The organism is Streptomyces sp. NPDC008121 (assembly GCF_042957155.1).
Taxonomy (GTDB): domain Bacteria; phylum Actinomycetota; class Actinomycetes; order Streptomycetales; family Streptomycetaceae; genus Streptomyces.
Window position 1 is genome coordinate 856,830 of the sequence record NZ_JBIBHT010000002.1, and the last position, 179,199, is coordinate 1,036,028.

Here is a 179,199-nt window from a genome sequence, read left to right on the forward strand (position 1 = left end):
TCAGCGCGAGGTTGACGCCGGTGGGGGGCGACCAGGCGACGGTGGTGGCCGCGGCGGGCGAGCGGCCGTATTCGGTGGAGACGGCCTCGACCTCGACGGTCGTGGCGGTCTCCGTGCCCGCCCGGTCGAGCCGGGGCACGAAGAGGGCGTCGTTGGGGGTGCCGCCGAGGAAGGTGCGGGTGCCGTCCGCGTTGCGCCGGTACACCTCGTAGTGGTGGACCGCTCCGGACGCCGACGGCGCCCAGGCCAGGCGCAGCGACTTCCGGCCGGGGCTCACGTCGGTGGTGCCGAGCACGGTGACTCCGGTCGGCGCGGCGGCGGCGTCGACCGTCCCGTCGTACACGGCGATCTGGCCGACCCGGACGTCGTACGAGGCGGCGGTGCCCACGGTCCGGAGTCCGATCTGGGCGATGGTCCGGCCGCTGTACGCGGAGAGGTCGAGGGTCTTGCGCTCCCAGCCGGTGGTGGTGTTCGCCCCGAGGTCGAGGGTGGTGAGGTCGGTCGGCGCGTCCGTGAAGGAGACGGCGGCCGCGAGGCGGGTGGGCCCCGCCGTGGGGGTCTTGACCACGAGGGAGAGCGTGGTGTCGGCGGCGACGGGGAGCTTCGTCTGGTAGAGCCGGACGGTGTTGACGGCGTCCAGGGGGCCGGTCAGCCGGAGCGAGGAGCCGCCTTCGTAGGCGTCGGAGTAGTCGATCGACGGGGTGAGGCGCGTGCCGGCCGAGCTGACGAGCCAGCGGTAGGTGGGCGGTACGTCCTGGAGGGAGAGGTTGTTCCAGCCGCCCGAGGAGACCCGGACGCCTCCGGAGTGGAAGAAGTCGCCCTGGCCGGCGCCGAAGGAGGTGACGAACGGTTTGGCGGTGACGGCGGAGGACTCGGGGACGTAGTGGGCGAGGCCCTTCCAGGCGGAGGTGGTGGTGGTGTTCGAGGGATCGCCGTTCGCGCCGTCCCAGTAACGGGCTTCCCGGGCCTGGGAGTCGGCGCGTCCGGTGGACGAGGTGAAGGTCCATTCGGGCCGGTAGATGCCGAGGGAGGCGGCGTGCGGCTGTCCGGCGGGGAAGACCGAACCCCAGGGGACGGAGGTGTCGTATCCGTTCGCCTCGGTGTCGATGCCCGCGTACAGCTCGTACTCGTTCCGGCCGAGGGAGCGGGCGAGGGTGCGGGAGGAGCCGAGGCCGGCGGAGCTCCAGCCGAAGTCGAGGAACATCGCGTCGGAGGTCCGGCGTGCACCCTCTTGCAGGAAGGCGTCGTTGGCGGAGGTCAGGGAGTCCTGCCAGCTCACGGCACCGGACTCGGTCATCGCGTCGTACCACATGAACTCGACGGGGCCGAGGGAGCGGGCGTACCGCATCACCTCGCGCAGCTCGCCGGCGAGCGCCGCGTCGCCGCCCGCGGTCTCCTGGTTGACGAACCAGCCGTCGAAGCCGTAGTGCCGGGCGACCTGGGCGAGTTTGTCGGCGACCGGGTAGGTGGAGCCGGTCTTCCGGGCGAAGTCGCGCACCCACTGGATCTGGCCGCCGTACGCGGTCGGCGGGAAGAAGACGGTGCCGTAGACCTTGACGCCGTTGCGGTGGGCGGCGTCGATGACGGTCGCGTTCGGGGCGAGGATCAGGCCCTCGCTCGCGGAGCCGCCCCAGAAGACCAGGGTGTCGATGTACTGCCAGTGGCCGAAGGCGTAGGAGTGCGGGTCGGCCGAGCCCTGGGAGGGGTTGTTCGAGGTGGGGCCGAAGGAGACCAGGGAGGCGATCTTCGCCTCGCCGGCGCGGGCGTTGGGGTTGGCCTTGAGCGCGGGGTCGGAGACCCGGGGCCGCAGGGGGACGCGGGAGCGGTTGAACCGGGCGTCGGGGTCGGTGGCCGGGTCCCAGTCCAGAAGGGTGTTCGGGTGCCAGTAGGAGGCGTAGGGCTGGTCCCCGGCGGCGGGGGCGGCGGCGTGCGCCACCGGCGCGAGCGGCGCGTGGGGGGCGAGCGGGGCGAGGCCGAGCAGGGCGGCGATCAGCGCCGTGATCAGCAGGAGGGGGAGGTGACGTCTCATCCGATACTCCGGTCCAGCGGGAGGGTGGGGGTGCTGGGTGTACGGGAGGTACTGGAGGTGCTTGACGTACGGGGGTGGGGGCGGTCGGCGTAGGGGGCGGTGCGGTGGGCGGTACGCAGCCGGGGCTCGGGCTCGGGCGCGGGCGGGGGTTGGGGTTGGGGTTGGGCCCCCGGGTTGGGCCCCCGGGCGGGGGTCGTGGTCGGTTCCGGTCCGGGTCCCGCCCCGGCCCCCGGCGGGGCCTTCGTACGGCCGGCCCGCACCGTCGGCCGTCACGACCCGGGAGGCTAAACTGCTTTAGTCGGCGGGGTCAAGAGGCCGGGGGCGCCGTGCTCTCGCGGACCGTGAGCCTCGGGGTCGGGTTCTTGATGTCGGCCGCGCTCGCCGGGTCGTCGACGACGGCGAGGAGCGCCAGCGCGACCTGCTCGCCCAGCGCGAAGGTGTCGCGGGTCAGCGCGGTGAGCGAGGGGTGGACGATGCGGGCGAGCGCGGAGTCGTCGAACGAGACGATCGACAGCGCGCCGGGCACCGCCACCCCCATCTCGCCGGCCACGCCCAGACCGGCGACGGCCATCACGTCGCTGTCGTAGATGATCGCGGTCGGCCGCTGCGCCCGGGCGAGCAGCGCGCGGGTCGCGGCCGCTCCCTCGGCGTCGCTGAAGTCGGTCGGCAGCGAGACGGCCTCGGCGAGACCGAGGCGGCGCGCGCTGTCGCGTACCGCGCGGATGCGGCGCCGGGTGTGCTGGAAGGCGGGCAGTCCGGCGAGGTGGGCGATCCGGCGGTGGCCGAGCGCGGCGAGGTAGTCGACGATCGACACCATCGCCTCCCGGTCGTCCGCCCACACGCTGGGCAGGGTGCCGTGGCGCCCGGGGCCGCCGATGACCACGGTCGGGACGCCCAGCGCCTCGAGGACCGGGACGCGCGGGTCGCGGACCTGGAGGTCGACCAGGACGAAGCCGTCCACGCGGTGTTCGGAGGTCCACCGGCGGTAGACGTCGATCTCGGCCGCGGTGTCCTCGACGACCAGGAGCTGCAGCGCCGTCCCGCGCACCGAGAGGCCCGCCTGGAGGCCGCTCAGCAGCTGGCTGAAGAACGGTTCCAGGCCGATGGTCCGGGCCGGCCGCGCCAGGACCAGGCCGACCGCGCCGGCCCGGGCGCCGCCCAGCGCGCGTGCGGCGCTGTGGGGGCGCCAGTTCATCTCCTCGGCGACGCGCAGGATGCGCTCCCGGGTCGCCTCGCTCACCCCCGGCCGGCCGTTCAGCGCGAACGACACCGCGCCTTTGGACACCCCGGCTTGCCGGGCGATGTCGGCGATCGTCGGTCTGGCCACGCAGGCCCCTTCCGTTCCGCTCCGGTTCCCGCGCCCCCGCCCGGCTTTCGGGCGTGAGCGCCCTGGTCGCCGGGCGTGAGCCGTCGGCTTCCCGGGCTTCCGCTTCGGCCCCGGCGTCCGCGCACGGGGGCCGCCGAGTCCGGGCCCCCGGCGTCCGCTCCGGTGCGCCGCGCTCCCTTGACACGGGAGTGTAGCGGGAGAATAGTCCCCCCTCGCTAGACCGGTTTAGCGGCGCACCGCCCTCCGTCGGATCAGACCCGGGAGACCTCTCAGATGCGAAGAAGCCACTGGATACGGACGGCCGTGGCCGTGATCGCCGCGGCGACGCTGGCGGGCTGCGGGCTCGGGGACCCGGGCGGCGCCGACGGCGGGGACGCGACCGGCGGCGAGGTCACCGGCACGGTCTCGCTCCAGACATGGGCGCTGAAGCCGAAGTTCACGGCCTACATGGAGGGGGTGATCGGCGCCTTCGAGAAGCGGCACCCCGGGGTCGAGGTCGAGTGGCTCGACCAGCCCGGCGAGGGCTACTCCGACAAGGTCCTCAGCCAGGCCGCCGGCGGCACCCTCCCCGATGTCGTCAACCTCCCCCCGGACTTCGCCCTCCCCCTGGCGAAGCAGGGGATGCTGCTCGACGTGTCCGGGGCGGACCCCGAGCTGGCCGCCGACTACGTCCCGGGCGGCGTCGACGCCTACCGCTTCGCCGGCCGGCCCGGCACGTACGGCTATCCCTGGTACCTCAACACCGACGTCAACTACTGGAACGCCGAGCTGCTCACCCGCTACGGCCTCGACCCGAAGAAGCCGCCGGCCGACCTGGACGGGTTGATCGCCGCCGCGCGGACCGTCAAGCGGGCGTCGAACGGCTCGGTGTACCTCATGAGCCGCAAGCCGGGCCTGATGGACTTCGCCAACGCCGGGGTGAAGCTCATGTCCGACGACGGCAAGAGCTTCACCTTCAACACCCCGCGGGCCGCCGCGCTCCTCGACACCTACCGGGCCGCCTTCAAGGAGGGGCTGCTCCCGCAGGACGTGCTGACGGAGACGTACGCCGGGAACACCAAGCTCTTCAACTCCGGCACCGCCGCCTGGACCACCGCGGGCGGCAACTACATCACCTCCCTGGCCACCGACAACCCGAGCCTCGCCCCCAAGGTGGTCTCCTCCCCCGCGATGGGCACGCCGCCGCTGTACGTGCAGGGCCTGTCCGTGTCCAAGGGCACGAAGAACCGGGCCACCGCCCTGGCCCTGGCCCGCTGGGTGACCAGCGCCGAGAACCAGGCCGCCTTCGCCCGTCTCACCAGCGTCTTCCCGTCCACGAAGGCGTCGGCCGGGGACCCGTTCTTCAGCGCGAGCGACGGCAGCAACGCGGGCGCCGCCAAGGTCACCGCCTTCACCTCGCTCGCCGCGGCCCGCACGCTGGAGCCCGTCCAGGCCAACGACGCGATCAAGACGGTCGTCAACCAGCAGATCGCGCTCGCCCTCAACGGACAGAGCGACTCCCAAAAGGCCCTGGACACGGCGGTCGCCCGCGGCAACCAGCTCCTGAAGGACTAGGTCGTGTCCGGAAAGTCCCGCCGTCCGCCCGGCCCCTCCCGCAAGGAAGGCCCCCATGACCCACCGGCGCTGGTTCACCCCGTGGCTGCTCGCCGGGCCCGCCGTGGTCTGGCTCGCCGTCTTCAACCTGTGGCCCGCCGTCAACACGGTGATCCTGTCGTTCACCAACGCCAGACCGCTCGGCGGCGGACACTTCACCGGCCTCGCCAACTACGAACGGGCGCTCGACGACGAGCAGTTGACCGACGCGCTGGTCAACAGCATCGTCTATCTGCTCGTGTGCCTGCCGCTGCTGACCCTGCTCCCCCTGCTGCTGGCCCTCCTCGTCGAGAAGAGGCTGCCCGGCATCACCTTCTTCCGTACCGCCTTCTACACCCCGGTCGTCGCCTCCGCCGTCGTGGTGGCGCTGATCTGGGGGTGGGTGCTGGACGAGCGCGGCCTGCTCAACGGCCTCCTCGGCCAGCTGGGCCTGGCGGACCGGCCGGTCTCCTTCCTCACCGACCGCTGGCTGCTGCTGTTCAGCGCGATCGGCCTCACCGTCTGGAAGGGCCTCGGCTATTACATGGTCATCTACCTCTCCGCGCTCGGGAACGTCGGCCGCGAGCTGCACGAGGCGGCCGCCGTGGACGGCGCCTCGGCCGCCCGGCGGTTCTGGCACGTCACCCTGCCCGGGGTACGCCCCGCGATGATGCTGGTCTCCGTGCTCATCTCGGTCTCCGCGCTGCGGGTCTTCTCCGAGCTGTACGTCCTGTCCGACGGCACCGGCGGGCCGGGCGGCCGCGACATGTCGGTGGTGATGCTCATCCAGATGTACAGCCGCGGCTTCACCGGCCACATCGGCTACGCCTCCGCCCTCAGCCTGATCCTCTTCGTGATCACCGTCGGCCCGATGCTGCTCCTCGCCCGGCTGAACCGGAAGGGGGCCTGACGATGGCATCCGCGCGAAGCAGCCCGCGGGCAGGCCGAACGACGGCACGGGGCTTCGCCACCCCCTCGCCCGCCGAGAAGGCGGTGCGCTACGCCCTGCTCGTGCTCGTCCTGCTGCTCACCGTCGGCCCGTTCCTGTGGCAGCTGTCCACCTCCCTCAAGGGCCCGGGCGAGGACGTGTTCTCGCGTACGCCCGACTTCCTGCCCCGCGATCCGACCCTCGCCAACTACGGCAAGGTCGCCGACACCATTCCGGTGTGGACGTACGCGGCCAACTCCCTCGTGGTGGCGGCCGTCGCGGTCGTCGGCAACGTGGTCGGGGCCACCCTCGCCGGGTTCGCCCTGGCCCGCCTGCGGTTCCGGGGCGTCCGGCTGGTGCTCGGTCTCTTCCTCGCCACGCTCGTGCTGCCCGGAGAGGTCACGATCGTCTCGCAGTACGTGACCGTCCGCAGCCTCGGTCTGACCGACACCCTGCTCGGGGTCGCCCTGCCCGGCGCGATCGCCATGCTGAACGTGCTGCTGATGTACACCGCGTTCCGGGCGATCCCGCCCGACCTCGACGCGGCCGCGCTCGTCGACGGCGCGAACGTCCGGCAGCGGCTGGTCCACGTGGGGCTGCCGAACGTCCGGGGCATGCTCAGCGTGGTCGTGATCTTCACCTTCATCGGGGCCTGGGACGACTTCCTCTGGCCCCTCATCGTTCTCAACGACCCCTCCCGCTACACCCTGACGGTGGGGTTGCAGTACCTCAACGGCACGTTCTCCGCCAACCCCCGCTTGATCGCCGCCGGCACCATGATCGCCTTCCTGCCGATCGTCGCCGTGTTCGCCGTGCTCCAGCGGTTCTTCTTCCGAGGCGTCGAGGAAGGCGCGGTCAAGGGATGAACCCCCCACACGAAGCTCCGGGCCCCCGCTTCGGGGTCAACTACACGCCCACGCAGGGCTGGTTCCACCACTGGCTCGACTTCGATCTCGACGCCGTGCGCGCCGACCTGGACTCGGTCGCCGGCCTCGGCATGGACCACGTCCGGGTCTTCCCGCTGTGGCCCGTCTTCCAGCCGAACCGGACCCTGATCCGCCCGCGCGCGGTCGAGCAGCTGGTCCTGCTCGTCGACGCGGCGGCCGAACGCGGCCTGGACGTCGCCGTCGACGGACTCCAGGGCCATCTCTCCAGCTTCGACTTCCTGCCGTCCTGGACCGTCACCTGGCACCGGCGGAACATCTTCACCGACCCCGAGGTGCTCGACGGCCAGGCCGCCTATCTGCGCACCCTCGCCACGGCGCTCGCCGACCGGCCCGGCTTCCTCGGCATGACGCTGGGCAACGAGATCGACCAGTTCTCCGGCGACCCGCACCCCGACCCCGACCGGATCTCCCCCGCCCAGGCGGAGAGCTGGCTGCGCCTGATGCTGGCGGCGTGCGAGGAGGGCGCCCCGGGGCGGGCCCATCTGCACGCCGCCTACGACGCGGCCTGGTACCTCGACGACCACCCCTTCACCCCCGCGCACGCGGCGCGGATCGGCGCGGCGACCGCCGTGCACTCGTGGGTCTTCAACGGCACCGCGCAGCGCTACGGCTCCGACTCGTTCGCCACCGGGCAGCACGCCGCCTATCTGATCGAGCTGTCCAAGGCCTGGGCCGAGGACCCGGACCGGCCGGTGTGGCTGCAGGAGGTCGGCGCGCCCGCCCCGCACGTCCCCGCCGACCGGGCCGCGGAGTTCACCCGGACGACGGTGGCGGCCGCGCTCGACTGTCCGGGGCTGTGGGGGGTCACCTGGTGGTGCTCCCACGATGTCGACCGGGCGCTCGCCGACTTCCCCGAGCTGGAGTACGGCCTCGGCCTGCTGACCACCGCGCGCGAGGTGAAGCCGGCCGGGCGGGCCCTCGCCCGGATGGTCGCCGAGCTGCGCGGGCGGGCCCGCCGGCCGGCGCCCCGGACCACCGCGCTCGTCCTCGACCTGCCCGACGCGGCGCCAAAGCGCTCGGTCTGCGCACCGGGCGGGCGGTTCTTCGAGGCGTTCATGCGGCTGGCGGCCGACGGCGCCAGGCCGACGGTCGTGCTGGCCTCGCGCGCCTCGGACCGGGAGCATCTCACCGGACGCGGGATCACCGAGACGGTCACGGCCGACGACCTCGGCCGGGCCGGACCCACCTTCACGTGAGGGAGCGAACTGCATGCACGACGACCGCAGCCTGATCGAGTCCCGTCTCAAGCGGGTCCTCGACGAACGGATCCGTCCGGCGGTGTACCCGGAATCCGTGCCGTTGGAGGTGGGGATCTGGACGGCGCCGGACGAGCCGGTGCCGGTGGCCGAGGGCCTCGCCGCCCCCCGTACGCCGATCTCCGTCGGCGACGCCTGGGGAGCGCCCTGGGGGACGAGCTGGCTGACGGTGTCGGGGACGGTGCCGGCGGCGTGGGCGGGGCGGACCGTCGAGGCCCTGATCGACCTGGGCTTCGACGCGAACATGCCCGGCTTCCAGTGCGAGGGGCTGGTCTACCGCCCCGACGGCTCACCGGTGAAGGGGCTCAACCCGCGCAACCAGTGGGTACGGATCGCGGCTCCGGCCGCCGGCGGCGAGGAGGTGCTGCTGCACGTCGAGGCCGCCTCCAATCCGGTGATCCTCGACTACCACCCCTTCCTGCCGACCCCGCTGGGCGAGAAGGAGACCGCCGGGGACGCCCCGCAGTACCGCCTGGCACGGATGGATCTGGCGGTCCTCGACGAGACGGTGTGGCAGCTGGTGATCGACCTGGAGGTCCTCGGCGAGCTGATGGCGGAGCTGCCGCCGGAGGGCGCGCGCCGCTGGGACGTGCTGCGGGCCGTGGAGCGGGCCCTGGACGCGATCGACCTCCAGGACGTCAACGGCACGGCCCCCGCCGCCCGTTCCCGCCTCACGGAGGTGCTGGCGTCGCCCGCCGAGCCGTCGGCCCACCGGATCAGCGCGGTCGGGCACGCGCACATCGACTCGGCCTGGCTGTGGCCGCTGCGCGAGACGGTACGGAAGGTGGCGCGGACCACCGCGAACATGACCGCCCTCCTGGAGGACGAGCCGGACTTCGTCTACACGATGTCGCAGGCGCAGCAGTACGCGTGGATCAAGGAGCACCGGCCCGAGGTGTACGCGCGGGTGAAGAAGGCGGTCGCGGAGGGCCGGTTCGTCCCGGCGGGCGGTATGTGGGTGGAGTCGGACACCAACATGCCGGGGTCCGAGGCGATGGCCCGGCAGTTCGTGCACGGGAAGCGGTTCTTCCTGGAGGAGTTCGGGGTCGAGAACGAGGAGGCGTGGCTGCCCGACACGTTCGGCTTCGCGGGCGGACTGCCGCAGATCATCAAGGCGGCGGGCTCGAAGTGGCTGCTGACCCAGAAGATCTCGTGGAGTCAGGTGAACTCCTTTCCGCATCACACCTTCCGGTGGGAGGGCATCGACGGGACGCGGATCTTCACCCACTTCCCGCCGGTGGACACGTACAACTGCTCGATGCACGGCAAGGAGATCGCCCACGCCGCCCGCAACTTCAAGGACAAGGGGCGGGCGCGGCACTCGATCGCGCCGACCGGCTGGGGGGACGGTGGCGGCGGGACCACGCGGGAGATGGTGGCGAAGGCCGCGCGGCTGCGGGATCTGGAGGGCTCGGCGCGGGTGCGCTGGGAGCGGCCGGCGGAGTTCTTCGCCCGGGCGGAGGCGGAGTACCCGCACCCGCCGGTCTGGGTCGGCGAGTTGTACCTGGAGCTGCACCGGGCGACGCTGACCAGTCAGGCGAAGACCAAGCAGGGCAACCGGGCGAGCGAGAACCTGCTGCGCGAGGCGGAGCTGTGGGCCGCCACCGCCGCCGTCCGGACCGGGTTCCGCTATCCGTACGAGGAGTTGGACCGGATCTGGAAGACGGTGCTGCTGCACCAGTTTCACGACATCCTGCCGGGCTCCTCGATCGCCTGGGTGCACCGGGAGGCTGAGCGGACGTACGCGGAGGTGGCCGAGGAGCTGACCGGCATCGTGGAGCGGGCCCAGCGGGCGCTCGTCGAGGACGGCGGCCGGGCGGGCGGCCGGGGGCGGGGCGAGGTGGTGTTCAACGGGGCGCCGCACGCGCGCTCGGGCGTCCCGGCGGGCGGTGCCCGTACGGTCGCGGCGGAGGCCGGCGGCTGTACCGCGGAGCCGGCCGACGAAGGCGGGTATGTCCTGTCCAACGGGCTGCTGCGGGTGGTCGTGGACGCCCGCGGCCTGGTGGAGTCGCTGGTCGATCTGGCGGGCGGGCGCGAGGCGATCGCCCCGGGCACGGCGGCGAACCTGCTGCAGATCCACCCGGACTTCCCGAACATGTGGGACGCCTGGGACGTCGACACGTTCTACCGCAACACGGTCACCGATCTGACGGGGGCGGACGAGGTGACGCTCGCCGCCGACGCCCCCGGGGCGGTGTCGGTCCGCGTCGTACGGTCCTTCGGCGCCTCGCGGGCGGTGCAGACCCTCACCCTGACCGCCGGGGTGAAACGTCTCGACCTGGAGACCGAGGTCGACTGGCACGAGACGGAGAAGTTCCTCAAGGCCGCCTTCCCGCTCGACGTGCACACCGACCGCTACGCCTCCGAGACGCAGTTCGGCCATCTGTACCGGCCCACCCACACCAACACCAGTTGGGAGGCGGCCAAGTTCGAGGCCTGCAACCACCGCTTCGTGCATCTGGAGGAGCCGGGCTGGGGCGTCGCGCTCGTCACGGCCTCCACCTACGGTCACGACGTGACCAGGACCGTGCGGCCCGAGGACCGCGGCACCACGACGACGGTCCGGGTCTCGCTGCTGCGCGCGCCGCGCTTCCCCGATCCGCACACCGACCAGGGGGTGCACCGGTTCCGGCACGCCCTGGTCCCCGGAGCGGGGATCGGGGACGCCGTCCGGGAGGGCCACCGCGTCAATCTGCCCGAGCGGCGGGTGCCGGGCGACGCCGAGGTCGTTCCGCTCGTCGCCGTGGACGACGACGCCGTGGTGGTCAGCGCCGTGAAGCTGGCGGACGACCGCACGGGTGATCTGGTGGTCCGGGTCTACGAGTCCCGGGGCGGGCGCGCCTCGGCCCGGCTGACCACCGCCGCCCCGGGCTTCGGCGGGATGGAGGTCTGCGACCTGCTGGAACGTCCGCTGGCCGACACCTCGGACGCCGACGTGCGGACGGCGACGGACGGCGCCGTGGAGCTGCGGCTGCGCCCGTTCCAGCTCGTCACGCTGCGTTTCGCCCGCTCGCGGGCCGAGCGGTGACGCCCCGGGAGTGCAGGGAGTCGATCCGGAAGTCGTGAGCGTGGCGCCGGTCCGCCCCTGCCAAGTGCGGGTGGTCCGGCGCCAGTTCGGGATGGACGTGTTCCAGGGCGTCCGGGCCCGTGCGCGGCCACAGGCGGACGGCGGTGAGGGCGGCGAGGAGGGCGACCCCGGTCAGGACGGCCGCCGAGGCGGTCAGGCCCGCGCGGGCGGCCGTCCAGCCGGCGAGCGGATAGGCGAGCAGCCAGCAGCCGTGCGAGAGGGAGAACCGGGCGGCGAACACGGCGGGCAGGTCCGCGGCGCGCGCCGAGCGGCGCACGATCCGCCCGGCGGGCGTGAGGACGGCGGAGCCGGCGGCCCCCAGGAGCAGCCAGGCGGCCAGCAGGGCGGGCCAGGCCCAGTCGGCCGTGGCGGGCCCCGGGCGCGCGGCTGACGGGCCGGACGGCGGCCCCAGCGCCGGGGCGAGGGCCAGGAGCGCCAGGACGGCCGTCAGGGCGAAGGCGGCCGGCAGCATCACCGCCCGCTCGCGGATCCGGTCCAGTACGCGGGGCAGGAGGAGCGCCACCAGCATGGAGCCCGCGCCGTACGCGCCGAGGGCGAGGGAGACGTCGCCCGCGGAGCGGCCGAGGGTGTCGCGTACCAGGACGACGGTGTTGACGAGGACCATCGCCCCGCCGGCGGCGACGGCCAGATCGAGCGCGAGGAGGGCGCGCAGCCGGGGCGTGGCGAGGACGAGCCGGGTGCCGAAGGAGGCTTTCGCCCACAGACCGCCGACGCGCTCGACGGGGCGGGGCCGTGGGAGGACGACGGAGAGCACGAGCGCGGCCGATGCGAGGAAGCCGAGGGCCGTCCCGGCGAAGAGCCGCTCGGAGGAGAGGAAGGTCAGCAGGCCCGCGGCGAGGGCGGGGCTGCACAGGTTCTCCAGGTCGTAGGCGAGCCGGGAGAGCGAGAGGGCGCGGGTGTAGTCGCGCTCGTCGGGCAGGACGTCCGGGATCGTGGCCTGGAAGGTGGGGGTGAACGCGGCGGACGCGGCCTGGAGCAGCAGGATCAGGGCGTAGATCTGCCACACCTGGGTGACGAACGGCAGTGCGAGGGCGGCGGCCGCGCGGATCAGGTCCGACGCGACCAGCAGCGCCCGCCGGGGTACGCGGTCGGCGAGGGTGCCGATCACGGGTGCGATGCCGATGTAGGCGGTCATCTTGAGGGCGAGGGCGGTGCCGAGGACGGCGGAGGCGTCGGTTCCCGCGAGGTCGTAGGCGAGGAGGCTGAGCGCGACGGTCGCCAGGCCGGTGCCGGCCAGGGCGACGACCTGGGCGGCGAGGAGGTGCCGGTAGGTGCGGTGGCGCAGGACGGCGAGCACGGGCCCCCCTCGCTGAGCGACGGAAGGACACCACCGTAACGGACATGTGCACGCGTGCGCACGTGTTGAATCCTGGGTGGGTGCACGCGGGGGCCGGGGGCCGTTCCGGGAGGGCGTCAGTCGTGCCAGGGTTCGCCGGTCACCTGGTGGTCCGCATGGCTGATCGCCTCGACCACGAGGCGACGCATGTGCCCGTCCGGCAGGGTGTAGACCACCCGCCGCCCGTCCTTGCGGTGCTGGACCAGGCCGCCGAGCCGCAGCTTGGCGAGATGCTGACTGACGGCCGGCCGCGCGGCGCCGCACGCCCGGGCGAGGGCGGTCACATCGGCCTCCCCGCGCGTCAGCAGCCACATCAGGTGCAGCCGGGTGGGATCCGCGAGCAGCGCGAACACCCCGGCCGCGGCGGTGAGCTCGGGGGCACCGGGGGTGCGCTGGTGGGCGCCGGGCGCCAGGAGGCCCGCGGGGGCCCCGCCCGGCACCGGAGGGGCCCCGGGGGCGGCGCCGGGCACGCCCGCCCCGCTCGCCGTCGGGTGTCCCTCGCGTTCTGGCATGCGCCCATCGTAGGCACCGCCGCCGAAAGCCCCCGCAGCACGCAGAAGCCCCGCCCCCGGCGCGGTACACCGGGGGCGGGGCTTCTCAGGGCATCAGAGTTTGTGCATGCCCTTGTACGGGCTCAGGATGCGGAGTCGGCTGGCTCCGAAGTCGACGAGAAGAGCGCCCGTCGCTTCCTGGCCGATAACCGTCCCGAGACCGTGACGGTCGTGGGACACGCGGTCGCCGACGGAGAAATCCTTGATCACAGGGTCGGAAGGGGCCGCAAAGGGGCTGGTGGGCAGGTGGCGCCGGGGCGCGGATCGGTTCGTCATCGTGAGCCCAGTATGCGCCGCCGGACACACCCAGGAACAGTCTCGAACGCTCGTCCGGTGTGAAGGGTCCTGCACGGCACCCCCCGACAGCCGCCCGGACGACCCCTCCCGTTCACCTTCGCTCCACCTTCCGCTCCCGGATGTCGGTGATCATCGTCGCACCGGGCCGCCGGGCGTGCGCCGCGGCCGTACATCCGCGCAGGCCCAGGGAGGATCACGGTGCAGCTCCGAGGAACGGGACGGACGAACCGCCGGGCGGCGGCCGCCGCGATGGCGGCGACGCTGCTGCTCGCGGCCTGCGGCGCGGGCGGCTCCGCCGACGCGCGCGGGGCGTCCGCCGCCGCCCCCGTACCGGACGTCGAGTGCGCCGCCTCCGGCAAGGTCCGCGGGTCCGGCTCCTCGGCCCAGCAGAACGCGATGAAGCGCTGGATCCAGCAGTACCGCCTCGCCTGTCCGGGGGTGGAGGTGGCCTACAACCCGCTGGGGTCGGGCGCGGGGGTCGCCCAGTTCCTGCGCGGGGCCACCGCGTTCGGCGGCACGGACCAGGCGCTGAGCGCCGAGGACGCGGAGTACAGCGAGGGGGTCTGCGCGGGCGGCCGGGCCATCGACCTGCCCATGGCCGGCGGTCCCATCGCCATCGGCTACCACCTGCCGGGGGTGTCGGACCTGGTGCTCGACGCCCGGACCCTCGCCCGCCTCTTCGACGCCCGGATCACCCGTTGGAACGATCCGGCGATCCAGCGGCTCAACCCCGGCAGGACGCTGCCGGACCTGCCGGTGATCCCGGTCCACCGCGCCGACGACTCCGGCACCACGCAGAACCTGAACGCCTATCTGAAGAGCGCGGCCCGGGGAGCCTGGCCGTACCCCGCGGACAAGAAGTGGCAGGCGGAGGGCGGCCAGTCGGGCAACGGTTCCGACGGCGTCTCCACGACGGTCGCCCAGACCGAGGGCGCGATCGGCTACTTCGAGCTGTCCTTCGCCGCCAAGCGGAAGATCGACACGGTACGGATCGCGACCGGGGCCTCCCGGCCCGTCGCGCCGAGCACCACGAGCGCCTCGCGGGGCATCGCCGAGGCGAAGATCGCCGGCGAGGGCAAGGACCTGGCCCTGACCTTGGAGTACCGGACCTCGGCGGAGGGGGCGTACCCCATCGTCCTGGTGACGTACGAGATCGTCTGCGACACCGGCAACGCGCCGGAGACCCTCCCGGCGCTGAAGTCCTTCCTCGCGTACACCGCCGGGGAGGAGGGGCAGAAGCAGCTGCCGTCGATCCACTACGCCCCGCTGCCCGCCTCCGTGGCGACCCAGGTGCGGGAGGTCGTCGGCACGCTGTCCTGAGGCGAGCGGGGAAGCACCGCGGGGGCCGCGGCCCGCCGTCCGGAGCCTCCGCTCACCGCCCTCGCGGGCCCGCCTCGGGCCCCGGGCCGCGATCTTCCTCTTTCGGCCCATGGCCGCGCCCCGCGTGATCGGCGATCCTGAGGGCCGCGCGAGAGGAACTCCCCGTTCCTCTTGGGTCGGTCCGGCACGGGGGGCCGGACCGGCACGATCGCGCGCGAACCACGCGGCGGGCCGGAAAGCGGCGCAGCCGGGGGGGTGGCCGGGGCAGCCGGGCGACCGTAATGCGGAGTGGCCGGAGTGGCCGGGGTGGCCGGGGTCAGCCCGCCCAGGCGCGGGCCAGGGCGACACGGTTCGGGGCGCCGGACTTGCGTCGCGCCGCGGCCAGGTGCTTCTTTGCCGTCCCGACGTCCACGACCATCCGGCCGGCGATCTGCTCGTCCGTCAGCCCCTCGCTCAGCAGCGCGACCGCCTCCGTCTCGCGCGGGGTGAGCAGCCCCGCCCACGGCGGCCTGGCATCGAGCAGCCCCGCGGCGACCCGGAGGAGCGCGGGCCCGAGCGACCCGAGCAGGGTGGTCTCCCGGGCGCCGAAGGCGTGTTCGTCCTCGTCGAAGAGGGCGACCCCGAAGACGATGCCCCGGTCGGGGCACGCCCACGATTTCGCCATGACCGCGCCGATCCCGGCCGGCCGCAGGAAGTCGTCGACGTACGACCGCCGTTCACCCGCCAGCAGCGGCGCCACGTCGAGCAGGGTCAGGGGCCGGTCGGCCGCCCGGCCGTACGGCCCCGAGGCGGCGAGGGCGATGGGATCGAGCCGGTGGAAGTGTTCCCGGTACGGATCCATGGTCGGCACCGCGAGCCCCGACGCCTGCGCCGTCGCGTCCCGGAAAAGCCGGGGCCGCGTGTCCCCGCTGAGGACGGCGGCGCTGCGGAACTCCAGCCGCCCGGCGAGCGACTCCGTGAGCCGGGCGCCGAGTTCGGGCAGCGTACGGGCGGAGTGACAGTCGGCGACGACGGCGAGCAGCCGGTCGACATCCGCCACGGGGAGTAAGTCCACGCTGCCCTCCGGGCCCAGCCGGTGATGGTCGGTCATGGTCGCTCACGGCCAGCCTACGAGCCCGGGGCTGCACGCGCCCCCCGGGACGCGGCGACAGCCCGCCCCGGGCGGCTCCCGGCGCATCCGCCGAATCCTCCGGGTGCGAGCGACCCGCTTCTCGCCACACCTTGCGGGTCACCGTGGCTCGCGGCGCCGGGACTTGGACTCTCGGACGACTTCCTTGGACTCCCGGAGGCTTTCCCTGGCCGTCGGGGCCGTCCGCTTGCGAAGGTGGCCGCATGATCGACTCCCCCGCGCCCTTTCCCGGTGCCACCTGGGCCGTGGCGCCCGCCTCCTGGTCGGTGAGCGACGGCACCCTGACCGTCACGGCCGCGGCCCGTACCGATGTCTTCGCCGATCCGCTGACCGGCGCGTCGACCCGCGACGCCGCCCGCGCCCTCGCCGTCCCGCCGGACGGCGACTGGCAGTTCTCGGCCCGGGTACGGGTCGGGTTCCGGGCGAGCTGGGACGCCGGCGCGCTGATCGTCTGGTCCGACGACGACCACTGGGCGAAGCTCAACTTCGAGCAGGCGCCGGACGGCACACCGGCCGTGTTCTCGGTCGTCACCCGCGGCCGCTCGGACGACGCCGTCGGCGTCCCCGTCGACGGCGCCGCGCTCTGGCTGCGGATCAGCCGCCTCGACGGCGGCTTCGCCTTCCACACCTCGGCCGACGGCACCACCTGGCGCCTGGTGCGGCAGTTCGCCCTGGACGCCCCGTCCGCTCCCCGGGTCGGCATCGAGGTCCAGTCGCCCGTGGGCGAGGGATGCCAGGTCGTCTTCGACTCCGTCCGCCTGACCCCGACCCGCCTGGGCCACCTCTCCGACGGCAGGTAAGGGCCTCCCCGGCCCCGTCACGGAGGGCGCCCGGCTGGTGTGCCGTGGCTTCGGCCACGACGAGGATGCCGGCGGGTCGCCCCCCGGCCCGCAACCTCTACCGCCGCTTCCGGACCCGCTAGGGGGTGCCCGGAACGTCCCGCCCGGCCCCGTCCTCCTCGCTCGGCGCGTCGTGCGAGGAGGACGGGGGGCCGGTCCGGGAGAGGACGATGAGAGCGACGTCGTCCGCGAGGCGGTGTGTCCATCGCGTGAGATCGTCCATCACGTACGACACCAGGACGCCGGGGTCCCCGCCCGGAAGGTCGCGCAGACGCTCGGTGATCGGGTAGAAGGCGCCGGAGGCGTCGCGGGCCTCGCTGAGGCCGTCGGTGTACAGGAGCAGGACCGTGTCACGGGCCAGCTCCACCGGCGTGGGAGCGGGCAGGGCGTCCGGTACGAGCAGCCCGCACCCCAGCGGCAGCAGGGCCGGTACCTCCACTTCCCGGACCCGGGGGCCAGGGCCGATCGCCACGGGAAACGGATGACCGCAGTTGACGACGGTCAGATGGTCGGCGCCGTCGGGCAGTTCGAGCAGGAGCGCGGTGGCGAACAGTTCGCCGTCCCGGCGGACCAGAGCGGCACGGGTGAGGTGGCGGTCGAGCCGGGCGACGAGTTCGGTGAGGTCGGCGGTCTCATGGGCCTGGGTGCGGAAGCAGCCCAGGATGTCGGCGACGGTCTCCACCGCCTGCAGCCCCTTGCCTCGTACGTCGCCGATCAGGACACGCGTCCCGAAGGGGGTGTGCGCGACATCGTAGAAGTCGCCGCCGATGCCGACGTCGGCGGTCGCGGGCCGGTACAGACCGGACACCGTGAGATCTCCGGCGCGGGCCGGCAGGGGCCGCAGGACCGCCTGTTGCAGAGCGGTCGCCCCGGCCCGGACGCGGGCCAGCCGTTCGGTCTGCCGGCCCCGCGCCCATACGGCCAGACCGACGATGACCCCCGTGACGAGAAAGGCCGTCATCGACAGCGGACGTCGGGCGTAGCGGTTGTCACTGACGGCGGTGACCAGCAGATATTGCGCCAGCGCGGCGCCCGCGACGGCGATGGCCGTCGCGGAGCGGCCGAGCACGACGGCGGCCAGCGCGAAGATGGTCACCGTGACCCACAGCAGGCCGTGCAGGGTGACCTCGCGCGTGGCCTGCGGGATCTCCGACCCGTAAGGGATGCCGCTGACCGCCGCGCCGCCCAGGACCACTGCCGCCGGGTAAGCCGTCGCCACCACCCCGCGCCCACGTGCGGGCAGGGCGACCAGAAGGCGGGTGGCCCAGGGCACCTGCGCCAGGATGACCCCGAACGCGATGCCGGCGGCGAGCAGAGCCGCGAGGACGATCGCCAGGGAACCGCTGTCGTACGGCACGACCGGCAGCAACGCCGTGCTCACCGCCGCCAGGGTCAGACCGAGAGCGGACGCCGTCCGCGCGGCCACCGCACGGCGCATGGCGTAGAGGCCGGCGGCGACAAACCCCGCGCCGAAGCCCATCCACGCCAGCATGCTCTCCTCCGGCGTACTGCCGCGTTCGGTGAGCAGCACCAGCAGCACGGTCGCGGACGCCGACTGACCGAACCCCCACACGCCCCCGGCCAGGACGGCCGCGCCCACGACCGAGGCCGGATTCCACACCCCCCGCCGGTCCGCCTCGCGCCGACGGGTCCGGGCTCGCCGGGAGGGGAGCGTGGGCAGGCAGGACACGGTCAGCACGGCCAGCGCCACCACGAGCAGCCCGACCACCGTGGCGTCGAGCCAGTCACGCAGCGGGATCGCCTGCAGGGTTCCGCCCAGCAGGACGGTCACCGCGCACCCGGCTCCGAAGGCCGGCGGGACCAGCGGAGGTCCTGTCTCCGCCGGCGTCGCGGGCAGCACACGGACGGCGGTCAGGAACAGAACCACCGAGACCGCCAGGGGGACCGCCTCCACCGCCCGCCAGCCGCCGGCCCGCTCGGCGACCAGCGCGAGGAACACCCCGGCCATCAGGGCCACGGCGAGAACGGCGAAGGCCGCCCCCACGGCGTGGTGGAGACGTCCCGTCAGGTGCAGCACGGGGACCGAGGCCACGTACCCGGCCACCGCTCCCATGATCGAGGCGCTCTCCAGGGCCAGGCCGACACCGTACGACCACGTGTTCGGCGCCGACACCACGACGGCTCCGCCCGCACATGAGCCGAGCAACGACACCAGAACCACGCGGCGTGTTCCGTGGATGTCGACGGCCCGGCCCGCCAGGAACAGCCCGGTCAGCGAGGCACACACCACCAGCACCTGGGCCATGGCCCGCGTGGCCGCCCCCATGCCGAGGTCGGCGCCCACCCCCGCGAGGGTGAAGTTGTGCAGCGTCGGCCCCAGAACTCCCAGAGAGAAGCCCACCACGAGCATCAGGCGAACCGAGCGCGCGTGCCCACGTCCGTCGGTCGCGGGGACGTTGATCCGTGTGCCGGTCACTGCCTCCACCTCACCGCTCGTTCCGTACCGAAGATCCTTTCTCACCGGGCCCGAAAAAGGACCGTGACGCACCGGTGTGCCACGGCAACGGCCGGGCCGTCCGAACGGGCCCCACACCGGAAGCGGCACGCACCGTGCGTCGGCGGGGACGGCGCCGCTCCCCCGCCGACGGCTCCCCGGCACCCGCCGCCCGGGCGCGGGCAGGCGTGTGGGCAGCCGCCGGCGCCGTGGGCGCGGCGGCCGAGCGCGGAACGGCGCTGGTCTTCGACACGAACCCCGCCGATCCGAGCGGTTCGCAGCTGCGGCTGTACGGGAACGGCAGGCTCAGGCCCGCTACCGGGGCGGCTCGGGGCTCGGCGTCACGGACGACGGCGTGCGCGACCAGGGGTGGATTCCGGACGGCACCTGGCGGATCAGGATGAAGACCCGCTCGCCGCCGCGGGCGTCCCGGACCGGCGCTCCGCCGGCCCCGGCCCGGGCGGTCGCCCCGCCGCGTCAGCGGGCGCCGAACACCTGCGTCCAGTACGGTCCGCCGGCCGTGTGGATGCCGACGCCGATCTCCTTGAAGGAGCAGTTGAGGATGTTCGCCCGGTGACCGGGGCTGTTCATCCAGGACTCCATCACCTGCGCCGCGTCCCGCTGCCCCATGGCGATGTTCTCGCCGTAGGTCGTCCAGCGGTATCCGGTGGCGGTGACGCGCTCGCCCGGACCGTCGCCGTCGGGGTTGGTGTGGTCGAAGTAGTCCCGCGCCGCCATGTCCTCGGAGTGGCGCTGAGCGGCCTGGTCCAGCAGGGCGTTCCCGGTCAGCGGGCCGCACCCCGCCTTCGAGCGCTCGGTGTTGACGATGTCGATCACCTGCTGGGCGGTCGAGTCCGGGCGCGCCCCGGCCGGCGTGCGCGCCCGCGTACGGGTGGGCTCCGGGTCGGGCCTCGACGCGGGCGAGGAGGTGCGGGGGGCGGGCGCCTTGCTGGGCGTGGCCTTCGCGGAGGGGCTGGCGGACGCGGACGGGCTCTTGCTCGGGCTGGGCGTCGCCGACTTCGACGCCGGCAGGGTGGCGGAGGGCGAGGAGGTGGTCGGGTCGAGCGCGGGCGGCAGCGCCGCCCCGGGAGCCGCAGCGCGGGCGGCGTCGACGGTGTCGCCCTCCCCCTCGGGCCCGGTGACCAGGTAGAAGGAACCGCCGGTGACCGCCACCACCGCGATTCCGGCCGCGACGACGGCTCGGCGGCGGGCGCGCTTCTGCTGGCGGCGGCGGGCGCCCCGGGAGCCCGCCTCGGCGGAGCCGCCGTTGCCCCCGGCGCGGTGGCGCGCCGAGCGGGAGGGGCCGGACACGCCCGGCGCGGCGGACCCGGCCGCTGTGGCGGAGGGCAGGGAGGTGGTGGCGGCGAGGCCGAAGCCGGCGCTCTCGCGGACGTTCTCGAGGAGCAGCGCCGCCGGGGGGACCAGCAGGAGTCCGGCGAGCAGCCCTTCGGCCGGGACCAGGCCGCTCCACAGGCCCGCGCAGTGCGCGCAGCCGCGGGCGTGCCGGGCTATTCGCTTGCGCCACAGCGCCGAGGGGTGGCCGTCCCAGCCGCCGGTCTCGTAGGCGAGGGTCTGGCACAGCGGGTGCGCCGACAGGGCCCGGACGACGACCCGGGCGGCGTCCAGCTGCGCCTTCATCCGCTGCACCCGGACCGCGGTGTGCTCCGTCGAGAGTTCGAGGGCGGCCGCCACCTCGTGCCTGGTCAGCTCCCCGGCGCACTCCAGCCACCACAGGGAGAGCAGGGCCCGGTCGTCCGGCTCCAGCCAGCGGGTCGCCTCGGCGGTCTCGCGCCGCTGACCGGAGAGGTTCAGCCGGACCAGGGTCAGGTCGACGAAGTCGGCGCCCGGCTGGGCGACGTCATGGGCGTCGTCGAGGACGCCGGGACGCAGCCCTGTCTGCTGCGCGTGCCAGTGCGCGCGGACGCGGTTCACGGCGATGGCGACCAGCCAGGACCGGAAGCTGTCCGGGGAGCGAAGACCGCCGAGCCCGTCGAGCGCGCGCAGCATCGTCTCCTGCACGACGTCGTCGACGTCGTGGTGGCCGTTCATCGCCCGGCCCACGATGTTGTAGACCAGGGGAAGGTAGGCGGCCACGAGCTCGTCCTGCGCCCGCAGGTCCCCGCTCTGCGCCGCCCTGACCAGATCCGTACCGCTCTGTACGCCCATGTCCTGTTTCACGCTGCCTGTCCTGCCTGTTGTCGATGCCCAACACTGGGGAGACCGCAGGGCGTCCAGCCGATAACAGAAACCACCGAAGATTCTTTTCCGGCCTCGCGCGCGACCCACCGTGTCCGGCCCGCCACCGGCCGTACACCGCCCCGGAAGCCCCTCGGCCGTACACCCCGCCCGGAGCCCGCCGCGTGTGCGGAGCGTGTGCGGTTCACCGCCCCGCGTGCCGCCCGGGACCGTCGTCCGTGATCCGGTCCAGGTCCGGCAGCAGCGCCTCCAGCCAGGCGTCCGCGGCATAGTAGCCGGTCGCCGTCGAGGCCGATACGGGGCCGGTCGCCGCGGCCCCTCCGGCGGGGGCGCGCGGCGAGAGCGCCGGCATGGGCGCCGGAGGCTGCGCCCCGGGAGAGTCCTCCCGCGGGTCCAGAGCGGCGGACAGCAGCAGCATTCGTCCCGCCACCTCGTCGGCCAGCCCCATCAGCGCGGCCGCTTCACCGGGCTCCAGCGGCGGTACGACGGCGGGGGCCGGCAGGCCCGTCGGCGGTACGGGCGGTACGAGCACCCGCTCCGCGCCCCACAGGGTGTGGTGCCCGGCGAGGAGCACGGCCTGCCAGTCGACGGGCCCGGGGGCGTCCGGAGCGGGCCCGCCCGCTCCGGGAATGACGGCGATCGCGGGACCGGACGCGGAGGGTCCGGTCCCGGGCGGGCGCGTCCCGGCGGACCCCGCCCCCGACGTGCTCCCCACCGCACCGCGCGGTTCGCTCAGGTACTGCGCGAACGCGGACTCCGCCAGGACGAGCGCGCGGCGCAGGGAGGTGTTCCCCGGGGGTGCGGCCGGGTCCCGCACCCCGCCGGCCGCCACCGTCGCGGCCGTGGTGACCACGCCTTCGGCGGCGGACCGCAGCAGCGCGGCGCACGAGCGCCGTACTTCGGCGTGCGCGCCCCGCGGCCAGGCCAGCAGTCCGAAGACGACGCCGATCGCGCTGCCGATGACGACGTCCAAGAGCCGGACCTCGGCCAGCCGCCAGGTCGCCGGGGCCAGCTGGGCGAAGACCAGGGAGACGGTGAGCGCGAACAGCGCCTGGGCCCAGCCGACGCCCTTCACCGGGCCCACCGTGAAGGTGACCAGCAGCACCGGCATCATCACGGCCGCGTACACGGTGGTGTCGGTGCCGACGAGGGCCAGGAACCCGGCCGTGCACAGGGCCCCGATCAGCGTCCCGGTGAGCGCCTGCCGGATGCCGGCCCGGGTCGCCTCGAGGGTCGTGCGGGTCAGGGTCAGGGTGGCGAGGAGGGCCCAGAAGCCGTGCGGCAGGGTGGCGAGCCCGGCGATGGCCCGGGCGGCCGCCAGCGCGAGGCTGATCCGTACCGCGTTCTGGAAGAAGACGGACCTGCTCCCCGCGTTGCCCACCAGGCGCCGCCACCACAGCTGGGGCGCCCGCATCCGCGCGTACCAGAACCGGCCGACGGGAAGGGCGGTCCCGGCGCGCCGGCCCTCGACCGCCAGGCCGGCCGCCGCCGCCAGGGCGAGCGTCGCGTCGGCCAGCTCCAGCAGGTCGGCCCGGCGGCGGGCGGACGTGGGGACGGCCGGCCGGAGCGGGGCGTCGGCGAGCCGCGCCCGCTGCCGGGCCAGCGCGGCCGCCGCCTCCCCGCCGGGAGCCCCGCGCAGCCGCGCGGCGCTGTCCTCGGCGGACCGCCCCAGCGCGCGCAGCACGTCGAGGCCCAGGTCCGGCGGGTCCGGTCCCGGCGGTACGGCGGGCAGCCGGACCAGCCGGTTCAGCAGCGTGCGGGCCGCGAGGCCGGTATGGCTCAGACCGCGGGAGCGGACCCCGGGACCGGCAGGACGCTCGGCCTCCGGGACGTGTGAGGGCCGCAGCGCGGCGGCCGCCGCCCCAGCCGCCGCCGCGGTCTCCGGCGACAGCGCGTACGGGGGGCGGGCCAGTTCGGCGGCGCACCGTCCGGCCGTGGCGGCGGCGCGCGCGGCGAGTTCCCGGTACGTCACCGTGGGCGGTTCGGGCAGCAGGAACGCCTCGGCGAGGACGAGCACGAGGATCCCGACGGTGGTGCCGATCAGCCGCTCGCCCAGGGTGTCGGGGGCGTACGGCGGGAAGGACGGCAGGATGTAGAGGAGCTGGAGCCCGGGGGCGGCGCCCGCCGGGCGGGGTCCGCCCACGGCGACGAACGCCAGCGCGAAGCCGATGACCAGCATCCCGGCCACGGCGCTCCAGGTCCGTACGGCCAGGAAGGTGCCCGCGGCGACCAGCAGCCAGGTGGCCGGAAGCGACCGCAGCAGCAGGGTGGCCCGCTGCCGTCCGGTTCCGGGGATGCGCGAGAGGCCGGCGAGCGACACCGCGGCGAAGAGGGCGTACGTGGCGGCGACGGGCTCCTGGAAGCCGTACAGGAAGAGGTAGAACCCGGCTCCGGCGGCCAGCGTGACCCGGAGCGAGCGCCGGGCCGCGGGCCGGTAGGCGGGAGGCAGCGGGAAGCGGCCCCTCTTCTCGTCGACGCCCCCGGCGCCCGCGCGGCCGCCGGCACCGTTGGCACCCATCTCCCCAGCATCGGCCACGCCCCGCTCCCCGGCACCCCACGCCCGCCGTCCGGGCGGCGCGGCCCCGGCAGGCGCGGCGGCGCCGGGTCGGGTCGGTCGCGTCGGGGCGCGTCGGGTCGCGTCGGGTCGCGTCGGGTCTCGTCGGGTCGCGCGAACGTGGAATTCCCCGTGGAGGCGCGGTTGCCCGGGCGTAGGCTTCGCTCAGCACGGCACAGCGGGGGGAGCGCGTATGACATCCGAGGCGGCGCAGCGGTGGGGGTCGGTCCTCGACGCGGTCGTGGTGTACGCCCAGGGCGCGGTCTGCCGCCGCTCGGCCCGGGGCAGTGTGCCCCCGGACGGCCGGGTGCGGGTGACCGGGCTCCCCCGCTCGCTGGACCCGGACTCGCTGCGGGTCCGTGTCCTGGGCGCCCCGGGGGTGCGGGTGACCGAGGCACGGGTGGTGGTGGAGGCCGAGCCGCGCGAGCCGGACACGGCCGACACCGCGCGGCGCGAACACAAGCGGCTGGAGGACGCCTACGCCGCCGCCCGGGGCCGCCGGGACCGGCAGCTGAGCCTGATCGAGGAGGCCAGGGCCCTCCATCCGGTCCCGCCCGGGCGCAAGCGGGACGACCCGCACCGCCGTACCCCGGTCGACGCCTGGCTGGACCTCGCCGACTTCGTCGAGGAGCGGCTGACCGGTCTGCACGCCCGGCTGGCCGAGCTGGAGGAGGCGCTGCGCGCGGCCGGGCGGGAGCTCGCCGTCGCCGCCGACCGGCTCGCCCGCGCCTCCACCGCCGCACCCTCCGCGCACGTGGAGACCACCGTCTGCGCCGTCCTCACCTTCGACGGCCCGGACGCCCAGGGGGCGGGGGCCGAGACGGAAGTGGAGCTGGAGTACGGGGTCCCGGGCGCCGTCTGGGTCCCGACGTACCGGCTCACCCACCGTCAGGGCGACGGGAGCGGCCGCCTGGTGCTGCGCGCCTCGGTCGCCCAGCGGACCGGCGAGGACTGGACCGGCGTCCGCATCGCCCTGGCCACCGCCGACCTCCGGCGGCGCACGGATCTGCCGCGGCTGCGCTCGACCCGCATCGGCCGCCGTCAGCCCGCCCCGGCGCCGTCCGGATGGCGCGAGCCTCCCGCCGGGCTCGGTGATCTGTTCTCCGGTTACGACGCCGCGGGCCCCCCACCCGTCCCGCCCGGCCTGATGGCGGTCGGTGGGCCCGGCGGGGCCTACGGTCCCGCGCCGACGCCGCCCCCTCCCCCGCCGCCCGCACCGCAGGGCTACGGCGGGATGCCTCCGGCCGCGCCCGCGTTCGGCGGCTCGGACAGCACCTCCACGGGCGTCTTCGGGGCCGTGCCCGACTACGCGCTGCCGGCCCCGGCCCGGCGGCGCGGCGGGCCGGCCGGTGGCGGACCCGTCCCCGCCCCCGCCATGGCGCCCCTGGCCCCCTCGGGCGCCGCTCCCCCGGCCCCGGCAGCCCCGGGCCGGGCCTACGCACCGCCGCCCCCGGCCCCCGCCCCGCCGCCGCTCCCCGGCCCCCCGCGCCCGAGCGGCGCCGAACTCGACTACGCCGCCCTCGTCCTGAGCGGCCCCGACGAGCCGGGCGACCGCCGCGGGCTGCTGTTCCCCGGCCCCTCCTTCGACCCGGTGGCGACGGAGTACCGCCGCCGCGCCGAGGCGGTGGCCTCGCTGCCGCTGCCCGGGCACGCCGTGCGGCCCCGCGTCTCGGCCGGCTCCTTCGACCACCGCTTCGACGCCGCCGCCCGCGCGGACGTCCCGTCGGACGGCACCTGGCACACGGTCACCGTCGGCGAGATCGCGGTCGGGCTGCGCACGGAGTACCTCTGCGTGCCATCCGTGGAGCAGGCCGCGTACGCGACGCTGGTGCTCTCCAACGCCACCGACCAGGCCCTGCTGGCCGGGCCGGTGGAGGTCACGGTCGACGACGAGTTCCTGCTGACCGCCGCCCTGCCCACGCTCGCGCCCGGCGGCGTCCGCCGGGTCGGCCTCGGACCGGCCGAGGGCATCAAGGTCACCCGCCGGACGAACCTGCGCGAGTCGACCTCCGGCCTGCGCAACAACACCACCGTCCTCGACCACCGGGTGCACGTGGAGCTGGCCAACCGGCTCGCCAAGCCCGTCACCGTCGAAGTCCGCGAACGGGTGCCCGTCACCTCCGACCCGGACGTACGGATCGAGGAACGGGCCGACTGGTCGGTGCCCGAGGAGGGCACCGGGCCCGATCACCACGCGCCGGGCACCCGTGTCTGGCGGCTCGACCTGCCGGCAGGCGCCACCACCGCCCTCGACGGCGGCTACGAGATCCGCATCCCGACCGGCAAGGCCCTGGTCGGCGGTAACCGCAGGAGCTGACCCGCCATGACCACCCGTCACCCGCAACCGATCCCCCTCCCCGTCACCGCCGTCACCTGCCTCGAGGACCGCACCCACGTCGAACGCACCACCGTGCTCGACCTCGACGCCGGGGTCCGGCGGCTGCGGTTCGGCCCGGTCAGCGCGCTGGCCGTCGACCGGACCCTGCACGCCGAGCTGCTCGCCGACCACCCCGCGACCGTGCACCACGTGCGGATCGTCCGCGACTGGACGCCTCGCAGCCCGGTGCCGTCCGCCGACGAGGACTCGCCCCTGCTTCGCCGCGTCCGCGCCCTGGAAGAGGAGCGGCCGGCCCTGGAGCGGCGGCGCGACCGGCTGCGGGCCAGGCTCGACCTCCTCGGCCGTCTCGCCGCCGATCTGCTGCGGGAGATCGGCGAGGGCGCCGGCCACGGCGAGACCGCACGCGAGCGGTGGGCCCGCGAGCTGGACCGGGTGGACGGCGAGCGCGAGACGTACGGCGAGCGGCTGCGGACGGTGGAGGCCGAGCTGGCCGACCTGACCGCCGAACTCGGGGCCGCCGAGCGGGCCGTGGACCTCGCCGAGGGAGAACCCGCCGAGCTGGTCGGCCACATCGAGCTGACGGTGGAGACCGCGGCCGCCGGTCCGGTCGAACTGCGCCTGAGCCACCTCACGCCCTGCGCGCTGTGGCGGCCCGCCTACCGCGCCGTGCTCGACGGCGGCTCCCTGACGCTGGAGACCGACGTAATGGTCTGGCAGCGGACCGGCGAGGACTGGACGGACGTACGGCTCACGCTGTCGACGGCCCGCTCCGCGCGTGCCACCGATCCGCCGCGTCTCGGCGAGGACCGGCTGACGCTCCAGGACCGCACCGCGGCGGAGCGCCGCACCGTCGATGTCGAGCTGCGCGAGGAGGAGATCGCGGAGCTCGGCCCCGCCGCCGTGCTCGGGCTGCCGGGGGTCGACGACGGCGGCGAGGCGCGTGTGCTGCACGCCCCCGCGCCGGTCTCCGTGGCCGGCGACGGCCGCGCGCACCGGGTCCCGCTCTCCTCCTTCACCACGGCCGTGACCAGCGAGTACGCCTGCGCACCGGAGTTGTCGTCGCTGGTCACGGAGGTGGCCGGGTTCGACAACCGGTCCGGTCACGCGCTGCTCGCCGGGCCCGTGGACCTGGTCCGGGGCAGCGGGTTCACCGGCCGCGGCTCGCTGGAGTTCACCGCGCCCGGCGCCCCCGTCGAACTCGCCTTCGGCAGCCGCGACGACGTCGGAGTGGTCCGGCAGACCGAGGAGACCCGGGACTCCACCGCCCTCACCCAGCGGACCGTGGTCACGCGCACGGTCCGGCTGCACCTGTCCCGGTTCTCCGCCCCCGGCGAGCACGGCGGACGGGTCGTCGCCGTGCGCGAGCGGATCCCCGTCTCCGAGGTGTCGGCGGTGGAGGTGCGGCTGCGGGAGGCCGCGTGCTCCCCGCCGCCGGACGCGGTCGACGCCGACGGCATCGTCCGCTGGGACGTCGACCTCCCACCCGGCGGGCGCCGTACGCTCACCCTGGTCTACGAACTGTCGGCGAGCGCCAAGGTCACCGGCCTCTAGGTCGGAGCCGGGCCGGGGCGCCTCCCGCCCCGCCCGGGTGCCGGGCGCGCCCGGCCGGAGCCGCGGCGGCACCCACGATCGCCCCGGGCGAGAACCGACTCCGCGCCTCCCGCGTCCTGCCTCTACGGTGTCATCAGTCACCGAGGACGAGGGAGGGCCCGTGGAGCGGACGAGAACGCCTCTCGCCGAGCGGATCGCCGAGCGGAGACGAGGGGTCGGCGACCCCCGGGCGCTGGTCGGGAAGATGCGGCGCTCGGTCCTTCTGGTGCCGACCGCCGACGACGGCCTCTGGTCGGCGCGGTCGGGCGGGGTGCGGTGGATCTGCGGGTTCACCGACGAGGCGGCGCTCGCGCGGTTCGCCCTGCTGCGGGCGCCCGGCGGAGAGCCGATGGACTACGCGGCGCTGCTGGGCGCCCGGATCGTCGACGAGATCGTGCCGTCCCTGGACGAGCCGGCCGGCCTCGCGGTCGACATCGCCACCGAGGACGGGTCGATGTTCTTCCCGCCGGTCGCCGGCATCGTCCCGGACGGCGCCGCCGTCGACCTCGCACCCGGCCACCGGCCCGGCCCCGGACGCGGCCCCCGCACCGACCTCGACCCCGCAGGCGACCGGACGGACGAAGGGACCCAGGGCCATGGGCGGTGACGGAGCCGAACTCGATCTCGACAAGGGAGCGGTGGCCAAGTTCACGCAGGGCGTGGGCGCCACCATCGACCAGCTCGGCGACCTCGGCGGCGCCACCGGCTCGGTCATGGGCAAGGGCTTCGCGGAGCTGTCGCTGACCGGGATGGAGGCCGGACACCACGGTCTCGCCGTCGACTTCGAGGACTTCTGCGAGCGCTGGGAGTGGGGCGTGCGCGCCCTGGTGCGCGACGCGAGCGGGATCGCGAACCGTCTCGGCCTCGCGGCGGGCACCCAGTGGGAGCACGACCAGTACATCGAGGGCACGCTGAAGGTGGGCGCCAACGCCGTGATGGGCGGCAGCCCGCACGCCTCCGAGGAGGAGATCACGAAGCAGGGCTGGGGCGACGTCCTCACGCCGGACTATCTGGACCCGGACTGGAGCGCCGAGTCCTTCGACAAGGCCGGCCAGGAGATGGCGCAGACCTGGAAGGACACCGGCCGCACCGTCCTCACCGAGGGTCAGGGCGGTGAGCGGTCGCAGATGCTCAACGACGCGCTGGGCATCACCGACGAGCAGTGGAACCGGGCACTGGACGACACCTTCGGCCCCTCGCCCGAGGAGCGCGCGAAGCAGCAGCAGGGCGAGTAGGGGGAACGCACGGTGGGCATCGGCGACTTCATCAGCGACATCACGCCCGACTCGGTCGAGAAGGCGGTCGAGGACGGTGTGGAGTGGGCCGGCAACCGGGTCGAGGACGCCGGGAACTGGACCGCGGACCGGCTGGACGACGTCGGCTGGGAGTCCGGCGCGGACTGGGTGCGCGAGCAGTCCCGTTCGGTCGCCAACCGGATGGGCGCCGAGGTCGACGAGATGGACCTCGGGCAGACCGAGGACAAGACCAAGCTGATCTACGGCAGCCCGAGCACGATCAACTCCACGGCGGCCAAGCTCCGCGCCTTCCAGACGGCCTTCGACAGCGCGGGCGACGGCCTCAAGGGCCTGGACTCCGCCCAGCTCAAGGGCGCGACAGCGGAGGCGCTGCGGACCGCCGTGAGCACCCAGCCGCCCAAGTGGTACACCGGCGCCGACGCCTGCGAGAAGGCGGCCGCCGCGATGGAGTCGTTCGCCGACACCGTCACCTGGGCCCAGGGGGAGGCGCAGACGGCGATCGACAAGTGGAAGCAGGGCGTCAAGGCCTCCGAGAACGCCGCCGACGCGCACCGCAAGAGGATCGACGACTACAAGGGCGCGGTCGAGCGGTACAACGCCCTGCCCTCGGACGAGCGTGACCCCGCCACCCTCCCCCCGTGCCCGGCGCCGACGTTCGCCGATCCCGGCAGGAAGCTGATGCAGGAGGCGCAGGACATCCTCGCCGAGGCCCGCAGGCAGCGGAACACGGCCGCGGAGACGGCCCGCACGGCGGTCCGCGCCGCCCGCGACAAGGCGCCGGAGAAGCCCTCGTACGCCCAGCAGCTGGGCGACGGCATGCAGGAACTGCAGATCATGGGGGACCACGTCGGCGGCGGTGTCATCAAGGGCACCGCGGGGCTGCTCAACTTCGTCCGCAGCGTCAACCCCACGGATCCGTACAACATCACGCATCCGGCCGAGTACGCCATGTCCCTCAACAGCCTGGCCGCGGGTCTCGTGGTCGCCGTCAACGACCCGGTGGGCACCGGGAAGCAGATGATCGGCGACTTCATGAAGGATCCGTACGAGGGTTTCGGACGCCTGCTGCCCGACGCGGCGCTGGCCGTGGCGACCGGCGGGGGCGGGGCGGCGGCGAAGGGCGTGCGGATCGCCGCGGACGCCGCCGACGCCGCCCGGGCGCGCCGGCTGATCGACGACGCCCCGGACGGGACCCACGAGCGGCCGGACGCCGACCGCACCACCGAGGGGACCGACCCGGTGGACCTTGCCTCGGGGCGGATGTTCCTGGCCCTGACCGACGTCGAACTCCCGGGCATCCTGCCGCTGGTCTTCAGCCGCCGTACCGAATCCGGCTGCGCGGCCGGCCGGTTCCTGGGGCCGTCCTGGACCTCGACGGTGGACGAGCGGCTGGAGGTCGACCCCGTCGGCGTCGTCCACGTCACCGCCGACGGGCTCCTGATCGCCTATCCCCATCCGGTGCCCGGCGCGCCGACCCGGCCGGTGTCCGGCCGCTCCCGCACCCTGCTCGCCCGAGACGCCGACGGCGACTACACCGTCACCGAGCCCGACACCGGGCTGACCCGCCACTTCACCGCCCCGGCGGGGAGCGAGCCGGGCGGCGACGGCGAGGCGTGGCTGGCGGGTGTCAGCGAGCGCAACGGCCACTCCCTCGCCGTGGACCGAGCCGAGGACGGTCTGCCGCTCGCCCTCGTCCACTCGGCGGGCCACCGGCTGAAGACGGCCACCGCCGACGGCCGGGTCACCGCCCTGTCCCTGGCCGGGGCGGCCGAGGACGGTACCGACCTTCCCCTGATGGGCTACGGCTACGAGGACGGCGACCTCACCACCGTCACCCGGCCGTCCGGCGCCACCACCGCCTTCGTCTACGACGACCGCCACCGGGTCATCGCCTGGATCGACTCCAACGGCAGCCGCTACGACTACGTGTACGACGACCGCGACCGGGTCGTCTGCGAGGGCGGCGAGGCCGGCCACTTCCAGCTCACCCTGGCCTACACCGAGCCCGACCCGGAGACCGGCCACCGCACCACCACGCTGACCACCGCCGCCGGGCACCGGACCCGCCATGTGGTCGGCCCCGGCTCGCGTGTCCTGGCCACCACGGACGCGCTCGGCCACACCACCCGCTTCGGCTACGGCCCGGGCGGCGAACTGCTGTCCCGGACCGATCCGTTGGGCGCCACCACCACCTTCGCCTACGACGAGGAGGGCCGGCTGCTGGTGGCCACCCGGCCGGACGGCGGCGAACTGCGCGTGGTGCGCGGTCCGTTCGGGCTTCCGGTGGAGGTCGTGGGACCGGACGGGGCGCGGACGACGTACGCCTACGACGGGCACGGCAACCGCACGTCGGTCACCGACCCGGCCGGGGTCACGACCCACTGCACCTACGACCGGGCCGGCCGGCTCACCTCGGTCACGGACGGCCTCGGGGCCACCACGCGCGTACGGTGCGACGCCGCCGGGCTGACCGTCGAGGTGGCCGAGCCGGGCGGCGGGACCACCCGGACGCAGCGGGACGCCCTCGGCCGCCCGGTCCGGGTCACCGACACGACGGGCGGTGTCACCCGCGTGGAGTGGGACGCCGACGGGCGGCTCGCCCGCCGCACGGGCCCGGACGGCGCCGCGGAGTCGTGGACCTACGACGGCGAGGGCAACTGCCTGACCCACACCGACGCCGCCGGCGGCGTCACGCGCTACACCTACACCCACTTCGACCTGCCGCTGACCACCGTCCGGCCCGACGGCGGGCGGTACGCCTTCGAGCACGACAGCGCGCTGCGCCTCACCAAGGTCACCGGCCCGCAGGGCCTGACCTGGACCTACGCCTACGACGCGGTCGGCAACACCGTCTCCGAGACCGACTTCGACGGACGGACCCTCACCTACCGGGTGGACGCCGCGGGACGGCTCGCCGAGCGGGTCGACGCCCTCGGCGGGACCGTCTCCTTCACGCGCGACCGGCTCGGCCAGGTCCTCCGCAAGGACGTCGACGGCAGGGTGACGACCTACGCGTACGACGCGGCGGGCCGGCTCCTGGAGGCGGCCGGTCCGGAGAGCGAGCTGCGCTACCAGTACGACCGCCGCGGGCGGGTCAGGACAGAGTTGGTGGACGGCCGGCCCATGGTCTACGCGTACGACGAGCTGGGGCGGCGCGTCCGGCGGACCACGCCCACCGGGCACGTCACGACCTACGCCTTCGACGCTGTCGGGCTGCCGGCCCGGCTGACCACCGGCGGCCGCCGGGTCGACTTCACCCACGACGCCGCCGGGCACGAACTGACCCGCTCCTTCGGGGACGCGATCACCCTGACGTCGGCCTGGGACAGGGCCGGACGGCTCGCCGAGCAGCACGTCACCGCCGGGGCTCGCGCCGTCACCGGCCGCGCCTACGCCTACCGCGCCGACGGCCGTCTGCTCTCCGTCGCCGACCGGCTGTCGGGCACCCGGACCTTCGACCTGGACCCGCTGGGCCGGGTCACCGCCGTCCACGCGCCGGGCTGGACAGAGCGGTACGCCTACGACGACACCGGCAACCAGACCTCGGCCTCCTGGCCGGAGCACCACCCGGGCGGCGAGGCCACCGGGCCCCGCGCCTACACCGGTACGCGCGTCACCCGCGCCGGAGGGGTCCGCTTCGAGTACGACGCCCTGGGCAGGGTCCTCCTGCGGCAGAAGACCCGCCTCTCCCGCAAGCCCGACACCTGGCGCTACACGTGGGACACGGAGAACCGCCTCACCGCCGTCACCACCCCGGACGGGACCCGGTGGCGGTACCGCTACGACCCGTTGGGCCGCCGCACCGCGAAGCAGCGGCTCGCCGCCGACGGGCAGAGCGTGGTCGAGGAGGTCCGGTTCACCTGGGACGGGCTCACCCTGTGCGAGCAGACCGGCCACCGGCCGGACGATCCGCACACCGTCGCCCTCACCTGGGACCACCGCGATGTGGTCCCGCTCGCCCAGACCGAGCGCATCCTCACGGCCGACGACCGCCAGGAGGAGATCGACCGGCGGTTCTTCGCCATCGCCACCGACCTCATCGGCACCCCCACCGAGCTGATCGACGAGTCCGGCGCCATCGCCTGGCACTCCCGCAGCACGCTCTGGGGCACCACCGCCTGGGCGAAGGACAGCACCGCCTACACCCCGCTCCGCTTCCCCGGCCAGTACTACGACCCGGAGACCGGCCTCCACTACAACTGCTTCCGCCACTACGACCCCGAGACCGGCCGCTACACCTCGCCGGACCCGCTCGGCCTCGCCCCCGCGCCGAACCCCGTCGGCTATGTGGACAACCCGTACGACGGCTGCGACCCCCTGGGCCTCATGCCCAAGTGCACGAAGGAGGAGAAGGCCCAGCAGCGGGCCGTGAAAGCGGCGGACGGCGTCATCGAGCGGGCCGGGGACGGACGCTTCCGGAAGCACCCCGACTATCACGGGGACACCATGCACGGCTTCACCGACGAGCGGGTCCTGGAGATCCTCAAGCAGCCGGACGCGGTGTACCAGTCGACCGGCGGAGCGGGGAACCTCATCTTCCGGCAGGGTGACGACGTCGTCGTGACCAAGGGCGTCGGCTCGGAGGCCGGTCAGGCCATCACGGCGTACGGTCCCTCGGGCGTCCTCGGCGACTCCGGGGCGACGGCGGTCGGCAACGGCGCGAAGGCCACGGACGCCGGTCGGCCGATTACCCACGACGACATCGTGGAAGGCAGGATTCCGGGTAAGAACGGGTTCATGCCCCCGGCGGTGCAGATCAAATGAGGCGGCGTAGACGATGCGAGTGACCCTGGACGACGGCTGGACCGCGACGGTGACGGACACGCCGCTCGCCCTCGCCCCCCGCTTCGAAGGAGGCTCCGTCCGGGTCGACCCCACGGTGGACAAGGCGGAGCGGGAGCGGTTCCTCGCGGAGACCTTCGGCAGCGGGGCACGGCTGTGGGACACCCCGGACGAGGTCCGGTTCGCCCCGGCCGACCGCGCGCTGGCGGGCGTCGAACTCCGGCTGCCCCGCGAGTCCGCCTCGGCCGCGGACTCCGCCCGCGTCCCGGACGCGCCCGCGGTCCGCCCGGGCGGGCTTCTCGCGGACGAGGTACGGGACTTCCGCCTGGAGACCTGCGCGGTGCTGTGCCGCGCCCCCGGGGACGCCGTGCTGACCGGGCTGCGGGACCTCGACGTCCTCGACGGCCCGCTGGAGGCCCGCATCGGCATCGCCCCCGATGTGGCGCTCCTCGTCCAGGACGGGGCGGTCGTCGGCTGGAGCCTGACCGACCCGGTCCGCCATCTGACGCCGTGGTTCACCGCCCCCGACCCCACCCCGCCCGCTCCCGCCACCCGTCGGCTGTTCACGGCGTGCCTGGACCTGATCACCGAGCCGCTGATCGACGACGTGATGGACGGCGATCCGGCCGCCCTGTCCCGCCTCCGCGCCACGGATGACGCCCTGCGCGCCCAGCCCGAGGACCGGCAGCGGGCCGACGCGCTGCGCGCGCTCGTCGCCGGCCTGGTCGAGGACTACGCCGACGGCCCCGCCGAGTAACCGACACCGTCGGTGTCGGTTACTCAAGTGCCGTACTGAAGCGGCGAGTTCGGGGTACCCGGAAGGCGGCCGGTCGACATCGGGACCGGGCCCCTGGGTGCTCACGAAGGAGTGGCAGATGACGACGCAGTACGGTGGTCGACCGACCGGACAGCCCCACGACGCTCCGCGGCCCGCGGCGAGCGGCAACGTGCTCAGCATCATCGCGATGGTGCTGGGCGTGGTCGCGCTCCTCTTCCTTCCGATCGTCTTCGGTGTCCTCGGCGTGGTGCTGGCCATCATCGCCAAGACCGTCCGGCACGAGCGGCTCGCGGTGCCCGCCCTCGTGGTCAGCGCCGTCGGCCTGATCGGCGGCATGGTCCTCGGCGCGCTGGTGGCGAGCATGAACTGACGGCCCGCCCGGTCCCGCCGTGGCCGGTCGCCGTCCCCCGCCCGGTGCGGTGGGGGGCGACGACCGGCCACGGCCTTTCTCATGCGCCCACGAGGTCGGGCGCGCGCAGCATCTCCGACGGGATGCCCCAGGCGTCGACCAGGTCGACCGCGAGGGGCCTGACCTTGCGGCAGAGGTCGTTGACCTCGCGGCTGATCGCCTTGGAACGCTGGACCGTCAGCCGGCCGTGCTCCATGAACCACGCCCGGTCCGCCTCGATCGTCGACAGGGCGAACAGATCGCACAGCAGGCCCAGCGCGACCTTGTTGCCGCCCTCCGGCAGGGCGCGCGTCTTCTCGACGAACGCCTCCAGGACCAGCCGCTCGACATGGGCGTGGGCGAGCGCGATGACATGGTCCTGGACCTGCGAGAAGACGACGCCCGGGTCGCGCTTTTGGTCGATCCCGCCCTTGAGCCGCCGGGCCACGCCGGCGAGCATGTGCTCCTCGCGGTAGCGGAGCATGGCGAGCTGGTACTCCGAGTCGAGCAGACCGGCCTCCCGGTCCCACTCGTCACCGCCGGGCAGCAGGTCGCGGACCCGCTCCAGCAGCTTGTGGACCGAGGTCTTCTCGATGACCGTCTCCACGGCGAGGTTGGTGACGTACCGGACCGTGCCGAGCTGGTCCAGGTCCTCGAACTCGCTCGCGTAATGGGTGAGGAGGCCCTTGGCCACCAGTTGCAGCAGGACGTGGTTGTCGCCCTCGAAGGTGGTGAAGATGTCGCTGTCGGCCTTGAGCGCGGCGAAGCGGTTGACGGCGAGGTACCCGGCGCCGCCGCAGGCCTCGCGGCACTCCTGGACGACCCGGGTGGCGTGCCAGGTGCCGAGGGCCTTGGTGCCGGCGGCCCGTGACTCCAGCTCCCGCCGGGCCTGCGGGTCGTCCTCGATGCCGGAGAAGACCTCGTGCAGGCGGGTGCGCACGACGTCCTGGGCGAAGTGGAGCGCGTACGTCCGGGCGAGGAGCGGCAGCAGCCGACGCTGGTGCAGGCCGTAGTCGAGGAGCAGTTGTTCCCGCGCGCCGGACGTCGCCTCGAACTGGCGGCGCCGTACGGCGTACTTGGTGGCGATCGTCAGGGCCACCTTGGCGACGTTGACCCCGGCGCCGCCGACGCAGACCCGGCCCTGCACCAGCGTGCCGAGCATGGTGAAGAAGCGCCGGTCGGGGTTGTCGATCGGGCTCTCGTAGACGCCCTCGGGGGTGACGTCGGCGAACCGGTTGAGGAGCGCCTCGCGCGGCACCCGTACCTCGTCGAACCGGATCCGGCCGTTGTCCACGCCGTTGAGGCCCATCTTGCGGCCGTCGTCCTCGATGTGGACGCCGGGCGCCGGCTCGCCGCCGACGCGGATGGGGACGACGAAGGCGTGGACGCCCTCGGACTTTCCGCCCACCTCCAGCTGGGCGAAGACGACGGCCAGTTCGCCGTGGCGGGCGGCGTTGCCGATGTAGTCCTTGCGGGCCTGCTCGCCCTGGGTGGTGATGACGAACTCCCGGCGGGGGGCGTCGTACCGCGCGACGGTGCCGATCGCCTGGACGTTGGAGCCGTGGCCGGTCTCGGTCATCGCGAAGCAGCCCATGAGCCGTCCGGTGATCAGGTCCGGCAGATAGGCTTCGTGGTGGCGCTCGGTGCCCAGATGGAGGATGGCGCCGCCGAAGAGCCCGAACTGCACGCCGACCTTCACCAGCACCGACAGGTCGCCGAAGGCCAGTGTCTCGAACGCGGCGATCGAGGCCCCCACATCGCCACCGCCGCCGTACGCGCTCGGGAAGCCCATGCCGGTCTGGCCCGTCGCGGCCATGGCGACCACGAGCTCGCGCACCCGCTCGCGAAAGGCGTCGACGCCGAGTTCGTCGGCCTCCTCGAGCACGGAGGCGTACGTCGTCAGATTGGTCCGGACGAGGTCGCGGATGCCGGCGTACTCACCGTCGAGCACCTCGGTCAACGCCCGGACGTCGACCTCGGGCTGGACGTAACCGCTCGCGGCGGGGGATGTGTCGGTAGCCATGCCACCTCGGTACCCCACCCGGGGACGATCAAGCAGCTGCCCCGCCGGGGCGCCCGGGCGGTCTCTCGACGGCGCACGAATATCGGTACGCTCCCCCTTGGCTTCACGGCGTCGACGGGGCCCGGACCGCCGCACACAGGGGATGATTCATCATGAGCAGCACGCCTTCCACCGATCTCTTCAGGCCGCTCCAGGAGGGCGATCCGGCCGTCGTGGGCGGATATCGCCTGGCGGCCGTGCTCGGCACGGGAGGCATGGGCAAGGTCTATCTCTCCTACACGCCGGGGGGCCGGCCGATCGCGCTCAAGGTGATCCGGTCCGAGTTCAGCGAGGACCCCGAGTTCCGGCGGCGGTTCACGCAGGAGGTCCAGGCCGCGCAGCGGGTGCAGGGCCTGTACACGGCGCCGGTCATCGACTTCGACACCGAAGGCGACCGGCCCTGGCTCGCCACCGCCTACGTACCGGGACCCTCGCTCGCGCACGCCGTGGCCCAGCACGGTGGACTGCCGCTGCGCAGCGTGCTGTTGCTGGCCGTGGGGGTCGCCGAGGCGCTCCACGTGATCCATGGCGCGGGCATCGTCCACCGTGATCTGAAGCCCGCCAACGTGCTCCTGGCCTCCGACGGTCCCCGCGTGATCGACTTCGGCATCGCCCGCGCGGCCGACGCCACCTCGCTGACCGGGGCCGGCGTCAGCGTGGGCACCCCGGCGTTCATGGCGCCGGAACAGGCGTCGGCCGGTACGGTCACCCCCGCCACCGACGTCTTCGCCCTGGGGCAGATCGCGGCGTTCGCGGCGATCGGCTCCCCCGCCTACGGCGAGGGCTCCTCGCACGCGGTGCTCTACCGGATCGTCCACGAGGACCCCGACCTCAGCGGGCTGCCGGCGGAGCTGCTGCCGCTGGTGACCCGCTGCCTCAGCCGCGACCCGGCCGCCAGGCCCAGCCCGGCCGAGGTCATCGAGCTGTGCCACGAACTGTCCCCCGTCGCGCTGCGCCAGGGCGAGGACTGGCTGCCGCAGAAGGTCTCCGGATCGATCACCGAGCGGCTGCGCCTGCCCGAACCGGCGAAGACCCCGCCGCCGCGGCCCGCCGTCGCACCGACGCCGACCGAGGTCTCCTCGCCGAATCCGGCGCCGGGCGCGGTGAACCCGTACGCGCCGACCTCGTTCTCGACGCCTGCCGCGCCGACGCAGAGCGCGCCGGGGGCGCCGGGGCCCGTGCCGCCGCCCGGGCGGCCGATGTACCCCGGGCCGGGCCACCCCACCCCGGCCCCCGGCTACCCGTCGCACGCCACGCCCGCTCCGGGCTTCCACACGCCGCCCCCCGGCGCCCACGGCGCCCACGCCCCCTGGGGGTTCCCGCCGCGTCCGAAGCCGAAGCGGACCGGTCTGATCGTGGCCGCGTCGGTGGTGGGCGCGATCGTCGTCCTGGGAGTCATCGGCTCCCTGCTCCCGGACGGGGGCGCCAAGCACAAGGGGAGCGGAACCAGCTCCTCGAGCGGTCGGGGCGGGAGCGGTGCGAGCGCCGGTGGAGCCTCCGACGGGGGCAAGCCGAAGGCCGACCCGAAGCCGGTCTCGTACCCGGGCATCGACCTGACGGCGGGTTACGAACTCATGCTCGCCGACAGCCCGCCGCGCCCGGTCGAGGGCGAGGACCTGGCCTACGGCAACGCGGACCTCTACTTCAGCGTCGTGAACTTCCTGGACGAGGCGAAGATCGGCACCGCGAACGGCAAGCTCGTCCTGCTGAACAACGCGCAGAAGGGCTCCCTGGAGACCTGCCGCGCCGAGACGCGCTACACCAAGACGATCGCCCTCGACCAGCTCAGCAGCGGGTCGGAGATCTGCGTGCACAGCGACGCGGGCCATATCGCGGTGGCCACCTACCGCGGCAAGTCGGGGAAGGACGAGCCCGGTTCGTACGTCACCGTCGACCTGCGGATCTGGCGCAACGCCGAAGAGCCGAAGAGCGACTGACCCCCGCGCTCTCGCCCTGGGCGACCGGTTCGTCGCGGCCGGCGGCCGGCCGGAGCGTCACCGCCCGCGGGGCTATCCGAGGAAGCTCAGCCGCACCTGGCGCTCGGGGTTGTCCTTGTTCGTGTCGACGAGGCACACCGACTGCCAGGTGCCCAGCGTCAGGCGGCCGTCGACCACCGGGAGGGTGGCGTGCGGGGGGACGAGCGCGGGCAGGACGTGGTCGCGGCCGTGGCCCGGGGAGCCGTGGCGGTGCTGCCAGCGGTCGTCGGCCGGGAGGATGTGGTGGAGCGCCGCCAGCAGGTCCTTGTCGCTGCCCGCCCCGGTCTCGAGGATCGCCACGCCGGCGGTGGCGTGGGGGACGAAGAGGTTGAGCAGGCCGTCGCGGCCCTCCGCCGACTCCGCGAGGAAGTCGGCGCAGGCGGAGGTCAGGTCGGTGACCGTCTCGGTGTCGCCCGTGGTGAGGCTGAGGACGCGGGTGGTGAAAGTGGACATGGGGTCATCCTGCCGTGGGTGCCGGGTGAGCGCGCGGGTGCGCTGCGGGTACCCGGCCGGGCGGGGATCGATGTCCGGCGCGGGGAAGATCCCGGCCCGCCCCACGGTTGGTGGAATCGTGAACGATTTCGGGGTACGGGACGTGGACGTGGTGGTCGTCGGAGCCGGGCAGGCCGGCCTGTCGGCCGCGTACCACCTGCGGCGGACCGGCATGGAGCCGGACCGGGACTTCGTCGTGCTCGACCACGCTCCGCGGCCCGGGGGCGCGTGGCAGTTCCGCTGGCCCTCGCTGACCTACGGCAAGGTCCACGGGATGCACGCGCTGCCCGGGATGGAGCTGACCGGCGCCGATGGCAGTCGGCCCTCCTCCGAGGTCATCGGCGCGTACTTCACCGCGTACGAGGAGCGCTTCGATCTGCGCGTCCACCGTCCCGTCGGGGTCCGCGCGGTCCGGGACGGCGAGGGGGACCGGCTGCGCGTCGAGACCTCGGAGGGGACGTACGCCGCCCGGGCGCTGATCAACGCCACCGGGACCTGGGACCGCCCCTTCTGGCCCCGCTATCCCGGGCAGGAGACCTTCCGCGGCCGCCAGCTGCACACCGCCGGCTACCCCGGCCCCGAGGCGTTCGCCGGGCAGCGGGTGGTCGTGGTCGGCGGCGGAGCCTCGGGGACCCAGCACCTGATGGAGATCGCGGACGTCGCGGCGGAGACCACCTGGGTGACCCGGCGCGAGCCGGTCTATCGCGAGGGCCCCTTCGGCGAGGTGGAGGGACGCGCGGCCGTCGCCCTGGTGGAGGAGCGGGTCCGCCGCGGCCTGCCGCCGCGGAGCGTCGTCTCGGTCACCGGGCTTCCGCTCAACGACGCGATCAGGAGCGCCCGGGAGCGGGGCGTCCTGGACCGCCTGCCGATGTTCGACCGCGTCACGCCGACCGGTGTCGCCTGGGACGACGGCCGGACCGTCGACGCGGACGTGATCCTCTGGGCGACGGGCTTCCGCGCCGCGATCGACCATCTGGCGCCGCTCAGGCTGCGCGAGCCGGGCGGCGGGATCCGGCTGGAGGGCACGCGCGCGGTGCGGGACGAGCGCGTCCATCTGGTGGGGTACGGGCCGTCGGCCTCGACCATCGGCGCCAACCGGGCCGGCCGCTCGGCGGTGACCGCGATCCGCCGTCTGCTCGACCGGGAACCGGCGGGGGTGGCGGCGGGGCGGTGAGAGCCGTCCGGCCCCACCGGCTCAGCCCGCCGTCGCCGCCCGCCGGTGGGCGTTGAACTCCGCCACGTTCGCCTCGTGGGCGGCGTAGTCGCCCGTGAAGCGGGTGTCCCCGGGCTTCACCGTCACGAAGTAGAGCCACTCCCCCTCGGTCGGCGCGATCGCCGCGCTCATCGCCTGCTCTCCGGGGTTCCCGATCGGCGTGGGGGGCAGCCCCTGACGTGCGTAGGTGTTGTACGGATTGTCGATCTTGGTGTCCGCGTGGGTGGTGTCCACCGTGGAACGGCCGAGGGCGTAGTTGAGGGTCGAGTCCATCTGGAGGGACATGCCGCGCGCGAGGCGGTTGTAGACGACCCGGGCGACCTTCCCCATGTCCTCGGTGGTGTCGGCCTCGGCCTGCACGATGCTCGCGATGATGACGGTCTGGTGCACGGTGACGCCGTTGCGCTGCGCCCCGGCGTTGATGTCCTCGGTGCCGAACCTCTTGGCCGCCGTGGCGACCATGTAGCGCAGCAGTCCTTCGGGGGTGGTCGCGGACACCACCGGATAGGTCGCGGGGAAGAGGTAGCCCTCGGGGTTTCCTCCGGCGGCGGCGGGCAGTCTCATCCCGGCCGCGCGGGTGGCGGCGATCCGGCCGGTGGTGCCCGGGGCGAGGGCGAGCGACCTGTCGACGGCGGCGTAGACCTGGGTCGCCCGCCAGCCCTCCGGGATCAGCAGCGTCCGCTCCTTCTCGACCGGGGCGGGCGGGGGCGTGTCACGCGGGAGGAGCAGCGGGACGGTGATGGCCGTGGCCACGACGAGGGCGGCGCCGAGGAGCAGGACGATGCGGCCGCGCCGGGTGAGCCGGGGGCGACGGCGGTGGTCGGGCGGCCAGTGCCGGTGCGTCATGGCCGCACGCTAACCCGGCGCCGCGGCGAAACCGGGGAGCGCGCACGCGGCGGCGCCGCCGGTCCCTGGGACGGGGTACCGGCGGCGCCGTGGCACTGCGATCGTCAGACGAGCCAGCCCAGGAAGTGGACGACGCCGGCGAGCAGGTTGGTGATGACGTTCATGGGGGTGCTTCTCCTCGTGCGTGTTCTGGTGTGGGACTGCGCGCTCACGGTCTGCAGCCCGTTGATCGCGCACCGTCATCCTCACGCGTCACAGGGGAGTCGGGCAACGAAAAGCGGGACGATCACACGTTCTGGGGAACAACCGATCCCACGTTCGTGTGTTCGCCGCCCGGGCCCGGGCCGGTGGAGGAGGCCGGCCCCGGGGAGGAGCCCTGCCCGGCGGACGGGCCCGGTGTGTCGGGGGCGTCCGGGGGCGAGCCGGGCGGGCGCGTCTGGGCGTCCCGGCGGACCAGCGCGGCATACCGACCGTCCCGTGCCAGCAGGTCGTCGTGCGTGCCGCGCTCGGCGATCCGGCCGTCCTCGAGGACCACGATCTGGTCCGCGTCGCGGACGGTGGAGAGCCGGTGGGCGATGGTGAGGGTGGTGCGTCCGGCGGAGAGCGCGTCGATGGCCTGCTGTACGGCGTGTTCCGTACGGGTGTCCAGCGCGCTCGTCGCCTCGTCGAGGATGAGCACCGGCGGGTCGCGCAGGATGGTGCGGGCGATGGCCAGGCGCTGCTTCTCCCCGCCGGAGAAGCGGTATCCGCGTTCGCCGACGAGGGTGTCGTACCCGTCCGGGAGCGAGGCGATGTGGTCGTGGATCTGCGCGGCGCGGGCGGCGGCCTCGATCTCCTCGTCGGTGGCGTCCGGTTTGGCGAAGCGCAGGTTGTCGGCGACGGAGGCGTGGAAGAGGTACGTCTCCTGGGAGACGACGCCGACGGCCCGGGCGAGGGTGTCGAAGTCCAGGTCGCGCACGTCGACGCCGTCGATCAGGACCCGGCCGTCGGTCACGTCGTACAGCCGGGGCACGAGATAGCTGAGCGTGGACTTGCCGGAGCCGGTGGGGCCGACGACGGCGAGGCTGCCGCCGGCCGGGACGGTGATGGCGACGTCGTCCAGGGTGGGGCGGCCGGGCGCCTCGGGGTCGTAGCGGAAGACGACCTTCTCGAAGCTCACCTCGCCGGCGATCTTCTCCAGCCGCACGGGGTCCGGGGATTCGGTGATGTCGACGGGGAGGTCGAGATACTCGAAGATCCGCTGGAAGAGGGCGAGGGAGGTCTGCATCTGCACGCCGGTGGAGAGCAGGCTCACGGCCGGCCGGAAGAGGCCCTGCTGGAGCGAGACGAAGGCGACCAGCGTGCCCAGGGATATGGCGGGGCCGCCGGACTGGAGGGCGAGGCCGGCGGACCAGTAGATCAGCGCGGGCATGGCCGCCATCACGATGCCGATGGTGGACATCCGCCAGCGTCCGGCCATGGAGGAGCGCACTTCGAGGTCGACGAGACGCTCGGACTCCCGGGCGAAGGACGCGGTGAGCGAGTCGGCGCGGCCCATGGTCCGGCCGAGCAGGATGCCGCTGACGGAGAGCGACTCGGTGACGGTGGCGGCCATGGAGGCCATCTGCTTCTGGCGCTGGGTGGTGATTTTCTTGCGCTCCCGGCCGACGCGGCGGCTGATCCAGACGAAGACCGGCAGCAGGAGCAGCGAGACGACGGTGAGCCGCCAGTCGAGCGCGAGCATGGCGACGATCGTGGCGACGACGGCGGTGAGGTTGGAGACGAGGGAGGTGGCGGTCGAGGTGACCGTCGCCTGCATGCCGCCGATGTCGTTGGCGATCCGGGACTGGACCTCGCCGGTGCGGGTGCGGGTGAAGAAGGCGAGCGGCATCCGCTGCAGCTGGGCGTAGACCGCGGTGCGCAGGTCGTGCATGACGCGCTGGCCGACGGTGGTGGAGATCAGGGTCTGGAGGACGCCGAAGATGCTGTTCATCACGGCGGTGGCGATCATGCCGAGGGCGAGCAGGCTGAGCAGCCCGGTGCGGCCCTGCGGGATGGCCGTGTCGAGGATCTCCCTGAGGAGGAACGGCGAGGCGACCGAGACGAGCGACGAGGCGCCGACGAGCACGCCGACGACGGCGAGGCGGCCGCGGTACGGCCGGAAGAGCCGGAGGATGCGCCGCACCTGAGCGGGCTCCTTCGGCTGCGCGGGGTCGCGCGCGGGGGGTGTCCAGTCGGACTGGTCGTGGGGGTGCATGGGCTCCTACGCGGGTGTGACGACGCTGACGATCAGAGCGTAGCTCATCGTTACCTATACTCACAATGAACCAGGTCCTGATAATGTTCCCGGCATGAGCACCCCCGACGCCACGAGTTCGCCCGACGCGCGTACGCCGGACGCACCCCTGCCGGAGGCGGTCGCACCTCTGCCGGAGGCGGCCCCGCGCCCGCCGGACGCGGACGGGCTTCTCGCCGAGCAGCTGCTGCGGCTGACCCGCCGGCTCCACCGCATCCAGAAGACGCACCTGGAGCCGGTCGGCATCACTCCCGCGCAGTCTCGCCTGCTGCGGACCGTCGCGCATTACGACCGCCCGCCCCGGATGGCCGACCTCGCCGAGCGCCTGGAGGTCGTCCCCCGCGCCGTGACCAGCCTGGTCGACGCCCTGGAGGCCGCCGGCCGGGTCCGCCGCGTCGCCGACCCGAGCAACCGCCGGGTGATCCGCATCGAGCTGACGGACACGGGCCGCGCGACGCTGCGGGCGTTGCGCAGCGCGCGTCGGGGCGCCGCAGAGGACATCCTGGCTCCATTGACCGTCGATCAGCGCGAGGTGCTCGGAGGTCTGCTGTCCGCCCTGGTCGACCGTGTGCCGGAGCGCCACTGCTGACCGCGTCCGGCCGCGGCCCGCGGCGGGGACAGCCCCGGGCGTCCCGCCGAGGGGAGCCGTGCCATGCCACTGCTGGAGCCGAAGCCGCAGGCCCTGCGTCCCGGGCGGAAGCGCGGGCCGGCCCCCGACCGGGTCCCCGACCTGCAGGCCCGCGGCACCCCGCGCGGGCTGCGGGAGGAGCTGTCCGCGCTCATCGGCCCCGAGAAGGTGCTCTCGACCATCTCCGACCTGGTGCGGTACGCCTCCGACGCCAGCCCCTACCGCTTCGTGCCCCAGGTCGTGCTGGTCCCCGAGACCGTCGACGACATCTCCGCGATCCTGTCGTACGCCCACGGCAAGGGCCGCGAGGTGGTCTTCCGGGCGGCCGGGACCAGCCTCAACGGCCAGGCACAGGGCGAGGACATCCTGGTCGACGTGCGCAGGCACTGGGCGGGCGTCGAGGTCCTGGACGACGGCGCCCGGGCCCGGATCCGGCCCGGCACCACCGTGCTGCGGGCCAACGCCGCCCTCGCGCGGTACGGCCGGGTCCTCGGCCCCGACCCGGCCAGCGCCGTCGCCTGCACCATCGGCGGGGTCGTCGCCAACAACGCCTCGGGCATGACGGCCGGCACGACCCGGAACTCCTACCGGACGGTCTCCTCCCTCACCGTCGTCCTGCCGAGCGGCACCGTCGTCGACACCGCCGACCCGGCCGCCGACGAGGAACTGGCCCGCGCCGAGCCGCGCCTGTGCGCGGGGCTGCTGGCGCTCAAGGCCGAGATCGAGGCCGACGCGGAGCTGACGGCCCGTATCCGCGCCAAGTACGCGCTGAAGAACACCCACGGGTACCGCCTGGACGCCTTCCTCGACGGCTCCACCCCGGTGCGGATCCTGCGCGGCCTGATGGTCGGCTCGCAGGGCACCCTCGGCTTCCTCTCCGAGGTCGTCTTCGACACCGTGCCGCTGGACCGCGCGGTCTCCACCGGCCTGCTGTTCTTCCCCTCGCTGCCGGCGGCGGCCGCCGCCGTGCCCCGCTTCGGCGAGGCCGGGGCGGTCGCCGTCGAGCTGATGGACGGCAACACGCTGCGCGCCTCGGTGAGCGTCGCCGGGGTCCCGGCCGACTGGGCGGAACTGCCCCCGGAGACGGCGGCGCTGCTGGTGGAGTTCCGCGCCCCGGACCCGGCCGCCCTGGACGGGCACGAAGCGGAGGCGGCCCGGCTCGTGGCGGATCTCGACCTCGTCGCTCCCGTCGCCTCCGTCGCCGCCACGGGCAACGCCTTCACCCGCGACCCGAAGACCATCGCCGGGTACTGGAAGGCGCGGAAGGCGTTCGTCACCGCCGTGGGCGGCTCGCGCCCCTCCGGTACGACGCTGATCACCGAGGACTTCGCGGTGCCGCCGGCCCGTCTCGCCGAGGCCTGCGCCGAACTCCTCGACCTCCAGGCGCGGCACGGCTTCGACGCGGCCGTCGCGGGCCACGCCCTCCACGGCAACCTCCACTTCCTCCTCGCCTTCGACGCCGCCGACCCCACCGACATCGAGCGGTACGCGACGTTCATGGACGCGTTCTGCAAGCTGACCGTGGAGCGGTTCGACGGCTCGCTCAAGGCCGAGCACGCCACCGGCCGCAACCTGGCGCCGTTCCTGGAGCTGGAGTGGGGGCCGAAGGCTACCGAGCTGATGTGGCGGATCAAGGAGCTCGTCGACCCGGACGGGCTGCTCGCCCCCCGGGTGATCCTCGACCGCGACCCGCAGGCGCACCTGCGCAATCTGAAGACGATCCCGAAGGTCGAGGCGGTCGTCGACCCGTGCATCGAGTGCGGCTTCTGCGAACCGACCTGCCCCAGCGCCGACCTGACGACCACTCCCCGCCAACGGATCGTGCTGCGCCGGGAGATGATGCGGCAGGCCGACGGTTCCCCGGTCGAGGCCGGGCTCCTCGCCACGTACGGCTACGACGCCGTGGACACCTGCGCCGGTGACTCGACCTGCGGGCTCGCGTGTCCGGTCGGGATCGACACCGGGGCGCTGATGCGGGAGTTCCGGCACGTCCGGCACTCCCCGCGGGAGGAGCGGATCGCCGCGCTCGCCGCCCGCGGCTTCGGCGCCGTGGAGGCCTCGGCCCGGCTCGCCCTCGCCGCCGCGGAGCGACTGGACGACCGGCTCCTGGGCTCGGTGACCGGTCTCGTGCGCAAGGCGGTGCGGCCCGATCTCGTACCGGAGTGGCTGCCCGGCATCCCCGGTGCGGCGGCCCGCCGGCTGCCCCGCACGGACCGGCCCTCGGCGGTCGCCGTCTACTACCCGGCCTGCGTCAACCGGATCTTCGGCGGACCCGAGGGCACGGCCCGGGGCGGGCCGTCGCTGCCCGAGGCGATGGTCGCCCTCTCGGCCCGGGCCGGGATGCCGGTGTGGATCCCGGACGACGTGGCCGGGACGTGCTGCGCCACGATCTGGCACTCCAAGGGGTACGCCCGCGGCAACGCGGTCATGGCCGACCGGATCGTGGAGGCGGCCTGGGGGTGGACGGCGGGCGGGCGGCTGCCGCTGATCGTCGACGCCTCCTCCTGCACGCTCGGGCTCGCGCGCGACGTGGTGCCGCACCTCACCGCGCGGAACCGCGAGTTGCACGCGGAGCTGACCGTGCTGGACTCGCTGGAGTGGGCGGCGGACGAGCTGCTTCCGCGCCTGGAGGTCCGGCGCCGGGTCGGCTCGGCGGTGGTCCATCCGACGTGCTCCATGGGGCATCTGGGCCACGAGGGGCTGCTGACCACCGTCGCCCGGGCCTGCGCGGACGAGGTCGTCGTCCCGGACGACGCAGGCTGCTGCGCCTTCGCCGGAGACCGCGGGATGCTCCACCCGGAGCTGACCGCGGCCGCCACCGCGCGCGAGGCGGCGGAGGTGACGGCCCGCGCCTTCGACGCGCACCTGTCGGCGAACCGGATGTGCGAGATCGGCATGGAGCGGTCGACCGGGCGGGCGTACGAGTCGGCGGTGCTGGCCCTGGAGCGCGCGACCCGCCCCTGACGGGCCTCCGCGACCGCCCGCGGCCGGCGCCGGACCGCTGAGCATGCCCGTGATCCTGGGGACTCATGGCACGCGAGTGACGCGCGGGGCGTCCAGGCGCCTCGTTCGATCATGGCGGGTTCTGGGTGCGTACGCCGGAAATTCGATTGCCGCCCGGGGGTCGCGGGCGCTTACCTTGCACGGCTCGCACGACCGGCCACCCGCCCGGCCCGGAAGACCCTGGAACGCCATGCAGATTCGTGAACTCCCGTACGCCGACCCAGGGATCCCCGATGTCCGCTCGGGAACCCGGTTCCTCCTCTGGCTCGGCCGCAACCAGCTCGGCGGACAGGTCAGGTCCCTGCTGTGGGGGATCCTGCTCCAGTTCGGCATCGCCGGGCTGCCGCTCGCCGTCGGCCTCGCCGTGCAGGCCGTCGTGGACCGCGACGGCGGACGGCTGGCGGTCGCGGGCGGGGTGCTCGCCGGGCTCGGCGCGGCGATCGCGGTCGGCGACATGATGGTGCACCGCACCGCCGTCACCAACTGGATCACCGCGGCCGCCCGCGTCCAGCAGCTGCTCGCCCGCAAGACCGCCGAGCTGGGCTCCGTCCTGACCCGGCGGGTCGCCGCGGGCGAGGTGGTGGCCGTCTCCACGGCGGACGTCGAGAAGATCGGCTGGTTCGTCGAGGCGCTCTCCCGGTTCGCCGCGGCGGCCCTCACCCTGGTGGCCGTCTGCGTGGCACTGGTGGTCTACCAGCCCGCGCTCGGCGTCCTGGTCGCGGTCGGCGTGCCCGTCCTCGCCCTGGCCGCGCTCCCGCTGCTCCCCCGCGCCACCCGACGCGCCGACGAACAGCGCGAGAAGGCGGGCAAGGCCACCGAACTCGCCTCCGACACGGTCGCCGGGCTGCGGGTGCTGCGCGGCATCGGCGGCGAGGAGCTCTTCCTCGGCCGCTACCGCGCGGCCTCCCAGGAGGTCCGCCGGGCCGCCGTGCGCAGCGCCCGGATGTGGGCGCTCATCGCGGCGATCCAGGTCCTGCTGCCGGGGGTCCTGCTCATCGCCGTGGTGGCGTACGGGGCGCGGCTGGCGCTCGACGGCCGCATCGCCGTCGGCGAGCTGGTCACCGTCTACGGCGCGGTGGCGCTGACGCACCATCCGTTGCGCCATTTCGAAGAGATCGCGATGGCGTTCTCCTTCTCCCGGCCGTCGGCGAAGCGGGCCGCGCGGGTGCTGTCGCTGTCGCGCGCGGCGACGCCCGGCACGGAGGACGGAGCGCGGCGGGCGGAGGCGGGATCACGCCCTCAGGAGGGCGCGGCCGGCGACGTGCGGGACCCGGAGGTGCGCGGCGCGGAGGACGAGGTACGGGCGCCGGAAGCCCACCCCCGGGGCCCGCGAGGCGACGTGCGCGAACGGGTGCCCGGCGCGCGGGCCGAGGCGGCCGGGGAGCTGTACGACCCGGTCACCGGGCTGCTCGCCCCGGCCGGCCTCTTCACGGCGGTCGTCTGCGGCGACCCGGACGCGGCCGGCCGGCTCGCGGACCGGCTCGGCGGGCACCCCACGGACCCGGGCGAGGGGCACGCCTCCGTGCTCCTGGACGGCGTGCCGCTGGACGAGCTGACGCTCGACGCCGCCCGGACCGCCGTCCTCGTCCAGGACAAGGACCCGGTCCTGCTCTCCGGCACCCTCCACGAGCTGCTGGACGTCCCCTCATCGGGCAAGGTCCCGGCGGCGGACGCCCTGGCCGCCGCCCAGTGCGGGGACGTGCTCGACGCGCTCGCGCAGGCGTCCGTCGACAGCGACGGCGACCCGATGAGGACCCGGATCACCGAGCGCGGCCGGTCCCTGTCCGGCGGTCAGCGCCAGCGCCTCGCGCTGGCCCGCTCGCTGGTCACCGACCCTGCGGTGCTGGTCCTGGACGAGCCGACCTCGGCGGTCGACTCGCACACCGAGGCCCGGGTGGCGGCCGGTGTCCGGCGGCTGCGGGACGGCGCCACGACCGTGGTCCTGGCCTCCTCGCCGCTGCTGCTCGACCTGGCGGACCGGGTCGTCCTCCTCGACGAGAACGAGGTGGTGGCCGTGGGGACGCATCGCCGGCTCCTGCGCGAGGAGCCGAGGTACCGCGCCGTCGTCACCCGCGAGACCGGGGACGAACCGGCCCTCGTCCCGGCCCCCGGCGCGGAGCCGGGCGGCCCGGGCTCGCCGCACCGACCGGACCGGGTCGACGGTCTCCGCGAGTTGCGGAGCCTCGACACCCTCGACGAGCTGGAAGGAGAGTCGGCATGATCGGCATCGCGCCACCGGCGTACGACCCGGCGGCCCCGCAGTCGGCGACGACGCTCCCCGTGGGCGGCACGGCGACCGTCCGCGCCTACGTCCGCGACCTGCTGAGCCGCCACCGCGGGGCCTTCGCCCTGCTCGTCGGCGTCAACGCGGCAGCGGTGATCGCCTCCATGGCCGGTCCGTACCTCCTGGGCTCGCTGGTCGAGCGGCTGGCCGACGGCGCGCGCGAGCTGCACCTCGGGCGCACGATCGCCCTCTTCGCGGCCGCGCTGCTCCTCCAGACCTTCTTCGTACGGCTGGTACGCCTCCGGGGCGCGATGCTCGGCGAGGAGATGCTGGCCGGCCTGCGCGAGGACTTCCTCGTACGGTCGGTGGGCCTGCCGCCCGGCGTCCTGGAGCGGGCCGGGACCGGCGACCTGCTCTCCCGCATCACCACCGACATCGACCGGCTGGCCAACGCCATGCGCGAGGCGGTGCCCCAGCTCGCCATCGGCGTGGTCTGGGCCGGGCTGCTGATCGGCGGCCTCGCCGTGACCGCGCCGCCGCTGGCGCTCGCGGTCCTGATCGCCGCGCCGCTGCTCGTGGTGGGCTGTCGCTGGTACTTCCGGCGGGCGCCGTCGGCCTACCGTTCGGAGGCCGCCGGTTACGCCGCCGTCGCGGCCGCGCTCGCCGAGACCGTCGACGCGGGCCGCACCGTCGAGGCGCACCGGCTCGGCGCCCGCCGGATCGCGCTCTCCGACCGGCGGGTCGCCGAGTGGACGGCGTGGGAGCGGTACACCCTCTTCCTCCGCTCGGTCCTCTTCCCGGTCGTCAACGTCACGCACACGACCGTCCTGGCGTCCGTGCTGCTGCTGGGCGGGGTGTTCGCGCTGCGGGGCTGGATCGACGTGGGACAGCTGACGACCGGCGCGCTGCTCGCCCAGATGCTGGTGGAGCCGATCGGGATCGTGCTGCGCTGGTACGACGAGCTGCAGGTGGCCCAGGTGTCGCTGGCGCGGCTGGTCGGCGTCCGGGACATCGAGCCGGACGCGGGCGACGCGTCGGTACGGCCGGAGGGGCGCACGGTCCGGGCGGACGAGGTCCACTTCGGTTACCGCGAAGGGGTCGACGTCCTGCACCGGGTGTCGATGGACGTCCCGCCGGGCACCCGGCTGGCGCTCGTCGGGCCGTCCGGCGCGGGCAAGTCGACGCTCGGCAGGCTGCTCGCGGGGATCTACGGACCGCGCTCCGGCTCGGTCACCCTCGGGGCGGCGGAGCTGGCGCGGATGCCCGCCGAGCGGATCCGGGAGCACGTGGCCCTGGTCAACCAGGAGCACCACGTCTTCGTGGGTTCGCTCCGGGACAATCTGCTGCTGGCCAGGACGGGCGCCGAGGACGCCGAGCTGTGGGCGGCGCTCGGGGCGGTGGACGCGGACGACTGGGCGCGGGGACTCGACGAGGGCCTGGAGACCGAGGTCGGCTCGGGCGGGTTCGCGCTGACCCCGGCGCAGGCCCAGCAGGTCGCCCTGGCCCGCCTGGTCCTGGCGGACCCGCACACGCTGGTCCTGGACGAGGCGACCTCCCTCCTGGATCCGCGCGCGGCCCGCCATCTGGAGCGCTCGCTGGCCCGCGTGCTGGAGGGCCGCACGGTCATCGCGATCGCCCACCGCCTCCACACCGCCCATGACGCGGACGTGATCGCGGTGGTCGAGGAGGGCCGGATCACCGAACTGGGCAGTCACCCGGACCTGGTGGCGGCGGACGGCGCGTACGCGGCCCTGTGGAGGTCCTGGCACGGCTGACCGGACGCGGGGGCACGGCGTCTACGGCAGGGCGGGGAGGAAGCCGAGTGCCGATGCCCCGCCCACGCCGCCGAGGACCATGAAGGCGGGCATGAGGACCTTCAGCTCCACCCAGCTGCCGGCCCGGAAGCGCATGAACTTCGGCGGGCCGACCGGGTACCACCGCTTGCGTCCCACCGGCACCGGCCACAGGATCGGGCAGCCGGAGACGGTCAGGGCGTCGCCGATGTCGTGGACGAGGGCGCCGAGGACGATCGGCAGGCCCAGCCACATGTACTCCTGGCCGGGAGCGGTGAAGAGCCAGTCGGAGCCGTTGCCCGGCTGGTCGAGGACGCCCGCGAGGATCCAGGCGCTGGTGGCGCCCAGCAGCCAGACGAGGACGTCGCTGGACATGCGGGCGGCCCGCCAGAGCAGGCCCTCCACCGCCAGGACGAGGTGGACGAAGAGGAGCGCGAGGACGGCCCAGCGACCGCCGGTGACCGCCGTCGCCGAGGCGCCGACGCCGATGAGGACCGCCCAGAGCCAGGTGTGGGTGAGCGTGCGGTGCCCTCCGGACCTGCGGGGGTCGGCGGCGGAGCGCGTGGCTTTGTAGACGGCGTACGAGAGCTTGTCGACGACCCCGCAGAGGCCCCGGGAGATCGGGCCGAAGGCGCGCGAGATGGTGGCGGACTTGTGGTCGAGGTCGGGTGCGAGGGCCGCGCCCGCGCAGATGAGCGCTCCGACGACGAGCACCGGCCACGGCATCGGGCGGTCCGCGGCGGCCGCCGCCGCTCCGACGCCCAGCCAGGCCGCCGCTCCGGACAGCGAGTGCGCCGGTCCCATCATGCTCGTTTCCCGCCCCGTTCCACCTGCGCCGGCGCCGAGTTGACGGCCGGTCGACGGGCCAGCGTATCGTCCGTGATCTTGCCCTGGGCGGCCGGTTCCCTCATCCGGGCGGATCCCAGGCAAGATGGAGGCGTGACCCTTATCGATCAGCTGCCGCCGAACGCCGACCCCGACGCCCTCTTCGAGGCTTTCTCCTCATGGGCGGAGGGCCGGGGCATCACGCTCTACCCGGCCCAGGAGGAGGCGCTGATCGAGGTGGTCTCCGGCGCCAACGTGGTGCTCTCCACGCCCACCGGCTCGGGAAAGTCGCTGGTGGCGGCGGGTGCGCACTTCACGGCGCTCGCCAACGACCAGGTGACCTTCTACACCGCGCCGATCAAGGCGCTGGTGTCGGAGAAGTTCTTCGACCTGTGCAAGCTCTTCGGCACCGAGAACGTCGGCATGCTGACCGGTGACGCGTCCGTGAACGCCGACGCGCCGGTCATCTGCTGTACGGCCGAGGTGCTGGCGTCCATCGCGCTGCGGGACGGGAAGCACGCCGACATCGGCCAGGTCGTGATGGACGAGTTCCATTTCTACGCCGAGCAGGACCGGGGCTGGGCCTGGCAGATCCCGATCCTGGAACTCCCCCAGGCGCAGTTCGTCCTCATGTCGGCGACGCTCGGTGACGTCTCGATGTTCGAGAAGGACCTGACGCGGCGCACCGGCCGCCCGACCTCGGTCGTCCGCTCGGCGACCCGGCCGGTGCCCCTCTCGTACGAGTACCGGCTCACGCCCATCACGGACACCCTGACCGAGCTCCTGGAGACCAAGCAGGCTCCGGTCTACATCGTGCACTTCACGCAGGCGCAGGCCGTGGAGCGGGCGCAGTCGCTGATGAGCATCAACATGTGCTCGCGCGACGAGAAGGACAAGATCGCCGAGCTGATCGGCTCTTTCCGCTTCACCACCAAGTTCGGCCAGAACCTGTCGCGGTTCGTGCGGCACGGCATCGGCGTCCACCACGCCGGCATGCTGCCGAAGTACCGCCGGCTCGTCGAGAAGCTGGCGCAGGCGGGTCTGCTGAAGGTGATCTGCGGTACGGACACGCTGGGCGTCGGGGTCAACGTCCCCATCCGGACGGTGCTGTTCACGGCGCTGACGAAGTACGACGGCAACCGGGTGCGGACGCTGCGGGCGCGGGAGTTCCACCAGATCGCGGGGCGGGCCGGCCGGGCCGGCTTCGACACCGCCGGTCTCGTGGTCGCGCAGGCCCCGGAGCACGTCATCGAGAACGAGAAGGCGCTCGCCAAGGCGGGCGACGACCCGAAGAAGCGCCGCAAGGTGGTGCGCAAGAAGGCCCCGGAGGGCTTCGTCGCCTGGAGCGACACCACCTTCGAGAAGCTGATCGCCGCCGAGCCGGAGCCGCTGACCTCCCGGTTCAAGGTCACGAACATCATGCTGCTGTCGGTGATCGCCCGGCCGGGGAACGCGTTCGAGGCGATGCGCAAGCTCCTGGAGGACAACCACGAGCCGCGCAAGGCGCAGCTGCGGCACATCCGCCGGGCCATCGCGATCTACCGCTCGCTGCTCGACGGCGGTGTGGTGGAGCAGCTGGACACCCCGGACGCCGAGGGGCGCACGATCCGGCTCACGGTCGACCTGCAGCAGGACTTCGCGCTCAACCAGCCGCTGTCGACGTTCGCGCTGGCAGCGTTCGACCTGCTCGACCGGGAGTCCCCGTCGTACGCCCTGGACATGGTGTCGGTGGTCGAGTCGACCCTCGACGATCCGCGCCAGATCCTCGCCGCCATGCAGAACAAGGCGCGCGGCGAGGCGGTCGGGCAGATGAAGGCGGACGGCGTCGAGTACGAGGAGCGGATGGAGCGGCTCCAGGACATCTCGTACCCCAAGCCGCTGGGCGAGCTGCTCTGGCACGCGTACGACGTCTACCGCAAGTCCCACCCGTGGGTGGGCGACCACCCGGTCTCGCCGAAGTCCGTCGTCCGTGACATGTACGAACGGGCGCTGACCTTCACGGAGTTCACCTCCTGGTACGAGCTGGCGCGGACCGAGGGCATCGTGCTGCGCTATCTCGCGAGCGCGTACAAGGCGCTGGACCACACCATCCCGGACGATCTGAAGACCGAGGACCTCACCGATCTGATCGAGTGGCTGGGCGAGATGGTGCGCCAGGTCGACTCCTCGCTGCTCGACGAGTGGGAGCAGCTGGCCAATCCGGAGGTCGAGACGGCCGAGGAGGCCCAGGAGAAGGCCGACCAGGTCAAGCCGGTCACGGCGAACGCCCGGGCCTTCCGGGTCCTGGTGCGCAACGCGATGTTCCGTCGGGTGGAGCTGGCGGCGCTGGACAACGTGGACGCGCTGGGAGAGCTGGACGGGGACGCGGGCTGGGACGCGGACGCCTGGGGCGAGGCGATGGACGCGTACTGGGACGAGTACGACGATCTCGGTACGGGTCCGGACGCGCGCGGGCCGAAGCTGCTGTCGATCGAGGAGGACGCGGCGCACGGCCTGTGGCGCGTCCGGCAGACGTTCGCCGACCCGAACGGCGACCATGACTGGGGCATCGGCGCGGAGGTGGATCTCGCCGCCTCCGACGAGGAGGGCCGGGCGATCGTCCGCGTGACGTCCGTCGGACAGCTGTAGAGGAGCGCAGTCGTGACCAACCCCGCCGAGAGGCTCGTCGATCTGCTCGATCTGGAGCAGATCGAGGTCGACATCTTCCGTGGCCGCAGCCCGCAGGAGTCCCTGCAGCGGGTCTTCGGCGGCCAGGTCGCGGGCCAGGCCCTGGTGGCGGCCGGCCGGACCACGGAGGGCGACCGTCCGGTCCATTCGCTGCACGCGTACTTCCTGCGGCCGGGACGCCCCGGGGTTCCGATCGTCTACCAGGTGGAGCGGGTGCGGGACGGCCGTTCGTTCACCACCCGCCGGGTGACGGCGATCCAGCAGGGGCGGACGATCTTCAACCTGACGGCCTCCTTCCACCTGCCGGAGGAGGCCGGGTTCGAGCACCAGCTTCCGCCGCGGCACATGACGGACCCGGAGACCCTGCCGAGGCTCGCGGACGAGATCCGCGACCACCTCGGCGAGCTGCCGGAGGCCCTGGAGCGGATGGCGCGCCGCCAGCCCTTCGACATCCGCTACGTCGACCGGCTGCGCTGGACGAAGGACGAGGTCCGGGACGCGGATCCGCGGAGCGCGGTGTGGATGCGTGCGGTGGGCCCGTTGGGCGACGACCCGCTGGTGCACACGTGTGCGTTGACCTACGCCTCGGACATGACGCTGCTGGACGCGGTGCGCATCCCGGTGGAGCCGCTCTGGGGCCCACGGGGGTTCGACATGGCGTCGCTGGACCACGCGATGTGGTTCCACCGGCCCTTCCGTGCGGACGAGTGGTTCCTCTACGACCAGGAATCCCCGATCGCGACCGGCGGACGCGGCCTGGCGCGCGGCCGGATCTACGACCGCGAGGGACGGCTGCTGGTGTCCGTGGTGCAGGAGGGGCTTTTCCGGAAGCTCTGAGCGAGCCGGGACGTTTCGCGGAGTACCCGGGAGCTCTGGGTACGGTGGAAGCCACTGTTTCGACGAGGAGACCTTGATGAGCCTGTACGACATTCCGCTGCGCACCCTGACCGGCGAGCCGATCTCGCTCGCCGACTACCGCGACCAGGCGGTCCTGGTGGTGAACGTGGCCTCCAAGTGCGGTCTGACGCCGCAGTACGCCGGTCTGGAGCGGCTGCAGAAGGAGTACGGCGAGCGCGGCTTCACAGTCCTCGGCGTGCCGTGCAACCAGTTCGCGGGCCAGGAGCCGGGGGACGCCGACGAGATCCGGACGTTCTGCTCGGCGACGTACGGCGTGACGTTCCCGCTGCTGGAGAAGACGGACGTGAACGGCGACGGCCGCCACGCCCTCTACACCGAGCTGACGCGGGTCCCGGACGCCGAGGGCGAGGCCGGGGACGTGCAGTGGAACTTCGAGAAGTTCCTGATCGGCCGCGACGGTCAGGTGACCCGCTTCCGTCCGCGCACCGAGCCGGACGCCCCGGAGGTCCTCGCCGCCATCGAGGCGCAGCTCTCCGCCTGACGCCGAGCGGAGGAAGCGGGTCCGGCGAGATCGATCATGTAATGTGAGCGACTCCAGTAGCGGACGAACGAGGAGGTGGGACCCATTCACGCCATGCAGGCAGGGTGCTCCCCCTCGATGACCGGACGGTCGGCCCGACACGGGTGACCACGGGGGCCCCTCGGCTTCCCGGAAGGTTTCATGCCGCTCGACCCGTCTTCCTCCCTCCGTTCCGCCACCGTCTCCCGGCTGCGCGCCGCCGGCTGCGTCTTCGCCGAGGACGAGGCGGAACTCCTCTTCTCCGCCGCCCGCGGCACCGGTGAACTCGACGCGATGGTCGGCCGGCGCGCCGCCGGCCTCCCCCTCGAACACGTCGTGGGCTGGGCCGCGTTCGCCGGCCTGCGGATCGCCGTCGACCCGGGGGTGTTCGTGCCCCGGCGGCGTACGGAGTTCCTGGTCGAGCAGGCCGTGGGCCTGGCCCGGCCGGGGTCCGTCTGCGTCGACCTGTGCTGCGGCTCCGGCGCGGCCGGCGCGGTGCTGCTCTCCGCCGTCGAGGGCGTGGAACTGTACGCCTCCGACATCGACCCGACGGCCGTGCGCTGCGCGCGGCGCAACCTCGAACCGCTCGGCGGCCTCGTCCATGAGGGCGACCTGTTCGCCGCGCTGCCGGACTCCCTGAGCGGGCGGATCGAGGTGCTCGTCGCCAATGTGCCGTACGTACCGACCGAGGAGGTCGGGCTGCTGCCGCCGGAGGCGCGCGACCACGAGCCGCTGGTGGCGCTCGACGGCGGCGCGGACGGCCTGGAGGTGTTGCGCCGGGTGGCGGCCGAGGCCGCCGACTGGCTGGCGCCGGGCGGGACCCTGCTGGTCGAGACGAGCGAGCGCCAGGCCGCCCGGGCCGTCGCGGCGGTCTCCGGGCACGGCCTGACGCCGCGGGTGGTCATGTGCGAGGAGCGCTACGCGACCGTTCTGGTCTCCACCCGGTCCTGAGCACCCGCCCAGTGTGCGCGTCCCGGACTCGGCCTACGCGGTGCGGGAGCGCAGGCGGACGCGGGCCTGTCCGGCCGCCTGGAGGGTGATCCCGGAGGCGACCGGCACCTCGGTGTCGACCGCTTCCAGGCCGTACTGCTGGAGGATCATCGAGAGGGCGATCACGGACTCCAGCATGGAGAAGTGCTGGCCGATGCAGGCGCGCGGGCCGCCGCCGAAGGGGAACCAGGCGTAGCGGGGCCGGGCCGCCTCGGCCTCGGGGGTGAACCGCTCGGGGTCGAAGCGCTCCGGGTCCTGCCAGTAGTCGGGGTGCCGGTGGGTGACCCAGGCGGAGACGATCACGTCGGCGCCGGCCGGGATGGTGTGGCCGCCGATCCGGGTGGCGGCGACGGCGCGGCGGCCGACGGCGGGGGCGGCCGGGAAGAGCCGCATGGCCTCTTTGAGCACCCGGGTGAGGTAGGGCAGGGCGTCGAGGTCTGCCGCCCCGGGGGTCCGTCCCGCCAGGACGCGGTCGACCTCCTCGTGGCACCGCTTCTGCTCGTCGGGGTGGAGGGCGAGGAGGTGCAGGGCGAAGCCGAGGGAGGTGGCTGTCGTCTCGTGACCGGCGAGCAGGAAGACCAGGACCTGTTCGCGCAGTTCGGAGGCGTCGAAGCTGCCGTCCTCGGCGCTCTCGGCCTCGGCGAGCAGGGTCAGCAGGTCCTGGCCGCCGTCGGCCGTTCCGGCCGCCCGGCGCTCGGCGATGATCCGGTCGCAGACGGCGTACAGCTCCTCGTGCGCGGCGGCGGCGCGGCGGTTGCCCGGGGTGGGCCAGTCGCGCGGGAGGTTGACGGGCGAGAAGCCACGCCGGAAGACGTACTGGTTCAGTACCGGGAAGGCCCGCTCGACGATCTCCACGGCGGCGTCGACGTCCGTGCCGAAGAGGATCCGGGAGACGGCGCGCAGGGCGAACCGGGTCATCTCGTCGAGGACGTCGACGGTGGCGTCGGGGGCGTTCGCCCAGGTGCGGGTGACGGCCGTGACCTCGGCGGCGACGGCGTCGGCGTAGCCGTCGACGCGGCGGCGGGTGAAGAGCGGCTGGACGAGCCGGCGCTGACGGAGGTAGTCGTCGTCCTGGCTGGTCAGCAGGCCGTTGCCGAAGGACTCGCGCAGCTCCTGGTAGAAGTGGTTGTCCTTGCGGAAGTTGGCGGACTCGGTGGCCAGGACCTGCTGGACGCCCTCGGCGGAGAAGACGCCGTAGACGCTGCCGCGCAGGCCGGGCGGGCCGGCGGTGATGCGGACGACGTCCCCGTGCTCGTTCCGGGCGCGCAGGAAGGTGCCGAGCGAGTCGTTCTTGAGGTCGAGCATCGACCCGAGCAGCGGGTGCCCCGCCGGTCCCGGTACCTCGGTGGTGGTGGTCGTCATGTGTGCGTTGCCCCCTGAATGGTCACCCGGCCTGGCGGTTCTCCCGTCCAACGTAGCCTGCCGGGCGAGGGGCCGAACAGCCCGGCGCGGTCGGCCCGTTGGCGGGGACCGGGCCGGGACGCGCGGTCGCGGGGGCGTCTTCGCGGGCGTGGCCCGGGGGCGTTGTCAGTGCCGTCTGGGACGCTCGCGTCATGGAACCGATCGAGATGACCCTGCAGCTCACCATCGACTGCGCCGAGCCCCAGCGGCTCGTGCCGTTCTGGGCGCAGGCCCTGCGCTATGTGCCGGAGCCGCCGCCGGCCGGGCACGCGAGCTGGCGGGCGTACTGGGAGGCGACCGGTGTGCCGGAGGAGGAGCTGCCGGACGGCGCCGGGGACCTGCCCGAGTCGATCGTGGACCCCAAGGGGGTCGGCCCGCGGGTCTGGTTCCAGCACGTGCCCGAGCCGAAGACGGTGAAGAACCGCGTGCACCTCGATCTGAAGGTGGGCGGCGGCCGGGCCGTGCCGCTGGCGACGCGCCGGGAGCGGGTGGACGGGGAGGTGGCACGGCTGACGGCGCTGGGCGCGTCGGTGCTGTACGCGATGGACGAGCCGGAGGGGATGGACTATTACGCGGTGGTGCTCCAGGACCCGGAGGGCAACGAGTTCTGCGTGGTGTGACGGGCCGGCTTGGGGCGTTCTGCGAGTGAGCCGAAGGGGCGCGCGCAGGTCCGGGCCGGTTCGGGTGAGCGTGCCAGGGCCGGCTTGGGGCGTTCGGCGAGTGAGCCGAAGGGGCGCGCGGCTGTCGAAAGTGAGGTCGCGCGCAGGTCCCGAGGTACGAGGGACCGAGCACGTCCGACTGTCGACAGCCGCACGAAGCGCCCCGGAGGCGAACCGAGCCCACAAAAAAAGGGGGCGGCCTAGCGGATCGGCATGCCGGAGAGGGTGCGGGCGATGACCAGGCGCTGGATCTCGCTGGTGCCTTCGAAGATGGTGTAGATGGCGGCGTCGCGGTGCATGCGCTCGACGGGGTATTCGCGGGTGTAGCCGTTGCCGCCGAGGATCTGGATGGCTTGGCCGGTGACCTTCTTGGCGACCTCGCTGGCGTACAGCTTGGACATGGAGCCTTCGGCGGAGGTGAAGGGTTTGCCGGCGGTCGCCATCCAGGAGGCGCGCCAGACGAGTAGCCGGGCGGCGTCGATCTGGGTGCGCATGTCGGCGAGTTGGAAGGCGATGCCCTGGTTGTCGATGATCGGGCGGCCGAACTGCTCGCGGGTTTTGGCGTAGTCCAGGGCGACTTCGTAGGCCGCGCGTGCGGTGCCGACGGCCATGGCGCCGACGGCGGGGCGGGAGGCTTCGAAGGTGGCCATGGCGGCGTTTTTGACTCTTTCGCCGCCGCCTGCCTTGGCCTTCTCGCGGGCGCGGGCCAGGCGTTCGTCGAGCTTTTCCTTGCCGCCGAGGAGGCAGTGGCCGGGGATGCGGACGTTTTCCAGGACGACTTCGGCGGTGTGGGAGGCGCGGATGCCGTGTTTCTGGAATTTCTGGCCCTGTGAGAGGCCGGGGGTGTGGGGCGGCACGATGAAGGAGGCGTGGCCCTTGGAGCCGAGGGCGGGGTCGACGGCGGCCACCACGACGTGGACGTTGGCTATGCCGCCGTTGGTCGCCCAGGTCTTGGTGCCGTTGAGGACCCATTCGTCTTTGGCTTGGTCGTAGACGGCGCGGGTGCGCAGGGAGGCGACGTCCGAGCCGGCGTCGGGTTCGGAGGAGCAGAAGGCGGCGACTTTGACGTCGTCGGCGTCGCCGTACATCTGTGGGATCCAGGTGCCGATCTGTTCCTCGGTGCCGTTGGCGAGGACGCCGACGGCTGCGAGGCCGGTGCCGACGATAGAGAGGGCGATGCCGGCGTCGCCCCAGAAGAGCTCTTCCATCGCCATCGGGATGCCGAGTCCGGTCGGGTCGAAGAATTGCTGGGCGTAGAAGTCGAGCGAGTAGATGCCGATTTTGGCGGCTTCCTGGATGATCGGCCAGGGGGTCTCCTCACGCTCGTCCCACTCGGCGGCGGCGGGGCGCATCACGTTCTCGGCGAATCCGTGCAGCCAGTCACGGACCTGCTTCTGGTCGTCGTTGAGTTCGAGCGTGAACTCGGCCATGTTCCCTCCCAGCACTACGTTACTTGCGGTAACGGCAGTCTGTTACCGGCAAGTAGGCGCTGTCAACCTGCACAGAAGCCGTCCGGCCCGCGCCGCACGAGGCGCCGAACTGGTGTTACGTTGCGACAGCCTCACGGAATTCGCACGGGCGGGGAGACACGCTATGGAGACCACACACCGGACCACCGAACAGCAGAAGCCGGCCGATCAGCGGCGCCGCGAACTGCTGGAGGCGGCGGACCGGGTGGTGCTCCGGGACGGCCCCAAGGCCTCGATGAACGCGATCGCGGCGGAGGCCGGCATCACCAAGCCGATCCTGTACCGCCACTTCGGCGACAAGGGCGGCCTCTACCGCGCCCTGGCCACCCGGCACACGGACGCGCTGCTCGCGGCGCTGCGGGCGGCGCTCGACGCGCCGGCCGGCCGGCGCGAACGCGTGGAGGCGACGCTCGACACGTACCTCGCCTCGATCGAGGCGATGCCGCAGGTCTATCGCTTCCTCATGCACCCGGCGGAGGAGTCCCAGCAGGCCGAGCAGGGCTTCGACGTGGGTCGCCACTCGGCGCCGGTGCTGCGGCGCATGGGAGAGGAGCTGGGCCAGGTCATCGCCGAACGGATCGACCTCGGCCCCGGCGGCGAGGCGCAGGCCCGGATCTGGGGACACGGCATCGTCGGCATGATGCACGCGGCGGGCGACTGGTGGCTCGGCGAACGCCCCTGCAGCCGCGTCGAGTTGGTGCGCTGCATGGCCGACCTGCTGTGGGGCCGGCTGGCGGAGGCGGGCGACCGCACGGGCGGCCCCGGCTTCTGACCTCGCCGGCGCCGGGCGGCGCCCGCCGGGCCCTGCTCCGGACCCGCCCCAGGGCCCACGAGCCCGGCATGATCCAAACGAAACGACCTAGCCCAGCGCCCCCACGCCCGAGCCCCACGGCTCCTTGCGGATCGCCCGCAGGAGGCGTGACCTCCGCCACCCCGTGACATGGTCGGCGTAGACCCCGCCCTCCAGGTGATCGCACTCGTGCTGGAGGCAGCGGGCGAAGAAGCCCGTCCCCTCCACGCGGACCGGGGTGCCGTCCAGCCGGACACCCTCGACGACCGTGCGGTCGAAGCGCGGGGTCGGCGCCTCCAGACCGGGCAGCGAGAGGCACCCCTCGGAACCCCGGATCACGTCCCCGTCCGCCTCCACCAGCCGCGGGTTCACCAGGTGCCCCAGGTGGCGGACCTCGTCGTCGTCGGGGCAGTCGTACACGAAGACCCGCAGGCCGACGCCCACCTGGTTGGCCGCGAGTCCCACACCGTTGGCCGCGTACATCGTGGCGAACATGTCCTCCACCAGTCGGCTCAGCTCGGGGCCGAAGTCGGTGACGGGTTCGCAGGGGGCGTGCAGCACCGGATCGCCCAGCAGGCTCATGCCTCGGACGTGGCCGGAACTGCCGGGGATCGGCCGGTTTCGCATGGACGTAAGGGTACGGTCCGCTGTGACCTCGCTGTTTCGGCAAGCGTCCCGGCGGTGCCGCGGTTCGGGTCGCTGGCCTGATCTCGATAGGCTGAGCCCGGACCGACGCAAGGAGGAACAAGGAAGATGTCAGGACACCCCGGTAATCCAGAGCCGCTGTCGCCACGCGCCAAGCTGGCCGTGACGGCGGGCAAGGCCGCGGCGGCGGTGTCGCGCGCGGCGGGACGCGGCAGCGGATCGGTGATCGGCGGCAAGGTGGCGCTGAGGCTCGACCCGGACCTGCTGGGTCGGCTCGCGCAGCATCTGGACGTCGTCCTGGTGTCCGCGACCAACGGCAAGACCACCACCACCCGGCTGATCGCCGAGGCGCTGCGGGCCAGCGGTCCCGTCGTCTCCAACGCGCTGGGCGCCAACATGCCCGCCGGCATCACCTCGGCGCTGGCCGGCGGCTCGGACGCCAAGTACGGCGTCATCGAGGTCGACGAGAAGTACCTCGCCGGAGTCGCCCGGGACACCACCCCCAAGGCGATCGCGCTGCTCAACCTCTCCCGCGACCAGCTCGACCGCGCCGCGGAGACCCGGATGCTCGCCGAGAAGTGGCGCGAGGGGCTGTCCGGCACCAAGGCCGTGGTCATCGCCAACGCCGACGACCCGCTGATCGTGTGGGCCGCCTCCTCCTCCCCCAACGTCGTGTGGGTCGCCGCCGGCCAGGAGTGGAAGGACGACGCCTGGTCGTGCCCCGCCTGCGGCGGTGTGATGCAGCGTCCCGGCGACGACTGGTTCTGCGGCGAGTGCGGTTTCCGCCGCCCCGCGCCGAGCTGGGCGCTCAACGGCGACCACGTGCTCGACCCGCACGGGTCGGCCTGGCCGATCCACCTCCAGCTTCCCGGCCGCGCCAACAAGGCCAACGCCGCCACCTCGGCCGCCGTCGCCGCCGTCTTCGGCGTGCCGCCGCAGGTCGCCCTGGAGCGCATGTACCAGGTGCAGGCCGTGGCGGGCCGCTACGACGTCGTCACCTTCCAGGGCCGCGAGCTGCGGCTGCTGCTCGCCAAGAATCCGGCCGGGTGGCTCGAAACGTTTTCCCTCATCGACCAGCCGCCGACCCCGGTGATCCTCTCCGTCAACGCCCGCGGCGCCGACGGCACGGACACCTCCTGGCTGTGGGACGTGGACTACGGCCGGCTCGCCGGCCACCCGATCATGGTCATCGGCGACCGCAAGCTCGACCTCGCGGTCCGCCTGGAGGTCGCGAACGTGGACTTCCGGGTGTGCGAGACGATCGACGAGGCCGTCCAGCTGGCGCCGCCCGGACAGATCGAGCTGATCGCCAACTACACCGCGTTCCAGGACGTCCGCCGCCGCGTCGGCAACTGACCCGAAGAGGACTTGCAGCATGAGTGACAGCAGCCTGCGCCTGGTCTGGGTCTACCCGGACCTGCTCAGCACCTACGGCGACCAGGGCAACGCCCTCGTCGTCGAGCGCCGCGCACGCCAGCGCGGTCTGGACGTCCAGCGCGTCGACGTCCGCAGCGACCAGCCGGTGCCCACCTCCGGCGACATCTACCTCATCGGCGGCGGCGAGGACCGGCCGCAGCGCCTCGCGGCCGAGCGGCTGCGCCGCGACGGCGGCCTGTCCCGGGCGGCGTCGAACGGCGCGATCATCTTCTCGGTCTGCGCCGGGTACCAGATCCTGGGCCACGAGTTCATCAACGACCTCGGCGAGCGCGAGCCCGGCCTGGGGCTGATCGACGTCATCTCCACCCGCGGCGAGGGCGAGCGGTGCGTCGGCGACGTCCTCGCGGACATCGACCCCCGCCTCAACCTCCCCCAGCTCACGGGGTTCGAGAACCATCAGGGCATCACGCACCTGGGCCCGACGGCCCGCCCCTTCGCCCGGACCGTCTTCGGCAAGGGCAACGGCACGGGCGACGGCACCGAGGGCGCGTACAACGACACCGTCTTCGGTACGTACATGCACGGCCCGGTCATGGCCCGCAACCCGCAGATCGCGGACCTGCTGCTGAAGCTGGCCCTCGACGTGAACGCGCTGCCGCCCACCGACGACCGGTGGTACGAAGCGCTCCGCGCGGAGCGGATCGCCGCCGCGACGCAGCCCGCCTGACCCCCGGGCCGAGCGCACGTCTGAGCACGCCTACGCCCAAAGGATCCGTAAGTAAAGAGGCTGTCCAATCCGTGGACAGCGGGTGCGGCCCCGCCTCCCTGCACCGATAGGGTGGCGGGGATCCAACCGGACGACGTGGTCCGGATGTCGGCCCACGTTGCAAAGGTTATTTCGGGCTATGCGCATTGGTGTGCTCACCTCCGGTGGCGACTGCCCCGGTCTGAACGCCGTCATCCGTTCCGTCGTGCACCGCGCCGTCGTCGACCACGGCGACGAGGTCATCGGTTTCCACGACGGGTGGAGGGGCCTCCTGGAGGCCGACTACCGCAAGCTGGACCTCGACGCGGTGGGCGGCATCCTGGCCCGGGGCGGCACGATCCTCGGCTCCTCCCGGGTCCAGCCCGCGCACCTGGTCGACGGCGTCGAGCGCGCTCGCGGCCATGTCGCCGAGCTGGGCCTCGACGCGATCATCCCGATCGGCGGCGAGGGCACGCTGAAGGCGGCCAACCTCCTCTCCGAGGCCGGCCTGCCGATCGTCGGCGTCCCGAAGACCATCGACAACGACATCGCCTCGACCGACGTCACCTTCGGCTTCGACACCGCCGTCGGCGTGGCCACCGAGGCCCTCGACCGGCTGAAGACCACCGCCGAGTCGCACCAGCGGGTGCTGATCGTCGAGGTCATGGGCCGCCACACCGGCTGGATCGCCCTCCACTCCGGCATGGCCGCCGGCGCGCACGCCATCGTCGTGCCCGAGCGTCCCTTCGACATCGACGAGCTGACCGCCCGGGTCGGGGAGCGCTTCGAGGCGGGCAAGCGGTTCGCGATCGTGGTCGTCGCCGAGGGCGCCAAGCCGCGCGAGGGCTCGATGAGCTTCGAGGTCGGCGTCAAGGACCAGTACGGGCACGAGCGCTTCACCGGCATCGCCAACCAGCTCTCGGTCGAGCTGGAGCGCCGCCTCGGCAAGGAGGCCCGGCCGGTCATCCTCGGTCACGTCCAGCGCGGCGGCACGCCGACCGCGTACGACCGCGTCCTCGCCACCCGCTTCGGCTGGCACGCGGTGGAGGCCGCGCACCGCGGCGAGTTCGGCATGCTGACCGCGCTGCGCGGCACGGACATCCACATGGTGCCGCTGGCCCAGGCCGTGGAGACCCTCAAGACCGTCCCGGCCGACCGGTACGCCGAGGCAGAGACCGTGCTCTGAGCACCGCCCCACGCCGACGAACCGCCCCCGGTCGCATCCGCGAACGGGGGCGGTTCTAGTCTGGTGCGGACAACAAGCGCGAATCGGGCTCCAGGAGTACACAGATGGATCACAGCGGGCACGGCACCTCCATGGATCTGCCGCCGTTCACGCTGGGACGGGGGCTGGAGTTCTCCGCGGACCCGTTCTTCCTCGTCGCCTGCCTCGTGGGTCTCGCGCTGTACGGCTGGGGCGTCGCGCGGCTGCGCCGGCGCGGTGACGACTGGCCGGTGAGCCGGACGGTGTTCTTCACGGCCGGCGTGCTGAGCGTGGCCCTGATGATGTGCACCAAGCTGAACGACTACGGCATGGTCATGTTCAGCGTGCACATGGTGCAGCACATGGTCGTCTCCATGCTCTCGCCGATCCTGCTGCTGCTCGGCGCGCCGGTGACGCTGGCGCTGCGCGCGCTGCCGGTCGCGGCGCGGGGCAGCAAGGGGCCGCGCGAGCTGCTGCTGATGCTGCTGCACAGCCGCTACATGCGGATCGTCACGCACCCGGCGTTCACGATCCCGCTCTTCATCGCGAGCCTGTACGGCTTCTATTTCACGCCGATCTTCGACACGCTGATGGGGTCGAAGATCGGGCACATCACGATGATGGTGCACTTCCTCGCCGTCGGTCTGGTCTTCTTCTGGCCGATCATGGGCGTCGACCCGGGTCCGCACCGCCCCGGCTATGTGATGCGGATGCTGGAGCTCTTCGCCGGCATGCCGTTCCACGCCTTCTTCGGCATCGCCCTGATGATGGCGAGCGAGCCGATGGTCAAGGCGTACGCCGATCCGCCGGCCTCGCTGGGCATCGACGCGCTCGCCGACCAGAACGCGGCGGGCGGCATCGCGTGGGCCTTCAGCGAGATCCCGTCGGTGCTGGTGCTGATCGCGCTTGTGTACCAGTGGTACCACTCCGAGCAGCGGCAGGCCGTGCGCAAGGACCGGGCCGCCGACCGGAACGGCGACAAGGAGCTGGAGGCGTACAACGCGTACCTCGCCTACCTGCAGACCCGCGGGCAGTAGAGGGCGCGCGGGAGTAGCGCGGGGGGCGCTTCAGGGGTCACGATGAGCAGGACGGCCCCGTCATGAGGAGGGCGGACATATGTCCGGTCCCACGAAGGCGATGAGCGTGATCACCGTCGCGGCCCTGGTGCTGACGACGGCGTACACCGTGGCGCTCGGCAGCAGTGGCTGGCTGTGGTTCTGCTGGGTGGTGCTCGGTATGGTCACGATCGGCATGGCGGCGGCGGACAGCGCCGCGCCCACGGCCCGCGGGCGCAGGCGCGGAAGGGCGAGCAGGCCGGGCCCCCAGCCCTGACCGGTGCGGCTCCGGTGTCCGGGCGGGTCCGGCCCGGGGCGTGAGCGGGTCAGCCGCGCGGGACGAGGACGATCCAGGTCCGGCCGGGTGCGAGGTTCAGCGGAGCCCCGTCGGGTGTGGTCAGCGCCGTGCCGGACGCCGCGTCCGGGCGGCTCCAGCGGGCGTCGTGGCCGCGTCCGTCGCGCAGGACGAGCGCGGAACCGCTGCCGACGGTCTCGGTGTACGGCGAGACGCTGCCCAGGAAGTCCTCGAACGTCGACGCCCGGACGTTCACCTGCTGCACCACCACGTTGGTCGCCGTGAGCGGGCCGCCGTCGGTGGTGCGCGCCGGCGTCCCGTCCATCGCCACCCGCCAGCCCTGGTCGGCGGCGGACCACGTGAAGGTGTACCGGGCGGCCGGGAAGCGCGCGGTGTGCGTGTTCACCGGCTCGCCGCCGGCCGGGGCGGGACCGAAGCGGAGGCCGATGTCCTCGGCGCGCTGGGCGTCCGGCGCCGCTTCCAGGGCCCGCTCCGGCAGCAGGTAGAGGTTGTGCGGAGCGGGCCTGTCCGCTCCGCGGACGTACGCGCCGGGGACCGTCTCCGGTGTCAGCAGGTCGAGCGGGGCGTCCCTGAGCGGCGGTTTCAGGCCGGAGTGCGAGCCGGAGTAGGCGAGGGCGGGGGCGCCGAACTGCCGGAGCAGCTCGATGTCGGACTCGCGGGCGCTGCGCACCGGCCCCACCCGGTCGGGCAGCTGTGTGGAGTAGACGGCCAGGAGGCGGGTCTGGCCGCCTTCCACCTGCTCGACGTAGACGAGGTCGGCGGCGCCGAGGCCGGTGTGCGGCCGGGCCGGGCCGACGTTGTCTATCTTCACGGCGAGGACCGGGTCGTCGGGCCGGGCGGGCAGTCCGGTGAAGGGCGAGCGGCCGTCCGGGGAGGTGGCGGGCGTCCGGGAGGGGGCGGGCTCGGAGGGGCCGGAATCGGCGCAGCCGTACAACCCGGCGGTCATCACCGCGCACAGGACGGCGGTGACGGCTGCGCCGGGACGTATGCGTCGGCGCGTGGCTGCCATCGGTGCATCACTCCGTCTCCAGTGTGGACCACGATGGCGCGAGTCGTTACAAATGAGCGTTGCCACTACGAAACGGGGCCGCCGGTGTTCTATCACGTACTGAAGTACGTTCTGCTGGGTCCGCTGCTGCGGCTGGCCTTCCGGCCCCGCATCGAGGGGCTGGAACACGTCCCGGAGGAGGGCGCGGCGATCATCGCCGGCAACCACCTGTCGTTCTCCGATCACTTTCTGATGCCGGTCGTGCTCAAACGCCGGATCACGTTCCTCGCCAAGCAGGAGTACTTCACCGGGCCGGGGATCAAGGGGCGGCTGACGGCGGCGTTCTTCCGCAGCGCCGGTCAGATCCCGGTCGACCGGTCCGGCAAGCAGGCCGGGCAGGCGGCGATCCGCGAGGGGCTCGGGGTGCTGTCCAAGGGCGAGCTGCTGGGGATCTATCCCGAGGGGACGCGTTCGCACGACGGCCGGCTCTACAAGGGCAAGGTCGGGGTCGCGGTGATGGCGATCACCGCCGGGGTGCCGGTGGTGCCGTGCGCCATGGTGGGCACCTTCGAGATCCAGCCGCCCGGCAAGGTCGTGCCGAAGGTCAAGCGGGTCACCATCCGCTTCGGGGCGCCGATGGACTTCTCGCGCTATGCCGGGATGGAGGGCGAGAAGGCCGCGATCCGTGCGGTCACCGACGAGATCATGTACGAGATCCTGGCGCTCTCCGGCCAGGAGTACGTGGACGACTACGCGGCCGCGGTGAAGGCGGCGGAGGAGGAGAAGAACGCACGGCCGGCGCGGAAGTTCCCCCGCCGAGGACGCTGAGGGCGGATCCGCGCACGGCGAAAGAGGCAGGGGCGGCGGTCGTTCCCGCCGTAGCGTCGCCGCCATGACGACGAAGAACGCGTTGGTGGTCGGAGCGACGGGACAGGTGGGGCGAGCGGCCGTGCGGGCGCTCGTCGCGGACGGCTGGGAGGTGACGGCGGCCTCGCGCGGCGGCGGCCGGGACGAGAGGTGGCCGGCGGAGGTCCGGTCGGTGGCCTTCGACCGGGACGAGGAGGGGGCGCTCGCCTCGGCGCTCGGCGACGGCGTGGACGTGCTGGTGGACGTCGTCGCCTACGACCGCGGCCACGGGGGGCAGTTGCGGGGGCTCGCCGGCCGGATCGGCTCGGCGGTGGTGATCTCCAGCGGCGCTGTCTACGAGGACGAGGAGGGGCGCAGTTTCGACACCCAGGACGAGCCGGGCGGTTTCCCCGTCTACCCGCTGCCGATTCCCGAGAGCTGTGCGACGGTCGCGCCGGCCGACCACTCGTACAGCTCGCGGAAGGTGGCGCTGGAGCGGGAGTTGCTCGCGGCGGGCGGGGAGCTGCCGACGACGCTGCTGCGGGCGGGCGCCGTCCACGGGATGTACTGCCCGGGGCCGCGGGAGCTGTGGTTCGTGAAGCGGGCGGCGGACGGGCGGCCGGTGCGGATCCTGTCGTACGACGGCTCCTCGCGGTTCCATCCGGTGCACGTGGACAATCTCGCCGAGCTGATCCGGCTGGCGGCGGCGCGGCCGGGCAGCCGGGTGCTCAACGCCGCGGATCCGCAGGCCCCGACGGTGGCGGAGATCGGTGCCGCGATCGATGCGGTGATGGGGGCCGAGAGCGAGACGGTGTGCTTCGACGGGCCGCCGGAGGGCACGGTCGGGCTCACGCCGTGGACAGGGGGCGGGCAGCCGATCGTGTTCGACATGACGGCGGCGGAGCGGGAGTTGGGGTACCGCCCGGTGGTGTCGTACGCGGATTCGCTGCCGGCGACGGTCGGGTGGCTGGCCGACCGGGTGGCGGGCCGGGACTGGCGGGAGACGTTCCCTGGTCTGGCGAAGTACCAGGTGGACTGGTTCGACTACGCGGCCGAGGACGCCTGGCTCGCCGCCCGGGCATGAGCGAGGGGCGGCCGCGCCGGCGGCCGCCCCTCCCCCGTCACGGAGCGGCCGAAGCCACTCCTCAGGGCTGGGGCGTGGCGTGCGGGGCGCAGGTCACGTCCGCCCGGTCCAGCGCTCCGGTCAGCAGATAGGCCTCGACCCGGGTGTTGAGGCAGGCGTTGACCAGGTTGGTGATGCCGTGGGAGCCGGCGTCCTTCTCGGTGATCAGCCGGGAGCCCTTGAACCGCTTGTGCAGCGAGACCGCCCCGGCGTACGGGGTGGCGGCGTCGCGCTCGGCCTGCGTGATGAGGACCGGCGGCAGGCCCTTGCCCGTACGGACCTCGGTGGGGCGCTGGCGGGGGCCGGACCAGGTGGCGCAGGGCAGGTTCATCCAGGCGTTGGACCAGGTCATGAACGGGTACTTCGCGTGCAGGCGGGTGTTGTCGCGGTCCCAGGTCCGCCAGCTGGTCGGCCAGGGGGCGTCGGCGCACTCGACGGCGGTGTAGACGGCGTTGCCGTTCTCGGCGGCGATGTTGCCGGCCGTGTCGGTGAGGTCCGCGGCGGCCGCGTCGATCAGCGGCTGCGGGTCTCCGGCGGCGTAGGCGCTCCACGCCTCGGCGACCGGGGCCCACATGGAGTCGTAGTACGGCGCGTTCTGGAAGAAGCCGATGAGTTCGGCCGGGCCGACCTTCCCGCCGAGGGGGTTCTTCTTGGCGGCGGCGCGCAGGGTGTTCCACTGCCCGCGGACCTCGGTATAGGTGTCCCCGAGGTGGTAGGTGGCGTCGTGGCGGGCGACCCAGGTCATCCAGTCGACGAGCCGGCCTTCGAAGGCGACGTCCTGGTCGAGGTTGACCTGGTACCAGATCTTCCGGGTGGAGGGGTCGACGACGCTGTCGAGGACCATGCGGCGGACGTGGGTCGGGAAGAGGGTGCCGTAGACCGCTCCGAGGTAGGTGCCGTAGGAGACGCCGACGAAGTTCAGCTTCCGCTCGCCGAGCGCGGCGCGGATGACGTCGAGGTCGCGGGCGGTGTTGCGGGTGTGGAGGTGGGGCAGCAGGTCGCCGCTCCTCTCCGCGCAGCCGGCGGCGTACTCCGCGGCGAGCTTGCGCTGCGCCCGCTTGTCGGCCTCGCTGTCCGGGACCGGGTCGGGCTTGGGTCCCTTGACGAACTCGGTCGGGTCGACGCAGGAGATGGGGGCGGAGCGGCCGACGCCGCGGGGGTCGAAGCCGACGAAGTCGTACGCCTTGGCCGCGCCCGCCCAGATGGCGCTCTTGGTGGTGACGCGGCGCGGGAAGCGCAGACCGGAGCCGCCGGGGCCGCCGGGGTTGTAGAGGAGCGCGCCCTGGCGCTCGGCGGCGGTGCCGGTGGCGCCGATGCGGTCGACGGCGAGCTTGATCTGCTTGCCGTACGGCTTGGCGTAGTCGACCGGGACGGTGACCCAGCCGCAGGTGATGGGTTTCTCCAGGCCCCAGTCGGCGGGGCAGTCCTGCCAGTCGATGCCCCGTTTCGCGGCCCGGTCGGCGGCGACGGAGACGCCGTGGGCCTCCAGGGACGGCCGGTGCGCGGCGGGGCGGCCGGTGTCGGCGGCGGCCGCCGGGGCGGCGAGCGCGCCCGCCATGAGCGTGCCGGCTATGAGCGTGCCGGCGGACACGAGCGCGGTGGCGCTTCTCACGTGGTCTCTCCCCCTGTGGGTGGTGGTCTGTCCGGAGATCCTTTCGTCAGGGGGGCGCGCGACGAAAGGGCGTACTGCGGTTTCTTTGCCGAACGCATAACCGATGGCCGGGTTCCGCCGGGCGGTGCCGGCGGGTCGGTGTCGGTCAGAGCGGGGCGAGGGCGCGGAGGACGTCGTCCAGGGTGCGGCGCAGCCGGAGCGCGTCGGGGGCGACGGCGGTGACCAGGGCGGCGGGGCCGGCGAGCGGGGCGAGGACCGCGTGGTCGGCGAGCAGGCGCGTACGGACCGGATCGACCGCGAACGCGGGGTCGACGACGAGGAGTTGCCCGGTGGCCCGGTGTCCGGCGAGGACCGCTCCCCCGTCCCATCCGCCGGGGGCGCCGGGGCCGTACGCCAGCTCCTGGTCCAGCAGGGGGCGCCCGGCGAGTCGGACGGTGAGGCGGGTGGTGAGCGTGCCGGGCTCCTCTCCGTGGCGGCCGAGGATCTGCTCCTCGCGGAGCACCAGGCGTGCGGTGGCGGCGAGTTCGACGGTCGTGCGCATCGTCAGGTCGGAGCCGGCGGCGGAGATCAGCTGCTCGGGGAGCCAGTGCAGCACGGCCCCTTCCCCGACGCTGATCCGCACGTCGTACGCGGCGGGTTCGGCGGTCCGGCCGGGCAGCGCCACGGTCGCGGCGGCCGAGTCGACCAGCAGCCGGGCGCCGTCGCGGACGTCGGCCTCGATCGCCAGCCGGTCGCCGCCGAGCGGGGCGCTCATCGCGCCGACGACGGTGACCCTGGTGTGGGTGCCGGCGGCGCGGGTGCGGCGCAGGGCGAAGGGGCCGTGGCTCTCCAGGAGCGGCAGCCTGCCCCCCGCCTCGGCGACGATCCGGGCGGTGGAGCGCAGGCTCATGCGGCCCGCGCTGTCCACGCGTCGAGCCGCTCGCGCACCCAGTCGGCCACCGGGGCGACGCCCTCGGGACCGGTGAGCGAGGTGAAGGCGACGGGCAGGTCGCCACGCTGCTCCTTGGCGTCGCGGGCCATACGGGCCAGGTCGGAGCCGACGTAGGGGGCGAGGTCGGTCTTGTTGACGACGAGCAGGTCGGCGGTGGTGACACCGGGTCCGCCCTTGCGCGGGATGTCGTCGCCGCCCGCCACGTCGATCACGAAGATCTGGGCGTCGACGAGGCCCTTGGAGAAGGTGGCGGTGAGGTTGTCGCCGCCGGATTCGACGAGGATGAGGTCGAGGGGGCCGACGGTGTCCTCCAGCTCCTCGACGGCTTCGAGGTTGGCGGAGATGTCGTCGCGGATGGCGGTGTGCGGGCAGGCGCCGGTCTCGACGGCCTGGATGCGCTCCGGGGGCAGGACCGCGTGGCGCAGCAGGAACTCGGCGTCCTCGCGGGTGTAGATGTCGTTGGTGACGACGGCGATGGAGAGCCGGTCGCGCAGGGCGCGGCAGAGCGCGGCGACGGTGGCGGTCTTGCCGGATCCGACGGGGCCGCCGAGTCCGACACGCAGGGCGCGCCGGGTCCCGTCGGGGCGGCGGGCATCGGCGGAGACGGCGGAGGGGCCGGCGTGCGCGTGGTCGAGGTGCATGGTTCTCCCGGTGTGAGGAAGCGGTCGTCAGGAGGCGAAGAGGCGGACGGGCCAGGCGGCGTGCTGTTCGGCGGTGATGTCGAGCAGCGGCGCGGAGGCGGCGGGCAGGGCGTCGGGGCCTTCGTGGGCGGCGGCCACGGCCCGCTCGGCGACCCGGTCCAGGTCGGGGGCGAGGCGGGCGAGGACGGCGGTGGCCTGGAAGGGGTCGAGGCCGAGGAGGCGTACGACGGCGGTGGCGGGGCCGCTGACCGTCTCGTACGCGACGCAGTGCGCGGCGTCCTCGGGGCCGAGGCCGGCGGCGCGGGCGGTGGTGCCGAGGACGACGGGCTGGTGGGCGCCGCGTGGGAACGCGGTGGCCAGCGCGTCGAGTTCGGCGCAGGGCCAGGTGGCGCGTGCCGCCCGCATCATCTGCCGGCCGAGCTTGCGGGCGGCGGCCCGGAGCGCGGGCGAGGGGGTGCGGGCGTCGGCGGCGGCGTCGAGGGCGTGCGGGTCGTGTCCGAGCGCGGCCGCGGCGGCGAGGGCCGCCGCGGTGAGGCCGGTGGTGTGCAGCCGGCCCCGGCAGAACGCGGCGAGGCCGGCGGCGTCGGTGATCCGGCCGGCCTTGACGGCGGCCTCGGCGCCGCCGGAGTGGGCGTGCCCGCCGGCGGGGAAGCGCCCGTCGGCGAGCACGAGGAGTGCGGAGCGGTTCATCGGTTCTCGTGACTCGTCAGAAGAGGAAGTAGCGCTGGGCCATGGGGAGTTCGGCGGCGGGCGCGGGTTCGACCGGCTCTCCGTCGATCGTGACCGTGAAGGTGTCGGCGTCGACCTCGACGCGGGGCAGGGCGTCGTTCTCCCGCATGTCGGCCTTGGTGACCCGGCGGGTGCTGCCGATGGCGACGAACTCCTTGTGGACGCCGAGCCGTCGGGGCAGGTCGTCCTCGAGGGCGGCGGGGGCGGCGAAGTTGACCGATCCGGCGGCGGCCGCCTTGCCGAGCGCGCCGAACATCGGGCGGGGCAGGATCGGCTGGGGGGTGGGGATGGAGGCGTTGGCGTCGCCCATCTGCGCGTACGCGATCTGGCCGCCCTTGAGGACCGTCTGAGGCTTCACGCCGAAGAACGCGGGGTCCCAGAGGACGAGGTCGGCGAGTTTGCCGGTCTCGACCGAGCCGATGAGGTGGTCCATGCCTTGGGCGACGGCGGGATTGATCGTGTACTTGGCGACATAGCGACGGACCCGGTGGTTGTCGGCGCGGCCGTCACCGGGCAGGGCGCCGCGACGCTTCTTCATCACGTGCGCGGTCTGCCAGGTGCGCAGGACGACCTCTCCGATGCGGCCCATGGCCTGGGAGTCGGAGGAGATGATCGAGATCGCGCCGAGGTCGTGCAGCACGTCCTCGGCGGCGATGGTGGAGGGCCGGATGCGGGACTCGGCGAAGGCGAGGTCCTCGGGGACGGCGGGGTTGAGGTGGTGGCAGACCATCAGCATGTCGAGGTGTTCCTCGACGGTGTTGAGGGTGTGGGGCCGGGTGGGGTTGGTGGAGCTGGGCAGGACGAACGGCTCGGAGACGACGCTGATGATGTCGGGCGCGTGGCCGCCGCCCGCGCCCTCGGTGTGGTACGCGTGGATGGTGCGGCCCGCGATGGCGGCGAGCGTGTCGCCGACGAAGCCGGCTTCGTTCAGGGTGTCGGTGTGGATGGCGAGCTGGGCGCCGGTCTCGTCGCAGACGCTCAGACAGGCGTCGATGACGGCCGGGGTCGCCCCCCAGTCCTCGTGGATCTTGAACCCGAGCGCTCCGCCGCGGAGTTGGGAGTGCATGGCCTCCCGCGACATGGTGTTGCCCTTGCCGAGCAGTCCGATGTTGACCGGGAAGGTGTCGAGCGCCTCGAACATCCGGGCGAGGTGCCAGGGGCCGGGGGTGATGGTGGTGGCCTTGGTCCCCTCGGCCGGGCCCGTGCCGCCGCCGACGAGGGTCGTGATGCCGGAGGAGAGCGCCTGGTCGACGAGGGTGGGCGAGATGAAGTGGACGTGGGCGTCGACGGCGCCGGCCGTGAGGATCTTCCCGTTGCCGGCGATGATCTCGGTCTCGGGGCCGATGACGAGATCGGGGTGGACCCCGTCCATGGTGTCGGGGTTGCCGGCCTTGCCGATGCCGGTGATCCGGCCGTCGCGGATGCCGATGTCGGCCTTGACCACGCCCCAGTGGTCGATGACGACCGCGCCGGTGATGACGGTGTCGGGCGCGCCTTCGGCGCGGGTGGTCCGGGCCTGCCCCATCGACTCGCGGATGACCTTGCCGCCGCCGAACACGGCTTCGTCGCCCGCGCGGCCCGGGCCTCCGGAGCGGTCCTCCTCGATCTCGACCAGCAGGTCGGTGTCGGCGAGCCGGATCCGGTCGCCGGTGGTGGGGCCGAACAGGTCGGCGTAGACGGCGCGGTGGAGCTCAGGCATGGTCGGCGCCCTTCGGGTCGAGCGGGCCGGCCGTCTCGCCGCGCAGCCCGGGGACGACCCGGCGGCCCGCGAGCGGGACGAGTTCGACCTCGACGGGGATGCCGGGCTCGAAGCGCACGGCGGTGCCGGCGGCGATGTGCAGCCGCTGTCCGCGCGCGGCGGCGCGGTCGAAGTCGAGGCCGGGGTTGGCCTCGGCGAAGTGGTAGTGGGAGCCGACCTGGACGGGCCGGTCGGCGGCGTTGAGGACGGTGAGGCGGGTGACGGGGCGCCCTGCGTTGAGGGTGACCGTCCCCTCCGCGTACAGGATCTCTCCGGGGGTCATCGGCGGCGCTCCCCGGTCACACGATCGGGTCGTGGACGGTGACGAGTTTGGTGCCGTCCGGGAAGGTGGCCTCGACCTGGACGTCGTGGATCATCTCCGGGATGCCGGCCATCACGTCGTCGCGGGTGAGCACCTTGCGTCCGGAGGCCATGAGTTCGGCGACCGTTCGGCCGTCGCGCGCGCCTTCGAGGAGGTGCGAGGTGATCAGGGCGACCGCTTCGGGGTGGTTGAGTCTCACTCCGCGCGCTCTGCGCTTCTCGGCCACGTCCGCCGCCACATGGATGAGCAGTCGTTCCTGTTCGTGCGGGGTCAGTTGCACGCTTCCACCTCACAGTCGTCCACCGGGCGGTTCCCTCCCGGACAGCAGCGGACCTTACCGATCTTCAACACTCTGTTGAGCTGCGGTGATGCGCTGCCGGGTCAGACATTGCACGTTAGGGCGGAAGTTTTTCCGACGCGTTAACTCGGGCTTTGCGTCTCCATGGACATCAGTCCGCGCAGCCCGTCCTGCAGGACCCCGACCTCTACGTCGCCGAAGAGGGCCTGCTGGGCGATGAAGCCCTGGGCGGTGGCGATGAGGGTGCGGGCCACGTGGTCGGCGGGGACGTCCGCCGCCATGAGGCCGTTGGCGCGGTAGGCCTCGACCAGCAGCGCCCAGGCCTGGCGCATGCCGTGGTAGCCCTCGGAGAGGGTCGCGTAGAGCCGTTCGTCGCGCAGCGTCTCGGACCAGACCTGGATGATCAGCCGCGCGAAGGCCTGGCGGTCCGCTCCCGCGACGCGCTCCTCCAGGAAGATCCGCAGGACCCGGCCGAGGAGGACGTCGGGGGTGGGCGGCGGCACGGTCAGCGACGCCTCCTCGAACGCGCCGCGGATGCCGTCGAACGCCTCCGACGCGATGGCGGCGATCAGCTCCTCCTTGCCTCGGAAGTAGCGGTAGACGGCACCGGCCGAGAGGCCCACCTCACTGAGGACGTCCTGCATGGAGGTGGCGTGGAAGCCGTTGCGGGCGAAGCAGCGCGCGGCGCCGTCGAGGATCTGACGGCGGCGGGCGTCGAGGTGTTCCTGAGAGACGCGGGCCATGGTCCGAATCTAAAACGAACATTCATTCTTGACAAGCGGCCACGCCGGAGGGACAGTGAGCCCAGAGCCAAAAACGAACGATCCTTCTCTTTGAACGGAAGTCGCCATGTCTGCCACCGGCACCCGCAAGACCGTCGCGGTGATGGTGCTGATCCCGGTCGTCGCGGCCTTGGCCCTGTGGGCCTTCGCCTGGCCGGCCGCGCGTCTCGCCCCGCGCGACCTGCCGCTCGGCGTCGCCGGCCCCGCCACCGCCACCGCCCCGCTGGAACAGCGCCTCGCCGAGCACGACGGCGCCTTCGAGGTCCACCGTTACGACTCCGAGGAGGCCGCCCGTACGGCGATCGAGGACCGGGTCGTATACGGCGCGGTGGTCGTGACCCCGCAAGGGCCCCGGCTGCTGACCGCGTCCGCCGCGAGCCCGGTCGTCGCGGGGCTCCTGCGCGAGGCGGTCACCGCGCAGCTCCCCGCCGGCGCGCCCGTCCAGGTGACCGACGTCGTCCCCACCCCGGCCGACGACCCGCGCGGCAGCGCGTTCGGCTCTAGCCTGTTCCCCCTCATCCTGGCCGGAGCGGCATCGGGCGTCGTCGCCACGGTCCTGGGCCTGCGCCGCGGGCGGGCGGTCCTGGCCCTCGCCGGCGCCGCGGCACTCGCCGGGATCGTCGGGGCCACGCTCGCCCACAGCTGGCTGGGCGCGCTCACCGGGAGCTGGTGGGCCGAGGCGGGGGTCCTCGGGCTGACGGTGCTCGCCATCGGCGCGACGCTCGCCGGCCTCGCGGCCCTCTTCGGCAAGCCGGGCCTGGGCCTCGGGGCGCTGCTGATGGTGCTGCTCGGCAACCCGTTCTCCGGTGCGGCCAGCGCGCCCGAACTGCTGCCGGCGCCCGCCGGGGCGCTCGGTCAGCTGCTGCCGCCGGGCGCCGGCGGATCGGCGCTGCGGTCGGTCGCCTTCTTCGACGGCGCGGGCGCGGGCTCACCGCTCCTGGTGCTCGGCGTCTGGGCGGCGCTGGGCCTCGCCGCGGTCGCCCTGGGCGGCCGCCGCACCCGGCCGGCCACCGAGCCGGAGACCACTCCGGCGCCGCAGCCGGCCCCGGTGGGCTGACGCCCCCACGAAAACGGCCGCGTGCCCCCGCTGTAGCGGACGGGGGCACGCGGCTTTCGCGTGCGCGCAGGGGCGGGCACGCGGCTCGGTTCCAAGGGGCCGGCGCGAGGGGCATCTCGCTGCAGATCGGCTCCCCCTGCGGGCGAGAGCGAGGTGCACGCCGACCCGCCGGCCCGTGCGCTGCGCGTGCTGGACGGCGAGGGGCCGGCGGAACGGGTCACCGTTCGGACGGCGAGCGGCGGGCGGAACGGGTCACTCTTCCGAGGACTCCGGCGAGTTGACATTCCCGCGTGTCGTGTCGAGGTCCACTCGGCCCACGAGGTGCGCAGAATCCCTCCCCCGTTCGGCGTAGTCGACGAATCCACATATGACCGGGGCGGGTTGCACGGCAGGTGTACACATCTGGCTGAATCAGGCGTTCCACCCCTGGTGCGGGGCCCCTTGGGCAAACCTCTGAAGATCACGAAACCTTCTTGTCCACCCGAACGGGTCAGTCGTGAGGAGCCTCACATATCGCCGTTTCAACTCGGATTTCACCCCGGATGTGGGTCAAGATCCGTGACGACGACAAGCCCCCGCCACCACGGCGGGGCGGTCCGGGCGGACGCCGAGTCCTGCCGCTGTCCCGGACGTCTGGTCGACAGAGGTGGATCGGCAGGAGTGGAGGACCCGAGCAACACGGGACGACCGGGCACGTGGGCCGTTCCTCGGGGTGAAGCCGCAGCCGCGGCCGGGCATCTTCGCCTGCCCGAACCCGACAGGTCATCCTTCACAGGCGGCTGACGAAGGGTTGCGCATGACCGCGCAGATTCATGTCCCGTCCCTGCTGTCCCGGGCCGGAGCCGTCTCGGCTCTCACCCTCGCCGCCGTCGGCGGCACGCTGCTGGCACCAGGTGCCGCACCAGAGGCCCAGGCCGCGACCTCACACGCCAACAAGGCCCTGAGCGTCGCCGCCTCCAAGAAGGGAGCGCCCTACAAGTACGGCGCGTCCGGACCCAGCCGGTTCGACTGCTCGGGGCTCACGGTCTACTCGTACAAGAAGGCGGGCAAGTCACTGCCCCGTACGGCGCAGCAGCAGTACAACAAGACCAAGCACATCTCCGCCTCCAGCAGGAAGCACGGAGACCTGGTCTTCTTCCACTCCGGGGGAAGGGTCTACCACGTGGGCATCTACGCTGGTCAGAACAGGATCTGGCACTCCCCCAAGACCGGCTCCTGGGTCAAGCTCGACAAGATCTGGTCCTCGAAGATCTACTACGGCAGGGTCCGCTGACGGGTCGTCCGACCGCGCTGCCGGAGACCGGCTGAGGGCGCCCTGCCGGCCGCGGAGCCGGGGGCCGCGGCCCGACGCCCGGTCAGGTCCCCGCGAGCGGCGCCGAGACCGGGCGCCGGAGCGCCCAGGGCAGGTCGATCCAGACCGTCTTGCCGCCCTCGTCGGTCGGAGTGACCGAGAGCCGGCCACCCGCCTCCGCCGCGAGGAAACGGATGATCACCATCCCCCGGCCGTTGTCCTGCTGGACCGCGGCCGGGAGTCTTCGCGGCCAGCGCGGGTGGCTGTCGGTGACCCCGACGTACAACCGCTCCTCGCGCTCCAGCCGGACGTCGACGGTGAAGGTGGGCGACTGCCCGAAGGTGTGCTGAACGGCGTTGGTGGCCAGCTCCGAGACGATCAGCCGGACCGTGTCGCCGGTGTCGCTGTCGTCCTCGAGCCCCCACCCCCGGAGGACGTCGTCCACGTATCTGCGGGCGGCGGACACCGAGGCGGGATCGCTCGGCAGCGTGACGGATGCTTCCTGATGGTCTGCCATGGCGACGCTGTCCTTCCCACCGGGGGCACGCCCCGGACTGCACGTCGCGTCAGCGTGCCACCGATCGTGCCGCCATAGGGGCCGATCGCCCAAGATATGCAGATATCAGTCCCCCGAAGCGGTGAACTCGGGCGTGTCGCGGGGCCGCCGGGGACGGCCCGGGCGCGGCCTACACCGCGCGCGGGGCCGTCCTGACGATGGTGTCCACCGCCTGGGCGATCCGGTCGTCACCCAGATCCGCGCGCGCCGTGAGCCGCAGCCGGGAGATGCCGTCCGGCACCGACGGCGGCCGGAAACAGCCCACCGCCAGGCCCTCCTCGCGGCAGTCCGCCGCCCATCGCAGCGCCGCCTCCGGTGACGGGGCCCGCACCGAGACCACGGCCGCGTCCGGGCGTGCGGCGGTCAGGCCGGCGTCGGTGAGCAGACGGTGCAAGGTCGTGGCGACCGTCCTCGCCCGCTCCGCGAGAGCGGGATCGCCCTGGATCAGGCGCAGGCTCGCGAGGGCGGCGCCCACGGCGGCCGGGGCGAGGCCCGTGTCGAAGATGAACGTCCGGGCCGCGTTGACCAGGTGCTCGATGACCCGGGCGGGCCCGAGGACGGCACCGCCCTGGCTGCCGAGGGACTTGGACAGGGTCAGGGTGGCGACCACGTCCGGGTCACCCGCCAGTCCGGCGGCGTGGAGCGCGCCGCGGCCTCCCGCACCGAGCACGCCCAGACCGTGGGCGTCGTCGACGACGAGCGCGGCGCCGTGGGCGCGGCAGACGGCGGCGAGTTCGGGCAGCGGCGCCCGGTCACCGTCCACCGAGAAGACCGAGTCGGTCACCACGAGGGCCCGGCGGCCGTCATGGGCCTGGAGGGTCTTGCGCACGGAGTCGGGGTCGGCGTGCGGGACCACGGCCGTCTCGGCACGGGAGAGGCGGCAGCCGTCCACGATCGAGGCGTGGTTCGCGGCGTCGGAGACGATCAGCGAGTCCCGGGCGGTGAGCGCGGTCAGCGCGGCCAGGTTGGCGGCGTAGCCGGAGGAGAAGACGAGGGCCGCCTCGAAACCGCAGAAGTCGGCGAGTTCGCGTTCGAGCGTGGTGTGCAGCCGGGTGGTCCCGGTGACCAGGCGCGAGCCGGTCGCGCCCGCGCCCCAGCGCCGTGCGGCCTCGGCGGCGGCCTCGGTGATCTCGGGGCGCCGGGTCAGGCCGAGGTAGTCGTTGCCCGCCAGGTCGAGCGGCTCCGCCTCGGCGGCGCGCGGCCGCAGCGTCCGCACCAGACCGGCCTCCGCGCGGCGGCGCGCCTCCGTGTCCGTCCAGTCGAACGGAGTCCGGCGCGGGTCCTCGTCCGGCGTGTGCGCGTCCCGGTGCATGGGCCAGATCCTTTTGTAGGCAGCGCACAGACCCTAACCGCCCGTGGCCGAGGTCAGAGTGTGGCCATCCACACACCTCAATCCGGCGCTGTTGTTCGGTTCCTCCTTGGCCGGGGGGCGTGCCGTAGGCCAGGATCAGCCCTTATGGACCTGCTGAACACGCTGGTGGACAAGGGGCTGCGGCGCGAGCTGCCGACCCGTGAAGAAGCGCTCGCCGTGCTGGCGACCTCCGACGACGAACTGCTCGATGTGGTGGCCGCGGCCGGCAAGGTGCGCCGTCAGTGGTTCGGGCGCCGGGTGAAGCTCAACTATCTGGTCAATCTGAAGTCCGGCCTCTGCCCGGAGGACTGTTCGTACTGTTCCCAGCGGCTCGGCTCGACCGCCGGGATCCTGAAGTACACCTGGCTGAAGCCCGACGAGGCCTCCCAGGCCGCCGCCGCCGGTGTGGCCGGCGGCGCGAAGCGGGTCTGCCTGGTGGCGAGCGGCCGCGGCCCGACGGACCGGGACGTGGACCGGGTCGGCAAGACCATCGAGGCGATCAAGGAGCAGAACGAGGGGGTCGAGGTCTGCGCGTGCCTCGGTCTGCTCTCCGACGGCCAGGCGGAGCGGCTGCGGGCCGCGGGCGCCGACGCGTACAACCACAACCTGAACACGTCCGAGGGGACGTACGGCGAGATCACGACCACCCACACCTACCAGGACCGCGTCGACACCGTGCGGAAGGCGCACGACGCGGGTCTGTCGGCCTGCTCGGGGCTGATCGCGGGCATGGGCGAGAGCGACGAGGACCTGGTCGACGTCGTCTACGCGCTGCGTGAGCTGGACTCGGACTCGGTCCCGGTGAACTTCCTGATCCCGTTCGAGGGCACGCCGCTCGCGAAGGAGTGGAACCTCACCCCGCAGCGCTGTCTGCGGATCCTGGCGATGGTGCGGTTCGTCTGCCCGGACGTGGAAGTCCGGATCGCGGGCGGCCGCGAGGTGCACCTGCGCTCGATGCAGCCGCTCGCGCTGAACATCGCGAACTCGATCTTCCTCGGCGACTACCTGACGAGCGAGGGCCAGGCGGGCCAGGCCGACCTCGACATGATCGCGGACGCCGGCTTCGAGGTCGAGGGCGCGGGCACGACGACGCTGCCCCGGCACCGTGCCGACGCGCTCGCCGAGGCGTCGGGCGGCTGCGGCTCGCACGCCGAGGCCGGGACCGGCGGGGGCTGCGGCTCGCACGCCGGAGCCGGCGGCGGTGGGGGTTGCGGTTCGCACGCCGAGGCCGGGGCGGGTGGCGGTTGCGGTCCGTGCGGCGGCGCTCCGGCGCCGGAGGCCGACGAGGTTCCCACGGCCGGCGTCGAGGTCGGGGCCGGTGCCGCCGAGGCGTCGAACGCGCGTACCGACCTGGTGGCGGTCCGCCGCCGGGGTGCCGGAACGGACCTCGCGCCGAATGCGTGAGAGCGACCTGCTGGCCCTGGACCGGGCGCACGTCTGGCATCCGTACGGTCCCATGCCGGGCCGTACGGACCCGCTGGTCGTCGCGTCCGCCTCCGGGGTACGGCTGCGGCTCGCCGAACCGGCGTACGGCCGGGACGAGTTGATCGACGGCATGTCCTCGTGGTGGTCGGCGATCCACGGCTACAACCATCCGGTGCTCAACGACGCGGTGCGGGGCCAGCTGGACCGGATGAGCCACGTCATGTTCGGCGGCCTCACCCACGAGCCGGCCGTCCGGCTCGCGACCCGGCTCGTCGAGATCACGCCGGAGCCCCTGCGGCACGTCTTCCTCAGCGACTCGGGCTCCGTGGCCGTCGAGGTCGCCGCCAAGATGTGCCTGCAGTACTGGCGCTCGGTGGGGCGGCCCGGCAAGCAGCGGCTCCTCACCTGGCGCGGCGGCTACCACGGCGACACCTGGACCCCGATGTCGGTCTGCGATCCCGAGGGCGGGATGCACGAGCTCTGGTCCGGCGTGCTGCAGCGCCAGGTCTTCGTCGGCCCGCCGCCGGCCGCGTACGAGGAGTCGTACGCGGAGCTGCTGCGCGAGGAGATCGGGCGCCACGCGGACGAGGTCGCCGCGGTGATCGTGGAGCCGGTCGTGCAGGGCGCCGGGGGCATGCGCTTCCACGACCCGGAATACCTGCGGGTGCTGCGCGAGGCGTGCGACGCGCACGACGTCCTGCTGATCTTCGACGAGATCGCGACCGGGTTCGGCAGGACCGGCGCCCTGTTCGCGGCGGACCACGCGGGCGTCTCCCCCGACGTGATGTGCGTGGGCAAGGCGCTGACCGGCGGCTATCTGTCCATGGCGGCGACGCTGTGCACGGCGCGGGTGGCCGAGGGGATCTCGCGCGGCGAGGTGCCGGTGCTCGCGCACGGTCCGACCTTCATGGGCAATCCGCTGGCCGCCGCGGTGGCCCGGGCCTCGATCGACCTGCTGCTGTCGCAGGACTGGTCGGTGGAGGTCAAGCGGATCGAGGCGGGGCTGAGCGAGGGCCTGGCCGGGGCCGCCGCGCTGCCGGGCGTCCGGGACGTGCGGGTGCTCGGCGCGATCGGGGTCGTCCAGCTCGACCACGAGGTCGACATGGCGGCCGCCACGGAGGCCGCGGTGCGGGCGGGCGTGTGGATACGGCCGTTCCGCGACCTGATCTACGTGATGCCGCCGTTCGTGACCGGCGACGAGGATCTGACCCGTATCTGCGACGCGGTGCGCGCGGCCGCGGCGGCGGGCTGAACCGCCGGCCGTTCGCAGGGGCCGGCGGGGCACTCGCCCGCGGCCCCTGCGGCCCGCCCGGCCGGTACTTCTGAAAGGACACCACACACCATGACCGTCATCGTCGTCAGCGGTACGGGTACGGAGATCGGCAAGACGATCGTCACCGCCGCGCTGGCCGCCGTGGCCACCGGCCAGGGGCGTTCCGTGGCCGTGCTCAAGCCCGCGCAGACGGGCCTCGCTCCGGACGAGCGCGGGGACGCGGACGAGGTCGTCCGTCTCTCCGGGGCCGAGACCTCGACCGAACTGGCCCGGTTCCCCGAGCCGTTGGCGCCGGCCACCGCCGCCCGGCGGGCGGGCATGACGCCGGTGGGCCCGCGGGAGGTCGCCGACGCGGCGGCCAAGCTGGCCGCTTCGCGCGACCTGGTGCTCGTGGAGGGGGCGGGCGGGCTCCTGGTCCGCTTCGACCAGGAGGGCGGCACCCTCGCCGACGCCGCCCGCCTTCTCGGCGCGCCGGTCCTGGTGGTGGCCCCGGCCGGTCTGGGCACCCTCAACGCCACCACCCTGACCGCCGAGGCCCTGCGGGCCCGCGGCCTCAGCCAGCTGGGCGTGGTCGTGGGCAGCTGGCCCGCCTCCCCTGACCTCGCCGCGCGCTGCAACCTGGCCGACCTGCCCGAGGCGGCCGGCGCGCCGCTGCTCGGAGCCGTACCGGAGGGCGCCGGGGCGCTGGACCCCGAGCGGTTCCGCGCGGAGGCGGTCGAGTGGCTGGCGCCGTCCCTGGGCGGTGTGTGGGACGCGAAGCGTTTCGCCTCGGCGCACCGGCCGTGATCTCCGTACGCTGAAGGCATGCGTGCAACCGTTCAGGAAATCGTCTTCGACTGTGCCGATCCGGCCGGTCTGGTGCGCTTCTGGGCCGCGCTCCTCGGCGGCGACCCGGTCGACCGGAGCCCCGACTGGTCCTATGTCGACCCCCCGGACTTCATCCGGGTCGCCTTCCAACGGGTTCCCGAGGGCAAGGCCGCGAAGAACCGCCTCCATCTGGACCTGGAGGCGGTCGGCGCGGCCGGCGTCGACGCGGCGGCCGACGCCGCCGTCACCCTGGGCGCGGAGCGGGTCGCCGAGATCGTCACCGACGACCACGGGGACTTCCAGGTGATGCGGGACCCGGAGGGCAACGAGTTCTGCTTCGTGTCGGGCTGAGTGGCGCCGGACGGGGAAGAATCCCCTCGTCCGGTCCGCGTCCACAGCCACTCCCCGTCCATGTATTCGTACACGTCCGCTCCGCCGAGCGTCGGAGGAGGTCCGCGATGTCCTCGCGTTCCACCCGGGTCCCCCGGGACGCCGTGCACCACCCGCTCTTCGCGCGCTTCTACGCCCGGTTCAGCGTCTCCGCCGACACGAAGGGCGGGATCGGCCCCCTGCGTACGGAGCTGCTGACCGGGCTCTCGGGCCGGGTCATCGAGATCGGCGCGGGGAACGGACTGAACTTCGCGCACTATCCGGGGACCGTGTCGGAGGTCGTCGCCATCGAACCGGAGCGCCATCTGCGGCGGTTGGCCGCCGAGGCCGCGCTGCGGGCCGAGGTGCCGGTGGACGTGGCCCCGGGCGCGGCGGAGGCGCTGCCGGTCAAGAGCGAGGGCTTCGACGCGGCGGTGGCCTCGCTCGTGCTCTGCACCGTACGGGACGTGCCGCGCACGCTCGCCGAGCTGTACCGGGTGGTGCGCCCGGGCGGCGAACTCCGCTTCTTCGAGCACGGCTTGGCCCCCGGACGCGGGATGGCCCGCGCGCAGCGCGCCCTCGACCGTACGGTCTGGCCGTTGCTCTTCGGCGGCTGCCACACCGGGCGCGACCCGCTGGCGGCGATCGAGGCGGCCGGGTTCGAGCTGATCACGTACCGCGCCTTCACCGTTCCGGAGGAGGGGCCGCGGCTGCCGTCCTCCTTCTGTGTGCTGGGCTCGGCGCGCCGTGTCTGACGCCCCGGACGACGACGACCCACGATGACCGACGCGGTGAGGGATCCGACCACAGGGCGTCCGCCCGGTGCTGACCTGCCCGGATGGCGAAACGTGCTCGACGGTCCGAGGCCGCCGGTGGTGGGATCGGGTCATGAGTGATCTGCGCATCCGGCCCGCCGCCGCGGCCGACATCGACACCGTGCTCGCCTTCTGGCGGGTGGCCGCCGAGGGCACCAGCATCAGCGACGACCGCGACGGGGTCGCGCGGCTGGTCGCCCGGGACCCCGAGGCGCTGCTCCTCGCGGAGCGCGGCGGCGAGCTGGCCGGGACCGTCATCGCCGGGTTCGACGGCTGGCGGTGCCATCTCTACCGGCTCGCCGTCCACCCCGGCCACCGGCGTCAGGGCGTCGGGGGCGCGCTGCTCGCGGCGGCCGAGGAGCGGTTCGTGGCCCTCGGGGGCAGGCGGGCGGACGCGATGGTCCTCGACCGGAACGAGCTAGGCCGGCACGCCTGGCGGGCGGCCGACTACGGACCGCAGGAGCAGTGGACCCGGTGGGTCAAGCCGCTGCCGGCCGACGCCGCCGGCGCGACGGCGCCTACCCTCACCTCCGGAGCCGTCGGCTCCCCCGCACAGGAGGGGTGATCGCCCACCCCGCTTTGCCCGTCCTTTACCATGAGTATTTCCTTCCCCTCCGGCCGAAAGGTGTGAGCGTCCGCCCATGGGCGAGCCTCCCAGTAGCAGTCAGCGCGAGACCCGACATCGCGCGCTCCTCCCCTCCCTGTCTGATCATGGGACGGAGGTGAACCGATGATCGAAGTGCTTCTGCTCGTGGTGGCGCTGCTGCTCTCCCTCGCGTGCGGTCTCTTCGTCGCGGCGGAGTTCTCGCTGACCACGGTCGAGCGCGGCGAGCTGGAAGCGGCCGTCGAGCGGGGCGAGCGGGGGGCCGCGAGCACGCTCAAGGCCGTCAAGTCGCTCACCTTCCAGCTCTCCGGCGCGCAGCTCGGCATCACCGTCACCAACCTGGTCGTCGGCATGCTCTCCGAGCCGTCGATCGCCAAGCTGATCCGCGGCCCGCTCCAGGACATCGGTCTCTCCTCCGCGGTCGCCTCCTCGGTGGCCCTGGTCATCGGCACCGCCCTGTCGACCGTCGTCCTGATGGTCGTGGGCGAGCTGGTCCCGAAGAACTGGGCGATCTCCTCGCCGCTGGCGATCGCCAAGCGCGTGGCCACGTTCCAGCGGATCTTCACGGCCGCCTTCAAGCCGCTGATCAGCCACCTCAACAACACCGCCAACCGGATCCTGCGCCGGATCGGGATGGAGCCGGCCGAGGAGCTGGCCTCCGCCCGTTCGCCGCAGGAGCTGGTGGCCCTGGCACGCCACTCCGCCAAGGAGGGCGCGCTGGAGGCGGACACCGCCGAACTGTTCGTACGGACCCTGAACCTCGCCGAGCTGACGGCGGAGAACGTGATGACACCGCGCGTCCAGGTCACCGCCCTGGAGGTGCAGGCCACCGCCGAGGACGTCGCCAACGCGACCCGCGCGACCGGCCTGTCCCGCTTCCCCGTCTACCGCGGCAACCTGGACTCGGTGGTCGGCATCGCCCACATCAAGGACGTCCTGGCCATACCGGCCGACGAACGACGGCTCCGCCGGATCGGGGACATGCTGCGCGAGCCGCTGCTCGTCCCGGAGACGCTCACGGTCGACCGGCTGCTCGACCGGCTCTCGGGCAAGCAGACGATGGCCGTCGTCATCGACGAGTACGGCGGTACGGCCGGGGTCGCGACCCTGGAGGACATCGTCGAGGAGGTCGTCGGCGAGGTGCGCGACGAGCACGATCCGCACGAGACTCCCGACCTGGCACGGGTGGGCGTGGACCCGGACGGACGCGAGCTGTGGTCCGCCGACGGAGCGGCCCGTACGGACCAGCTGGAGGCCATCGGCCTGCGGATCCCGGACGGACCCTACGAGACGCTGGCGGGCGTCCTCGCCACCGAGCTGGGACGGATCCCCGCGGTCGGTGACCGCGTCGAGCTGGCCCACTGGCGGCTGGACGTCGTGGACGCCTCCGGGCGCCGGGCGGCCCGCGTGCTGATGCACGCCCCGCCGAGCGACCTGTCCGAGGAGACCGGGGAGGCCGGCCGATGACCGCGATCCAACTGCTGATCGGCCTGGCGACCCTGGTCGTGAACGGCTTCTTCGTCGGCGCGGAGTTCGCCCTGATCTCCGTACGCCGCAGCCAGATCGAACCGGCGGCGGAAGCCGGCGACCGGCGCGCCCGGAGCGTGATCTGGGGTCTGGAACACGTCTCGGCGCTGCTCGCCGCGGCCCAGCTCGGCATCACGCTGTGCACCCTGGTGCTCGGCATCGTCGCCGAACCGGCCATCGCGCACCTGCTGGAGCCGCTCTTCGACGCGGTCGGCGTGCCGCACGGGCTGGTGCACCCGATCTCCTTCGTGATCGCGCTGTCCGTGGCGACCTATCTGCACATGCTCCTCGGCGAGATGGTCCCCAAGAACATCGCGCTGGCGGAGCCGACCCGCTCGGCGCTCCTCCTGGGCCCGCCGCTGGTGGCGATCGCCCGGGCGCTGCGTCCGGTGATCTTCACGATCAACGCCTTCGCGAACGGCATCCTGAAGCTGCTCCGGGTGGAGACGAGGGACGAGGTCTCGGCGACGTTCTCGGACGACGAGCTGGCCCGGATGGTCACCGACGCCGGTGTCGCCGGTCTCCTGGACGACCGCGCGGCCGAGCGGCTGCACGACGCCCTGGAGCTGGGGCGGCGCCCGGTGCGGGACGTCGTCATGCCGGTGGAGAAGGTCCTGTACGCGGCCGTGGGCACCACGCCCGAGGAGCTGGAGGCGCTCGCCGCGGAGTCGGGCTTCTCCCGGTTCCCGGTGGTCGACTCGAGCCGCGGGATCCTCGGCTACCTCCATGTGAAGGACGCCTTGGACGCGGCCCCGCGCGACCTGCCGTTCCCGGTCTCGGCGATGCGGCCGATCGCCCGGGTGAAGGCGGCCACCCCGATGGACGACGTCCTGACGGCGATGCGCCGCAGCCGCACGCACCTGGCGGCGGTCCTCGGCGACGACGGCAAGCTGGCAGGCCTCGTCACGATGGAGGACGTGCTGCGGGAGCTGGTGGGGCGGCCGGCGGCGTAGGGGGCGTCTTGTCGATCGGGCCGGATCAGGGAGCGGTGTCCGGTGCCGTGGATCGCAAGGCGGAGGAGGGAGTCGATGCGGAGCATCGACGACTGACGACAACGCGGCGAGGCGCGGTGCCGGGCGCCGCGACCCCGGCAGGATCGGCAAGACACCCCCTAGCTTTGGTACGCCTATGAGGGGCCCGGGACGGGGGCGCGGAGGCGCTCCCGGACCGGGCTCCGGCTTGTGGGGGCGGGGGCCGGGGTGGCTGGCGGGGCCTCGGGCTCCGGGCTCACGGCAGGCCCATACCGCACGGTATGATCGCTCCGTCATGGAATCGAATGCCACCTACACCAGCCTGGTCGCCGTCGGCGACAGTTTCACCGAGGGCATGTCGGACCGGCTGCCCGACGGGACGTACCGAGGCTGGGCCGACATCCTCGCGACCCGGCTGGCCGCCCGGACGCCCGACTTCCGGTACGCCAATCTCGCCGTACGCGGGAAGCTCATCCGCCAGATACTCGACGAGCAGGTCGACGTGGCCGCCGCCATGAAGGCAGATGTGGTGACGCTGGTCGGCGGGCTGAACGACACCCTGCGGCCCGCGTGCGACATGGGGCGGGTCCGGGGGCTCCTCACCGAGGCGGTCGAGCGGCTGACGCCGTCCTGCGGGCAGCTCGTGCTGATGCGCAGCCCCGGCCGGCAAGGGCCCGTCATGCAGCGGTTCCGACCGCGCATGGAGGAGCTCTTCCAGCACATCGACGACCTCGCGGCCCGGCACGGCGCCCTCGTCGTCGACCTCTACGGCGCCCCCGTCCTCGGCGACCAGCGACTCTGGGACGTGGACCGTCTGCACCTGACCGGCGAGGGACACCGGCGGGTGGCCGAGGCGGTGTGGCAGGCGCTGGGCCTCGCCCCCGAGGAAGACTGGCTCGCGCCGCTGCCCACCGCCGTCCGCCCGGGCTGGATGACCCGGCGCGCCGCCGACGCCCGCTTCGCGCGGGAGCACCTCGGCCCGTGGATCGGCCGTCGCCTGACCGGCCGCTCCTCCGGCGACGGCCTCCCGGCCAAGCGGCCGGACCTGCTGCCGTACGAGATCGTTCGCGACGCCTCGTACGAGAACGCGCGCGGGACGGCCACGCAGGAGCCCCCGAGCGCATAGCCGGGCAGTCGCGCCGGCGTCGGGCCTCCCGTACGGGGGAAGGCGCGGGAGGGCCGACGTGACGCGGGTCTCGTAGCAAGCGACGAAACCGGGCGTGGCGCTGGCCTGCAGAAACCGCCAGTAGAATCTGGTCACGTGACTGCTGCTGCGAAGCCCCGCATCCCCAATGTCCTGGCCGGCCGCTACGCCTCCGCGGAGCTCGCCGTCCTCTGGTCCCCCGAGCAGAAGGTGAAGCTGGAGCGTCAGCTGTGGCTCGCCGTGCTGCGTGCCCAGAAGGACCTCGGGATCGAGGTTCCGGAGACGGCCCTGGCCGACTACGAACGCGTCCTCGACCAGGTCGACCTCGCCTCCATCGCCGAGCGCGAGAAGGTCACCCGGCACGACGTGAAGGCCCGGATCGAGGAGTTCAACGACCTCGCCGGACACGAGCAGGTCCACAAGGGCATGACCTCCCGTGATCTCACGGAGAACGTCGAGCAGCTCCAGATCCGGCTCTCGCTGGAGCTGATGCGCGACCGTACCGTCGCCGTCCTGGCGCGCCTGGGCAAGCTCTCCGGCGAGTACGCCGAGCTGGTCATGGCCGGCCGCTCCCACAACGTCGCCGCGCAGGCGACCACCCTCGGCAAGCGTTTCGCGACCGCCGCCGACGAGCTGCTCGTCGCCTACGGCCGGCTGGAGGACCTCCTCGGCCGGTACCCGCTGCGCGGCATCAAGGGCCCGGTCGGCACCGCCCAGGACATGCTCGACCTGCTCGGCGGCGACGCCGCCAAGCTCGCGGTGCTGGAACAGCGCATCGCCCACCACCTGGGCTTCTCGCACGCCTTCACCTCGGTGGGCCAGGTCTACCCCCGCTCGCTCGACTACGACGTGGTCACCGCGCTCGTGCAGCTGGCCGGCGCGCCGTCCTCCGTCGCCAAGACGATCCGCCTGATGGCCGGCCACGAGCTGGTCACCGAAGGCTTCAAGCCCGGCCAGGTCGGCTCGTCCGCGATGCCGCACAAGATGAACACCCGCTCCTGCGAGCGCGTCAACGGCCTCATGGTCATCCTGCGCGGTTACGCCTCGATGACCGGCGAGCTGGCCGGCGACCAGTGGAACGAGGGAGACGTCTCCTGCTCGGTGGTCCGCCGGGTGGCGCTGCCGGACGCGTTCTTCGCCTTCGACGGTCTCCTGGAGACCTTCCTGACGGTGCTCGACGAGTTCGGTGCCTTCCCGGCCGTCGTCGCCCGCGAGCTGGACCGCTACCTCCCCTTCCTGGCCACCACCAAGGTCCTCATGGGCGCCGTGCGCGCCGGCGTGGGCCGCGAGGTCGCCCACGAGGCGATCAAGGAGAACGCCGTCGCCTCCGCCCTCGCCATGCGCGAGCAGGGCGCCGAGCGCAACGAACTCCTCGACAAGCTGGCCGCCGACGACCGGATCCCGCTGGACCGGGATCAGCTCGACTCGCTGATGGCGGACAAGCTGTCCTTCACCGGCGCCGCCGCCGACCAGGTCGGCGGTGTGGTCTCCCGCATCGAGGAGATCGTGAAGCAGCACCCGGAGGCCGCCGGGTACACCCCCGGGTCGATCCTCTGACCGGCTTCACCCCGCAGGAGCTGCAGGCCGCTCGCGACCGCGTCGTCCCCGACGTGGCCGCGGGCGGCCTCTCCGTGCTCTTCTGCGGGATCAACCCGGGTCTGATGTCGGCGGCGACGGGCCACCACTTCGCGCGGCCGGGCAACCGCTTCTGGCCCGTGCTCCACCTGTCCGGCTTCACCCCTCGCCTGCTGAAGCCGTCGGAGCAGGAGGAGTTGCTGACGTACGGCCTCGGCATCACGAACGTGGTGGCGCGGGCGAGCGCGCGAGCCGACGAGGTGAGCGACGAGGAGTTCCGGGAGGGCGGCCGGCTGCTGACCGAGCGGGTGGAGCGGCTGCGGCCGCGCTGGCTGGCGGTCGTCGGCATCACGGCCTACCGCACGGCCTTCGGCGAGCGGAAGGCGGCCATCGGGCCGCAGGAACGGACGATCGGCGACACCCGGATCTGGGCCCTGCCCAACCCGAGCGGCCTCAACGCGCACTGGACGGCCCAGACGATGGCGGAGGAATTCGCCCGACTGCGCGAGACGGCCGGGCTGCCCGACCGAGGCGCCTAGCGACGCCGGAGCGCGACGGAGGGCTGCGCGACGGTCAGGGGGGTGATCAGCGCCGATGGCCGGGGCCGGGGGTCAGGGCGGGGGCGTCTCGGTGAGGCAGGTGAGCAGACGGAGGCCGGTGCCGGCAGCGCTTCCGGGGGTGAGGCCGAGGACGAGCCACCGGTCCTCCACCTGCCAGACGCGGGCCTCCGGCACGGAGGTGCAGAGCAGGTCCCACGGGGCGGCTATCGCCTCCCCCTCGGCGTACCGGTCGAGGAGCGGGGACAGCGTGACGATGCGGGGCGGCCCCCAACGGCCGGCCAGGAGCACTGCGAGCGCGTCCCGTTCGGCCACCGCCTGTTCTACCCGCTCCTCCCACGACTCCTCGACGGAGGGCCCGTCGGCCGGCCCGCCGAACTCTAACTCCGCGAGGTGATAGCCCTCCTGGGGCAGGGCGCGGGCGCGCAGCAGGTCGAGGGCGGCGAGGTGCTGTGCGAGCGTCATGACTCCAGTAAAGCGCCGGGGTCTGACAACTGGCCCCCCGTCAGCAGCCGCACCCGGGGCCTCCGGGGCCGGGCGCGGAGGCCGTTCGGGCGGGAGGGGTCACCCTCGCGTCGTGACCTCGTGACGGAGGTGGGCCCGGGCGGCGCTCGCTGCCCTCCGGTCCATTGAGTACCATCCGGCAGACATGCGTACGAGCTGGGAGGACACACGGTGGGGCGGCTGACCGGCGGAGATCCATCGCTGTTGCGGCGGATCAACTCCGCGGTGGTACTCCATGCCCTGCGGGGCGCCGACGCGCTCACGCTGACCGATCTGACCCGGATCACCGGCCTGTCGCGGCCGACGGTCGAGGGTGTGGTCGAAGGACTCATCGTGGCGGGGCTCGTCGTCGAGGCGGCGGCCGAGGAGGGCGAGGCGAGGCGGCAGGGCCGGCCCGCCCGGAGGTTCCGGTTCCGGGCCGAGGCGGGGCATCTGCTGGGCATCGAGATCGGGCCGCACCGAGTCGCCGCGCTGATCTCCGGTCTGGACGGCCGGATCATCGGCGCCGGGGCGCGGGAGGTTTCGGAGTCGGCTCCGGAGGACGAGCGCCTGGAGCGGGTCCGTACGGTCGTCGCGGACGTGCTGCGCAAGGCCGGCGTGCCCCGGTCCAACCTGCGGGCCGTCGGCGTGGGTACGCCGGGGATCGTGGAGGCGGACGGCACCGTACGGCTCGGCACGGCGCTGCCCGGCTGGACCGGCCTCGCGCTCGGCGAACGGCTGCGGCGCTCCTTCCGCTGCCCGGTGCTCGTGGAGAACGACGCCAACGCGGCCGCGGTCGCCGAGCACTGGAAGGGCGCGGCGACCGACTCCGACGACATCGTGTTCGTCCTGGCCGGACTGAGCCCGGGCGCCGGCTCGCTGATCGGCGGGCGGCTGCACCGGGGGTACGGCGGGGCGGCCGGGGAGATCGGGGCGCTGCACCTGCTCGGCCGGGGGGTCACCCCCGAGCACCTGCTGTCCACCACGGACGAGCCGCTGCACCCGCTCGACGAGCAGGCCGTCGCCCAGGTCTTCACGCTCGCCCGACAGGGTGACACCCGGGCCCAGGCGGCGGTGGAGCGCTTCACCCAGCGGCTGGTCCACGACGTGGCGGCGCTGGTCCTGGCCCTCGACCCGGAGCTGGTGGTGATCGGCGGCTGGGCGGCGGGCCTGGACGGGGTGCTGCAGCCGCTCCGCGACGAGCTGGCGCGGTTCTGCCTGCGCCCGCCGCGGGTGGCCCTCTCCCTCCTGGGCGACTCGGCGGTCGGCACCGGCGCCCTTCGGCTGGCCCTGGACCACGTGGAGGAACAGCTCTTCGCGGTGGAGGGCACGGCCACCGGCCGCCGCTGAGCGCCCGGGGGTACGGGGGCTGCCTACGGCGCGAGCCCGTGCGGACGCCGCCGGTGCGGCGCCCTCACGGGCTCGGGATCGGATCGGGTCCGGGCGGCGTCCTGTCAGGAGGCCATGACCAGGTCGACGGAGTCGCCGAAGGTGAGGCGGCAGGTGTCGGCGCGGTAGGTGGCGACGGAGACGGCGGCGGTACGGCCGCCGGAGAGATAGCGGGTCGTCACCAGGAGGACCGGGGCGCCCGGCAGGCGGTCCAGCTCCTTGGCGTCGTCGGCGCGCGCCGAGCCCAGCTCCACGGAGCGGTCCTGACCGTCCAGGGCGAGGCGCTGCAGTTCGCGCAGTACGGCGCGGGCGCGGGCGGGTCCCGTCGGGTCGCCGGTCTCGCCCAGCTCGGGCACCGAGCCCGTCGGTACGTACAGCAGCTCGGCGGCGACAGGCTGCCCGTGGGTGACGCGCAGGCGGCGCACGATCTGCACCGGCGCCTCGGGCTCGATGTCCAGGAGCCGCGCGACGGCGGCGGGCGCGGCGGCGAGGGTGCAGTCCATCGACTGCCAGGTCTCCTCGGCGACGCCGGGCCAGGTGTGCTGGGTGGTGGAGACGTCCACGCCCACGCGGGGCGGGGCGACGGTGGTGCCGACGCCTCGGCGGCGCTGGAGGCGGCCTTCGAGCTCCAGCTGTTCGAGCGCCTGGCGGAGCGTCGCCCGGGCGACGCCGAAGCGTGCGGCCAGCTCCCGCTCGTTGGGCAGGATCTCCCCGACAGCGAAGTCGGAGTCGAGCGCTTCGCCGATCACGGTCTTGAGGTGCCAGTACTTAGGCTCCGGCACCGATTCCAGCTGCGTGGTCCCCACCCTGATCCTCCGCAATTCGCCGTGTCCCGCGGCGGTTTTTCCGCGCCCTTGTTTATTAAAGGTTCCTGCACTAACTCTGCGACCATAAAGCGGCCCACCCCCTTGGTCAAGACCAATGCTCCGCCCGATGCCCGGGAAAGGGGCCCTTTGACGTAGATCGTTCACAGGACGTTCGCGCCCGCGTGAGGTGCGCACGCCACGAGGGCGAGGCGGGGGGCTCGCGGCTCCGGGCCGCGCGAGGCGCGGGGCGGTGGCGCGAGGACAGACGACGGAGGGCCGGGAGCGCCCGGCGGAAGGGCCGGGCGGAGGGCGGAGGCGCGGTCGGTCAGCCGGCCGTCAGGGCGCGCAGCTTCTCGGGGTTGCGGACGATGTAGACGCACTGGATACACCCGTCCCGTACCTCCACTTGGAGGAGGGCGTCGGGCGCGCCGTCGACGAGGGTGAGCAGCGCGGGAGCGCCGTTGGCCTCCAGGAAGCGGAGCTCGTAGACGGTCTCGGCGTCCCGGGCCACGGCGAGCAGGAAACGGCCGACCTTGTCGGCGCTCTCGACGATCCGCCGTGGCGCCTTGGACTTGCCCCCGCTGTCCCCGACCAGTCGCACGTCCGGGGCGAGGAGGGCGAGGAGCCCTTCGAGGTCGCCGCCGGCCGCGGCGGTGAGGAAGCGTTCGGTGAGGTCGCGGCGCTCGGCCGGGTCGACGTCGTAGCGCGGCCTGCCCTCGTCGACATGGCGGCGGGCCCGCCCGGCGAGCTGACGGACGGCGGCCTCGGAGCGGTCGAGGGCGGCCGCGATCTCCGCGAAGGGGAAGCCGAAGGCCTCCCGGAGCACGAAGACCGCGCGCTCCAGGGGCGAGAGGGACTCCAGGACGACGAGGACCGCGAAGGAGACGGAGTCGGTGAGGAGGGCGCGTTCGGCGGTGTCGGGGACGGTCGGCCCGAAGTCGGTGACGACGGGTTCCGGCAGCCAGGGCCCGACGTAGGACTCGCGGCGAGCCTGGATCTGGCGGAGCCGGTCGAGGGCGAGCCGGGTGGTGATCCGTACGAGATAGGCGCGCGGCTCCCGGACCTCGGAGCGGTCGGCGGCCGACCAGCGCAGCCAGGCCTCCTGGACCACGTCCTCGGCGTCGGCCGCGCGGCCGAGCATGCGGTAGGCGACGCCGGTGAGCATCGGCCGGTGCTCTTCGAACACATCTGTCGGGGTCTCGGTCGCCACTCCCCCATCCCAGCCGACCGGGGCAGGGCGTGTCCAGTTCCGTCCGCGCCCTTGAACTCGTGGCTACCGACCGGTAATTCTTGCTGACAGGACGTCTAAGAGATGTCGACGACAGGGAGCAGGCGCATGACCGCACAGATCTCGTTCACGGCCGGGTCCCCCGGGGGGCCTCGCACGGTCTCCCTGACGTACGAGCGCAGGGGCGCGGGCGAGCCGCTGCTCCTGCTGCACGGCATCGGCCACCACTGGCAGGCGTGGGAGCCGGTCCTCGACGTCCTCGCCACCGAGCGGGACGTGATCGCCGTCGACCTTCCGGGCTTCGGCACCTCCCCCGCCCTGCCCGAGGGGTACGCCTACGACCTGTCGACCGTCGTGCCCGTGCTCGGCGCCTTCTGCGCGGCCCTCGGGATCGACCGGCCGCACGTGGCGGGGAACTCCCTGGGCGGGCTCCTGGCCCTCGAACTCGGCCGGGAGAAGCTGGTGCGCTCGGTGACGGCGCTCTCCCCTGCCGGGTTCTGGTCGGAGCGGGAGCGGCGGTACGCCTTCGGAACCCTGCGCGCCATGCGGGTCGCGGCACTGTCGATGCCGGTCCCCGTGATCGAGCGCCTCTCCCGGAGCGCGGCCGGTCGGACCGCGCTGACCAGCACCATCTACGCGCGGCCCGGGCGCCGTTCACCCGAGGCGGTGGTCGCCGAGACGCTCGCCCTGCGCGAGGCCACCGGCTTCCACCAGACCCTGGCGGCCGGCCGGAGCGTGCTGTTCGGCGACGACGTGCCCGGGGTCCCCGTCACCGTGGCCTGGGGCACCCGCGACCGGCTGCTGCTGCGCCGCCAGGGGGTGCGCGCCAAGCACACCGTCCCCGGCGCCCGGCTCGTCCGCCTGCCCGGCTGCGGCCATGTCCCGATGAACGACGACCCGGCCCTCGTCGCCCGCGTGCTCCTGGACGGCAGCCGCTGACCGGCACGCGCGCGTGAAGCGGCGGGCGTCGGCGGGGCGGCCCGCGCGCGTGGAGCGGCGGGGGCGGCTGAGCCGTCGGACCGGGGCGGGGGTGCCGGACGGCGTGCGGGCCGGTGCCGTGGGCGGACAGGGCGGACTCCGCGTTGTTCACGCGTGGTTCGCGTACGCGCCGCTCCGGTCCCTTAGGCAGGGGGCGGCACTTCGCACCCCACCCGGCACAGGCCCTGGAGACCTCCATGTCGCACCGCACCCCCGGCCCGCCCGCCCACCCGCTCCCCGAACCGTCCCCGAGCCCGTCCTCTCCCGCCCGCCGCAGCGTACTGCGCGGCACGCTCGCCGCCTCCGCGGCGCTCACGCTGGGCGGCGCCGTCCCGGCCCCCGCGCTGGCCCTTTCGGGACGGCCCCGGGCCGGCTGGGGCGTGCAGACCGGAGGTGTCACGGCCTCCTCCGGCCTCGTGTGGATCCGGTCGGACCGGCCCGCCCGGATGATCGTGGAGACCGCCGCCGACGCCTCGTTCCGCCGTCGCCAGCGCCATGTCGGGCCGCTGCTCGGCCCGGGCAGCGACTTCACAGGGACGACCGCCCTGCGCGGGCTGCCTGCCGGTGAGCAGATCCACTACCGCGTCACCCTCGCGGATCCGGACGACCCGCACCGTACCGGCGAGCCCGTCGTCGGCACCTTCCGCACGGCTCCGGCGCGGCGGCGCGACGGGGTCCGCTTCCTGTGGTCGGGGGACATCGCCGGGCAGGGCTGGGGCATCAACCCGGACATCGGCGGCTTCCGCGCGTACGAGGAGATGCGCCGGCTGGACCCGGACTTCTTCCTCTGCAGCGGTGACACGATCTACGCCGACGGGCCACTCCAGCCGACGGTGACGCTGCCCGACGGGCGGATATGGCGGAACGTCATCACCCCGGAGAAGTCGAAGGTCGCCGAGACCCTGGACGAGTACCGGGGCAACTTCCGCTACAACCTGCTCGATCACCACGTCCGGGCGTTCAACGCGCAGGTGCCGTCGATCGTGCAGTGGGACGACCACGAGGTCCGCAACAACTGGTACCCCGGCCAGATCCTGGACGACGCGCGGTACACCGAGAAGGACGTCGACGTGCTCGCGGCCCGTGCCTCGCGCGCGTTCGGCGAGTACTTCCCGCTGCCCGGTGCCACCACGCGCGGTGGCACCGGGCAGGGCGGCGCCGAGCGACGGATGCACCGGGTGGTGCGGTACGGGCCGCTGCTCGACGTGTTCGTCCTCGACATGCGCTCGTACCGCAACGCCAACTCGCCGGGACGGCAGGCGGACGACACCACCGGCATCCTGGGCGCGGAACAGCTCGCCTGGCTCAAGCGGGAGCTGAGCCGTTCGCGGGCCGTGTGGAAGGTCCTGGCCGCGGACATGCCCCTGGGCCTGGTCGTCCCGGACGGCGCCACCGACATCGAGGCGATCGCCCAGGGCGACCCGGGCGCGCCGCTGGGCCGGGAGCTGCAGATCGCCGAGCTGCTGCGGTTCGTCAAGCACCGGCGGATCACCGGCACGCTGTGGCTGACCGCCGACGTGCACTACACCTCGGCGCAGCACTACGCGCCGGAGCGGGCGGCCTTCCAGGACTTCGCGCCCTTCTGGGAGTTCGTCTCGGGCCCGCTGGCCGCCGGCGGTTTCCCCGCCAACCGGCTGGACCCGACGTTCGGTCCCGAGCGGGTCTTCGTCCAGGCGCCCGAGCGGGCGAACGTCTCGCCGATGGAGAGCCCGCAGTACTTCGGCGAGGTCGACATCGACGGGCACAGCGGCGAACTGACGGTGCGGCTGCGGGCGGAGGGCGGCACGGTGCTGTTCGCCAAGGTGCTCCAGCCGGGGCGCGTCGGGCAGTGAGCGCCACGGCCGATTGTCAGTGGTGGGTCCTAACGTCTTTCGCATGACGCGATCCGTACAGGCGCTCGCCTACGCACGCCCGTCCGCCCTCGAGACCCTGGGGGGCGGGCGGCAGCTCGGCCTGGAGACCTCCGGGGGGCTGACGCCCGCCGGAGCCGAGGCCCACCCCCGCTTCTTCGCCGGGTTCCTGACGTCCCCGCAGATCGCGGCGCGCGGCCTGCTCGCGGTCGCGGACGTGGCGGCCGCCCGCTATTACCAGCGGATACGACCGGGGTCGCTGGACCCGGTCGTGACGGGGAACGGCGACCGGCTGCGCTTCGAGTCGTTCTCCGGCTGCGGCGGGGTGTACGCCCGCCTGGACGTGCTGAGCGAGGGCCTTGACGGAGCCGAGACCGGCCACGGCACGACCAATGTGGACGTCAACAATCCGCTGCGGGAGGCCCTGTCCCGGATGACGGGGCACGATCCGCTGCATCTTCGGGTCGGCCCGCAGGAGTTGGCGGTGACCACGCTCGAAGGCGCGGTCGTGGAGAAGAAGGTGCCGCTGCCGGACCGCTGGCTTCGCGGCTTCGCCGAGGCGCAGGTGGCGTCCGCCGGGTTCGATCTGCGGGCCGAGCTGACCGGCGCCGAGGCCGTCCGGTTCCTGCGGTCGCTGCCCCGCTCGCAGGCGCGGGGGCGGGGGCCCCTGTGGGTGGTCCAGTCCGGCAGGACGCTGCGGCCGACCACCCGGCCGGTCGCGGGCGCGGTCTGCCTCCCGGGGCCTGACCGGCTGGCGGCCCTGGAGCGGGTGCTGCGGCACGCGACGGCGCTGCGGGTGTACGGACCGGTGCCGGACGGGGTCGCGACGGCGAGCGCCTGGGAACTGACGCTGCCGGGTATGCGCCTGACGCTCACCCTCTCGCCGGACGCCTCGCGGGGCTTCTCGGGGGAGGGCGGGGTCCTGGAGGCGCTCGCCACCCCCGAGGCGGAGCGGGACGCCGAGCTGGTCTCGGTCCTGCTGGCCTGGGAGCCGCGCATCGACCCGGCCGAGCTGGCCGCCGAGGCGGGGCTCACGGTGGAGCGGGTGCGTGCGGCCCTGACCCGGCTCGGGACGGCGGGGCGGGTGGGGTACGACGTCGCCGACGCGGCCTACTTCCACCGGGAGCTGCCCTACGACGCGGACCGCGCCGAGCGCCACAATCCGCGTCTCGTGGCCGCTCGCGCGCTGGTCGCCGAGGGCGCCGTCGTCCTCGACGGCGTCCTCGCGACGGTCGCCTCGGGCGAACGGCGCTATCAGGTCCGGGAGTCGGGCGGGGCGCTGAGCTGCACCTGCCAGTGGTGGGCGGACTACCGCGGCCGGCGCGGTCCGTGCAAGCACGCCCTGGCGGTGCGGATGGTCAGGCGGGGCGAGACGGTCGCCGGAGGCACGCGATGACGGACACGACGGAGAAGACGGGGACGGCGGGGATGACGGGTACGGCAGGGGCGCCGGGTACGGACCCGGCCACGGGGGCGATGGGAGAAGCCGTGGCGGCGGGGGTGTCGGGCGAGGCCGTGACGGCGGGGGTGTCGGGCGAGGCCGTGGCGGTCGAGCGGCTGCTGGAAGCGGTGCGCCAGGGCAGGGTCGCGGAGGTGCCGGGGCTGCTGAAGCCGCTGGACGCGGCCGCGCGCAAGACCGTGCTGGGGGAGCTGAAGCTGCTGCGCACGGAGGTGCGCGGGTGGGACTGGAGCCGCTGGTCCGAGGCGGCCGGGATCCGCCGCACCCTGCGGGTCGCGGGCGCCGGATGCCACACCGGGGCCGCCGCGGCCGCGGCCTGGATCGCGGGCCGTGACCTCATGGACTGGGGCTCCCGCGACGGCTCCCTCCTCCTCACCGTCCTCGCCGACCGGGATCCGGCCTGGCTCGCGGACGTGACGCAGCGGCTGGCCGAGCGGCCGGCCGTGGTGGAGAACGGCTACGCACTCGTCCACGATCTGGTCGTCCTCTCCGGCTGTCCGGTGCCGGCGACGGACGCCTACGTCACGGGCTGGACCCGGGCAGTGGCCGGCGACGGCCTCCTGGACCGGCTGCGCACGGACCCGCAGACGCCGGTGCTGGTGCCCCGCTTCTTCGAGCTCGGCGAGACGCCGGACCCCCTCACCTGGTGGAACGACTCCGACAACTCCGGCCACTGGCCGACGGCGCTCGCCGCGCTGGCCGCGGAGGGACTGCTCGACCGCGAGACGCTGCTGGAGGGCTGCGTCGCTCGCCTCCTGCGCGGCGGACGCCCGCGTGACCTGCGCTTCCCGCTCTCCCTGCTCCAGCTCCTCGGCCCCACGGGCCGGGAGCGGAGCGGCCGGGTCGCGGAGTGGACCGGGATGGCGGCCGACGCCCCGTCGCCGGTCGCGGGTTACGCCCAGCAGATCCTCGCGGAGCTCGCGCTCGAGGGCGAGCTGTCCGTCCGGGAGCTGGCCGAGATGTCCGGCCCGGTGCTCTTCCGGACCGAGAAGAAGCTGGTGCGGGCGCAGCTGACCCTCCTGACCAAAGTGCTCAGGAAGGACCCGGCTGCGGCCGCCGAGCTCCTTCCGGTCGTGGCGGACGCGTTCGGGCACGAGGACAACGGCCTCCAGGAGCGGGCCCTGAAGCTGGTGGGCCGCCACCTCGGCGCGGTGGACGAGCAGGTGCGGCTGGAACTGGCCGGCGCGGCGGCGCGGCTGGACCCCGGGCACCGGGAGGCGGCCGAGGAACTGTTCGGCGGCCTTCCGGACGAGGACGCCGACGGTGCGTACGAGGAGATCCTGCCGCCCGTGCCCGTAGCGCGTCCGGTGGCGCCGCCCGCGGAGTCGGTCGCCGAGCTGGTCGAGGACCTGGTGGCGCTCTCCAAGGGCCGCACGAGGACGGCGGAGGAGTTCGAGCGGGCGCTGGACGGGCTCGTCCGGCACGCGCACCGGGACCGTGCGGTGCTCACGGAGGCGGTCGCGGCGGCCTTCGCCGGCAGCTTCTGGCTGGGGCACCACCAGGCCGGCCGCCGGACGAACTACTTCGACCACTCCACTCATGGCATCGACGTCGTGCTCGCCGCCCTCCTGGGCGCCGTGGACCAGTCGGTCGTCCAGGCCGGCCGGGCCAGGCGTCACGGCACGACCTCCTGCACCCATCTCGCCTTCGGCGGGGTGATCGACGCCCGGCTCTGGGAAGTGGCCGATCTGATCACCACCGGCCGGCTGCCGTTCCTGCTCGCCGCACCCACGTGGCACACCGGGGCCGTCGCGCCCCTGGAGCTGGCCGACCGGCTGCGGGCCTACCAGGAGGCGGGCGTCGAACCGGCGCCCGCGGACCTCGCGCAGGCCCTACTGCGGCTCCGCAAGGCCGACCCGGGCGCGCGGGAGGCCGCGGCGCGCGGGGCTGCGCTCGGCAGCCGGGCCGGTGAGCGGCTCGCCGACTGGCTGGAGTCGGACGCGTCCCTGGCCCCGGGGGTGCGGTTCCTGACCCGGCGCCAGGAGACGGCGACGGGACGGTGGTGGCTGGCCGACCGTCTCGTCCTGCGGATCCGGGAGCGCCGAGCCGTACGCGAGGAGTTCCCGCCCGCGTTCCAGTGGCTGGGCGGGCGGCTCTCCGAGGGCCTCCGGCGCTGTGTCCACTGGACCGATGGGCAGGCGAACTGGGCGGCGGTGTTGCCGGACGACCGGGAGACCCTGGCCGCGTGGCTGCTTCCGTCCCTCGCCGGCGGCGCGGCGTGGGCCGAGCGCGGGGTGAACCGGGGGCTGACCGCGCTGGCCGAGGGGGACGGGCCGGTAGGACCGGCGGTGCGTCTCGCCTTGGCGATCGGTCTGGGTGCCCGGCACGCGGAGGACCGGCTGACGGCCGTGGACGTGCTGCTGGTGCTGGCCGCGCGGGGCGAGCTGGACGGGCCGGGTCTCGGGGCCGAACTGGCCCGTCTGGTGAGCGAGGGCGAGGTCAAGGCCAATCGGCTCGCGGAGGCGTGCCGGACGGCCGCCGCGACCGGCGCCTACGCCACGGTGTGGAGTGTCCTGGCGGGCGTGCTGCCCGGGCTGCTCGCGGTGGAGAAGCCGGTGCGCGCTCTCGGTGAGGTGCTGGCAGTGGCGGCGGAGTGCGCCGAGCGGTGCGGCGCCGCCCAGGAGATACCGGGGCTCGACGCGGTGGCGGCGCGGCGCGGCTCCTCGCAGCTGGTCGTACAGGCGAAGCGGCTGCACCGTGCCCTCGCCGGACGGGGGTGACGGCGGGGGCCGCTTCCGCAGGGTGCGAAACCGGGCGCCGTCCGGGTGCTGTCAGGATCCGCCGGGCGACCGATCAGCCGAGAACGCAAGTGGTTGAAAACAGTCACTAATCCCGCAGAATGGCGCTTAACCCGTCAGTCACACATCGTTCGTGATCACGCAACACCGTTGGGTCACAGTGAGGTCATGACTGATGTGACGTCCGCGAAGAGTGCCCGTCGTCCCCACCACTGGCGGCAGGACCTCATCGAGCTGGCAGCCCTGTTCACGGCCGTGGTGGTGGCGGACACGATCGCCAAGACCGTCGTCCGGGGCGCCGAAGGCCCGTTCATGCTGGTGTTCTCGGCGATCGCGCTGGTCGCCACCGCCGCCTTCCACACATGGTGGGCACGGCGTCGCGGCCATGCGCCGCCCGCCGTCGATACCGGCGGCGGGGCGGCCCCGCCGCCGCCGCGGAGCGAGGACACCGCGCCGGCCCCGGCCCCCGAACCCGTCGCCACCGCCCTGTGGAGGATGCGGACCACGGTCCGCGACACCCCCGGCAGCCTCGCCGCGCTGTGCACGGCGCTGGCCCGCCACCAAGTGGACATCCTCACCCTCCAGACGCATCCGCTGGCCGACGGCACGGTGGACGAGTTCCTGCTGCGCGCGCCCGGCACCCTCGAAGCCGGCCACCTCGGCCGGGAGATCGCTGCCGCCGGCGGCAGCGGCACCTGGATCGAACGGGCGGACGCCCACGACCTGGTGGACACCCCGACCCGGCTGCTCGGCCTCGCCACCCGTACCGCCCTGGACGCCGCCGAACTCCCCCTCGCCCTGCGCCAGCTCCTCGGCCGCTGCACCATCCACTCACTGCCGGCCGTCTCCCTGAGCGGGCGGCCCACCGGCGAGACCGCCCCCGTCGAGGGCGTCCTCGAAGAGACGGTGATGCGGCTGCGCGATCCGCACGGCGGGGCGATCACCATCGAGCGGCCCTATCTGCCGTTCACGCCGAGCGAGTTCGCCCGGGCCCGGGCGCTCGTCGAACTCGACGCCCGGCTCGGCCCGCGCATGCCCCGCGGCCAGGACGTGCTGACCCTGCCCGAGGGCAGCGAGATCACCGTCCGCCGCGCCGACCAGCGGGACGCCGTCGCCGCGCGGGCCATGCACGACCGCTGCTCCGAGCGCACGCTGGGCCTCCGCTACCACGGGCCGGTGGGCGACGCCGACCGCTATCTGCACCATCTCCTCAGCCCCCGCTTCGGCCGTACGCTCACCGCGCAGACCGCCTCGGGCCGCCTCGTCGCCCTCGGCCACCTGCTCTGGGACGGCGACGAGACGGAGGTCGCCCTGATGGTCGAGGACGACTGGCAGCGCCGGGGCATCGGCTCCGAACTCCTCGGCCGACTGGTCGCGATGGCCGTCGAGGCGGGATGCGAGAGCGTCTACGCCGTGACGCAGTCCTCCAACACCGGCATGGTCGCGGCGATGCGGGCGCTGCGCCTGCCCCTCGACTACCAGATCGAGGAGGGCACCCTGGTCATCACCGCGCGGCTCGCGGCGGCTCGGCCGGGGAACCGTCCGCCGCACGGAGAAGTCCCGAACGGGACGTCTCGGCCGGCGAAGCGCTGAGGGCCTGGGTCAGGTCCCGCCACAGGTCCTCGACGTCCTCGAGACCGACCGACATCCGCAGCAGACGGTCGCTGACGCCCGCCGAGCGCCGGTCTCCCTCGGCCACGATCCGGTGGCTGATGGAGGCCGGGTGCTGGATCAGGGTGTCGACGCTGCCGAGACTGACCGCCGGCGTGATCAGGCGTACCCCGGAGATCACGTCGTGCGGGTCTCCGTACACCTCGAAGGAGACCATCGCGCCGCCCACCCGCGGGTAGTGCACCCGCGCGATGCGCGGGTCGGTGGCGAGCCGCCGGACCAGCTCGGCGGCCGTCGCCGACGCCGCCCGTACCCGTACCGGCAGCGTGGAGAGACCGCGCAGCAGCAGATATCCGGCCAGCGGGTGCAGCACGCCGCCGGTCGCGAACCGCACCTGGCGCAGCGAGCGGGCGAACTCCTCGTCGCAGGCGACGACGCCGCCCATCACGTCACCGTGCCCGCCCAGGTACTTGGTGGCGCTGTGCAGCACGATCCGCGCGCCCTCCTCGACCGGCCGCTGGAGCACCGGGGTGGCGAAGGTGTTGTCCACCAGCAGCGGCACCGACCCGCAGGCGTGGGCGACCGCCCGGATGTCGACCTCCGCCAGCGTCGGGTTGGCCGGCGTCTCCACCATGACCAGACCGGTGTCCGGACGGATCGCGTCCGCTATGCCGGCGGGGTCGGTCCAGGTGACCTCCGTGCCGAGCAGCCCCGCGTTCAGCAGATGGTCGCTGCAGCCGTACAACGGCCGGACGGCGACCACGTGCCGCAGACCGAGACTCGCCCGGACCAGCAGGACCGCGGTCAGCGCCGCCATGCCACTGGCGAAGGCCACGGCCGAGTCGGTGCCCTCCAGGCGGGCGAGGGCCGACTCGAAGCGCGCGGTGGTGGGGTTGTCCAGGCGCGCGTAGACGGGCGGGCCGTCCAGCCGGGCCCCGGTGGTGGCGAACTCGTCGATCCGCGCGGCCTCGGCCCGCGTGTCGTACGACGGGTAGGTGGTCGACAGATCGAGCGGCGGGGCGTGCAGGCCGAGGCCGGCGAGGTCCTCGCGGCCGGCGTGCACGGCTTCGGTGGCCAGAGCCCTGGGGGTGGAGGCGTCGTAGTCCATGGGCGGCACTGTGAACGAATACCGGAGGGTAGTGCGGATTCGCCGTGCTACGTTCGCCGCATGGCCGATTCTGTCGTACTGGACCCGGTCGATCTGCACATTCTTCGCCTCCTGCAGAACGACGCACGGACCACCTACCGGGAGCTCGCCGCCGAGGTCGGCGTCGCGCCCTCCACCTGCCTCGACCGGGTCGCCAGACTGCGCCGCAGCGGGGTGATCCTCGGGCACCAGCTACGACTGGATCCGGCCAAACTCGGCCGTGGGCTGGAAGCGCTGCTTCTCGTCCAGGTACGCCCCCACCGGCGCGAACTGATCGGTCCGTTCGTGGAGCGGATTCGGGCGATCCCGGAGTCCCGTGCGCTCTTCCATCTGACGGGGCCGGACGACTACCTGGTGCACGTGGCCGTCGCCGACCCGGCCGACCTGCAGCGACTCGTTCTGGACGAGTTCACCTCGCGGCGCGAGGTGGCCCGCGTCGAGACCCGGCTGATCTTCCAGCAGTGGGAGTGCGGACCCCTCCTGCCGCCCGGCCAGAGCGCTCATTTGTCAGCCGACTGAGATCGATTGAGATGACGCGGGGCCGGTGGAGGCAGGAGGATGAGTCCCATGCCAGAGACTTCCAGCAGCGCGCTGCCCCGCCAGGTCGCCGACACCTACGTCGACGCACTCATCGCACTCGACCCGATCACCGGTACATACCTGGGAGTCAAGGAGAGCGCGGGCCTTCTTCCCGACTTCTCCCCCGCCGGGCAGGAGGCGGTGGCCGAACTGGCCCGCCGCACCCTGGCGTTGCTCGACGACGCCGAGCGGCAGCCGGGCGCCGACACGGATGCCGAGCGCCGGTGCGGCCGGCTGCTGCGGGAGCGCCTGACGGCCGAACTCGCCGTCCACGACGCGGACGAGGGCCTGTGCGCGGTCAGCAACATGCGCTCCCCCGCCCACAGCGTGCGCATGGTCTTCACCGTGATGCCCACGGAGACGCCTGAGGACTGGCAGGCCGTGGCCCGGCGGCTGAGGGCGGTCCCCGCGGCGCTGGAGGGCTACCGCGCCTCGCTCGCCCTGGGCCTTGAGCGCAAGCTGCTGGGCGGCCCGCGGCCGACGGCCACCTTCGTGGAGCAGTTGACCGAGTGGTCGGGCGCGGATGCCGAAGGCCCGGGATGGTTCGAGGAGTTCGCGGCCGCGAGCCCCGGTTCCCTCGACCCCGAGCTGCGTACGGAGCTGGCCGCCGCCGGCCGGGTCGCGAACGAGGCCGTGGCGGCCCTGCGGGACTGGATGCGCGATGTGTACGCCCCGGCGGTCGCCGGCGCGCCGGACACGGTGGGCCGTGAGCGCTACCAGCGCTGGTCGCGCTACTTCAACGGCACCGACCTGGATCTCGACCAGGCGTACGCGTACGGCTGGTCGGAGTACCACCGCCTCCTCGGCGAGATGCGCAGCGAGGCGGAGCGCATCCTGCCGGGGGCCGGGCCGTGGGAGGCGCTCGCCCATCTCGATGTCCACGGCACCCACATCGAGGGGGTCGAGGAGGTCCGTGTCTGGCTGCAGAACCTGATGGACGAGGCGATCGAGGCGCTCGACGGCACCCACTTCGAACTCGCCGAGCGGGTGCGGAAGGTGGAGTCGCGGATCGCTCCGCCGGGCGGCGCGGCCGCGCCGTACTACACCGGCCCGTCCGAGGACTTCTCCCGCCCCGGCCGCACTTGGCTGCCGGTCGACGGGGAGACCCGCTTCCCCGTCTACGACCTGGTGTCGACGTGGTACCACGAGGGCGTGCCCGGTCACCACCTGCAGATCGCCCAGTGGGTGCACGTCGCCGACCGGCTCTCCCGCTACCAGGCGACGATCGGCGGGGTGAGCGCCAACGCGGAGGGCTGGGCGCTCTACGCGGAGCGGCTGATGGACGAGCTGGGCTTCCTGCCCGACGCCGAGCGCAGGCTCGGCTACCTCGACGGGCAGATGATGCGCGCCTGCCGGGTGATCGTCGACATCGGCATGCACCTGCGTCTGGAGATCCCCGCCGACTCGCCGTTCCACCCGGGTGAGCGGTGGACGCCGGCCTTGGCGCAGGAGTTCTTCCAGCAGCACAGCAGCCGTCCGCCGTCGTTCGTCGAGAGCGAGATGACCCGCTATCTGTCGATGCCGGGCCAGGCCATCGGCTACAAGCTGGGCGAGCGGGCGTGGCTGCTGGGGCGGGCCAACGCCCGGGCGGCGCACGGTGACGCGTTCGACGCGAAGGCGTGGCACATGGCGGCCCTGTCGCAGGGGCCGCTGGGCCTCGACGACCTGGTGGACGAGATCTCCCGCCTCTGAGGCGGCCGCCGGACCGCCGGGGGCGGCGGCACGAGACGCCGCCCCCCGCAGACATGAACGCCGGGGTTCCCCCGGCGTCGGCGCGTCCGGACCGTGAGAAGCGCGCGGTAATCGCTTGATCAGCCGGGGATTCGGCTGCTATCTGTCGCTCATGAGCGGATATTCACCGGACGCCACCGACTGGCGCATCATCGAGGCGCTGCAGAGCCAGGGCCGTGCCAGCTTCGCCGAGCTGGCGAGGGCCGTCTCCATGTCCGCGTCGGCCGTGACCGAGCGGGTGCGGCGGCTGGAGGAGACCGGCGTGATCGCCGGCTACACCGCCGTGGTGGACCCGGAGCGGCTGGGCCTGCCGATCCTCGCCTTCGTCCGACTGCGCTATCCGCACGGCAACTACAAGCCGTTCCACGACCTGCTCGAGGCGACGCCCGAGGTCCTGGAGGCGCACCACGTGACCGGCGACGACTGCTTCGTCCTGAAGGTCGCCGCGCGCTCGATGCAGCACCTGGAGGAGATCTCCGGCAAGGTCATGACGCTCGGCTCGGTGACCACGAGCGTCGTGTACTCGTCCCCGCTCCCCCGGCGCGCGATCAGCCGCTGAGACCGCCCTACGCTCCCGTAGGCCGCGTCATGCTCCGGTACGGAGCCGCACGGTCGAGCCGTGCCGCTCCTTGACCACTTCCAGTTGGGCCGGGATGCGGCGGCGCAGGTCCCCGACGTGGCTGACGATGCCGACGCTGCGGTCCCGCTCGCGCAGGGAGTCCAGGACGTCCAGGACCTCGTCCAGGGTCTGGTCGTCCAGGCTGCCGAAGCCCTCGTCGATGAAGAGGGTGTCGAGCCGGACGCCGCCCGCCTCGTCGGTGACCACGTCGGCGAGGCCCAGCGCGAGGGCCAGGGAGGCGAAGAAGGTCTCGCCTCCGGAGAGGGTGGCGGTGTCCCGTTCGTGGCCGGTCCAGGCGTCGACGACGTGGAGGCCGAGGCCCGCCCGCTTGCCGCCGGAGCGGGCGTCGGAGTGGACGAGGGTGTAGCGGCCCGAGGACATGCGCAGCAGGCGGGCGGTGGCGGCGGCGGCGACCTGTTCGAGCCGGGCGGCCAGGACGTACGACTCCAGCCGCATCCTGCGTTCGTTCTCGGCGGAGGTGCCGGCGGTGAGCCCGGCGAGGCGGGCGACGCGGTCGTACTCCTCGCGGAGCGGCCCGAGCCGCCGGACCTCGGTGTCGGCCTCGCGGGAGAGCCGGGCCAGTTCGGCGCACCGGTCGCGCTGGGCGGCGAGGACCGAGGCGGCGTCGCGCAGGGCCCGTTCGGCCGCGGTGTGCGCGGTCTCGGCGGTCGCCGGGTCGGCGGGCGGGCGGGCGGCGGCCGCCTCCGTCCCGGGTTCGGCGAGCCGGTCGGCGACGGCGGCGGCCTCGGCGTGCCAGGCGTCAAGGCGTCGCTGGAGGTCGCGGTGCCCGCCGTCGTCGAGCAGGGCGGCGCGGGCCGCGGCAGGGGTGTCGAAGCCGGCGCGGAAGGCGGCGTCGGCGAGCCGGTCGTCGGCCTCCTTCAGCCGCTCGGCGGTGAGTTCGACGGAGCGTACGGTCTCGGCGGCGTCGAGGAGGACGGCGATCCTGTGTTCCAGGCGCGAGGCGTGATCGGCGACGGTGCCGGACTCGCCCCGGCCGCGGGCCACTTCGGCGTCCAGGCCGGTCTGTTCGCGGTCGAGCGCCTCTCGCTGCGAGGTCCGGGCGGCGACCCGCCGTTCGGCCTCGCGCTGTGCGGCGACCCTCTTGTCGTACTCCCGCTGGGCCCGCGCGAGGGCCTCCCGGGCGTCGTGCGTCTGCCCGGCGAGGTCGCGCGCCTCGGCGTACCGGCGGCTCAGCTCCTCGACCTCGCGGGCGAGTTCGGCGACCTCGGGGTCGGGGGCGCCGGTGGGGTCGTCGTGCGCCGGGGCGCCTTCCGGGGCGCGTTGCCCGGGCACGGTGTCACGGGCCGGACGGGAGCCGTCCGCCGTCCCGGCGGGAGGCCCCTCGCCCCCGCCGCTCGACGCGCCGGACGTGGACGAGTGCTCCGGCGTACGCGGGCCGGCCTGGGCCGTGGCCGGGTCCGCCGTCGCGGACCGGAGCGCCGCCCCCACGGTCGGGCGCGGGCCGTCCGACTCCCCCGTGGGGCTCGTCAGCCCGGTCAGGACGTCGGCGCGGGCCGTCGCCCAGGCCTCACGGGTGACCGCCAGGTCGCGTTCCGCCTTCGCTCGGGCCTCGTCCGCCCGGGCGAAGGCGGTGTAGGCCGCGTCCTCGGTGGCGCGGTCGACGTGGTCGGCGCCGGTGCGGGCGGGGGCGGGGTGTTCGGCGGAGCCGCAGACCTGGCAGGGGTCGCCGGGGGTGAGCGCGGCGGCGAGTTCGGCGGCGATGCCCCGCAGCCGCCGGGACTTGACGTCGAGCCATGCCTCGTGGGCGTCGTTGCGCTCCTCGCGGGCCCCCGTCAGGCGGCCCTCGGCGTCGGCGGTCCGCCGTGCCAGCTCGTCGCGGCGGCGGGCCGCGGCGAGGCGGCGCCGTGCGGGTTCGAGCCGGCCGGCGAGATGCTCGGCGCGGGCGGCCGCCTCCTGGGCGGACTCGATGCGGGCGGCCAGCTCCGCGCGCCGGGGCTCCCAGCCCGCCAGCCAGCCGGCCGCCTCCTGCAGGATCTCCTCGTCCGCGCGGGCCTGGCGCTCCAGGGCCTCGCGCTCCCGGGTGAGCTCGGCGCCGCGCCGCTCGGCGCGCCGCGCGGACTCCAGCCCGCCCAGCTCCTCGCGGAGCCGGCGCTCCAGGGCGGAGAGCTGCTCGGCGCCCGCGTCGGCGAGGTCGGCCGGGAGCTGTCCGCGCGACCGCTCCCGTGCGGTGCTCGCCGCGGTGTGGTCGCGCTCGGCGTCGGCGCGCAGGCTCAGCGCGGGGGCGACGGCCCCGGCCTTGCGGGAGCGGTCGAGGGCGGTCTCCCAGTGGTCCCGTTCGGGCCTGGTCGCCTCCAGCTCCCGCTGCCTGCGCAGGGCTTCGGCGTGCCGGGCCTGCCGGTCGGCCAGCTCCCGTTCGTCGTCGAGGGCGCGGCGGGCGGCGGCCTGCCGGTGCTCGGCGGCCGAGACCGCCACGCCCGCGATGTCGAGCGTCTCGCGGGCCTCGGAGCGGGCCACGGCGGCCCAGCTCTGGACGGCTCCGGCGAGTCCCGGCTCGCCCGGCCGCTCGGCGACGACGCTGCCGCCCGCCGCCTGCGCCATCCGGTGGGCGAGCGCGAGGAGCCGCTCGTCCCCTTCCCGTACCCGCTGCTCCGCCGTCCGGCGCAGCTCGGCCAGCCGCTCCTCCACGGCCGCGAACCGCCGGGTGTCGAAGAGCCGCCCGAGGAGCTTGCCGCGGGCCTCGGCGTCGGCGCGCAGGAAGCGCGCGAAGTCGCCCTGCGGCAGGAGGACGACCTGGCAGAACTGCTCGCGGCTCATGCCGACGAGCTGGGTGATCTCCTCGCCGATCTCCTGGTGGGAGCGGCTGAGGCCGTTCCATTCGCCGGTCGTGGCGTCGTACTCGCGCAGCCGGCTCTGGGCCTTCTCGGTGGTGAAGCCGCCGCCGCGCTTCTTGGGGCGCGGCTGGGCCGGGCTGCGGGTGATCTCCAGCCGCCGCTCGCCCACGGTCAGTTCGAGGGTGACCTCGGTGGACGTCCCGGCCGGCGCGTGGTCGCTGCGCAGCGAGGCGCCGGGGGTCTGCCGGGCTCCGGGCACGGCGCCGTACAGGGCGTAGCAGACGGCGTCGAGGACGGACGTCTTGCCGGCGCCGGTCGGCCCGTGGAGCAGGAAGAGCCCGGCGGAGGACAGGGCGTCGAAGTCGATCTCCTGGGTGGCGCCGAAGGGCCCGAACGCCGTGACGGAGAGGCGGTGGAGTCTCACGGGGCCACCTCGCGCCGCTCGGCGTCGACGCGTACGTCGTCGAAGGCGCCGTGGAGGACGGCTCGTTCGGATCCGTCCGGTCCCGCGCCGCCGCGGACATGGGCGACGAAGTCCTCCGCGATCTGCCGGTCGTCGCGGTCGCGCAGCCGCTGGGCGTAGGAGGCCTGCGGGTCGCCCTCGGCGCGCTCGGGGTCGAAGACGAGGTGGAGGGTGTGCGGGAAGCGTTCGGTGAGCCGGGCCATCGGTTCGGCGGGGCGTACGGGGTCGGTGAGCGTCGCCTCCACCCAGGCGTCCTCGTGGCGTACGAGAGCGGGGTCGGCGAGGAGGTCGTCGAGCCGGCCCCGGAGGCGGGCGAGGGCTCTCGGCACCGGGCAGTCGATCCGTTCGGCGGTGTCGACCGCGCCGTCGGCGCCGAGGTCGATGAGCCACGTCGTCTTGCGGTGGCCGGCCTCGGAGAAGGAGTACGCGAGGGGGGAGCCGGAGTAGCGCACGCGGGGGGTGACGGCCTGGCTGCCGTGGAGATGGCCGAGGGCGACGTAGTCGACGCCGTCGAAGACGCCTGCGGGGACGGCGGCGACCCCGCCGACGGTGATGTCGCGTTCGCTGTCGCTTGGCTTGCCGCCCGCGACGAAGGCGTGCGCGAGGACCACGGACCGGGTGCCGTCGGGCCGGGTGGCGAGGTCGGCGCGGACGCGTTCCATGGCGGCGGTGAGGACCGCCTCGTGTCCGGCCTTGGTGGCGCCGAGCCGCTCGCGGACGAGGGCGGGTTCGAGGTAGGGCAGGCCGTAGAGGGCCACGTCGCCGTGGGTGTCGGTGAGGACGACGGGGGTGCCGATCCCGGCGGGGTCGGTGCGGAGGTGGATGCCGGCGCGTCCGATGAGTCCGGCGCCGACGCCGAGGCGGCGGGCCGAGTCGTGGTTGCCGGAGATCATCACGGTCGGGACCCCGGCCTCGGCGAGCCGGTGCAGGGCGGTGTCGAAGAGCTCGACGGCGGGCAGCGGCGGCACGGCCCGGTCGTAGACGTCGCCGGCGACGAGGACGGCGTCCACCTCGCGCTCGCGCACGGTCCGCACCAGGTGGTCGAGGAAGGCGGCCTGGGCGTCGAGCAGGCCGACCCGGTGGAAGGAGCGGCCCAGGTGCCAGTCCGAGGTGTGCAGAATCCTCAACGTCGTGCCCCGCCCCGCGTCGTCTTCACCGTGGTGCCCCCGCCCCGCATCCGTGCCGCTCCTCCGTCGTCGTTTCTCCGCCCCCGGCCGTGTCGGCGCTCTCCCGTCCCGGGTCGTGGCGTGCGGCGCCCGCGGAGGGGGACGTCGCTCGGCAGCGACCACGCTAGCGCGCCCGAGCCCCTCGTTTCGCACGGACCTCGCCGTACCACCCGGTCGGGGCCCCCGTCGTTCAGGCGTCGCCGTAGGCCTCGCCGCCGAGTGCGAGCGTCGCCGTGCCGGCCGTCACATCGGCGAGCCAGGCGCTGAAGTCCTCGACGTCGGCGTCCGGCAGGCCGATCTCGATGGCGACGGCCTCGCCGTACCGCACCTCGCGCACCGCCCGCCCGGTGGCCCGGAGGTCGTTCTCCAGCTTGCCCGCCCGCTGGTGGTCCACGGTGACGGTGGCGAGGCGGAAGCGCTGCCGGGTGAGGGTGCCGAGCGCGTCCAGGGCCTCGCCGACCACTCCGCCGTAGGCCCTGATGAGCCCGCCGGCGCCGAGCTTCACGCCGCCGTAGTAGCGGGTGACGACGGCGGCGACGTACCGCATGTCGCGCCGCATCAGCATCTGGAGCATCGGGACGCCCGCGGTGCCGCCGGGCTCGCCGTCGTCACTGGCCTTCTGGACGCCGGCGTCCGCGCCGATGACGTACGCGAAGCAGTTGTGCGAGGCGGTCGGGTGCTCCTTGCGGACGCGTGCGACGAAGGCCTGCGCCTCCTGTTCGGTCGCGACGGGCGCCAGGGCGCACAGGAAGCGCGAGCGGTTGATCTCGGTCTCGTGCACGCCCTCGCGGGCCACCGTGCGGTACTGCTCGTGCATCCCGCCACCCTATGCGCCCGTCGTGGCGGTCCCCGCCGGCCCCTTCCCGAGGGGGCCGCCGGGCAGCTCGCGGAGGGCCGGGAATCATGCGGGGGCCGGGCTCGTTCTGCTGGGCGACGTGACGAGCCACGGGAGGCAGTGGATGAGCGGCGAGACGACGACCACCGAGTCGGACACGGTGCGGAGGATCCTGACCGACGCGGGCGACACCTGGGCGGTAGTGGGCCTGTCCTCGAACGAGGCGCGCGCGGCGTACGGCGTCGCGGCCGTCCTGCAGCGCTTCGGCAAGCGGGTCGTGCCCGTCCATCCGAAGGCCGAGACGGTGCACGGCGAGCCGGGTTACGCCACGCTCGCCGACATCCCGTTCCCGGTGGACGTGGTCGACGTGTTCGTCAACAGCGAGCACGCCGGGCAGGTCGCGGACGAGGCGGTGGCCGTCGGCGCGAAGGCGGTCTGGTTCCAGCTCGGTGTGATCGACGACGCCGCGTGCGCCAGGACCCGCGAGGCGGGGCTCGACATGGTCATGGACCGCTGCCCCGCGATCGAGATCCCGCGCCTCAGCTGACGGCGACGCCGAGGCCTTCCAGGACGACGGCGCCGGGCAGCTCGGCGAAGGCCTTGCCGGGCACGATCAGCTTGCCCCGGCGCCGGCCGCTGCCGACGAGGACCCAGTCGGTGTCGACGACGGTGGCGTCGACCAGGACGGGCCAGTCGCCCGGGAGGCCGAGGGGCGTGATGCCGCCGTACTCCATGCCGGTGTCCCCGGTCGCGGTGTCCATCGGCGCGAACCGCGCCTTGCGCGCGCCCAGGTGCTTGCGGACGACGCCGTTGACGTCGACGCGGGTCGCCGAGCGGACCACGCAGGCGGCCAGGGTCGTCACCTCGCCGCGCGTGCCGGCGACGATCACGCAGTTCGCGGACTGGTCGAGCAGCCGCCGGCCGTGGTGCTCCACGAAGACGGCCGTGTCGGCGATCGCCGGGTCCGTGTCCACGTACAGCAGCTGCTCGGCCGGTACGGCGCCCTGCCAGGCGCGGACGGCGGCGGCGACCGGCTCCGTCAGCAGGTCCAGGCACTCGGGGGCGGGGCGGGCGTCGTCGAAGTCACCGATGGGGGCGCGCATGGCGGCACGGTAACAAGGCGCGCGGCGGCCGGGTTCGGGCGTCTCAGCGTACGGGCGGGATGGAGACGGCCATGGTCATCTCCACCAGCTCGTCCCCTTCGTTGCGGTAGGCGTGCGGCACGTTGGCCTCGAAGACGGCGGAGGTGCCGGCCGGAAGGGAGTGCTCCGCCCCCTCGACGACGAGGGTCAGCACGCCCCGGGTGACGTGCAGCAGCTCGGTCGTCCCGTCGGGGTGCGGGTCGGAGGCGCTGCCGTCGCCGGGCATGAGCGTCCAGGCCCAGAGCTCCAGCGGGCCGCGGGCCTCGGTGCCTGCGAGGAGGGTGGTGTGGCTGCCGGTGGAGGTGGACCACATCCGCACGGCCTGCCCCGGCGGGACGAGGCGGACCTGCGGCTCCTGGTCGTAGTCGAGGAGGGTGGTGATGGATACCCCGAGGGCGTCGGCGAGCTTCACGGTGGTGCCGACGCTGGGGTTCGTACGGGCCTGCTCGATCTGGATGATCATGCCGCGGCTGACGCCCGCCCGCCCGGCCAGCGCGTCCAGGGTGAAGCCGCGCTCCTTGCGCCATCGCTTCAGGTTGCGGGCGAGCGACTGCGTGAGCTGATCGAGGTCCGACACATTCCGTCCAATATTTTGGATGACAGAGTTCAATGGAGTGAACTACGGTGGGGTGTACCGCGGTGTACCCGGCTGTACACCGCACTGTACTGCGAGACCCCCACCCTGCGAGGATTCCATGACCGCCCTGTTCGCCCTGGCCACCGCTCTGCTCTGGGGCCTGGCCGACTTCGGCGGCGGACTGCTCACCCGGCGCATGCCGGCCCTGACCGTCGTCGTCGCCTCGCAGTCGATCGCGGTCGTCGTCCTCGGCGCGGTCGTGATCGCGACGGGCGGCTGGACGGAGATCGGCCCGGACCTCTGGTACGCCGTGGGGGCGGGCGTGGTCGGACCCGTCGCGATGCTCGCCTTCTACAAGGCGCTCGCCCTCGGCCCCATGGGTGTGGTCTCCCCGCTCGGCTCGCTCGGCGTCATCGTGCCGGTCTCGGTCGGCCTGCTGATCGGGGACCGGCCGGGGCTGCTCCAGTTCGCCGGGATCGGCGTCGCCGTCCTCGGCATCGTCCTCGCCGGGGGCCCGGAGCTGCGCGGCGCGCCCGTCCAGCGCCAGGCGGTCCTGCTCACGCTCGTCGCCGCCTTCGGGTTCGGTTCCGTGATGGCCCTCATCGCCGAGGCCTCCTCGACGCTGACCGGCCTCTTCCTGGCCCTGTTCGTCCAGCGCGTCACGAACGTCCTGGTGGGCGGCGGCGCGCTGGTCGTCTCGGTGAAGCGGGGCGGGCGGGCGCTGCCGGAGGACGGCGGCGGGATGCGGGTCGTGTGGGCGGCCCTCCCGGCGCTCGCCTTCGTCGGCCTGGCCGACGTCGCCGCCAACGGCACGTACTCGATCGCCGCGCAGAACGGCCCGGTCACCATCGCCGCCGTCCTCGCCAACCTCTACCCGGTCGTGACGGCGCTCGCCGCGCGCGGAGTCCTGAAGGAGCGGCTGCGGGCCGTCCAGGCGGCGGGCGCGGGTCTCGCCCTGGTGGGGACGGTCCTGCTCGCGACGGGCTGAGGGACGGCGGGGCGCGCCGGGGGAGGGCGGGAGCGGGGTCAGGCATCCTTGAGGGCGTCCTTCAGTTCGCCCTCGACCGCCTCCGCCAGCTCCAGTTCGGCGAGCGCGGCGAGCTGTTCGGGCGTCACGCCCTCCGGGATCGGCACCGGCGCCGGCGTCCGGATCGGCGGCTGCCAGCCCTGCTCCGGGTCCCAGCGGCGCACCACGCGGGCCGGGGCCCCGGCCACCACCGCGTGGTCCGGCACCTCCCCCCGTACGACCGCGCCCGCCGCGACGACGACGTTGCGGCCGATCCGCGCGCCCGGCAGGATCACCGCGCCCGTGCCCAGCCAGCAGCCGGGCCCGATCTCCACGGGTTCGGAGCGCGGCCACTGCCTGCCGATCGGCACGTGCGGATCGTCGTAACTGTGGTTGGTGGACGTGATGTAGACGTACGGCCCGCAGTACGTCTCCGAGCCGATCGTCACCGTCGTGTCGGCGATGACGTGGCTGCCGCGGCCCAGGACCACACCGTCGCCGAGGGTCAGGATGGAGTCCGGGCCGAGGTCGAGGCCGGGCATCATGCCCGCGGTGAGGGTGACCTGTTCGGCGATGATGCAGTGCTCGCCGATCTCGATCCAGCGCTCGCCGAAGACGGTGCCCTGCGGGAACGCCAGCCGGGTGCCCGCGCCGATGCGGCGGAACCGCAGGCGCCCCGGCGATTCTGCGGTCACGGCGCCGGCTTCCTGCGCCCAGCGCCAGCCGGCCCGCACGACGCGGGCCACGAGGCGGCGCCGTCGGCCGGCGAGAGACGAGAACGTGTTTCTGTTCCTGGGCACCCGCACACGGTAGTCGCCCCCGCCGCGACCGATCGGCGACGCGCGTTGTGATGTCCGTTACGGGTGTGGGCGCGGGTCGCCCGCCCCGGCGCGTCCACCGGCCCACCGGCGGGCCGCGGGCGCGCGCACGCCATCTCGTAGGGTGCCCCCAGGCGCGACCGAACAGCGAGCGATCAGGAGCGGACGATGACCGAGCAGGCGTTGATCAAGGGTGTGGGCGGCAAGGAACCGCGGATCGATCCCACCGCTTTCACGGCCCCGACCTCCGTCGTGCTGGGCGACGTCACGCTCGGCGCCCGCGCCGGCATCTGGTACCACGCCGTGCTGCGCGCCGACTGCGGGCCGATCGTGATCGGCGAGGACTCGAACGTCCAGGACAACTGCACCGTGCACGTCGACCCCGGCTTCCCCGTCTCGATCGGCGACCGGGTCACGGTCGGCCACAACGCCACGGTCCACGGCTGCACCGTCGAGGACGACGTCCTGGTGGGCATGGGGGCGACGATCCTCAACGGCGCCCGCATCGGCGCCGGCTCCCTCGTCGCCGCACAGGCGCTCGTGCCGCAGGGGATGCAGGTGCCGCCCGGCTCGCTGGTCGCGGGCGTGCCGGCGAAGGTCCGGCGCGAGCTGACGCAGGAGGAGCGGGACGGCATCCCTCAACGCCGAGATGTACCTGCATCTGGCGAAGGCCCACGCCGAGATCTACGAGGACTGACGCGCGAGGGGCGCGGCACCGTCACGGCGCCGCGCCCCTCGTCGTACCGCCGTGGTCGTGGCGGCCGCCGCTTCTACTCCGCGACCGGCACGGGCTCCTTCGTCGACGCCGCGGCGGCGGCCGTGGGGGCGGCCGGGGCCGACTCGGCCGCCACGGACGCGGCCCGCTCGGCCTCGACCCGGTCCGCCGCCTTCTTGGCGCGGTTCTTGAGGACGAGCATCGAGGTGAGGCCGACCACGACGGCGAGGACCAGCCCCAGCCACGAGAAGCGCTTCAGCCACGCCTCGGCGACCACACCGACCGAGTAGACGACGGCCGTGGTGCCGCCGGCCCAGAGGATGCCGCCGAAGACGTTGGCGATGAGGAACTTCCAGTACGGCATGCGCAGGACGCCCGCGAGCGGTCCGGCGAAGATGCGCAGCAGGGCGACGAAGCGGCCGAAGAAGACCGCCCACATGCCCCACTTCTCGAAGGACCGCTCCGCGAGCGCGATGTTGCCCTCGCTGAAGTGCTTGGGGAACTTCTTCCCCAGCCAGGCCAGCAGCGGCCGGCCGCCCCGGCGTCCGATGGCGTAGCCGATCGAGTCGCCGATGATCGCGCCGGCGGTGGCGCAGGCGCCGAGGACGTACGGGTTGATGTCGCCGTGCTGCGAGGCGAGCAGGGCCGAGCTGACGAGGACGATCTCACCGGGCAGCGGAATGCCCAGGCTCTCCAGCCCGATCACCACTCCCACCAGCGCGTAGATGGCGACCGCGGGGATCGTCTCCAGCCATTCCTGGACGTGCAACGCGAGTTCCTCCCGTATCGACCGTGAACTCCGGGCTCGCCTGTCGGCCCAAGGTCGTTGGCGTGCGCGGCGTCGCGCACGCCGGGGAAGCCTACCTGCTCACCGGGAACGGACGGTGACGTCGGCGGAGAGCCTGGGTGCCCGCGAGGAGGAGCCCACGCGGACCGTGCGCCGCCCGGTGCCGAGGACCCAGTCGTGCCGTGCCACGTCCCAGGAGGACAGGGTCCGGGCGCTGACGGGCACGGTCACCCGCCGTCGCTCCCCGGGCTCGAGGTCGATCCGGAGATAGCCGGCGAGGCATTGACGGGGCTGGTCCACGCCCAGCGCCGCGAGGTCGGGCGAGGGGCCGAGATAGACCTGCGCGACCTCCGTGCCGGCCCGGTCGCCCGTGTTGCGGACGGTGAAGGAGACCGAGAGCCCGGCCTCGGCGGACGCGCCCCCCGCCGTGGCGGGCGAGGCGTTCGGGGACGTGTCCGGTACGGGTGGGGAGGCGGGCGCCGGAGTGACCACCAGGCGCCGGTAGGCGAAGGTCGTGTACGAGAGGCCGTGCCCGAAGGGGAAGAGCGGCTCCACGCCCTCGGCGTCGTACCAGCGGTGTCCGACGTGGATGCCCTCGGAGTACTCCACGGCTCCGCCCTGCCCGGGATAGCGGCGCGGGTCGCCCGCCGTGGGGTGGCGGTCATCGGCGGCCGGGAAGGTCTGGGTGAGGCGGCCGCCGGGCTCGGCGTCGCCGAACAGGACCGCGGTCGTGGCGGCCGCGCCCTCCTGCCCGGGGTAGTACATCTGCAGGACGGCGGCGGTCCGGTCGAGCCACGGCATGGTGACCGCCGACGAGGTGTTCAGGACGACGGTCGTCCGGGGGTTGGCGGCGGTCACGGCTTCGATGAGGGCCTCCTGCCGGCCCGGGAGCGCGAGGCGCGACCGGTCCCGGCCCTCGGTGGCCTCCTCGAAGGCGAAGAGCACCACGCTCTCGGCGGCCGAGGCCGCCCGCGCCGCCTCCGCCATGTCCGCCGCGCGTCCGGCCGTCGTCTTCGCGCGGAGCCGGAACGCCTGTCCCTGCGCGCCGCCCTCCGCCGTGACCGTGAGGCGGTGGGGGCCGGCGGTGAGCGTGCGGGCGGTGCGGCGGATGAGGAGGCCGTCGGGGGCACGGCCCGCGATGCCGCCGGCGTAGACCTGCCCGGGGCCGGGCGCCGCGGGGAAGAGCTCGACTCCGTCGAGGGTCACGGACGGCCGTGCTCCGCCGTGGTGGACGAGGAAGGTCCACTCGTCGGGGTCCTTGACCGTGAGCGTGCCCTCGTAGGTCCAGGTCGCGCCGGGGGCGACCGTGACCCCGTCGAGGTCGGTCGCCGGTTCGAGGGCCGGCAGGGCCGTGCCGAACACGTCCTCGCCGAGGGTGTACGTGACCGTGGCGTCGTCGCCCGCCCGCTCCCGGAGGGCGTCGAGCGGGCTGCTGGCCGCGTCGGGGACGACGTGGGCGCTGCCGCCGCCGCTGACGAACGGGACGGCTCCGGTCGGACCGATGACGGCGATCGACCGGGCGGCGGCGCCGGTCAGCGGCAGGGCGCCACGCTCGTTGCGGAGGAGGGTCGCCCCGGCCGTGGCGACCCGCAGCGCGAACGCGGAGCCCGCCGCGGCGTCCCGGCGGGGCCTCGCCCGTTCCGGCACCGGGACGGGGGAAGCGGTGGCTCCGGCACCCGCGGTCCCGGCCGCGTCAGCGGCCTCGGCCGCCCCAGCCGTACCCGTCGTCCCAGCCGTACCCGTCGCCCCAGCCGTACTCGTCGTCCCGTCTGGTGTCCCGGTCGTCGTCCCGGCCGTCGTGGTCCCGCCGGGCGCCTTGTCCGCCGGGTCGCCGAGCAGCCCGTACCGCTCCCGTACGGTCAGCTGCCGCCGTACCGCCCTGTCGACGTCGGCCTCGGCGACCCGGCCCTCGCGCACGGCGGTGCGCAGGGGCGTGCCGAAGTGGCGGCCGCCGGGCATCTCCATGTCGAGGCCCGCGGTGAGGGCGGGGCCCGTGGAGTGGACGGCGCCCCAGTCGCTCATCACCCAGCCGTCGAAGCCCCAGCGGTCGCGCAGGATGTCGGTGAGCAGCGTCCGGCTCTCGGTGGCGTGGAAGCCGTCGACCTTGTTGTACGCGGCCATCACGGCGCCGGCCCCGGCGGCGACGGCGGCCTCGAAGGCGCGCAGCTCGGTCTCGTGGAGGGTCTGCTCCCCGGCCCGGACGTCGACGGTCATCCGGTCCTTCTCCTGGTTGTTCAGGGCGAGATGCTTCACGGTGGCGACCATCCCCTCGGCCTGGATGCCCCGGATCTGCTCGGCGGCCAGGTCGGCGGTGAGGAGGGGGTCCTCGGAGAAGGTCTCGAAGTTCCGCCCGGCGTACGGCGTGCGGATGAGGTTGACCATCGGGGAGAGCATCACGTCCTGGCCGAGGGCGCGGCCCTCGCGGCCGAGGACCCGGCCGTAGTCGCGGGCGAGGCCGGGGTCGAAGGCGGCGGCGAGCATGACGGGCGCGGGCAGCGCGGTGGCGGTGCGGCGGACCCGGACCCCGGCGGGGCCGTCGGCGAGCCGCAGCGCCGGGATGCCGAGGCGGGGGACGCCGGGGACGTAACCGGCCTGGCCGAGGTTCTCGGGGTCGCTCGCGCCGTGCAGCAGGGAGATCTTCTCGTCGAGGGTGAGCCGGGCGAGCAGGTCCGCGACGCGGTCGGGGACCGGCTCGGGGGCCGCGCCGTCGGTCGGGTCGCCGCCCGGACCGGAGGGCCGGCGCGCGGGGGCGGCCGCGGCGGCGGTCGCCCCGGTGACGGCCGCGAGGGCGGCGGCGCCGCCGAGCAGGAGCAGCAGCCCGCGCCGCGGCAGCGCCCGCTCCTCCGTCCGTGCCGCACCGGTCGCACGGGCCCCGTCCCCTGCCCGAGACGAGGCCGGAAGCGCAGACGGAGGGGAAGGCGAGGGGGAGGTCGCGGGAGCGGACGGCAGCGGACGGGGCGGGACGTCGGACAAGGTGGCTGCTCCTTCGCGGGCGCGGATGCCGTGTGGCTGTCCTGCGCACTATGCGTGACGGTCCGTCGGTTTCCGGGGCAGTGCCCCGAGACACGGCCGCCCCCGCACCCGAAGAGGTGCGGGGGCGGCCGTGACGACCCACGGGAGGCCGGGCGGAGCCGGACGCCGACGGCGGGCGGGAAGCCGGGCGCCCGTGACGGGACGGAGACCGGACGCCGGTACGGCGCACGCCCGCGGCGCCCACGGACGCATGCTCGCGCGGGTCGGAACCGACCCCGCCCGTGTTGCCCCCGCGCGGCGCCCACGGACGCACGTCGGAAACGTGGGTAGCGGCCCGAGCCCTCGTTCGGTGTCAGGAGTTCGGGCGCAGGGTCCAGACGACGGTCATCTCGCCGGTCACGGCGCCGTCCTCGCGGGTGATGGCGATCCGGACGGGGAACTCGGGGCGCTCGCCGGCGTCCAGCTCGGCGACGACCTCGGCGGCCGGGCGGCCCAGGGTCGCCGTGGCGGTGACGACGCCCATGGCGAGCTTCTTGTAGCCGATCTCCGCCTTGACGGCGAGCGGCACCGCGCGGCTCAGCTGGTCGCCGAAGGCGGCGAGGACGATGGCCCCGCTGGCGGACTCGGCCAGCGTGAACATCGCTCCGGCGTGCGGGCCGCCGACGTGGTTGTGGTAGTCGGCCTGGTCCGGCATGCGGACGACGGCGCGCTCGGAAGTGGTCTCCAGGAACTCGAGGTTGAGGGTCCTGGCCATGGGAACCGTGGCGGCGAGCATCTCGCCGACGGACATCTGGTCTGCGCTCATGCGCGAATGTTACCCGCGAGTAGCCACGATGACCATCCCCGTCCCCGCAGGCCCGGGCGGAGAGCGGCGCGGGTCAGGACGGGGGCGGGCGTAGCCGCGTCCCCGCCGCACCTCTATGGTTACTGGCCATGTGGCCAGGACAGCAGCCGCCCGGGGGCGAGCAGAACCCGCAGGACCAGAACCAGAACCCGTACCAGCAGCCGCCGACGCAGCCGCAGCCGGGTTACCCGCAGCAGCCGAACCCGTATCAGCAGCCCACGCAGCCGCAGCCGGGATACCCGCAGCAGCCGCCGACGCAGCCGCAGGGTCAGCCCGGGTACCCGCAGCAGCCGCCTCAGGGCTATCCCCAGCAGCCGGGGCAGCCCGGACACCCGCAACCGAACCCGTACCAGCAGCCGACCGTGGCGCAGTACGGCATGCCGGGTCCCGTGCAGCCGGGCGGTGGTCCGGACGGCGGCAAGAAGAAGCAGACGACGCTGATCGCGATCGTGGCGGCGACCGCCGTGGTCGTGGCCGCGGGAGTCACCGGCTTCCTCGTCATCGGCGGGGACGACGACAAAAACTCCGTCGCGGACGACCCCAAGCCGTCCACGTCGGCCTCCCAGCCCCCCTCACCGTCCTCCTCCGCCCTCGACAACCCGCGGGACGACGCCGAACTCCAGCCGACGATCCCGGGCTGGAAGGTCGTCCACAACCCGAAGTACGGCACGCTGTTCGACGTGCCGCCCGAGTGGGAGCTGCTGAAGCCCGGCTCGGTCACGTTCTTCGAGGACGAGAAGAAGAACGACGGCAGCCCCGTCGTCACGATGTCGGCGCCCGCCCGGTACAAGAGCAAGTGGTGCACGTTCGACGAGGACAAGAACGGCACCGACGAGAGCTGGGGCCTGAGCAGCGTGGGCACCAAGGGCGGTCAGGGCGCCAAGAACACCGACGAGGCCGCGTTCAACGAGGCCGGCAACTGGGTGTGGGCCGGGTACGCGCAGCACATGCCCAAGGGCACCATCAAGATCACCAAGTCCGTGCCGTACACCACCAAGTCCGGCCTCAAGGGCAGCATGTCGACGGCGGTCGCGCCCGGGATCAAGAAGCGGAACAAGTGCGAGGCGGACGGGAAGTCCATCGCGTTCTCCTTCAAGAACGCGCAGGGCGACTTCTCCTCGTGGGTGCTCTACGGCGCGGACAACGTCAAGGACGAACTGTCGGACGCCGTGATCCGGCAGATCCTCTCCACCGTGCGGCTGGCACCGGCGACCTCCTGACCGGTAAATCGCTTGGTCCGAGGGGGCGGCGGCGGGGATAGTCCCCCAGTGAGCTCTCCCGCCGCTCCACCCCCCTCCCCTCCGGTCGTCCCGCCGCCGCCTCCCGCTCCCTCGTCCCGGTGGCGCTCGCGCCGCCCCGAGTGGGCGGGGCGCAACTATCTGCTGCTGACCGCCGCCGCGATCATCACCAACCTCGGTACGCACGGGGCGCTGATCGCGGCGGCGTTCGCCGTCCTCCACTCCGGTGGCGACGCCGGCGACGTGGGCCTCGTGGCGGCGGCCCGTACGCTGCCGCTCGTCCTCTTCCTGCTGATCGGCGGCGCCCTGGCCGACCGCCTCCCCCGCCACCGCGTGATGGTGGCGGCCAACGCCCTCAACTGCGTCTCGCAGGGCGCGTTCGCGGTCCTCGTCCTGACCGGCGACCCGCAGCTGTGGCAGATGATGGCCCTGACCGCGCTGTGCGGCACGGGCCAGGCCTTCTTCAGTCCCGCCGCCGAGGGCATGCTGATGTCCAGCGTCAGCGGCGAACAGGTCAGCCGGGCCTTCGCGCTCTTCCGGATGGGCATGCACGGCGCCGGGATCGGCGGAGCCGCGCTGGGCGGTGCGATGATCGCCGCCGTCGGCCCGGGATGGGTGCTCGCCATCGACGCGGCGGCCTTCGCCGTCGCCGGGGCGCTGCGCGCCTTCCTCGACGTCGGTCACATCGCCGCCCGGCAGCCGGGCGGCGGTCTCCTCTCCGATCTGCGGGAGGGCTGGCGGGAGTTCGTCGGGCGCCCGTGGCTCTGGTCGATCGTCGCGCAGTTCTCCATCGTGGTGGCGCTGATCGGCGCGACCGAGTCCGTGTACGGGCCGCTGGTCGCCCGGGACCATCTGGGCGGGGCCCGGCCCTGGGGGCTGGCACTGGCCGCTTTCGGCGCGGGGATGCTGTGCGGCGCGCTGCTGATGATGCGGTGGAAACCGCGGCGGATGCTGCTCGTGGGGACGCTGGGAGTGTTCCCGATCGCGCTGCCCTCGGCGGCGCTCGCGGTGCCGCTGGACGTCGTCGGGGTCTCCATCGCCATGTTCGTCAGCGGAGCGGCGATCGAGGTGTTCGGCGTGGCCTGGATGACGACGCTGCACCAGGAGATCCCGGAGGAGAAGCTGTCGCGGGTCTCGGCGTACGACTATTTCGGCTCGACGGCGATGCTGCCGCTGTCGACGGCGCTCGCGGGCCCCGCGGAGAACGTCTTCGGGCGCGGGTCGGCGCTGTGGGGTTCGGCGGCGCTGATCGTGGTGGTGACGGGGCTGGTGCTGCTGGTCCCGGACGTACGGAACCTGACGCGGCGTACGAAGCGGGTGACGGGCCTGGACGAGGGCGCCGTCCCCCGCGCGGCTCCCGCCGCGCAGGCGCGGCCGTAGGGCGTCCGGCGCCCTCGCCGGAGCGTGTCACCCGATGCTGAAGGACCCGTCCGGAGGTACCGGAGAGGGCACGGCGTCCTCGTCGTGGACGGGCCGGGCGTCGCCGGTGAAGCGGGCGAGCGAGGCGCCGTACTCCACCCGCGCCGGGAACGCGTCGGCGGCCGCGCGGCGGGCCAGGCGGGCCGTGTCGATCTCCGCGTCGGAGGCGACGAGAACGGCGTTGCCGAAGCGGCGTCCGCGCAGGACGGCGGGTTCGGCGATCAGCGCGAGTTCGGGGAAGACGGCGGCGAACGTGGCGAGTTGGGAGCGGAGGAAGGCGAAGGGGGTGCCGTCGGCGAGGTTGGCGGCATAGAGCCCGCCGGGCCGCAGGACGCGCCGGGCGGACCGCGCGTACTCGACCGAGGTCAGATGCGCGGGCACCCGCGAGCCGCCGAACACGTCGGCGACCAGCACGTCCACCGCTCCCTCCGGCGCCTCCTCCAGCCAGGCGCGGGCGTCCGCGGCGTGCACGGCGACCCCCGAGCCCTCCGGCAGCGGAAGCCGCTCCCCGACCAGGGCCAGCAGCCCCCGGTCGGCCTCGATCACCTCCTGCCGCGAACCGGGCCGGGTGGCGGCGACGTAACGCGGCAGGGTGAGCGCCCCACCCCCCAGGTGCAGGACATCGAGGGGCTCGCCCTCGTCGGCGGCGCTGTCGAGGACGTGGGCGAGCCGGCGCGTGTACTCGAACTCCAGATACGCCGGCTCATCCAGGTCGACGTACGACTGGGGCGCCCCGTCGACGGTCAGCAGCCACGCCCGCGCCCGGTCGACGTCGGGCATGAGCCGGGCGACACCCTGATCGACATCCCGCACGACGGGGATCTGCTCGTTCGCGCTCTCGTTCACCTCCCCATTGTGCCGAGCGGGGCGGGGGGCGGTCCCCCCACCCCGCTCGCCCCGGCCGGCGGGCCGGCGGCCGTCACCCCACGGACGTGACCGTCCCGGCGCCGACCGTGCGGCCGCCCTCGCGGATCGCGAAACCGAGGCCCGGCTCCAGCGGTACGTCGCGGCCGAGTTCGACGGCCATGGTGACCGTGTCGCCGGGGCGCGCGAGGGCGGTGACGCCGAGGTCGACGTCGCCGACCACGTCCGCCGTGCGGATGTAGAACTGCGGCCGGTAGCCGGTGGAGACCGGCGTCGTGCGGCCGCCTTCCTTCGTCGACAGGACGTAGACCTGGGCGGTGAACCGGCGGCGCGGCACCACACTGCCCGGCGCCGCCACCACGTGGCCGCGTCGGACGGCGTCCCGTGGGACCCCGCGCAGCAGCAGCGCCACGTTGTCCCCCGCCTCCGCCGACTCCATGGGCTTGCCGAAGGTCTCCACCCCGGTGACGACCGTCTCGGTGTCCGCGCCGAGGACCTCGACGCGGTCGCCGACGCGGATCGTGCCCCGCTCGACCGCCCCCGTGACCACGGTGCCGCGCCCCGTGATGGTGAGGACGTTCTCGACGGACATCAGGAACGGCGCCTCCACATAGCGCACGGGCATGGGCACGTACGTGTCCACCGCGTCGAGGAGCGCCTCGATCGCCCCGGTCCAGCGCGGGTCGCCCTCCAGGGCCCGGAGGCCGGAGACGCGTACGACCGGGACGGAGTCGCCGCCGTAACCGTACGCGGTCAGCAGCTCCCGCACCTCCAGCTCGACCAGGTCCGTCAGCTCGTCGTCGCCCGCGTCGGCCTTGTTGAGGGCCACCACGATGTGGTCGACGCCGACCTGACGGGCCAGCAGGACGTGCTCGGCGGTCTGCGGCATGATCCCGTCGAGCGCCGACACGACGAGGATCGCCCCGTCGAGCTGGGCCGCGCCGGTGACCATGTTCTTGACGTAGTCGGCATGGCCCGGCATGTCGACATGGGCGTAGTGGCGGGTGTCGGTCTCGTACTCGACGTGCGCGATGTTGATGGTGATGCCGCGCTGCGCCTCCTCGGGCGCGCGGTCGATCCGGTCGAAGGAGACGTAGGACGTCGGGCTGTCGGTGCCGCGCTCGCTGAGGACCTTGGTGATGGCGGCGGTCAGGGTGGTCTTGCCGTGGTCGACGTGGCCCATGGTGCCGATGTTGAGGTGCGGCTTGGTGCGCACGTATGCCGTCTTGGGCATGGTTTCGCTCTTCCTTGAGCTCGAAGCGTGAGGGGACCCCGGGGCCGAACCGACCCTCCCCCTACGGGGTCCGCCGGACGATCCGGGGAGGGTCAGCTTCGGGCGCCGTCGAAAGCGGCGGCGGAGTACGCGAAGGAGGCGAGGGGAGCATCGGCAGCCTTCGGCGCGGCCGCGACTGCGGGCCGTGCTGCGAGGAAGGCGTACCGGGACATGCCCACGATCATGGCGGGACGGGCCGTCGGCGTCGAACGATTTTCCCGGCCGGTACGACCGGGGGGAACCGCCCCCGTCGCCGGCGGCGAGGTCATCCAGGACGCCTGCCCGCAGCAGGCGGGTCCGCCCGTGCGAAGGGCCCGCACCACGTGGTGCGGGCCCTTCGCCACCCGGAGGCCCGCCGAGGGGGGAGTTCGGCGGAGCCCCGCATATCCAGAGCGGTCCCATGCGCTCCCCACGCGCATGCCCCCGATCCCACCGTTCACACCCCCCGATTACCGACCCACGGCCGCCAGGGCGGGCCGGCACCGGCAACCGTCAGATGTTCTTCAGGGCTTCGCGTACGGAGAGCGGCGAGAGCCGCCCCTCGTTCGCCCCGACGAAGGCCCGCACCTCCCCGGGCGCGGTCTTCGCGTACTCGCGCAGCGCCCAGCCGATCGCCTTGCGGATGAAGAAGTCCGGGTGCGAGGACCGGCGCAGGCAGTAGGCGAAGAGGCGCTCCGTGTCGGTGGCGGCCTTGAACCGGAGTTGGTGCAGGAGCGCGGTGCGCGCCACCCACAGGTCGTCGTCCTCGATCCACTCGTCCATGCGGGCCGCGAGGCCGGGGTCGGCGGCCACGAGCCCACCGACCACGTGTGCGGCGAGGTGGTCGACGGTGTCCCACCAGGAGACGGTGGTGACGAGCTGCCGGGCGACGGGCAGGAAGTCCGAGGAGCAACTCGTCACGTGGCGGCGGAGATAGTCGACGGCGAAGTAGTGGTACTCCCGCTCGGGGAGGGCGAAGCAGCGGAGGGCGACGGCCGCGCAGTCGTCCTCGCCGGGGCGCGCGAGGCCGTCCAGGACGGTGCGGGAGAGGGCGCGCCGCTCGGGGGTGCGCAGGCCGAGAAAGGGCGCGACACCCTTCATGTAGGCGATCTGCTCCTGCGCCCGGAAGGGGTTCGCGGCGGACGGGTAGACCTTCACCAGGCGGGCCAGTACGGCGTCGGCGAGAGCGCTGTCGGGCACGGCGATCGTCATGCATCTCACAGTACGGTGGATGACGGACATTACGGCGATCACATGTCCTCTTCGGTTAGTCTCCCCTGATGCCTGCCCCCGTCACCCGGCCGCCGGGCTCCCTCGCTCTCCGCTGCTCCCGGGCGCTGCTCTCGCCCCGGGCTCGGCTCTCCCTCCTCGCCGTCGTGCTGGTGTGCGCCGCGACGACGGTGGTGCTGTTCGAGCCCCAGCGGCTCCTCGCCGAGGGCTGGCCACCCCAGATGAGCGGTGCGGGGGCCGTGGTGCTGTTCGGCCTCGCGTACGGGCTGTGCACGGCGGCCTTCGTGCCCCGGCCGATCCTCAACCTGGCGGCGGGCGCGCTGTTCGGCACTCAGGCCGGGCTCGGGGCGGCCGTGGCGGGGACGGTCCTCGGGGCGGGGATCTCCTTCACGCTCGGGCGCCTGCTGGGTCAGGAGGCGCTGCGGCCGCTGGTGCGGGGCCGTTGGCTGAAGGCGGCCGACGGGCAGTTGAGCCGGCACGGGTTCCGCTCGATGCTGGCGATCCGGCTCTTCCCCGGGGTGCCGTTCGCCGCGGCCAACTACTGTGCGGCGGTCTCCCGCATGGGGTACGCGCCGTTCCTGCTCGCCACCGGGATCGGGTCGATCCCCAACACGGCGGCGTACGTGGTGGCGGGCAGCCAGGCCGGTTCCCCGACCTCGCCCGCCTTTCTGATCTCGATGGGGTTCATCGTGCTGTCCGGCCTCGCGGCGGCGGTCGTCGCCTGGTGCAAGCGGCACAGCCTCCGGGCGAAGGCGGCGGCCCCGTCGCCGGAGCGCGTCGAGGCGGAACGCCCGCTGGCCGGGGCCGGAATGGGCGCGGGCGTGCGGGGCGGTCCGGACAGGGAGCGGGGATAGCGGCGCAAATCGCCCCCGCGCCCGGTCCGGCAGCCCACCCGTGACGTCTCCTCAGAGCGCTTCGACCACCATCGCGTTGGCCAGGCCGCCCGCCTCGCACATCGCCTGCAGGCCGTACCGCGCGCCGCGTGCCCGCAGCGCGTGGACCAGGGTGGTCGTGAGACGGGTGCCGCTGGCGCCGAGGGGGTGGCCGAGTGCGATCGCGCCGCCGTGGACGTTGACCTTGTCCGGGTCGGCGCCGGTCTCCTGCTGCCAGGCGAGCACCACGCTCGCGAAGGCCTCGTTGATCTCGAAGAGGTCGATGTCGGCCAGGTCGAGGCCGGTGCGCCGCAGGACCTTCTCCGTCGCCGGGATGACGCCGGTCAGCATGAGCAGCGGGTCGGAACCGGTCACGGCGAAGCCGTGCAGCCGCGCGAGCGGCCGCAGGCCGAGGCGTTCGGCGGTCTCCGCTGCCATCACGAGCACGGCCGAGGCGCCGTCGTTGGTCGGGCTGCTGTTGCCCGCGGTCACCGACCAGTCGATCTGCGGGAAGCGTTCGGCGAAGACCGGGTCCTGGAAGGCGGGCCGCAGGCCGGCCAGGATCTCGGGCGTCGTCGAGGGGCGGACGGACTCGTCACGGCGGACGTCGCCGTAGGGGGCGACCTCGGCGTCGAAGAGCCCGGCCTCCCAGGCGCGCGCCGCCTTCGCGTGCGAGGCGGCGGCGAAGTCGTCCATCGCCTCCCGTCCGAGGGACCACTTGGCGGCGATCAGCTCCGCGCTGACGCCCTGCGGAACCAGGCCTTCGGGGTAGCGCTCGGCGACCCCGGGCCCGAAGGGGTCCGCGCCGGGCGGCACGTTCGACCACATCGGGACGCGGCTCATCGACTCGACTCCGCAGGCGACGGCGATGTCGTACGCCCCGGAGATCACGCCCTGCGCGGCGAAGTGCACGGCCTGCTGCGAGGAGCCGCACTGCCGGTCCACGGTGGTGGCGGGCACGGACTCGGGGAAGCCCGCCCCCAGCCATGCGTACCGGGTGGTGTTCATGGCTTGCTCGCCGACCTGGTCGACGGTGCCGCCGATGACGTCGTCGACGAGCGCCGGGTCGATGCCGGCGCGGGTGATCAGCGCCGTGAGGGTGTGGGAGAGCAGGGCCACGGGGTGGACCTCGGCCAGCGCGCCGCGGGCCTTTCCCCGGCCTATGGGCGTGCGGACCGCTTCGACGATGACGGCGTCGCGCATGTTGACGGCTCCTCGATCACCTGGTGAGTTGGAAAATCGAACCAACACGCGTCGGTAACATAGCCCAGTCGGTTGTCTTTTCAAACCCACCTACTGCTCTCTGCTCTAGGCTTGCCGCATGAAGGCCGCTCCCCGCCCCTGCTCGATCGCCGACGCCCTCTCGCTGGTCGGTGAGAAGTACTCCCTGCTCGTGCTGCGCGAGATCTCGCTCGGCGTGCGCCGCTTCGACCGGATCGCCCGCAACACCGGTGCGCCGCGGGACATCCTCACCGCGCGGCTGAAGCGTCTGGTGGAGGCGGGGATCCTGGAGAAGGTGCCGTACAGCGAGCGGCCCCGGCGCTTCGAGTACCGGGCGACGCCGGCCGGTGAGGAGCTGGGGCCCGTGCTGCTGACGCTGATGGCCTGGGGCGACCGGCATGTGAACAAGGACGACCGGCCGGTGCTCCTCGAGCACAGCTGCGGCGAGATCCTCAGTCCGCGGGTCGTGTGCGCCTGCTGCGGCGGCGAGGCGGACGCCACGAACCTCACGACGCACGTCCGCGCGCCCGGCTGGACGGCGGCGGGCCCCACCCCGGCCCCCGCTCCGGCCCCCGCCGCGACCGCCGATCCGGGCCCCGCCCCCTCGAACGGCCCGGTGCGGAGCCCCTCGGAGACCTGAGAACGGTCCCGTCATCTCGGGACGGTACGCTGCGCAGCGACCGGCGGTCGATCTCCGATCCGACCGCGGCGGCCTCGGGGGGTGACGCTCGCGCGGCCGCATCCTGGTCTCCATCCGACCGCACGAGCATTCCGGGACGGCCCTAGCCCCATGAGTTGGTTCGAATCATTCATCCTCGGACTCGTCCAGGGGCTGACGGAGTTCCTTCCCATCTCCTCCAGCGCGCACCTCCGCCTCACGGCGGCCTTCGCGGGGTGGCACGACCCGGGCGCGGCCTTCACCGCGATCACCCAGATCGGCACGGAGACCGCCGTGCTGATCTATTTCCGCAAGGACATCGCGCGGATCGTGTCGGCGTGGTTCCGCTCGCTGCGCGACAAGTCGATGCGCGGCGACCACGACGCCCAGATGGGCTGGCTGGTCATCATCGGCTCGATCCCGATCGGCGTGCTCGGCGTGACCTTCAAGGACCAGATCGAGGGCCCCTTCCGCGATCTGCGGCTCATCGCCACCACGCTGATCGTCATGGGCATCGTCCTCGGCATCGCGGACCGGCTCGCCGCGCGGGACGAGGCCGGCGGCCGCCACCGGGTGGTCCGCGAGCGCAAGACGCTCAAGGACCTCGGTGTACGCGACGGTCTGATCTACGGCTTCTGCCAGGCGATGGCCCTGATCCCGGGCGTCTCCCGGTCCGGCGCGACGATCTCCGGCGGTCTGCTCATGGGCTACACCCGCGAGGCGGCGGCCCGTTACTCGTTCCTGCTCGCCATCCCGGCCGTCCTCGCCTCGGGCGCCTTCGAGCTGAAGGACGCCGGCGAGGGGCACGTCTCCTGGGGCCCGACGATCTTCGCGACGATCATCGCCTTCGCCGTCGGCTACGCCGTCATCGCGTGGTTCATGAAGTTCATCACGACGAAGAGCTTCATGCCGTTCGTGATCTACCGGATCCTGCTCGGCATCCTGCTCTTCATCCTCGTCGGCACGGACGTCCTCAGCCCCCACGCGGGCGAGTCCGCCGGCTGACCGACCCATCCCACCCCGGGGCGCGTTCCGGAAGTCCCGGCCGTCCGGCGGCCGGTCCGTCCGGGCGGGAGCCGGGCTGCGCGCCGGGCGGTGGAGGGGCGCCGGACTCGGGGTTTCCGGCGACTCTGCTCGGGTGCGCCCCACCCGAACGGACCCGACGATCCTCCCGCGCCTCGCGGGCGTCGGCGAGGGTGTACGAAGGGCCGTTCGACGCGTCCCGTTCGCACCCCGTGCGAAGAGAACACTCCTCGCCGCCGAGCGGTCCCCGGGCGGACGCCGCACCCTGGAACCATGGCCTGGCACCCACCCATCGTCGTGCACCGCCCCTCCCCCGGCGGCGGCCGGCGCGTCACCGTGCGCGGCCAGATCGTCGGCCTGGCGCACAACGACACCGATCTCGTCGAGTTCCTGCGCCGCGCGGGACTCGAGGACGCCGACATGATCCTGGACGACCCCCAGCTGGTGGAGTGGCGCGGCGGCCGCCCGCACCGCTGGGAAGCCGCGTAGAGCGGGTCCTCGAACGTTCCGCCTGGCCGCAGGACGACGGTCGAGTCGCCGATCCGCAGCGTGCGGTGCGGCTCGCACTCCGGGGCCACCGGCGCCTCGGCCACCGGGGGCGGCTTGACCATCGGGACAGCATCGCCGGGATCCGGCCGCTCTGACGCACGGCTCTTGGCCCCGGGCCCCGGCTGCCCGACACTGAGCCGATGACGCAGCGCGTGGATCTCGCGACCGTGATGGACCGGATGGCCATCGACGACCTCGTCACCGGGTACGCGGTGGCCGTGGACGATTCCGACTGGGCGGGGTACCGGGCGCTGTTCACCGCCGAGGGACGCGCCGACTACCGGGGCTCCGGCGGCATCGAGGGCCCCGCCGCCGAGGTGGCCGACTGGCTCGCGGAGACGATGCGGCTCTTTCCGGTACGCCAGCACCTCATCGTGAACCGGCGCGTCCAGATCCAGGACCTCGGCGGCTATCCCGGCGACAGCGCGGAGGTGCGCGCCGACTTCGTGAACCCGATGCGGTTCGAGTCCGGCGAGGACTTCGTGTGCGGCGGGCGCTACACCTTCGCCCTGCGGCGTACGGACTCCGGCTGGCGGCTGCGGTCGGTGACCGTGGACGAGAAATGGCGCCGGTTGTAGCCGCCACGCGCACACTGGAGGCGTCACCCCGACGGCGTGGGACAGGAGGCGCGGAATGCGGTTTCCGTACGGCCGACGCGGCCGCCGCCGCGCTCCGGGCCCAGGCCCCGGCCCCGACCGGGACCCGGACGGGACCCCCGACGAAGACCCGGACGGCACCCCCGAGCAGAGCCGGGGGAAGCCCGGACCGAACCCCGCTGTCGGCGCGCGCCTCGACCGGTATGCCCCCGGCCGGGGCCGGGCCCCCTCCCCCGCCCCCCGCTCCTCCGCCGCCCGCGCGGCCCTCGCCGTGCTCTTCGGGGCCGTGCCCGCGCTCGCCTTCCCCGCCCCCGGGCTCTGGTGGCTCTCCTACGTCGCCCTCGTCCCCTGGATGCTGCTGCTCCGTACGGCTCCGACCGCGCGCCGGGCGGCCGTCGAGGGCTGGCTGGGCGGCATCGGGTTCATGCTGGCCCTCCACCACTGGCTGCTCCCGAGCCTGCACGCCTTCCTGCTCCTTCTCGCGGCCCTGCTCGCGCTCCTGTGGGTGCCCTGGGGCTGGCTGGTGCGGGCGATGCTCGGGGACGGCCCGTCCGGTCCGCGCGCCGTCGCCTCCCTGCTCGCCCTGCCCTCCGGCTGGCTGCTCGTCGAACTCATACGGTCCTGGGAGGGCCTGGGCGGCCCCTGGGGCCTGCTCGGGGCCAGCCAGTGGCAGGTTCCCCCCGCCCTTCGGCTCGCCTCGGTCGGTGGCATATGGCTGGTGAGCCTCCTGGTGGTGGCCGTCAACACGGCCGTGGTCCTGCTGCTGTCGACTGCGGCCGGCCGCCGCGCGGGTGTGGTCGGGCTCGTGGTGTGCGGCCTCGCCGTGGGGTCGGTGTGGTGGGGGGCGTCGCCGCCGCGCGAGCGGGGGACGGTACGCGTCGCCGTCGTCCAGCCCGGTGTCCTCGACGGGCCGGACGGGGCCGAGCGGAGGTTCGCCCGGGGCGAGGAGCTGACGCGGGGGCTCACGGGCCGAGGCGTCGATCTGGTCGTCTGGGGCGAGAGCAGCGTCGGCGCCGACCTGGCGTCCCGTCCGGACCTCACCGCCCGGCTGACCGCGCTCGCCCGGGCCGTGGACGCGCCGATACTGGTCAACGTGGACGCCCGCCGCTCCGACCGGCCCGGCATCTACAAGAGCAGCGTGCTCGTCGGAGAGGACGGACCGACCGGTGACCGGTACGACAAGATGCGGCTGGTGCCGTTCGGCGAGTACGTCCCGGCCCGGGCGGTGCTCGGCTGGGTGACCTCGGTCGGCAAGGCGGCAGGCGAGGACCGGCGTCGGGGCGCCGCGCCGGTGGTGATGACGCTGCCGGCCGAGAACGGCCGCCCGGCCCTGCGGATCGGCCCGCTGGTGTGCTTCGAGTCGGCGTTCCCCGACATGAGCCGCCTGCTGACCCGGGAGGGCGCCGGACTCCTGATCGCGCAGTCGGCGACCTCCACCTTCCAGGACAGCTGGGCCCCCGCCCAGCACGCCTCACTGGCGGCGCTGCGCGCCGCGGAGTCGGGCCGCCCGGTGGTGCACGCGACCCTGACGGGCGTCAGCGCGGTGTACGGCCCCGACGGGCGGCGCGTCGGCGCGCCGCTGGGCACCGACCGCAGCGCCGCCGCCGTCCACGACCTGCCGCTCTCGCGGTCCGCGACGGGTTACGTACGCCACGGCGACTGGCCGCTGTGGGGCGCCGTCGCCGTGCTCGCCGTGCTCTGTGCCGTCGAGGGCATGGGTGTGCTCAGGAGGCCTGCGTCAGGGACTCGCGCACCACGCGCTCGCACAGCTCGTGGGTCAGCAGCGCGTCCCGCGCGCTGAGCGGCGTGCCGGCCCGTACCGCGTCGAGGAAGGCGAGGACCGCCTGCTCGATGCCGCGCTGGCGGGCCACCGGGAACCAGTCGCCGCGCCGCCGGACCGACGGCTGGCCCTTGTGGTCCACGACGTCCGAGAGGTTGAGGACCTGGCGCTTGGTGTCCTGTCCCGAGACCTCCAGGATCTCCTCGGTGGAGCCGCTCATCCGGTTCATCATGCCGATGGCGGTGAAGCCGTCGCCGGAGAGCTGGAGCACGACGTGGTGCATCAGGCCGTCGCGGATCCGGGCCCGTACGTCCGTGTGCTCGACCTCGCCGGGCAGCAGGAAGCGCAGGGTGTCGACGACGTGGATGAAGTCGTCGAGCACGAGGGTGCGCGGGTCCTCGGGCAGCCCGACGCGGTTCTTCTGCAGCAGGATCAGCTCGCGCGGGTGGTCGAGGCACTGCGCGTACGAGGGGGCCAGGCGGCGGTTGAAGCCGACGGCCAGGCTGACGCCGGTCTTCTCGGCCAGCTCCACGATCCGTTCGGAGTCGGCGTACTCGTAGGCCAGCGGCTTGTCGACGTAGGTCGCCACCCCCGCTTCGATCAGCCGGGTGGCGATCTCGGCGTGGGCGGCGGTCGAGGCGTGGACGAAGGTGGCGTCGAGGCCGGCGGAGAGGAGGGAGTCGAGATCGGTGTGACGCTGGGCGGACGGCACGTGGTAGGTGTCGCCGAGCCGGTCCAGGGTCGCCGACGTGCGGGTCTGGAGGTGGAGTTCGACCCCCGGCAGGGCCGCGAGGACCGGGAGGTAGGCCTTCTGCGCGATATCACCGAGTCCGATGCAGCCGATCCTCACGGGGTCTCCTTCGCCGTTCCACGCATGCCGCTGTCCGTCCGCCGGTCCCTGCCGGCCGCACGCGCCGGTCAGCTTACGCGGGGCCGCCGTGCGGTCCGGCGGGGGCCGGGGCCGGGGGCTTCCAGTCGGCGATGCCGTCGAATCCGCGCAGGACGAGTCCGGGTCCGAAGCGGGAGACCGCGGCGATGAGCGTGTCCCGGACGGCGACGGCGGGGCGGGCGGAGACCAGGGTGAGCCGGCCGGTGCGCGCGGCCTTGCGGACGATCGCCGTGGTGCGCGGCAGCCGTTCGGCGGTGTACGCGGCGAGGGCGCGGCTCGGCGGGAGGCCGGGTCGGGCGTGGTGGGCGAGGACGACGGCGTCCTCGATCGCCTGGTTGCCGCCCTGGCCGAGGGTGGGCTGCATGGCGTGCGCGGCGTCGCCGAGGAGTGCCACGCGGCCGCGGTGGAAGGCGGGCAGCGGCCGCGGCATGTGGTGGACGTCGTGGCGCAGGACCCCGTCGGCGCCGGCGGCGGCGAGGATGTCGGGGACGGGGTGGTGCCAGTCGCCGAAGAGCCGCAGGAGTTCGGCCTTCTCGCCGTCGGGGGCGTGGGCGCCGGCGGGCGCGGGGGCCATGGCGTACGCGTAGGTCCGGCCGTCCTTGAGGGGCTGGGTGCCCCAGAGCCGGCCGGCTCCCCAGGTCTCGTGCGGGGCGAACGGGCGGCCGGGGGTGGGGACGACGACGCGCCAGGTGGTGAATCCGGAGTAGGTGAGGCCGGTGTAGTCGGGGAAGAGCGCGTGGCGGACGGCCGAGTGGATGCCGTCGGCGCCGAGGACCAGTTCGGCCTCGATGTCGCCGTCGGGGGTGCGGACGGTCGCGGGCCGGCGGTCGTCGCCGGGGTCGGCGAGGGCCGCGGCGGCCCCCGTACGGATCACCCCGTCGGGGAGGGCGGCGGCGAGGAGGTCGACGAGGGTGGCGCGGTGGAGCACGGCGAGCGGTCCGCCGAAGCGTTCGGCGGCGGCCCGGGCGCTGGTACGGGCGAGCCAGCGGCCGTTCGGGGCCCGCATGCCTCCGTCGCCCTGCCAGGCGGACAGTTCGCGGACGCGGTCGCCGAGACCGACGACGTCCAGGGCGCGCTGGGCGTTGGGGGCCAGCGCGATGCCGGCCCCGACGGGTGCGAGGGCCGCGGCCCGCTCCAGGACGGTCACGCTCCAGCCCTGACGGCGGAGGGCGACGGCGGCGGTGAGACCGCCGATACCGGCTCCCACGACGACGGCACGGTGCTGTTCCATGACGACTCCCCTCGAAAACTACATCTGTAGTGACGCCTTCACCGTACCCGACGAACTACGCCTGTAGTGAGAGGGGTGGATAGGTTGGTCCCATGACCGCACGCACCCCCGAGGCGCCCGCCGCCTCCCCCGGTCCCACCCGCGCCGACCGGATCGGCGACGCGGCGCTCGACCTGCTCGTGGAGCGGGGGATGCGCGGCCTCACCCACCGCGCCGTGGACGAGCGGGCCGGGCTGCCCCAGGGGTCGACCTCCAACCAGGCCCGCACCCGCCAGGCCCTGCTCGAGACGGCCGTACGGCGCCAGGTCGAGCGGGAGGCGGGGGTACTGGCCCCGCAGGAGATGCCCGCCCTGGCCGGCGGCGCCGACGCGCTGGTCGACGCCCTCTCCCTCGCCCTGCACCGCTATCTCACCGACCACCGGTCGCTGCTCGTGTCCCGTTACGAACTCGCCCTGGAGGCCACCCGCCGGCCCGAGCTGCGCGGCTTCTTCGACTCCGCCGGCGCCGTGTTCCACGGTCCGCTGGTCGCGATGATGGAGGGCGCCGGCTCCGCCGAGCCGGAGCGGCACGCCCTGTCCCTGATCGCCTGGTGCGAGGGGCTGATGTTCTCCTGCGCCGCCGGATCGTTCCATTCCGTCGTACCGAGCCACGACGAACTGCGCACCGGCTTCCGGGAACTGCTCCGCGGCATGCTCGGCCGCTGAACCGCCCCGAACCCGCTGGCGCCGGGCAGCACGCGTGGGCCACGATGCCTCGCATGACCTCTCCGGAAAGCACCGCCACCACCGCCGCCCCCACTCCCCCGGGCGCCGTCGCCCCCGCCACCGTCGCCGCCCCGCGCGCCGAGGGCGCCGAACGTGCCATGCCGTCGACCCTCGCCGGTGAGCGCGAGATGCTGGAGGGCTGGCTGGAGTTCCACCGCGCGACGCTCGCCATGAAGTGCGAGGGACTCGACGACGCGCAGCTGCGCACGGCTTCGGCCCCGCCCTCCGACCTGAGCCTCCTCGGCCTGGTACGGCACATGGCCGAGGTGGAGCGCGGCTGGTTCCGCCGGGTGCTGGCCGGCGAGGAGGCCGGCTGGATCTACAACAGGGAGGAGCGCGACAGCGACATCCACGTCACGGAGACGGACACCTGGCAGGAGGCGTACGCCACGTGGCAGGGCGAGATCGCCCGGGCCCGCACCCTGGCGGCGGCCCGCGGCCTCGACGACATCGGCACGGGCAGGCACCGCAGCGGCGAACGCTTCAACCTGCGCTGGATCTACACCCACATGATCGAGGAGTACGCCCGGCACAACGGCCACGCCGACCTGCTCCGCGAGCGGATCGACGGAGCCACCGGCGACTGATCGGGCCGGCACCCGAGGGCGGCAGGGCCGCTGGTCGACGACCCCTTGTCATCGCGATGGCGGCCGTCACCCGTGTGGGGCATTCCCCGTCGGTAGGGGCGCGAAGATCGCGGTCGGGCCCGCAGAGTGGCGCGGTGCATGGAACGAGAACCACAGCGAAGGTCCTGGTCGGGGTGGCGGTCGCCGTCCTCTCCGGCTGCGTCTCGGTCGCGACGCCGCCGCCCGCCCCCGAGCCGTCGCCCGAGGCCGGCCGCTCCGCGCAGGACGTGACGCCGCAGGGCGCCGAGGGGCCCCAGCTCCTCGAAGGCCCGGCCCGCGAGGCCCTGGAAGCGGCGCTTCCGGCCCCGGCGCCACGCAAGCCCCGCGCCACGGCCGCCGGACCACGGGCGCCGCACTCCGGACCGCCCGCTTCGGGACAGGACGGCACAGGTCCCTCGTCCGCTCCGCCGCGGCGGAGCGACGCGGGGGCGGTGCGGCCGCCCGCCCTGCCGGAGCCGCCCCGCTCCCTCGACGAGGTGTGCGATCTGGGCGAGCGCCTCGGGGGCTGGCGGCCGGACAGCGACGAGGCGAGGATCTGCCGGGGCGCCGCCCTGCCCTGACGGGCAGCCACCGTGGGCCGCGCACCGCTCACAGGGTGCGCAGCCGTACCTCCAGGCGGTCGATCGCGGCGCGGACCCCCTGGCCGTACCCGTCGTCGTCGAGGGCTTCCGACGCTGCGCGGGCCCGGTCCAGATGGGTCCGCGCCGCGTCGGGCCGCCGCAGCTTGACGTAGTCGGCGGCCAGGTTGAGGTGGAGAGAGGGGTACAGGGCGCGCAGCGCGACCGCCGAGTCGTGCCGGGCGAGTCGTTCCTCGCCCAGCTCCTCGGCGGCCAGCAGCGCCCGCAGGTCCCAGGCCAGCTCGGTGTCCGGGTCGTCCTGCGCGTCCGCCGTGTAGTGCGCGAGGGTGCAGCGGTGCAGCGGGTCGCCGTCCGGGCCGATGCGCTGCCACAGCTCCACGAAGCGGTTGCGGGCCTCCTCGCGGTCCCCGCCGTGCAGCAGCATCAGCGCCTGCCCGATCCTGGTCATGACGCCGTCGTCCGCCACCTGCTGCTGCTCCGTCACTGCGGCCTCCACGCGCTTTCGGTCCACGTCCTTCGACGCCAACGGCTGTCCCGTCATCCCCGGCGGGCGCTCGACGACAGCTACGGCACCTCGCCGCGGTGTCGGAACGCCCGAATACTCCCAGTATGCGGGCGTGCCTCCGCCTTGCGATGCACCACATCCGACGCCGCGCGCCGATCCGCCAGGGATGACGGGACAGCCCTGAGCCGCAGCGGTCACCGATCCGGCACAGGCTCGGGCGGGCCCCCGAGCCTGTCAGCCGGGCGGGCTCAGCCGAGGTCCGGGATCCGCCAGTCGATCGGCTCGTGGCCCTGGGCGGCGATCGCCGCGTCGATCTGCGTGAAGGGGCGGGAGCCGAAGAACTTCTTCGCCGACAACGGCGAGGGGTGCGCGCCCTTCACGACCACGTGCCGCTCCTCGTCGATCAGCGGGAGCTTCTTCTGGGCGTAGGCGCCCCAGAGGACGAAGACGGCCGGGTCCTTCCGCGAGGCCACCGCGCTGATCACGGCGTCCGTGAACTTCTCCCAGCCCTGGCCCTTGTGGGAGTTCGCCTCGCCGGCCCGGACGGTGAGGACCGCGTTGAGCAGCAGGACGCCCTGCTCGGCCCACGGCATCAGATAGCCGTTGTCCGGGACGGGGTGCCCCAGCTCCTCCTTCATCTCCTTGTAGATGTTCCGGAGGGAGGGCGGGGTCCTGACCCCGGGCCGCACGGAGAAGCAGAGGCCGTGCCCCTGCCCCTCGCCGTGATACGGGTCCTGGCCGAGGACCAGGACCTTCACCCGGTCGTAGGGCGTCGCCGCCAGGGCGGCGAAGACCTCGTCGCGCGGCGGATAGACCGGCCCCTTGGCCCGCTCCTCCTCGACGAACTCGGTGAGCTGCTTGAAGTACGGCTTCTGCAGCTCTTCGCCGAGGACGCCGCGCCAGGACTCGGGCAGCATGTCGGTGTCGGTCACGTCAACAACCTCCGGTAGACCATGTTCTCCACTGATCATCGAACCTACCGGGGGCCACTGACAACGCCCGCGCGCGGGCCTCCCGTCCGGCTTCCGCCGGTCCGGGAGGCGACGCGCGAGCGGGCGCTTCCTACCAGCTGGCGCGGCGGTTGAGCTCCCACATCTGCATGACGGTCTGCGGGTCGAGCGCGCGCTCGCCGCCGCCGATGTCCTCGCTGGCCGCGATGTAGAGCTTGCCCTGCCACAGCGGCAGCAGGCGGACGTCCTCCACCATGAGTTCCTGGGCCTTCTTGAACTCGTCCGTGGCCGCCCCCCGGTCGCTCTCGCGCCGGGACTTGGGGAGGAGCTGGTCGGTGATCTCGGGGCGCAGGTACGGGGTTCCGAGCACGTTCTGCTTGCCGATGAACGGCGCCACGAAGTTGTCCGGGTCCGGGAAGTCGGGGAACCAGCCGCGGCCGAAGACCGGATACTGGCCCTTCTGGTAGCCCGCCTGGAACTCCTTCCACGGCTTGCTGCGCAGGGTCACCTTGAAGAGGCCGGACGCCTCCAGCTGCCGCTTGAGCTCGGCGAACTCGGGCGCCGTGGCGGAGCCGTAACGGTCGGTGGTGAACCAGAAGTCCAGCTCCACGGGGTCGGTGATCCCGGCGTCCCGCAGAATGTCGCGGGCCTTGTCGACGCTGGGCTCGCCGAAGCGGTCGAAGAACTCGGTGGTGTGACCGGCGATGCCCTTGGGAACCATGGAATAGAGCGGCTCGGCGGTGCCCTGGTAGACCTTCGCGACGAGTTCGTCGCGGTCCACGAGCTGGGCGATCGCCTTGCGGACGGGCGCCTTGGCGACGGTGGAGTCCTGGGCGTTGAAGACGAGGTAGCGGATGTCGGCGCCGGTCGACTCGATGAGCTGGAGGCCCTTGTTCTCTTCCTTGTCCTCCTGGAGGGCGACGACCTCGGCGGCGGTGAGTCCGCGGTAGGTGGCGTCGATCTCCTTCGCCTTCAGAGCGGCGACCATCGGCTCGGACTCCTTGAAGTACCGGATGGTGACGCCGCCGTTCTTGCGGTCGGCGAACCCCTTGTAGGTGGGGTTCTTCGTCAGCTCCGCCTTGTCGCCCTCGGCGTAGTCGTCGAGGACGTACGGTCCGGAGCCGACGACCTTGCCGTCCTCGCGGAGCTTGTCGGCGGGGTACTCCGCCGGGTCCACCAGCGACATGGCGGGCGTGGCGAGGATGAAGGGGAAGGTCGCGTCGGGCTTGTTCAGCCGGAAGACCACCGTCCGGTCGTCGGTGACCTCGATCTTGTCGAGGGAACCGAGCATGCCGTTGGGGCCGCCCTCGACGTTGATCTTCCGAATGCGTTCGATGGAGTACTGGACCGCCTTGGCGTCCAGTTTGTGCCCGTTGGAGAATGCGAGACCTTCGACGAGTTTGCATTCGAAGATCCGGCTGGACGTGTCCTTGAATTCGCAGTCGGCCGCGTCGGACTGCGGTGTCGTGCTTCCGGTCGGGAAGCTCACGAGCGTCTGGAAGACATTCCGGAACAATTCCCAGGAGTTGTCCCAGGCAGCGGCCGGATCAAGCGTGGAGGGAGAACTCGTCGTACCGACGACGATTCTCTGCTCCCCGGCGGATTCAGCATCCGAAAACAGGCTGCATCCGGAAACCAGGGATATGGACGCAAGGGCTGCAGCGGCCTGCAGACTGGTCCGGTTGAACACGTGCACGCTCCTCGTTCAGCCATGGGTCGGCCGACCATACCGCAGCACCCCGCCAGGTCAATGTTCGACCCTGGCGGGGCACTTGCGTCATTCACTGCATAACCGGGTCTAAACCGGTCACATATTCCGGCGAGTGTCCGGATACCGGTCACCCGACTCCGGCGTTGAGGAAAATCCCACCGTCGACCACGAGCGTCTGGCCGGTGATCCAGTCCGACTGGTCGGACGTGAGGAAGGCGGCCGCCCCGCCGATGTCCTCGGGGACGCCGAGCCGGCCGAGCGGGTACGCCGCCGCGGCCTCGGCCTCCCGGCCCTCGTAGAGGGCCTGGGCGAACTTGGTCTTCACGACCGCCGGGGCGATCGCGTTGACCCGGACGCCGGGCGCGAGCTCGTGCGCCAGCTGGAGGGTCAGATTGACCATGGCCGCCTTGCTCATGCCGTACGCCCCGATGAAGGGCGAGGCGGAGATGCCGGCGACCGAGGCGATGTTCACGATCGCGCCGCCGTGCTCCTTCTGCCAGGCGCGCCAGGTCTGCTGGGCGAAGCCGAGCGCGGAGATCACGTTGGTCTCGTAGACCTTGCGTGCCACGTTCAGGTCGAGTTCGGCGATGGGGCCGAAGACCGGATTCGTACCGGCGTTGTTGACCAGGAAGTCGACCCGCCCGAAGGCCTCCATCGCGGCGTCGACGGCGGCGGCCTGATGGGCCTCGTCGTGCGCCTTGCCGGCGACCCCGATGACCCGGTCGGCGCCCAGCCGCTCCACGGCTTCCTTGAGGGCTTCCTCGCCCCGTCCGGTGATGCAGACCCGGTCGCCGCGGGCGACCAGGGCCTCGGCGACGCCGTAACCGATGCCCCGGCTCGCCCCGGTGACGAGGGCGACCTTGCCGGAGAGTTCGGGAAGTGCGGTGGTGCTCATGTCCGTCTCCTTTTCCGCTCGCGTGGGGGCGAGGTCAGTTGAGCGGGCCGCCGGCCACGTACAGGACCTGACCGGAGACAAAGCCGGCGTCGTCGCCCGTGAAGAAGGCGATGGCGTTGGCGATGTCGTCGGGGTTGCCGACGCGCTGCACGGGGATCATGGAGGCGGCCGCGGCCTGGAACTCCTCGAAGCCCATGCCGACGCGCTCGGCGGTCTGCGCGGTCATCTCGGTGACGATGAAGCCCGGCGCCACGGCGTTGGCGGTGATGCCGAACTTGCCCAGCTCCTTGGCCAGGGTCTTGGTGAAGCCCTGCAGACCGGCCTTGACGGCGGAGTAGTTGGCCTGGCCGCGGTTGCCGAGCGCCGAGGAGGACGAGAGGGAGACGATCCGGCCGAAGCCCGCGTCCACCATGTGCTTCTGACAGGCCTTCGCCATCAGGAAGGCGCCCTTCAGGTGCACGTTCATGACCGTGTCCCAGTCGGACTCGGTCATCTTGAAGAGCAGGTTGTCGCGGAGCACGCCCGCGTTGTTGACGAGGATCGTCGGCGCGCCGAGCTCGGCGGCGACCCGCGCGATCGCGGCCTCCACCTGGGCGCCGTCGGAGACGTCGCAGCCGACGGCGAGGGCCGTGCCGCCCGCCGAGGTGATCTTCTCGACGGTGTCCTTGCAGGCCGCCTCGTCGAGGTCGAGTACGGCGACGGCGCGGCCTTCCGCGGCCAGCCGTACCGCGGTCGCGGCGCCAATGCCCCGCGCCGCACCGGTGACGACGGCTACGCGCTGCTCGGTGGTGGACATGCTGGTTCTCCTCGCCCTTGGATCATCCCTGGTGTGCGGCCCACACTGCGTCCCGCTGATGAGCGACCGCTTAGTACCTTCCGCAGGACGAGACGCTAGAAGCCCTGGCACCCGGTGTCAACGGCCCACCGGGTGCACCCGATCACTACCCTCCCCACGGACGCGGTTCAGCGCACCAGGAGATCGAGCAGCCTTTCGACCTCGGCGCCGGGGTCGGCGGTCAGACCGGTGTGCACCGGGCCGGGCTGCACCACCGTCGAGCGGGGCGCGATGAGCCAGCGGAACCGGCGCCCGGCGTCGTCCCGCGCCGCCTGCCCCGCGTCGTCGCCACCCCGGCAGACCCCTTCGACGCCGTGCAGCGCGGCCCGTACGCCGATCACGTCGGCCGCCGGGTCGAGCGCCCTCAGCTTCGCCTCGTCGAGGTGGGTCCGGGCGGCGACGAAGGACTTGGCCCGGCAGTAGACCACCACTCCCGCGTTGAAGAACTCGCCGCGCTCCACACGGGGCACCACGCGCAGGACGGCGTACTCGAAGACATCGCGGTCGGTCACGTGGTGCGGTCCTTCTGGGTGGGGTTCGGCCGAGGGGGCAGGCGGTCGGCGAGCCAGCCGGGCGCCTGGGCGGGCGCGCGCTCGGCGCGCGGCCCGAGGGTGATCCTCTCGTGGATGGAAGCGGCGCGCGGGAGCAGCGCCTCCACGTAGGCGCGGCGCAGCGCGTCGGGCGTCTCGAAGCCGGGCTCGTCGAGCAGCCACTCGTCGGGAACGTCGGCCGCGACCTCGTGGAGCAGCTCGCGCGTGACCAGCGGGGCCAGTTCGGCGGCGGCGGAGGCGACGTCGGGTCCGAAGGGGGCCAGCGCGTGGTCCGATGCGTCGTAGGGCTTGGCGGCGGACGCGGCGGCTCCGGGCCAGTTGTGGTGCCAGATCATGGTGGCGCCGTGGTCGATCAGCCACAGGTCGCCGTGCCAGACCAGCATGTTCGGGTTGCGCCAGGACCGGTCGACGTTGTTGATCACCGCGTCGAACCAGACGACCTTCCCCGCCTCCTTCGGGTCCACCTCGTACGCCAGCGGGTCGAAGCCGAGCGAGCCGGGCAGGTAGTCCATCCCGAGGTTGAGGCCGCCGCTCGCCTTGAGCAGCTCCTGCACCTCCTGGTCGGGTTCGGAGAGCCCGATGACGGGGTCGAGCTGGATGGTGACCAGCTCGGGCACGCGCAGCCCGAGCCGGCGGGCGAGCTGCCCGCAGACGACCTCGGCGACGAGGGTCTTGCGGCCCTGCCCCACACCGGTGAACTTCATGACGTACGTACCGAGGTCGTCCGCCTCGACGATCCCGGGGAGCGAGCCGCCCTCACGCAACGGCGTGACATAGCGGGTCGCTACGACCTCTTCCAACATTCTCCCAGGTCACCCATCTCTTCATCTGACAATCCACGGACGGCTTTTGGGGGCGGAGGAGCGGGAATCGCCGGTCGACGGCGTCGGAGAGGGCCCTGGGGACGCCGACCGGCAAGCCGGTTCCCCTGCTCCCGAAGCAGACCGCCGATGGTGCCGCGCCTCGTGCCGCCGGCCTCCGGCATGAAGTGAGCAGCGTAACCGAGGGTGATCGCGCGCGAGCATCACCCAAGGGCACAGCGCCATGGTCGCGATGGATCGGGCGTGTACATGGGGTGACGCGCGAGGCGCTCGAAGAAGCTCCGGCAGGATGCCGCGCCGGCACTACCGGCGGCCCGACGTCCCCTCTTGTTCGTCCAAGGCGGCCAGGAGGCTGCGGAGCGAGGCGCGCGTGGCCCGGATCTCCTCGTCGGGGAGATCCGCGAAGAGGGAGCGGTGCCGCTCCTCGGCCCGCGCGGTCACGCGGGCCAGCGCGTCCTTGCCGGCCGGCGTCGGGGTCAGCAGGGGCGAGGATCGGTGGTCCGGGTTCACGGCGAGGTCGGCGAGCCCGAGCGTCACGAGGTCGTTGGCGACGCGCTGGACGTTCTGACGGCTGACACCCAGGCGCCGCGCGGCCTGGGGAACCGTGAGCGGCTCCTCGGACACGACGCTCAGCAGCTGCCACCGCGCCTGGGTGAGTCCTTCCGCACCGGCGGTCTCCTCGCCGAGCCGCCGCAGGGCGCCGGCCGCCTCGTACACGTCGGCGATCAGCAGAGCTACCTCGTCGGGCATCGCACGCTCCCTCCCATTGACAACACGTTGCCACTGCGGCAACATGTTGTCATCTTGTTCGCTTCGGATCCCCCTAGGACACGACATGCCCAGGACCGACCTCTACCGGAATGTTCACATGGGGCAGCGCGCCCGCATGTTCACGCTGGCCATCGAGCTCGGGGCAGCCGACCTCGACGGGGCCGGCGCCGCGGTGTACGCCGAACGCTGCCTCGACCTGACCCGGGAACTCCGCGCGCACGCCGAGCACGAGGACACCTTCATCCATCCCCTGCTGCGGCAGCGCGCCCCCGCCGCCGCCGACGCGCTGGACGCCGAACACCTCCGCCTCGACGCCGCCTTCGCCGCACTCGACGCGAGCGCCCGCGCCCTGCCGGGCACCGCCCCCGACGACCTGCCGGAGGCCCGGCACGGGCTGTACCTGGCCCTCAACGAGGTGATCGCCGCCTATCTCGCCCATCTGCACGCCGAGGAGACGGTCGCGATGCCGGCCCTGTGGGAGAACGCCACCGACGGTGAACTGGAGGCCGTCTTCGCCGCCTTCCGCGCCTCCCGCACCGCGGACGAGGCCCTGGCGGACCTCCGCGCGATGCTGCCCGCCCTGCCGGCCGCGGCCAGAGCCACGATCGTCCGCGGCGCGGTCGAGGCAGCGCCCGGCGAGGAACACCGCACGCTGGCCGCCCTCACCACCACCCTCGCCCCCGACCAGCGCAACCGCCTCTACGCCGACCTCGGCCTGCCTGAGGTGTGGGCACTCCGCGACCGCTGACTTCGGAAATCGCGTAGCTGCCGCGTTCCCGGCGCCGGTACCGTCCGGTCCGAGACCAGCCGCACCAGCGGCTTCCCACGCCCAGAGAGCGATACGCACATGACCGGCCGGCGAGCAACGACGACCCTGTGGCGCCCGACAGGCCCCGAGGAGCTGGACCTGGTCCGCGCGCTGAACTGGCGCGCTTGGCCGCCTCGGCTCCCCGAGCAGCCGATCTTCTACCCGGTCCTCGACGAGGACTACGCGATCAAGATCGCGAGGGACTGGAACGTGAAGCACAGCGGTGCCGGCTTCGTCACCCGCTTCGAGGTCGAGTCGGAGTTCCTCCGCCGGTACCCCGTCCAGCAGGCCGGAGGGCGGACGATTCTCGAGCTGTGGGTCCCGGCGGAGGAGCTGGACGACTTCAACGCTCACATCGTCGGCGAGATCCAGGTGGTCCACGAGTTCCGCTGAGGCTCCGATGACGACGGCCACCCCGCCTCCGCCCCCCGGCATCACGGTTGAGGTCGCTCGGTTCCGTGAGGGCGGTACGGTGAGGGCATGAAGGAGACCGCGACCGTCGAGACCGTCCTGCCACCGGCGCCCGGCGCCGAGGAGTATCCGGCGCTCGACCTCGCCAACACCGCGATCGCCCTGCCCGGCGGGCAGTTCGCGGATCTCCTCGGGACGCCCGCCGTCGCCGGCCAGTGGCTGGTCGATCACGGCCTGGCCCCCGCGGACGTCCGGATCCAGGAGATGTGCGCGGCGCGGATGCGGTCCCTGCGCGAGCAGGTACGGGCCCTGCTCGCCTCCCGCGTCGGCGGTCACCCGGCCCCGCCCGGCGCCCTCGCGGCCGTCAACGACGCGCTCACCCGGGTGCCCACCGCCTCCCCGCTCGCCTGGGACGCGACCCAGGGGCTGCACCGGACGACCCCGCACCCCGTCGACCAGATGCTGGAGCAGGCCCTGGGCATCCTGGCCGCGAACGCGGCCGATCTGCTCACCGGCCCCGACGCCGAGCGTCTCGCCGCCTGCGACTCCGCCCCCTGCAACCGCTTCCTCATCCGTTCGGGGCGCCGCCAGTGGTGCTCGACCCGCTGCGGCGACCGGGTTCGCGCGGCCCGCGCCTACGCCCGCCGCACCCAGGGCGCCGTCGATTGAGCCCATCTCCCGGCCCGAGGCCGTGAACCGACGCCACCCGAGAGGCCCCTCCGCACGCGCGGAGGGGCCTCTCGCATCTCCACTTCTCACGTTAAGGCTTGCGCTTATCCGTGAGGCCGAGCTAGGTTCACTCACGGATAATCATTCTCTCAACCGTGAGGTTCCGATGACCGACGCTCCCACCACGCCCGCCACCACCGCCTCCGCCCTCGTCCCCGTCCACGTCTTCGGCGGCCCCACCGCACTCATCGAGTACGGCGGCCTGCGCTTCCTGACCGACCCGACCTTCGACGCCCCCGGCGCCTACGACTCCGGCCTGACCAAGACCGCTCCGACGGCCACGTCCCCCGCCGCCCTCGGCCGCGTCGACGTGGTCCTGCTCTCGCACGACGAGCACGACGACAACCTGGACGCCTCCGGCCGGGACCTGCTCGCCGACGTGCCGCTCACCCTCACCACGCCCGGGGGCGCGGGGCGCCTCGGCGGGGCCGCCCGGGGCCTGGAGGACTGGGAGTCGGTCGACCTCGACCGCCCGGGCGGCGGCACGGTCACGGTGACAGGCGTCCCCGCCCTGCACGGCCCCGGCCGGCGGGAGGAGCTGGAACCGGTCGTGGGCGAGGTCGTCGGCTTCGTCCTGACCGGTGAGGGACTGCCCACGGTCTACGTCAGCGGCGACAACGCCCAGCTCGGCCCGGTCCAGGAGATCGCCGACCGGTTCGGCCCGGTCGACACCGCCGTCCTGTTCGCCGGCGCCGTCCGCTTGCCGGTCCTCGACCACCAGTTGCTCACCCTGGACAGCGACCAGGCCGCCGAGGCCGCCCGGATCCTCGGAGCACGTCGGATCGTGCCCGTCCACTTCGACGGCTGGGCCCACTTCACCGAGGGCCGCGACCGGCTGGTCGCCGCGTTCACCGCGGCCGGACTGATCGACCGCGTACAGCTCGGCTGACCGCCCCGAAACCGGCCCGGTGCCCCGTCGCCTCACCCGGACGGGTTGCTCGTGAACGATCCGGGCCGCTCGCGCGTACTTCCTCCCGACAAGGTCATCGGCTCGGTCGGATCGATATCTAGGGGAGCGTATGAGCACAGTGGCACGCCGGACAGTGGTCTCCGCGGCGAGCGGCGCGGGCCTGGTGGCGGTACTCGCCGCCTGCGGCGGTGGCTCGGACGGTGACGGCTCGGGCGGCAAGGCGGGCGGCGGTGGCGCGACCGACGCCCCGGCGGACGCGGGCACGGGCGCACCGTTGGCGAAGACCGCCGACGTCCCGGTGGGCGGCGGCATGGTGATCGCCGACAAGGGCGTGGTGATCACCCAGCCGACCGCCGGCGAGTTCAAGGCGTTCTCGTCGAAGTGCACCCACATGGGCTGCGCCGTCAGCGGAGTCGCCGACGGCGTCATCACCTGCCCCTGCCACCAGAGCCTCTTCGACGCGTCGGACGGCAGCGTCAAGGGCGGCCCCGCGACCGCGCCGCTGCCACCGACGTCGATCAAGGTCGAGGGGGACGCGATCACCCTCGCGTAGGACTCTTCCAGCAGCGCAGCACCTCCTCGGTGGTGGTGACGGTCGAGACGAGCGCGAGCGTGTGGCGGATCATCGCGGGGGTGTAGTCGGCCGGTACCCCCGCGATGGCGTCGCCCGGCACGACCACGGTGTAACCGAGGTTGACGGCGTCGAACACCGCGTTGGGTACGGCCACGTTGGCCGAGACGCCGGTGACCACGAGAGTGCGGCAGCCGAGGTTGCGCAGCAGCGGGTCGACGTCGGTGCCGGCGAGCGGCGAGAGCCCGTGGAGCCTCCGTACGATCAAGTCCTCGTCCGCGACCTCGATCGGTTCGGCGATCCGTACCGCCGTGCTGCCGCTGTGCTGCTGTACGGGAAGTCGGACCACGGCCTGGAAGAGCCTGGCGTTGCTGTTGGCGCCGCGCCCGTCGGGCCGGCGCTCGGCGACGGCGTGCAGCACCTGGACATCGGCCTCGTGCGCGGCGGCGACCAGGCGCGCCACGTTCCCCAGCGCCCCCGAGGAGCGGGCCACGGCGGCGAGTTCGGGAAGGGCGCTGTCCCGGCCGACGACGCCCTGCTGGCATTCGACGGTGAGCAGCACCGTGCCCGGCGGGTCGAGCAGGTCCTGGAGTCGAGCCCTTCGAGCGGTGTCGGTCATGTCTCCCCCTCCGGTCGCCGCGGGACCTGGCTCCCCCGGGCGGGCGAGGCTAGCCACCCTCGCTCTCGGAGGGAAGAGCCATCATTGTTCCGTCCTTGCTCTCCGCGGGAGGAGCCCTCATGCTTTCTGACACTTCATCAGAGAGCGAGAAGGGGGCGGGCGATGACCGTCACACAACGCCGTGGACGCCGAATCATGATGAGTCCGGCCGAGCTAGACACCTTCCTCACCGAGCAGCGCACCTGCCGGGTCGCGACTGTCTCCGCCGACGGCCGGCCGCATGTCGGTGCGCTGTGGTTCGTCTGGGACGGCACCTCGCTCTGGCTGTACTCGATCACCCGGAGCCGCCGCTGGGCGCAGTTGCGCGCCGACCCGCGGATCGCGGTGGTGGTCGACGACGGGGAGGAGTACGGAGAGCTGCGCGGTGCCGAGCTGTCGGGCACGGCGGTCTTCGTGGGCGAGGCTCCCCGTACGGGTGAGCCCTGCCCGGAACTGGAGGTCCCCGAGCGCCTCTTCGCGGCGAAGAACTTCGGCCTGGAGACGATGCCGCACGACGGCCGGCACGCCTGGCTGAAGCTGACTCCGGATGCGATCGCCTCCTGGGACTTCCGCAAACTGGCCCGGCTCTGAGCTCCGGGGGCGAAGGCCCCCCACAGACCGAACCGGCGAACCGGCGACCGAACCCGGACGCCGGGGCCGCCCGACTCCCGGACCCGGGCCTCGGACCCCCGACGCCGGACCCCCGACCCCCGGACCTCCCCACCCCCGACCCCCGCCTACGGACCTCGGTCGCGAGACCTCGCAGCCCCGTCTCAACTGCTCTGTGCGGCCCCCGCCTCTCTCAGCGCCCCCACCGCCGCCCGGATGGACGGCCGCCGGGCGGCGTCCGCGCGCCAGGTCGCGTAGATGTGCCGGCGCATCTTCTGGCGGACGGGAACGAAGGCGACCCCTTCCGGCGGGCGGCCGCGGCCGAGCCGGGGTGTGACACAGACGCCGAGGCCGGCCGCGATCAGGACGAGCTGGGTGTGGTGCTCCCCGGCGAAGTGCGCGATGCGCGGCTCGATGCCCTGGGAGCGCAGGGTGAACAGCAGCCAGTCGTGACAGAACTCGCCCTCGGGCCACGACACCCAGTCGTCGTCGCCGAAGTCCTCCAGGTCGACCTCGGCGCGGCCGGCCAGCGGATGGTGCGCGGGCATGGCCACGTCGGCGGCGTCGTCGAGGAGATGGACGCGCTCCAGGCCGCCCGGCACGGGGGCGCGTTTGTTGCTCCAGTCGAGCACGATCGCGAGGTCGGCGTCGCCCCGCAGGACTTCCCGGATGCCCCGCTCCGGCTCCATCTCGGCGGTCCGCACCCGCAGGTCGGGGTGGTCCACGCGCAGGGCTCCGAGCGCGCCCGGGAACAGCCCGCGGGCGGCCGTCGGGAACCCCACGACGCGCACCTCCCCCACCACCTGGCCGCGCTGCGCCTCGATGTCGGACTGGGCGAGCTCGACCTGGGAGAGGATGCGGGCGGCGTGCTCGGCGAGGAGCAGTCCGGCGTCGGTGAGCCGCACTCCCCGCCCGTTCTTGGCGAGGAGCTGCTGCCCGACCTCCCGCTCCAGCTTCGACAACTGCTGCGACACGGCCGAGGTGGTGACGTGCAGCCCGTCCGCCGCGCCACTGACCGACCCGTGCCGCGCCACGGCGTCCAGGGTCCGCAGGCGCTCCAGATTCAACATGTAAGCAATACTAAGGGAACTCCTCCAAGAAATCTCGCTTGTTCTACGAGATGGGAGGAGTCACTCTGAGAGGCATGAGCTCCGTCGCCCCGTCCCGGGCCCCCTCTCGCGCCCCTCGCCGCTCCGCCATGCTGGACTGGCGCGTCCGCTTCGGCGTCCTCGCCCTGATCTGGGGCTTCAGCTTCCTCCTCATCAAGGTCGGCACGGAGGGGTTCGCTCCGTTCCAGGTGACCTTCGGCCGTCTCCTGTTCGGTACGGCGGTGCTCGCCGTCGCCATGGCGATCAAGCGTGAGCGCCTGCCCAGGGGCGCCCGCACCTGGCTCCACCTCTCGGTCGCCGCGTTCCTCCTGAACGCCCTGCCGTTCTCGCTCTTCGCGTACGCCGAGCTGACGATCCCGTCGACGCTCGCCGGCATCTGCAACGCCACGACCCCCTTGTGGGGCATGGTGCTCTCCCTCGTCGCGCTCTCCGAGGACCGGCCGACGCGGGTGCGGGCGGCGGGGCTGGGCATCGGGTTCATCGGGGTGCTGACGGTGCTGGGTGCCTGGCAGGGCTTCTCGGGTCTCGACGTCACCGGCACGGCGTTGGCGCTGCTCGCGTCCTTCAGCTACGCGGTGGGGTGGATCTACGTCCGTCGCACGCTGAGCGGAACCGGCGCCTCCCATCTCTCCCTCGCGGGCTCCCAGGTCGCACTGGGCACGCTGCAACTGGCCGTCGTGACCCCGATGTTCACCTCGCTCCCTCAGTCGGTCGAGATCGTCCCGCTGCTCGCCGTCATCACCCTGGGGGCGCTGGGGACGGGGTACGCGATGCTGCTGCAGTACGGGATCGTGGCCGAGGTGGGGCCGACGACGGGGGCAATGGTCACGTACTTCATCCCGGTCATCGCCACGGCCGCGGGCGTCGCGGTGCTGGGCGAACAGCTCTCCTGGAACACCCCCGTCGGCGCCGTCATCGTCCTCGCGGGCGCGGCCCTCACCCAGACGCGCGGCCCCCGCCGCCGGGCCGGGGCGGCGACACCGATCGCTGCGGCGGCCGTCGCTCCGCCGGCCACGGAACCCCTGGCACCCCTGCCCCCGGCGGCGACACCGACCGGGGCGCCCACCCCCGGGAACGCCGCCGTGCGGTCTCCCGCCGCTGCCGCCGGCGCATGCCCCTAGGGAGAGACCGGAAGATGTCGGGCGGGTCGTTCGGGACACGGCTCGCCCACCGGGGACCCTGCGGGCGGACGACGCCACGTCCGAAACACGACCTAGCCGTACGTGCGTGCCGGAGCCGGCCCCGCCGCCGAGGCGATCGCGTCGGCCAGGTCCTCGATCTCGTCCACGGCCAGCCCTGAGACGGTCAGCCGGACGGCCGGCCCGGCGTCGATCCGGAAGCGGGCCCCCGGGGCCACGGCCCACCCCGCGCCGATGAGACGGGCCACGGCCCCCGTCTCGTCGGCGACGGGCACCCACACGTTCATCCCGGTGCGACCGTGCGCCTCGATGCCGCGCCGCCCGAGGGCGGCGACCAGTCCGTCGCGCCGCCGGGCGTAGGCCCGCGCGACCTCCGCCGTGTTCACGGCGCCCGTGACCCACAGGTGCGCCACGGCGCGCTGGAGCAGTCTGCTGACCCAGCCGGGCCCGAGCCGCTGGCGCCCGAGGACTCGGTCGACGGTCTCGGGGTCACCGGTCAGGGCGGCGACCCGCAGATCCGGCCCGTACGCCTTGGCGACCGAGCGCACCAGCGCCCAGCGGTCCGTCGTACCGGCCAGGGGGTGCAGCGGCAGGTCGACGAAGCCGTGGCCGTGGTCGTCCTCGATGAGGAGCACGTCCCGGTGGGCGGCCAGGAGGGGGCGCAGCTCCGCCGCGCGGGGCGCGCTCACCGCCGCGCCGGTCGGGTTCTGTGCCCGGGCGGTGACGACGACCGCGCGCACACCGGCTCGCAGCGCTCGTGCCAGGGCGTCCGGCAGCGGGCCCTCGTCGTCGACGGCGACCGGGACCAGCCGCAGTCCGAGCGCCGGAACGAGGTCGAGCAGGCTCCCCCAGCCCGGGTCCTCGACGGCGACGGCGTCTCCCGGCCGGAGGTGGACGGCGAGGATCCGCTCGATGGCGTCGAGCGAGCCCGAGGTGACGGCCATCGGCCCGCCGGGCACCCCGTCCGCGTCCAGCGCGGCCCGTGCCAGCCGCGCGAACTCCTCGTCGACGGGCGCCTCGCCGTACATTCCGGGCCGCTCGGCGTCCCTCAGGGCCGCCTGGGCGAGTGCCGGGCCCAGCGCCGGCAGGAGCGCCGGGTCCGGATTGCCCTTGCTCGCGTCGCGGACGCCCGCCGGGGCGTCCACCCGGATCGAGCCGCGTGCCGTGGTCGCCGGCTTCGGCCGTACCCGGCTGCCCCGTCGCCCGTCCGTCGCGATGACCCCGCGCTCGCGCAGGGTGCGGTACGCGGCCGCGACGGTGTTGGGATTCACCCCCAGGCTCTGCGCCAACTCCCGCATGGGTGGCAGCAGTTGCCCCGGCTCCAGCGCACCGGCGGCCACCCCCCGCTCCACACTCGCGGCGATGTCCGATGCGCGACGACCCTCGATCCGATACTCTCCTAGCACAAAAGAGATTATGCACTAGTGCAATGGAGAGCGCAATGACCGACACCTACGAGCGGACCGAGCGGACCTTCCCCACCCGCGGCCGCGATCGAGCCTCGTACGACCGCGCGCTGGTGCACTCGATACTCGACGAGGCGTACGTCTGCCATCTCGGCTTCGTCCGCGACGGTGCGCCGGTGGTTCTCCCGACGCTGTACGGCCGGGTCGGCGAGCGTCTCTACGTCCACGGTTCGACCGGCTCCCGGCCCCTGCGGATGGCGGGCCGGGGCGCCGAGGCTCCGGGGCTGCCGGTCTGCCTGACCGTCACCCACGTCGACGGCCTCGTGCTCGCCCGGTCCGCCTTCCACCACTCGATCAACTACCGCTCGGTCGTGGTACACGGCACCGCCCACCCGGTGACCGACCCCGAGGAGCGGCGCACCGCCCTGGACGCCCTGGTCGACCACGTCGTCCCCGGCCGCTCCGCCGACTCGCGCCCGGCCGACGCCAAGGAGCTCGCCGCCACGGCGGTCCTCCGGCTCGACCTGGACGCGGTGTCCGCCAAGGTCCGCACCGGCGGCCCGAACGACGACCCCGAGGACGCCGCGCTCCCCCACTGGTCCGGCGTGGTCCCCGTACGCAGGAGCTACGGCACCCCCGTCCCCGCCGACGACCTCGACCCGGCGATCGCCCTGCCCGACTACCTCTCCGCCGTCTGAGAGGGCCCGGCGTGCCCACGTTCAGGTGCGCGAACCGCAAGCCGGAGGCAGTCCAAGGCCGCGTCGTCGCCGCCCTCGCCGAGCGCGACGGGCCCGGCGACAGGACCGCCCGCGTCCACCGGCTCCGCCGCCGTACCGACGCCTGACGTCAGCGGGTCGAACGCCGTCGGCTCCCGTGCGCCCGCACCCGGTCCGCCTGCCCCCGGTGCGCGGCCCCCGTCCGTCAGCTTCCCGCCCGGTCGGCGGGAGCCGAGGCCCGGTCGGCGGGCGGCCCGGATTCGAAGGCGGCTGCCCCGGCCCCCGCCACGGGCTGGGCCGAGGCGGCCTTCGGGGTCGAGGACTGGGCGATGAACGCGCCGATCAGGACCACCGCGCCGCCGATGATCTGCGGGGCGGCCAGGTGCTCCCCCAGGAGCACCCAGGCCAGGACGGTCGCGATCACGGCCTCCAGGCAGGCGACGACGCCGGCCACCTGGGGCGAGAGCCTGCGCACCGAGATGACTCCCGTGACGTAGGCGAGGACGGTGGCGATCAGCACGATCCAGCCGAGCAGCAGCCAGGCCGGCGCGGCGCTGCCGTTCATGTCGGCGGTGCCGCCGAGGACGGACCAGTCCATCCCCCACGGCCGGGCGATGACGGTGAGGACGAGGGCGCCGAAGAGGAGTCCGTACGCGATGACGCCGAGGGGATCGGCCGGGTCCGACTCGTCGCCGCTCTGGTCGGAGAGGACGAAGTAGCCGACCTGGCAGCAGGCGGCGCCGAGGGCGAGCAGCAGCCCGAGCAGGTCGAAGCTCAGCCCGGACCAGACCTGCACGACGCACGCGAGTCCGCCGACGGCGAGGACGACGCCGACGGCTGCGGCGCGGGTCACGGGGCGGCGCTGGACGAAGCGGACCCAGCCGAGCACGAGGGCCGGGGCCAGGTACTCGATCAGCAGGGCCACGCCGACGGGGATGCGGGAGAGGGAGGCGAAGTAGAAGGCCTGGACGCCGGCGACGGCGAGGAGGCCGAAGCCGGCGAGGAGTGCGGGTTTGCGCCTCAGGAGGTCCCGGTGGCGCCAGGCCACGGGCAGCATGAGGAGCGCGGCACCGGCGACCCGGAGCCACACCACATGGAGCGGGTCGAGTCCCGCCTCGATGAGCGGCTTGGCCGCCACACCTGAACCACCGAATGCGAAGGCCGACACCAGGGCGAGTCCCAGGCCGGCGCTTCTCCCCTGAGACGCGTGCATCGGGCCATCATGACAGGGCGGGGACAGGTGCGTAAGTCCCGTTACACCTGTTGAGACAGCTCCGCGATCCGGGTGGTCAGCGTCTGCCCGTCCACCCGCGACCTGCGGAGCACCTCGGCGGCCCTGCTGTCCTGGTCCGCGACGATCGCGGCCAGCAGATCGAGGCCGCGGGCCCGGGGCTCGCCGCGCCGGGCGGCCCGCTCGAAGGCCCGGGCCATGGCAGCCGCGGCGGAGGGGGACCACCCGGCCACCCCGGTCCACCCGGCCACTCCCGCCCGCTCCACCGCGCCCGGCCGGTCCGGCCCGCCCGACCGGCCCAGAGCCCCCGGCCGATCCAGAGTCCCCGGCCACTCCAGGCCGCCCGGCCGGTCCAGGGCGTCCAGCGCCCCCACGGCCTCCGGCGCGTCCCGCCGTACGACGTGTCCGGCGCCGGTCTCCTCGGCCGAGCGCCGCCAGCGGAGCCCGTAGCCGATGGAGCGCTGGACGAGGTATCCGAGCACCCGGGCGAGCTGCGCGGGGCCGTCGAAGACGGCTCCCACCTGGGGATCGGACTCGATGAGGGAGTGCAGCAGATGGGCGGTGTCGACCTGCCGGTCTCCGCCCCGCAGCGCTCTGCGGCGCGCCCCCGCCACGACGGTCGCGAGTTCGACGGTCAGGCCGGAGACGAGGTCCGCGTGGGGGACCGCAGGCTGTCGTGGGCGAGGGACGGGGCTGTGCACTCTCCTACCTCATCAGGTCGCGACGGCCGGAACATCCCCGCGGAGAAGCATGTGTACATCCCACCGGAGTGGGGGCCAGGGGGTGGTTCCTCCTCCTTGGGGATGAGATCGCGCGGATGCGACGTCCGGTACGCGCGCCGTCTTGCCTCCGGCCCGGGACACGATGACGTCCGCTTCCGGTGTCTTCCGTACAGGGGCAGGGGGCCGGCCGCATGTAGAACGACGGCCAAGAACTGACGGTTAATCAGTATTGAATGTTCACGGCCACGCGGCTACGTTCCGCGACACGGGATCCCAACGAGCACACGTGAACGCGTGAAGGGGTGGTCGCATGGCCGAAGTCAGCGCGGAGACACGGATCGAGGCGCCGGCCGAGAAGGTCTGGGCGCAGCTCACTGACTTCTCCTCGTACGGCGAGTGGAACGCCACCCACACGGACTTCCCGCAGGGCGGCCCGGACCGGCTCGAAGCGGGTGCGACCTTCGCCGAGAACATGAAGCTGATGGGCTTCCCGGCCGAGGTGACCTGGACGGTCGAGGAGCTGGAGACGGCGCGGGTGCTGGCCATCCGGGGCAAGGGCCCGATGGGGGTCACGGTCGGCACCCGCTACTCCCTGGCGCCGGAGGGGGACGCCACGACCCTGCGCATCGACGGGGAGTTCACGGGCGCGGCGGTCTCGCTGATGGCGGGCAAGCTCAAGGACTCGGCGACGGCGGCGCTGAACGAATCCCTGCGCAAGCTGTCCGGCCTGGTCGCCTGAGGGGGGCGTGTGACGGAAGGGCCCCGTGGCGATTCGCCACGGGGCCCTTCTTCACGCGCGGTGCTCGTCCTGAACGATCAGTGCTCGTCGGCCAGGATCAGATACAGCTTCTTACGGGCTTCGTTGATGACCCCGACGGCCTTGTTCCGCTGCTCGGCGCTGCCGGTCTTCCAGACCTGCCCGAAGGCCTCCATCAGACCGAAGCCGGCCTGCCGGATCTCGTTCACGGCCTCCCAGTCGACACCGCGCCCGGCCTCTTCCCACGGGGCCTCCGGCCCCGTCTCGGCCTCGGCGCGCCCGGCGTCGGTGAGCGTGAACAGCTTCTTGCCGCCGTCGGTGGCACTCTCGATCAGCCCCTCGTCCTCGAGGAGCTGGAGCGTGGGGTAGACGGAGCCGGGGCTGGGCTTCCACGCCCCGCCGCTGCGCTCGCCGATCTCGCGGATCATCTCGTAGCCGTGCATCGGCCGGTCCTTGAGCAGCGCGAGGATCGAGGCGCGCACGTCTCCGCGCCGCGCCCTGCCCCGCCCGCCGCCTCCACGGCCACGGCCGCCCCCGAAGGGGCCTCCGCCGAACGGCCCGCCGCCGAACCCCGGCCCGAAGGGACCGAAGGCGGGTCGACGCCGCTCGAAGTCACCGTCTCCGAATGCGCCACGACCGAACTGGCCGCGCCCGGAGTCACCCCGCCCACGAGGGCCGGGGCCGCAGTCTCCATGTCCGTGTTCGTGTCCATGAGTACGCATCGCAACGCTCCTTCCATCGGATGACATCATCGAACTGTCGCGATGCTTCAACGATATATCGGAAGCGTTCTTTTGCCAACCCTCCTCGCAGCGAGCACACCGAGGCCGGGCCGAGGGGCGCGCCACGGGCGGCGGACGTCTCGGTCCACCGACGACGGATTGGCCTTGGCCTGGGACTTCACGGCGCCGGTAGCGTCCTGGGCATGCGGATTCGAATCGTCGACGCCTTCACCGACCGACCCTTCTCCGGCAACCCGGCGGGGGTCCTGCTGCTCGACTCCTTCCCGGACGACCACTGGCTCCAGAAGGTGGCCGCGGAGGTCAACCTCTCCGAGACGGCCTTCGCCCACCCGCTGCCCGAGGGCGGCGAGGCGGACTGGGCCCTGCGCTGGTTCACCCCGACGACCGAGGTCGACATGTGCGGCCACGCCACCCTGGCCACCGCGCACGTCCTGCACACCACCGGCGCGGCGACCGGGACCGTCCGGTTCGCGGCCCGCTGCGGCGTCCTCAGCGCCACGGCCGAGGACGACGGCACCCTCACGATGGACTTCCCCACGTCGTCGGTGACCCCCGTCCCCGTCCCGGACGGGCTGGAGAAGGCGCTGGGCGCCGAGATCGTCTCCGTCCACGACACCGCCGCCCACATCGGCGACCTGGTCGTCGAGCTGCGGGACGAGGCGACCGTCCGCTCCCTCGCACCGGACTTCGCGGCCCTGGTACACGTCTCGGACCGGGGCGTCATCGTGACCGCCGCCGCCGAACAGCCCGCGCGGGGTTACGACTTCGTCTCCCGGGGCTTCTTCCCCGGCCTCGGCATCGACGAGGACCCGGTCACCGGCAGCGCGCACACCGCGCTCGCCCCGTTCTGGTCGGCGCGTCTCGGCCGCGACGAACTGACCGGCTTCCAGGGCGGTGCCCGCACCGGCCTCGTCCGCACCCGCCTGCGCGGCGACCGCACCCTGCTGACCGGCCACGCGGTCACGGTCATCGAGGGTGACCTGCACGCCTGACCCGCCCGCGCCGCCCGGACGACGAGGAGGGGCGCACGGCCACCGCCGTACGCCCCTCCTGGTCCGCCCCCTCGTCTCCTCCGCCTCAGCGGGGGTCGGCAGCCGGTCCACTCCCCCGTCTAAGCGGTCGGCAGCCAGTCCACTCTCCCGGCGAGCAGGCCGTACCCGACGAAGGCCACGATGTCGAGCAGCGCGTGCGCCACCACGAGGGGCCCGACCCGCCCCCACCGCCGGTACAGCCAGACGAAGACGACGCCCATCACCATGTTCCCGATGAAGCCGCCGACGCCCTGGTAGAGGTGGTACGAACCGCGCAGCACCGAGCTGGCCACCAGCGCGGCCGTCGGCGTCCAGCCCAACTGGTCGAGCCGGCGCAGCAGATAGCCGACGACGATGACCTCCTCCACGACGGAGTTCTGCACCGCCGAGAGGATGAGCACCGGGTACTTCCACCACACGTCGGGCAGCGACTCGGGCACCACCGTCAGGTTGAACCCGGACGCCCGCGCCACCAGGTAGAAGACGAGACCGGCGCTGCCGATCCCGGCCGCCACCAGCGCGCCGCGCCCCAGGTCCGGCCATGGCCGGGTCCGGTCGAAGCCGATCGCCCGCAGACCGGAACGCTCCCGCACCAGCAGATGGGCGACGAGCAGCACGGGGACGAGGGCGGAGGCGATGCCGAAGAGCTGCCAGGCGAGGTCGAGCCAGGGCCGCCCGGGCGCGTACGAGCCGTTGAGCGTCGCCGCCTGGTCCTTCAGCCCGCCCGGCTTGGTCAGCGAGCCGATGAAACTGATGAGGGCCGAGACACTGCTCGCACCGAGAGAGAGCGCGAGCACGATGAACGTCTCGGACCGCAGGATTCCGCGCGAAGGCCCGTCAGGGGGAAGAGGACCGGCCACCACTCGTTGCTCCGACACCACACCTGTCTCCACTTCCCCATCGCTTCCCGGGTACGGAGATCATGCGCGACGCCGGGCTCCGAGCGCCATTCCCTGCGACAGCCGCCCACCGGCAGCCGTCCACCGGCAGCCGTCCACCGGCGGCCGGTCACCCGGGCGCGGAGGGCCTCAGGCCGAGGGCCGCCTCACACGCCCCCCGCCGGCCACGTGTGCACGGGGTCGCCCTTCCGCATCAGCTCGGCGTACCGGCGCGTCATGGCCGACAGCGCCTCCTCACGGTCCAGGCCGGACTCCAGCGCCCGGTGGAAGGTGTCGGCCTGCCAGGACGCGCCGTTCACCCGCTTCCGGCAGCGCTCCTCGATCACCCCGAGGTAGAAGTCGCGGTCCGCCGGCTCGACGTGCCAGGCGTCGAGCCCGGCCGCGGCCAACGGCAACAGCTCGTCCAGGACGAGCCGTGCAGCGGGCACCGCCGCCACGCCGCCGGAGCGGCCGGGCCGGGGCCAGCGCAGCTCCGCCTCGATCCCGTGCCGGCAGGCCGCGTCGAAGTTGGCCGCCGCGTCCTCGAACGCCAGCCGCTTCCACACCGGCCGGTTCTCCTCCGCCAGCGACCGTACGAGGCCGTAGTAGAAGGCCGCGTTGGCGACGACGTCGGTGACGGTCGGGCCGGCCGGCAGGACGCGGTTCTCCACCCGCAGGTGCGGCACGCCGTCCACCCACCCGTAGACCGGGCGGTTCCAGCGGTAGACCGTGCCGTTGTGCAGCACCAGCTCGCGCAGCTGCGGCACCCCGCCCCGGTCCAGGACGAGCAGCGGGTCCTCCTCGTCGCAGATCGGCAGCAGCGGCGGGAAGTACCGCAGGTTCTCCTCGAAGAGGTCGTACGCGGAGTCCACCCACCGCTCCCCGAACCAGGTCCGCGGCCGCACCCCCTGTGCCTGCAGCTCCGGCGGCCTGGTGTCCGTGGCCTGCTGGAAGAGCGGCGGCCGGGACTCGCGCCACAGTTCGTGCCCGAAGAGGAACGGAGAGTTGGCGCCGACCGCGATCTGCACCGCGGTCACGGCCTGGGCGGCGTTCCACACGGCGGCGAAGCGTGCCGGAGTGACCTGGAGGTGGAGCTGTACCGAGGTGCAGGCGGCCTCGGGCACGATCGACGTGGACGTGCACGACAGCCGCTCCACTCCGTGGATGTCGAGGACGAAGTCCTCCCCGCGCGCGGCGACGATCTGGTCGTTGAGGAGGGCGTAGCGGTCGACGTCCGAAAGATTCTCGGGGACGAGGTCGTGCTGGGCGAGCGTGGGAAGAATTCCGATCATGACCACGCCCGCGTCGACTTCCTGGGCTTTGCGGTCGGCATATCCCAGACCGGTGCGCAGCTCCTCGGCGAGCCGGTCGAATACGCGCCCGGCGAGACGTTGCGGAGCGATGTTCACTTCGAGATTGAACATTCCGAGTTCCGTCTGGAAATCCGGGCTGGCGATCCGCTCCAGGACGCGCCCATTGACCATCCGGGGCATGCCGTCGGGGCCCGCGAGATTGAGCTCGATCTCCATGCCCATGAGATTCCGGGGCCCGTCGAACCTCTTCTCCGCCAGGAGCCTCGCGAGCCCCGCGAGGCACTGCTGGAGCTTCCTGCGGTATCGCTGCCGGTCGGACAGGTCGAACCCGTCCGCCACGACCTTCTCCCCCATCGAGCGTCCTTCCCCGCAATGGGCGGCCGCGGCGACGGCCGCGCGTGTCACGGACGATGATGCCCCGGCGGGCTGATCTATAACGCCTGCGCGGCGACCGTGTTGAACGATAGTCTGGGATGAGTTCCGTCCGGCACACCCCGCGGGCATCCAGCATAGGACATATTCCAACGGCATAATCAACGGAACCGTGCGATCGATTATCGGCCGTCCGCCTTACGGGGAACGTCGCAGGCAGGCGCCACGACACTGCTCCCAGGCCGGGAAATCACCGCACGAATGCGTCCGGATGAAGCCTTGCCCGCAATATCCCCGTCAGGTAGCGGAAACACTGTGTGAACACCTCTCGTATAAACTCCGCGAACGAGGCAGAGTGTTGGCGCCCGGCCATGGCCTCATGGCCCCTTCCGGCCGGCAGCTGACAGCGCCGTCGTACCTGCCCACGCGTCACCGTGTCTCCTGAGCGAGAGGCGACCCACCATGCTCCGACCCACACCGGCCCCTGCGCCGGCCCTGCGTAGTGTCCTCGCGGCCCTCGGTTCCCCCACCGCGGTCCGTGAAGCGCGAACGCCCGCCCTCCGGAACGCCCAGGGCCCGCTGAGCCCCGAACTGCCCCTCCCCGTCCACGTACTCGACGTACGGGACGAGGTTGCCGCACCCGGGCAGGCTCCGCGCACCCGACTCGCCGGATGGCGCTTCCTGATCCGGGGCACCGACCGGGCCGTCGCGGCCGCGGACACCATGCTCACCCCCGACGGCTGGACGTTCTCTCACTTCTTCGAAGGGCCGTACGTGGGCGCCACGGAGCGCGCGCTGCTCCAGGCAGAGGCGTTGCCATCGGCGTACCAGCCCCGGCTGCTGTCCGTTCCGGAGCTGTACATGCTGACCCTCTGGCTGCACGGCGACACCGATGCCGACGGCGCCTCCGCCTCCCCCGCGCCCACCGATCTGCTGATCCCGCTCGCCCCCGCCCCGCCCGGCATCGCCGCCCACCGCCCGCACCGGGTCGCCGACCTGCTGCCCGTGCTGAGCCTGCGCCTCGCCCCGCCGCCGCTCTTCGGCACCCCGGCGCCGGCCTGACCCGGCGCACACGCCCCCGCGCGCCCCGCGACCGCCCCGGTCGCGGGGCGCGGTGCGTGAGAGCGTCCGGCCACTGAGCGTGAGGACGCCCGGCCCGGAGCGCGGGCGGCCGCTCACCACCCGCCTCGAACACCCCTGCCGAACAGGCCTCCCCCAACGGACTAGCCCGCTGGGGCTATGCCGAACCACCCGAAGTGACCGCCCAGTTGCGTTGAACCGCCCGCGCGGGTGATACGTCTTCATGCAGTAGGAAGAGCTGCCGCGAAATACCTGCGGATCGACGTCCGTAGGGGAACACTGGACCAACCGAACCGACAACGGGGGGCGGCCATGAGCACCGCGTCGAGCCGCAGGACGACACTCACCACGACCCAGCGAAAGAACCCACCCATGTGCCAGCACCAGCCAGCCTGTCCCACCGCCGACTCCGCCGACCGGGAGGCGGCGCGCCTGATGGCGCACCACCCGGAGCAGGGCTGGAGCCTGCTGTGCAACGGGGTCCTGCTCTTCGAGGACACCGGTGAACTGCTGCCGGACGGACAGATCATCGCCCCGCACCGCCCGCTCCGGGCGGCTCAGGTGACGACCGCCGCCTGACGGGAGGGCAGTCCCGCGCACGACGTACCCCCGCACGACGGGCAGGAAGACGAGGAAACACGAAAGGGCCGGCCCGGAGGAGAACCTCCGAACCGGCCCTGACTCATGCTCAGTTGTCGTACTCGTCCAGCGGCGGGCAGGAGCAGACCAGGTTGCGGTCGCCGAACGCCCCGTCGATCCGGCGGACCGGCGGCCAGTACTTGTCCGCGGCCGAGACACCGGCCGGGAAGACCGCCTCGTCACGGGTGTACGCGTGGTCCCACTCCCCGCCCAGCGCGGCCGCGGTGTGCGGCGCGTTGCGGAGGGGGTTGTCCTCGGCGGGCCACTCGCCCGACGCGACCTTCTCGATCTCGCCCCGGATCGCGATCATCGTGTCGCAGAAGCGGTCGAGTTCGGTCAGGTCCTCGGACTCGGTCGGCTCGATCATCAGCGTGCCGGCGACCGGGAAGGACATCGTCGGCGCGTGGAAGCCGTAGTCGATCAGACGCTTGGCGATGTCGTCGACGCTGACACCGGTCGCCTTGGAGAGCGGGCGCAGGTCGACGATGCACTCGTGCGCGACCAGACCGGCCGGGCCGGTGTAGAGCACCGGGAAGTGCGGCTCCAGGCGCTTGGCGATGTAGTTCGCGGCGAGGACGGCCACCTGCGTGGCGCGCTTGAGGCCCTCGCCTCCCATGAGGCGCACGTACGACCACGAGATCGGCAGGATGCCGGCCGAGCCCCAGGGGGCGGCCGAGATCGGGCCGACGCCCGTCTCCGGGCCCGCGGCGGGCTGCAGCGGGTGGTTCGGCAGGTACGGCGCGAGGTGGGCGCGCACGCCGACCGGGCCGACGCCGGGGCCGCCGCCGCCGTGCGGGATGCAGAAGGTCTTGTGCAGGTTCAGGTGCGAGACGTCGCCGCCGAACTTGCCCGGCTTGGCGAGGCCGACCAGCGCGTTGAGGTTGGCGCCGTCGACGTACACCTGGCCGCCGGCGTCGTGCACGGCGCCGCAGATGTCGGCGACGTGCTCCTCGAACACACCGTGGGTGGACGGGTAGGTGATCATCAGGACGGACAGCTCGTCGCGGTACTGCTCGATCTTGGCGCGCAGGTCCGCGATGTCGACCTCGCCGTCGTCGGCGGTCTTGACGACGACGACCTTCATGCCGGCCATCACGGCGCTGGCGGCGTTGGTGCCGTGCGCGGAGGACGGGATGAGGCAGACCGTGCGCTGGTGGTCGCCGTTGGCCCGGTGGTAGGCGCGGACGGCGAGCAGACCGGCGAGCTCGCCCTGCGAACCGGCGTTGGGCTGGATCGACACCTTGTCGTATCCGGTGACCTCGGCGAGGCGCTCCTCCAGCTCGGTGATGAGCGTGAGGTAGCCCTGGGCCTGCTCGATGGGGGCGAAGGGGTGGATCTGGCCGAACTCGGGCCAGGTCACCGGCTCCATCTCGGTGGTCGCGTTCAGCTTCATGGTGCAGGAGCCGAGCGGGATCATGCCGCGGTCCAGCGCGTAGTCACGGTCGGCGAGCTTGCGGAGGTAGCGCAGCATCGACGTCTCGGAACGGTGCGCGTGGAAGACCGGGTGGGTCAGGTACGCGTCGGTGCGCAGCAGCCCGGCGGGCAGCTTGTCCTCGGTGTCGGCGTCCAGGGCCTCGATGTCGGCGTCGACGCCGAAGGCGCTCCAGACGGCGCCGAGCTGGGCGCGGCCGGTGGTCTCGTCGCAGGAGACCGAGACGTGGTCGGCGTCGACGCGGTGGAGGTTGACCCCGGCCTCGCGGGCGGCGGCGACGGCCTCGGCCGCCTTGCCGGGCACGCGGACGGTGAGGGTGTCGAAGTACGCCTCGTGGACGACCTCGACGCCACCGGCGCGCAGCCCCTCGGCGAGGACGGTGGCGTAGCGGTGGACGCGCCGGGCGATCTGCTTGAGCCCGTCGGGACCGTGGTAGACGGCGTACATGCCGGCCATGACGGCAAGGAGCACCTGGGCGGTGCAGATGTTGCTGGTGGCCTTCTCGCGGCGGATGTGCTGCTCGCGGGTCTGCAGGGCCAGACGGTAGGCCTTGTTGCCGTCGGCGTCGACGGAGACGCCGACGAGGCGGCCGGGGAGGGAGCGGGCGTGCTTGTCCTGGACCGCCATGTAGCCGGCGTGCGGTCCGCCGAAGCCCATGGGGACACCGAAGCGCTGGGTGGTGCCCACGGCGATGTCCGCGCCCAGTTCGCCCGGGGAGGTGAGGAGGGTCAGCGCGAGCAGGTCGGCGGCGACGGTGACGATGGCGCCGAGCTCGTGCGCCGCGTCGATGACGGGCTTGATGTCCCGGACGGCGCCGGAGGCGCCGGGGTACTGCAGCAGCACGCCGAAGACACCGCGCTCGGCCACGTCGGCGGGGATGCCGTCGCTCAGATCGGCGACGACGACCTCGACACCGGTCGGCTCGGCGCGCGTCTCGATCACGGCGATGGTCTGCGGCAGGGCGTCGGCGTCGATGAGGAAGACACCGTTCTTGACCTTGCCGACCCGGCGGGAGAGGGCCATGGCCTCGGCGGCCGCGGTGCCCTCGTCGAGCAGCGAGGCGCCGGAGGTGGGCAGACCGGTCAGGTCGGCGACCATGGTCTGGAAGTTGAGCAGCGCCTCCAGACGGCCCTGGGAGATCTCCGGCTGATAGGGCGTGTACGCCGTGTACCAGGCGGGGTTCTCCATCACGTTCCGCAGGATGACCGGCGGGGTGAAGGTGCCGTAGTAGCCGAGGCCGATCATGGGGGCGAGGACCTGGTTGCGGTCGGCGAGCTCACGCAGCTCGGCGAGGACCTCGGCCTCGGTACGGGCGGCGGGCAGGCCGAGCGCCTCGGCGCTCTTGATCACGTCCGGCACGGCGGCGGCCGTCAGCTCGTCCAGGGAGCCGTAGCCGACCTGCGCGAGCATCTTGGCGCGGGCTTCGGCGTCGGGCCCGATGTGCCGCTGTTCGAACGGGATGCCCTGCTCGAGCTCGGAGAGCGGGGTGCGGTGAGCGGTCATGTACGGAGGCCTCCTGGTCGTCACGACCTGCGAGAAGCACCACGGCGCGGGTGCCCGGACGGCCTCCCCCTCTGTCATCTCAACCTGAGAGCTTCACCGGCACGCCGAAGGGGCACGCCGGCTTTCACCGTCGGTGAGAGCGAATGCCGTCTGACGTCCGCCCTGCTTTCCAGAGTGACCTCGTCCGTGCGGTACGGGGGCCTGAGAGATTCCGGGGAGGATTTGCTCCTTCGGCGCCTCCGAAAGCTTTCTCCGGAGGACTCTCCCGCACGGGGTCGACAGCCACAGCCAGCCTACCAGCGCGCTTCCCCGTGCCGTCGCTCAAGTGGCCGACATCCCAGATGTGCACTTTCGTAGTCTTGTAGAGCAGCCGCGACCAGTTGGAGGGACCGTGCAGACCGACATCGATCCGCGCAGCCTGATCGGCCGCAAGGCGTTCGACCGTAACGGCAACAAGATCGGGACCGTGGACGAGGTGTACCTCGACGACGCGACCGGCGTACCGGAGTGGGCCGCGGTCCGCACCGGTCTCTTCAGCCGGGACGCCTTCGTCCCGCTGGAGCCCAGCGAACTGGTCGAGGACGGCCTGCACATCCCGTACGAGCGCGCCCTGATCAAGGACGCCCCGGACTTCGGTGTGGGCCGCCACCTCTCCCCGGAGCAGGAACTCCAGCTGTACCGCCACTACAACATCGCCCTCCCGCCGGTCCCGGACCGCGACTTCGGCCGTCTGGCGGGCCAGGAAGAGGCCTGACGAGCCGGCCGGCCCCATCGGCTGCCCCAGACCCGACGGACCGCGCCGCGGCTGCCCCGGCGGTACGCGTCCGCCCCCTGGGCGCCTCCCGCAGTCGGCGCTGCCCGGCCCGTCCCCCTCAGGCGACCGCGGCCGTCCCCTCCCCGCCTCCCACCAGCGGCAGCGGGTCCGCGGGTTCCAGCTCCGGATCGTCGACGGGGAAGGTCCGCACCCGGCCCGGCGCCGATCCCGGCTGCTCGAACCGGACGGTGACCCGTCCGACCCCGCTGCCCTGCACCCAGCCGGCTCCGTACACCGCGTGCCGTACGTCGTGCCCGGGCGCCCACCGCCGCTCCGCCGGTGTCTCCGCCTCGGCCGGCGGGGCGGAGGCACCCGCCGCCCCTGGCCCCGCCCCGTGCTCCGCGCCCCGTACGGCATCCGCGCCGGCCGAGGCGCCCCCGGCCGCCGCCTCGGCCTCCGCGCGCGCCTCCGCCTGGGCATCGGCCTCCGCCTGGGCGAAGAGGTCCTCCTGGGTGTAGTCCGCGAGCCCGCTGACGCCGACCCCCAGCAGCCGCACCCCGCCCGTCGTGTCCACGCCCTCCAGCAGCCGCCCCGCCGCCTCCCGCACCACCACGGGATCGTCCGTGGGCCCCCGCAGCGTCTCGGACCGCGTGAGCGTCGAGAAGTCATAGCGCCGCACCTTGAGCACGATCGTCCGCCCCGAGTGCCCGGACCCCCGGAGCCTCCCCACGCACCGCTCCGCCAGCCGCTCCACCTCCGTGCGGATCCGGATCCGGTCGTGCAGGTCCACGTCGAAGGTGTCCTCCACCGACACCGACTTCGCGTCCCTCTCGGCCACCACAGGCCTGTCGTCGTACCCCTGGGCCATCCTGTACAGCGACGTGCCGTGCGACCGCCCCAGGAGCCGTACAAGCTCGTCCTCGCCCGCCTCCGCGAGATCGGAGACCGTGGTCATCCCGGCGCGCCGCAGATGCTCGCCCGTCGCCGGCCCGACCCCGGGCAGGATCCGCACCGACTTCGGCCCCAGCAGCTCCCGCTCCGTGCCCGGCTCGATCAGGACGAGGCCGTCCGGCTTGGCCTCCTCCGAGGCGATCTTCGCGATCATCTTGGACCCCGCGAGCCCCACCGACCCCGACAACCCCGTCGTCGCCAGGATGTCCCGTCTCAGCCGCTCCCCGGCCCTGCGCGCGCTGTCGCGGTCGTCGGCCTGTCCCCCGGCCTCCAGGTCGACGAAGGCCTCGTCCAGGCTGAGCGGCTCGACCAGCGGCGACAGCCGCCCCAGCAGCTCCATGACCTGCTCGCTGATCGACCGGTAGAAGGCGAAGCGCGGCACGAGATACGCGGCGTTCGGCGCCCGTCTGCGGGCCTGTGCCATCGGCATCGCCGAATGGACCCCGAAGACGCGGGCCTCGTACGACGCGGTGGCGACCACCCCGCGCGGCCCGAGACCGCCGACCACGACCGGCTTTCCGCGCAGGCTCGGCTTCGCCGCCTGCTCGGCGGCGGCGAAGAAGGCGTCCATGTCGAGATGCAGGATCGTCGGCGCGGCTCTCACATCTCCGATGCTGCCCTACGCCACTGACAATCGGCTCACACCGCCGTACGGAGGCGGAAACGAGGGAGCCTCAGCCGCCGGCTGCCCGCCGGGGGCTGCGCGGCTCAGACGGCCCGGTCGCGCCGCCGCCGGGCGAGTTCGTCCCCGGGGTTGTGCCCGATCAGGGTCTCGCCCGTGTCCACCCGCTCGCCGTGCAGCTGCGACAGCGCGGCCTCCACGTCCCGCCACACCACGCCCACCGCGATCCCGAAGACGCCCTGCCCGCCCTGGAGCAGGTCGACGACCTCGTCGGGCGAGGAGCATTCGTAGACGGTGGCGCCGTCGCTCATCAGCGTCATCCGCTCCAGGTCGCGAAAGCCGTGCGCCCGCAGGTGCTGCACGGCGGCCCGGATGTTCTGCAGCGCGACCCCGGTGTCCAGGAAACGCTTGACGATCTTGAGTACGACCACGTCGCGGAAGCTGTACAGCCGCTGCGTCCCGGAGCCGTACGCCGCCCGCACGCTCGGCTCGACCAGACCGGTTCGCGCCCAGTAGTCCAACTGGCGGTACGTGATGCCCGCCGCGGCGCACGCGGTGGGACCTCGGTACCCCACGGTCTCGCCGTCGGTGTCCGAGGGCGTCGCCGCGCCCTTCGCGCCCGCGCCCGTGGCGCCCGGACCCGCGCCCACGTCCGTACCGAAGTCGCTCACACCGCCGTGAAGCGGATACGGACCGCTCTCCCCGGGCGCACGCCCGAGGGAGCCCCCCGCCGTACCGTCGCCGCTGCTCATCACGCCGACCCTCCGTCCTTGACCTGCCCACACGAAGGTAGGCAGTCACTAGGGGTGCGTCAACGATCGCCACACTCGGCACGCCGAGTGATAATCACCCTGAGAGTGGTTTCCCGTATCTCTCTTCGGGGAACAGCTAGTCGGATGCGCTGACGCACCGTCGGATCAGCGTGCCTCGAAGCGACTCCCGGCCGGGCCGCGGCGCCTCACTGGCTGCTGGAACCGAAGTCCTCGGGGGAGATCTGGTCGAGGAACTCGCGGAACTTCTCCACCTCGTCCTCCTGCTCGTCCGGAATCGCGATGCCGGCATCGTCCAGGACACCGTCACTGCCGAAGATCGGCGTCCCGGTGCGGAGAGCCAGCGCTATCGCGTCGGACGGCCTGGCACTCACCTCGACGCCACTGGCGAAGACCAGCTCCGCATAGAAGACCCCGTCACGGAGGTCGGTGATGCGGACCTCGGTGAGCTCCTGGCCCACAGCCTCAAGGACGTCCTTGAAGAGGTCGTGCGTCAGCGGCCTCGCGGGAGCCATGCCCTGCTGAGCGAAGGCGATCGCGGTCGCCTCACCTGGTCCGATCCAGATGGGGAGGTACCGGTCGCCTCCCACTTCACGCAGGAGCACGATCGGTTGGTTCGAGGGCATTTCCACCCGGACACCCACAACGTCGAGCTCGTTCACACAGCAACCCTAGGACGTGCTCGACCGGTTTGGGTAGTCGGGGCCCCGCAAGGTCAGTGCAACCGCACTCCCAGCGCGGTCTGGACCAGCGCCGCGTGCAGCCTCACGGACAGGCCGGCCAGCTCCTTCGCGGTGGCCTCCGCATGTGCTCTGGTCTGCGGGTTACGGTGCCGGCGCAGCGGCGCGACCATCTGCTCGACCAGCCCGGCCTCCCGTTCGGCGGCCGCTTTCACCGCCCGGAGGTGACGCGGTTCGAGACCGAATCTCCCCAGGTCCGCCACCAGCCTGGCGACCGTGACCGCCTCGGCGTCGTATCCGCCCTCGGCTCCCGGGGAGATCAGGCCGTACGACTCCCATTCGGCGAGTTCCTCCTCGCTCACCTCCGCGGCGGCGAGCAGCTCGGCCCGCCCCAGCCGCGCCACGGTCGGACGCTCCGCGTCCGGCTCCCACGGCCCTTCCAGCAGGTCCCGCTGGGGGCTCGGGGCCGGCAGCTTGATCTGCTCGCCCCGGGCGAGGGCGTCGAGGTGCTCCCGGATCACCTTCAGCGGAAGATAGTGGTCGCGCTGCATCCGCAGGATCTGGGCGAGACGCTCCACGTCCTCCGGGCTGAACTTCCGGTACCCGGAGGCCGTCCGCCGGGGCTCGACGAGCCCCTCGGCCTCCAGGAACCGGATCTTGGAGATGGTCACTTCGGGAAACTCGTCCCGCAGCTGACTCAGCACCGCGCCGATGCTGACCAGCCGGTCGCCCGCGGTGGCGGTGCCGTGTCCGGCACCGCCCGTCGGTGTTCGCAGCATGGACCTTCCCTGAAGGCTTCTCCGAGGCGTTACACAGCCCGCTGGCTCGAGTAGAAGACCAGCCGGTACTTCCCGATCTGCACCTCGTCGCCGTTGGACAGGACGGCCGAGTCGATCGGCTCGCGGTTGACGTACGTGCCGTTGAGGCTGCCGACGTCGGCGACCGTGAAACTGCCGTCCTGCGCCCGACGGAACTCCACGTGGCGCCGCGACACCGTCACGTCGTCCAGGAAGATGTCGCTCTGCGGGTGACGGCCGGCCGTGGTCAGCTCGCCGTCCAGCAGGAAGCGACTGCCGGAGTTCGGACCGCGGCGCACCACCAGGAGCGCCGACCCCGTCGGAAGCGCCTCGACGGCCGCCAGGGCCTCGGGGGACAGCGACGGGACCGCGGTCTGGCCGGTGACCTCGGAGTCGTACGCCTCCAGGCCCGAGATCGAGATGGTCGACGTCGTCTCGGACGCACGCTCCACCGGCGCTCCGCCCCGCAGCGGCGTGCCGCAGTGGGAGCAGAAACGGCTGTCGGCGGCGTTGCGGTGACCGCACCTCGTACACACCGGCATGGACGCATCCTCCTGCCGCGGCTGACCCGCGGAGGTCTGGGTCGCATACGGGTCGGGGGCGGACCCTCCACCCGTACCTGAGGTCGATCGATCCCCGAAACCTATGCGGCCGGCACCGGCGGGGTCAACAGACGACGCGCCCTGTCCGCCCGGAATGTCACCGCCCTGACCACCGACCTCGTCACGGAAGAGGGGGCGCTCGCCACCCTGTTCCTCACTCTGGGCGTGGCGCGGCGCGCGGTGCTTGGCGTTGCCGCCGTCCTCGCGTGCGCTCTTGCCGAACAACTTCGCAAACAACTTCACGGGCGATTCCCCTTGACCGAAACAGACCCGCCCGTGGGGCAGGACGAACCCTTGATGACCACACCTGCCGAACCGGACATCCTCACAACGTCCGTATCCTCCGGACAGTTTCCACCACGCACCACGCTTGTGGTGCGGCGACCCCCCGCAACCTCATGCCCTTGTCGCGCGACCGCCATGCACCCCCGCCTCACTGCGAGGACGACTGAGCGTAGTCAGGCCGCTTCGCAGGCCGCAAGGCGTCCACGACGATCTTCTCGGACCGGGCCACGGTGGCTGTGGCCTGCTCCTTCTCCAGGGTCTGGACGACTCCGCCCGGGATGTTGAGCGCGGGCTCGAGATCCTCGGGCTTGCCGATGACCTTGAAGACGTACGGAGCGGCCACCTTCGTTCCATCGATCTCTATCGAACCGTCGCCGCCCGAGAAATAACTGTCCGCGACCACGCGCACGTCGTTGATCTGGATCGCCTCGGCGCCGGCCGCGCGCAGCTCCTGGATGGCGTCCAGCAGCATGTCCGACTCCACCGCGCCGGAACCGTCCGAGACGGTCAGCGTGATGCCGGGCCCCTCGGCAGCGACCGTGCCGGCCAGGATCCCGAGCTGGCGCTCCTTCTCCTGGGTCTGCTTCCGCGCCTCCTCGGCCTGGTCCGAGCTCGACTCCAGCTCCGAGCGCTGGCTCTCCAGCCGTGCCTTCTCGTCCTCGAGCCGCTGCGTACGGTCGTCCAGCTCGTCGAGGATGCGGACCAGATCCTCCTGGCGGGCGCCGCGCAGCGCGCTGTTGTCGCTGGTCGAGCGCACCTGGATGGCGAGCCCCAGGCCGAGGACGAACAGCAGGAGGGCGACGATGAGTTGGGCCCGGCTGACCCGCGGAGGCCACAGGCCGGCCTTGAGCCGCTGCCGTCCCGTCGCCTGCTCCGTCGTCTGGCCCTGCGCCGGCGCGGGAGCGGGAGGCGACGGCGGAGGCGGTGCCGGTACGGCCGGAGGCAGCGGGTTCCCGGCCCCCGGGCCCCCGGGCGTGCCGTTCTGCGGAGTCCCGTTCTCGGGGGTCTCGTCGTTGCTCATCGGCTCCACCTCACGCCCGGAACACATGGCGCCGGATGGCGGCCGCGTTCGAGAAGATCCGGATGCCGAGGACGACGACCACACCGGTGGACAGCTGCGCGCCGACGCCCAGCTTGTCGCCCAGGAAGACGATCAGGGCGGCCACGACCACGTTCGAGAGGAAGGAGACCACGAAGACCTTGTCGACGAAGATGCCGTCGAGCATGGCGCGCAGGCCGCCGAAGACCGCGTCGAGGGCGGCGACCACGGCGATCGGAAGATAGGGCTCGACCACCGCCGGAACTTCGGGGCGGACCAACAGTCCGACCACCACTCCCACGATCAGGCCCAGTACGGCGATCAAGATGTGCCCTTCCTTGTGTCGGCCGTGGCCTGCCCGGTGGCCTTCGCGGCCCCGGTTCCCCTCGGCACTGCTGTTCGTACGATCAGGCTCGGCGCGGCGGGCAGCCGCACCTCGGCCTCGGCCGAGATGCTGGTCCGGATCCCGAAGTTCTCCTGCAGGGCGTGCAGGTACTGGCCGTCCGCGCTGTCCTGGAAGGCGGTGCTCAGCCGCTGCCCGTCCCCGACGGCCAGCACGGTGTACGGCGGCACCAGCGGCTTGTTGTCGACCAGTATGGCGTCGCCCGCCGCCCGGATCGCGGAGAGCGATGTCAGCCGCTGGCCGTTGATCGCGACCGCTTCCGCGCCGGACTCCCACAGGCCGTTGACCACCCGCTGCATGTCCCGGTCGCGCACCCGCCCGGTGTCGGCGAACCCGCTGCTCTCCCGCGGGCCGCCGCCGCCCTGCTCGGTCCCCTTGGCGTCGTCGACCATCAGCTTCACGCCGGGCCCGCGGACCGGTGTCGCCCCGGACAGGAGCGCCACCAGCTCGGTCTGGTCCCCACCGTGCTGCTCCAGCGCCCTGCGCTGCCGGTCCCCCACCTCGGCGCGGATCTTCTCGACGTCCTGCTCCAGCTTGTCGGCGGTCGCGGTCTCCGCGTCGATCCGGCCGATCAGCTCCTGCCGTTCCTTGGCGACGACGGGCGCCGAGATCCGCGCCTCCGCCGCGCCCACGGTCACGACGGCCGCGGCCAGGACAAGACCGGCCGCGAGGCCGAGCTTCGCCCGCAGGGTCCGCGGCAGACCGCCGCCCTCGGCCTCACGGCGTGCGGAGGCCTCCGCGTAGCCGTCGTCGAGCGCGTGGTCCATCACGTTGTTCAGCAGCGACATGGACGCGTCCGGACGCGGGGGTGGTGATCCGGTGCTCCGAATGGGGGGCTGCTGCGACATGCCGCACATCGTCGCACGTCGCACGGGCTGCCGCCGAATGGCCCCACCGGAAAACCGGGAGGCGTCGGTACGACACCTCCCGGCTCACCCTTTGTCCCGCGTCAGTGACCTGCGCTCTCGACCACACCCGACCACTCGTCGAGCAGGGCCTGTGCGGAGGCGTCGTCAGGGCCCTCCGCCCACAGATGGGTGACGGCCTCGGCCGGGTCGGGCAGCACCATCACCCAGCGCCCGTCCGCCTCCACGACCCGCACCCCGTCGGTGGTGTCGACGGACCGGTCGCCGGCCGCCTCCACCACGCTCCGCATCACGAGCCCCTTCACGGCCCACGGGGTGGCGACGTCCCTCTTGAGGACGTGTGCCCGCGGGATCCGCGCGTCGATCTGGCTGAGCGTGAGCTGCGTCCGGGCCACCAGTCCGATGAGCCGTACGAACGCGGCGGCGCCATCGAAGACGCTGCTGAACTCGGGGATGATGAAGCCTCCGCGGCCGTCGCCGCCGAAGATCGTCGTCTCCTCCCGGCCGACCCGGGTCAGGTCGTCCGGCGAGGTCGTGGTCCACTCCACCTGGGTGCCGTGGTAGGCCGCGACCTGTTCGGCGATCCGCGTGGTCGTCACGGGCAGGGCCACCCGTCCCGAGCGGCGCTCGGCGGCCACCAGGTCGAGCATGACCAGCAGGGAACGGTCGTCCTCGATGATCCGCCCCTTCTCGTCGACGAGCGAGAGCCGCTCGCCGACCGGGTCGAACCGCACGCCGAACGCGGCGCGCGCCGAGGCGACGATCTCCCCGAGCCGTACGAGGCCGGCCCGCCGGGTCTCGGCCGATTCGGTGGGCCGAGACTCGTCGAGGCCCGGGTTGATCGTGAGGGCGTCCACCTGGAGCCGGCCGAGCAGGCTGGGCAGGACGAGGCCGGCACTGCCGTTGGAGGCGTCGACGACGACCTTGAGCCCGGCCTCGGCGATCCCGGAGGTGTCCACGTTCCTCAGCAGGGAGCCGGTGTACGAGTCGAAGACGCTCGCCGGGAAGGAGAGGTCACCGATCTCGCCCGGGAAGGCGCGCCGGTACTCCTGCCTCGCGAAGACGCGGTCCAGCTTGCGCTGTCCGGCCTGCGACAGGTCCGCTCCGCGTTCGTCGAAGAACATGATGTCGACGGAGTCGGGGACGCCGGGCGAGGTCCGCAGCATGATCCCGCCGGCGCTGCCCCGCGCGGTCTGCTGCCGGGCCACCGGCAGTGGCACGTTCTCCAGATCCCGTACGTCGATGGCGCTGGCCTGCAGCGCGGAGATCACCGCGCGCTTCAGCGCACGGGCGCCTCGGGAGTGGTCACGTGCCGTGGTGACCGTGGAGCCCTTCTTCAGGGTGGTGGCGTACGCGCCGGCCAGCCGGACGGCCAGTTCGGGCGTGATCTCGACGTTGAGGATGCCGGAGACGCCCCGCGCTCCGAAGAGGTGGGCCTGTCCGCGGGACTCCCAGATGACGGAGGTGTTGACGAAGGCGCCGGCTTCGATCGTCTTGAACGGGTACACCCGGACGTTGCCCTGAACGATCGATTCTTCACCGACGAGGCACTCGTCGCCGATGACGGCTCCGTCCTCGATCCGGGCCGCCCGCATGACGTCGGTGTTCTTTCCGATCACACAGCCGCGCAGATTGCTCTGCTGCCCGATGTACACGTTGTCGTGGATGACCGCCTTGTGGAGGAAGGCACCGCTCTTAACGACGACGTTGGAGCCGATCACCGTGTGTTCCCGGATTTCGGCGCCGGCCTCGACCTTGGCGTAGTCGCCGATGTAGAGCGGGCCGCGGAGCACGGCGTCGGGGTGGACCTCGGCGCCTTCCGCCACCCAGACGCCCGGGGAGATCTCGAAGCCGTCGAGCTCGACCTGGACCTTCCCTTCGAGCACGTCGGCCTGCGCCTTGACGTAGCTCTCGTGGGTGCCGACGTCCTCCCAGTAGCCCTCGGCGACGTAGCCGTAGATGGGCTTGCCTTCCTTCATGAGCTGAGGGAAGACGTCGCCGGACCAGTCGACCGGTACGTCGGCCTCGACGTAGTCGAAGACCTCGGGTTCCATGACGTAGATGCCCGTGTTCACCGTGTCCGAGAAGACCTGCCCCCAGGTCGGCTTCTCCAGGAAACGTTCGACCTTTCCTTCCTCGTCGACGATGGTGATGCCGAATTCGAGGGGGTTCGGGACGCGGGTCAGGCAGACGGTGACGAGGGCGCCCTTCTCCTTGTGAAAGGCGATCAGGTCGGTGAGGTCGAAGTCGGTGAGGGCGTCTCCGGAGATCACGACGAACGCGTCGTCCTTCAGTGCCTCCTCGGCGTTCTTCACACTCCCCGCCGTGCCGAGCGGCTTCTCCTCGTTGGCGTAGGTGAGCTCCATTCCGAGCTCTTCGCCGTCGCCGAAGTAATTCTTGACGAGAGAGGCGAGAAACTGCACGGTGACCACGGTCTCGTTGAGACCGTGTCGTTTGAGCAGTCGCAGGACATGCTCCATGATCGGCCGGTTTGCGACCGGCAGAAGAGGCTTGGGCATGCTTGAGGTCATGGGGCGAAGCCGGGTGCCTTCGCCACCGGCCATCACGACGGCCTTCATGTCGGAAGCGTCCTCCTTGAAGAGACGACGGTCCGGCCGACTGCACCCGGTCCGCTCAGCGGACTCGGGGCGCCCTCGTTGCTGCCGGCGACGTTGCTCGGCAGAGGACAAACGGGCTCAATCGGCCGCGGTATCCGCCTTCACGAGTCGACGGACCTGGACCACGTAGAGGATCCCTGCCCACCAATACAGAGTTGTACCCCATCCGGCGAAGGCCCACCCGAAAACTTCAGCGAGTGACGCCAGCCATCCGGTTCCGTCACTGAGCAGCAGGAGCGGGAACGCGTACATCAGGTTGAAAGTGGCGGCCTTACCGAGAAAGTTCACCTGGGGCGGCGGATAGCCGTGCCGGCGGAGGATTCCCACCATGACGAGCAGCATCAGCTCGCGCGCCAAAAGGGCCGCGGTCAGCCAGAGGGGCAGGATCTCGCGCCAGGTGAGCCCGAGGAGGGTGGAAAGGATGTAGAGCCGGTCGGCGGCCGGGTCGAGGAGGCGGCCGAGGCTGCTGATCTGGTTCCAGCGCCGGGCGAGCTTGCCGTCGAGGTAGTCGCTGACGCCGCTCAGCATCAGGACGAGGAGGGCCCAGCCGTCGCTCTTGGGGCCGCCGAACTCGGGGCGGAGAATCAGCCACAGGAAGAGCGGCACGCCGAGGAGGCGAGCCATGCTCAGAATGTTGGGGATGGTGAGGACCCGGTCCGTCTGAACGCGAGTCTCCTGGACCTCCACCCGGGGGCCTCCTGTGGGGAACGTGCCGATGTTGCCCCCTGACCTTACCCGCAGCCACGACGCCCGGGAGCACAGGGGGCGCCGGCCTCTCCTGAACGCAAAAATGCCTCAACCCCCTGACATGGTCAGGGGGTTGAGGCTAAAGATTGTTCGGCGGCGTCCTACTCTCCCACAGGGTCCCCCCTGCAGTACCATCGGCGCTGAAAGGCTTAGCTTCCGGGTTCGGAATGTAACCGGGCGTTTCCCTAACGCTATGACCACCGAAACACTATGAAGTTAACCAACCGGATATCGGCACAGTTCGTTACTTCAGAACTAACACAGTGGACGCGAGCAACTGAGGACAAGCCCTCGGCCTATTAGTACCGGTCAGCTCCACCCATTACTGGGCTTCCACATCCGGCCTATCAACCCAGTCGTCTACTGGGAGCCT

The 179,199-nt window shown here is 73.2% G+C and carries 155 protein-coding genes, 2 rRNA genes, 2 pseudogenes and 2 riboswitches (1 of these 161 cut by a window edge); of the genes and pseudogenes, 83 read left to right on the plus strand and 76 right to left on the minus strand.

The window, feature by feature from the left end; all coding sequences use genetic code 11:
• A protein-coding gene (locus ACFZBD_RS09355) for a discoidin domain-containing protein (protein ID WP_391138106.1) crosses the window boundary here: on the minus strand, window positions 1-2,029 show its 5' portion. Its footprint begins 407 nt before the window's first position; the window shows 2,029 of its 2,436 coding nt (coding positions 1-2,029); the start codon lies at window positions 2,027-2,029; its stop codon lies off the left edge, out of view.
• Between the two features lie 307 nt (window positions 2,030-2,336).
• The gene (locus ACFZBD_RS09360) at window positions 2,337-3,356 is read right to left on the minus strand and encodes a substrate-binding domain-containing protein (RefSeq protein WP_391138109.1); all 1,020 of its coding nucleotides are present in this window, start codon (window positions 3,354-3,356) and stop codon (window positions 2,337-2,339) included.
• 273 nt (window positions 3,357-3,629) lie between these two features.
• On the opposite strand from ACFZBD_RS09360, the gene ACFZBD_RS09365 reads away from it, so the two are divergent.
• From ACFZBD_RS09365 to ACFZBD_RS09385, 5 genes are read left to right on the plus strand one after another with little or no spacing between them, the layout of a single operon-like run.
• Window positions 3,630-4,910 (plus strand): extracellular solute-binding protein, encoded by a 1,281-nt coding sequence (locus ACFZBD_RS09365; protein WP_391138113.1) that lies wholly within the window; start codon window positions 3,630-3,632, stop codon window positions 4,908-4,910.
• A gap of 55 nt (window positions 4,911-4,965) precedes the next feature.
• Window positions 4,966-5,838, plus strand: a complete 873-nt coding sequence (locus tag ACFZBD_RS09370; RefSeq protein WP_391138116.1) for an ABC transporter permease subunit — start codon at window positions 4,966-4,968, stop codon at window positions 5,836-5,838.
• Between the two features lie 2 nt (window positions 5,839-5,840).
• Window positions 5,841-6,722: an ABC transporter permease subunit gene (locus ACFZBD_RS09375; protein ID WP_391138119.1), complete on the plus strand. Its 882-nt coding sequence runs from the start codon at window positions 5,841-5,843 to the stop codon at window positions 6,720-6,722.
• Entirely contained in the window at window positions 6,719-7,999 is a 1,281-nt protein-coding gene (locus ACFZBD_RS09380) for a glycosyl hydrolase (protein ID WP_391138122.1), read from the plus strand. The genes ACFZBD_RS09375 and ACFZBD_RS09380 overlap by 4 nt, the downstream gene beginning before the upstream one ends.
• Before the next feature lie 13 nt (window positions 8,000-8,012).
• Window positions 8,013-11,087, plus strand: coding sequence for a glycoside hydrolase family 38 C-terminal domain-containing protein (locus ACFZBD_RS09385; protein ID WP_391138125.1), 3,075 nt, complete (start codon window positions 8,013-8,015; stop codon window positions 11,085-11,087).
• Here ACFZBD_RS09385 and ACFZBD_RS09390 read toward each other — a convergent pair.
• The 3 genes from ACFZBD_RS09390 to ACFZBD_RS09400 all read right to left on the minus strand — a co-directional run bounded on the left by ACFZBD_RS09390 (window position 11,050) and on the right by ACFZBD_RS09400 (window position 13,310).
• Complete coding sequence (locus tag ACFZBD_RS09390) at window positions 11,050-12,444, minus strand: MFS transporter (protein ID WP_391138128.1); 1,395 nt, start codon at window positions 12,442-12,444, stop codon at window positions 11,050-11,052. The genes ACFZBD_RS09385 and ACFZBD_RS09390 overlap by 38 nt on opposite strands.
• 116 nt (window positions 12,445-12,560) lie before the next feature.
• Window positions 12,561-12,995, minus strand: coding sequence for a metalloregulator ArsR/SmtB family transcription factor (locus ACFZBD_RS09395; protein WP_391138131.1), 435 nt, complete (start codon window positions 12,993-12,995; stop codon window positions 12,561-12,563).
• Between the two features lie 93 nt (window positions 12,996-13,088).
• Window positions 13,089-13,310, minus strand: a complete 222-nt coding sequence (locus ACFZBD_RS09400) for a hypothetical protein (RefSeq protein WP_365714933.1) — start codon at window positions 13,308-13,310, stop codon at window positions 13,089-13,091.
• A gap of 219 nt (window positions 13,311-13,529) precedes the next feature.
• Between ACFZBD_RS09400 and pstS the strand changes: the two genes are divergently transcribed.
• Complete coding sequence (pstS, locus tag ACFZBD_RS09405) at window positions 13,530-14,651, plus strand: phosphate ABC transporter substrate-binding protein PstS (RefSeq protein WP_391138136.1); 1,122 nt, start codon at window positions 13,530-13,532, stop codon at window positions 14,649-14,651.
• Between the two features lie 316 nt (window positions 14,652-14,967).
• Here the strand turns inward: pstS and ACFZBD_RS09410 are convergent, their stop codons facing one another.
• Window positions 14,968-15,741, minus strand: a complete 774-nt coding sequence (locus tag ACFZBD_RS09410; protein ID WP_391138139.1) for a LuxR C-terminal-related transcriptional regulator — start codon at window positions 15,739-15,741, stop codon at window positions 14,968-14,970.
• A 242-nt stretch (window positions 15,742-15,983) separates the two neighbouring features.
• On the opposite strand from ACFZBD_RS09410, the gene ACFZBD_RS09415 reads away from it, so the two are divergent.
• Window positions 15,984-16,580 carry a DUF1349 domain-containing protein gene (locus ACFZBD_RS09415; protein WP_391138142.1) on the plus strand — a complete coding sequence of 199 codons (597 nt, stop codon included), beginning with the start codon at window positions 15,984-15,986 and terminating at the stop codon, window positions 16,578-16,580.
• A gap of 118 nt (window positions 16,581-16,698) precedes the next feature.
• Here the strand turns inward: ACFZBD_RS09415 and ACFZBD_RS09420 are convergent, their stop codons facing one another.
• From ACFZBD_RS09420 to ACFZBD_RS09430, 3 genes are all read right to left on the minus strand, one after another.
• Entirely contained in the window at window positions 16,699-19,056 is a 2,358-nt protein-coding gene (locus ACFZBD_RS09420) for a SpoIIE family protein phosphatase (RefSeq protein ID WP_391138145.1), read from the minus strand.
• A 495-nt stretch (window positions 19,057-19,551) separates the two neighbouring features.
• Complete coding sequence (locus ACFZBD_RS09425; RefSeq protein ID WP_391138571.1) at window positions 19,552-21,240, minus strand: sigma-70 family RNA polymerase sigma factor; 1,689 nt, start codon at window positions 21,238-21,240, stop codon at window positions 19,552-19,554.
• Window positions 21,241-21,454: 214 nt separating this feature from the next.
• On the minus strand, window positions 21,455-23,788 hold the full coding sequence (locus ACFZBD_RS09430) for an FUSC family protein (RefSeq protein WP_391138148.1): 2,334 nt from the start codon (window positions 23,786-23,788) through the stop codon (window positions 21,455-21,457).
• 229 nt (window positions 23,789-24,017) lie between these two features.
• Here ACFZBD_RS09430 and ACFZBD_RS09435 point away from each other — a divergent pair, with 229 nt between their 5' ends.
• The 7 genes from ACFZBD_RS09435 (at window position 24,018) to ACFZBD_RS09465 (ending at window position 34,938) form a co-directional block, all read left to right on the plus strand.
• Entirely contained in the window at window positions 24,018-26,141 is a 2,124-nt protein-coding gene (locus tag ACFZBD_RS09435; RefSeq protein ID WP_391138151.1) for a DUF4139 domain-containing protein, read from the plus strand.
• A 6-nt stretch (window positions 26,142-26,147) separates the two neighbouring features.
• Window positions 26,148-27,713, plus strand: coding sequence for a mucoidy inhibitor MuiA family protein (locus ACFZBD_RS09440; RefSeq protein WP_391138154.1), 1,566 nt, complete (start codon window positions 26,148-26,150; stop codon window positions 27,711-27,713).
• A 160-nt stretch (window positions 27,714-27,873) separates the two neighbouring features.
• Entirely contained in the window at window positions 27,874-28,359 is a 486-nt protein-coding gene (locus ACFZBD_RS09445; RefSeq protein WP_391138157.1) for a hypothetical protein, read from the plus strand.
• The gene (locus tag ACFZBD_RS09450; RefSeq protein ID WP_391138160.1) at window positions 28,349-28,987 is read left to right on the plus strand and encodes a hypothetical protein; all 639 of its coding nucleotides are present in this window, start codon (window positions 28,349-28,351) and stop codon (window positions 28,985-28,987) included. The genes ACFZBD_RS09445 and ACFZBD_RS09450 overlap by 11 nt, the downstream gene beginning before the upstream one ends.
• 12 nt (window positions 28,988-28,999) lie before the next feature.
• Window positions 29,000-33,772 carry a putative T7SS-secreted protein gene (locus ACFZBD_RS09455; protein WP_391138162.1) on the plus strand — a complete coding sequence of 1,591 codons (4,773 nt, stop codon included), beginning with the start codon at window positions 29,000-29,002 and terminating at the stop codon, window positions 33,770-33,772.
• A 13-nt stretch (window positions 33,773-33,785) separates the two neighbouring features.
• Window positions 33,786-34,547 (plus strand): hypothetical protein, encoded by a 762-nt coding sequence (locus ACFZBD_RS09460; protein ID WP_391138165.1) that lies wholly within the window; start codon window positions 33,786-33,788, stop codon window positions 34,545-34,547.
• A gap of 118 nt (window positions 34,548-34,665) precedes the next feature.
• Window positions 34,666-34,938, plus strand: coding sequence for a hypothetical protein (locus ACFZBD_RS09465; protein ID WP_391138168.1), 273 nt, complete (start codon window positions 34,666-34,668; stop codon window positions 34,936-34,938).
• Window positions 34,939-35,017: 79 nt separating this feature from the next.
• Here ACFZBD_RS09465 and ACFZBD_RS09470 read toward each other — a convergent pair whose 3' ends face one another.
• Window positions 35,018-36,979: an acyl-CoA dehydrogenase gene (locus ACFZBD_RS09470; protein ID WP_391138171.1), complete on the minus strand. Its 1,962-nt coding sequence runs from the start codon at window positions 36,977-36,979 to the stop codon at window positions 35,018-35,020.
• A gap of 152 nt (window positions 36,980-37,131) precedes the next feature.
• On the opposite strand from ACFZBD_RS09470, the gene ACFZBD_RS09475 reads away from it, so the two are divergent.
• Entirely contained in the window at window positions 37,132-38,955 is a 1,824-nt protein-coding gene (locus ACFZBD_RS09475; RefSeq protein ID WP_391138174.1) for a protein kinase, read from the plus strand.
• A 72-nt stretch (window positions 38,956-39,027) separates the two neighbouring features.
• On the opposite strand, the gene ACFZBD_RS09480 is transcribed toward ACFZBD_RS09475, so the two are convergent.
• On the minus strand, window positions 39,028-39,447 hold the full coding sequence (locus ACFZBD_RS09480) for a secondary thiamine-phosphate synthase enzyme YjbQ (RefSeq protein ID WP_391138178.1): 420 nt from the start codon (window positions 39,445-39,447) through the stop codon (window positions 39,028-39,030).
• Window positions 39,448-39,565: 118 nt separating this feature from the next.
• Between ACFZBD_RS09480 and ACFZBD_RS09485 the strand changes: the two genes are divergently transcribed.
• Window positions 39,566-40,660 (plus strand): NAD(P)-binding domain-containing protein, encoded by a 1,095-nt coding sequence (locus tag ACFZBD_RS09485; protein WP_391138181.1) that lies wholly within the window; start codon window positions 39,566-39,568, stop codon window positions 40,658-40,660.
• A 21-nt stretch (window positions 40,661-40,681) separates the two neighbouring features.
• Here the strand turns inward: ACFZBD_RS09485 and mltG are convergent, their stop codons facing one another.
• A complete protein-coding gene (gene mltG, locus ACFZBD_RS09490; RefSeq protein ID WP_391138184.1) occupies window positions 40,682-41,545 on the minus strand; it encodes an endolytic transglycosylase MltG in 864 nt (287 codons plus the stop codon).
• Window positions 41,546-41,831: 286 nt separating this feature from the next.
• Complete coding sequence (locus tag ACFZBD_RS09495; protein WP_391138187.1) at window positions 41,832-43,781, minus strand: ABC transporter transmembrane domain-containing protein; 1,950 nt, start codon at window positions 43,779-43,781, stop codon at window positions 41,832-41,834.
• A 94-nt stretch (window positions 43,782-43,875) separates the two neighbouring features.
• Between ACFZBD_RS09495 and ACFZBD_RS09500 the strand changes: the two genes are divergently transcribed.
• The 4 genes from ACFZBD_RS09500 (at window position 43,876) to ACFZBD_RS09515 (ending at window position 51,450) form a co-directional block, all read left to right on the plus strand.
• Window positions 43,876-44,409 carry a MarR family transcriptional regulator gene (locus ACFZBD_RS09500; RefSeq protein ID WP_391138190.1) on the plus strand — a complete coding sequence of 178 codons (534 nt, stop codon included), beginning with the start codon at window positions 43,876-43,878 and terminating at the stop codon, window positions 44,407-44,409.
• 63 nt (window positions 44,410-44,472) lie between these two features.
• Window positions 44,473-47,412, plus strand: a complete 2,940-nt coding sequence (locus tag ACFZBD_RS09505) for an FAD-linked oxidase C-terminal domain-containing protein (RefSeq protein WP_391138193.1) — start codon at window positions 44,473-44,475, stop codon at window positions 47,410-47,412.
• Between the two features lie 229 nt (window positions 47,413-47,641).
• A complete protein-coding gene (locus ACFZBD_RS09510) occupies window positions 47,642-49,672 on the plus strand; it encodes an ABC transporter transmembrane domain-containing protein (protein ID WP_391138196.1) in 2,031 nt (676 codons plus the stop codon).
• On the plus strand, window positions 49,669-51,450 hold the full coding sequence (locus ACFZBD_RS09515) for an ABC transporter transmembrane domain-containing protein (protein WP_391138201.1): 1,782 nt from the start codon (window positions 49,669-49,671) through the stop codon (window positions 51,448-51,450). Before ACFZBD_RS09510 ends, ACFZBD_RS09515 begins: the two co-directional genes overlap by 4 nt.
• 21 nt (window positions 51,451-51,471) lie before the next feature.
• Here the strand turns inward: ACFZBD_RS09515 and ACFZBD_RS09520 are convergent, their stop codons facing one another.
• Entirely contained in the window at window positions 51,472-52,275 is an 804-nt protein-coding gene (locus ACFZBD_RS09520; RefSeq protein WP_391138204.1) for a metal-dependent hydrolase, read from the minus strand.
• Window positions 52,276-52,407: 132 nt separating this feature from the next.
• Here ACFZBD_RS09520 and ACFZBD_RS09525 point away from each other — a divergent pair, with 132 nt between their 5' ends.
• The 4 genes from ACFZBD_RS09525 to ACFZBD_RS09540 all read left to right on the plus strand — a co-directional run bounded on the left by ACFZBD_RS09525 (window position 52,408) and on the right by ACFZBD_RS09540 (window position 57,328).
• On the plus strand, window positions 52,408-54,921 hold the full coding sequence (locus ACFZBD_RS09525) for a DUF3516 domain-containing protein (protein ID WP_391138207.1): 2,514 nt from the start codon (window positions 52,408-52,410) through the stop codon (window positions 54,919-54,921).
• Window positions 54,922-54,933: 12 nt separating this feature from the next.
• The gene (locus ACFZBD_RS09530) at window positions 54,934-55,797 is read left to right on the plus strand and encodes an acyl-CoA thioesterase domain-containing protein (protein ID WP_391138210.1); all 864 of its coding nucleotides are present in this window, start codon (window positions 54,934-54,936) and stop codon (window positions 55,795-55,797) included.
• 76 nt (window positions 55,798-55,873) lie between these two features.
• Complete coding sequence (locus ACFZBD_RS09535; RefSeq protein WP_391138213.1) at window positions 55,874-56,359, plus strand: redoxin domain-containing protein; 486 nt, start codon at window positions 55,874-55,876, stop codon at window positions 56,357-56,359.
• Window positions 56,360-56,539: 180 nt separating this feature from the next.
• Window positions 56,540-57,328, plus strand: a complete 789-nt coding sequence (locus tag ACFZBD_RS09540) for a putative protein N(5)-glutamine methyltransferase (protein WP_391138216.1) — start codon at window positions 56,540-56,542, stop codon at window positions 57,326-57,328.
• Window positions 57,329-57,361: 33 nt separating this feature from the next.
• On the opposite strand, the gene ACFZBD_RS09545 is transcribed toward ACFZBD_RS09540, so the two are convergent.
• A complete protein-coding gene (locus ACFZBD_RS09545; protein ID WP_391138219.1) occupies window positions 57,362-58,729 on the minus strand; it encodes a cytochrome P450 in 1,368 nt (455 codons plus the stop codon).
• A 191-nt stretch (window positions 58,730-58,920) separates the two neighbouring features.
• On the opposite strand from ACFZBD_RS09545, the gene ACFZBD_RS09550 reads away from it, so the two are divergent.
• Window positions 58,921-59,388, plus strand: coding sequence for a VOC family protein (locus ACFZBD_RS09550; RefSeq protein ID WP_391138222.1), 468 nt, complete (start codon window positions 58,921-58,923; stop codon window positions 59,386-59,388).
• A 239-nt stretch (window positions 59,389-59,627) separates the two neighbouring features.
• On the opposite strand, the gene ACFZBD_RS09555 is transcribed toward ACFZBD_RS09550, so the two are convergent.
• Complete coding sequence (locus tag ACFZBD_RS09555; RefSeq protein ID WP_391138225.1) at window positions 59,628-60,857, minus strand: acyl-CoA dehydrogenase family protein; 1,230 nt, start codon at window positions 60,855-60,857, stop codon at window positions 59,628-59,630.
• 163 nt (window positions 60,858-61,020) lie between these two features.
• Between ACFZBD_RS09555 and ACFZBD_RS09560 the strand changes: the two genes are divergently transcribed.
• Entirely contained in the window at window positions 61,021-61,668 is a 648-nt protein-coding gene (locus tag ACFZBD_RS09560; RefSeq protein ID WP_391138228.1) for a TetR family transcriptional regulator, read from the plus strand.
• Between the two features lie 87 nt (window positions 61,669-61,755).
• Here the strand turns inward: ACFZBD_RS09560 and def are convergent, their stop codons facing one another.
• Complete coding sequence (gene def, locus ACFZBD_RS09565) at window positions 61,756-62,313, minus strand: peptide deformylase (protein ID WP_391138231.1); 558 nt, start codon at window positions 62,311-62,313, stop codon at window positions 61,756-61,758.
• Between the two features lie 126 nt (window positions 62,314-62,439).
• Here def and ACFZBD_RS09570 point away from each other — a divergent pair, with 126 nt between their 5' ends.
• The 5 genes from ACFZBD_RS09570 (at window position 62,440) to ACFZBD_RS09590 (ending at window position 66,989) form a co-directional block, all read left to right on the plus strand.
• Entirely contained in the window at window positions 62,440-63,687 is a 1,248-nt protein-coding gene (locus ACFZBD_RS09570; protein WP_391138234.1) for a MurT ligase domain-containing protein, read from the plus strand.
• 19 nt (window positions 63,688-63,706) lie between these two features.
• The gene (locus tag ACFZBD_RS09575) at window positions 63,707-64,435 is read left to right on the plus strand and encodes a type 1 glutamine amidotransferase (RefSeq protein WP_391138237.1); all 729 of its coding nucleotides are present in this window, start codon (window positions 63,707-63,709) and stop codon (window positions 64,433-64,435) included.
• Between the two features lie 178 nt (window positions 64,436-64,613).
• Window positions 64,614-65,639 carry an ATP-dependent 6-phosphofructokinase gene (locus tag ACFZBD_RS09580; RefSeq protein ID WP_391138240.1) on the plus strand — a complete coding sequence of 342 codons (1,026 nt, stop codon included), beginning with the start codon at window positions 64,614-64,616 and terminating at the stop codon, window positions 65,637-65,639.
• A 104-nt stretch (window positions 65,640-65,743) separates the two neighbouring features.
• Window positions 65,744-66,694 carry a cytochrome c oxidase assembly protein gene (locus ACFZBD_RS09585; RefSeq protein ID WP_391138243.1) on the plus strand — a complete coding sequence of 317 codons (951 nt, stop codon included), beginning with the start codon at window positions 65,744-65,746 and terminating at the stop codon, window positions 66,692-66,694.
• A 79-nt stretch (window positions 66,695-66,773) separates the two neighbouring features.
• Window positions 66,774-66,989, plus strand: a complete 216-nt coding sequence (locus tag ACFZBD_RS09590) for a hypothetical protein (RefSeq protein WP_391138594.1) — start codon at window positions 66,774-66,776, stop codon at window positions 66,987-66,989.
• Window positions 66,990-67,038: 49 nt separating this feature from the next.
• Here the strand turns inward: ACFZBD_RS09590 and ACFZBD_RS09595 are convergent, their stop codons facing one another.
• Entirely contained in the window at window positions 67,039-68,037 is a 999-nt protein-coding gene (locus tag ACFZBD_RS09595; protein WP_391138246.1) for a DUF3048 domain-containing protein, read from the minus strand.
• A gap of 84 nt (window positions 68,038-68,121) precedes the next feature.
• On the opposite strand from ACFZBD_RS09595, the gene ACFZBD_RS09600 reads away from it, so the two are divergent.
• Window positions 68,122-68,844 (plus strand): 1-acyl-sn-glycerol-3-phosphate acyltransferase, encoded by a 723-nt coding sequence (locus tag ACFZBD_RS09600; protein ID WP_391138249.1) that lies wholly within the window; start codon window positions 68,122-68,124, stop codon window positions 68,842-68,844.
• Between the two features lie 64 nt (window positions 68,845-68,908).
• Window positions 68,909-69,946, plus strand: coding sequence for an NAD-dependent epimerase/dehydratase family protein (locus ACFZBD_RS09605; RefSeq protein WP_391138252.1), 1,038 nt, complete (start codon window positions 68,909-68,911; stop codon window positions 69,944-69,946).
• 61 nt (window positions 69,947-70,007) lie between these two features.
• On the opposite strand, the gene ACFZBD_RS09610 is transcribed toward ACFZBD_RS09605, so the two are convergent.
• The 8 genes from ACFZBD_RS09610 to ACFZBD_RS09645 form a co-directional block, all read right to left on the minus strand.
• Complete coding sequence (locus ACFZBD_RS09610) at window positions 70,008-71,543, minus strand: alpha/beta fold hydrolase (RefSeq protein WP_391138574.1); 1,536 nt, start codon at window positions 71,541-71,543, stop codon at window positions 70,008-70,010.
• 199 nt (window positions 71,544-71,742) lie between these two features.
• Window positions 71,743-72,486, minus strand: a complete 744-nt coding sequence (locus ACFZBD_RS09615; protein WP_391138255.1) for an urease accessory protein UreD — start codon at window positions 72,484-72,486, stop codon at window positions 71,743-71,745.
• Window positions 72,483-73,169 (minus strand): urease accessory protein UreG, encoded by a 687-nt coding sequence (ureG, locus tag ACFZBD_RS09620; protein ID WP_391138258.1) that lies wholly within the window; start codon window positions 73,167-73,169, stop codon window positions 72,483-72,485. Before ureG ends, ACFZBD_RS09615 begins: the two co-directional genes overlap by 4 nt.
• A 27-nt stretch (window positions 73,170-73,196) precedes the next feature.
• On the minus strand, window positions 73,197-73,859 hold the full coding sequence (locus ACFZBD_RS09625) for an urease accessory UreF family protein (RefSeq protein ID WP_391138261.1): 663 nt from the start codon (window positions 73,857-73,859) through the stop codon (window positions 73,197-73,199).
• A gap of 16 nt (window positions 73,860-73,875) precedes the next feature.
• Complete coding sequence (locus ACFZBD_RS09630; protein ID WP_391138264.1) at window positions 73,876-75,597, minus strand: urease subunit alpha; 1,722 nt, start codon at window positions 75,595-75,597, stop codon at window positions 73,876-73,878.
• Entirely contained in the window at window positions 75,590-75,919 is a 330-nt protein-coding gene (locus ACFZBD_RS09635) for an urease subunit beta (protein WP_391138267.1), read from the minus strand. The genes ACFZBD_RS09630 and ACFZBD_RS09635 overlap by 8 nt, the downstream gene beginning before the upstream one ends.
• A 16-nt stretch (window positions 75,920-75,935) precedes the next feature.
• On the minus strand, window positions 75,936-76,238 hold the full coding sequence (locus tag ACFZBD_RS09640) for an urease subunit gamma (protein WP_391138270.1): 303 nt from the start codon (window positions 76,236-76,238) through the stop codon (window positions 75,936-75,938).
• 140 nt (window positions 76,239-76,378) lie between these two features.
• A complete protein-coding gene (locus ACFZBD_RS09645) occupies window positions 76,379-76,999 on the minus strand; it encodes a TetR family transcriptional regulator (protein ID WP_391138274.1) in 621 nt (206 codons plus the stop codon).
• 106 nt (window positions 77,000-77,105) lie between these two features.
• Between ACFZBD_RS09645 and ACFZBD_RS09650 the strand changes: the two genes are divergently transcribed.
• The gene (locus ACFZBD_RS09650) at window positions 77,106-78,095 is read left to right on the plus strand and encodes an ABC transporter permease (RefSeq protein WP_391138277.1); all 990 of its coding nucleotides are present in this window, start codon (window positions 77,106-77,108) and stop codon (window positions 78,093-78,095) included.
• A gap of 620 nt (window positions 78,096-78,715) precedes the next feature.
• Window positions 78,716-78,888: riboswitch (cyclic di-AMP (ydaO/yuaA leader) on the plus strand.
• 3 nt (window positions 78,889-78,891) lie between these two features.
• Entirely contained in the window at window positions 78,892-79,368 is a 477-nt protein-coding gene (locus tag ACFZBD_RS09655; protein ID WP_391138280.1) for an NlpC/P60 family protein, read from the plus strand.
• A gap of 82 nt (window positions 79,369-79,450) precedes the next feature.
• On the opposite strand, the gene ACFZBD_RS09660 is transcribed toward ACFZBD_RS09655, so the two are convergent.
• Window positions 79,451-79,903: an ATP-binding protein gene (locus ACFZBD_RS09660; RefSeq protein ID WP_391138283.1), complete on the minus strand. Its 453-nt coding sequence runs from the start codon at window positions 79,901-79,903 to the stop codon at window positions 79,451-79,453.
• 169 nt (window positions 79,904-80,072) lie between these two features.
• Window positions 80,073-81,254 (minus strand): aminotransferase class I/II-fold pyridoxal phosphate-dependent enzyme, encoded by a 1,182-nt coding sequence (locus ACFZBD_RS09665; RefSeq protein ID WP_391138286.1) that lies wholly within the window; start codon window positions 81,252-81,254, stop codon window positions 80,073-80,075.
• Between the two features lie 144 nt (window positions 81,255-81,398).
• On the opposite strand from ACFZBD_RS09665, the gene bioB reads away from it, so the two are divergent.
• The 11 genes from bioB to mug all read left to right on the plus strand — a co-directional run bounded on the left by bioB (window position 81,399) and on the right by mug (window position 92,342).
• The gene (gene bioB, locus ACFZBD_RS09670; RefSeq protein ID WP_391138289.1) at window positions 81,399-82,697 is read left to right on the plus strand and encodes a biotin synthase BioB; all 1,299 of its coding nucleotides are present in this window, start codon (window positions 81,399-81,401) and stop codon (window positions 82,695-82,697) included.
• Entirely contained in the window at window positions 82,690-83,970 is a 1,281-nt protein-coding gene (locus ACFZBD_RS09675; protein ID WP_391138292.1) for an adenosylmethionine--8-amino-7-oxononanoate transaminase, read from the plus strand. Before bioB ends, ACFZBD_RS09675 begins: the two co-directional genes overlap by 8 nt.
• 90 nt (window positions 83,971-84,060) lie before the next feature.
• Complete coding sequence (gene bioD, locus ACFZBD_RS09680; RefSeq protein ID WP_391138295.1) at window positions 84,061-84,777, plus strand: dethiobiotin synthase; 717 nt, start codon at window positions 84,061-84,063, stop codon at window positions 84,775-84,777.
• A gap of 18 nt (window positions 84,778-84,795) precedes the next feature.
• Entirely contained in the window at window positions 84,796-85,149 is a 354-nt protein-coding gene (locus tag ACFZBD_RS09685) for a VOC family protein (protein WP_391138298.1), read from the plus strand.
• 107 nt (window positions 85,150-85,256) lie between these two features.
• Window positions 85,257-85,922: a methyltransferase domain-containing protein gene (locus tag ACFZBD_RS09690; protein WP_391138301.1), complete on the plus strand. Its 666-nt coding sequence runs from the start codon at window positions 85,257-85,259 to the stop codon at window positions 85,920-85,922.
• Between the two features lie 133 nt (window positions 85,923-86,055).
• Window positions 86,056-86,547 (plus strand): GNAT family N-acetyltransferase, encoded by a 492-nt coding sequence (locus ACFZBD_RS09695; RefSeq protein WP_391138304.1) that lies wholly within the window; start codon window positions 86,056-86,058, stop codon window positions 86,545-86,547.
• A 165-nt stretch (window positions 86,548-86,712) separates the two neighbouring features.
• Window positions 86,713-88,053: a CNNM domain-containing protein gene (locus ACFZBD_RS09700; RefSeq protein ID WP_391138307.1), complete on the plus strand. Its 1,341-nt coding sequence runs from the start codon at window positions 86,713-86,715 to the stop codon at window positions 88,051-88,053.
• On the plus strand, window positions 88,050-89,066 hold the full coding sequence (locus ACFZBD_RS09705; protein ID WP_391138310.1) for a CNNM domain-containing protein: 1,017 nt from the start codon (window positions 88,050-88,052) through the stop codon (window positions 89,064-89,066). The genes ACFZBD_RS09700 and ACFZBD_RS09705 overlap by 4 nt, the downstream gene beginning before the upstream one ends.
• Before the next feature lie 313 nt (window positions 89,067-89,379).
• A complete protein-coding gene (locus tag ACFZBD_RS09710) occupies window positions 89,380-90,210 on the plus strand; it encodes a GDSL-type esterase/lipase family protein (protein WP_391138313.1) in 831 nt (276 codons plus the stop codon).
• 135 nt (window positions 90,211-90,345) lie between these two features.
• Window positions 90,346-91,785 (plus strand): adenylosuccinate lyase, encoded by a 1,440-nt coding sequence (purB, locus tag ACFZBD_RS09715; RefSeq protein WP_391138316.1) that lies wholly within the window; start codon window positions 90,346-90,348, stop codon window positions 91,783-91,785.
• Window positions 91,782-92,342 carry a G/U mismatch-specific DNA glycosylase gene (gene mug, locus ACFZBD_RS09720; protein ID WP_391138576.1) on the plus strand — a complete coding sequence of 187 codons (561 nt, stop codon included), beginning with the start codon at window positions 91,782-91,784 and terminating at the stop codon, window positions 92,340-92,342. Before purB ends, mug begins: the two co-directional genes overlap by 4 nt.
• A gap of 72 nt (window positions 92,343-92,414) precedes the next feature.
• On the opposite strand, the gene ACFZBD_RS09725 is transcribed toward mug, so the two are convergent.
• The gene (locus tag ACFZBD_RS09725; protein ID WP_391138320.1) at window positions 92,415-92,825 is read right to left on the minus strand and encodes a hypothetical protein; all 411 of its coding nucleotides are present in this window, start codon (window positions 92,823-92,825) and stop codon (window positions 92,415-92,417) included.
• Window positions 92,826-93,035: 210 nt separating this feature from the next.
• On the opposite strand from ACFZBD_RS09725, the gene ACFZBD_RS09730 reads away from it, so the two are divergent.
• Entirely contained in the window at window positions 93,036-94,193 is a 1,158-nt protein-coding gene (locus ACFZBD_RS09730; protein WP_391138322.1) for an ROK family protein, read from the plus strand.
• A gap of 104 nt (window positions 94,194-94,297) precedes the next feature.
• Here the strand turns inward: ACFZBD_RS09730 and ACFZBD_RS09735 are convergent, their stop codons facing one another.
• Both ACFZBD_RS09735 and ACFZBD_RS09740 read right to left on the minus strand, forming a co-directional pair.
• Window positions 94,298-95,038 carry a GntR family transcriptional regulator gene (locus tag ACFZBD_RS09735; protein WP_391138323.1) on the minus strand — a complete coding sequence of 247 codons (741 nt, stop codon included), beginning with the start codon at window positions 95,036-95,038 and terminating at the stop codon, window positions 94,298-94,300.
• Window positions 95,039-95,363: 325 nt separating this feature from the next.
• Window positions 95,364-96,248, minus strand: coding sequence for an RNA polymerase sigma-70 factor (locus ACFZBD_RS09740; RefSeq protein WP_391138326.1), 885 nt, complete (start codon window positions 96,246-96,248; stop codon window positions 95,364-95,366).
• Window positions 96,249-96,374: 126 nt separating this feature from the next.
• Here ACFZBD_RS09740 and ACFZBD_RS09745 point away from each other — a divergent pair, with 126 nt between their 5' ends.
• The 5 genes from ACFZBD_RS09745 (at window position 96,375) to ACFZBD_RS09765 (ending at window position 104,884) form a co-directional block, all read left to right on the plus strand.
• Entirely contained in the window at window positions 96,375-97,205 is an 831-nt protein-coding gene (locus ACFZBD_RS09745) for an alpha/beta fold hydrolase (RefSeq protein ID WP_391138328.1), read from the plus strand.
• Window positions 97,206-97,441: 236 nt separating this feature from the next.
• On the plus strand, window positions 97,442-99,076 hold the full coding sequence (locus tag ACFZBD_RS09750; protein WP_391138330.1) for an alkaline phosphatase D family protein: 1,635 nt from the start codon (window positions 97,442-97,444) through the stop codon (window positions 99,074-99,076).
• 43 nt (window positions 99,077-99,119) lie between these two features.
• On the plus strand, window positions 99,120-100,490 hold the full coding sequence (locus ACFZBD_RS09755; RefSeq protein ID WP_391138332.1) for an SWIM zinc finger family protein: 1,371 nt from the start codon (window positions 99,120-99,122) through the stop codon (window positions 100,488-100,490).
• Window positions 100,487-103,273: a DUF6493 family protein gene (locus ACFZBD_RS09760; RefSeq protein ID WP_391138334.1), complete on the plus strand. Its 2,787-nt coding sequence runs from the start codon at window positions 100,487-100,489 to the stop codon at window positions 103,271-103,273. Before ACFZBD_RS09755 ends, ACFZBD_RS09760 begins: the two co-directional genes overlap by 4 nt.
• Before the next feature lie 186 nt (window positions 103,274-103,459).
• The gene (locus ACFZBD_RS09765; RefSeq protein WP_391138336.1) at window positions 103,460-104,884 is read left to right on the plus strand and encodes a GNAT family N-acetyltransferase; all 1,425 of its coding nucleotides are present in this window, start codon (window positions 103,460-103,462) and stop codon (window positions 104,882-104,884) included.
• Here ACFZBD_RS09765 and ACFZBD_RS09770 read toward each other — a convergent pair.
• Window positions 104,796-106,010 (minus strand): PLP-dependent transferase, encoded by a 1,215-nt coding sequence (locus tag ACFZBD_RS09770; protein WP_391138338.1) that lies wholly within the window; start codon window positions 106,008-106,010, stop codon window positions 104,796-104,798. The genes ACFZBD_RS09765 and ACFZBD_RS09770 overlap by 89 nt on opposite strands.
• A gap of 60 nt (window positions 106,011-106,070) precedes the next feature.
• Between ACFZBD_RS09770 and ACFZBD_RS09775 the strand changes: the two genes are divergently transcribed.
• From ACFZBD_RS09775 to ACFZBD_RS09785, 3 genes are all read left to right on the plus strand, one after another.
• Complete coding sequence (locus ACFZBD_RS09775; protein ID WP_391138340.1) at window positions 106,071-106,568, plus strand: AsnC family transcriptional regulator; 498 nt, start codon at window positions 106,071-106,073, stop codon at window positions 106,566-106,568.
• Between the two features lie 48 nt (window positions 106,569-106,616).
• Window positions 106,617-108,320 carry a DUF885 family protein gene (locus tag ACFZBD_RS09780; RefSeq protein WP_391138343.1) on the plus strand — a complete coding sequence of 568 codons (1,704 nt, stop codon included), beginning with the start codon at window positions 106,617-106,619 and terminating at the stop codon, window positions 108,318-108,320.
• Between the two features lie 151 nt (window positions 108,321-108,471).
• Complete coding sequence (locus ACFZBD_RS09785; RefSeq protein WP_391138345.1) at window positions 108,472-108,918, plus strand: AsnC family transcriptional regulator; 447 nt, start codon at window positions 108,472-108,474, stop codon at window positions 108,916-108,918.
• A 27-nt stretch (window positions 108,919-108,945) separates the two neighbouring features.
• Here the strand turns inward: ACFZBD_RS09785 and ACFZBD_RS09790 are convergent, their stop codons facing one another.
• The 3 genes from ACFZBD_RS09790 to ACFZBD_RS09800 all read right to left on the minus strand — a co-directional run bounded on the left by ACFZBD_RS09790 (window position 108,946) and on the right by ACFZBD_RS09800 (window position 114,216).
• Entirely contained in the window at window positions 108,946-112,194 is a 3,249-nt protein-coding gene (locus ACFZBD_RS09790) for an AAA family ATPase (protein ID WP_391138347.1), read from the minus strand.
• Window positions 112,191-113,360, minus strand: a complete 1,170-nt coding sequence (locus ACFZBD_RS09795) for an exonuclease SbcCD subunit D C-terminal domain-containing protein (RefSeq protein ID WP_391138349.1) — start codon at window positions 113,358-113,360, stop codon at window positions 112,191-112,193. Before ACFZBD_RS09795 ends, ACFZBD_RS09790 begins: the two co-directional genes overlap by 4 nt.
• A 229-nt stretch (window positions 113,361-113,589) precedes the next feature.
• A complete protein-coding gene (locus ACFZBD_RS09800; protein ID WP_391138351.1) occupies window positions 113,590-114,216 on the minus strand; it encodes a YigZ family protein in 627 nt (208 codons plus the stop codon).
• Between the two features lie 142 nt (window positions 114,217-114,358).
• On the opposite strand from ACFZBD_RS09800, the gene ACFZBD_RS09805 reads away from it, so the two are divergent.
• A complete protein-coding gene (locus tag ACFZBD_RS09805) occupies window positions 114,359-114,781 on the plus strand; it encodes a CoA-binding protein (protein WP_391138353.1) in 423 nt (140 codons plus the stop codon).
• On the opposite strand, the gene ACFZBD_RS09810 is transcribed toward ACFZBD_RS09805, so the two are convergent.
• Window positions 114,774-115,337: a YbaK/EbsC family protein gene (locus tag ACFZBD_RS09810; RefSeq protein ID WP_391138355.1), complete on the minus strand. Its 564-nt coding sequence runs from the start codon at window positions 115,335-115,337 to the stop codon at window positions 114,774-114,776. The genes ACFZBD_RS09805 and ACFZBD_RS09810 overlap by 8 nt on opposite strands.
• Window positions 115,338-115,380: 43 nt before the next feature.
• The gene (locus ACFZBD_RS09815) at window positions 115,381-115,953 is read right to left on the minus strand and encodes a cupin domain-containing protein (RefSeq protein WP_391138357.1); all 573 of its coding nucleotides are present in this window, start codon (window positions 115,951-115,953) and stop codon (window positions 115,381-115,383) included.
• Window positions 115,954-116,071: 118 nt separating this feature from the next.
• Here ACFZBD_RS09815 and ACFZBD_RS09820 point away from each other — a divergent pair, with 118 nt between their 5' ends.
• Window positions 116,072-116,941 carry an EamA family transporter gene (locus ACFZBD_RS09820; RefSeq protein ID WP_391138359.1) on the plus strand — a complete coding sequence of 290 codons (870 nt, stop codon included), beginning with the start codon at window positions 116,072-116,074 and terminating at the stop codon, window positions 116,939-116,941.
• Window positions 116,942-116,979: 38 nt separating this feature from the next.
• Here the strand turns inward: ACFZBD_RS09820 and ACFZBD_RS09825 are convergent, their stop codons facing one another.
• On the minus strand, window positions 116,980-117,759 hold the full coding sequence (locus tag ACFZBD_RS09825) for a DapH/DapD/GlmU-related protein (RefSeq protein ID WP_391138361.1): 780 nt from the start codon (window positions 117,757-117,759) through the stop codon (window positions 116,980-116,982).
• 186 nt (window positions 117,760-117,945) lie between these two features.
• Here ACFZBD_RS09825 and ACFZBD_RS09830 point away from each other — a divergent pair.
• A pseudogene (locus ACFZBD_RS09830) lies at window positions 117,946-118,474 on the plus strand (gamma carbonic anhydrase family protein).
• Between the two features lie 73 nt (window positions 118,475-118,547).
• Here the strand turns inward: ACFZBD_RS09830 and ACFZBD_RS09835 are convergent.
• The 3 genes from ACFZBD_RS09835 to ACFZBD_RS09845 all read right to left on the minus strand — a co-directional run bounded on the left by ACFZBD_RS09835 (window position 118,548) and on the right by ACFZBD_RS09845 (window position 123,042).
• Window positions 118,548-119,261: a VTT domain-containing protein gene (locus tag ACFZBD_RS09835; RefSeq protein ID WP_391138363.1), complete on the minus strand. Its 714-nt coding sequence runs from the start codon at window positions 119,259-119,261 to the stop codon at window positions 118,548-118,550.
• A 99-nt stretch (window positions 119,262-119,360) separates the two neighbouring features.
• Complete coding sequence (locus ACFZBD_RS09840) at window positions 119,361-122,111, minus strand: glycoside hydrolase family 3 C-terminal domain-containing protein (RefSeq protein ID WP_391138578.1); 2,751 nt, start codon at window positions 122,109-122,111, stop codon at window positions 119,361-119,363.
• Window positions 122,112-122,604: 493 nt separating this feature from the next.
• A complete protein-coding gene (locus tag ACFZBD_RS09845) occupies window positions 122,605-123,042 on the minus strand; it encodes a DUF4442 domain-containing protein (protein WP_391138580.1) in 438 nt (145 codons plus the stop codon).
• A gap of 143 nt (window positions 123,043-123,185) precedes the next feature.
• Here ACFZBD_RS09845 and ACFZBD_RS09850 point away from each other — a divergent pair, with 143 nt between their 5' ends.
• Both ACFZBD_RS09850 and ACFZBD_RS09855 read left to right on the plus strand, forming a co-directional pair.
• Window positions 123,186-124,316 (plus strand): hypothetical protein, encoded by a 1,131-nt coding sequence (locus tag ACFZBD_RS09850; RefSeq protein WP_391138365.1) that lies wholly within the window; start codon window positions 123,186-123,188, stop codon window positions 124,314-124,316.
• A gap of 48 nt (window positions 124,317-124,364) precedes the next feature.
• Complete coding sequence (locus tag ACFZBD_RS09855; RefSeq protein ID WP_391138367.1) at window positions 124,365-125,714, plus strand: MFS transporter; 1,350 nt, start codon at window positions 124,365-124,367, stop codon at window positions 125,712-125,714.
• 27 nt (window positions 125,715-125,741) lie between these two features.
• Here the strand turns inward: ACFZBD_RS09855 and ACFZBD_RS09860 are convergent, their stop codons facing one another.
• The 3 genes from ACFZBD_RS09860 to ACFZBD_RS09870 all read right to left on the minus strand — a co-directional run bounded on the left by ACFZBD_RS09860 (window position 125,742) and on the right by ACFZBD_RS09870 (window position 129,081).
• Window positions 125,742-126,533, minus strand: a complete 792-nt coding sequence (locus ACFZBD_RS09860; protein WP_391138582.1) for a fused MFS/spermidine synthase — start codon at window positions 126,531-126,533, stop codon at window positions 125,742-125,744.
• 139 nt (window positions 126,534-126,672) lie between these two features.
• Entirely contained in the window at window positions 126,673-127,851 is a 1,179-nt protein-coding gene (gene tuf, locus ACFZBD_RS09865; protein WP_391138370.1) for an elongation factor Tu, read from the minus strand.
• Window positions 127,852-128,382: 531 nt separating this feature from the next.
• A complete protein-coding gene (locus ACFZBD_RS09870; RefSeq protein WP_391138372.1) occupies window positions 128,383-129,081 on the minus strand; it encodes a DNA alkylation repair protein in 699 nt (232 codons plus the stop codon).
• Between the two features lie 68 nt (window positions 129,082-129,149).
• On the opposite strand from ACFZBD_RS09870, the gene ACFZBD_RS09875 reads away from it, so the two are divergent.
• The gene (locus ACFZBD_RS09875) at window positions 129,150-129,953 is read left to right on the plus strand and encodes a VTT domain-containing protein (protein WP_391138374.1); all 804 of its coding nucleotides are present in this window, start codon (window positions 129,150-129,152) and stop codon (window positions 129,951-129,953) included.
• A 51-nt stretch (window positions 129,954-130,004) separates the two neighbouring features.
• Here ACFZBD_RS09875 and ACFZBD_RS09880 read toward each other — a convergent pair whose 3' ends face one another.
• A complete protein-coding gene (locus ACFZBD_RS09880) occupies window positions 130,005-131,174 on the minus strand; it encodes an acetyl-CoA C-acyltransferase (RefSeq protein WP_391138376.1) in 1,170 nt (389 codons plus the stop codon).
• A 118-nt stretch (window positions 131,175-131,292) separates the two neighbouring features.
• Between ACFZBD_RS09880 and ACFZBD_RS09885 the strand changes: the two are divergent.
• The 5 genes and pseudogenes from ACFZBD_RS09885 to lnt all read left to right on the plus strand — a co-directional run.
• A pseudogene (locus tag ACFZBD_RS09885) lies at window positions 131,293-131,751 on the plus strand (winged helix-turn-helix transcriptional regulator); the annotation flags it as partial.
• 231 nt (window positions 131,752-131,982) lie between these two features.
• Window positions 131,983-132,855 carry an undecaprenyl-diphosphate phosphatase gene (locus ACFZBD_RS09890; protein WP_391138379.1) on the plus strand — a complete coding sequence of 291 codons (873 nt, stop codon included), beginning with the start codon at window positions 131,983-131,985 and terminating at the stop codon, window positions 132,853-132,855.
• Between the two features lie 291 nt (window positions 132,856-133,146).
• Window positions 133,147-133,362 (plus strand): hypothetical protein, encoded by a 216-nt coding sequence (locus ACFZBD_RS09895; protein WP_391138381.1) that lies wholly within the window; start codon window positions 133,147-133,149, stop codon window positions 133,360-133,362.
• A 200-nt stretch (window positions 133,363-133,562) separates the two neighbouring features.
• Window positions 133,563-134,000 carry a nuclear transport factor 2 family protein gene (locus tag ACFZBD_RS09900; protein WP_391138383.1) on the plus strand — a complete coding sequence of 146 codons (438 nt, stop codon included), beginning with the start codon at window positions 133,563-133,565 and terminating at the stop codon, window positions 133,998-134,000.
• A gap of 55 nt (window positions 134,001-134,055) precedes the next feature.
• Window positions 134,056-135,819: an apolipoprotein N-acyltransferase gene (gene lnt / locus ACFZBD_RS09905; protein ID WP_391138385.1), complete on the plus strand. Its 1,764-nt coding sequence runs from the start codon at window positions 134,056-134,058 to the stop codon at window positions 135,817-135,819.
• On the opposite strand, the gene ACFZBD_RS09910 is transcribed toward lnt, so the two are convergent.
• Complete coding sequence (locus ACFZBD_RS09910) at window positions 135,743-136,648, minus strand: Gfo/Idh/MocA family oxidoreductase (protein WP_391138387.1); 906 nt, start codon at window positions 136,646-136,648, stop codon at window positions 135,743-135,745. The two genes, lnt and ACFZBD_RS09910, sit on opposite strands and share 77 nt — an antisense overlap.
• A gap of 73 nt (window positions 136,649-136,721) precedes the next feature.
• A complete protein-coding gene (locus ACFZBD_RS09915) occupies window positions 136,722-137,918 on the minus strand; it encodes an FAD-dependent monooxygenase (protein ID WP_391138389.1) in 1,197 nt (398 codons plus the stop codon).
• A gap of 92 nt (window positions 137,919-138,010) precedes the next feature.
• On the opposite strand from ACFZBD_RS09915, the gene ACFZBD_RS09920 reads away from it, so the two are divergent.
• From ACFZBD_RS09920 to ACFZBD_RS09930, 3 genes are all read left to right on the plus strand, one after another.
• A complete protein-coding gene (locus ACFZBD_RS09920) occupies window positions 138,011-138,622 on the plus strand; it encodes a TetR/AcrR family transcriptional regulator (protein WP_391138391.1) in 612 nt (203 codons plus the stop codon).
• A gap of 158 nt (window positions 138,623-138,780) precedes the next feature.
• Entirely contained in the window at window positions 138,781-139,269 is a 489-nt protein-coding gene (locus tag ACFZBD_RS09925) for a DinB family protein (protein WP_391138584.1), read from the plus strand.
• A 134-nt stretch (window positions 139,270-139,403) separates the two neighbouring features.
• Window positions 139,404-139,868 (plus strand): hypothetical protein, encoded by a 465-nt coding sequence (locus ACFZBD_RS09930; RefSeq protein WP_391138393.1) that lies wholly within the window; start codon window positions 139,404-139,406, stop codon window positions 139,866-139,868.
• Window positions 139,869-139,896: 28 nt separating this feature from the next.
• Here ACFZBD_RS09930 and ACFZBD_RS09935 read toward each other — a convergent pair whose 3' ends face one another.
• From ACFZBD_RS09935 to ACFZBD_RS09970, 8 genes are all read right to left on the minus strand, one after another.
• The gene (locus ACFZBD_RS09935) at window positions 139,897-140,370 is read right to left on the minus strand and encodes a hypothetical protein (protein WP_391138586.1); all 474 of its coding nucleotides are present in this window, start codon (window positions 140,368-140,370) and stop codon (window positions 139,897-139,899) included.
• Window positions 140,371-140,639: 269 nt separating this feature from the next.
• The gene (ung, locus tag ACFZBD_RS09940) at window positions 140,640-141,323 is read right to left on the minus strand and encodes a uracil-DNA glycosylase (RefSeq protein WP_391138395.1); all 684 of its coding nucleotides are present in this window, start codon (window positions 141,321-141,323) and stop codon (window positions 140,640-140,642) included.
• 130 nt (window positions 141,324-141,453) lie between these two features.
• Entirely contained in the window at window positions 141,454-143,031 is a 1,578-nt protein-coding gene (locus tag ACFZBD_RS09945) for an ABC transporter substrate-binding protein (RefSeq protein WP_391138397.1), read from the minus strand.
• A 148-nt stretch (window positions 143,032-143,179) separates the two neighbouring features.
• Window positions 143,180-143,947 (minus strand): glucose 1-dehydrogenase, encoded by a 768-nt coding sequence (locus ACFZBD_RS09950; RefSeq protein WP_391138399.1) that lies wholly within the window; start codon window positions 143,945-143,947, stop codon window positions 143,180-143,182.
• A 34-nt stretch (window positions 143,948-143,981) separates the two neighbouring features.
• On the minus strand, window positions 143,982-144,743 hold the full coding sequence (gene fabG, locus ACFZBD_RS09955; RefSeq protein WP_391138401.1) for a 3-oxoacyl-ACP reductase FabG: 762 nt from the start codon (window positions 144,741-144,743) through the stop codon (window positions 143,982-143,984).
• Window positions 144,744-144,910: 167 nt separating this feature from the next.
• A complete protein-coding gene (locus ACFZBD_RS09960; RefSeq protein ID WP_391138403.1) occupies window positions 144,911-145,294 on the minus strand; it encodes a DUF3037 domain-containing protein in 384 nt (127 codons plus the stop codon).
• Entirely contained in the window at window positions 145,291-146,136 is an 846-nt protein-coding gene (locus ACFZBD_RS09965; RefSeq protein WP_391138405.1) for a HipA family kinase, read from the minus strand. Before ACFZBD_RS09965 ends, ACFZBD_RS09960 begins: the two co-directional genes overlap by 4 nt.
• A 321-nt stretch (window positions 146,137-146,457) precedes the next feature.
• Complete coding sequence (locus ACFZBD_RS09970; protein WP_391138407.1) at window positions 146,458-146,904, minus strand: MarR family transcriptional regulator; 447 nt, start codon at window positions 146,902-146,904, stop codon at window positions 146,458-146,460.
• An 85-nt stretch (window positions 146,905-146,989) separates the two neighbouring features.
• Between ACFZBD_RS09970 and ACFZBD_RS09975 the strand changes: the two genes are divergently transcribed.
• From ACFZBD_RS09975 to ACFZBD_RS09995, 5 genes are all read left to right on the plus strand, one after another.
• Window positions 146,990-147,673 carry a hemerythrin domain-containing protein gene (locus ACFZBD_RS09975; RefSeq protein ID WP_391138410.1) on the plus strand — a complete coding sequence of 228 codons (684 nt, stop codon included), beginning with the start codon at window positions 146,990-146,992 and terminating at the stop codon, window positions 147,671-147,673.
• 99 nt (window positions 147,674-147,772) lie between these two features.
• Window positions 147,773-148,126 (plus strand): hypothetical protein, encoded by a 354-nt coding sequence (locus ACFZBD_RS09980; protein ID WP_391138412.1) that lies wholly within the window; start codon window positions 147,773-147,775, stop codon window positions 148,124-148,126.
• Window positions 148,127-148,213: 87 nt separating this feature from the next.
• Window positions 148,214-148,813 carry an ABATE domain-containing protein gene (locus tag ACFZBD_RS09985; RefSeq protein ID WP_391138414.1) on the plus strand — a complete coding sequence of 200 codons (600 nt, stop codon included), beginning with the start codon at window positions 148,214-148,216 and terminating at the stop codon, window positions 148,811-148,813.
• Between the two features lie 166 nt (window positions 148,814-148,979).
• Window positions 148,980-149,762 carry an MBL fold metallo-hydrolase gene (locus ACFZBD_RS09990; protein ID WP_391138416.1) on the plus strand — a complete coding sequence of 261 codons (783 nt, stop codon included), beginning with the start codon at window positions 148,980-148,982 and terminating at the stop codon, window positions 149,760-149,762.
• Between the two features lie 130 nt (window positions 149,763-149,892).
• The gene (locus tag ACFZBD_RS09995; RefSeq protein ID WP_391138418.1) at window positions 149,893-150,336 is read left to right on the plus strand and encodes a Rieske 2Fe-2S domain-containing protein; all 444 of its coding nucleotides are present in this window, start codon (window positions 149,893-149,895) and stop codon (window positions 150,334-150,336) included.
• On the opposite strand, the gene ACFZBD_RS10000 is transcribed toward ACFZBD_RS09995, so the two are convergent.
• Window positions 150,323-150,973: an isochorismatase family protein gene (locus tag ACFZBD_RS10000; RefSeq protein ID WP_391138420.1), complete on the minus strand. Its 651-nt coding sequence runs from the start codon at window positions 150,971-150,973 to the stop codon at window positions 150,323-150,325. The genes ACFZBD_RS09995 and ACFZBD_RS10000 overlap by 14 nt on opposite strands.
• A 162-nt stretch (window positions 150,974-151,135) precedes the next feature.
• Here ACFZBD_RS10000 and ACFZBD_RS10005 point away from each other — a divergent pair, with 162 nt between their 5' ends.
• Entirely contained in the window at window positions 151,136-151,603 is a 468-nt protein-coding gene (locus ACFZBD_RS10005) for a pyridoxamine 5'-phosphate oxidase family protein (RefSeq protein WP_391138422.1), read from the plus strand.
• A gap of 182 nt (window positions 151,604-151,785) precedes the next feature.
• Here ACFZBD_RS10005 and ACFZBD_RS10010 read toward each other — a convergent pair whose 3' ends face one another.
• Window positions 151,786-152,691, minus strand: coding sequence for a LysR substrate-binding domain-containing protein (locus ACFZBD_RS10010; RefSeq protein ID WP_391138424.1), 906 nt, complete (start codon window positions 152,689-152,691; stop codon window positions 151,786-151,788).
• A gap of 74 nt (window positions 152,692-152,765) precedes the next feature.
• Between ACFZBD_RS10010 and ACFZBD_RS10015 the strand changes: the two genes are divergently transcribed.
• Window positions 152,766-153,851: an EamA family transporter gene (locus ACFZBD_RS10015; RefSeq protein WP_391138426.1), complete on the plus strand. Its 1,086-nt coding sequence runs from the start codon at window positions 152,766-152,768 to the stop codon at window positions 153,849-153,851.
• Window positions 153,852-153,943: 92 nt separating this feature from the next.
• On the opposite strand, the gene ACFZBD_RS10020 is transcribed toward ACFZBD_RS10015, so the two are convergent.
• A complete protein-coding gene (locus tag ACFZBD_RS10020) occupies window positions 153,944-155,275 on the minus strand; it encodes an aminotransferase class I/II-fold pyridoxal phosphate-dependent enzyme (protein ID WP_391138428.1) in 1,332 nt (443 codons plus the stop codon).
• A 35-nt stretch (window positions 155,276-155,310) separates the two neighbouring features.
• On the opposite strand from ACFZBD_RS10020, the gene ACFZBD_RS10025 reads away from it, so the two are divergent.
• Window positions 155,311-155,973, plus strand: a complete 663-nt coding sequence (locus tag ACFZBD_RS10025) for a pyridoxamine 5'-phosphate oxidase family protein (protein WP_391138430.1) — start codon at window positions 155,311-155,313, stop codon at window positions 155,971-155,973.
• An 11-nt stretch (window positions 155,974-155,984) separates the two neighbouring features.
• Window positions 155,985-156,119: a hypothetical protein gene (locus ACFZBD_RS10030; RefSeq protein ID WP_391138432.1), complete on the plus strand. Its 135-nt coding sequence runs from the start codon at window positions 155,985-155,987 to the stop codon at window positions 156,117-156,119.
• A gap of 77 nt (window positions 156,120-156,196) precedes the next feature.
• Here the strand turns inward: ACFZBD_RS10030 and ACFZBD_RS10035 are convergent, their stop codons facing one another.
• Together ACFZBD_RS10035 and ACFZBD_RS10040 are read right to left on the minus strand one after the other, a co-directional pair.
• Window positions 156,197-157,204: an EamA family transporter gene (locus tag ACFZBD_RS10035; protein WP_391138434.1), complete on the minus strand. Its 1,008-nt coding sequence runs from the start codon at window positions 157,202-157,204 to the stop codon at window positions 156,197-156,199.
• A gap of 41 nt (window positions 157,205-157,245) precedes the next feature.
• A complete protein-coding gene (locus tag ACFZBD_RS10040) occupies window positions 157,246-157,923 on the minus strand; it encodes a Clp protease N-terminal domain-containing protein (protein ID WP_391138436.1) in 678 nt (225 codons plus the stop codon).
• Window positions 157,924-158,254: 331 nt separating this feature from the next.
• Here ACFZBD_RS10040 and ACFZBD_RS10045 point away from each other — a divergent pair, with 331 nt between their 5' ends.
• Window positions 158,255-158,683 carry an SRPBCC family protein gene (locus ACFZBD_RS10045; protein ID WP_391138438.1) on the plus strand — a complete coding sequence of 143 codons (429 nt, stop codon included), beginning with the start codon at window positions 158,255-158,257 and terminating at the stop codon, window positions 158,681-158,683.
• A 77-nt stretch (window positions 158,684-158,760) separates the two neighbouring features.
• Here the strand turns inward: ACFZBD_RS10045 and ACFZBD_RS10050 are convergent, their stop codons facing one another.
• The gene (locus ACFZBD_RS10050) at window positions 158,761-159,423 is read right to left on the minus strand and encodes a helix-turn-helix transcriptional regulator (RefSeq protein ID WP_391138440.1); all 663 of its coding nucleotides are present in this window, start codon (window positions 159,421-159,423) and stop codon (window positions 158,761-158,763) included.
• Window positions 159,424-159,626: 203 nt separating this feature from the next.
• Here ACFZBD_RS10050 and ACFZBD_RS10055 point away from each other — a divergent pair, with 203 nt between their 5' ends.
• Window positions 159,627-160,436 carry a PhzF family phenazine biosynthesis isomerase gene (locus ACFZBD_RS10055; RefSeq protein ID WP_391138442.1) on the plus strand — a complete coding sequence of 270 codons (810 nt, stop codon included), beginning with the start codon at window positions 159,627-159,629 and terminating at the stop codon, window positions 160,434-160,436.
• A gap of 119 nt (window positions 160,437-160,555) precedes the next feature.
• Here ACFZBD_RS10055 and ACFZBD_RS10060 read toward each other — a convergent pair whose 3' ends face one another.
• Together ACFZBD_RS10060 and ACFZBD_RS10065 are read right to left on the minus strand one after the other, a co-directional pair.
• Window positions 160,556-161,335 (minus strand): type II CAAX prenyl endopeptidase Rce1 family protein, encoded by a 780-nt coding sequence (locus ACFZBD_RS10060; RefSeq protein ID WP_391138588.1) that lies wholly within the window; start codon window positions 161,333-161,335, stop codon window positions 160,556-160,558.
• Window positions 161,336-161,520: 185 nt separating this feature from the next.
• Window positions 161,521-163,020: a glutamate-cysteine ligase family protein gene (locus ACFZBD_RS10065; protein ID WP_391138445.1), complete on the minus strand. Its 1,500-nt coding sequence runs from the start codon at window positions 163,018-163,020 to the stop codon at window positions 161,521-161,523.
• A gap of 480 nt (window positions 163,021-163,500) precedes the next feature.
• On the opposite strand from ACFZBD_RS10065, the gene ACFZBD_RS10070 reads away from it, so the two are divergent.
• Together ACFZBD_RS10070 and ACFZBD_RS10075 are read left to right on the plus strand one after the other, a co-directional pair.
• Window positions 163,501-164,100, plus strand: coding sequence for a hypothetical protein (locus tag ACFZBD_RS10070; RefSeq protein ID WP_391138447.1), 600 nt, complete (start codon window positions 163,501-163,503; stop codon window positions 164,098-164,100).
• Between the two features lie 390 nt (window positions 164,101-164,490).
• Entirely contained in the window at window positions 164,491-164,697 is a 207-nt protein-coding gene (locus ACFZBD_RS10075; protein ID WP_391138449.1) for a DUF5999 family protein, read from the plus strand.
• Window positions 164,698-164,806: 109 nt separating this feature from the next.
• Here ACFZBD_RS10075 and gcvP read toward each other — a convergent pair whose 3' ends face one another.
• Window positions 164,807-167,692: an aminomethyl-transferring glycine dehydrogenase gene (gene gcvP / locus ACFZBD_RS10080; RefSeq protein ID WP_391138451.1), complete on the minus strand. Its 2,886-nt coding sequence runs from the start codon at window positions 167,690-167,692 to the stop codon at window positions 164,807-164,809.
• A 179-nt stretch (window positions 167,693-167,871) separates the two neighbouring features.
• A riboswitch (glycine riboswitch) is annotated at window positions 167,872-167,970 on the minus strand.
• Window positions 167,971-168,083: 113 nt separating this feature from the next.
• Here gcvP and ACFZBD_RS10085 point away from each other — a divergent pair.
• Window positions 168,084-168,446, plus strand: a complete 363-nt coding sequence (locus tag ACFZBD_RS10085) for a PRC-barrel domain-containing protein (RefSeq protein ID WP_391138453.1) — start codon at window positions 168,084-168,086, stop codon at window positions 168,444-168,446.
• A 118-nt stretch (window positions 168,447-168,564) separates the two neighbouring features.
• Here ACFZBD_RS10085 and ACFZBD_RS10090 read toward each other — a convergent pair whose 3' ends face one another.
• From ACFZBD_RS10090 to ACFZBD_RS10145, 12 genes are all read right to left on the minus strand, one after another.
• Complete coding sequence (locus tag ACFZBD_RS10090) at window positions 168,565-170,001, minus strand: DNA polymerase IV (protein WP_391138455.1); 1,437 nt, start codon at window positions 169,999-170,001, stop codon at window positions 168,565-168,567.
• Window positions 170,002-170,105: 104 nt separating this feature from the next.
• Window positions 170,106-170,771, minus strand: a complete 666-nt coding sequence (locus tag ACFZBD_RS10095; protein ID WP_391138457.1) for a MerR family transcriptional regulator — start codon at window positions 170,769-170,771, stop codon at window positions 170,106-170,108.
• Window positions 170,772-170,977: 206 nt separating this feature from the next.
• Window positions 170,978-171,451, minus strand: a complete 474-nt coding sequence (locus ACFZBD_RS10100; protein ID WP_315894873.1) for a bifunctional nuclease family protein — start codon at window positions 171,449-171,451, stop codon at window positions 170,978-170,980.
• 53 nt (window positions 171,452-171,504) lie between these two features.
• Window positions 171,505-172,248 (minus strand): MerR family transcriptional regulator, encoded by a 744-nt coding sequence (locus ACFZBD_RS10105; protein WP_391138460.1) that lies wholly within the window; start codon window positions 172,246-172,248, stop codon window positions 171,505-171,507.
• A gap of 29 nt (window positions 172,249-172,277) precedes the next feature.
• Window positions 172,278-173,219 (minus strand): FHA domain-containing protein, encoded by a 942-nt coding sequence (locus tag ACFZBD_RS10110; protein ID WP_391138590.1) that lies wholly within the window; start codon window positions 173,217-173,219, stop codon window positions 172,278-172,280.
• An 82-nt stretch (window positions 173,220-173,301) separates the two neighbouring features.
• Window positions 173,302-174,174 (minus strand): DUF881 domain-containing protein, encoded by an 873-nt coding sequence (locus ACFZBD_RS10115; RefSeq protein ID WP_391138462.1) that lies wholly within the window; start codon window positions 174,172-174,174, stop codon window positions 173,302-173,304.
• A gap of 10 nt (window positions 174,175-174,184) precedes the next feature.
• Window positions 174,185-174,517 (minus strand): small basic family protein, encoded by a 333-nt coding sequence (locus ACFZBD_RS10120; protein ID WP_015032176.1) that lies wholly within the window; start codon window positions 174,515-174,517, stop codon window positions 174,185-174,187.
• Entirely contained in the window at window positions 174,514-175,443 is a 930-nt protein-coding gene (locus tag ACFZBD_RS10125) for a DUF881 domain-containing protein (protein ID WP_391138464.1), read from the minus strand. The genes ACFZBD_RS10120 and ACFZBD_RS10125 overlap by 4 nt, the downstream gene beginning before the upstream one ends.
• 101 nt (window positions 175,444-175,544) lie before the next feature.
• The gene (locus tag ACFZBD_RS10130; protein ID WP_391138466.1) at window positions 175,545-178,040 is read right to left on the minus strand and encodes a sugar phosphate nucleotidyltransferase; all 2,496 of its coding nucleotides are present in this window, start codon (window positions 178,038-178,040) and stop codon (window positions 175,545-175,547) included.
• Between the two features lie 117 nt (window positions 178,041-178,157).
• Window positions 178,158-178,766: a CDP-alcohol phosphatidyltransferase family protein gene (locus ACFZBD_RS10135; RefSeq protein ID WP_365722052.1), complete on the minus strand. Its 609-nt coding sequence runs from the start codon at window positions 178,764-178,766 to the stop codon at window positions 178,158-178,160.
• 148 nt (window positions 178,767-178,914) lie between these two features.
• Window positions 178,915-179,031: ribosomal RNA gene (gene rrf / locus ACFZBD_RS10140) — 5S ribosomal RNA — on the minus strand.
• Between the two features lie 74 nt (window positions 179,032-179,105).
• A 23S ribosomal RNA gene (locus tag ACFZBD_RS10145) occupies window positions 179,106-179,199 on the minus strand; the annotation flags it as partial.

Coding starts and splice junctions, on each gene's coding strand:
- ACFZBD_RS09605 (WP_391138252.1), top strand. CDS start 68,909: ATGACGACGAAGAACGCGTTGGTGGTCGGAGCGACGGGACAGGTGGGG.
- ACFZBD_RS10055 (WP_391138442.1), top strand. CDS start 159,627: ATGCGGATTCGAATCGTCGACGCCTTCACCGACCGACCCTTCTCCGGC.
- ACFZBD_RS10010 (WP_391138424.1), bottom strand. CDS start 152,691: ATGTTGAATCTGGAGCGCCTGCGGACCCTGGACGCCGTGGCGCGGCAC.
- ACFZBD_RS09650 (WP_391138277.1), top strand. CDS start 77,106: ATGTCTGCCACCGGCACCCGCAAGACCGTCGCGGTGATGGTGCTGATC.
- ACFZBD_RS09585 (WP_391138243.1), top strand. CDS start 65,744: ATGGATCACAGCGGGCACGGCACCTCCATGGATCTGCCGCCGTTCACG.
- ACFZBD_RS09900 (WP_391138383.1), top strand. CDS start 133,563: ATGACGCAGCGCGTGGATCTCGCGACCGTGATGGACCGGATGGCCATC.
- ACFZBD_RS09630 (WP_391138264.1), bottom strand. CDS start 75,597: ATGCCTGAGCTCCACCGCGCCGTCTACGCCGACCTGTTCGGCCCCACC.
- ACFZBD_RS09645 (WP_391138274.1), bottom strand. CDS start 76,999: ATGGCCCGCGTCTCTCAGGAACACCTCGACGCCCGCCGCCGTCAGATC.
- ACFZBD_RS09380 (WP_391138122.1), top strand. CDS start 6,719: ATGAACCCCCCACACGAAGCTCCGGGCCCCCGCTTCGGGGTCAACTAC.
- ACFZBD_RS10035 (WP_391138434.1), bottom strand. CDS start 157,204: ATGCACGCGTCTCAGGGGAGAAGCGCCGGCCTGGGACTCGCCCTGGTG.
- ACFZBD_RS09470 (WP_391138171.1), bottom strand. CDS start 36,979: ATGGCTACCGACACATCCCCCGCCGCGAGCGGTTACGTCCAGCCCGAG.
- ACFZBD_RS09595 (WP_391138246.1), bottom strand. CDS start 68,037: ATGGCAGCCACGCGCCGACGCATACGTCCCGGCGCAGCCGTCACCGCC.
- ACFZBD_RS09950 (WP_391138399.1), bottom strand. CDS start 143,947: ATGAGCACCACCGCACTTCCCGAACTCTCCGGCAAGGTCGCCCTCGTC.
- ACFZBD_RS10045 (WP_391138438.1), top strand. CDS start 158,255: ATGGCCGAAGTCAGCGCGGAGACACGGATCGAGGCGCCGGCCGAGAAG.
- ACFZBD_RS09875 (WP_391138374.1), top strand. CDS start 129,150: ATGCCTGCCCCCGTCACCCGGCCGCCGGGCTCCCTCGCTCTCCGCTGC.
- ACFZBD_RS10115 (WP_391138462.1), bottom strand. CDS start 174,174: ATGAGCAACGACGAGACCCCCGAGAACGGGACTCCGCAGAACGGCACG.
- ACFZBD_RS09685 (WP_391138298.1), top strand. CDS start 84,796: ATGCGTGCAACCGTTCAGGAAATCGTCTTCGACTGTGCCGATCCGGCC.
- ACFZBD_RS09725 (WP_391138320.1), bottom strand. CDS start 92,825: ATGACGCTCGCACAGCACCTCGCCGCCCTCGACCTGCTGCGCGCCCGC.
- ACFZBD_RS09765 (WP_391138336.1), top strand. CDS start 103,460: ATGACTGATGTGACGTCCGCGAAGAGTGCCCGTCGTCCCCACCACTGG.
- bioB (WP_391138289.1), top strand. CDS start 81,399: ATGGACCTGCTGAACACGCTGGTGGACAAGGGGCTGCGGCGCGAGCTG.
- ACFZBD_RS09500 (WP_391138190.1), top strand. CDS start 43,876: ATGAGCACCCCCGACGCCACGAGTTCGCCCGACGCGCGTACGCCGGAC.
- ACFZBD_RS10005 (WP_391138422.1), top strand. CDS start 151,136: ATGACCGTCACACAACGCCGTGGACGCCGAATCATGATGAGTCCGGCC.
- ACFZBD_RS09870 (WP_391138372.1), bottom strand. CDS start 129,081: ATGACGATCGCCGTGCCCGACAGCGCTCTCGCCGACGCCGTACTGGCC.
- ACFZBD_RS09460 (WP_391138165.1), top strand. CDS start 33,786: ATGCGAGTGACCCTGGACGACGGCTGGACCGCGACGGTGACGGACACG.
- def (WP_391138231.1), bottom strand. CDS start 62,313: ATGCGAAACCGGCCGATCCCCGGCAGTTCCGGCCACGTCCGAGGCATG.
- ACFZBD_RS09365 (WP_391138113.1), top strand. CDS start 3,630: ATGCGAAGAAGCCACTGGATACGGACGGCCGTGGCCGTGATCGCCGCG.
- ACFZBD_RS09480 (WP_391138178.1), bottom strand. CDS start 39,447: ATGTCCACTTTCACCACCCGCGTCCTCAGCCTCACCACGGGCGACACC.
- ACFZBD_RS09575 (WP_391138237.1), top strand. CDS start 63,707: ATGAGTGACAGCAGCCTGCGCCTGGTCTGGGTCTACCCGGACCTGCTC.
- ACFZBD_RS09800 (WP_391138351.1), bottom strand. CDS start 114,216: ATGCACGAGCAGTACCGCACGGTGGCCCGCGAGGGCGTGCACGAGACC.
- ACFZBD_RS09915 (WP_391138389.1), bottom strand. CDS start 137,918: ATGGAACAGCACCGTGCCGTCGTCGTGGGAGCCGGTATCGGCGGTCTC.
- ACFZBD_RS09465 (WP_391138168.1), top strand. CDS start 34,666: ATGACGACGCAGTACGGTGGTCGACCGACCGGACAGCCCCACGACGCT.
- ACFZBD_RS09505 (WP_391138193.1), top strand. CDS start 44,473: ATGCCACTGCTGGAGCCGAAGCCGCAGGCCCTGCGTCCCGGGCGGAAG.
- ACFZBD_RS09615 (WP_391138255.1), bottom strand. CDS start 72,486: ATGAGCCTGCGCTCCACCGCCCGGATCGTCGCCGAGGCGGGGGGCAGG.
- ACFZBD_RS09415 (WP_391138142.1), top strand. CDS start 15,984: ATGATCGACTCCCCCGCGCCCTTTCCCGGTGCCACCTGGGCCGTGGCG.
- ACFZBD_RS09430 (WP_391138148.1), bottom strand. CDS start 23,788: ATGGGTGCCAACGGTGCCGGCGGCCGCGCGGGCGCCGGGGGCGTCGAC.
- tuf (WP_391138370.1), bottom strand. CDS start 127,851: ATGCCCAAGACGGCATACGTGCGCACCAAGCCGCACCTCAACATCGGC.
- gcvP (WP_391138451.1), bottom strand. CDS start 167,692: ATGACCGCTCACCGCACCCCGCTCTCCGAGCTCGAGCAGGGCATCCCG.
- ACFZBD_RS09675 (WP_391138292.1), top strand. CDS start 82,690: ATGCGTGAGAGCGACCTGCTGGCCCTGGACCGGGCGCACGTCTGGCAT.
- ACFZBD_RS09570 (WP_391138234.1), top strand. CDS start 62,440: ATGTCAGGACACCCCGGTAATCCAGAGCCGCTGTCGCCACGCGCCAAG.
- ACFZBD_RS09965 (WP_391138405.1), bottom strand. CDS start 146,136: ATGTTGGAAGAGGTCGTAGCGACCCGCTATGTCACGCCGTTGCGTGAG.
- ACFZBD_RS09750 (WP_391138330.1), top strand. CDS start 97,442: ATGTCGCACCGCACCCCCGGCCCGCCCGCCCACCCGCTCCCCGAACCG.
- ACFZBD_RS09920 (WP_391138391.1), top strand. CDS start 138,011: ATGACCGCACGCACCCCCGAGGCGCCCGCCGCCTCCCCCGGTCCCACC.
- ACFZBD_RS09805 (WP_391138353.1), top strand. CDS start 114,359: ATGAGCGGCGAGACGACGACCACCGAGTCGGACACGGTGCGGAGGATC.
- ACFZBD_RS09540 (WP_391138216.1), top strand. CDS start 56,540: ATGCCGCTCGACCCGTCTTCCTCCCTCCGTTCCGCCACCGTCTCCCGG.
- ACFZBD_RS09450 (WP_391138160.1), top strand. CDS start 28,349: ATGGGCGGTGACGGAGCCGAACTCGATCTCGACAAGGGAGCGGTGGCC.
- ACFZBD_RS09710 (WP_391138313.1), top strand. CDS start 89,380: ATGGAATCGAATGCCACCTACACCAGCCTGGTCGCCGTCGGCGACAGT.
- ACFZBD_RS09400 (WP_365714933.1), bottom strand. CDS start 13,310: ATGACGAACCGATCCGCGCCCCGGCGCCACCTGCCCACCAGCCCCTTT.
- ACFZBD_RS09580 (WP_391138240.1), top strand. CDS start 64,614: ATGCGCATTGGTGTGCTCACCTCCGGTGGCGACTGCCCCGGTCTGAAC.
- ACFZBD_RS09810 (WP_391138355.1), bottom strand. CDS start 115,337: ATGCGCGCCCCCATCGGTGACTTCGACGACGCCCGCCCCGCCCCCGAG.
- ACFZBD_RS10075 (WP_391138449.1), top strand. CDS start 164,491: ATGTGCCAGCACCAGCCAGCCTGTCCCACCGCCGACTCCGCCGACCGG.
- ACFZBD_RS09385 (WP_391138125.1), top strand. CDS start 8,013: ATGCACGACGACCGCAGCCTGATCGAGTCCCGTCTCAAGCGGGTCCTC.
- lnt (WP_391138385.1), top strand. CDS start 134,056: ATGCGGTTTCCGTACGGCCGACGCGGCCGCCGCCGCGCTCCGGGCCCA.
- ACFZBD_RS09510 (WP_391138196.1), top strand. CDS start 47,642: ATGCAGATTCGTGAACTCCCGTACGCCGACCCAGGGATCCCCGATGTC.
- ACFZBD_RS09970 (WP_391138407.1), bottom strand. CDS start 146,904: ATGCCCGACGAGGTAGCTCTGCTGATCGCCGACGTGTACGAGGCGGCC.
- fabG (WP_391138401.1), bottom strand. CDS start 144,743: ATGTCCACCACCGAGCAGCGCGTAGCCGTCGTCACCGGTGCGGCGCGG.
- ACFZBD_RS09560 (WP_391138228.1), top strand. CDS start 61,021: ATGGAGACCACACACCGGACCACCGAACAGCAGAAGCCGGCCGATCAG.
- ACFZBD_RS09625 (WP_391138261.1), bottom strand. CDS start 73,859: ATGAACCGCTCCGCACTCCTCGTGCTCGCCGACGGGCGCTTCCCCGCC.
- ACFZBD_RS10095 (WP_391138457.1), bottom strand. CDS start 170,771: ATGAGCAGCGGCGACGGTACGGCGGGGGGCTCCCTCGGGCGTGCGCCC.
- ACFZBD_RS09700 (WP_391138307.1), top strand. CDS start 86,713: ATGATCGAAGTGCTTCTGCTCGTGGTGGCGCTGCTGCTCTCCCTCGCG.
- ACFZBD_RS09535 (WP_391138213.1), top strand. CDS start 55,874: ATGAGCCTGTACGACATTCCGCTGCGCACCCTGACCGGCGAGCCGATC.
- ACFZBD_RS10065 (WP_391138445.1), bottom strand. CDS start 163,020: ATGGGGGAGAAGGTCGTGGCGGACGGGTTCGACCTGTCCGACCGGCAG.
- ACFZBD_RS09745 (WP_391138328.1), top strand. CDS start 96,375: ATGACCGCACAGATCTCGTTCACGGCCGGGTCCCCCGGGGGGCCTCGC.
- ACFZBD_RS09590 (WP_391138594.1), top strand. CDS start 66,774: ATGTCCGGTCCCACGAAGGCGATGAGCGTGATCACCGTCGCGGCCCTG.
- ACFZBD_RS09860 (WP_391138582.1), bottom strand. CDS start 126,533: ATGCCCGACGTCGACCGGGCGCGGGCGTGGCTGCTGACCGTCGACGGG.
- ACFZBD_RS09705 (WP_391138310.1), top strand. CDS start 88,050: ATGACCGCGATCCAACTGCTGATCGGCCTGGCGACCCTGGTCGTGAAC.
- ACFZBD_RS09660 (WP_391138283.1), bottom strand. CDS start 79,903: ATGGCAGACCATCAGGAAGCATCCGTCACGCTGCCGAGCGATCCCGCC.
- ACFZBD_RS09395 (WP_391138131.1), bottom strand. CDS start 12,995: ATGCCAGAACGCGAGGGACACCCGACGGCGAGCGGGGCGGGCGTGCCC.
- ACFZBD_RS09845 (WP_391138580.1), bottom strand. CDS start 123,042: ATGTCCGTCGGCGAGATGCTCGCCGCCACGGTTCCCATGGCCAGGACC.
- ACFZBD_RS09550 (WP_391138222.1), top strand. CDS start 58,921: ATGGAACCGATCGAGATGACCCTGCAGCTCACCATCGACTGCGCCGAG.
- ACFZBD_RS09555 (WP_391138225.1), bottom strand. CDS start 60,857: ATGGCCGAGTTCACGCTCGAACTCAACGACGACCAGAAGCAGGTCCGT.
- ACFZBD_RS09990 (WP_391138416.1), top strand. CDS start 148,980: ATGACCGACGCTCCCACCACGCCCGCCACCACCGCCTCCGCCCTCGTC.
- ACFZBD_RS09410 (WP_391138139.1), bottom strand. CDS start 15,741: ATGACCGACCATCACCGGCTGGGCCCGGAGGGCAGCGTGGACTTACTC.
- ACFZBD_RS09440 (WP_391138154.1), top strand. CDS start 26,148: ATGACCACCCGTCACCCGCAACCGATCCCCCTCCCCGTCACCGCCGTC.
- ACFZBD_RS09665 (WP_391138286.1), bottom strand. CDS start 81,254: ATGCACCGGGACGCGCACACGCCGGACGAGGACCCGCGCCGGACTCCG.
- ACFZBD_RS09780 (WP_391138343.1), top strand. CDS start 106,617: ATGCCAGAGACTTCCAGCAGCGCGCTGCCCCGCCAGGTCGCCGACACC.
- ACFZBD_RS09515 (WP_391138201.1), top strand. CDS start 49,669: ATGATCGGCATCGCGCCACCGGCGTACGACCCGGCGGCCCCGCAGTCG.
- ACFZBD_RS09425 (WP_391138571.1), bottom strand. CDS start 21,240: ATGGGCGTACAGAGCGGTACGGATCTGGTCAGGGCGGCGCAGAGCGGG.
- ACFZBD_RS09655 (WP_391138280.1), top strand. CDS start 78,892: ATGACCGCGCAGATTCATGTCCCGTCCCTGCTGTCCCGGGCCGGAGCC.
- ACFZBD_RS09695 (WP_391138304.1), top strand. CDS start 86,056: ATGAGTGATCTGCGCATCCGGCCCGCCGCCGCGGCCGACATCGACACC.
- ACFZBD_RS09545 (WP_391138219.1), bottom strand. CDS start 58,729: ATGACGACCACCACCACCGAGGTACCGGGACCGGCGGGGCACCCGCTG.
- ACFZBD_RS09895 (WP_391138381.1), top strand. CDS start 133,147: ATGGCCTGGCACCCACCCATCGTCGTGCACCGCCCCTCCCCCGGCGGC.
- ACFZBD_RS09975 (WP_391138410.1), top strand. CDS start 146,990: ATGCCCAGGACCGACCTCTACCGGAATGTTCACATGGGGCAGCGCGCC.
- bioD (WP_391138295.1), top strand. CDS start 84,061: ATGACCGTCATCGTCGTCAGCGGTACGGGTACGGAGATCGGCAAGACG.
- ACFZBD_RS09690 (WP_391138301.1), top strand. CDS start 85,257: ATGTCCTCGCGTTCCACCCGGGTCCCCCGGGACGCCGTGCACCACCCG.
- ACFZBD_RS09880 (WP_391138376.1), bottom strand. CDS start 131,174: ATGCGCGACGCCGTCATCGTCGAAGCGGTCCGCACGCCCATAGGCCGG.
- ureG (WP_391138258.1), bottom strand. CDS start 73,169: ATGCACCTCGACCACGCGCACGCCGGCCCCTCCGCCGTCTCCGCCGAT.
- ACFZBD_RS09985 (WP_391138414.1), top strand. CDS start 148,214: ATGAAGGAGACCGCGACCGTCGAGACCGTCCTGCCACCGGCGCCCGGC.
- ACFZBD_RS09850 (WP_391138365.1), top strand. CDS start 123,186: ATGTGGCCAGGACAGCAGCCGCCCGGGGGCGAGCAGAACCCGCAGGAC.
- ACFZBD_RS09925 (WP_391138584.1), top strand. CDS start 138,781: ATGCCGTCGACCCTCGCCGGTGAGCGCGAGATGCTGGAGGGCTGGCTG.
- ACFZBD_RS09635 (WP_391138267.1), bottom strand. CDS start 75,919: ATGACCCCCGGAGAGATCCTGTACGCGGAGGGGACGGTCACCCTCAAC.
- ACFZBD_RS09495 (WP_391138187.1), bottom strand. CDS start 43,781: ATGCACCCCCACGACCAGTCCGACTGGACACCCCCCGCGCGCGACCCC.
- ACFZBD_RS09775 (WP_391138340.1), top strand. CDS start 106,071: ATGGCCGATTCTGTCGTACTGGACCCGGTCGATCTGCACATTCTTCGC.
- ACFZBD_RS10025 (WP_391138430.1), top strand. CDS start 155,311: ATGACCGACACCTACGAGCGGACCGAGCGGACCTTCCCCACCCGCGGC.
- ACFZBD_RS09435 (WP_391138151.1), top strand. CDS start 24,018: ATGACATCCGAGGCGGCGCAGCGGTGGGGGTCGGTCCTCGACGCGGTC.
- ACFZBD_RS09370 (WP_391138116.1), top strand. CDS start 4,966: ATGACCCACCGGCGCTGGTTCACCCCGTGGCTGCTCGCCGGGCCCGCC.
- mltG (WP_391138184.1), bottom strand. CDS start 41,545: ATGACGCACCGGCACTGGCCGCCCGACCACCGCCGTCGCCCCCGGCTC.
- ACFZBD_RS09610 (WP_391138574.1), bottom strand. CDS start 71,543: ATGGCGGGCGCGCTCGCCGCCCCGGCGGCCGCCGCCGACACCGGCCGC.
- ACFZBD_RS09520 (WP_391138204.1), bottom strand. CDS start 52,275: ATGATGGGACCGGCGCACTCGCTGTCCGGAGCGGCGGCCTGGCTGGGC.
- ACFZBD_RS10070 (WP_391138447.1), top strand. CDS start 163,501: ATGCTCCGACCCACACCGGCCCCTGCGCCGGCCCTGCGTAGTGTCCTC.
- ACFZBD_RS10125 (WP_391138464.1), bottom strand. CDS start 175,443: ATGTCGCAGCAGCCCCCCATTCGGAGCACCGGATCACCACCCCCGCGT.
- ACFZBD_RS09375 (WP_391138119.1), top strand. CDS start 5,841: ATGGCATCCGCGCGAAGCAGCCCGCGGGCAGGCCGAACGACGGCACGG.
- ACFZBD_RS09890 (WP_391138379.1), top strand. CDS start 131,983: ATGAGTTGGTTCGAATCATTCATCCTCGGACTCGTCCAGGGGCTGACG.
- ACFZBD_RS09820 (WP_391138359.1), top strand. CDS start 116,072: ATGACCGCCCTGTTCGCCCTGGCCACCGCTCTGCTCTGGGGCCTGGCC.
- ACFZBD_RS09760 (WP_391138334.1), top strand. CDS start 100,487: ATGACGGACACGACGGAGAAGACGGGGACGGCGGGGATGACGGGTACG.
- ACFZBD_RS09980 (WP_391138412.1), top strand. CDS start 147,773: ATGACCGGCCGGCGAGCAACGACGACCCTGTGGCGCCCGACAGGCCCC.
- ACFZBD_RS09475 (WP_391138174.1), top strand. CDS start 37,132: ATGAGCAGCACGCCTTCCACCGATCTCTTCAGGCCGCTCCAGGAGGGC.
- ACFZBD_RS09770 (WP_391138338.1), bottom strand. CDS start 106,010: ATGGACTACGACGCCTCCACCCCCAGGGCTCTGGCCACCGAAGCCGTG.
- ACFZBD_RS10130 (WP_391138466.1), bottom strand. CDS start 178,040: ATGAAGGCCGTCGTGATGGCCGGTGGCGAAGGCACCCGGCTTCGCCCC.
- ACFZBD_RS10105 (WP_391138460.1), bottom strand. CDS start 172,248: ATGCTGCGAACACCGACGGGCGGTGCCGGACACGGCACCGCCACCGCG.
- ACFZBD_RS10015 (WP_391138426.1), top strand. CDS start 152,766: ATGAGCTCCGTCGCCCCGTCCCGGGCCCCCTCTCGCGCCCCTCGCCGC.
- ACFZBD_RS10050 (WP_391138440.1), bottom strand. CDS start 159,423: ATGCGTACTCATGGACACGAACACGGACATGGAGACTGCGGCCCCGGC.
- ACFZBD_RS10000 (WP_391138420.1), bottom strand. CDS start 150,973: ATGACCGACACCGCTCGAAGGGCTCGACTCCAGGACCTGCTCGACCCG.
- ACFZBD_RS09785 (WP_391138345.1), top strand. CDS start 108,472: ATGAGCGGATATTCACCGGACGCCACCGACTGGCGCATCATCGAGGCG.
- ACFZBD_RS09995 (WP_391138418.1), top strand. CDS start 149,893: ATGAGCACAGTGGCACGCCGGACAGTGGTCTCCGCGGCGAGCGGCGCG.
- ACFZBD_RS09755 (WP_391138332.1), top strand. CDS start 99,120: ATGACGCGATCCGTACAGGCGCTCGCCTACGCACGCCCGTCCGCCCTC.